This is a genomic window from Pseudobacillus badius (assembly GCF_002189605.1).
GTDB lineage: Bacteria > Bacillota > Bacilli > Bacillales > Domibacillaceae > Pseudobacillus > Pseudobacillus badius.
This window is the reverse complement of the sequence record NZ_MWMM01000004.1, coordinates 55868-286553: the sequence shown is the minus strand read 5'-3', so window position 1 is coordinate 286553 and position 230686 is coordinate 55868. Positions and strand designations below refer to the sequence as shown.

The 230686-nt window shown below is 43.8% G+C and carries 228 protein-coding genes, 2 tRNA genes, 1 pseudogene, 3 riboswitches and 2 other annotated features (2 of these 236 cut by a window edge); of the genes and pseudogenes, 100 read left to right on the top strand and 131 right to left on the bottom strand.

All coding sequences use genetic code 11. The features are described from left to right. On the top strand, positions 1-603 hold the final stretch of the coding sequence (gene panF / locus B1A98_RS10410; RefSeq protein WP_063384915.1) for a sodium/pantothenate symporter. The gene continues 834 nt to the left of window position 1, outside the view; only the last 603 of its 1437 coding nucleotides appear in the window; its start codon lies off the left edge, out of view; the stop codon is at positions 601-603. Between the two features lie 3 nt (positions 604-606). On the opposite strand, the gene B1A98_RS10405 is transcribed toward panF, so the two are convergent. Continuing rightward, positions 607-1845: an EAL and HDOD domain-containing protein gene (locus tag B1A98_RS10405; protein ID WP_158286029.1), complete on the bottom strand. Its 1239-nt coding sequence runs from the start codon at positions 1843-1845 to the stop codon at positions 607-609. 206 nt (positions 1846-2051) lie between these two features. Beyond that, positions 2052-2299 (top strand) — a binding site (T-box leader). 34 nt (positions 2300-2333) lie between these two features. After that, positions 2334-2561 (top strand) — a binding site (T-box leader). A gap of 67 nt (positions 2562-2628) precedes the next feature. Between B1A98_RS10405 and trpE the strand changes: the two genes are divergently transcribed. The 7 genes from trpE to B1A98_RS10365 all read left to right on the top strand — a co-directional run bounded on the left by trpE (position 2629) and on the right by B1A98_RS10365 (position 10456). Then, positions 2629-4026 (top strand): anthranilate synthase component I, encoded by a 1398-nt coding sequence (gene trpE, locus B1A98_RS10395; protein ID WP_063384916.1) that lies wholly within the window; start codon positions 2629-2631, stop codon positions 4024-4026. Continuing rightward, positions 4023-5636, top strand: a complete 1614-nt coding sequence (trpD, locus tag B1A98_RS21015; RefSeq protein ID WP_082821742.1) for an anthranilate phosphoribosyltransferase — start codon at positions 4023-4025, stop codon at positions 5634-5636. Before trpE ends, trpD begins: the two co-directional genes overlap by 4 nt. Next, entirely contained in the window at positions 5633-6412 is a 780-nt protein-coding gene (gene trpC / locus B1A98_RS10385; protein WP_063384917.1) for an indole-3-glycerol phosphate synthase TrpC, read from the top strand. Before trpD ends, trpC begins: the two co-directional genes overlap by 4 nt. Positions 6413-6422: 10 nt before the next feature. Beyond that, positions 6423-7058, top strand: a complete 636-nt coding sequence (locus tag B1A98_RS10380; protein WP_063384918.1) for a phosphoribosylanthranilate isomerase — start codon at positions 6423-6425, stop codon at positions 7056-7058. Then, complete coding sequence (gene trpB, locus B1A98_RS10375) at positions 7033-8238, top strand: tryptophan synthase subunit beta (protein WP_063384919.1); 1206 nt, start codon at positions 7033-7035, stop codon at positions 8236-8238. Before B1A98_RS10380 ends, trpB begins: the two co-directional genes overlap by 26 nt. Next, a complete protein-coding gene (trpA, locus tag B1A98_RS10370) occupies positions 8231-9016 on the top strand; it encodes a tryptophan synthase subunit alpha (protein WP_063384920.1) in 786 nt (261 codons plus the stop codon). The genes trpB and trpA overlap by 8 nt, the downstream gene beginning before the upstream one ends. A gap of 348 nt (positions 9017-9364) precedes the next feature. Continuing rightward, positions 9365-10456, top strand: coding sequence for a DsrE/DsrF/DrsH-like family protein (locus B1A98_RS10365; RefSeq protein ID WP_063384921.1), 1092 nt, complete (start codon positions 9365-9367; stop codon positions 10454-10456). Positions 10457-10491: 35 nt separating this feature from the next. On the opposite strand, the gene B1A98_RS10360 is transcribed toward B1A98_RS10365, so the two are convergent. Continuing rightward, complete coding sequence (locus B1A98_RS10360) at positions 10492-11088, bottom strand: class I SAM-dependent methyltransferase (RefSeq protein ID WP_063384922.1); 597 nt, start codon at positions 11086-11088, stop codon at positions 10492-10494. A gap of 627 nt (positions 11089-11715) precedes the next feature. Here B1A98_RS10360 and B1A98_RS10350 point away from each other — a divergent pair. Together B1A98_RS10350 and odhB are read left to right on the top strand one after the other, a co-directional pair. After that, positions 11716-14541 (top strand): 2-oxoglutarate dehydrogenase E1 component, encoded by a 2826-nt coding sequence (locus B1A98_RS10350; RefSeq protein WP_063384924.1) that lies wholly within the window; start codon positions 11716-11718, stop codon positions 14539-14541. A gap of 125 nt (positions 14542-14666) precedes the next feature. Beyond that, positions 14667-15923 carry a 2-oxoglutarate dehydrogenase complex dihydrolipoyllysine-residue succinyltransferase gene (gene odhB, locus B1A98_RS10345; RefSeq protein ID WP_041113547.1) on the top strand — a complete coding sequence of 419 codons (1257 nt, stop codon included), beginning with the start codon at positions 14667-14669 and terminating at the stop codon, positions 15921-15923. Between the two features lie 447 nt (positions 15924-16370). Here the strand turns inward: odhB and sda are convergent, their stop codons facing one another. Then, entirely contained in the window at positions 16371-16502 is a 132-nt protein-coding gene (gene sda / locus B1A98_RS10340) for a sporulation histidine kinase inhibitor Sda (RefSeq protein ID WP_041095879.1), read from the bottom strand. Between the two features lie 334 nt (positions 16503-16836). Between sda and B1A98_RS10335 the strand changes: the two genes are divergently transcribed. The 5 genes from B1A98_RS10335 to brnQ all read left to right on the top strand — a co-directional run bounded on the left by B1A98_RS10335 (position 16837) and on the right by brnQ (position 22241). After that, complete coding sequence (locus B1A98_RS10335) at positions 16837-17043, top strand: DUF6501 family protein (RefSeq protein WP_041095880.1); 207 nt, start codon at positions 16837-16839, stop codon at positions 17041-17043. 169 nt (positions 17044-17212) lie between these two features. Beyond that, complete coding sequence (locus B1A98_RS10330; protein ID WP_063384925.1) at positions 17213-17656, top strand: Rok-like winged helix domain-containing protein; 444 nt, start codon at positions 17213-17215, stop codon at positions 17654-17656. 23 nt (positions 17657-17679) lie between these two features. After that, positions 17680-18633, top strand: a complete 954-nt coding sequence (locus B1A98_RS10325) for an ATP-binding protein (protein WP_223663455.1) — start codon at positions 17680-17682, stop codon at positions 18631-18633. Between the two features lie 9 nt (positions 18634-18642). Further along, on the top strand, positions 18643-20556 hold the full coding sequence (locus B1A98_RS10320) for a vWA domain-containing protein (RefSeq protein WP_063384926.1): 1914 nt from the start codon (positions 18643-18645) through the stop codon (positions 20554-20556). 386 nt (positions 20557-20942) lie between these two features. Beyond that, positions 20943-22241 carry a branched-chain amino acid transport system II carrier protein gene (gene brnQ / locus B1A98_RS10315; RefSeq protein WP_063384927.1) on the top strand — a complete coding sequence of 433 codons (1299 nt, stop codon included), beginning with the start codon at positions 20943-20945 and terminating at the stop codon, positions 22239-22241. 78 nt (positions 22242-22319) lie between these two features. On the opposite strand, the gene B1A98_RS10310 is transcribed toward brnQ, so the two are convergent. The 3 genes from B1A98_RS10310 to yidC form a co-directional block, all read right to left on the bottom strand. Further along, positions 22320-23507 carry a toxic anion resistance protein gene (locus B1A98_RS10310; RefSeq protein WP_063384928.1) on the bottom strand — a complete coding sequence of 396 codons (1188 nt, stop codon included), beginning with the start codon at positions 23505-23507 and terminating at the stop codon, positions 22320-22322. Then, positions 23491-24162, bottom strand: a complete 672-nt coding sequence (locus B1A98_RS10305) for a 5-bromo-4-chloroindolyl phosphate hydrolysis family protein (RefSeq protein ID WP_041095885.1) — start codon at positions 24160-24162, stop codon at positions 23491-23493. Before B1A98_RS10305 ends, B1A98_RS10310 begins: the two co-directional genes overlap by 17 nt. Positions 24163-24587: 425 nt before the next feature. Continuing rightward, complete coding sequence (yidC, locus tag B1A98_RS10300) at positions 24588-25346, bottom strand: membrane protein insertase YidC (RefSeq protein WP_063384929.1); 759 nt, start codon at positions 25344-25346, stop codon at positions 24588-24590. 233 nt (positions 25347-25579) lie between these two features. Between yidC and bioB the strand changes: the two genes are divergently transcribed. From bioB to B1A98_RS10285, 3 genes are all read left to right on the top strand, one after another. Further along, positions 25580-26581 (top strand): biotin synthase BioB, encoded by a 1002-nt coding sequence (gene bioB / locus B1A98_RS10295; RefSeq protein ID WP_063384930.1) that lies wholly within the window; start codon positions 25580-25582, stop codon positions 26579-26581. Between the two features lie 147 nt (positions 26582-26728). After that, positions 26729-27133, top strand: coding sequence for a CidA/LrgA family protein (locus B1A98_RS10290; protein ID WP_063384931.1), 405 nt, complete (start codon positions 26729-26731; stop codon positions 27131-27133). Then, positions 27111-27791: an LrgB family protein gene (locus B1A98_RS10285; RefSeq protein WP_063384932.1), complete on the top strand. Its 681-nt coding sequence runs from the start codon at positions 27111-27113 to the stop codon at positions 27789-27791. The genes B1A98_RS10290 and B1A98_RS10285 overlap by 23 nt, the downstream gene beginning before the upstream one ends. A gap of 50 nt (positions 27792-27841) precedes the next feature. Here B1A98_RS10285 and B1A98_RS10280 read toward each other — a convergent pair whose 3' ends face one another. Continuing rightward, entirely contained in the window at positions 27842-29197 is a 1356-nt protein-coding gene (locus B1A98_RS10280) for a TrkH family potassium uptake protein (protein WP_063384933.1), read from the bottom strand. A gap of 235 nt (positions 29198-29432) precedes the next feature. Here B1A98_RS10280 and B1A98_RS10275 point away from each other — a divergent pair, with 235 nt between their 5' ends. Further along, a complete protein-coding gene (locus B1A98_RS10275) occupies positions 29433-29708 on the top strand; it encodes a YkvA family protein (RefSeq protein WP_041095890.1) in 276 nt (91 codons plus the stop codon). Positions 29709-29963: 255 nt separating this feature from the next. Here the strand turns inward: B1A98_RS10275 and B1A98_RS10265 are convergent, their stop codons facing one another. Further along, the gene (locus tag B1A98_RS10265) at positions 29964-31136 is read right to left on the bottom strand and encodes an LL-diaminopimelate aminotransferase (protein WP_063384935.1); all 1173 of its coding nucleotides are present in this window, start codon (positions 31134-31136) and stop codon (positions 29964-29966) included. 222 nt (positions 31137-31358) lie between these two features. Here B1A98_RS10265 and B1A98_RS10260 point away from each other — a divergent pair, with 222 nt between their 5' ends. The 7 genes from B1A98_RS10260 to B1A98_RS10230 all read left to right on the top strand — a co-directional run bounded on the left by B1A98_RS10260 (position 31359) and on the right by B1A98_RS10230 (position 36185). After that, positions 31359-32789, top strand: a complete 1431-nt coding sequence (locus B1A98_RS10260) for a phospholipase D family protein (RefSeq protein ID WP_063384936.1) — start codon at positions 31359-31361, stop codon at positions 32787-32789. Positions 32790-32895: 106 nt separating this feature from the next. Then, on the top strand, positions 32896-33102 hold the full coding sequence (locus tag B1A98_RS10255; RefSeq protein WP_041095894.1) for a DUF1657 domain-containing protein: 207 nt from the start codon (positions 32896-32898) through the stop codon (positions 33100-33102). A gap of 55 nt (positions 33103-33157) precedes the next feature. Then, positions 33158-34162, top strand: a complete 1005-nt coding sequence (gene spoVAD, locus B1A98_RS10250) for a stage V sporulation protein AD (protein ID WP_041095895.1) — start codon at positions 33158-33160, stop codon at positions 34160-34162. A 13-nt stretch (positions 34163-34175) separates the two neighbouring features. Continuing rightward, entirely contained in the window at positions 34176-34382 is a 207-nt protein-coding gene (locus tag B1A98_RS10245) for a DUF1657 domain-containing protein (RefSeq protein ID WP_063384937.1), read from the top strand. A 15-nt stretch (positions 34383-34397) separates the two neighbouring features. Then, on the top strand, positions 34398-35258 hold the full coding sequence (locus B1A98_RS10240; protein WP_063384938.1) for a DUF421 domain-containing protein: 861 nt from the start codon (positions 34398-34400) through the stop codon (positions 35256-35258). Positions 35259-35413: 155 nt separating this feature from the next. Continuing rightward, a complete protein-coding gene (locus B1A98_RS10235; protein WP_041095898.1) occupies positions 35414-35773 on the top strand; it encodes a replication termination protein in 360 nt (119 codons plus the stop codon). A gap of 37 nt (positions 35774-35810) precedes the next feature. Beyond that, a complete protein-coding gene (locus B1A98_RS10230) occupies positions 35811-36185 on the top strand; it encodes a PH domain-containing protein (RefSeq protein WP_041095899.1) in 375 nt (124 codons plus the stop codon). Positions 36186-36365: 180 nt separating this feature from the next. Here B1A98_RS10230 and B1A98_RS10225 read toward each other — a convergent pair whose 3' ends face one another. Both B1A98_RS10225 and B1A98_RS10220 read right to left on the bottom strand, forming a co-directional pair. Then, a complete protein-coding gene (locus B1A98_RS10225; protein ID WP_082821745.1) occupies positions 36366-36500 on the bottom strand; it encodes a YjcZ family sporulation protein in 135 nt (44 codons plus the stop codon). A gap of 221 nt (positions 36501-36721) precedes the next feature. After that, the gene (locus B1A98_RS10220) at positions 36722-37027 is read right to left on the bottom strand and encodes a CotD family spore coat protein (protein ID WP_082821746.1); all 306 of its coding nucleotides are present in this window, start codon (positions 37025-37027) and stop codon (positions 36722-36724) included. Between B1A98_RS10220 and B1A98_RS20460 the strand changes: the two genes are divergently transcribed. Further along, positions 36983-37120, top strand: a complete 138-nt coding sequence (locus B1A98_RS20460; protein WP_162301616.1) for a hypothetical protein — start codon at positions 36983-36985, stop codon at positions 37118-37120. The genes B1A98_RS10220 and B1A98_RS20460 overlap by 45 nt on opposite strands. 38 nt (positions 37121-37158) lie before the next feature. Here B1A98_RS20460 and B1A98_RS10215 read toward each other — a convergent pair whose 3' ends face one another. Continuing rightward, positions 37159-37530 carry a hypothetical protein gene (locus B1A98_RS10215; RefSeq protein WP_063384939.1) on the bottom strand — a complete coding sequence of 124 codons (372 nt, stop codon included), beginning with the start codon at positions 37528-37530 and terminating at the stop codon, positions 37159-37161. Positions 37531-37939: 409 nt separating this feature from the next. On the opposite strand from B1A98_RS10215, the gene B1A98_RS10210 reads away from it, so the two are divergent. The 3 genes from B1A98_RS10210 to B1A98_RS10200 all read left to right on the top strand — a co-directional run bounded on the left by B1A98_RS10210 (position 37940) and on the right by B1A98_RS10200 (position 40420). Further along, entirely contained in the window at positions 37940-38083 is a 144-nt protein-coding gene (locus tag B1A98_RS10210) for a YrzI family small protein (RefSeq protein ID WP_082028077.1), read from the top strand. Between the two features lie 222 nt (positions 38084-38305). Then, complete coding sequence (locus B1A98_RS10205) at positions 38306-39523, top strand: MFS transporter (RefSeq protein ID WP_063384940.1); 1218 nt, start codon at positions 38306-38308, stop codon at positions 39521-39523. Between the two features lie 441 nt (positions 39524-39964). Next, positions 39965-40420: a hypothetical protein gene (locus B1A98_RS10200; protein WP_125474356.1), complete on the top strand. Its 456-nt coding sequence runs from the start codon at positions 39965-39967 to the stop codon at positions 40418-40420. 117 nt (positions 40421-40537) lie between these two features. On the opposite strand, the gene B1A98_RS10195 is transcribed toward B1A98_RS10200, so the two are convergent. After that, a complete protein-coding gene (locus B1A98_RS10195; RefSeq protein ID WP_063384942.1) occupies positions 40538-40867 on the bottom strand; it encodes an AzlD domain-containing protein in 330 nt (109 codons plus the stop codon). After that, on the bottom strand, positions 40864-41571 hold the full coding sequence (locus B1A98_RS10190; protein WP_370511063.1) for an AzlC family ABC transporter permease: 708 nt from the start codon (positions 41569-41571) through the stop codon (positions 40864-40866). Before B1A98_RS10190 ends, B1A98_RS10195 begins: the two co-directional genes overlap by 4 nt. Positions 41572-41654: 83 nt before the next feature. Between B1A98_RS10190 and B1A98_RS10185 the strand changes: the two genes are divergently transcribed. Then, complete coding sequence (locus B1A98_RS10185) at positions 41655-42209, top strand: helix-turn-helix domain-containing protein (protein ID WP_063384943.1); 555 nt, start codon at positions 41655-41657, stop codon at positions 42207-42209. A gap of 135 nt (positions 42210-42344) precedes the next feature. Here B1A98_RS10185 and trhA read toward each other — a convergent pair whose 3' ends face one another. Then, positions 42345-42989 carry a PAQR family membrane homeostasis protein TrhA gene (trhA, locus tag B1A98_RS10180; protein ID WP_063384944.1) on the bottom strand — a complete coding sequence of 215 codons (645 nt, stop codon included), beginning with the start codon at positions 42987-42989 and terminating at the stop codon, positions 42345-42347. 477 nt (positions 42990-43466) lie between these two features. On the opposite strand from trhA, the gene B1A98_RS10175 reads away from it, so the two are divergent. Continuing rightward, on the top strand, positions 43467-45194 hold the full coding sequence (locus B1A98_RS10175; RefSeq protein WP_063384945.1) for a methyl-accepting chemotaxis protein: 1728 nt from the start codon (positions 43467-43469) through the stop codon (positions 45192-45194). Between the two features lie 25 nt (positions 45195-45219). Beyond that, complete coding sequence (locus tag B1A98_RS10170; RefSeq protein WP_063384946.1) at positions 45220-45495, top strand: GNAT family N-acetyltransferase; 276 nt, start codon at positions 45220-45222, stop codon at positions 45493-45495. Positions 45496-45514: 19 nt separating this feature from the next. Here the strand turns inward: B1A98_RS10170 and B1A98_RS10165 are convergent, their stop codons facing one another. Together B1A98_RS10165 and B1A98_RS10160 are read right to left on the bottom strand one after the other, a co-directional pair. Next, positions 45515-45697 (bottom strand): YozQ family protein, encoded by a 183-nt coding sequence (locus tag B1A98_RS10165; RefSeq protein WP_041095906.1) that lies wholly within the window; start codon positions 45695-45697, stop codon positions 45515-45517. Between the two features lie 79 nt (positions 45698-45776). Next, positions 45777-46601: an MBL fold metallo-hydrolase gene (locus B1A98_RS10160; RefSeq protein WP_063384947.1), complete on the bottom strand. Its 825-nt coding sequence runs from the start codon at positions 46599-46601 to the stop codon at positions 45777-45779. 129 nt (positions 46602-46730) lie between these two features. Here B1A98_RS10160 and B1A98_RS10155 point away from each other — a divergent pair, with 129 nt between their 5' ends. Beyond that, on the top strand, positions 46731-47153 hold the full coding sequence (locus tag B1A98_RS10155; RefSeq protein WP_063384948.1) for a DUF2935 domain-containing protein: 423 nt from the start codon (positions 46731-46733) through the stop codon (positions 47151-47153). 59 nt (positions 47154-47212) lie between these two features. On the opposite strand, the gene B1A98_RS10150 is transcribed toward B1A98_RS10155, so the two are convergent. The 4 genes from B1A98_RS10150 to B1A98_RS10140 all read right to left on the bottom strand — a co-directional run bounded on the left by B1A98_RS10150 (position 47213) and on the right by B1A98_RS10140 (position 50656). Then, positions 47213-47692, bottom strand: a complete 480-nt coding sequence (locus B1A98_RS10150) for a hypothetical protein (protein ID WP_063384949.1) — start codon at positions 47690-47692, stop codon at positions 47213-47215. 208 nt (positions 47693-47900) lie between these two features. After that, on the bottom strand, positions 47901-49526 hold the full coding sequence (locus B1A98_RS10145) for an ABC-F family ATP-binding cassette domain-containing protein (protein WP_063384950.1): 1626 nt from the start codon (positions 49524-49526) through the stop codon (positions 47901-47903). A 130-nt stretch (positions 49527-49656) separates the two neighbouring features. Next, a complete protein-coding gene (locus tag B1A98_RS20455) occupies positions 49657-49818 on the bottom strand; it encodes a hypothetical protein (protein WP_156487285.1) in 162 nt (53 codons plus the stop codon). 421 nt (positions 49819-50239) lie between these two features. Further along, positions 50240-50656, bottom strand: coding sequence for a pyridoxamine 5'-phosphate oxidase family protein (locus B1A98_RS10140; RefSeq protein ID WP_063385145.1), 417 nt, complete (start codon positions 50654-50656; stop codon positions 50240-50242). A gap of 185 nt (positions 50657-50841) precedes the next feature. Between B1A98_RS10140 and B1A98_RS10135 the strand changes: the two genes are divergently transcribed. The 10 genes from B1A98_RS10135 to B1A98_RS10090 all read left to right on the top strand — a co-directional run bounded on the left by B1A98_RS10135 (position 50842) and on the right by B1A98_RS10090 (position 59919). Then, a complete protein-coding gene (locus B1A98_RS10135; protein ID WP_063384951.1) occupies positions 50842-51549 on the top strand; it encodes a phosphoadenylyl-sulfate reductase in 708 nt (235 codons plus the stop codon). Between the two features lie 60 nt (positions 51550-51609). Then, positions 51610-52758, top strand: coding sequence for a sulfate adenylyltransferase (gene sat, locus B1A98_RS10130; protein ID WP_063384952.1), 1149 nt, complete (start codon positions 51610-51612; stop codon positions 52756-52758). Positions 52759-52770: 12 nt separating this feature from the next. Then, positions 52771-53364, top strand: coding sequence for an adenylyl-sulfate kinase (gene cysC, locus B1A98_RS10125; protein WP_063384953.1), 594 nt, complete (start codon positions 52771-52773; stop codon positions 53362-53364). 67 nt (positions 53365-53431) lie between these two features. Next, positions 53432-54214: a uroporphyrinogen-III C-methyltransferase gene (cobA, locus tag B1A98_RS10120; RefSeq protein WP_170808523.1), complete on the top strand. Its 783-nt coding sequence runs from the start codon at positions 53432-53434 to the stop codon at positions 54212-54214. After that, on the top strand, positions 54211-54984 hold the full coding sequence (locus B1A98_RS10115; protein ID WP_063384955.1) for a sirohydrochlorin chelatase: 774 nt from the start codon (positions 54211-54213) through the stop codon (positions 54982-54984). Before cobA ends, B1A98_RS10115 begins: the two co-directional genes overlap by 4 nt. After that, on the top strand, positions 54953-55579 hold the full coding sequence (locus B1A98_RS10110) for an NAD(P)-dependent oxidoreductase (RefSeq protein WP_063385146.1): 627 nt from the start codon (positions 54953-54955) through the stop codon (positions 55577-55579). The genes B1A98_RS10115 and B1A98_RS10110 overlap by 32 nt, the downstream gene beginning before the upstream one ends. Positions 55580-55595: 16 nt before the next feature. Beyond that, positions 55596-56501, top strand: a complete 906-nt coding sequence (locus B1A98_RS10105) for a sulfite exporter TauE/SafE family protein (protein WP_063384956.1) — start codon at positions 55596-55598, stop codon at positions 56499-56501. A gap of 340 nt (positions 56502-56841) precedes the next feature. Then, positions 56842-57279, top strand: a complete 438-nt coding sequence (locus B1A98_RS10100; RefSeq protein WP_063384957.1) for a peptidylprolyl isomerase — start codon at positions 56842-56844, stop codon at positions 57277-57279. Between the two features lie 407 nt (positions 57280-57686). Beyond that, a complete protein-coding gene (asnB, locus tag B1A98_RS10095; protein WP_063384958.1) occupies positions 57687-59609 on the top strand; it encodes an asparagine synthase (glutamine-hydrolyzing) in 1923 nt (640 codons plus the stop codon). 236 nt (positions 59610-59845) lie between these two features. Continuing rightward, positions 59846-59919, top strand: a tRNA-Arg gene (locus B1A98_RS10090). Positions 59920-60118: 199 nt separating this feature from the next. Here B1A98_RS10090 and B1A98_RS10085 read toward each other — a convergent pair. Both B1A98_RS10085 and B1A98_RS10080 read right to left on the bottom strand, forming a co-directional pair. Beyond that, the gene (locus tag B1A98_RS10085) at positions 60119-60484 is read right to left on the bottom strand and encodes a hypothetical protein (protein ID WP_063384959.1); all 366 of its coding nucleotides are present in this window, start codon (positions 60482-60484) and stop codon (positions 60119-60121) included. Between the two features lie 609 nt (positions 60485-61093). After that, positions 61094-61810, bottom strand: coding sequence for a DUF4261 domain-containing protein (locus B1A98_RS10080; protein ID WP_063384960.1), 717 nt, complete (start codon positions 61808-61810; stop codon positions 61094-61096). A 633-nt stretch (positions 61811-62443) separates the two neighbouring features. On the opposite strand from B1A98_RS10080, the gene B1A98_RS10075 reads away from it, so the two are divergent. From B1A98_RS10075 to B1A98_RS10060, 4 genes are all read left to right on the top strand, one after another. After that, positions 62444-62506, top strand: a tRNA-Arg gene (locus B1A98_RS10075). Between the two features lie 104 nt (positions 62507-62610). Further along, positions 62611-63156 (top strand): YcxB family protein, encoded by a 546-nt coding sequence (locus tag B1A98_RS10070; protein WP_063384961.1) that lies wholly within the window; start codon positions 62611-62613, stop codon positions 63154-63156. An 837-nt stretch (positions 63157-63993) separates the two neighbouring features. Then, positions 63994-64632, top strand: a complete 639-nt coding sequence (locus B1A98_RS10065) for a DUF3885 domain-containing protein (RefSeq protein WP_063384962.1) — start codon at positions 63994-63996, stop codon at positions 64630-64632. A 290-nt stretch (positions 64633-64922) separates the two neighbouring features. After that, the gene (locus tag B1A98_RS10060; protein WP_063384963.1) at positions 64923-65303 is read left to right on the top strand and encodes a DUF3139 domain-containing protein; all 381 of its coding nucleotides are present in this window, start codon (positions 64923-64925) and stop codon (positions 65301-65303) included. A 67-nt stretch (positions 65304-65370) separates the two neighbouring features. Here the strand turns inward: B1A98_RS10060 and B1A98_RS10055 are convergent, their stop codons facing one another. After that, the gene (locus B1A98_RS10055; RefSeq protein WP_082821747.1) at positions 65371-66777 is read right to left on the bottom strand and encodes a sigma-54 interaction domain-containing protein; all 1407 of its coding nucleotides are present in this window, start codon (positions 66775-66777) and stop codon (positions 65371-65373) included. A 244-nt stretch (positions 66778-67021) separates the two neighbouring features. Between B1A98_RS10055 and B1A98_RS10050 the strand changes: the two genes are divergently transcribed. The 11 genes from B1A98_RS10050 to B1A98_RS10000 all read left to right on the top strand — a co-directional run bounded on the left by B1A98_RS10050 (position 67022) and on the right by B1A98_RS10000 (position 79553). Further along, positions 67022-67798, top strand: a complete 777-nt coding sequence (locus B1A98_RS10050) for an SDR family NAD(P)-dependent oxidoreductase (RefSeq protein ID WP_063384965.1) — start codon at positions 67022-67024, stop codon at positions 67796-67798. Between the two features lie 29 nt (positions 67799-67827). After that, entirely contained in the window at positions 67828-69216 is a 1389-nt protein-coding gene (gcvPA, locus tag B1A98_RS10045) for an aminomethyl-transferring glycine dehydrogenase subunit GcvPA (protein ID WP_063384966.1), read from the top strand. Positions 69217-69245: 29 nt separating this feature from the next. Continuing rightward, positions 69246-70817 carry an aminomethyl-transferring glycine dehydrogenase subunit GcvPB gene (gene gcvPB / locus B1A98_RS10040; protein WP_063384967.1) on the top strand — a complete coding sequence of 524 codons (1572 nt, stop codon included), beginning with the start codon at positions 69246-69248 and terminating at the stop codon, positions 70815-70817. A 104-nt stretch (positions 70818-70921) separates the two neighbouring features. Beyond that, complete coding sequence (locus B1A98_RS10035; protein ID WP_063384968.1) at positions 70922-71728, top strand: ABC transporter substrate-binding protein; 807 nt, start codon at positions 70922-70924, stop codon at positions 71726-71728. Between the two features lie 69 nt (positions 71729-71797). Further along, positions 71798-72502 (top strand): amino acid ABC transporter permease, encoded by a 705-nt coding sequence (locus B1A98_RS10030; protein WP_169713111.1) that lies wholly within the window; start codon positions 71798-71800, stop codon positions 72500-72502. After that, positions 72468-73190, top strand: a complete 723-nt coding sequence (locus B1A98_RS10025; RefSeq protein ID WP_063384970.1) for an amino acid ABC transporter ATP-binding protein — start codon at positions 72468-72470, stop codon at positions 73188-73190. Before B1A98_RS10030 ends, B1A98_RS10025 begins: the two co-directional genes overlap by 35 nt. A 40-nt stretch (positions 73191-73230) precedes the next feature. Then, positions 73231-74934, top strand: coding sequence for a M20/M25/M40 family metallo-hydrolase (locus B1A98_RS10020; RefSeq protein ID WP_063384971.1), 1704 nt, complete (start codon positions 73231-73233; stop codon positions 74932-74934). 92 nt (positions 74935-75026) lie between these two features. After that, positions 75027-76514, top strand: a complete 1488-nt coding sequence (locus B1A98_RS10015) for an amino acid permease (protein ID WP_063384972.1) — start codon at positions 75027-75029, stop codon at positions 76512-76514. A gap of 172 nt (positions 76515-76686) precedes the next feature. Next, positions 76687-77406, top strand: a complete 720-nt coding sequence (locus B1A98_RS10010; RefSeq protein ID WP_063384973.1) for a DUF421 domain-containing protein — start codon at positions 76687-76689, stop codon at positions 77404-77406. 92 nt (positions 77407-77498) lie between these two features. Then, positions 77499-77639: riboswitch (cyclic di-AMP (ydaO/yuaA leader) on the top strand. Positions 77640-77772: 133 nt separating this feature from the next. Beyond that, complete coding sequence (locus tag B1A98_RS10005) at positions 77773-79116, top strand: TrkH family potassium uptake protein (RefSeq protein ID WP_063384974.1); 1344 nt, start codon at positions 77773-77775, stop codon at positions 79114-79116. Positions 79117-79157: 41 nt separating this feature from the next. After that, positions 79158-79553 (top strand): sporulation protein, encoded by a 396-nt coding sequence (locus tag B1A98_RS10000; RefSeq protein ID WP_052475057.1) that lies wholly within the window; start codon positions 79158-79160, stop codon positions 79551-79553. A 770-nt stretch (positions 79554-80323) separates the two neighbouring features. Here B1A98_RS10000 and B1A98_RS09995 read toward each other — a convergent pair. From B1A98_RS09995 to B1A98_RS09970, 6 genes are all read right to left on the bottom strand, one after another. After that, complete coding sequence (locus tag B1A98_RS09995) at positions 80324-81820, bottom strand: sodium:solute symporter family protein (RefSeq protein ID WP_063384975.1); 1497 nt, start codon at positions 81818-81820, stop codon at positions 80324-80326. Next, positions 81817-82011, bottom strand: coding sequence for a DUF3311 domain-containing protein (locus B1A98_RS09990; protein ID WP_041095970.1), 195 nt, complete (start codon positions 82009-82011; stop codon positions 81817-81819). Before B1A98_RS09990 ends, B1A98_RS09995 begins: the two co-directional genes overlap by 4 nt. Before the next feature lie 15 nt (positions 82012-82026). After that, on the bottom strand, positions 82027-83646 hold the full coding sequence (locus tag B1A98_RS09985) for an amidohydrolase (RefSeq protein WP_063384976.1): 1620 nt from the start codon (positions 83644-83646) through the stop codon (positions 82027-82029). A 198-nt stretch (positions 83647-83844) separates the two neighbouring features. Next, positions 83845-84897, bottom strand: coding sequence for a cytochrome ubiquinol oxidase subunit I (locus B1A98_RS09980; protein WP_063384977.1), 1053 nt, complete (start codon positions 84895-84897; stop codon positions 83845-83847). After that, positions 84863-86239 (bottom strand): c-type cytochrome, encoded by a 1377-nt coding sequence (locus B1A98_RS09975; RefSeq protein WP_063384978.1) that lies wholly within the window; start codon positions 86237-86239, stop codon positions 84863-84865. Before B1A98_RS09975 ends, B1A98_RS09980 begins: the two co-directional genes overlap by 35 nt. 393 nt (positions 86240-86632) lie before the next feature. Next, positions 86633-88249: a thiamine pyrophosphate-binding protein gene (locus B1A98_RS09970; protein WP_063384979.1), complete on the bottom strand. Its 1617-nt coding sequence runs from the start codon at positions 88247-88249 to the stop codon at positions 86633-86635. Positions 88250-88415: 166 nt separating this feature from the next. On the opposite strand from B1A98_RS09970, the gene B1A98_RS09965 reads away from it, so the two are divergent. Together B1A98_RS09965 and B1A98_RS09960 are read left to right on the top strand one after the other, a co-directional pair. Then, complete coding sequence (locus B1A98_RS09965; RefSeq protein WP_063384980.1) at positions 88416-89240, top strand: aldo/keto reductase; 825 nt, start codon at positions 88416-88418, stop codon at positions 89238-89240. A gap of 224 nt (positions 89241-89464) precedes the next feature. Continuing rightward, the gene (locus tag B1A98_RS09960) at positions 89465-89710 is read left to right on the top strand and encodes a YkuS family protein (RefSeq protein ID WP_063384981.1); all 246 of its coding nucleotides are present in this window, start codon (positions 89465-89467) and stop codon (positions 89708-89710) included. A 94-nt stretch (positions 89711-89804) separates the two neighbouring features. On the opposite strand, the gene B1A98_RS09955 is transcribed toward B1A98_RS09960, so the two are convergent. After that, positions 89805-91484, bottom strand: coding sequence for a formate--tetrahydrofolate ligase (locus B1A98_RS09955; protein ID WP_082821748.1), 1680 nt, complete (start codon positions 91482-91484; stop codon positions 89805-89807). Between the two features lie 61 nt (positions 91485-91545). Then, positions 91546-93486 carry an S-layer homology domain-containing protein gene (locus B1A98_RS09950; protein WP_063384982.1) on the bottom strand — a complete coding sequence of 647 codons (1941 nt, stop codon included), beginning with the start codon at positions 93484-93486 and terminating at the stop codon, positions 91546-91548. Positions 93487-93818: 332 nt separating this feature from the next. Here B1A98_RS09950 and qoxA point away from each other — a divergent pair, with 332 nt between their 5' ends. The 6 genes from qoxA (at position 93819) to B1A98_RS09925 (ending at position 98306) form a co-directional block, all read left to right on the top strand. After that, entirely contained in the window at positions 93819-94763 is a 945-nt protein-coding gene (gene qoxA / locus B1A98_RS09945; RefSeq protein WP_063384983.1) for a cytochrome aa3 quinol oxidase subunit II, read from the top strand. A 74-nt stretch (positions 94764-94837) separates the two neighbouring features. After that, entirely contained in the window at positions 94838-96781 is a 1944-nt protein-coding gene (gene qoxB, locus B1A98_RS09940; RefSeq protein ID WP_063384984.1) for a cytochrome aa3 quinol oxidase subunit I, read from the top strand. Beyond that, positions 96778-97374 (top strand): cytochrome aa3 quinol oxidase subunit III, encoded by a 597-nt coding sequence (gene qoxC / locus B1A98_RS09935; RefSeq protein WP_041095978.1) that lies wholly within the window; start codon positions 96778-96780, stop codon positions 97372-97374. The genes qoxB and qoxC overlap by 4 nt, the downstream gene beginning before the upstream one ends. 1 nt (position 97375) lies before the next feature. Next, positions 97376-97660, top strand: coding sequence for a cytochrome aa3 quinol oxidase subunit IV (gene qoxD, locus B1A98_RS09930; RefSeq protein WP_041095979.1), 285 nt, complete (start codon positions 97376-97378; stop codon positions 97658-97660). A 352-nt stretch (positions 97661-98012) separates the two neighbouring features. Then, positions 98013-98180 carry a hypothetical protein gene (locus B1A98_RS20450; protein ID WP_169713109.1) on the top strand — a complete coding sequence of 56 codons (168 nt, stop codon included), beginning with the start codon at positions 98013-98015 and terminating at the stop codon, positions 98178-98180. Then, positions 98181-98306: a small acid-soluble spore protein P gene (locus B1A98_RS09925; protein ID WP_041095980.1), complete on the top strand. Its 126-nt coding sequence runs from the start codon at positions 98181-98183 to the stop codon at positions 98304-98306. A gap of 87 nt (positions 98307-98393) precedes the next feature. Here the strand turns inward: B1A98_RS09925 and B1A98_RS09920 are convergent, their stop codons facing one another. The 10 genes from B1A98_RS09920 to B1A98_RS09875 all read right to left on the bottom strand — a co-directional run bounded on the left by B1A98_RS09920 (position 98394) and on the right by B1A98_RS09875 (position 110103). Beyond that, on the bottom strand, positions 98394-98993 hold the full coding sequence (locus B1A98_RS09920) for a response regulator transcription factor (RefSeq protein ID WP_041095981.1): 600 nt from the start codon (positions 98991-98993) through the stop codon (positions 98394-98396). A 3-nt stretch (positions 98994-98996) separates the two neighbouring features. Continuing rightward, on the bottom strand, positions 98997-100127 hold the full coding sequence (locus B1A98_RS09915) for a sensor histidine kinase (RefSeq protein WP_063384985.1): 1131 nt from the start codon (positions 100125-100127) through the stop codon (positions 98997-98999). Positions 100128-100274: 147 nt separating this feature from the next. Beyond that, the gene (gene desA / locus B1A98_RS09910) at positions 100275-101303 is read right to left on the bottom strand and encodes a Delta(5) desaturase DesA (protein WP_063384986.1); all 1029 of its coding nucleotides are present in this window, start codon (positions 101301-101303) and stop codon (positions 100275-100277) included. A gap of 118 nt (positions 101304-101421) precedes the next feature. Then, entirely contained in the window at positions 101422-101904 is a 483-nt protein-coding gene (locus B1A98_RS09905) for a DUF456 domain-containing protein (protein WP_063384987.1), read from the bottom strand. Between the two features lie 5 nt (positions 101905-101909). Then, entirely contained in the window at positions 101910-102440 is a 531-nt protein-coding gene (mug, locus tag B1A98_RS09900; protein WP_063384988.1) for a G/U mismatch-specific DNA glycosylase, read from the bottom strand. Positions 102441-102566: 126 nt separating this feature from the next. Beyond that, positions 102567-103421, bottom strand: coding sequence for a dimethylarginine dimethylaminohydrolase family protein (locus B1A98_RS09895; protein WP_063384989.1), 855 nt, complete (start codon positions 103419-103421; stop codon positions 102567-102569). A gap of 85 nt (positions 103422-103506) precedes the next feature. Beyond that, a complete protein-coding gene (locus B1A98_RS09890; RefSeq protein WP_063384990.1) occupies positions 103507-106083 on the bottom strand; it encodes a helicase-related protein in 2577 nt (858 codons plus the stop codon). Positions 106084-106680: 597 nt separating this feature from the next. Further along, a complete protein-coding gene (locus B1A98_RS09885; RefSeq protein WP_063384991.1) occupies positions 106681-107016 on the bottom strand; it encodes an ArsR/SmtB family transcription factor in 336 nt (111 codons plus the stop codon). Positions 107017-107033: 17 nt separating this feature from the next. Next, positions 107034-108770: a SulP family inorganic anion transporter gene (locus B1A98_RS09880; RefSeq protein WP_063384992.1), complete on the bottom strand. Its 1737-nt coding sequence runs from the start codon at positions 108768-108770 to the stop codon at positions 107034-107036. Positions 108771-108918: 148 nt separating this feature from the next. After that, positions 108919-110103, bottom strand: coding sequence for an acetyl-CoA C-acetyltransferase (locus tag B1A98_RS09875; RefSeq protein ID WP_063384993.1), 1185 nt, complete (start codon positions 110101-110103; stop codon positions 108919-108921). A gap of 230 nt (positions 110104-110333) precedes the next feature. Here B1A98_RS09875 and B1A98_RS09870 point away from each other — a divergent pair, with 230 nt between their 5' ends. Continuing rightward, on the top strand, positions 110334-110924 hold the full coding sequence (locus tag B1A98_RS09870) for a dienelactone hydrolase family protein (protein ID WP_063384994.1): 591 nt from the start codon (positions 110334-110336) through the stop codon (positions 110922-110924). A 48-nt stretch (positions 110925-110972) separates the two neighbouring features. Here the strand turns inward: B1A98_RS09870 and B1A98_RS09865 are convergent, their stop codons facing one another. From B1A98_RS09865 to thiT, 7 genes are all read right to left on the bottom strand, one after another. Beyond that, positions 110973-111971, bottom strand: coding sequence for a C40 family peptidase (locus B1A98_RS09865; RefSeq protein ID WP_063385148.1), 999 nt, complete (start codon positions 111969-111971; stop codon positions 110973-110975). Between the two features lie 59 nt (positions 111972-112030). Next, positions 112031-113116 (bottom strand): mandelate racemase/muconate lactonizing enzyme family protein, encoded by a 1086-nt coding sequence (locus B1A98_RS09860; RefSeq protein WP_041095992.1) that lies wholly within the window; start codon positions 113114-113116, stop codon positions 112031-112033. A gap of 15 nt (positions 113117-113131) precedes the next feature. After that, a complete protein-coding gene (locus B1A98_RS09855) occupies positions 113132-114295 on the bottom strand; it encodes a DUF819 family protein (protein ID WP_063384995.1) in 1164 nt (387 codons plus the stop codon). Between the two features lie 105 nt (positions 114296-114400). Beyond that, positions 114401-114718, bottom strand: coding sequence for a DUF3870 domain-containing protein (locus tag B1A98_RS09850; RefSeq protein ID WP_063384996.1), 318 nt, complete (start codon positions 114716-114718; stop codon positions 114401-114403). A 185-nt stretch (positions 114719-114903) separates the two neighbouring features. Next, positions 114904-115446: a GNAT family N-acetyltransferase gene (locus B1A98_RS09845; RefSeq protein WP_063384997.1), complete on the bottom strand. Its 543-nt coding sequence runs from the start codon at positions 115444-115446 to the stop codon at positions 114904-114906. Positions 115447-115505: 59 nt separating this feature from the next. Continuing rightward, a complete protein-coding gene (locus B1A98_RS09840; RefSeq protein WP_063384998.1) occupies positions 115506-119291 on the bottom strand; it encodes a dynamin family protein in 3786 nt (1261 codons plus the stop codon). 133 nt (positions 119292-119424) lie between these two features. Then, on the bottom strand, positions 119425-119991 hold the full coding sequence (gene thiT, locus B1A98_RS09835) for an energy-coupled thiamine transporter ThiT (protein WP_063384999.1): 567 nt from the start codon (positions 119989-119991) through the stop codon (positions 119425-119427). 70 nt (positions 119992-120061) lie between these two features. Continuing rightward, a riboswitch (TPP riboswitch) is annotated at positions 120062-120163 on the bottom strand. A 161-nt stretch (positions 120164-120324) separates the two neighbouring features. Here thiT and B1A98_RS09830 point away from each other — a divergent pair. Together B1A98_RS09830 and B1A98_RS09825 are read left to right on the top strand one after the other, a co-directional pair. Beyond that, positions 120325-120819, top strand: a complete 495-nt coding sequence (locus B1A98_RS09830; protein ID WP_063385000.1) for a L,D-transpeptidase family protein — start codon at positions 120325-120327, stop codon at positions 120817-120819. A 67-nt stretch (positions 120820-120886) separates the two neighbouring features. Next, complete coding sequence (locus B1A98_RS09825; protein WP_041095999.1) at positions 120887-121228, top strand: DUF3243 domain-containing protein; 342 nt, start codon at positions 120887-120889, stop codon at positions 121226-121228. A 624-nt stretch (positions 121229-121852) separates the two neighbouring features. Here B1A98_RS09825 and B1A98_RS09815 read toward each other — a convergent pair. The 5 genes from B1A98_RS09815 to B1A98_RS09795 all read right to left on the bottom strand — a co-directional run bounded on the left by B1A98_RS09815 (position 121853) and on the right by B1A98_RS09795 (position 128081). After that, positions 121853-122410 (bottom strand): GNAT family N-acetyltransferase, encoded by a 558-nt coding sequence (locus tag B1A98_RS09815; protein ID WP_063385001.1) that lies wholly within the window; start codon positions 122408-122410, stop codon positions 121853-121855. Positions 122411-122578: 168 nt separating this feature from the next. Continuing rightward, entirely contained in the window at positions 122579-123670 is a 1092-nt protein-coding gene (locus B1A98_RS09810) for a branched-chain amino acid aminotransferase (protein ID WP_063385002.1), read from the bottom strand. A gap of 155 nt (positions 123671-123825) precedes the next feature. Continuing rightward, on the bottom strand, positions 123826-125343 hold the full coding sequence (locus tag B1A98_RS09805) for an ABC transporter permease/substrate-binding protein (protein WP_063385003.1): 1518 nt from the start codon (positions 125341-125343) through the stop codon (positions 123826-123828). Beyond that, positions 125336-126304 (bottom strand): ABC transporter ATP-binding protein, encoded by a 969-nt coding sequence (locus B1A98_RS09800; RefSeq protein WP_063385004.1) that lies wholly within the window; start codon positions 126302-126304, stop codon positions 125336-125338. Before B1A98_RS09800 ends, B1A98_RS09805 begins: the two co-directional genes overlap by 8 nt. A 301-nt stretch (positions 126305-126605) precedes the next feature. Next, positions 126606-128081 (bottom strand): PAS domain-containing sensor histidine kinase, encoded by a 1476-nt coding sequence (locus B1A98_RS09795; RefSeq protein WP_063385005.1) that lies wholly within the window; start codon positions 128079-128081, stop codon positions 126606-126608. Between the two features lie 180 nt (positions 128082-128261). On the opposite strand from B1A98_RS09795, the gene B1A98_RS09790 reads away from it, so the two are divergent. The 3 genes from B1A98_RS09790 (at position 128262) to B1A98_RS09780 (ending at position 131594) form a co-directional block, all read left to right on the top strand. Further along, complete coding sequence (locus tag B1A98_RS09790; RefSeq protein ID WP_063385006.1) at positions 128262-128924, top strand: NUDIX hydrolase; 663 nt, start codon at positions 128262-128264, stop codon at positions 128922-128924. Between the two features lie 290 nt (positions 128925-129214). Further along, positions 129215-130330: a glutamate 5-kinase gene (gene proB / locus B1A98_RS09785; RefSeq protein ID WP_063385149.1), complete on the top strand. Its 1116-nt coding sequence runs from the start codon at positions 129215-129217 to the stop codon at positions 130328-130330. Positions 130331-130352: 22 nt separating this feature from the next. Further along, the gene (locus B1A98_RS09780) at positions 130353-131594 is read left to right on the top strand and encodes a glutamate-5-semialdehyde dehydrogenase (protein WP_063385007.1); all 1242 of its coding nucleotides are present in this window, start codon (positions 130353-130355) and stop codon (positions 131592-131594) included. A gap of 37 nt (positions 131595-131631) precedes the next feature. Here B1A98_RS09780 and B1A98_RS09775 read toward each other — a convergent pair whose 3' ends face one another. Then, positions 131632-131967 (bottom strand): hypothetical protein, encoded by a 336-nt coding sequence (locus B1A98_RS09775; RefSeq protein ID WP_041096007.1) that lies wholly within the window; start codon positions 131965-131967, stop codon positions 131632-131634. Between the two features lie 145 nt (positions 131968-132112). Further along, positions 132113-132844, bottom strand: a complete 732-nt coding sequence (locus tag B1A98_RS09770; RefSeq protein ID WP_063385008.1) for a hypothetical protein — start codon at positions 132842-132844, stop codon at positions 132113-132115. A 262-nt stretch (positions 132845-133106) separates the two neighbouring features. Here B1A98_RS09770 and yfkAB point away from each other — a divergent pair, with 262 nt between their 5' ends. Continuing rightward, on the top strand, positions 133107-134219 hold the full coding sequence (gene yfkAB / locus B1A98_RS09765) for a radical SAM/CxCxxxxC motif protein YfkAB (RefSeq protein WP_063385009.1): 1113 nt from the start codon (positions 133107-133109) through the stop codon (positions 134217-134219). Positions 134220-134266: 47 nt separating this feature from the next. Here yfkAB and B1A98_RS09760 read toward each other — a convergent pair whose 3' ends face one another. From B1A98_RS09760 to ytvI, 4 genes are all read right to left on the bottom strand, one after another. Beyond that, positions 134267-135208, bottom strand: coding sequence for a metal ABC transporter substrate-binding protein (locus B1A98_RS09760; RefSeq protein WP_063385010.1), 942 nt, complete (start codon positions 135206-135208; stop codon positions 134267-134269). Between the two features lie 20 nt (positions 135209-135228). Then, positions 135229-136086: a metal ABC transporter permease gene (locus B1A98_RS09755; RefSeq protein ID WP_063385011.1), complete on the bottom strand. Its 858-nt coding sequence runs from the start codon at positions 136084-136086 to the stop codon at positions 135229-135231. Then, positions 136086-136829, bottom strand: coding sequence for a metal ABC transporter ATP-binding protein (locus tag B1A98_RS09750; protein WP_063385012.1), 744 nt, complete (start codon positions 136827-136829; stop codon positions 136086-136088). The genes B1A98_RS09755 and B1A98_RS09750 overlap by 1 nt, the downstream gene beginning before the upstream one ends. A gap of 256 nt (positions 136830-137085) precedes the next feature. Then, positions 137086-138117: a sporulation integral membrane protein YtvI gene (ytvI, locus tag B1A98_RS09745; protein WP_082821750.1), complete on the bottom strand. Its 1032-nt coding sequence runs from the start codon at positions 138115-138117 to the stop codon at positions 137086-137088. Positions 138118-138305: 188 nt separating this feature from the next. Between ytvI and msrA the strand changes: the two genes are divergently transcribed. Genes msrA through B1A98_RS09730 form a run of 3 tightly spaced genes read left to right on the top strand, consistent with a single transcriptional unit; the run spans position 138306 to position 141409 of the window. Beyond that, positions 138306-138848 (top strand): peptide-methionine (S)-S-oxide reductase MsrA, encoded by a 543-nt coding sequence (msrA, locus tag B1A98_RS09740; protein WP_063385013.1) that lies wholly within the window; start codon positions 138306-138308, stop codon positions 138846-138848. Between the two features lie 51 nt (positions 138849-138899). Further along, positions 138900-140318, top strand: coding sequence for a MocR-like pyridoxine biosynthesis transcription factor PdxR (gene pdxR, locus B1A98_RS09735; protein ID WP_063385014.1), 1419 nt, complete (start codon positions 138900-138902; stop codon positions 140316-140318). Positions 140319-140338: 20 nt separating this feature from the next. Continuing rightward, on the top strand, positions 140339-141409 hold the full coding sequence (locus tag B1A98_RS09730) for a DUF3900 domain-containing protein (protein WP_063385015.1): 1071 nt from the start codon (positions 140339-140341) through the stop codon (positions 141407-141409). 346 nt (positions 141410-141755) lie between these two features. Here B1A98_RS09730 and B1A98_RS09725 read toward each other — a convergent pair whose 3' ends face one another. After that, on the bottom strand, positions 141756-144335 hold the full coding sequence (locus B1A98_RS09725; RefSeq protein ID WP_063385016.1) for a GmrSD restriction endonuclease domain-containing protein: 2580 nt from the start codon (positions 144333-144335) through the stop codon (positions 141756-141758). A gap of 195 nt (positions 144336-144530) precedes the next feature. Here B1A98_RS09725 and B1A98_RS09720 point away from each other — a divergent pair, with 195 nt between their 5' ends. Together B1A98_RS09720 and B1A98_RS20755 are read left to right on the top strand one after the other, a co-directional pair. Further along, positions 144531-145001, top strand: a complete 471-nt coding sequence (locus tag B1A98_RS09720; RefSeq protein WP_063385017.1) for a hypothetical protein — start codon at positions 144531-144533, stop codon at positions 144999-145001. A gap of 202 nt (positions 145002-145203) precedes the next feature. Beyond that, a pseudogene (locus B1A98_RS20755) lies at positions 145204-145323 on the top strand (3-ketoacyl-ACP reductase); the annotation flags it as partial. Between the two features lie 82 nt (positions 145324-145405). Here B1A98_RS20755 and B1A98_RS09715 read toward each other — a convergent pair. The 17 genes from B1A98_RS09715 to B1A98_RS09635 form a co-directional block, all read right to left on the bottom strand. Then, on the bottom strand, positions 145406-146359 hold the full coding sequence (locus B1A98_RS09715) for a sensor domain-containing diguanylate cyclase (RefSeq protein ID WP_240492458.1): 954 nt from the start codon (positions 146357-146359) through the stop codon (positions 145406-145408). Positions 146360-146634: 275 nt separating this feature from the next. After that, positions 146635-147849, bottom strand: coding sequence for a hypothetical protein (locus B1A98_RS09710; RefSeq protein WP_063385019.1), 1215 nt, complete (start codon positions 147847-147849; stop codon positions 146635-146637). Between the two features lie 35 nt (positions 147850-147884). Continuing rightward, positions 147885-148535, bottom strand: a complete 651-nt coding sequence (locus B1A98_RS09705; protein ID WP_063385020.1) for a hypothetical protein — start codon at positions 148533-148535, stop codon at positions 147885-147887. A 33-nt stretch (positions 148536-148568) separates the two neighbouring features. Then, complete coding sequence (locus tag B1A98_RS09700) at positions 148569-149198, bottom strand: immunity protein Imm33 domain-containing protein (RefSeq protein WP_063385021.1); 630 nt, start codon at positions 149196-149198, stop codon at positions 148569-148571. Positions 149199-149288: 90 nt separating this feature from the next. Beyond that, a complete protein-coding gene (locus B1A98_RS09695; RefSeq protein WP_063385022.1) occupies positions 149289-149807 on the bottom strand; it encodes a GNAT family N-acetyltransferase in 519 nt (172 codons plus the stop codon). A gap of 312 nt (positions 149808-150119) precedes the next feature. Continuing rightward, positions 150120-150203 (bottom strand): putative holin-like toxin, encoded by an 84-nt coding sequence (locus B1A98_RS21010; protein ID WP_223663945.1) that lies wholly within the window; start codon positions 150201-150203, stop codon positions 150120-150122. A gap of 205 nt (positions 150204-150408) precedes the next feature. Further along, positions 150409-150879, bottom strand: a complete 471-nt coding sequence (locus B1A98_RS09690) for a DinB family protein (RefSeq protein ID WP_063385023.1) — start codon at positions 150877-150879, stop codon at positions 150409-150411. 39 nt (positions 150880-150918) lie between these two features. Continuing rightward, positions 150919-151353 (bottom strand): VOC family protein, encoded by a 435-nt coding sequence (locus B1A98_RS09685; RefSeq protein WP_063385024.1) that lies wholly within the window; start codon positions 151351-151353, stop codon positions 150919-150921. A gap of 563 nt (positions 151354-151916) precedes the next feature. After that, the gene (locus tag B1A98_RS09680) at positions 151917-152276 is read right to left on the bottom strand and encodes a DUF7674 family protein (protein WP_063385025.1); all 360 of its coding nucleotides are present in this window, start codon (positions 152274-152276) and stop codon (positions 151917-151919) included. A 175-nt stretch (positions 152277-152451) separates the two neighbouring features. Continuing rightward, positions 152452-152970, bottom strand: a complete 519-nt coding sequence (locus B1A98_RS09675; RefSeq protein ID WP_063385026.1) for a DUF2199 domain-containing protein — start codon at positions 152968-152970, stop codon at positions 152452-152454. A 195-nt stretch (positions 152971-153165) separates the two neighbouring features. Next, positions 153166-153777, bottom strand: coding sequence for a C39 family peptidase (locus B1A98_RS09670; protein WP_082821752.1), 612 nt, complete (start codon positions 153775-153777; stop codon positions 153166-153168). Positions 153778-153835: 58 nt separating this feature from the next. Further along, complete coding sequence (locus B1A98_RS09665; RefSeq protein ID WP_063385028.1) at positions 153836-155062, bottom strand: MFS transporter; 1227 nt, start codon at positions 155060-155062, stop codon at positions 153836-153838. Between the two features lie 283 nt (positions 155063-155345). Then, entirely contained in the window at positions 155346-155909 is a 564-nt protein-coding gene (locus B1A98_RS09660) for a hypothetical protein (protein WP_125474358.1), read from the bottom strand. Between the two features lie 181 nt (positions 155910-156090). Beyond that, positions 156091-156798, bottom strand: coding sequence for a potassium channel family protein (locus B1A98_RS09655; protein WP_063385030.1), 708 nt, complete (start codon positions 156796-156798; stop codon positions 156091-156093). A 270-nt stretch (positions 156799-157068) separates the two neighbouring features. Next, a complete protein-coding gene (locus B1A98_RS09650) occupies positions 157069-158289 on the bottom strand; it encodes an S-layer homology domain-containing protein (RefSeq protein WP_063385031.1) in 1221 nt (406 codons plus the stop codon). Between the two features lie 615 nt (positions 158290-158904). Beyond that, on the bottom strand, positions 158905-159354 hold the full coding sequence (locus tag B1A98_RS09640; protein ID WP_063385033.1) for a GNAT family N-acetyltransferase: 450 nt from the start codon (positions 159352-159354) through the stop codon (positions 158905-158907). A 37-nt stretch (positions 159355-159391) separates the two neighbouring features. Next, positions 159392-160837 carry an aminotransferase-like domain-containing protein gene (locus B1A98_RS09635; RefSeq protein WP_063385034.1) on the bottom strand — a complete coding sequence of 482 codons (1446 nt, stop codon included), beginning with the start codon at positions 160835-160837 and terminating at the stop codon, positions 159392-159394. 99 nt (positions 160838-160936) lie between these two features. On the opposite strand from B1A98_RS09635, the gene B1A98_RS09630 reads away from it, so the two are divergent. Together B1A98_RS09630 and B1A98_RS09625 are read left to right on the top strand one after the other, a co-directional pair. After that, on the top strand, positions 160937-161539 hold the full coding sequence (locus B1A98_RS09630) for a LysE/ArgO family amino acid transporter (protein ID WP_063385035.1): 603 nt from the start codon (positions 160937-160939) through the stop codon (positions 161537-161539). Positions 161540-161686: 147 nt separating this feature from the next. Then, on the top strand, positions 161687-162085 hold the full coding sequence (locus B1A98_RS09625) for a DUF1259 domain-containing protein (protein ID WP_082028085.1): 399 nt from the start codon (positions 161687-161689) through the stop codon (positions 162083-162085). Positions 162086-162145: 60 nt separating this feature from the next. Here the strand turns inward: B1A98_RS09625 and B1A98_RS09620 are convergent, their stop codons facing one another. Continuing rightward, positions 162146-162598: an SMI1/KNR4 family protein gene (locus tag B1A98_RS09620; protein WP_063385036.1), complete on the bottom strand. Its 453-nt coding sequence runs from the start codon at positions 162596-162598 to the stop codon at positions 162146-162148. 53 nt (positions 162599-162651) lie between these two features. Then, a complete protein-coding gene (locus tag B1A98_RS09615; protein ID WP_125474359.1) occupies positions 162652-163092 on the bottom strand; it encodes a WapI family immunity protein in 441 nt (146 codons plus the stop codon). Positions 163093-163286: 194 nt separating this feature from the next. Between B1A98_RS09615 and B1A98_RS09610 the strand changes: the two genes are divergently transcribed. The 4 genes from B1A98_RS09610 (at position 163287) to B1A98_RS09595 (ending at position 166481) form a co-directional block, all read left to right on the top strand. Beyond that, positions 163287-163886, top strand: a complete 600-nt coding sequence (locus B1A98_RS09610; RefSeq protein ID WP_041096044.1) for a short chain dehydrogenase — start codon at positions 163287-163289, stop codon at positions 163884-163886. Between the two features lie 178 nt (positions 163887-164064). Beyond that, positions 164065-164292: a FeoA family protein gene (locus B1A98_RS09605; protein ID WP_041096045.1), complete on the top strand. Its 228-nt coding sequence runs from the start codon at positions 164065-164067 to the stop codon at positions 164290-164292. After that, positions 164289-166301: a ferrous iron transport protein B gene (gene feoB / locus B1A98_RS09600; RefSeq protein WP_063385038.1), complete on the top strand. Its 2013-nt coding sequence runs from the start codon at positions 164289-164291 to the stop codon at positions 166299-166301. Before B1A98_RS09605 ends, feoB begins: the two co-directional genes overlap by 4 nt. A 21-nt stretch (positions 166302-166322) precedes the next feature. Next, entirely contained in the window at positions 166323-166481 is a 159-nt protein-coding gene (locus B1A98_RS09595; protein ID WP_063385039.1) for a FeoB-associated Cys-rich membrane protein, read from the top strand. An 87-nt stretch (positions 166482-166568) separates the two neighbouring features. Here the strand turns inward: B1A98_RS09595 and B1A98_RS09590 are convergent, their stop codons facing one another. Beyond that, positions 166569-167027: a divergent PAP2 family protein gene (locus B1A98_RS09590; protein ID WP_041096048.1), complete on the bottom strand. Its 459-nt coding sequence runs from the start codon at positions 167025-167027 to the stop codon at positions 166569-166571. Positions 167028-167366: 339 nt separating this feature from the next. On the opposite strand from B1A98_RS09590, the gene B1A98_RS09585 reads away from it, so the two are divergent. Next, the gene (locus B1A98_RS09585) at positions 167367-168194 is read left to right on the top strand and encodes a glycerophosphodiester phosphodiesterase (RefSeq protein WP_063385040.1); all 828 of its coding nucleotides are present in this window, start codon (positions 167367-167369) and stop codon (positions 168192-168194) included. Between the two features lie 225 nt (positions 168195-168419). Here the strand turns inward: B1A98_RS09585 and B1A98_RS09580 are convergent, their stop codons facing one another. The 10 genes from B1A98_RS09580 to B1A98_RS09535 all read right to left on the bottom strand — a co-directional run bounded on the left by B1A98_RS09580 (position 168420) and on the right by B1A98_RS09535 (position 177767). Continuing rightward, positions 168420-169289 carry a GNAT family N-acetyltransferase gene (locus tag B1A98_RS09580; protein WP_063385041.1) on the bottom strand — a complete coding sequence of 290 codons (870 nt, stop codon included), beginning with the start codon at positions 169287-169289 and terminating at the stop codon, positions 168420-168422. A 53-nt stretch (positions 169290-169342) separates the two neighbouring features. Beyond that, entirely contained in the window at positions 169343-170569 is a 1227-nt protein-coding gene (locus B1A98_RS09575) for an MFS transporter (RefSeq protein ID WP_063385042.1), read from the bottom strand. Between the two features lie 54 nt (positions 170570-170623). Continuing rightward, a complete protein-coding gene (locus B1A98_RS09570) occupies positions 170624-171115 on the bottom strand; it encodes a GNAT family N-acetyltransferase (protein ID WP_063385151.1) in 492 nt (163 codons plus the stop codon). A 143-nt stretch (positions 171116-171258) separates the two neighbouring features. Next, complete coding sequence (locus B1A98_RS09565) at positions 171259-172485, bottom strand: MFS transporter (RefSeq protein WP_063385043.1); 1227 nt, start codon at positions 172483-172485, stop codon at positions 171259-171261. Further along, positions 172482-173525 (bottom strand): ArsR/SmtB family transcription factor, encoded by a 1044-nt coding sequence (locus tag B1A98_RS09560; protein ID WP_063385044.1) that lies wholly within the window; start codon positions 173523-173525, stop codon positions 172482-172484. The genes B1A98_RS09565 and B1A98_RS09560 overlap by 4 nt, the downstream gene beginning before the upstream one ends. Before the next feature lie 127 nt (positions 173526-173652). Next, positions 173653-174231: a YdhK family protein gene (locus B1A98_RS09555; protein WP_063385045.1), complete on the bottom strand. Its 579-nt coding sequence runs from the start codon at positions 174229-174231 to the stop codon at positions 173653-173655. A 100-nt stretch (positions 174232-174331) separates the two neighbouring features. Next, positions 174332-175012, bottom strand: coding sequence for a response regulator transcription factor (locus B1A98_RS09550; RefSeq protein WP_063385046.1), 681 nt, complete (start codon positions 175010-175012; stop codon positions 174332-174334). Continuing rightward, entirely contained in the window at positions 175009-176385 is a 1377-nt protein-coding gene (locus tag B1A98_RS09545) for a sensor histidine kinase (protein ID WP_063385047.1), read from the bottom strand. Before B1A98_RS09545 ends, B1A98_RS09550 begins: the two co-directional genes overlap by 4 nt. A gap of 163 nt (positions 176386-176548) precedes the next feature. Next, positions 176549-176959 carry a DoxX family protein gene (locus B1A98_RS09540; protein WP_063385048.1) on the bottom strand — a complete coding sequence of 137 codons (411 nt, stop codon included), beginning with the start codon at positions 176957-176959 and terminating at the stop codon, positions 176549-176551. A gap of 25 nt (positions 176960-176984) precedes the next feature. Continuing rightward, the gene (locus B1A98_RS09535; RefSeq protein WP_063385049.1) at positions 176985-177767 is read right to left on the bottom strand and encodes a dioxygenase family protein; all 783 of its coding nucleotides are present in this window, start codon (positions 177765-177767) and stop codon (positions 176985-176987) included. Between the two features lie 138 nt (positions 177768-177905). Here B1A98_RS09535 and B1A98_RS09530 point away from each other — a divergent pair, with 138 nt between their 5' ends. The 4 genes from B1A98_RS09530 (at position 177906) to B1A98_RS09515 (ending at position 181504) form a co-directional block, all read left to right on the top strand. After that, positions 177906-178454: a helix-turn-helix domain-containing protein gene (locus B1A98_RS09530; protein WP_063385050.1), complete on the top strand. Its 549-nt coding sequence runs from the start codon at positions 177906-177908 to the stop codon at positions 178452-178454. A 194-nt stretch (positions 178455-178648) separates the two neighbouring features. Continuing rightward, positions 178649-179686: a dipeptidase gene (locus tag B1A98_RS09525; RefSeq protein WP_063385051.1), complete on the top strand. Its 1038-nt coding sequence runs from the start codon at positions 178649-178651 to the stop codon at positions 179684-179686. Continuing rightward, positions 179658-180884: a DUF819 family protein gene (locus tag B1A98_RS09520; protein WP_063385052.1), complete on the top strand. Its 1227-nt coding sequence runs from the start codon at positions 179658-179660 to the stop codon at positions 180882-180884. The genes B1A98_RS09525 and B1A98_RS09520 overlap by 29 nt, the downstream gene beginning before the upstream one ends. An 83-nt stretch (positions 180885-180967) precedes the next feature. Continuing rightward, the gene (locus tag B1A98_RS09515) at positions 180968-181504 is read left to right on the top strand and encodes a helix-turn-helix domain-containing protein (RefSeq protein WP_041113618.1); all 537 of its coding nucleotides are present in this window, start codon (positions 180968-180970) and stop codon (positions 181502-181504) included. Positions 181505-181566: 62 nt separating this feature from the next. On the opposite strand, the gene fosM is transcribed toward B1A98_RS09515, so the two are convergent. Then, positions 181567-181989 carry a FosM family fosfomycin resistance protein gene (gene fosM / locus B1A98_RS09510; protein WP_063385053.1) on the bottom strand — a complete coding sequence of 141 codons (423 nt, stop codon included), beginning with the start codon at positions 181987-181989 and terminating at the stop codon, positions 181567-181569. Positions 181990-182172: 183 nt separating this feature from the next. Continuing rightward, positions 182173-182448: a YqhV family protein gene (locus B1A98_RS09505; protein ID WP_041096060.1), complete on the bottom strand. Its 276-nt coding sequence runs from the start codon at positions 182446-182448 to the stop codon at positions 182173-182175. A 176-nt stretch (positions 182449-182624) separates the two neighbouring features. On the opposite strand from B1A98_RS09505, the gene B1A98_RS09500 reads away from it, so the two are divergent. Continuing rightward, complete coding sequence (locus B1A98_RS09500) at positions 182625-182978, top strand: hypothetical protein (RefSeq protein ID WP_063385054.1); 354 nt, start codon at positions 182625-182627, stop codon at positions 182976-182978. Positions 182979-183055: 77 nt separating this feature from the next. Here B1A98_RS09500 and B1A98_RS09495 read toward each other — a convergent pair whose 3' ends face one another. Both B1A98_RS09495 and B1A98_RS09490 read right to left on the bottom strand, forming a co-directional pair. Continuing rightward, positions 183056-183532: a C40 family peptidase gene (locus B1A98_RS09495; protein ID WP_223663947.1), complete on the bottom strand. Its 477-nt coding sequence runs from the start codon at positions 183530-183532 to the stop codon at positions 183056-183058. 125 nt (positions 183533-183657) lie between these two features. Further along, complete coding sequence (locus B1A98_RS09490; RefSeq protein ID WP_063385056.1) at positions 183658-184476, bottom strand: GDSL-type esterase/lipase family protein; 819 nt, start codon at positions 184474-184476, stop codon at positions 183658-183660. Positions 184477-184683: 207 nt separating this feature from the next. On the opposite strand from B1A98_RS09490, the gene B1A98_RS09485 reads away from it, so the two are divergent. Next, complete coding sequence (locus tag B1A98_RS09485) at positions 184684-184986, top strand: DUF6509 family protein (RefSeq protein WP_063385057.1); 303 nt, start codon at positions 184684-184686, stop codon at positions 184984-184986. 86 nt (positions 184987-185072) lie between these two features. Here the strand turns inward: B1A98_RS09485 and B1A98_RS20445 are convergent, their stop codons facing one another. From B1A98_RS20445 to B1A98_RS20440, 9 genes are all read right to left on the bottom strand, one after another. Next, on the bottom strand, positions 185073-185213 hold the full coding sequence (locus B1A98_RS20445) for a hypothetical protein (protein WP_169713108.1): 141 nt from the start codon (positions 185211-185213) through the stop codon (positions 185073-185075). 175 nt (positions 185214-185388) lie between these two features. Continuing rightward, positions 185389-186672 carry an acetyl-CoA hydrolase/transferase family protein gene (locus tag B1A98_RS09480; RefSeq protein WP_063385058.1) on the bottom strand — a complete coding sequence of 428 codons (1284 nt, stop codon included), beginning with the start codon at positions 186670-186672 and terminating at the stop codon, positions 185389-185391. 132 nt (positions 186673-186804) lie between these two features. Further along, positions 186805-187839 (bottom strand): ribonucleotide-diphosphate reductase subunit beta, encoded by a 1035-nt coding sequence (locus B1A98_RS09475; RefSeq protein WP_063385059.1) that lies wholly within the window; start codon positions 187837-187839, stop codon positions 186805-186807. A gap of 13 nt (positions 187840-187852) precedes the next feature. Further along, positions 187853-190078, bottom strand: a complete 2226-nt coding sequence (locus tag B1A98_RS09470; protein WP_063385060.1) for a ribonucleoside-diphosphate reductase subunit alpha — start codon at positions 190076-190078, stop codon at positions 187853-187855. Between the two features lie 267 nt (positions 190079-190345). Then, a riboswitch (cobalamin riboswitch) is annotated at positions 190346-190523 on the bottom strand. A gap of 82 nt (positions 190524-190605) precedes the next feature. Then, positions 190606-191025, bottom strand: coding sequence for a sporulation protein (locus B1A98_RS09465; protein ID WP_125474360.1), 420 nt, complete (start codon positions 191023-191025; stop codon positions 190606-190608). Between the two features lie 244 nt (positions 191026-191269). After that, the gene (locus B1A98_RS09460) at positions 191270-191899 is read right to left on the bottom strand and encodes a metal-dependent hydrolase (protein ID WP_063385062.1); all 630 of its coding nucleotides are present in this window, start codon (positions 191897-191899) and stop codon (positions 191270-191272) included. 283 nt (positions 191900-192182) lie between these two features. Then, complete coding sequence (locus tag B1A98_RS09455) at positions 192183-192395, bottom strand: hypothetical protein (RefSeq protein WP_063385063.1); 213 nt, start codon at positions 192393-192395, stop codon at positions 192183-192185. Between the two features lie 164 nt (positions 192396-192559). Then, positions 192560-192871 (bottom strand): hypothetical protein, encoded by a 312-nt coding sequence (locus B1A98_RS09450; RefSeq protein WP_063385064.1) that lies wholly within the window; start codon positions 192869-192871, stop codon positions 192560-192562. A 249-nt stretch (positions 192872-193120) separates the two neighbouring features. Beyond that, complete coding sequence (locus B1A98_RS20440) at positions 193121-193468, bottom strand: hypothetical protein (protein WP_063385065.1); 348 nt, start codon at positions 193466-193468, stop codon at positions 193121-193123. A 212-nt stretch (positions 193469-193680) separates the two neighbouring features. Here B1A98_RS20440 and B1A98_RS20910 point away from each other — a divergent pair, with 212 nt between their 5' ends. Continuing rightward, positions 193681-193812, top strand: coding sequence for a hypothetical protein (locus B1A98_RS20910; RefSeq protein WP_255211737.1), 132 nt, complete (start codon positions 193681-193683; stop codon positions 193810-193812). An 83-nt stretch (positions 193813-193895) separates the two neighbouring features. Here the strand turns inward: B1A98_RS20910 and B1A98_RS09440 are convergent, their stop codons facing one another. After that, positions 193896-194990, bottom strand: coding sequence for an AbrB family transcriptional regulator (locus tag B1A98_RS09440; protein ID WP_063385066.1), 1095 nt, complete (start codon positions 194988-194990; stop codon positions 193896-193898). Between the two features lie 125 nt (positions 194991-195115). On the opposite strand from B1A98_RS09440, the gene B1A98_RS09435 reads away from it, so the two are divergent. Next, complete coding sequence (locus B1A98_RS09435) at positions 195116-195988, top strand: LysR family transcriptional regulator (protein ID WP_063385067.1); 873 nt, start codon at positions 195116-195118, stop codon at positions 195986-195988. A 143-nt stretch (positions 195989-196131) separates the two neighbouring features. Continuing rightward, positions 196132-196713, top strand: coding sequence for a hypothetical protein (locus tag B1A98_RS09430; protein WP_063385068.1), 582 nt, complete (start codon positions 196132-196134; stop codon positions 196711-196713). 67 nt (positions 196714-196780) lie between these two features. On the opposite strand, the gene B1A98_RS09425 is transcribed toward B1A98_RS09430, so the two are convergent. The 10 genes from B1A98_RS09425 to B1A98_RS09385 form a co-directional block, all read right to left on the bottom strand. Then, entirely contained in the window at positions 196781-198379 is a 1599-nt protein-coding gene (locus B1A98_RS09425) for an amidohydrolase (protein WP_063385069.1), read from the bottom strand. A gap of 200 nt (positions 198380-198579) precedes the next feature. Beyond that, complete coding sequence (locus B1A98_RS09420; RefSeq protein ID WP_158286028.1) at positions 198580-200763, bottom strand: bifunctional diguanylate cyclase/phosphodiesterase; 2184 nt, start codon at positions 200761-200763, stop codon at positions 198580-198582. Between the two features lie 41 nt (positions 200764-200804). After that, positions 200805-202523: a methyl-accepting chemotaxis protein gene (locus B1A98_RS09415; protein ID WP_223663664.1), complete on the bottom strand. Its 1719-nt coding sequence runs from the start codon at positions 202521-202523 to the stop codon at positions 200805-200807. Positions 202524-202570: 47 nt separating this feature from the next. Next, positions 202571-204706 (bottom strand): sensor domain-containing protein, encoded by a 2136-nt coding sequence (locus B1A98_RS09410; protein WP_063385071.1) that lies wholly within the window; start codon positions 204704-204706, stop codon positions 202571-202573. 230 nt (positions 204707-204936) lie between these two features. Continuing rightward, positions 204937-205059 carry a hypothetical protein gene (locus B1A98_RS20905; RefSeq protein WP_256682628.1) on the bottom strand — a complete coding sequence of 41 codons (123 nt, stop codon included), beginning with the start codon at positions 205057-205059 and terminating at the stop codon, positions 204937-204939. A 75-nt stretch (positions 205060-205134) separates the two neighbouring features. Beyond that, a complete protein-coding gene (locus B1A98_RS09405; RefSeq protein WP_063385153.1) occupies positions 205135-205656 on the bottom strand; it encodes a MogA/MoaB family molybdenum cofactor biosynthesis protein in 522 nt (173 codons plus the stop codon). A 21-nt stretch (positions 205657-205677) separates the two neighbouring features. After that, positions 205678-206688, bottom strand: a complete 1011-nt coding sequence (gene moaA / locus B1A98_RS09400) for a GTP 3',8-cyclase MoaA (protein ID WP_063385072.1) — start codon at positions 206686-206688, stop codon at positions 205678-205680. Positions 206689-206745: 57 nt separating this feature from the next. Beyond that, positions 206746-207351, bottom strand: a complete 606-nt coding sequence (locus B1A98_RS09395) for a molybdenum cofactor guanylyltransferase (protein ID WP_063385073.1) — start codon at positions 207349-207351, stop codon at positions 206746-206748. 7 nt (positions 207352-207358) lie between these two features. Next, positions 207359-207589, bottom strand: coding sequence for a molybdopterin converting factor subunit 1 (gene moaD, locus B1A98_RS09390; protein WP_041096081.1), 231 nt, complete (start codon positions 207587-207589; stop codon positions 207359-207361). Continuing rightward, positions 207582-208055, bottom strand: a complete 474-nt coding sequence (locus B1A98_RS09385) for a molybdenum cofactor biosynthesis protein MoaE (protein WP_063385074.1) — start codon at positions 208053-208055, stop codon at positions 207582-207584. Before B1A98_RS09385 ends, moaD begins: the two co-directional genes overlap by 8 nt. A 117-nt stretch (positions 208056-208172) precedes the next feature. On the opposite strand from B1A98_RS09385, the gene moaC reads away from it, so the two are divergent. After that, positions 208173-208667: a cyclic pyranopterin monophosphate synthase MoaC gene (gene moaC / locus B1A98_RS09380; RefSeq protein ID WP_063385075.1), complete on the top strand. Its 495-nt coding sequence runs from the start codon at positions 208173-208175 to the stop codon at positions 208665-208667. 7 nt (positions 208668-208674) lie between these two features. Here the strand turns inward: moaC and B1A98_RS09375 are convergent, their stop codons facing one another. The 7 genes from B1A98_RS09375 to B1A98_RS09345 form a co-directional block, all read right to left on the bottom strand. After that, positions 208675-209697 (bottom strand): ThiF family adenylyltransferase, encoded by a 1023-nt coding sequence (locus tag B1A98_RS09375; protein ID WP_041113627.1) that lies wholly within the window; start codon positions 209695-209697, stop codon positions 208675-208677. A 173-nt stretch (positions 209698-209870) separates the two neighbouring features. Beyond that, positions 209871-210392 (bottom strand): molybdopterin-guanine dinucleotide biosynthesis protein B, encoded by a 522-nt coding sequence (gene mobB, locus B1A98_RS09370; protein ID WP_240492466.1) that lies wholly within the window; start codon positions 210390-210392, stop codon positions 209871-209873. Further along, positions 210389-211654 carry a molybdopterin molybdotransferase MoeA gene (locus tag B1A98_RS09365; RefSeq protein ID WP_063385077.1) on the bottom strand — a complete coding sequence of 422 codons (1266 nt, stop codon included), beginning with the start codon at positions 211652-211654 and terminating at the stop codon, positions 210389-210391. The genes mobB and B1A98_RS09365 overlap by 4 nt, the downstream gene beginning before the upstream one ends. Before the next feature lie 97 nt (positions 211655-211751). Continuing rightward, a complete protein-coding gene (locus B1A98_RS09360) occupies positions 211752-212768 on the bottom strand; it encodes a zinc-binding dehydrogenase (protein WP_063385078.1) in 1017 nt (338 codons plus the stop codon). Positions 212769-212951: 183 nt separating this feature from the next. Beyond that, positions 212952-213341, bottom strand: a complete 390-nt coding sequence (locus tag B1A98_RS09355; protein WP_175345279.1) for a hypothetical protein — start codon at positions 213339-213341, stop codon at positions 212952-212954. Positions 213342-213470: 129 nt separating this feature from the next. Continuing rightward, positions 213471-213791, bottom strand: a complete 321-nt coding sequence (locus tag B1A98_RS09350) for a 2Fe-2S iron-sulfur cluster-binding protein (protein ID WP_041096088.1) — start codon at positions 213789-213791, stop codon at positions 213471-213473. Between the two features lie 222 nt (positions 213792-214013). Further along, complete coding sequence (locus tag B1A98_RS09345) at positions 214014-215411, bottom strand: M28 family peptidase (RefSeq protein WP_063385079.1); 1398 nt, start codon at positions 215409-215411, stop codon at positions 214014-214016. Positions 215412-215742: 331 nt separating this feature from the next. Between B1A98_RS09345 and B1A98_RS09340 the strand changes: the two genes are divergently transcribed. After that, positions 215743-216540 carry an SDR family NAD(P)-dependent oxidoreductase gene (locus B1A98_RS09340; protein WP_063385080.1) on the top strand — a complete coding sequence of 266 codons (798 nt, stop codon included), beginning with the start codon at positions 215743-215745 and terminating at the stop codon, positions 216538-216540. 46 nt (positions 216541-216586) lie between these two features. On the opposite strand, the gene B1A98_RS09335 is transcribed toward B1A98_RS09340, so the two are convergent. From B1A98_RS09335 to thiD, 7 genes are all read right to left on the bottom strand, one after another. Beyond that, complete coding sequence (locus tag B1A98_RS09335) at positions 216587-217684, bottom strand: ABC transporter substrate-binding protein (RefSeq protein ID WP_063385081.1); 1098 nt, start codon at positions 217682-217684, stop codon at positions 216587-216589. 13 nt (positions 217685-217697) lie between these two features. Beyond that, positions 217698-218456: an ABC transporter ATP-binding protein gene (locus tag B1A98_RS09330; protein WP_063385155.1), complete on the bottom strand. Its 759-nt coding sequence runs from the start codon at positions 218454-218456 to the stop codon at positions 217698-217700. Between the two features lie 25 nt (positions 218457-218481). Further along, the gene (locus tag B1A98_RS09325; RefSeq protein ID WP_063385082.1) at positions 218482-219297 is read right to left on the bottom strand and encodes an ABC transporter permease; all 816 of its coding nucleotides are present in this window, start codon (positions 219295-219297) and stop codon (positions 218482-218484) included. A gap of 168 nt (positions 219298-219465) precedes the next feature. Further along, on the bottom strand, positions 219466-219918 hold the full coding sequence (locus B1A98_RS09320) for a YaiI/YqxD family protein (RefSeq protein ID WP_063385083.1): 453 nt from the start codon (positions 219916-219918) through the stop codon (positions 219466-219468). 30 nt (positions 219919-219948) lie between these two features. Beyond that, a complete protein-coding gene (locus B1A98_RS09315; RefSeq protein ID WP_063385084.1) occupies positions 219949-221535 on the bottom strand; it encodes an ATP-binding protein in 1587 nt (528 codons plus the stop codon). 612 nt (positions 221536-222147) lie between these two features. Beyond that, entirely contained in the window at positions 222148-222909 is a 762-nt protein-coding gene (locus B1A98_RS09310; protein WP_063385085.1) for a hypothetical protein, read from the bottom strand. A gap of 153 nt (positions 222910-223062) precedes the next feature. Further along, positions 223063-223887, bottom strand: coding sequence for a bifunctional hydroxymethylpyrimidine kinase/phosphomethylpyrimidine kinase (gene thiD, locus B1A98_RS09305; protein ID WP_063385086.1), 825 nt, complete (start codon positions 223885-223887; stop codon positions 223063-223065). A 145-nt stretch (positions 223888-224032) separates the two neighbouring features. Here thiD and B1A98_RS20750 point away from each other — a divergent pair, with 145 nt between their 5' ends. The 3 genes from B1A98_RS20750 (at position 224033) to B1A98_RS09295 (ending at position 226828) form a co-directional block, all read left to right on the top strand. Further along, a complete protein-coding gene (locus tag B1A98_RS20750) occupies positions 224033-224965 on the top strand; it encodes a phytoene desaturase family protein (RefSeq protein WP_240492460.1) in 933 nt (310 codons plus the stop codon). Then, positions 224958-225518 carry a phytoene desaturase family protein gene (locus B1A98_RS20745; protein ID WP_240492461.1) on the top strand — a complete coding sequence of 187 codons (561 nt, stop codon included), beginning with the start codon at positions 224958-224960 and terminating at the stop codon, positions 225516-225518. Before B1A98_RS20750 ends, B1A98_RS20745 begins: the two co-directional genes overlap by 8 nt. A 467-nt stretch (positions 225519-225985) precedes the next feature. After that, complete coding sequence (locus B1A98_RS09295; RefSeq protein ID WP_063385087.1) at positions 225986-226828, top strand: polysaccharide deacetylase family protein; 843 nt, start codon at positions 225986-225988, stop codon at positions 226826-226828. Positions 226829-226951: 123 nt separating this feature from the next. On the opposite strand, the gene B1A98_RS09290 is transcribed toward B1A98_RS09295, so the two are convergent. The 3 genes from B1A98_RS09290 to B1A98_RS09275 form a co-directional block, all read right to left on the bottom strand. Further along, positions 226952-228301: a polysaccharide deacetylase family protein gene (locus B1A98_RS09290; RefSeq protein WP_158286027.1), complete on the bottom strand. Its 1350-nt coding sequence runs from the start codon at positions 228299-228301 to the stop codon at positions 226952-226954. 1109 nt (positions 228302-229410) lie between these two features. Then, entirely contained in the window at positions 229411-230382 is a 972-nt protein-coding gene (locus tag B1A98_RS09280; protein WP_082821755.1) for an NAD(P)H-dependent flavin oxidoreductase, read from the bottom strand. Positions 230383-230566: 184 nt separating this feature from the next. Further along, positions 230567-230686: the 3' end of a CapA family protein gene (locus B1A98_RS09275; protein ID WP_063385089.1), read on the bottom strand. 1038 nt of this gene lie beyond the right edge of the window; 120 of the gene's 1158 nt are visible here — the last part of the coding sequence; its start codon lies off the right edge, out of view; its stop codon occupies positions 230567-230569.

Here is a 230686-nt window from a genome sequence, read left to right as displayed (position 1 = left end):
GTCGTCGTCGGAGTGATCATGCTTGGCATGCATTTAATTGGAGTGATGGCACGGGCGATTATCCCCGGGGTTACTGTAGGCGATAAGGTGATGCCTGAGCTAGCGATGACGATCATGCCTGATTGGCTTGCCGGCATTGTGCTGGCAGCTCCGATGGCAGCTATTATGTCTACAGTCGACTCGCTGCTGCTGCTTGTCTCAAGCGCGGTAGTAAAGGACTTATATTTGCACTTTATCAATAAAAAAGCCGAAGAAAAACAAGTGAAAAAACTTAGTTTTATTGTTACTGCAGTGATCGGAGTGATCGTTTTCGTTGTCGCCCTGCAGCCGCCTGATTTAATTATTTGGCTAAATCTATTTTCATTCGGGGGATTGGAAGCTGTTTTTATCTGGCCTGTAGTCCTAGGACTTTATTGGCAGCGGGCGAACGGGGCAGGAGCCGCTTCGGCGATGATTATGGGGATGATTTCTTATATTCTTTTGAGCACTTTTTATCCGAATGCTTTTGGCATGCATACGGTAGTTTTGCCGATCTTGCTGTCACTTATCACATTCGTGGCTGTCTCGCTGTTCACCGGGCGTTCTAAATGGAAACAGGCCTAGGGATCATCCCTGGCCTGTTTCTGCTTTGATCATGCTGTCGGCCCACTCAAGGGCATTCTGATAGCAAGCGGATAAAACGCTTTCTTCAACTTGCAAAGTGCGACTGATCTCGCTCACTTCTCCCCAATGGCCTCTTTCTGCTGCTGTTATTAATCGAAGCAGTTGAAAAAGTGTTCCTTCTTCGAATAAAAGGGCTTGCTTGATTCGTTCATCAATGGGAAGGTCCTGAAGCAGCTTGTCCATCGGCTGATTAATCAGCGCATCAATCATTGAGAGCATGCCTAACAGAAAAAATAAAGACGGAGGCTCTTCACGAAAATGATGCAGGGCAAGCAGCTCCAACGTTTTCGCACGAACTAATGAAATATGGACGACTTCTTCAGGACACGCGGAACCGGAAGAACTGATCATAATAAAGAATAACCATTTTCTTAATTCTTCAAGACCGATAAGCATAATCGCCTGATGAATAGTTTTTACCTTTTGTCTCTGGATGAAAGCTGTCCGGTTAAGCAGCTTTAATAATTTATAAGAAAGGGACAAATCGGATTCAATCAGATGGGCTATTTTAAGAATGTCTGGTTCCGAACCCATCATTTCATCTAAAATAACAAAATAGTGTCCTGAAAACTGAGGGATGGATTTGGCGCTGACAATTGTTGGCCTAGCGAAGAAAAACCCTTGAAACAAATCAAATCCTTCATCGAGCGCTTCCTGCAATTGCTCCCTTGTTTCTACTTTTTCAGCAAGCCAAGTGAGAGGGAAATGGGCGAGCTCTTCCTTCATCCTTTTTCTTTCCGCTTTTGTCGTATCCAGAAAATCGACTTTAATAATATCCGCATATTTTATTAATTCCTTATTGCTGTCGCTTAGCAGAAAATCATCCAGAGCGAGAGTGTAGCCTTTTGCTTTTAACTGTTGGCAGGCAGCTTCTACTTCAGCATTGGCGTCGATTTGTTCAAGCAATTCAATCACTAGTTTGTTAGACGGCAAAAAAATAGGGAAGTCTTGGAGCAACAGATTTTCTGTAAAGTTTACATACAGCTTTTTTCCTCTGGAAATTTGGTCTATTCCGATAGTTAAGATACTGTTAGATAGGACTTCAATCGTTGCTTCATCCCCATTAATGGACTTTCCAGGGTGCTTGCCTTCTTTATTGCGATACAGCAGCTCATAGGCGACTGTCTGCTCTTCCCGGTTGAAAATCGGCTGTCTCGCTACATACACATCCATTTTCTCCATCTTAATACCCCTTACTTTTTTCATAGTTTATAGGTAAAAATATACATTAGATAGTAGTTTTTGTCTATATATTTTTGTGGTAAAAAAGATTTTTTGCTTGGCTGACAAGGTGTTGGCAGTTATGAAAAAAAGATTTTTTAAAAAAAAGTTGACTTTTTCTTTCCCTTTCGATTATGATGAGTTACAACAAATAAAGAACGATGTATAAATGAGCGTTGACGAAGAAGAGTAGCTTGAATGGATGCTTCAGAGAGCTGATGGCGGGTGAGAATCAGTGCAGACATTTTAGTGAATGGCCTTCCGAGCTTCCGCACCGAACTCTTTAGACAGTAGGCTGCGGCGAACGTCTTATCGTTACAAAAGACAGGCATTCAAGCGATCGCTTTGATGCTTTCAGAGTGGGCTGCAATAATTGCAGTCAATAAAGGTGGTACCACGGCTCCCCGTCCTTTGCGGCAGGGGGCTTTTTGTGTTTTTTAACTATATCGATAAACTCAGTGACGAAGAGGAGTAGGCATGTGACGCGCGCGACAGAGAGCCGGGAGGGTGAGAGCCGGCGCCGCTTATCATGCTGAATGGACTTCAGAGAGGCAGCAGGAAATGGCTGCCCGGCTTCCGCCGTTACCGGATACTGGACAGGAACTTCTTTTGTCCGGACAAAGAGGGAGCTTTTTAGCTTCAACGAGAGGTGGCACCGCGGGTAACCCGTCCTCCGCAGCAAGGATTTATTCATTTGCTGCGGAGGACTTTTTTATTTTATCAAGCTGACGAGGTGAAATGGTGATGAGAACGAGCGAACAAATGGCTTATAAATTAAAGGAAATGGAAGGGGATATGCTTACCCCTATTATGCTTTACCATCAAATGAAGGGGGAAAAGAAATTTTTGCTTGAAAGCTCGTATAAGCATGAACAGAGCGGGCGGTATTCTTTTCTTGGCACGAACCCGGCGGCTGAATATAAAGCAGCGGGCGAGAAGATTGAACGGGTTAATCACCGTACAGGAGCTCGGCAAAAGTTTTCTGGACACAGTCTGCGCCAATTAAGGGAAATGCTGGCGGACAGAAACATGGATGAACAGCCTTTTCCGTTCTTCGGCGGCGGCATCGGCTATATTGGATACGATGTGATCTTTTTGGACGAAAGGATCGGTGAGCCATTGAAGGATGAGCTTCATATGCCGGATGTCCACTTTATGTTTTACGATACGTTTGTGGTGTACGATCATTTGCTGCAAAAAGTTACGCTTGTTGCGGTGGACTTGTTTGGAGACAGGACAGAAAAGGAAATGGAAGCAGCGCTATTGAATTTGGAAAATTGCGTAAATAAAGCCGGACAGCCTCAGTCAGGAGAGCCGCCGGAACAGCTGTCGTTTACTGGAAATGTCAACAGAGAGCAGTTTAGCCAGATGGTTGAAGCAGCAAAACAGCATATTGTTCGCGGAGATATTTTCCAAGTCGTGCTTTCTCAGCGTCTGAAAGCTCGCTTCAGCGGCAATTCATTTTCACTGTACCGGCGTTTAAGAACATCTAATCCTTCCCCCTATATGTTTTATATCGACTTTGATGACTATGTTGTATTAGGAGCTTCTCCCGAGAGCTTAATTCGAATTAGCGGCAGGGAGGTGACTGCTAATCCGATTGCCGGCACAAGGCCGCGGGGAACAGGAGAAGGGGAAGATGCCGCCTTAGAGAGAGAACTGCTCAATGACGAAAAGGAAACAGCAGAACACCGCATGCTTGTCGATTTAAGCCGCAATGATCTGGGGCGTGTGTGTACAGTAGGGAGTGTGCGTGTATCTAAATATCAGAAGATTGAAAAATATAAGCATGTGATGCATATTGTCTCAGAAGTCACAGGAGAGCTGAGGAAAGAGGTTCACCCGCTTGAAGCCTTGTCCGCTTGTCTGCCGGCGGGTACGGTGTCCGGCGCACCAAAAATCAGAGCCATGCAAATCATTAATGAACTGGAATCAACGAAGCGAGGGTTATATGCAGGGGCAGTCGGTTACCTTTCAGCGAATGGCGATCTCGACTTTGCCCTTGCTATCCGGACAATGATTGTGAAAGATAATCAAGCCTATGTACAGGCAGGAGCCGGTATCGTGTATGATTCCGTTCCGGAAAAAGAATATGAAGAAACAATGCATAAAGCCAAAGCGCTGCTGGAGGTAAAATCATGATCTTGCTTATCGATAACTACGATTCATTTACTTATAACTTGTATCAGCAAATCAGTTCTTTAGGAAAAAATGTGCGGGTCATCCGCAATGACGACATGACATTGGCTGAAATCGAAGCGCTGGAGCCGGAAGCGATTGTTTTGTCTCCAGGTCCTGGAACACCGGAGGAAGCGGGCATCTGTATTGAAGTAGTGCGTACCTTCTTCCATCGGGTCCCAATCCTTGGCATCTGTCTCGGACATCAGGCGATTGCAACTGCCTTTGGAGCGAACATTGTCCCGGCTCAAACGATCAAACATGGAAAAATATCGCTGATTAAACATAATGGCAACGAAATATTTCAAGCGCTGTCCGGTCCCGTGCCGGTGATGCGCTATCATTCCCTTTCTGTTGATCGTCATTCGCTTCCAGAAAAACTGGAAGTGCTCGCCACTTCTGTGGACGATGAGGAAATTATGGCGCTTCGTCATCGAGAATATCCCGTGTATGGCTTGCAATTTCACCCGGAATCGATCGGGACAAAATCAGGAACCGCTATTATTCAGCAATTTTTCCGCCAGTACAGGAAGGAGAAAAAGATGAAGCAATATTTAGTCAAGCTGTCAGACCGCCAGTCCTTGCAGAGAACGGAAATGAAAGAGGCGATTGAAGAGATTTTGCAGGAGGATGCCACTGACAGCGAGATTGCGGCTTTTCTAGTGGCTTTGAAGTCAAAAGGGGAAACGGTAGAAGAAATTGCCGCTCTGGTGAATGTGCTTAGGCAAAATGCGCTTGGATCGGGAAAAGTGCTGCCTGGAGTGATGGATAATTGCGGAACAGGGGGAGATGGTTCGCATAGCTTTAACATCAGCACAACGGCCGCTTTTGTGCTGGCGGGAGCCGGGGTGAAAATAGCAAAGCATGGCAATCGCAGTGTATCAAGCAAAACAGGAAGCGCGGATGTTTTAGAACACCTGGGCATTTCGCTCGACTATTTGGAGGGAGAGACAGAGGAGCTGTTGGAAGAGAACGGCATTACCTTTTTGTTTGCTCCCCACGTGCATCCAAAATTAAAAAAGATCATGAAAGTTCGCCGCGACTTAAAAATTCCGACCATTTTTAATTTGATCGGCCCGCTCACTAACCCGGTGCATCTTGATACCCAGCTGTTAGGCATTTACCGGCGAGATATGCTAGAGATGATGGCCGATGTCCTGAATTATCTTGGGAGAAAACGCGCGGTCGTTCTCAATGGCGCCGGCTTTATGGACGAAGCTTCGTTAGCTGGTGACAATCATTTGATCTTGCTTGAATCGGGAAAGACGAAAAAGATGATTGTTACTCCTGAAGAAGCCGGGCTTCCCGTTTATGATTTGAAAGCAATCCGCGGCGGCGAAGCCAGGGAAAACGCAGAGATTTTAAAAAGTATTCTGGAGGGGGAGAAAGGCGCGAGGCGCGATACCGTCCTGCTGAATGCCGGCATTGGCTTGTTCGCCAACGGCAGGGCGAAAACTATTCAAGAAGGCATCGCCCTTGCAAAAGAGAGCATTGACTCAGGAGCCGCCTTGTCGAAGCTTCATTATTTAATTGATTATTCCAAACAGCGGCAGAAAGTGAGGGCAACGGTATGAGCGCAACAATCTTAGATCAAATCCTGGCGGAGAAGAAAAAGGAGGTGGCGCACTTAAGAGAAACTTTTCAAGCGGATGTACAGCCGGAAAAGCGAACACAGCCGTCTTTGTACACCCGTTTCTCACAATCTGAAACAATGAATATTATTGCTGAAATTAAGCGGGCGTCCCCTTCAAAAGGGATCATCAATACAGGCATTGATCCCATTCTGCAGGCAGAGGCTTATGAACAAAACGGCGCCGATGCTATTTCAGTTTTAACAGATGAACCATTTTTTAAAGGAACGATGAACGACCTCATGGCTGTTCGTCAAAAAGTAGCCGTCCCGGTGCTATGTAAAGACTTTATTATTGATCCCGTGCAGATTGACCGGGCAAAAACTGCCGGTGCCGATATGATTCTGTTAATTGCCGCCGCTCTTTCCCAAGAGCAGCTGGCGGGCCTTTATTCGTACGCGAGGGAGCTGGCGCTTGACGTGCTGCTTGAAGTGCACAACGAAGAAGAGATGGAACGGGCTTTTTTAGTTGGAGCGGACGTGATCGGCATTAATAATCGTGATTTGAAAAGCTTTAGCGTCGATCTCGGGATAACAGAGAGGCTGCTGCAGGCGTATGGGCAGCATGAAAAAGTATTTATTTCAGAAAGCGGCATTCAAACGGCAGCCGATGCAGAAAGAGTAAAGGCAGCGGGGGCCAGGGGCATCTTGGTTGGCGAAACATTTATGAAGAGTGCTAATATTGCCCAAACTTTTCACGAATTAAAAATCTGTCTGTGAGGTGAAGGACATGAAAGTGAAAATATGCGGCATTCAGGACACGGAGACCGCGCTTTATGCCAAACAAATCGGCGCGGACGCCATCGGTTTTGTTTTTGCGAAAAGCAAACGGCAGGTGACAGCCGCCCAGGCGGAGCAAGCCGCCGGATGGCTGGGAAAAGGTCCTGTTAAAGTTGGCGTCTTCGTTAATGAAGAACTTGAAACGATCCGGTCAATTGCCGATCAGGCCCGCCTCGATATCATTCAGCTTCATGGCGATGAGCCGCCAGAGCTGGCGAAAAAGCTTCAGCTGCCTGTTATTAAGGCATTCAGCTTTCAAGCCGGCATTCAGCCTTCCGATCTGCTTCGTTACCCGGCGGACTTTGTGCTGCTCGACAGCCCGGCTGGCCCTTACAGAGGAGGCAATGGCACCGCCTTTGACTGGTCGGCTTTAGAAAAAGAGTCATTCGACCGCTCACGCCTTATTTTGGCCGGCGGATTAGATAAAGACAACGTGCAAGAGGCGATCCGGCTGGTTCAGCCTTTTGCCGTAGACGTATCAAGCGGTGTGGAAACGGATGGAGCCAAGGACCGGACGAAAATGAAACAATTTATTGAAACAGTGAAGGGAGCAACAGTTAATGACAACCTATACACAACCAGATGAGCGAGGCCATTTTGGTCCGTTCGGCGGGCGATACGTGCCCGAAACATTAATGCCGGCTGTTCTGGAACTGGAGGAAGCCTATAAGGAAGCGAGGAATGACCCGGCGTTCCGGCAGGAGCTGAACCATTACTTAACAGATTATATCGGCCGGGAAAATCCGCTTTATTTTGCCCGGAATTTAACAGCGAAGCTGGGCGGCGCCAAAATTTATTTGAAACGGGAAGATTTAAATCACACAGGTGCCCACAAAATTAACAATACAATCGGACAAGCCCTTCTAGCAGTGCGCATGGGAAAAAAGAAAGTGGTGGCGGAAACGGGAGCCGGCCAGCATGGAGTAGCGACGGCGACGGTCAGTGCTTTACTTAATTTAGAATGCGTTATTTTCATGGGAGCAGAAGATATTCGCCGCCAAAAGCTGAATGTGTTCCGGATGGAGCTGCTGGGAGCCAAGGTTGTCAGCGTGAGTCAAGGAAGCGGCACATTAAAGGATGCGGTTAACGAAGCGTTGCGTTACTGGGTGGCGAATGTAGAAGACACGCACTATATTATGGGATCGGTGCTCGGGCCCCATCCATTTCCGCAAATAGTTCGCGATTTTCAGAGTGTGATTGGTGCTGAAACGAAAGAACAAATGATCCAGAAAGAAGGAAAGCTGCCGGAAGCGGTTGTTGCTTGCATTGGCGGCGGCAGCAATGCCATGGGGATGTTTTATCCATTTATTAATGATGAAACCGTTCGGCTGTACGGTGTAGAAGCTGCCGGAAGCGGCATAAATACAGAAGAGCACGCGGCTTCTTTGACAAAAGGAAAGGTCGGTGTGCTTCACGGCAGCAAAATGTATCTTCTTCAAAATGAGGATGGACAAATTCAAGAGGCCCATTCAATTTCAGCGGGTCTTGATTATCCGGGAGTTGGCCCGGAACACAGTCTCCTGAAAGATATCGGCCGTGTGGAGTACACGGCCATCACAGATGAAGAGGCGCTCGCAGGGTTTAAATTGCTGACACAAACAGAAGGAATTATCCCGGCGCTCGAAAGCTCACATGCTATCGCCTATGCGGCTAAGCTTGCTAAGACGATGAATAAGGATGAATGTATAGCCGTCTGTTTATCTGGCCGCGGCGATAAGGACGTGGAAGCGATACAAGCAAGACTGGGAGGAGAAGAAAATGAGTAAATTCAAGCTTGAACAGGCTTTTCAAACTGTACAAGAAAACAAGACGCGAGCATTTGTTGCCTATATTATGGCCGGAGATGGGGGACTTGACACGTTAAAAGACAAGCTTTTGTTTTTGCAGGAGGCGGGCGTGACAGCGGTTGAAGTAGGCATTCCTTTTTCCGATCCAGTAGCGGATGGACCGGTCATTCAGGAAGCAGGGAAACGGGCATTGGCGCATGGAGTCACATTGAGAGGCGTGCTGGAGCATCTGGCCATCTATAAAGACGCCATTACCATCCCGATTCTTTTGATGACGTATTTAAATCCCGTTTTTCAATATGGAATCGACTCCTTTGCTGCAGACAGCCGCAAAGCTGGCGTGGCAGGGGTCATTATGCCGGATATGCCGCTTGAAGAAGAAGGAGCAGTAAGTGAGGCGCTCAAGCAGCACGACTTGGCTTTGATCCGGTTAGTGGCCTTAACGAGCCCGGAAGAGAGGATAGCTAACATTATAGAAGGAGCAGAGGGGTTCGTTTATGCGGTTACTGTAAAGGGAACAACCGGTGTGCGTGCCAGTTACGCGGAAGAGGTAGGCTCCTATTTGCAGCGCATCAAATCACAAAGCTCAGTTCCTGTGCTTGCCGGCTTCGGTGTTTCTTCAAAGGAACAAGTCGAAGAACTGGGCCAGTACTGTGATGGTGTTATCGTCGGCAGTAAAATTGTTGAGTTATTTCACCGGGGACAGCAGGAGAAAATCAAGCAATTGCTTCCTGAAACAGCGGTACAAGCAAAATAATCAGTCAAGTTATTTGAAAGAAAGACAGGCCGCGCTGATTAAACATACCCTAGCTTGGTAATCCCTGTGGATTGGAATAGAAGGCGTGAAGACTCTTGCGGGATCAGCGAGGAGGCTCGCCGTCCGCCCTGCGGAAAGCGAAGCGTCTGAAAGGGAAAGCAACCGTTCTCATCTACAAGCACACGAAAAAGACTGTTTTTAACAGTCTTTTTCGTTTTTTAATATACCTAACAGGGTATTTGACAAGGCGCGAATTTTATAATAGAATGCAAAGTATAGATTGAACAGCTATTTTTTTATTTTAAAATATACCCCTATATGTATAAAGGGGAAAGGGAGGAACATAGAGTGAGCAAAACAGTTAAAACAATAGATGTAAAAGAGGTAGACCAGTTAGTAAAAGGCGGCGCTCTGCTAATTGATGTCCGGGAAGAGGCAGAAACCCTAATGGGCTATATAGAAGGAAGCAAAAATATTCCGCTTGGCCAGCTGCCTGAGCATCTTGATGAACTGCCTAAAGATCAGCCAGTCTATATATCTTGCCAATCCGGCAAGCGCGGAGAAGCAGCCGTTCAGTTATTAATGGAAAATGGATTCGAGGCTTATAACGTGGCTGGCGGCTATCGGGCTTATGCCGAGCAATGTCAGCCGAGTCAGTCTGCGGCGGGTGATTCAGCAGAGAATACAGACATCGGCAGCATTACACCCGACAGAGAATTAAACTGTTCCGGCCTGCAGTGTCCGGGGCCGATCAGTCAGGTGTTCCAGGCGATGAACCAAATGAAAGACGGAGAAGTGCTTGAGGTTAAAGTGACTGACCCGGGATTTATTGCGGATGCCAAAGCTTGGTGCGCCAATACTGGAAATACGTTTATCGGAAGTGAAACTGCTGGAAAAACAACGGTTGCTTACGTACGGAAAGGAACAGCCGAAAAGCAAGAAGCAGCGGAAGGGCAGGGAACTAAAAATAAAGGAGCGACTCTTGTTGTATTTAACCAGGATTTAGATAAAGCGATCGCCTCCTTTATTATTGCCACAGGTGCAGCAGCTATGGGCAAAGAAGTAACGATGTTTTTCACCTTCTGGGGCTTGAACATCCTCCGTCGCGATGAAGAGATTCCTCAAGACGGAAAAGACTTTATGGAAAAAATGTTTACGAAAATGATGCCGGCCGGTCCGAAACAGCTGCCTATTTCCAACATGAATATGGGCGGAATGGGAGCAAAAATGATCCGTCAGGTTATGGAAAAGAAAAATGTAGACAGCCTCGAAACTTTAATGGCCAATGCCATGAATATGGGGGTCCGTATTGTCGCTTGTGCAATGAGCATGGATGTAATGGGCATTCGCAAGGAGGAGTTAATCGATGGTGTTGAAATCGGCGGCGTAGCTACTTATTTAGGCAAGGCAGACGATGCCAATGTGAATTTATTTATTTAATTTACAGCAGCCCATGCAAAGGCATGGGCTGTTTGTTATTTGATGGCAGTGACACAGACGGTTAGCACCGGCCGGACATCTTTATAATGAATGGCTGTTCCGGAAAAACCGGCTTTCTCTAAGTCATGGCAAATAGTCCGTGCCAGCTGTTTTGTCTTTTCTTCATCAGCATCTTCTTCGCGAGGCTGCACAGTGATGGCTAATTGCCCGCCTGGTTTCATGAGGCTGTATAGGACAGCGAGCCCTTTTTGCCGTTCTGCCCACAGCGGATAGTTGTTGACGGAAAATACCTTATCGTAGGGCTTCTCAGCTTTATAACGGGCGATATCATCGACAAACAGGTGCAGACGCCCCTCATCAATCAATTTCTTATTGCGGCTGGCAGCTGTATTCTTCATTGTGTCAGATACATCGACGCCATCCAGCTGAATTTCAGGAAATTGTTCCCCGGCTAATTCGATAGCAAATCCGGGGCCAAAACCCACCTCAAGCACCCTGTCTTCGGGCTGGATATGTAATAGATCCAGCGTCCATTTATTGATTGTCCGGTTTTCTAAGGACATAATTTTGCCGGCCAGCTGGCCAAGCCATCCTTCTGGTCTCTCAAATTGCTCTGAAAATGATAAACTCATCCCATCATCCTCCGCTTTTTTTCTATATATATACCTCTCCATTTTGTTTACAATCCTATCGAACGTATTTATTTTTGGGCTTCGTCATTACTTCCAGTTGATTTTTCATTGATCATAAAAAGCAGGGAAAGGGATGGTCTCTGTGAAAAGGCCTGCCTTTTTACAAAAAACGGCAGTTGTCAGCGGGGGATAAACCAGCAAATTTCCATCATGAAACAGCGAAGAAGCCCTTACTTGACAAACTGTACAATAAATGTGACTTTTTTATGAAAAAATATTGGTTTTTCGACGCAAGAGTAGTAAGATGGTACATGGAAAAAATGATACTGCTTCTCATAAGAGAAAAGAGATGGGCAATCAAGCGGGGAAATGCCACAAAAGCTAAATTTGTGCCAGTGAATTTGACTTGGCCAATCCGCCTGGCGGAAAACAGGGCGCCTATGCCATAGATTAAGCTTTAATGCTTTCCCTTAGTACCTTGCAGTGGTAAGATGTCCTTGTAGGCGGTATAAATTTTCGTATTGAGTGTATCATGGTGTATAAAGTGGTAAGTAATACACTAATGCAAGCTCATCAAAATATCATTTAGCAAAAATTAATGGGCGAAATAGTTGGAGGTTTTTCAGAATGAAAATGCAGACAGCCCAAGGGAATCCGTGGAGTCAGTTCTCCGGACCAAACCTTGGATATGTAATGGAGTTGTACGAGCACTACCAAAAAGATCCTGAATCAGTCGATCCAGAAATAAAGCAAATGTTTGAGGAGTGGGGAGCACCTGCAGCAAACGCGCCTCATGAAGAAATCGGTAAGACGGCTGTACCTGCATCAGGCAATGATTTAAATGTTCTGTTTAACGCGGTGAAACTTGCTGACAGTATCCGCACCTACGGTCACTTAGCAGCAGATATCAACCCGCTGAATGACAGAAATAAAGATACGTACCGGATTGAGTTGAGCACATTCAACTTAACGGAGGAAGACTTGCGGAAAGTCCCTGTTCAGTATTTATGTCCTGATGCCCCGGCGCATGTTAAGGACGGTTATGATGCGATCCAACACTTGAAAAAAGTCTATACAGATAAGTTGGCTTTTGAGTTAGCCCAAGTCCATAATTTAGAAGAAAGACAATGGTTCAGACAGCAAATTGAATCAACCAATTATTATCCAACATTTTCAAACGAACAAAAAGTGCAGCTGCTAAAAAGGCTGACACAAGTAGAAGGCTTTGAAAAATTTATTCATAAAACATTCGTCGGCCAAAAGCGCTTTTCTATCGAAGGGCTGGATGCAATGGTTCCTCTTCTTGACGAGCTTGTGAAGCATTCAGCGGAAAAAGGTGCAAAAACAGTAAACATCGGTATGGCACATAGAGGACGTTTAAATGTGCTCGCTCATATTTTGGGCAAACCTTACGAAATGATTTTTGCTGAATTCCAGCATGCGCCAAGCAAGAATTTGCTTCCTGAAGGCTCTATGAAGATGACTACATATGGCTGGACAGGAGATGTCAAATATCACCTTGGAGCCGATCATAGCTTCAAAGAAGATAAAGACGTAGCTCGCATTACATTGGCAAACAACCCGAGCCACCTTGAAGTCGTAAGCCCGGTTGTTGCCGGCTACACAAGAGCCGCACAAGAAAACCGTGCGAAGTCAGGGGTTCCTGAGCAAGATACAACCTCTGCTGTGGCGATCTTAATTCATGGTGACGCTGCATTCCCTGGACAAGGGGTTGTGAGTGAAACATTCAACATGAGCCGTGTCCCTGGTTACCAAACAGGCGGTTCGATTCATATTATTGCTAACAATATGATCGGATTTACGACAGAAAGCTATGATTCACGTTCAACACGCTATGCTTCTGACTTGGCAAAAGGCTTTGAAGTACCAATTGTTCACGTGAATGCCGACGACCCGGAAGCTTGTATTGCCGCTGCTCTTATGGCAGTCGATTACCGCAGCCGCTTCGGCAAAGACTTTGTGATTGATTTGATCGGCTACCGCCGTTTTGGCCACAATGAAATGGACGAGCCGATGACGACAAACCCGATGATGTATCAAATGATCCATCAGCATCCGACAGTTCGTCAGCTCTATGCAGAGAAGCTTGTTAACCGCGGAGTAATTGCCAAGGAAGAAGCAGACAAACTGTATACTGAAAACGAACAGAAGCTGAAGGACTTGTATGAAATAGTTCCGAAAAAAGATGAAAATCCGGATATCGTTATGAATCCGCCGAAGTTCGTTGAAAAAGAACTTCCATCCAGCGAAACAGGAGTAGAGGCAGATGTCTTGAGCCGAATTAACAGCGAGCTGTTAAACTGGCCGAAGGATTTGCATGTATTTAAAAAGCTGGAACGTATTTTAAAACGCCGGGAAAATGTTTTTGAAAAAGACGGCCAGGTTGACTGGGGCCATGCCGAGGCGCTTGCTTTTGCATCGATCCTGAAAAGCGGCACGCCAATTCGCTTGACCGGCCAGGATGCCCAGCGCGGCACATTCGCTCACCGCAACCTTGTGCTGCATGATGTAGAAACCGGTCAGGAGTACATTCCGCTGAATCACTTAGAGGAAACCGATGCTTCTTTTGTAGTCATTAACAGCCCGTTAACAGAGCTAGCGGTTGTCGGCTATGAATATGGCTATAACGTATTCTCTCCGGAAACGCTTGTTCTTTGGGAAGCTCAGTTTGGTGACTTCGCCAATATGGCACAGCCGATGTTTGACCAATTTGTTTCCTCCGGACGGGCGAAGTGGGGACAAAAATCAGGTCTTGTCATGCTTCTGCCGCACGGTTATGAAGGCCAAGGACCTGAACACTCAAGCGGCCGCCTAGAGCGCTTTCTGCAAAACGCCGCAGAAAATAACTGGACAGTAGTGAACTTGTCTTCAACAGCTCAATACTTCCATGTGCTGCGCCGCCAAGCTGCTATCCTGCAAAAAGAAGAGGTGCGCCCGCTAGTCGTTATGACACCGAAGAGCCTGCTGCGTCATCCATTGGCTGCTTCCAATGCTTCTGAGTTTGCTGCCGGCGCGTTTAAACCGGTAGTGGAGGAACCGAGACTCGGAAAACAGCCGGAACAAGTGGAAAGAGTCGTTCTTTGCAGCGGTAAGGTATCTATTGACCTTGCAGAACAAATCAGTAAAGCAGAAGAAGAGCTGAACTGGCTGCATGTATTAAGAGTGGAAGAGTTATATCCATTCCCTAAAGAAGAAATTAAAGAATTTTTAGCGCGCTTCCCGCAGTTGAAAGAAGTGGTATGGCTGCAAGAAGAACCGCAAAATTTTGGCGCATGGACGTATGTAGATGCACGTCTTCGCGATGTGGCGCCGGAAGAGGCGACTGTTCGCTACATTGGACGCCGCCGTCGTTCCAGCCCTTCAGAAGGGGATGCGATTGTGCATAAGAAAGAACAAGCCCGTATTTTAAAAGCGGCGATCACAAGAGACTAATTGATTGATTAGATGAGAAGCTGAACGGGCTGATTGGCCAGCCCATTCAGCTTGAAGATAAAAGCATTTTTTCTATGATATTTATTTCATGATAAGACGAATGTACATTAGAGGAGGACACGAAAGTGGCTGAAATTAGAGTTCCAGAGTTGGCAGAATCGATTACAGAAGGTACCATTGCACAATGGTTGAAAAAACCGGGCGATGCAGTGGAGAAAGGCGAATACATTGTTGAGCTTGAAACAGATAAAGTAAACGTAGAAGTTATTTCTGAAGAAGCCGGCATTATCCAAGAGCTGAAAGCAGAAGAAGGCGATACAGTGGAAGTTGGCCAAGTTATCGCAATTGTAGGAGCTGGAAATGGCGCTGCTGCATCTGCACCAGCTCAAGAAGCTGCACCGGCTGCCGCTCCTCAGCAAGAAGAAGCAAAACAAGAAGTAGTGAAAGAAACACCGGCTCAAGAAGAAGAAACAAAACAACGTCCGATCGCTTCTCCTGCAGCCCGTAAGATGGCTCGTGAAAAAGGCATTGATTTAAACGAGGTGCCTACAGTAGACCCAATGGGCCGCGTGCGTAAACAGGATGTAGAATCTTATTCGGCGAACGGCGCGAAACCAGCTGCTCCGCAACAGCCAGCAGCTAAGCCTGCTCAAGCTGCTGCACCGAAGCAAGATGACAGCAAGCCGGTTGTACGCGAACGAATGACTCGCCGCCGCCAAACAATTGCTAATCGTCTGTTAGAAGTGAAACAGTCAACAGCTATGCTGACTACCTTCAATGAAATTGATATGACAGCGGTTATGGAACTGCGTAAACGCAAAAAAGATAAATTCTTTGAAGCTCACGATGTCCGCTTAGGCTTCATGTCTTTCTTTACAAAAGCGGTAGTCGCTGCGCTGAAAAAGTTCCCATATGTGAACGCAGAAATCGATGGAAACGAAATTGTATTGAAAAAGTTCTATGATATCGGTGTAGCCGTTTCGACAGAAGAAGGTCTTGTAGTACCAGTTGTACGTGATTGTGACCGCAAAAACTTCGCTGAAATCGAGGGAGATATTCTTGATCTTGCCTTAAAAGCGCGGGATAATAAACTGGCGCTAAGCGATCTGCAAGGCGGTACATTCACAATTACAAACGGCGGAGTATTCGGTTCTTTGCTTTCTACACCAATCCTTAACGGTACACAAGTAGGTATTCTTGGCATGCATACGATTCAAACGCGTCCAGTAGCGATCGATAAAGAACGCATGGAAAATCGTCCGATGATGTATGTAGCGCTTTCCTACGACCACCGCGTGATCGATGGAAAAGAAGCGGTTGGATTCTTGAAAATGGTTAAAGACTTGCTTGAAAATCCTGAAGATCTTCTTCTTGAAGCATAATAACTAAACCAGCCACTAGTGGCTGGTTTTCTTCTAGGTTTTGGCTGAAAGGGGTTCTAGATGCCTGTACTTTAGGATCATAGAGGAGCGGACTGGTTAATGAATAGGAATACTGCAAAGAGCTGATATGATCAAGATAAGCGGCGAAATGATGATGGAGGCGGCAGAAAAAGCCTGCACTAGGGGGCAGTAACAGAAGAACACGGGATCATCGGGGCAGGACGATTGGATTTCAGCCGTTGTTAACTCAATATAAATGAGCAGGAGTCAGGTATAGATATGTATGCTTACTTCCTAAGAATAATAGATAGGCTCTATCAGCGAACAGGTATGCAGCACAACAAGGTTTGTGAACTTTATGAACAAGCCGGCTGTTTTTCAACGTGAAGCTTTTGTGAGCCGATACAAAAAAGCATGCCGGCGCCCGGCATGCTTACTATTTTTCAGTTAGTTTTTTGTCACATTCAGACCGCGCTTTTGAACCTCGTTTTGAAGCATTTTAATCCAATCCGTGTCTTGACCTTTGTTCTTTGCGTCCCGATAGGCTGCTACTAACATTTCATTACTCATGATTTTCATGAAACTACCTCCTTGAAATAGATCAGTCTAATCCGTGGCGTGAAAAACAACAAAGGATTCTCTTTATTTCCTGTCATTATACATAATCTTTTCCTGTTTTGAAAGGGCAATACAGAAATTCATTCGAAAGTCAGTGGAGAAAAAGTGAAACTAGATCTTTGGATAGGACTGCTCGCTTAAGGATATTATAATTATATTATGTAAATAATAGAACGTAGAGGCGGATTAGCGTGCGGCGAAACAGCTTTTCAGTTTAATTTTAAATATGGTATGATAGGGTAGAAAAAAGATCAACAGATCTGCAGACATCAGTGCGGGATCGAAAGGAGAAGTTATGAATCATCTTCAGTGGACAGAAAAAGAAACAATTAAGAAAGTGAAATGCCTTCACACGAATGCAAAGAAATATATGGTAGAAAATAGATTAACTCCGGGAAAGTTGTATGATGTAAAAAATGAAACGGAAGAATTTTATTTTCTGGTAGATGACAAAGGGAAGGTATCCGGTTTTTATAAAGACTATTTTGAGATGGAAAAGTGAATGAAATGTAGACGAATTTATCACTCTTTTCTAACAAAGTGGAAGAACAGCTAGTATTCATAGGGCTTTTTTGTTAAGATAATGGGCAGAGAAGGAAGCTTTAGTCCTAAAGACGCCCTTCTCCATACATAAATATAAATTTTTTTTGTCCATTATAGGGGGAGTATAGGTGTTTGATGAAAGAGTTGCATTAAAAATCAGGTTGGAGCAGATGGCTAATTCTGAATTAAGGATTATACAGGAGTTTCAAAAAGAAAGAGAAGCCATCTTTCGCAGGTTAAAAGAATTAGACCGGATTGAAGCAGAAAAAGCTGAGGAGAAGGCTACCCTTTCTAAAGAGATTGTATCATTAACTAAAATTGGCGGTTTACCTCAGGAAAGAAAGCGCAGAGGACGTCGCAGCGAGAACCTTGAAGAGCTGCGCGAGTTAGCTGTGGCGATACTGAAGGAGCAAAATACGCCGATTCGGGGAATTGAGCTTCAACGGCAAATCGAAGGCAAGACCGGAAAGAAAATAGCTAATATGACAACGTTCATGGTCGGCCTTGAGCGTGAGAATCACCGGGTTCGCAAGCTGGGCAGGGGACTGTATATATATGAGTATGAAGACTGATTGCTAAAGCAGTCAGTCTTTTTATGTTTCAACCGTTTTACGGCGAATCGCTGAGCATGTATGATAAGGATAGCCGCCTAATTGACGTAGAGAGGGAGATTAATGTGTTTATCAATGAATGGCCTGCTCCAGTAGAGCAGAAGATAGCGGAAAGAAAAGAGCAGTTTTCTCATGCGGAAGATCAATGGCTGATCGGAAAAGGAGGATATGAGCCGGAGGATGAAGCGGTGTTGTTTGATGCGGTCCTGGCTCTTTCACTCGGGAAAAATGTTTTGCTGAAAGGACCGACCGGATCTGGGAAAACAAAGCTGGCAGAAACATTGTCGGCGGTTTTTTCGCAGCCGATGCATAGTATAAACTGTTCGGTCGATCTTGATGCAGAAGCGATGATCGGCTATAAAACGATCGCGGAACGGAAGCATGCTATTGAGTTCGTCCCGGGACCGGTTGTTAAAGCGATGACACACGGCCACTTGCTTTATATTGATGAAATCAATATGGCGAAGCCGGAAACATTGCCAATTTTGAATGGTGTATTGGATTACCGGCGGATGATCACCAATCCGTTCACGGGCGAGGTGGTTACCGCCAAGCCGTCTTTTGGGGTTATTGCCGCAATTAATGAAGGATATGTGGGAACTGTACCGTTAAATGAGGCGTTAAAAAACCGCTTCATCGTCATTGATGTTCCTTATATCGGCGGGGAAACGCTTATTCGTGTGTTAAAAACAGAAAGTCAGCTGGCGGATGAAAAGTTGATTGAGCGCTTTGCGGCTTTATCACAGGATTTAATTACGCAAGTGAAAAACGGGCAGATTTCTGAGGAGGCGGCATCGATCCGCGCGTTAATTGATACGTGCGATTTAGCGTTATTCATGCCTCCATTGCGGGCCATCCAGCGAGGGATTATTGATAAGCTAGAAGATGAACGGGAACAAGCAGCGGTGAAGAACATTGCTGAAACACTGTTTGAATGAGGAGATGTCATGAAGCGTTTTATTCAATTTAACGATGAAACTATCGACTCTTTTTTATTTATGCAATTAACAGATCTGGCTAAAACCTTAACGAAGAATCCGGAAGTGGAGATTGAATATAGCCCCTATTCGTATATAGACAAGCAAGCGAATAAGCTGTATGTCAGCCATTTCTGGAATCACCGGCCTGCAGCGGATAAGTGGAATGGTTACAAGTCGGATGTCTTTTTGCGTTCTCTTGGCAGCTGGCCTCATACTGATGAATCAGCTATTAAAGGCTTTGTGCAGGAAATTCAGCAATCCCCCGTAGCTTCATTTGCCAAGCAAGTTGTTGTGCTTGCCGAGGATATGCGCTTAGAGGAGATATGCAAGCAGGAACGGCCGGGCACAAAAAAAGCCTTTTCTGCTAGAAGAAGAATGTATTTGCAGCATTTTAAGGCTCAACTCAATGCCAATCTCGTGAAAAGCTTGTTTGCCGATGCTTTATTTAATTTTCATTATATGGCACTTAATGCTGAGTCTCCCTTGCAGCCGCCGGCTATGAGTGAGCCAATTCATGCAGCGATGCCCTTTATCCAAAAATCCTTGTTTGATTTTTATGATGCCCGTTCGACTGCCGATGTGGTGAAAATCAGCCGGTCTCTTGTGGAAGTCCTGGAGGAAGTATTGGAGCGGGATATGCTGAATCAGTATTTTCACTTGCCGGAGATGGATAGTCAAGAGGAGTCGGCAGGGGACACGTATAATGATTTAAGAAGAAAAGATCCGTTAGTTAATGATGATACCTTAGAGGAGGAGCAGACCGGCCAGGAAGAAGTAATAGAAGAGGAATTTCAGACATGGCACCGGGAAACCAGTGATCTTGGCAACAGCTTTCTGCAATTTGATTTAGAGCAAGGATCAAAGACGGACCTGGCAGGAGAAGGCGCCAGGGAAGGGGAGGCAGGGGATCAGGCGCTTGCCATGGTACAAGGGTCAGCCCGGCAAACACAGCGCAATGATTTTTCAGAGCTTCCAGCCGATAAAGAGCAGAAAGAGGCCAAAAGCAGCGGACAGCCTATATTCGGCAAGGAGAATCGCTTCGCTGTGCCAGTCTTTAAAAAAGCAGGAGCTCCTGACTTGGAAGCTGTCGGCAAGTATAAGACACAAAAAACGTCCATTGCTTCCCTGCAAAAAAAGTTGAAAAATATGATCGAAAAAACACTGGAACACAAAAAAATTCAGCCGCGCAGTGATCTTCACAGGGGAAGATTAAACAAAAAGCTTCTTCGTTTTTTTACAGAGGAACAGCCGAGGCTGTTTTATAAGAAGCAGGAGCCGTCTCCGGAAATTGATGCTGTCTTTACACTTCTTGTCGATTGTTCCGCTTCAATGGAAGATAAAATGGATCAAACGAAAATAGGGATTGTTTTGTTTCACGAAGCCTTGAAATCAGTAAAAGTTCCTCATGAAGTAATTGGTTTCTGGGAAGATACGAATGAAGCATCAGCCGATCGGCAGCCGAATTATTTTCATGTAGTGATTGATTATGCCTCTTCATTGAGACCTGCAAGCGGACCTGAAATTTTGCAGCTGACACCTGAGGAGGACAACAGGGATGGGTTTGCTATCAGGGTAGTAAAAGAAAGAATAGTAAAAAGAAGCGAAAAGCAAAAATTCCTGCTCATCTTTTCTGATGGTGAGCCGGCAGCTTATGGATATGACCGCAATGGTATTATCGATACACATGAAGCGGTGATTGAAGCCCGAAAGCTGGGGATAGAGGTCATTAATCTTTTTCTTGCAGATGGTGAGATCGCAGAATCAGAAAAAGAGACAGTACAAAACATATATGGAAAATACAGCATATTCGTAAATGATGTGAATGACTTGCCGCAAGTCATCTTTCCGTTGTTAAAGAAACTATTGTATAAAAGTGTTTGAAGAGGGAGTGGATGCCACTTCCCTCTTTTTTATTTACATTATACAAAGGTTATACAACTATTGTAAACAAAGAATAAAATCCTTGTTTTGTTTTTATTTTTTAATAAATAGATATTAGACAAAAATCGACAAAAAATGCTTTTGTATAATTTATCTTAAAATAATTTATGCAAAAGTATTTTTTGTTTGTGAAATCAATAGTATCTTGAGATAATTTTTCGTAGATTAGCAGTATCAATTGCCATAATTTTATTGATATTTTTTTCCGAAATAAGTACAATTAGATTCGGTATGAAAAGGAAAAAAGAAAAAAGCCGTCCACAAGACTGGCTTTTTTCATGTGAAGGGAGGACCGAACCTTCACTTGTTGAGAGGAGTTCTACATATTGGTTAAAAAAGAAGTTTTTTTCACTGGACTTATGCTCTTTGCCTTATTTTTTGGAGCTGGAAATTTAATTTTCCCACCTTTTTTAGGCATGGAGGCGGGCACTTCCTTTTGGCCAGCCATTATCGGATTCGTTATTTCCGGTGTCAGCTTGCCGATTCTGTCGGTAATTGCCATTTCATTGGCGGAAGGCGGCGTTGTATCGATTGGAAGTCGTGTGCATCCACTATTTGGCGTATTCTTCGCCTTAGTGACTTATTTAGCAGTAGGTCCTTTTTTCGGCATTCCGCGCGGAGCGAGCGTTGCCTTCGAAATGGGCGTGGCGCCTTTTTTGGCAGATCGTTCAAGCCACTCGTTCGTTTTCATTTTTATGGCGTTTTTTTTCATGGTCGTGTATCTGTTTAGTTTAAATCCTTCAAAAATTGTAGACCGGATCGGACAATGGCTGACGCCTGCTTTGCTTCTTGCCATTGCTGCGCTTTGTACCGGAGCTTTTTTGAAGTTTAACGCACCATTATCAGAACCTTCAGGAAAATATGAGGAGTCGCCTTTTATTGCCGGATTCATCGAAGGTTATTTAACAATGGATGCCATTGCTGCTCTGGCTTTTGGTATTGTTGTTATCACAGCTTTTACAAACAGCGGAATGAAGGATTGGCGGGACCGGGCCAAAGCCACCATTGCGGCCGGTGTGATTGCCGGGATCGGCTTAGCTGCTGTTTATATTTCTATCGCTTGGATTGGAGCTCGGATAGAAACAGACGAGCAGTTTAGCAACGGAGGCGAACTTCTTACAACCGCTTCACACATGTTGTTTGGAGAAGGCGGGCGTATCCTTCTTGGCACTATTGTCGCCTTGGCTTGTTTGACAACTTGTGTCGGCTTGACGACGGCAACTGCCCAATTCCTTTCCGGCAGATGGTCAGTTATTTCTTATCGTGCTTTTGTCGGAATATTAACATTCGTTAGCTTTCTGATTGCTAACATGGGGCTTGCACAAATTATCGAGGTTTCAGTACCTATTTTGATTATGATTTATCCTTTTGCGATCGTACTGGTCGTGCTGGCTTTTGTTCATCCTCATTTAAAGTATTCCACTCCTGTACATGTAGGGGCCATTTTAATGACGACGATTTTCAGCATAAATGATGGATTAACCGCATTCAATGTATCCGATACCTTCTTTCAGAAAGCGATCTCCTGGGTCCCGTTCTTTTCATCTGGGTTGGGCTGGGCGCTGCCGGCTCTTGCCGGGGGGCTGATCGGCTTTTTTGTCGGTAAGCTAAAGGACCCCGCGTAATTTGCATTCGAGGTTTGAATAAGGCATTTATTTTTATAAACAAACAGCTCCTCCGCAAGTTTGCGGGGGAGCTGTTTGTTATTTTAAGTTGAGCAATTTTTGTTTCAGTTCATTCTCCATGGAAGAGAGCTCTTGCTCTGCTTGCTGGCGTTTGGCGCGTCCTTCTTGCTGAATGCGCAGCGTTTCTTCCAGAGTTGAGATTAAGTTTGCTTGTGTTTTCTTTAAGGTATCAATATCAACGAGGCCGCGCTCATTTTCTTTGGCGGTCTCAATCGTATTAGTCTTTAACATTTCTGCATTTTTCAGCAGCAGATCGTTCGTTGTTTGAGATACTTGCTTTTGCGATTCCATCGCTTTGCGCTGCCTGACAAGGGTAAGCGCAATGGCTACTTGATTTTTCCATAAAGGAATAGCTGTTAAAATAGAAGACTGAATTTTTTCCGCAAGCGCCTGGTTCATATTTTGGATCATCCGGATTTGCGGAGCGCTTTGGATCGTAATCTGTCGGCTCAGCTTTAAGTCATGCAGTCTTTTTTCCAGACGGTCGGCGAATTGGATCATATCGTTTACATCCTGGAAATCCATTTGATCGCCGGATTGTTCCGCTTTCTTGCGCAGGGCTGGAATCGTTTCTCTTTCAAGCTCTTCCAGCTTCAATTCTCCCGCTGCGATAAAGATATTTAACGCTTGAAAATATTCTTTGTTCTTGTCGTACAGCTGCTCCAGCATTTGAATGTCTTCCAGCAGGATCTTCTTAGAATGGTCAAGCTTGACGCTGATTCGATCGATTTGTGTACCGACCTTCTGATATTTAGACATAATTTCTTGAATCGAGTTGGACACTTTATTAAACAGCCGGCCGAACATTGTCTTTTTCTCCGGGCTCAACTCGTCGGGGTTGACTTGCTGAAGCTTTTTCATTAAGTCGCTTAAAATGTCACCGATCGTTCCGATATCTTTCTGCTGCACATGGTCCAGCATAGAGTGGGAGAAGCCAGAAAGCTTCGCTTGAGCCGCTGTCCCGTAACTGATGACTGACTGATGGTTGGACGGATCAATTTGTTTGGCCAGCTGCTGGGCTTTGAGCCGGTGCTCTTCAGGAAGCACATCAATGAGTTTTTTGGGAGCTGGCTGCTCGTGAAGAGCGTGTTCAGCGGTTTCCGCCAGTACATTTTCGCCAAACGGCGAAGAAAGCAAATCATCAAGTCCGGCCATTTCCTCTTTTAATAAGGAGGGGCGTTGAGCCTTCTCATTTTCTGTTGTCATAATTTGTTTTGTCTCCCTTCTCTAAGGCCTCCGGCAGTCGGCGTCTGCTTAATGACTGCTTGGCCACATCAAGTTCAAATGTTAAGTGTTCAATGTCTTTCGCAAGCACCTTGTGTAAATCTTTTTCCAGCGTTCGCGTTAAATCGTTAAGTGTTTCTTTTGTTTCCAGCAAAGCCTGTCTGACGGATGAGTCTTTCAGTTTTTGTGAATTCAGCCAAGCGTATTTTTCTGCCAGCTCAACAACGGAATCAAGATGGGAATAGAAGAATGATTCGGCTTCATAAAAGCGTTTTGGTTCTTTCTTCACCACGGAGAAAATTCTGCGTACGAGACGGTTCAGCTCAATTAGCTGCTTTAAGGAACTGAGGCTGCGTACACGGACAAATACACTTTTCAGCCGGCCTAGTTTTTGCTTGGCTTCTTTCATATTCTCAAGAATGAAATTATATTCTTTCCTTGTCAGTCCATATTTCTTATATAAACGCGCATCGGCATATTTCCCTAACCCAAAATAAATACCGGCTCCGGCAATTACAGCTAATCCAGCGGCCGGAAAGGGAGAGAGCCCGAGCTGATTCATAAAGAGCAGCGAGCCAATAACCGCGGCCGGGATGGCGATCATTGCGCGCAGGATAAAAAGCATGGGATTTTTCATCGTACTCACTCCAGTTATAGTTTCCTAGTAATACGCACGATCTGCCAAAAAGTTTCATTGTGCGATAACTTTTTAGCAAAAACGCAATCATTTTATCTTTACCCTACTATTAGAAAAAAAGAGCAGAAAAGTCAACTGAAAAGCAAAAAATGAAACAAGCCTCTTATCCCTGTTTCGTTTGAGGGTGGAGAAATACGTCACTTGATCATGGAACCCATCACCGGGAAATGAGCGGCAGGCTCTATTTGTTTTCACTTCTTCCATCGTCTTGCGCATGGGGCAGATGCCAGATGGAAAGAAATAAACCACATCCGCCAGAAAAACAACAGGCCCCAGCCAGGAGCAAAATAAAAAAAGACTGTAGACAAACTTCAATTTTCATTGAGTTTGTCTACAGTCTGAAACGAAACAAGCCTGTTTTGTTTTTATTTTCCTTCGCTTACTTTTTTGGCAGGGTAAAGCTTTTGACTCAGCCATGTTTGGCCGATTAGGAAGAGTCCGCTCATTCCCCAATACAGCGGAAGCGCTGCAGGAGCGGAAATAGAAAATACAAGAATCATAATAGGTGACAGCAAGCCGATGATTTTCATTTGCTGCTGCTGCTCTTGCGGTACATTCATTAAGGAAACACGGAACTGAATCAAATACATAATGCCGGCAATGATTGCCATGGCAATGTCCGGCTGGCCAAGCTTAAACCATAGGAAGCCGGCGTGGCGAATATCATCAGACGTGCGGATGGCGTAAAAGAGTCCCATCCAGATCGGCATTTGCAAAAAGATCGGCAAACAGCCCATGGCAAATGGATTGATATTGTGCTGTTGGTAAAGAGCCATCATTTCCTGCTGGATTTTCCGCTGTTCTTCCGGGTTTTTAGCCGCTTTTAAGCGCTGTTGGATTTTATCCATTTCCGGTTTTACAACGGCCATTTTTTCTTTCATAATTTGCTGCTTCTTCATTGTGTTCAGCATCAACGGCATTAGAATCAAACGAACAGCAAGGGTAATGACAATAATAGCGAAGCCGTAGCTTCCAAGCATCTCGCCGAGAGAGTGAATTAACTCAACAAAAGGGCGGACGAGATAATCATGGAAGAAGTGTCCTTCCTCTTCAGCTGCCTGGCATCCGCTCAGGAGAAAGATCGAGCCGAGCAGAAAAGATAATAACAAAGATGATTTTTTCAATGAATAGTTCCCCCTATAGCCGCTTATCGGCCACAAAACTGTTTCTATATGAAAACTAAAATGAGTATACCTTAAATTGATTGTCAGTTCAAATGAATACATACACGAGCCATTCGGTTTCTTTAAATTTGCCAAAAGGGCAATTTATGTGAACTTTTAAATTTAAATAGTTGACTTAAAAAGCTGTGTTCTTTTATTCTTAAAGAAGAATACTCATCAAAGGGGAGAAAAAAATGACAAAGTGGGCTCAGTTGGCAGAACAAGTATTAGAAGGAAAACAATTAAGTGATGAACAAGCATTAGCGGTGCTAAACAGCCCGGATAATGAGCTTTTGGAGCTTTTACAGGCGGCTTATAAAGTAAGAAGTCACTATTACGGCAATAAAGTGAAGCTCAACATGATTATTAATACAAAATCGGGGCTGTGCCCGGAAAACTGCGGCTATTGTTCGCAATCCATCCGCTCAACGGCTCCGATAGAGAAATATAAAATGATGGATAAAGAATCCATTTTAGCGGGAGCCAAGCGGGCTTATGACTTGCAAGCAGGCACCTATTGCATCGTCGCCAGCGGCCGCGGGCCGAGCAATAAGGAAATTGACCGGGTAACAGAAGCAGTTAAGGAAATCAAAGAAAACTACCAATTGAAGGTGTGCGCTTGTCTTGGCCTGCTGAAACCGGAACAAGCAGCGAAACTTAAGGAAGCGGGAGTGGACCGCTATAATCATAACCTGAATACATCCGCAGGCCATCATGAACAAATTACGACCACTCATACATACGACGAGCGGGTGAACACGGTTCATACAGTAAAGGAATCAGGTATTTCTCCTTGTTCCGGAGTCATTATTGGAATGAGAGAGAAGAAAGAAGATGTTGTTTCTATGGCACGCAGCTTACACGCGCTCGATGCCGATTCTATTCCTGTGAACTTTTTGCACGCGATTGACGGCACGCCGCTTGAAGGCACAGACGAGCTGGACCCTCGCTATTGCTTAAAGGTGCTTTGCTTATTCCGTTTTATAAATCCGACGAAAGAAATCCGGATATCCGGCGGACGGGAAGTGAACCTGGGTTCACTTCAGCCGTTAGGCCTGTATCCGGCCAACTCTATCTTTGTCGGCGATTATTTAACAACCGCCGGACAAGAAACAACTGCTGACCACCGAATGATTGAAGAAATGGGCTTTGAAGTAGAATTTGCTCCAGAACAAAAGGAGCAGCCAGTTATGTAAACAGGCCGCAGCCTGCTTGCAAGAATCAAGACTTTGAGCAAACACCCGCTGATCAGCGGGTGTTTTTTCTGCTGGCATAGTAGGATGGTTTCGTTTAATGGTATTCTATAAATAGCACTTAATGATCGGAGGGAAGAGGAAAGTTTGATGAAGAATAGTTATTTATTTGTGGCTCAGATCAGTTTTTTGTGGCTGATTTATCAATTTGGCTTAGTTATCTCGGAGTTTTTCCACTTGCCGGTGCCGGGCAATGTAGTTGGAATGATCATTTTATTTCTTTTGCTTTCTCTGAATATTGTGAAAGTCGGCTGGGTCGAAAAAGGCGCGCAATTTTTAAATAAGCACTTAGCTTTCTTCTTCGTGCCTATTGCTGTCGGGTTGATGACGTATACTTCGCTTTTGAAAGAAAGCGGCCTGGCTCTTGCTGTTATGCTATTGGGCAGTTCAATTATTGGGATGGCTTTGACAGGGGGAGTGGCCCAGCTTTTATCCTCTCGACATAGTCAAAAAGAAAAAGGAGAGGACGCTAGTGAACACCATCACTCTATTTAGCATCATTTTAACCGTTGGAGCGTATGGGCTTGCGCGCCTTTTAGCTGTCCGTTTTCCGTCGCCGCTCACAACTCCGGTTTTTTTGAGCACAGTGATGATCATCCTTGTTTTAGCGGGCAGCGGCATTACGTATCAGGACTATACCCCGGCAAAGGAAATAATGACGTATCTGCTTGGCCCTGCTACAGTAGCGCTGGCCGTTCCTTTGTATCATAACCGGGATGTTTTGTTGAAGAAAGCCGCACCGGCTTTTTGGGGATTAACAGCTGGAACGCTGGCAACGGTCGTATCCGCGGTGTGGATGACAAAGATGTTTCATTTAACGGAAGCGACCGCTGCTTCAGCCGCCGTCAAGTCAGTGACAACACCAGTAGCTATCGAGGTAGCCCGCATGATCGGGGGAGATCCGGCGCTGGCCGCTATTTTCGTTATGATCGCCGGAATGTTTGGAGCGATGTTTGGCCCTTGGTTGTTAACGGTGATGAACGTGACGGACCCCTTTGCCCGCGGCTTGTCGATCGGAACGACCGCGCATGGCATCGGAACGGCTCAAATTGTTCAGGAAGGAAGCCTGCAAGGTGCCGTATCCGGTGCTGCCATGGGAGCGGCGGCGATCTTTACTTCCCTGGTTTTGCCGTGGCTGTTTCCGTTATTATAGGTAATGAAAAGACGCCTCTTCACATCAAGCGGCGTCTTTTCAACTAGCTGTTATCCAATTAAAATGCGTTCTTTTGGGAAATGATAACCGTCTTTAATTTCTTTTCCGCGGATAATAAAGAGCAGAGAGAACAACCCGATCCGGCCGATAAACATTAACGTAATAAGCAAGCATTTCGCTGCGGAGCTTAACTCACCCGTAATGCCAAGTGACGACCCGGTCGTTCCAAAGGCAGAAGAAACCTCAAAGATAATTTTTACAATGGGCAGCTCTGGCTCTAAAGATGAAAGAAAGATAATGGAGCCGCCCCAGATAAAGAAGCCTGTTGTAATGACCACGAAGGCGCGCTGCACATCAACCGGATGAACCTCTCTATTGAAGATTTTAATCGTGTTTTTGCCTCGCGCATAGAAGTAAACGCTCAAAATCGCAATGGCGAACGTAGTTGTCCGAAGTCCTCCGCCCACACTGCTTGGTGAAGCGCCGATGAACATTAGCGTAGAAATAAGCAGGAGTGTAGCCATTGAAAATTCATTTAAGTCCATCGAAGTCAATCCGGCGCTGCGGGCAGCAATAGACTGAAAGGCGGAATAGAAGAAGGATTCATGCCAAGCCTTGCCGATGAAAAAGTGATTTCGTTCGATCAAATAAATCAAAATGGTACCGAGCACAGCCAAAATCGCATATACCGTTGTCGTCAGCTTCGTGAATAAGGAGAAATGAAATTTCAGCGGTCCCCTATACGTTAAAAAGTCTTTGATTTCCACTAATACTGGAAAGCCAATGGCTCCAAGCACGATCAATACCATATTAATAAATTGGACAAAATAATCATTAGCAAAAACGATCAACGAATTTCCAGTAATATCAAAACCGCCATTCGTTGTTGCGCTGATGGAGGCGAAGACTCCATGCAGGAAGGCCTCAGACACTGTAGGGTAATATTGCAGAAAATAGATGCTCAAAATAAGGGCGCCTACAGCTTCAATGCTGAGGATTAACAAAAATATTTCAATCATCAGCTTTACGAGCCCGGACAGGTCGGTGCGGTTTTGGTCCGCCATAATTAATTGGCGTTCCCGCATGCCGATGCGCTTGCCAAATAAAATCCAGATAATAGAGCTTAGCGTCATGATGCCGACGCCGCCGACTTGCAAAATGAACAAAATAAAAAAATAGCCGACGGTGCTGAAGGTATCAACAACGGACACAGGGGATAATCCAGTAACACTAAGAGCGCTGACGGCAACAAACGCTGCATCTATTAAAGAAATATCTACCCCGGGCTTATGAGCGACAGGCAGCAGCAGCAAGCCGGTAGAAAACAGTGCGCCGGTTAAATAAAGCATGACGATTAATTGAAAAGTGGATAACTTTAACGCTTTTATTTTTCCAGGATCTTTCATTACATCTACCTCTCAACTTTCCCGGCAAATAGTCTGCCTGGTTTTTGCATCGTACACACATAGTTTCTATTATATTAGAAAAGACCGCTAATTTAAAATCCTTTCCTGAAAAGAAAAGCGGCTTTGAAGATGTTCACAACAAATTACGGGCTGGTTCTGTTTTTTTCGACAAAAAATGAAACTAATCAAAAAGGGAAATCGTATAAATAGATAGCTTGAGAAAAGGAGGAAAAAGATGAGGAAGGCTTGGAAGAGAGTAAAGTTTGTTTTTACGTTCAGGCGGTCTGTTCCTTTCTTGAAAGATTTCTTTTTAAGCAAGGAAGTAGCCGGTTTCAGCAAGGTTTTATCCATCGGGTTAATCATCGGTTATTTGTGGTTGCCGTTTGATTTGATTCCCGATTTTTTGGCCGTCTTCGGTTTAATAGATGACATTGCCATTTTTGCCTTGGTTCTTCAGCAAATCGTGAAAATGGCGCCGGATTCCATTAAGGAAAAACATAAAATGGAATGAAAGTGGCAGCTTGGGCTGCCGTTTCAGGCTGTAGACAAACTCAACGAAAATTGAAGTTTGTCCGCAGCCTTTTTATTTTGCTCATGAATGGGGGCTGTTGCTTTCCGCTCCAGGACGCTTCGCTTTCCGCGGGGCGGGCGGCAAGCCTCCTCGGCGCCCAAGCGCCTGCGGGGTCTCGCCTGTCCCGCTTCAAACCCTTCCAAGTTCCTTTTGTAACCAAACTAAAACCTGCAGCCTGAGGCCGCAGGTTTTTTGTTAAGAAACGGGGGAGAAGACGGTTTGCAGATTTTGCGCCGCTTTTCTTAAAGTTTCTTCTGGCTGAACGAGGGCGATCCGCACATAACCTTCCCCGGACGGCCCAAAAGCCGACCCGGGAACCATGACGACGCCGGCTTCTCTCATGCAATGAAAGGCAAACTCTTTTGAAGTCCAGCCGGCCGGTATCTCTGCCCATATAAACATGCCGCCTGAAGGACGATCCACCTGCCAGCCAATTGCATGAAGCTCATTGACCAAGGCGTCCCGCCGCTGCTGGAAAACCGCCCGGACATGGCTGCTTATTTCTTCAGCCTGGTCAAAGGCGGCAATTGCCGCCGCTTGAATTGGGGCAAATACACCGTAATCTAAGTTAGACTTCAGCCGTGTAACAGCGCCAATGATGTCTTTGTTGCCAGCGATGTAAGCAATGCGGGCGCCGGCAAGGCTAAAGCTTTTGGAGAGAGAGTTAATTTCAATGCCGACCTCTTTGGCACCAGGTACAGCCAAAAAGCTTAGCGGCTTCGCATTGTCAAAGTAAAATTCCGAATAAGCTGCATCATGAAGAATGGCAATTTGATGTTGTTTGGCAAAAGCAATGACCTCGTTAAAAAATTGTCTATCGGCCTGGCCAGCCACCGGGTTGCCGGGGTAATTTAAAATCATCAGCTTTGCCTTTTCAGCAACGGCTTCTGGAATGGCTGAAAGATCAGGCAGGAAGCGGTTTTCTTTTAAAAGCGGCATATAAAACGGCTCGGCTCCTGCTACTGAGAGCCCAGTTTCATAAGCTGTGTACCCCGGATCGGTGACGAGCACAATGTCTCCTGGATCCGCAAATACGAGGGGCAAATGGACGAGCCCTTCCTGAGAGCCCATGGCATGAACCAATTCCGTTTGCGGATCTAATGAGACTCCGTATACACGGTCATAGTAGCGGGCCGCCGCTTCGTAGAATGCTTTTGTCCCTGATAAAGTATAGCCGTATTGCGTGGGGTCTGCCGCCCGCGCAGAAAGTTCACGGCGAATGACATCAGCTGGAGGAAGGTCTGGACTGCCCAGACTGAGGTCGATAAGTGTTTGGCTTTCAGCCTCCAAGCGCAGCTTAAATGCTTTTAATTCACTGAAAATGGATGAACCAAATTTTTCCATTCGCTTTGAATAACAAAATTCCAAGATGAACGCCCCCTGTAGTGTAAATCAATGATTACTAAATTATTGTAGCATACAGAATTCTTGTTTGATTTTAAATTTTTCAATAAGAAGCATAGCACAGGAAAACAGACTTAAATTGTTATTCTTCTTTTCGTCTTCATGGGACAAAAATTGGGCTTGCTTGCCAGTTTCCTTTCTTTAGAAAGCGGGAATAGTCTTGTGACGAAATGAGGGAGGAAGGCCATGGACAAAAAGATAAGAAAAAAGCGGCTGGTGCTTTTAGTCATTCTTGCTATTTATGTAGCCACCATGCTGCTCCATGTATATAAGCCGCTTCCGGAACATATTTCCTATGAAAGTCCGGTTTATCAGGTGGAAGCGGATCAAGTTAATTTTTACTATAATCTAACGGGAAAAAAAGAGAAGGAAAAGCAGTTCACTGAGCAAATATTGAAGCGGACGCTGGAAATTATTAATGAAGCAGAAGATTTTATCGTAATGGATGTTTTCCTGTTTAATTCTTACCACAATAAAAATGAGGAATTTCCCCACATTACTGAAAAAGTAACAGAGGCTCTGATTCAGAAAAAACGGGAACACCCGCATATGAATATTATTCTTATCTCTGATGAAGTCAATACGTCCTATCAATCACATGCGACGCCTGAGTTTGAAAAAATGAAGAAAAACGGCATTCCGGTGGTGTTGACCAACATGAAGCCGTTGCGCGATTCTACCCCGTTATACAGCGGAGGTTGGCGGATGTTGTTTCAGTGGTTTGGCGACAAAGGAAACGGCTGGCTGCCAAACGGCCTTGCCGAAACCGCGCCTGATATGACTGTGCGTTCTTATTTAAAGCTGTTTAATATTAAGGCGAATCACCGCAAGACCATTGCTACTGAGAAGACGACTCTTATCAGTTCAGGAAACCTGCATGATGCCAGTGCTTATTTCACAAACACCGCTTATGAGGTGAAAGGGGCGTTAATCAATGATGTGCTTCTCTCGGAAAAAGCGGCTGCCGATACGCGACAAAAAGTCGCTTTTCCGTCAGCAGTACGGGAGCAAACAGGAAAAGGAAAGATGCACGTTCAGCTATTAACGGAAGGGAAAATTGCCAAAGCTGTGAACGAAGAAATAACAAAGGCAAAAAAGGGGGAAGAAATTTGGCTCGCCATGTTTTATCTTGCTGACCGCGATATGATCGATGCATTGACAAAAGCCGCAAACAGGGGAGTGGAGGTAAAGCTGATTCTGGATACGAATAAAAACTCATTTGGCAAGAAAAAAACCGGTTTGCCAAACATTCCGATGAGCGATGAGCTAAAGGAAGATTCGAAAGGCAAGATCGATATTCGCTGGTTCGCGCCAGAGCCTGAACAATTTCATACGAAAATGATTTATATCAAGAAAAAAGATAAAGGCACCATTATTAGCGGTTCAGCCAATTATACATCGAGGAATTTAAACAACTTTAATTTGGAAACGGATGTGAAAATAACGGGACCGCGTTCAGCTGCAGCGATCGAAGAAACAGAGAAATATTTTCAGCGGATTTGGAAAAATGAAGGGGCGGAATATACGACGGACTTTGACAAGCATTACAAAAAAACAGCCCCTATTCAGAGGGGGGTGTATACGCTGCAAAAATTGCTGCACTTTACTACGTACTGATGGAAGAAAGCATGCCGATGCATGCTTTTTTTATTTACAAAAATTGTTAAAATATTTTTTGCGAAAACAACCATTCTAAAAGGGAAAGTAAAAAAGGAGGGTTATGATGACGGTCATTAGTGATTTAAAACAAACAATGTCGGGGTTAAAAAGTGCACAAGCAAGCTTAGAGGGGTTTGCATTGGCAACTGATAACCAGCAGGCAAAGCAGTTATTTCAAGAGGCAGCCCAACAAACACAGGCAGTGATTGATGCTATTCAGCCTCGGATCACAGAAGTAGAAAATGAAGAGCCTCAATATAAAAACAGTTAATTAAATTCATTATATGCAAAATTCAAAAATAAAATAAAGCAAGCGGGGTGAATGTGTGGAAAAGCAAAGGACGTGGGTCTTCGAAAACAAACCGGTAATTATTTCAACAGGGGTTGTCGGTGGACCATTCGAAAGCAATGGAAGGCTGGCTGATGACTTTGATGTGTTGCATGCAGATCTGTGGCTGGGAGAAGAAACCTATGAAAAGGCGCACAGAAAGCTGATGGAAGAGGCGACCATGCGGGCGATTGAAAAAGCAAGATTAAAAAAGCAGGATATTGAATTTTTTTTCGCCGGCGATTTAATTAATCAGATTACACCGACAAGCTTTACCGCCCGCACCCTTGCTGTGCCTTATCTCGGGTTATTTGGTGCTTGTTCTACGTCCATGGAAGGGCTGGCGCTTAGTTCCCTCTTAATTAACAGCAGGATGGCGAATTACGTGCTAACCGGTGCATCAAGCCATAATGCTGCCGTTGAAAAGCAATTCCGCTATCCAACGGAATATGGGGGCCAAAAACCGCCAACCGCCCAATGGACAGTAACAGGTGCCGGCGCTGCTGTTGTGGCGCAGGCAGGTGAAGGGCCCCGGGTGTTATCTGCTACCATCGGAAGAGTGATCGATATGGGATTAACCGATCCCTTCAACATGGGCGGAGCGATGGCTCCAGCTGCTGTGGACACAATTATCGATCATTTAACATCCTTAAATATTGATCCTTCTTACTATGATTTCATTGTGACCGGTGACTTGGGTTCTATCGGCCGGAATATTGCTTTGGAGCTGCTGCAAAAAAGAGGCGTGAATATAAGCGACAGCCAGCTGCAAGATTGCGGGCTGATGATTTATAAAGACAGCCAGCCGGTTTTTTCCGGAGCGAGCGGTGCAGGCTGTTCAGCTGTTGTCGGATACGGTCATTTGCTTAAGCGCCTGAAAAAAGGAGAATTAAAACGAATCCTTTTGGTAGCAACGGGAGCTTTGCTATCGCCGCTATCTTTCCAGCAGCAGGAATCGATTCCGTGCATTGCTCATGCAGTAGCCCTTGAATCTAACGCGTAAAAGGAGAAGGTTTATGACAGTAGCATCGAGCGTCAAAACATGTACGGCCGGATTGAAGCAGGCAGAGGCTGTTTTTTCCAAGCTTGCTTTGCTATCAAGCGACCCGAAAGCACAGCAGGTTTTCCATGAAAGCATGCGGACGGTGCAGGAAATTATCGAGCGGATGAATAAACGTATTTTTGAAATAGAGAACGAAGAGCCGCAATACAGAGGGTTTTAGTCAGGGGGCGATTAAGTGGCTCAGTGGCTGGAAGTTGCAATCCGGTCTATATCTTTTTTAACGATTTTATTTATCATTACAAAGATTATCGGCAAACGGCAAATTGCTCAGCTCTCCTTCTTTGAGTATATTGCCGGCATTACAATCGGGAGCATTGTGGCTGAAGCTTCTCTTGCAAGAGAGCGTTCGATTATGGATGCGCTGATTGCCATTGGCGTATGGGGCATTATTCCGATGCTTGCTGATTATATTGCCATGAAAAGCAAAACAGCCCGGAGCGTTATCGAAGGGCACAGCACGGTCTTTATTAAAGACGGCAAGGTGCTGGAAGAAAACTTGAAGAAGGAAAAATATACGATAGATGAGCTGCTGTCTTTGCTGCGCAAGAAAGATATTTTTTCTTTAAGTGATGTAGAATACGCCGTTTTAGAGCAGGATGGAAACTTAAATGCTCTGTTGAAAAAAGATAAACGGCCGCTCACACGAAGTGATTTGCAAATGCCATCGGTGAATGAAAAAGAACCTTATACTGTTATCATGGATGGGCATTTGTTAGTCGATTCGCTGGCAAAAAGCGGAAAAACGAAAGAGTGGCTGGATCAAGAATTGGAAGCAGCGGGTGTAACGATCGAAAATGTATTTATCGGTCAGATTAACTCCTACGGCGAACTATACATTGATTTATTTGATGATCGGTTGCAGGCGCCTGCTCCGCAGGAAAGACCGTTGCTGCTGGCGAATTTAAAAAAGCTGGCTGCCGACATGGAAATCTTTGCTTTAGCAACAGATTGCGAAAAAACCAAGAAAATGTACGAGAAAAATGCAGCGGATATTCAAAGGGTCATTCAGCAAGCAACCCCGTATTTATCGAATTAAAGACCGTTTTTCAACCGTCTTTAATTCGATTTTTTTCATATTTCATTATGTGCAAAATTCAAAAAATGAAAATATATTGGTTCCTAAGCCGCAATTTTGCTAAAATAAAAACAAAGCAATGACGCAAGCAAACAACGAGCAAAGGAGTGACAAGCTTGCCAAGAGGTGAAGGGAAATTTCTCATTAAGCAGCGGGCTTTTTTAAAGCTTTTTATGATTCGGTTTGTGGAAGAAAATAAGCTTTACGGCATGCAAGCGATGGATGAACTGAAAATGACATTTAAACAGTTTGGCTACGAGCCGAATCACTCGGAAATTTACAGGTCGCTTCATGAGCTTATTGACGATGGGATTTTAAAAAGACAAAAAAAATTGCAAGAAGGGGCGAAATACAAAGAAGTAGTGATTTATCAATTTGCCGACTATGAAAAGGCAAAGCTTTATAAAAAACAAGTAAAGACAGACCTTGATCGAAGTATAGGGCTGCTGAGGAAGGCATTAGAAGATGTCTACTAATGATGAAGATCAATAGAGAGAGAAAAGAGGGGTAACCATGGGGTTATTTGATGGCCTAATCGGGAATGCGACAGAAGCAGATATTGAAAAAGTAGAAAAGACGCTCGAAAAAATTATTTGTGACGGCGAACGCATTGAAAAAGCTTTTGAAATTTTAAGGGATTTAATTGTCTTCAGCAACCGGCGCTTAATTGTTATTGATAAGCAAGGGATGACAGGGAAAAGAATCGAATACCATTCTATCCCATACCGCAGTATTACACATTTTAGTGTGCAGACAGCCGGCACGTTTGATTTAGAGGCGGAATTGCTCATTTGGATCGCTGGAACAGAAAATCCAATCGCTAAGCAGTTCCGAAAAGATGACAGCATTTTTGACGTGCAGCGAACATTAGCCACTTACGTTTTATAAGAAACCATTGGTCAGCCGTTTAAAGAGAAAATGAGGGAAGGAGCTTTCTAAAGAAAGCTCCTTCATCTATTTATTCGGTTCGTTTATCTTTCATATAAGAAACAGTCACTGCAGACGGTCAAAAATGACAAGGAGGCAATATCTATTAATGAGACGTTCTCCTTGTCAGACAGCCATTCATTAGCACCAGAAGGAAGCGCCAATAATGATCAAAAGAATGAACAACACGACAATCAATGCAAACGTGCTGCCATATCCGCCGTAACCGTATCCGCCGTATCCGCAGCATCCGCCATATCCGCCAAAGAAGCCCATCTGTTTTTCACCTCCTGATTAATAAGAACAATACATATTATGAAACAAACGAAAAGAAGGAATGGATAAATGCACTAGTAAAGAAAAATAATTGATCTATTTCCGACCTTTTAAGCGGTAGCAGTCAATCATCAATCTTTTGTTATCTTTTTTAAAGGAAGCGTGGTGTTTTTCACCTATAAAGAGCCAGGCGCCTGCCCGGCATATGACTGTTTTTTCACTTAAAATCCAAAAGGTCTCATCGGACCACAAGGCCTAGGCGGCATTCCGCACATGAGATGCTGCTGACAGCATTCATTGATAACGCACTCTGTATGAGGGAAATAGTGCTGGTGATGAATCATATGTTTGTTGACTGTAGTGGTATGGGAAGGGTGGATATGCGGAACAACAGTATTAAATACATTTGTTTTAACAAATTGCTGTGTGGGCGAAACTAACGGCGGGTCAAACTGCGCAGGCAATACTTGAGGAGGACAAAGATGAGGAGGACGAGCTCCGTAGCCGCCCCAATGTTTGTTAAACATGTTACGACCTCCTTCGTTATAGGATACGAGTCACTACCAGTGTATGAAAAAAGGCAGGCGATGGATGGGGGAATGCCTATTCGCCGCAAGTAAGAGGGAGAGCCAAATGGCTCTCCCTGTGCATTAAGATATCAGTATTTATGATGTTTTTTATGCTTCTTTTTATGGTGTTTGTAAGGCATCGGCGGTTGAGTGATCCATACAGATTGCTGCTGGGTAACCTGAGGGTAATCCATGTAATGATGATAATGATGGTGATGGTGGTGGCAATGCTCCATTCCCATGAACGGATAGCCCATCATATGCGTATAATCAGGGTAAACCATAGGAGCCATGCCCTGGCAATGATGCATAAAATCTCTCATATCAGGAGCGATATACTGATCTTCCCACATGGTAGAATCTGGTGCCACAGGTTCATCTGGTCTAGCAGCTAGATCGTCCCATTGGTTTTGATCCTGCCATTCGGTTTGGTTTTGCCACATATTTTGATCTTGATTCATATTTGCCACCTACTCTTTAATTTTTGAGAGAAAATCTCTCGACAATGGCATGTTATGTTTGATTGCTGGAAAGGAAGCTTGTTTTTCACTGATTAGGCAGGTGCCCGGTAAGCTTTACTTGGAGGGGAAGCGGTATTGACTGCATTTTAGATCTTAAAAAAGGGGCAGAGAATTTATGTTAATCCTTCTTGAAAGGTCGGTCCTCTGCTCAGATGCCCTCCCGCACGCAAAAAAGGGCATTCTTCTCAAATTTCAAAAAAGTCTTGTTTTTTGGTTTTGTTTGTGGATATAATTAACAATGTATCTTTAATATGTTAATCAGCCGCGCGTTTATGGACTGGTCAGCTTTCACATTAACTTCGAAGAGGCAGAAGCATACAATGCTTTTTTTGAAGGGAGGTGAGACCAGATGACGATAAATTTACTATTTGTCATTGTCACCATCAAACGACGCCAGAAAAGTGTGGAAGATTATTTTCATAACGAGCGCGTTGAGAAGATGTATGAAGAGATGAAGATGAAACAGCAAGAAAACCTGACGAACTTGTTTTAAAAAAATTGTAAACTGAAAGGAGAATGTTTTATGATTTTCTTATTACCAGCCCAAGTTAAATTGTTGAATTCACTGTTTGTTTTGAAGGATTCTGCCTAGTAAAGCTGACCAGAACTAAAGTAACGCCGTAATGGTTCACATGCCCCCGCTCTGTAATATGCTGCGGGGGTTTTTGCTTTCACTGGCACGTGATGTATTATATCTGAATAGGAATGATTGTTTATGACATCTGTAACAAATAAAGCCGAGGTGCGCGAGGCGACGATATACAGCATGCTCTTTGCCATCAGTGCCGGCCACTTTATTAATGATTCCATCCAGTCTGTCGTTCCCGCCATGTTTCCGATTATTAAGAACTCCCTGCACTTGTCTTATTCGCAGATGGGGTGGATTGCCTTTGTGCTAAATATGACCTCTTCCGTGATGCAGCCGGTATTTGGGGCTGCATCTGACCGCAGGCCGCAGCCGTATTTGCTGCCAGCAGGAATGCTTTTGTCCATGGTTGGCGTGATTGCCTTTGGTTTATCTCCTAATTTTTATTTTGTTCTTCTTGCCGTTTTATTTATTGGTTTAGGATCGGCTGTTTTTCATCCGGAAGGCTCAAGGGTGGCCTTTATGGCTGCTGGCAGCAGACGAGGGCTGGCCCAGTCCATTTATCAAATGGGCGGGAACGGCGGACAATCGCTCGCTCCGGTGTTTACTGCATTTATTTTTGTGCCTCTTGGACAAAAAGGGGCGCTGTTATTTGCAGCCATCACCGCTGCCGGTGCCATAATGCTCATGAAGGTATCTGCCTGGTACAAGGAAAGGCTGGTGATCCACGGCGCAAAAAAGAAGCAGCAGACATCTTCGGCCACAACGAAGCTGCCCGCCCGAATAAAAGGGGCGATGGTTTTATTAATCTTTTTCGTGTTCGCCAGATCCTGGTATGTGGCTGCTATTACTAATTTTTACCAATTTTATTTGATTCAAGATTATGGGCTGTCGGTTCCGCACTCACAGCTGTATCTATTTGCCTATTTAGCGGCTGGTGTAGCAGGAACCTTTCTTGGCGGCCCGCTCGCTGACCGTTTCGGCCGGAAGAATTTGCTCATTTTCTCCATGCTTGGAGCGGCTCCGCTGACTCTTCTTCTTCCATACGTACCGGTAACCGCTGTTTTGCCGATTCTTTTGTGTATTGGTTTTATCCTGTTGTCCAGCTTTAGCGTGGCGGTCGTATATGCCCAGGAGCTGCTGTCCAATCGGATTGGCATGGCTTCTGGCTTAATTGTAGGACTCGCCTTTGGGATGGGAGCTATCGGTGCAGTTGTGTTCGGATTTCTCGCAGATGGTTTCGGCGTAAAATTTATTATGGTCGCAGCCAGCGTTCTTCCGCTGCTTGGCATAAGCGCTCTATGGCTTCCAGGAGATAAAAAAATAAAAGCGTGGCAGGCCCGATGATTATTTAGTCATTGGATCTAGAAGTTCATTGAAGATCCCGCTGTGTGAGCGGGATTTTTCATTTTAACTTTAGGTATAGATAGCGAACGCCTTAGGGTTTTTAAAACGAGAAAGGAACAAGAGCATCTTGCTTTATCAAGTTTTTCCTCGTTTACATCAACAAAGGAAGCAGCCGCTGTTTTTCATTGGCTGGATGAAGAGGTTATTATTGCCGCTAATAAGAGCCTTTTTCAAAGTCCATAATATCATTGTGTTTAAAAAGCCAGCACCTGCTCGCCAGCCCAGGAGGTAGCAAATTTGCTTATTACACTATTCATATTAGGCCTAGTTATGCTGGCTGTTATTTATTTTGTTTCTTTAAACAGGAAGGGGCAAACTGATAACAGAACAGATGACTTGGTCATGGAAAATGTGCCGCATCTAACAAAGGAGGACTTTACAATGGCTAAGAAAACAACAGAAGAAGTAACTGAACAAGTGGTAGAAAGAGTAGCGGAAAGAAAATTCGAGGAAGAGATTGGTGAAGAGTTAGCGCCTCTAAGAAGTCAGTTGGATTCTATGGCAAGCACATTAAATCAGCTTCAAAGCTCCCAGCAGCAACTCGGCTCGATTGATCCATCATCAACGGTGTCCAATCAACAGGCCGCTCAATTGCTTCAGCAGATGCAGCAATTTAGAAGACAAGCTCAAAGTCAGCAGCAGGAGACTTTCGAGCAGCTCCAGCAAACCGTTCAACAGGCCGCACAAATGTTAGGAAGTGTGGGGCAAACCCTCCAGTCATTTAGCATTCTTAACCAAATGACTCAACAAATCGATCAGTCTCAGCAGCAGCTAAAACAATTAAGTTCCCAGCAAGTTCCACACAATCGACAAAACACTTCTTTTACTGAACACTGATTTTTCAGGAAGAACAGAACAGCTTGATAAAAAGGGGCCCATCCAAAAATGACTTTTTGGATGGGCCCTCCTTTTTTCTGCTGTATCGATCCTATAGACTAAGATGCAGCAATTTGATTAAACAAAATTCCTTAAAGCAGCCATCACAACAATTCCGAAAATCACAGTAGCCAACAGGCTTTTAGTCCACAAAGCGACGAATAACGTGGGGATCAATGCCGCCAGCACCTGCCAGTTTATCGCCGGCAGGGTCGCGGCTCCGCTGTTATCAATCACACTTCCGGCAATCAAAGCTGTTAAAATACAAATAGGAATAAATGAGAGCCATTTCATTACGACATCCGGCAATTGTAAATTCCGGACAATTAAGAAAGGAGCGACCCGGGGAATCCAGGTCACAACTGCGCAGCCTGCCAAAATAAGAAGGGTGGTTATATTTATACTCATTTCGATGTCACCACCCCGATAGTCGCCACGATCACAGTTGACAAGATAACGGCGAGATCAACAGAAACAAAAGCAGAGAATAGATACATCGCTGCGACCATTAAAAAAATAAGCATTAAATAATGCTTTAATTTAGACGCTTTAATGCTTTCTATCTGCAAGACTAGCAAGGCAATAAACATCGCTGTTAGAGCAAAGTCCAGTCCGAATTTTTCAGGATCGGCGACCCATCTTCCAAGAAGCGCCCCGACGACGCACGAAGCAATCCACGTAGTATAAGCAGTTAAATTCAATCCGTTCATCCATCGGTCATTCACTGGTCGGCCATTAAAGATTCTGCCCGCCGCCACCCCGAAGGATTCATCTGTCACCAGCGTGCCGATACCGGCATTTTTCCATAGTGAATAATTGGAAAAGTGCGGAGCCAGCGTAGCACTTAATAAAAAATGCCGCAAGTTGACAATAAAAGTAGTAAAAATGATGGCAGAGGCCGGACTGCCGGCTGCGATCATGCCGCAAATGATAAACTGTGCGGCCCCCGCATACACGAATACGGCCATAAAAGCAATTTCCATGACGGACAATCCGGAAGCCACTCCGATCATGCCAGCTGCAAACCCGATACTTATGTATCCTAGAAGAGTGGGGATGCAATCCTTGACTCCTTGATGAAAGGTTAGAGAACTTTCTTCTGCTGCTTCCATTTCATTCACTCCCATCTTTATGTTTATGATATTATACATTTGTATATTATAATGATCAATATTTCTTTTTCAGGAGGACGATCATGGATTCCCTACAACAGTTAATTGGAAAGAATTTATTTGATATCCGCAAAAAGCGAGGACTGAGCCTGGACAAGGCCGCTGAACTGACCGGTGTCAGCAAAGGAATGCTGGCACAAATTGAAAAAGGAAAAACAAATCCCACAGTGACCACTCTGTGGAAGATTGCTAACGGGCTGAACGTGTCATTTTCTGCCTTTATGAAGGAGGAGGAGACACAAATTACCCAAGTAAAAAAAGAGCAGCTGCAGGCTCTTGTTGATGATCAAGGAAATTATTTAGTTTATCCGCTTTTTCCTTACCATCCGCAGAAAAAGTTTGAAATTTATTCGGTGGACATTCAGCCGGGAGGAAGCCACTTTTCAGACGTTCATACGAAAAACAGCGAGGAATTTGTTTTAGTAAGTGACGGGGAGCTGACGATTGAAATCCAACATCAAGAGTTTACTTTAAAAAAGGGAGAAGCACTCAGCTTCCAAGCTCACCAAACACACATCTATAAAAACGCATCCACGCAAAAAACCTCCTTTTTTGTTATTATTTATTACCAAGAATAAAAAAAGGGGCTTTGGCCAATGGGAAAACCTGCAAATTTTTGCGGCCTGCTCCGAAATGCCGTGGAAACATGGAAATAAGGATAAGAAGGAAAATAAAAGAGACCTAAAAAAAATCGCCGTTGCCGGCGATTTTTTTTAGGCTGACGGCAGCAAGTACAAGACGGAGAAAAAGTGAGTCACACTTCCGCCAAGAACGAACAAATGCCAAATCATATGATGGTATTTAAATCCTCTCCATACGTAGAAAACAGCGCCGAGCGTGTATAAAACCCCTCCCGTCACTAGCAGGGCCAGACTGCCGCTTGGCAGGTTTTGAACGAGCGGTTCCCATGCAAATACAATCAGCCAACCCATCAGTACGTAAAGAAGCGTGGACGTATGTAAAAACTTTTTAACAAAGAAGCATTTAAATACTGTTCCAAATAAAGCCAGTCCCCAGATGATACCGAATAATGTCCAGCCGAGTGTTCCTTTAACAGCCAAAAATAGAAACGGGGTATAGGTACCAGCGATAAAAAAATAGATCGAAGAGTGATCAAAAATTTCAAACAGGTTTTTGGCTTTGCCTTTTGGCAAGCTGTGAACCAGCGTGGAAGACAGATAGAGCACCAGCATGGTCGCTCCAAAAATGGTAAAGCTGACAACATGCCAAGCCGTTCCGTATAAAGAAGAGTAGACAATCAACAGCACGAGTGCCGCTATGCTCAGCAATGCCCCGATGCCGTGTGTAATAGAATTGGCAATTTCTTCTCCTTTAGAGAACATATGTGTATTTGCCATTGAAGCCTCCTCCTTTAAGCAATGTTCCTTCAGTGTATCATATAAGCTCTCATTTATCATTTTCTAGGCATTATGACGAAAGATTGAGCAGACAAGCAGATCTATAGGTAGAAAAGCGAAGAGCGGAAGGGAGAGCGGCCGATAAAAATAGTCTATTAGATGGACATTGGCACATGTATTGCATTGTTTTTATAAAGGAGATAGGTCAATGTGAGTATTAAACATGGAAGGGAGCAGGGAGGAGAATAGTTGTATAGGTAAAATTTCACAATCGAGAGAATAGGAGAGAGGCTTCTGAAATAATTGGATTTTTATGCGAAAATGAATAATTTATTCTTTGTAGAATAACAAATGCTGGAATTAGAGTAATCGTTGCTGATTGTGCGAAAGACAGGGGATTGCTCCTACTCATTTCATGCAGATCAAGTATTCTTTATCCATTTTTGAAAGAAAAAGACAGAAGAAAGGGCTGGAACTATGACGATAGCAAAAAAACTGACGGGGACGATGCTGGTCATTTTGCTTCTTTTATTGGTCGCCACTATGGCTATTGCTTATATGAACACGACATCTTCCATTGAGAAAACGATTGGCGCTCAAGGGATTCAGTCGGCTGAAACCGCTGCCGCTTTTATTGATTTAGATAAGTATGAGCAATTTTTGCAGCAGCCTTCGGAAAGCAAGGAGTACTGGGATATCCGCCGGCAGTTAAATCAGATAAGAGAACATCTCGGAGCGATGTATTTATATACCTTTACAGTGCAGGAGAACAAACCGAAAATGCTGATTGACGGCATGGCAAAGGGAGATCAATATTCCACCGAAATAGGAGAAGAGCTTTCCATGCCTATGGAAGATATTGAGCCGGTGCTTCAAGGAGGAAGCAGTTATACAGATGTGATTGCTGATGAACAGTATGGCAAATACGTTTCTGTCATGGTTCCGCTCAAAAACGAGCATGGCGAAATCGTTAGTCTTATTGGCCTCGATATTTCCGCTCAGCAGATTGATAAGATTGGAGAAGAAACTTTAAAGAAAAGCCTCCCCTTAATCATTGCTATTTTTCTCATGATGATCTTGCTTGCCTGCATCATTGTCTACCTGCTCATTAAACGTACGCTTGAACCATTGGCTGGCATGAACGAAGGGGTGGATGAGCTGGCAGCCGGCCGCATCGGGCAATCCCTTCAAAGAATAGAAACGATTCATGCAAGCCGAAAGGATGAGATCAGGCAGTTCACTGCTAACTTTCGTTCGGCTGTTTCCCAACTGGTCGCCATGATTTCTTCTATTCGCTCTTCCTCAGATTCATTAACTAACGCAGCAGAACAGCTGACCAATGATAATCGTTCAGCCCAGGAGTCAAGTGAAGCCATTATGGAAAATATTCAAGAGATTTCAAAGGGGAGCGAGCGTCAGATGCAAAGCAACGAGGAAGCTGTCCGGGCCATGGAGGAGATGGCCGCAGGAATTCAGAAAATTGCTGAGTCGGCCTCCTCCATTGCAGAAGCAAGCAGCGGGGTCACAGAGCTGACAGAGGCAAGTTATCTGCAAACGAGTGACGCTGTTTCGGAAATTGAAGAGGCCGTGCAATCAATTGTTGCGACAAATAAAGAAGTCGTTGAGCTCGGCATAATGTTTAAGGAAGTAGAAAAAATTGTAGGAGTCATTACATCAATTACAGATCAGACAAACCTTCTTGCTCTGAATGCGGCGATCGAGGCAGCCAGGGCAGGAGAGGCAGGAAAAGGCTTTGCTGTCGTGGCTGATGAAGTAAGAAAGCTGGCGGAAGAATCAAAATCATCGGCTGGACAAATCACTGAGATGCTGAACAATTTTGAAGCTGTGACGGCGAGAGTCATTGAAAATACAGAGGTAAGTACAAAAAAAGCGGAAACCAGCACAGAAGCCGTCTTAAAGATCGAGCAGTCATTGCAGAAAATGAAGGATTCCATTCAAGAGGTCAATAAAGATGTTCATGAAGTATCGGCAGTGACCGAAGAAATGTCAGCAGGAACAGAGGAAGTGCTTGCTTCGATGGAACATGTAGCTCAAATTTCGAAAAACAATGTAAAACAAACACAGCAAGCCGTGTTTGCGGCAGAAGAACAAAGGGAATTAATGAGGAGGATGAACGAATCAGCCCATCAGTTAATGGGACTATCCGAACAGCTGGAGTCGGCTGTTCATCGATTCCGCTTATAAGTGAGGAAGGAGGAGGTGATGACGAATGGATATCAAACATGAAGAGGGACGATTTTTCGTTGAGGACAGCGGAAACATGCTGGCTGAGCTGTCCTATGTGCCGGCAAGCAACGGACAGCTGGAAATCAATCATACCTATGTTGATGAACAGCTTCGCGGACAAGGAGTAGGAGAGCAGCTTATTGAAGAAGCAGTGAGCTATGCTCGTCAACAAAATAAAAAGATCGTTCCTACATGCTCGTATGCAAAGTCTAAGCTTGAAGAAGACAGCCAATATAAAGACATTTTAGCGAAACAATAAAAGGCCCTGTTAGGGCCTTTTATTGTTTCGGGAAATCCTCCATCGCTTCGTCCAATCGGTCTATGTGTCCGTCAATGGTTCCTTCAGTATACGTATCGCTTGCCTGCTCATGTGTGACGGCAAAACCTTTCTCGGTTTCATCAGCACTTTTATAATCATTGAACGCAAAGGTTCTGCCAGCAGGTCCCTTTTCCTTTTTCATAAAGAGGCTCCTTTCACTCAGGTGTCTGCTTAGTGTATGGGGGAGCGTAAGGAATTATTCAGTAAACAGCAGAAGGATTTCAGTGGTGATCGTCCACATACCGTCCATAATCAGGAACCGCCACCTCATCAAAATGAGCAACTAAATGAGCAAGACCGTCACTTAACTCTTGCCCTGCTGTTTCTGTTCCATGGCCTGTTGCAGCGATTGCCGGCTGCAATTCGGCCAGCCGGCCGACAGAAGCTTTTGCTGCTTCCCAATCGGTTGTTAAATAGCGCGGCGGACCCTGAAATTCTTTTTTTTGCGTAAGCACGTTGTAGAGTGCGTCTTGTTTGACTGTGACAAATGCATCGCCCGCGAGCAGAACGCGGTCTGCCGCTCGAAACAGGGAAATATGTCCTGGCGAATGCCCAGGTGTGTGGATCGATCGCCACCCTGGCATCGGCGGAATCAGGCCGTCTGCCGGCAATGCTTTTACTTTTCCTCCAAGGTCGATCGCCTTTGTTGGAAACATGGGCGACATTTTGGCGACTAAGCCTCCTTCAACAGATGCATCAGGTTTTGGGTAATCTTTTTTGCCTGTTAGATAAGGAAGCTCCATCTCATGGGCATATACGGGCACATCCCAGCGGTGAACCAGCTCTTCAAGGGCGCCTACATGATCGAAATGTCCGTGTGTTAAGACGATGGCTTTCGGTTTTGCTCCTTCACCAAACAATTGCTCTGTTTGCTTCAGAATGTCATCAGCAGAGCGGGGCATGCCTGCGTCGACAAGCACCCAGCCCTGCTGATCGCCAACAAAGAAGAGATTAACAATTTGCACCGTGAACATATGAATATCCGGTTTGATGGAAACTACTCTGCCGCTGTTGACAGAAGTGGCAGGAATAAATTGATTTTCCAAATCTTTTCCTCCTCGTTATGTGTCCAGTCTTACTATATCCATAATGAACGAATGAAAACCGCTGATGGAAACATACTGCTTGTCTTTCCTTCATATGATGTCATAGATGAATAACAGGGAGGGACAAATATGCAATTTTACTATGGTCCGCAAATGCCGCTGCGGATTTTAGATGAAGCAGAGTTTTGGAAGCATCAGGAAGAAGAACATACAGTTGTGATTCGGGAGCTTTTGCCTAACCTAGAAAAAAATTATGTAGAGGCCCTAAAAGAGTGGGAAGCTGCTTTAGCAACGACGCACCAAACGATTGTTCAATTTATTGAAGCACTCTCCCGGTCGGGAAACTACATTCCGTCCGTTCTCTATCAAGAGGTATTAAAGCTAACGGAATTTTGTTTGAAACAAAGTATGGCATTCATTGCCCTCTGCCGGCAAATTAAAAAACACAGCAAAAGCGTTCAGGACAATCCTGTGGCTATCTCGGTAGTAAATCATATTATTCGGGAGTCTGAATACTTTATTGGCATTGCCAGAGCTTTGCTGTCAGCGTGAAGCAGTCAAATAAAAACAAAGCCGATTGGCTGCGAATTCCGCTCCGCAGCCAATCGGCTTTAATAAAATTCCTTATAGACCTTTCCGTGTTTCAAAACATCATAAATGGCTTTTCCGTCACTTGGATTTTCTGCTCCATAGTTAATAGGGATCATAGAGAAGAAAATGAGATACACGGAAAAATAAACGAACTGATAAAAGAATAGGTGTTTTGGTAAATAACCGATATGAATCAACCCGTTAACAATGATGATAGATAACGTATTAAATAGAAGGCCGCCCGCATAAATCAGGGCATGCTTCCAGCGCCTTTCCTTTTTTAGCTCGCCGTAGTAGCAAGCTGCATCCACAAAGTAAAATTTCCGTACTTCTATCCCCTTAAAAGAAAACAGCACGGCGCCTCTTCCGACCGTTAGTTTCGCTGAACCTCCAAACAGCCAGGCGAAAAACGCATGACCGCCCGTATGGATAATTAAAGTTAACGGAAGCGTGATAAAAAAAGCCCAGACGAACGTCACCATGTCGTTAAATGTAAACATAAGCACGCTCCTTTTTTAAAGCTCTTGCTGTTCTCTAGTGGTTTACCTCAAAGAGATGTCTGTAAACGTCCAATTTTAAGGAGACTGGATTTTTAGATTAAGCCGTGGTTGATTCGCTGAATGAGAGGGGAAGGTTACAGGAGGAATCAAAGCAGGGATCTCAAAATAAAATCAGCCGGAAACAGACTCCGGCTGATTTTATTTGTCTTTAAGACACTTGATACATTTCTTTAACCTGCTTTTGCAAGTCGGCATTTTCTAAGTATTCATCATAAGTCATTTGCTTGTCGATCAAGCCGTTTGGCGTAATGTCGATGATCCGGTTAGCAATGGTCTGGATAAACTGATGATCGTGAGAAGCAAAGATCATGGATCCTTTGAAATTCGTTAAACCATTATTCAAAGCAGTAATAGACTCAAGATCCAAATGGTTTGTCGGTTCATCGAGCAAGAGGACGTTTGCCCCGGAAAGCATCATTTTTGAAAGCATGCAGCGGACTTTTTCTCCTCCTGATAAGACACTTGCTTTTTTCAATGCTTCCTCGCCTGAGAAAAGCATCCGTCCTAAGAATCCGCGCAAAAAGCTTTCACTTTCGTCTTCAGGGGAGAATTGGCGCAGCCATTCGACAAGCGTTAAATCGGAGCCTTCAAAATACTGGCTGTTATCTTTCGGGAAGTAAGACTGGCTTGTCGTGACTCCCCATTTGAATGTGCCGCTGTCGGGCTCCATCTCACCGGCTAAAATCTTAAATAAAGTTGTTTTTGCCAGCTCATTTGTACCGACAAGAGCGATTTTGTCATCTTTATTCATAATAAAGCTAATATTATCGAGCACCTTCACGCCATCAATTGTTTTCGTTAATCCTTCCACACGCAGCAAGTCATTGCCGATTTCGCGCTCCGGTTTAAAATGAACATATGGATATTTGCGGGAAGAAGGCTGGATATCATCAAGTGTGATTTTTTCAAGCGATTTCTTCCGGGAGGTTGCTTGCTTTGATTTAGAAGCATTGGCGCTAAAGCGGGCGATAAACGCTTGAAGTTCTTTAATTTTCTCTTCTTTTTTCTTGTTGGCATCTTGCGCCATCTTTGCCGCCAGCTGGCTGGATTCATACCAGAAATCATAGTTTCCGACATAAATTTGAATTTTTCCAAAATCCAAGTCTGCAATATGAGTACATACTTTGTTTAAAAAGTGACGGTCATGGGAAACGACTATTACTGTGTTTTCAAAGTTAATCAGAAACTCTTCCAGCCATTGAATCGCCTGAATGTCCAAATGGTTGGTCGGCTCGTCAAGCAGAAGGACATCTGGCTTGCCGAAAAGAGCCTGCGCCAAAAGCACTTTGACTTTCTCTGAACCAGTCAGCTCAGCCATTTTTTTTGTATGAAGGTCCTCAGGCACACCAAGTCCCTTTAATAGGATCGCCGCTTCTGATTCGGCCTCCCAGCCGTTTAATTCGGCGAATTCTCCTTCAAGCTCAGCTGCCTTCATGCCGTCTTCATCTGTAAAGTCCGCTTTCATGTAGATGGCGTCTTTCTCCTGCATCACTTCGTATAAGCGAGCATGGCCCATGATGACAGTCTTTAGCACTTCTTCTTCCTCATATTCAAAGTGATTCTGCTTTAATACAGCCATACGTGCGCCGGGTGTCATGGAAACATGACCGGTTTGGGACTCAAGATCCCCTGATAAGATTTTCAGGAAAGTGGACTTGCCGGCTCCGTTGGCACCGATTAACCCGTAACAATTCCCGGGGGTGAATTTAATGTTAATATCTTCAAATAGCTTTTTATCGCCGAAGCGCAAGCTGACATCCTGTACAGTAATCAATAGTATTCGTCCTCCATTTATTCATAATCGTATCGATTATACCATCTTATAGCAGGAAAAGGGAGAGCTGTCCTGCCGGTAAAGAAAAGTGTGCAAAAAAAGAACCGCAGCCGCTTAGTCTGTCCGGTTCTTAGGAAGGAGAAATGATCGGGCAATTTCTCAAATGTTTAATATGGGTCAGTTCCACTTGGTGGGGAGGGGAAAGGCGCATAATATCACAATATCCCGCTTCATCGATCCGGATAATTCGATACTTCTTCTCCTCATATAAAATGATATCCTGTTCTTTCACACGGATAACCTCTCTTTGTGGCTAATTATACTAACAGGGACTTGCTAAGCAGCCGGGAGGATCAAAGAAAAGCTGCAGCTTTATCTATAAGTAAACTCCTCGCCAAATTCGCTGCCAAGCAAGGAGGCTTGAAAACGAAAAGATGAGTGATTTCCAACGCCGTGGCAATGCTTGCATACTTTGCTGATAAGAAGCCCTCTGATTAGAGGAACTCTGCCTAATCCGTTGCATTCTGTACAAATTCGTCTGTGAGTCATCAAATTCATCCTTTCAAAGCTGGTGAATAAACATACTTTTCTGTAGTATACCCATCCATTCGACTGTATAATCAGAAAATTCGCCGTGAATTTTGTTTGTCTATGTCCGAGACAGAGAGAGAAAGCAAGAAAGACACCCTCCTGGTTAGGAAGGTGCCTGACTATTACAACTCCAGCACTTGAGGAGTTTTCTCGCCGTCATTCATGTAGCGGATTGTGCTCGGGGTAATTTGAAGAACGATATATTCAGGGTCTTCCGGACCGTTAAACCATTTAGCGATTTCTTCATTCCATAATCGTTCTTTCGTTTCACGCGAATCGTCGATTTGAGCAGTTCCCTCAATTTCCAGGAACGAATCGCCCATCCCTTCGCCGGAATAGCCAATTAAAATGTGAACGTTTGAATTTTTCTCAATTTCCTCGACTTTATAAGTATCTTTTCCGGTTGGGGTATACAGAGTCAGATCATCGTTGAAAAAGGTCATGTAGCGGGTATGCGGTTTGTTGTTCTTTACCGTCGCCAGTGTGCCGACTTTATGTTCTTTTAGAATATGAAGAATGTCCGTTTTCAATTTTTCCATGTTTCCAGCTCCTTTTTTGCGAATGCTTTCTTCTTTTACTATTCCTTCCTCCAAAGAAAATAAACATATTCGTCCCTTGTTCATATACTGAAAAGGATTCTTCAAAATAGGGTTTGACTTTAGGAAATTTTCTGATAAGATTATCTATATTCATAAAATCCTATCTGTTAAGTAGGTGTTTAAAGTTGATTAAATATGAACAGTGGAATGAGAACAGTCTGCCTGTGTTTCCAGCGGAGAGTAAAACAAAAGGAGCATTAGAGACTCTTCAATGGGCTTATAATGAATATGGCGAAAAGCTCACCTATGCTTGCAGTTTTGGTATTGAGGGCATTGTATTGATTGATTTAATCTCTAAGGTACAGAAAGACGCTGAGATTGTTTTTCTAGATACCGGTTATCATTTTAAAGAAACATATGAGTTGATTGAGGAAGTCAAAAAAAATTATCCTTCTCTTCGCATTCAGCTTCAGCAGCCTGAGTGTACCATCGAAGAACAAGCTGCCCGATATGGTGAAGATTTATGGAAAACCGACCCTAACCAATGCTGCAACATTAGAAAGATTGTACCGCTAGCTAACGCGCTTGCTCCAGCAGCCGCTTGGATTTCAGGTCTCAGAAGGGAACAGTCTGAAACGAGACAGCATACGAATTTTTTAAATCAGGATCACAAGTTTAAAAAGGTTAAGGTGTGTCCTTTAATTCATTGGACATGGAAGGATGTATGGCGTTATGTGACGAAACACGGGCTGGTTTATAACCGCCTTCATGACCAAGGCTATCCGAGCATCGGCTGTGAAACCTGTACAAAGCCGGCCTATTCTTTGGAGGATATGCGTGCCGGCCGCTGGTCTGGCACCGGAAAAACAGAATGCGGCCTGCATACAAGCTAATTTTTTTTATTTTAAATCATAGTATTTTTATAAAGTTAATTGATTTAGGGGGTAAAGACAATGACACAAAGTATACCGCATGGCGGAACATTGATTCACTTGTTTCATCCGGATTTAGATATTTCTCATCTTCATAAAGAAATTGAATTAGATCAAACAGCTTTAAGTGACTTAGAACTAATTGGCACCGGAGCTTACAGCCCGTTAATCGGATTTTTGACGAAAGAAGATTATGACTCCGTTGTTTCCTGCTTGCGGCTGGCGGATGGGACCGTTTGGAGCCTGCCGATCACCCTGCCGGTTACAGAAGAAAAAGCGGCGTCATTGAATGAAGAAGAAACCGTGCTCCTTGTTCACAACGGGCTGCCTTATGGCGTGATGACGATAAAGGAAATCTACCGGCCTGATCAGCATCATGAAGCCCAACAAGTCTATAGGACAACAGATCTTGCTCATCCGGGCGTGAAAAAACTGCTGGAGCGGGGCTCTGTTTATATTGGAGGACCCGTTACGCTTATTCGCCGGATTGAGCGGAAGCAATTTAGCGAGTTTTATTTTGATCCGGCTGAAACGAGAGCTATTTTTAAAGAAAAAGGCTGGGAGCGCATCGTTGGTTTCCAGACAAGAAATCCGGTGCACCGCGCCCATGAATATATTCAAAAAACAGCACTTGAAATAGTTGACGGCCTTTTATTAAATCCGCTTGTTGGCGAAACCAAAGCGGATGACATTCCGGCTGATGTGCGAATGGAAAGCTATCAGGTGCTGTTAAAGGATTACTATCCAAAAGATCGGGTGAAACTCGCTGTGTTTCCTGCTGCTATGCGTTATGCAGGACCGCGGGAAGCCGTTTTTCATGCGATTGTGCGCAAGAATTATGGCTGCACTCACTTTATTGTCGGCCGTGACCATGCCGGAGTAGGCAATTACTATGGCACCTATGATGCGCAACAGATTTTCAGCCAGTTTTCTGCCGATGAAATCGGCATCACCCTGCTCTTTTTCGAACACAGCTTTTATTGCCAAAAATGCGAAAGCATGGCTTCCGCCAAGACGTGTCCTCATGACAAGGAGCATCATGTCATTTTGTCCGGCACAAAAGTGAGAGAAATGCTTCGCGCTGGCGAGGTGCCGCCATCTACATTCAGCCGAAAAGAAGTGATTGAAGTATTAATCCGCGGTTTACGGGAGAAAGAAACGGTTTCATGAGGAGGGATTCAGATGAGTACAAATATTGTATGGCACGAGCAGGCATTAACCAAACACGATCAGCGAACAGGAAATAAGCATCATAGTGCGGTGTTTTGGTTGACCGGCCTGTCCGGGTCAGGGAAATCAACAGTTGCCAATGCGGCGGCGAAAAAGCTGCACGAGCTTGGAGCAAACACCTATGTGCTGGATGGCGATAATATCCGGCACGGTTTGAATAAAGATTTAGGCTTCTCCGAGGCGGACCGGAAAGAAAACATCCGCCGGATCGGTGAAGTAGCCAAATTATTCGTTGACAGCGGCCAAATTGTCTTTACCGCCTTTATTTCTCCTTTTCAAGAGGATCGAAAGGCCGTTCGCCAGCTGCTTGAGGCGGATGAATTTGTTGAAGTATTCATCAACTGCCCGCTCAATGAATGTGAAGCCCGTGATCCTAAAGGGCTTTATCAAAAGGCTCGCAGCGGCCAGATTCCAGAGTTCACGGGAATCTCTTCTCCCTACGAAGCACCGGATGCGCCGGAGCTTGTTCTGGAGACCAGCCGCTATTCAGTGGATGAATGTGCCGATCAATTAATTGAATTTATGAAAAAGAAGAGCTGGATTTAACGAGAAAATGATAGAAAGCGGCGGGCCTTTTCCCCGCAGCATTTGAAAATATGGAGCGGAGGTGGCCATTATGGAAAAGGTGCAGCTAGTCGGAGCGGGTCCTGGTGACCCGGACTTAATTACAGTGAAAGGCTTAAGGGCTATTCAAGAGGCAGAGGTGATCTTGTACGATCGGTTAATCAGCCCTGAACTTTTAGATGATGCGAAACCCGGGGCTGAATTGATCTTTTGCGGCAAGCTTCCCGACCATCATCATCTGCAGCAGGAAACGATTAATTACTTGCTGGTGAAGCATGCCAAGGCAGGGAAAAGGGTTGTAAGGCTTAAAGGCGGCGATCCATTCGTTTTCGGCCGCGGCGGCGAAGAAGCTGCCTTTCTTGCGGAACATGGCGTGCCTTTTGAGATTATCCCGGGCATTACCTCTGGAATCGCTGCTCCTGCCTATGCGGGGATTCCGGTTACTCACAGAGATCATAGCGCCTCCTTTGCCATTGTGACCGGTCATCGGCGCGAAGGAGAGAAAGAGGATCAGAAATGGGCGGCCCTTGCCAACGGCATTGACACGTTAGCCATTTATATGGGAGTCAAAAACCTTCCTTATATACAGCAGCGATTAATTGAAAATGGCAAATCCCCGCAGACGCCGGCTGCCTTGGTTCATTGGGGGACAACGAAAGCCCAAAGAACAGTGACAGGCACGCTGGCGACCATTGCGGATATTGCCCAAGAAGAAGGCGTGACGAATCCAAGCATGATTGTTATTGGCGAAGTCGTCCGGCTTCGGGAGAAGTTGCGCTGGTTTAACGAGTGGGAAGCAGAGGCTGTGCTGGCAGTGGGGGCCGGGCAATGAAAGCTGTTCTTTACATTTGCCATGGCAGCCGGGTGAAGCAAGGGAGAGAGGAGGCGCTCGCTTTCATTGAACGGACAAAACCGTTTATTGGCATCCCTATTCAAGAGGCCTGCTTTTTGGAATTGGCGGAACCGACCATTGAACAGGGAATTGCCCGCTGTGTAGCGAAAGGCGCCACAGAAGTGATTGTTCTGCCGTTCTTGCTGCTGGCTGCCGGCCATGCGAAAAAAGATATTCCTATAGAGCTGGAGAAAGCGAAATTCCGTTTTCCTTCCATCATCTTTTACTATGCTCAGCCGCTTGGTGTACATGAAGCTATTGTCGATATTTTAGTGGAGCGAATGAAGGAAACTGGGCAGCGCATCTTACCGGATGCGTCTGTATTGCTCGTTGGCCGGGGGAGCAGCGACCCGCAGACGCTGGCTGATTTTGCAGCCATTAGGGATCTGTTCTGTTATAAAACCAAGTTAATAGATGTGAATATAGGATATTTAGCGGCAGCGGCTCCGTCATTCAAAGAGGAACTGACGCGCCTCTGCGAACAGAAGCCGTCTCAGTTATGGGTGGTTCCTTATTTATTATTTACCGGAATTTTGTCTAACACATTAAAAAGAGAGCTGGAAGGGCTAGGTTCAGGAGATTCAGTGATTTTAACGAAGTGCCTGGGGTATCATCCGGCCATCCGGCAAATTATAAAGGACCGCATAGAAGAGGCAAATCCGGCAAGGGGGTATTTCGATGTTTCCCATTATGGTGCATTTAGCGGATGAGAAAGTTGTGATGGTTGGCGGCGGGGAAGTGGCTTTGCACAAGATAGAAAACCTGCGACGGTTCGGCCTTCATGTCCACGTTGTGAGTCCGGTGATTCATCCGGGGATAGAAAAGCTCGCTGATGAAGGGGTGGTTACAGTTATCCAAAAGCCTGTTGAAGAAAAAGACTACGAGGATGCTTTCTTAGTGATGGCCGTGACTGATTCAAAAAAGGTTAATGATGAAGTCGCCAAACAAGCCAAGGCAGCCGGCAAGCTCGTTGTTCATGCTGCCCAGCCGGACCTCGGCAACAGCATCATCCCTGCTTCCTTGCAGCGCGGCCGGCTCGTCCTAAGTGTTTCCACAGGAGGAGCCAGCCCGACATTGGCTAAGCAGATCAGAAACGAGCTCGCAGAAGTCTATGATGAATCGTATGAAGACTACATTGATTTTTTATATGAAGTTAGACAAATTGTGAGGAAAGTAGAACCAGATCGTACTGTACGCCGTCATTTATTAAAAATAGCGGCTGATCCTATCTTTTATAAAGATATAGAGCGGCGGGAAGCATTTTTGCGTGAAATCCGCCCATTTGCTCAAGCCATACAGCCTTAATTAGGAGGGGAAAAAAGTGGAACGTTTTGTCATATTGGCGCTAGTTGGACTCGCCGCCCAGCTTGTAGATGGTGCGCTCGGAATGGGGTATGGGCTTACATCTACGACCCTTTTGCTGACGGCAGGCATTGCGCCCGCGATAGCCTCTGCCTCGGTTCATATGGCAGAAGTGGTCACGACCGCTGCCTCAGGGATGTCGCACATGCGCTTTGGGAATGTTGATAAACAGATGGCAAAGCGTCTAATTATCCCCGGATCAGTCGGTGCATTTTCAGGAGCGACCTTCTTGAGCCACTTAACTGGCGACTACGTGCGATTATACGTGTCAATCTTTTTATTGGCATTAGGATTGTATATTCTGGCGCGTTTTTTATTTTTGCAGGATGCCCGCAGGCAAGAACATAAAAAGCTGACGAATAAATTTTATCTTCCGCTCGGTTTTGTCGCAGGCTTCTTTGATGCGAGCGGCGGAGGCGGTTGGGGACCGATTGCCACTCCTGCTTTGCTTTCGCAAAAAGGGGTGGAGCCAAGAAAAGTAATCGGGACGGTCAGTGTCAGTGAATTTGCTGTCGCCGCTTCAGCAACATTGGGGTTTATGCTGTCCCTCGGTCTCGGCCATATTAACTGGCTCTGGGCAGGAGCGATTATGCTCGGGGGAGTGATTGCTGCTCCGATTGCTGCCTGGATTGTCAAAAGCCTTCCGACACGCATGCTGGCTGTGATTGTAAGCGGCATGTTAGTTTTTACAAACGTCCGCGCCATATTCGGGTATACGACGATTCCCCCGACTATTCAGTATGTCATGTATACGGCTATTGTTTTAGTATGGATCTATATTGTTTTTCATGTAGCCCAAAAAGAACGAAGGCTGAAAGCAGCAGAACTGGCGATGGGCTTGCAGAAATCACAAGAAACATCTTAATGTCCATCTTGCATCTTGCCTGTATTTTTTATCCCTTCTCTTCCTGGAAAAGAAGGGATGTTGGCTTTTGCAGGCTGTATCTTCACTGTTTAGTTCGCTGTCGGACGCGGTTGTCTTCCAGAGGGGATAACATAGACTTGAAAGATCCGGATGAGCACCGGTAATTTGATCATGATCTTGGAAAAGGAAGCCTCTCTGAGCAGCTGATCTCAGTAGGGGTTTTTGGCGCGCAAACAGCTACTCGGAAAATTCCTTAAGAAAATCTTTTCATCTTTCTGGTTTTCTTCCGCTCTTCTGGTATGATAAAAAGGAAATATTCAAGTGAAAAGGAGTGGTTTTTATGGCAAAAAAAGGGAAGATTGTAATGGAGAATGGGGAAACGATTGAATTTGAATTATATCCAGGCGAAGCGCCTAATACGGTGGCTAATTTTGAAAAGCTGGCAAATGAAGGCTTTTATAACGGAGTAGTGTTTCATCGAGTCATCCCTGGATTCGTTAGTCAGGGCGGAGATCCGACAGGGACAGGCAGAGGCGGCGCTGGCTATACGATTAAATGTGAAACAGAAGGAAATCCTCATAAGCATGAAGCAGGCAGCTTGTCAATGGCTCATGCCGGCAAAGATACAGGCAGCAGCCAATTCTTTATCGTTCATGAACCTCAGCCCCATTTAAACGGCGTACATACTGTATTTGGGAAAGTAACATCTGGCTTGGAAACAGCGCGTGCTATGAAAAACGGCGATGTCATGAAGGAAGTTACTGTATTCGAAGAATAATCAGATAACATAGAGTCCTGCCCGCAGATAAGCAGGACTCTGTTTATTTGCACAAAGCCCCTCTTGTTGCTATCACATAAGTGCCTCACTCGTAAAGCTTCACTCATGATCCGGTTGGGTTCTATCTCCTAATATTGATTTTTTATCACATTTCAGCGGGCCGACAGAACAATTTGAAGTTTAATCTGCCAACAGACAGGGAAATTACAAGAAGCGGAAAAATGATTTCCCAAAAATTGTTAGATTCTGCTGCTAAGAGTTGGCAAATATAAGTAAATGATCGTCACAAACTAAAGAAAGACAGCAAGAAATAAATCAAACTATTGAATCATTTGTTATTTTCTAGAAAAACTGATACTGTGGTAAAAGACAAAAAAGGTTCATTTTAGAATAGGCAGGTGTTAGCGATGTGTGGATTTGTTGGTTGTGTGTACGACAAACCCCAAGAAACGAAAGAGACATTAAAAAAAGATACATTTAGAAAAATGAATGCCATTATTACTCATAGAGGGCCTGATGACGAGGGCTTTTATTTTGATAAATACGTAAATTTTGGTTTTAGACGTCTAAGTATTATCGGGCTTGAGAGCGGTCATCAGCCCCTCTCTTATGAAAATGACCGTTATTGGATCATTTTTAATGGTGAAATTTATAATTATATTGAAATTCGCCAAGAGATGGAAGAAAAAGGCTATCAATTCTTTACGGATTCAGACACAGAGGTGATTCTTGCTCTTTATAGCGATTTGAAGGAGCATGCTGTCAAGAAACTAAGAGGAATGTTTGCCTTTGTTATTTGGGATAAAGAAGAAGAACTATTATTTGGAGCAAGGGATTATTTTGGCATCAAGCCATTCTTCTATTCCGAACAAGAGGATCTTACGTTATTCGCCTCTGAGAAAAAGAGCATTCTATTAGCTAAAGAAAATCAGGCAGAATCTGAGATTGACCGGGATGCCTTGCAGCATTATCTTAGCTTTCAATACGTGCCTGAACCGAATACGATGACGGCTTCCGTGAAAAAGCTTGCTCCCGGCCATTATTTCTTTAAAAAACCGGGACAAGCGATGAAAATTCGCTGCTATTGGCGTCCTAATTTTCAGCCGGCGCAAACAGGCGAGCGGCAGCTTGTGAAGCAGATTCAAGACGTGCTAACGGATTCAGTCGCTGTTCATATGCGCAGTGACGTACCAGTCGGGTCATTCCTGTCTGGCGGAATTGATTCATCCTTCATTGTTGCTTTAGCAAAAGAAGTGAACCCAAAGATCAAAACGTTCTCTGTCGGCTTTGAAAGAAACGGATTCAGTGAAATTGATGTAGCGCAGGAAACGGCTCAATCCTTGGATTTAGAAAACATCAGCTATGTGATCTCACCCGAAGAGTTTCTAGAGGAATTTCCGAAAATTATTTGGCATATGGATGATCCGCTCGCTGATCCGGCAGCTGTGCCGCTCTATTTTGTTGCGCGCGAGGCGAAAAAGCATGTAACAGTAGCACTGTCTGGGGAAGGGGCGGATGAGTTGTTTGGCGGATACAACATCTACCGGGAGCCGGAATCTTTGCGCGTATTTAATTACCTTCCTTCTCCTGTTAAACGTATCGTTAAAACCCTTGGCCAAGCACTGCCCGAAGGAATGAAAGGGAAAAGCTTTATTGAGCGCGGCGTTACCCCGCTGGAAGAACGCTATATCGGCAATGCGAAGATTTTTGAAGAAGCGGAAAAAGCGCCGCTGCTTACCGATTATAGAAGGGGATTAGATTACACGCACATCACCGATCCTATTTACAGCCAATCCAGCGGCTACGATGCGGTGACAAAAATGCAACACTTGGACATTCATACATGGCTGAGAGGGGACATTTTATTAAAAGCGGATAAGATGTCTATGGCCCATTCCCTCGAACTGAGAGTTCCTTTTCTGGATAAACGCGTCTTTGAGGTAGCTTCCAAAATTAGCGCTGATCAGAAAATAGCCCATCATACAACTAAATATATCCTTCGCAAAGCAGCCGAAGGCATTGTCCCGGATCATGTGTTAAATAGAAAAAAATTAGGGTTCCCCGTGCCGATCCGTCACTGGCTGAAAGAAGAGCTTTATGATTGGGCCTCTCTCATCATCCGTTCCAGCGAGGTGGATGATCTCTTTGATAAACGGCAGGTTCAATTGCTGCTGGACGAGCATGCCGCCGGCAAGAAAGATAACAGCCGAAAGCTGTGGACGCTCCTTTCCTTTATGGTCTGGCATCAAATTTATATTGAAAACTGCTATGACTTTGGATCACTAAATACTGGGCAAGAGGCTCAGACCAAAAGCGTGCTGTCTTATTAAAAAATCTCAAAAACCTTGGAGACTTGTTCTCCAAGGTTTTTGAGGCGATTTCATGGAGCAGGCCTTGCTTGCAGGTCCCTATGCCCATTCAAGGGGCGAATTGACTCTTGCAAAGAATTTATGCTAAAATAGAAGAGTTTCTGAAGATAAAAACGGCAAATACTAGTTAAGTAAGCATATTCTTCTTAAACAATCCCGTTCTTCTCGTTCAGAAGAAAAACAGGGTTATAGAAGATGCGCCTTTAGCTCAGCAGGATAGAGCAGCAGCCTCCTAAGCTGCAGGTCAGAGGTTCAAATCCTCTAAGGCGCGTAAAACATGGAAGAAGGTTGATATATTAAGGTTCTCTGGATTAGAAATATTCTAGAGTGTCCGACCTATATCGACCTTTTTTCTTTTATTTTCTAATCTGATCAATTGAAATTTCCAACATTCTTTCACTCCTTCATAATATAGATCAAAAGTCAACTTAGGTCCTATTTAATTCATTTTCCTCATTAAGACAATGCATTTACTGATTTGGGCTGTTCTCTTTTAAAAATTTAATTAAATCCTCCTCGGTGTATGCTTTATACACCACATTTTTAGTATCAAATACAACATATGCTGGAGATTTTTCTAATTCTAAAAACTTATATTCACCATTTGTTTCTTCTAATGAAGTTCGACCATGAATTTTTTTAACATTAGTTATTTGATTCTCTTCTAACCATTTATTGTAATCTGCCATTTCTGTTTCTCTTACCATTAATAAGGAATACTTATTTTCATCAGCAGAAAATAACGGATGAACTGGAGTTGATTCTGTCTCAGTAATACTAGAACAACCTGCTAAAAATGCACCTATTATAATCCACACTGCTAATATCTTGTTCATGTAATTACCGCCTTTTAAGGTTTTGATTTAATATAAATTTACCATAATTTTTCAATTTGTTTTAGAGTAATCTGTCCCGTCAGTGCAATTACGGAGTATAGATAATTTCGGTACATCTTTTTTAAAAAAGATGCTGATTTTTATAAACAGTACAACCTTATTTGAAGCCTACAATGGTGACTTTGATCAAATACACGATAATGTTGAAAGTATTTTAAAATGATATGTAAACCAGCATATTGTTAACGCAATTGATAAGAAATGCAATATTCCTTCTCTCAAAATTGCTGAAAGTAAAGATCAAGGAAGTATTATACATGTTGAAGGTGCAATTTTTGATACAAAGAATGGAAAGATAAAAGCAAGACAGTATAGATTGGAGATAAAATGCAAGCGCGCTGTTTTTCATTTAAGCTAAATTAAACTTTAATGTTGTTAGTACCTCTCAGCAACTTTGTAAACCCTGTTGATTGGAATGGAAGGCGAAGCAGCCTGGAATGGAAATCAACAGCCCCCATCTACAAGCAAAAGAAAAAGACTGCGGACCACAACTTCAATTTTCATTGAGTTTGTCTACAGTCTGAGAGGTACAATAAGTACCTCTATTACTTATGCTGGAATTAAATTAATTAATCCAAATGGATTAAAGAATACATCCTCTTCCTCGTATCTAAATTCATTGATGAAATCAATTTTGTATACAGGTGAATTTTGCTCCAAACTAAATATCTCACCATTTTGAAAAGAAGGATGCTCAATAATGTGATAAAGATTGAAGTTATTAAGGAGGTCTGCGGCTTCTTCTGGTGATATTGAAGAAGGAGTAATGACATCCGGTAATCCAAAGGCTTTCATTCCGCACGAAAAATAACTTTCCTCCTCACCAACGAGAGTCACAAAATGAGAATAGATAGGAAAATAATCTTGGTTTTCTAAAAGTTGATACCATTCATCTTTGGTGTGTGCCATTCCGGAAGTTTCAATTTTTATCGCTAAACCGCCAGCTTTTAATAAAGTTGCTCCGACATCTACTACTTGTTTAAGCCCTTCAATCCCATTAATATTTGCTATTACATATACCGTGAACGTATGATGTTCGATTTCATCCAAAAGACTTTCCTGAAGGGCACCTGCATAGGAAAAAGCCTCCTTTAAATGGGGGGCGTGTTCATAAACTTCCACTTGAAAACCTACGTCTTTTTTTGCGTTATGGATAATGTAACCAGCCATTAAATACCCATCACCGTTAGATGCAACAGCTTGTATTAACTCTGATCTATTTTTCCACTTTCCGGGAACCCCAATAATGACTTGAACTTCTGACATATAAACACATCCTTAAATTGTATAATAAAAATTTTGAGGTCCTCAATGACCTGTTAGTTTCCTGAATTGGATACAAACAGGATGTACCCATCCTATGTTTTACATTCTTTATTGAATTGGTAAAACCCTCTATTTCACAAAAGGTATAATTTTAAAATGAACTATCTAAACGAATATAGCTTAAAAGAATTTCTTGAAGAATATGCAGAATCATACATAGAGCATCGTATGGCCACAGAGCTAGAACAACATAGTGAGTAATGAAATCATTAATAAAAGCACAATTTTATCCCCTGTTTCTCTGGCAATGGCCGTTTTAGCCCAGTCTTTCTGATGCAAATCTCGAATCATAAAAACTCCTCTTCACTTAACACCGTCACGTCACTCCTTAAAAAATCAAAAGTACGTAACGTTTATCTGTTATAAACGGGGAATTTTAAACTGGAGATATTATCCATTTTGAAGTCGGAGGTAACAAATAAAGAAAAATTCAGTAGATTGCAAGTTAGCTGCGTGTTAAAATAGAAGGAGAAAAATGGGATTCTGTTAGAAGGTAGTTGTAAGACAAGTTTCCAAAAACGGTACAGAGTAAACTAAATAAACCTATATATATCAGTCTTTTATTTGACCTGCAGCTCAGCAGGATAGAGCAGCAGCCTCCTAAGCTGCAGGTCAGAGGTTCAAATCCTCTAAGTCGCGTAAAAGTAAAAGGAAGGGATTAGCCCTTCCTTTTTTGTATAGCCAGCTTGTCACGCTGCTTCGGCTTTTAAAAAGTCTAAATAGGAGAGGGAGGAAGATGGATGAAACTAAGCTATGAGCTGACAAAGGAGGATTACTTGGCATTCAATCTTTATTACGTCAAGAATTCCGCCGCCATCAAAAAGTCTTTATTCGCGCAGCGTTTCTTTCCGCCCATCGCTTTTCTGGTGCTTCCTTTTATTTTTACCGGAATTACAGGAGAGTTTTCAGTCGGGCTGTCCGTTGTTTTTATGCTGACTGCTGTCGCCTGGATGATGTTTTATCCAAGGTATTTCTATTGGCATGTAAAGAACGGGGTCAATAAAGCGTTAAATGAAGGGAAAAATGAAAATCTGATTGGTGAACATACATTCACTCTTCATGAAGATGGCTTTATAGAGAAAAACAAGGTAGAAGAAAGAAAGGTAAGCTGGTCCGGAATTGAGAAAGTAGCAGAAAACGAAGAGTATTATTTTTTGTTTTTCAGCTCAATGAGTGCCTACATTCTGCCTAAGCGCGCCTTTGCGGATGAAGAAGCGAAAAGACAGTTTCGCCAGCTGGCAGATAGAGCGGTTTCCTCTGATGGGTTATGGACCGGGCGTGGATAGATTACAATTAACTAAAGTCGTTTTGTGCAGAATTCAAATATATTAAATAAAAATAAATAAAACGCAGCAATAGCAAGGACAAACGACAGTTAGAGACTCAGCAACTTTAAAGAGCCTATTTGCAATAAAATGCAGATAGGCTCTTCTATTTTCCTCTTAAATCAAGAACTTCACTATGACCCAACAACAAATTAAATGACAGCTACTTCATCATGTTTTAAAGACCAATACATCCTATTCCATTAAGCACCTCCGAACACTTCTAAAGAGGAACCTCAAAAGGCAAATACAAATCCTGCAGCTCTTTCAGACAAAACCAACAGGCGGAGAATTGCCATTGAAGAGTAATATTGCCTTTTCATGGGAAATTTGAGAGGATAAAGATCGGTCCAGCTGATGATCACGCAGCAACAGAAAGAAAACGATAGGACACTAATACACGTAAAGTGACTCTATTTCACAAGGGGGATTTATTAATGAAGAATAAAAAAAATAGAAAAGCAGCCTATATTGAATTAACTATTGTATGTATAGTTTTGGCGATACTCATCTATGTTTTCAATTTACCTAGTTATATATATATTGTGTTAGTGTTAGCTGCTCTTGTGAATTTGATAGCCATATTAATCAGATATGAAAAATAGTCGCGAGTACTAAGCTGCCGGGCTCCTTAAGAAGACAGAGCGCTGATGTATCAACGGGTATAAAACATCGTGCCTAAACAATAATTTTGGATGTGACAGACTCCTTTTTTATTAAATTGATTATTTGTGCAGTCAGATTCAAAACTTTATGAGCTATTTTTAATCCAGCGCCAGGGAAAGAGAGGATCATTAAATGAACATAACAGAATATCTCCATGAAAAGTTTCCGTCTGTTGAATTAGTCCCAAGTATCTATTATCAATGGGACATAGGCATCCGCTTTTCACTTGGCGGTGAAATCTATCAGTTCAAAGAAAATGCCGGGCTTAACCTTGAACGGTTTCAACTTGTATATAAGCAAGCCTCTGCAATTTTCAATAAATTGTTTGAACAAAATGATGACTTGTTTCTTGTAACGAATGTCTATAAGCATAAAATGAAAAAGCAGCGAACAAAAAAATTGAAAGTCTATCAGTCATTTCTTAAGTGTAAAAGTATTTTAGATCGTATTCAGGTAAGAACTTACCCTTATCCGTTTGATTTGGATGAATCCACAGAATATGAGATGCAACAATTTTCATTGCTGTGTAAACGAAAAGATCTACGTGTAAATGAATTGCTTAAGGCAGCAAGTAATGAAGACTTTCCCTTAAAACCAAAGTTTGGAGGTTACTCCATCAATTATCCTGATGTTTTCTTTGTGAACATAACAAAAGATATTATTTTCTTTGTATATGATGATCGTGGATGTGAAGTGATAGCCCGTGAAGCAGACCTACTACGCTCTCTCTGTAAGCAATACTATGATTGGGTGGAAGAAGCAGATTGTTGATACTAAATTACCTGAAGACATTCAAGAAGAGACGCATGCAAGCTTCAAATTCTTTAATCAACAGAATCAGGAAATTTCAGTTGAATAGCTGGTAATAAAAAAGTGCAAAACTTGGTTTGCACTTTTTTAAACGGCAGTCTCATACGATAGTTCGGAACTATCTATAGGCAGGACAATCCACTTCAGGATCATTCCTCTCTATACATCGCCATTTCGTGCTTTTCGCTTCCTAATTATTATATTTTTTCATATAATTGTAAGAAGCGTATCTTAAAAGGGGATTTAGCTAAATGGCAAAGAAAATTTTTCTCAGTGTTTTCATCTTATTATTGATGGCTTTAGGAGTTTATTATGTTTACTGGGATCACAGGGTGAAGAATGAAGAAATAGTTGCAAAAAAAGCTTTAAATGAGTACCTATATGAGGAAAGAGCTTTCCAGAAATCTGATATAAAAAAGATTACCTTTTTCAATGATAATCCCTTAGGCGGCGAAAATTATTTATTACATTATGCTTATGTCGCATATACAGATGAACCTGAAAATCAATATGTATACTATATAACCAAGGACAAAAAAGCAACATTTGCAGGTTATGCAGGACAAGGAGATCCAGACACAATGAAACATGAAGATTATGAAAAGCTGAACGATGAAAAAGTCGAAGAGTAGCGCAATTACGCGCTACTCTTCGACTTTTTTTGTACCATTCAAGAAGAAAATGAAACGGCTTCATACTCTATTTAACTGGTATCGGGATGTCTAATTGGCCAATTTTTCTATAGATTGTTCTGACGCTTACTCCTAAATCTTCTGCAGCTAATTTCTTCCCTTCGTGATCATAGCCATAGAGATTCAGTTTTTGAATCAGCATTTCTTTCTCCATTTGTTTAAATCCTTGCTTTTCATTTGGAGAGCAAGGATGGCTCGCGGTTGCTTCTTTGAAAGCGGCAGGCAGGGACGAAATCGTCAGCTGCTGGCCCCTTTCCATGTTCATGCTGTATTCCAGAACATTTTCTAACTCCCGAATGTTTCCAGGCCAGTGGTGCTGCTTTAGTCTTTTTAAAAACTCCGGTTCACAGCCTTGAATGAATTTTCCTGTTCTATCCTGTAATCTCTCCATCAATACGGGAACAATTTCAGCGATATCTTCTTTTCTTTCACGCAGAGGCGGCAAATGTATAGGAATTACGTTTAACCGGTAGTAGAGATCCGAGCGGAATTGCTTGGATTCTACTAAATGCTCCAACGATTGATTGGCTGCCGCGATGACGCGAACATTTACTTTTTTGGAAATCGTGCTTCCAATTCTTTGTACGATTCCATCCTGCAGGACTTTGAGCAGCTTGGGCTGCATGGATAAAGGAAGGTCAGCAATCTCATCCAAGAAAAGAGTTCCCCTGTCGGCCAGTTCAAAATAACCTGGTTTGCCTTTTTTGCGTGCCCCTGTAAACGCTCCTTCCTCGTAACCGAATAGTTCGCTTTCAAATAAGGATTCTGGAATGCTCGCACAGTTAATCTCGATAAAGTTTCCTTTCCGGAAGATGCTTTGTTCATGAATCAGCTTGGCCAGTAAGCTCTTTCCAGTGCCTGTTTCTCCTGTGATTGCAATGGAGGAAGAACTGTTGACCAGATTCTTCAGCAGCTCCTTTAAATCATTTAATGCCTTGTTGTTTCCAAGAATATAGTCCGTCTTTTCCTTTTCTTTTTTTGATACTAATTGAAAGTCGCCTAGTGCATGAAGAATGTGCATGATCGTTTGGCTTAGTTGTGACATCCAATAACTGTACTCTTTTTGCTTGTCCATTAATTCGTTTTGTCCATCTAGTGAAAAGCTGGCAAATGTAAGATACCCATAATGTCTACCGTTTTCCACGATGTTGCGGACGATTTCAACGGTGGAGGGACAGTTTTTTTGAAAATGACACCCTTGGCACATCTTCATATGTCCCGGCTTTTGAATAAAGCTGATCGGGTGCTTATATAACTTTTTGAAGAAGGGCAAATGAACCCGGTTTCCTTTTCTTTTTCTGTATTCTGCTGTTGAGGCGGTTAACATCCCTTCCTGGTTGAAAAAAGCAATTTCAATTTGCAAAAGTTCGGAAAACGTTTGAATAACTGCGGCCACTGCGTTAACTGAAGACACCAAAACCCCCCCCTTATTTTAAATCCGCCTGATTCTTCAATCATTTTTAGTGAATCACTTCAGCCAAGAATGCTTTTTCTGATTATAATTTCGAAAATTCAAAATTGTCAATGAACAAATAGGTATTGTCATTTCTGTCAAAAACCAAACTAGAGAAAAAGCTAAAAACTATCATTTTTGCTGTCTCCTCAATTTGGCACGCTTATTGCAATATAGTTAGCAAAACAATAAAGGAGGTCATGTGTTGGAAAAAGACTATTTTCAATTAAGGAATAAAGTGGCAGTTGTGACGGGAGCTGCATCAGGGATTGGATATGCAGCAGCAGAACTGCTTGCGGAAGTCGGAGCTAGTGTGCTCCTTCTGGATATCGATGAACAAAAAGGAAATCAAGCTGTACAAGAGATTCGTGAGCGAGGGTTTCAGGCAGAGTTTAGAAGGTGCAATGTCACAAGCAAATCGGATTGCGAGGAGGTGGCTCGCTATATTAAAGAGACCTATCAGCACGTCGATGTGCTCTTTAATAATGCAGGGATCATCAGAAGAAAAACAGTTGTCGACTTAGAGGAAGAAGAATGGGATGCGGTGATCGATGTTTCTTTGAAGGGCGTCTATCTTCTCTCCAAGCATTTGATCCCTCTTATGGATAAGGATCGCGGCGGAAGCATCATTAATACTGGTTCCGGCTGGGGGTTAAAGGGAGGGGATAAAGCAGCTGCCTATTGTGCAGCCAAAGCGGGTGTTGTCAATTTAACCAAGGCAATGGCCATTGATCATGGTCCTGAAAATGTCCGGGTAAATTGCCTATGTCCAGGCGACACGGATACACCGTTGCTGCGGGATGAGGCAAAGCAGCTGCAAGTGGATGAAGGGGATTTTCTTAAAGGATCAGCCACTGACCGTCCGCTAGCCAGAATCGGCACCCCCCGTGATATCGCTAAAGGCGTGTTGTTTTTGGCCAGCGATCTGTCTGCTTGGATCACCGGGACAGAGCTAGTCGTTGATGGAGGCGGTTTAGCTTAACGACAAAAATCTTTTTAGGAGGTATTACGATGAAAAATAAGGTGCATCCTTACATACCGAATATGGTGCCCGAGGTTAAAGAAGACATGTTAAAGGAGATTGGCGTTCCTTCTGTTATGGAGCTCTACTCATGTATTCCTGAAGAGCTTCATCTTAAGAATGAAATGAATATCCCTAAAGCCTTAACAGAATATGAGCTGCGACGTCATATAGAAGGACTGCTGAACAAAAACGTCAGTGCTGATGAATACATCAACTTCTTGGGAGCCGGCTGCTGGCAGCACTTTGTGCCGGCTGTGTGCGATGAAGTAAATCAAAGATCCGAATTTCTCACAGCCTATGCCGGAGAGCCTTACGAGGACCACGGCCGCTATCAGGCCTTATTCGAGTATCAAAGTTTATTGGCAGAGCTCGTCGATATGGACGTAGTCAACGTACCGACATTTGATTGGGGGCAGGCAGCAGCCACCTCTATAAGAATGGCAGCCCGCCTCACAGGAAGAAGGAAAATCCTGTTAGCGAGCACAGTGTCGCCGGAAAGAATGAAGATTATCGTTAATTACGGATCACCGGAGCTTGATTTTGACTTTGTAGACTTTGAAAAGGACACAGGTTTGCTAGATATGAAGGATTTAAAAGCAAAAATCTCTGATGAAACGGCGGCTATTTACTTTGAAAATCCTTCTTATCTGGGCTTTATTGAATCCCAAGGAGCGGAAATTTCGGAGGTGGCCCGAGAGAATGAAGCGTTGCTTGTTGTCGGGGTAGACCCTATTTCCTTAGGCGTGCTCGCGCCGCCAAGCCAGTATGGTGCCGATATTGTTTGCGGTGACTTGCAGCCGCTGGGCATGCATATGAATTACAGCGGCGGACAAGCGGGGTTTATCGCAACAAGGGATGAAGAGAAATTTATCAACGAATACCCTTCCCGGTTGTTTGGCATTGTGCCGACTGTGAAGGAAGGCGAATACGGGTTTGGCGATGTGGCCTATGATCGAACTTCTTTCGCTTTACGGGAGAAAGGGAAAGAATCGGTCGGGACGCAAACGGCATTGTGGGGGATCACGGCCGGTGTGTATCTATCCTTGCTAGGACCGAATGGAATGTATGAGTTAGGGCAAACCATTATGCAAAATAGCCAATATGCGGTTAAGCAGCTGAATAAACTTCCAGGTGTGAAAGGCTCGCGGTTGACTTCTCCTTTCTTTAAAGAATTTATTATTGATTTTAATGATACAGGGCTTTCAGTTGAAACCATTAATAAAAAATTATTAGATCAAAAGATTTTCGGAGGAAAGGACTTATCGAAAGAGTTTCCGGAATACGGGCAATCCGCTTTGTACTGTGTAACAGAAGTTCATACGAAGGATGATATTGACCATTTAATTACATCCTTACAAGAAATAGTGACGAACTAAATCCCTTACGGGGAAAGGAGAGCTGGCAAATGGAAAGAATCCAGAGAAAAAACAAAGTAAGAGATTTTCATCAGGCAAAGTGGAACGAGCCAATTATCTTTGAATTGCATCAAAAAGGAGAAAGAGGAGTTGATATTCCGCTTTCCGATCAAGCGGTGGCGGCTGAGGTAGGCAATGGGGTTTCCGCTATTCCTGAGGGCATGTTGAGAAAGGAAAAGCCGAATCTTCCAGAAATCGGCCAAGCCCGGGTACTTAGACATTATGTTCGCCTTTCTCAAGAAACGCTGGGGTCGGATTTCAATGTCGAGATTGGCCAGGGAACATGTACAATGAAGTACATTCCCAAAATCAATGAGCTGCTGGTCCGCAACCCGAAAATAATGGAATTGCACCCTCTTCAAGATGAGAGCACTGTTCAGGGCATGCTTGAAATTATTTATAACCTGGATGTGTGTATGCGTGAAATTTCCGGGATGGATCACTTTTCTTTCCAGCCGAGCGGCGGCACTCAGGCGTTATTTGCCATGGCCTCCATTGCCAGAAAATATCATGAATCCCGCGGAGAAGCAGAACAAAGAAATGAAATCATCACAACGATCTTTTCTCATCCTTCCCAAGCGGCCACTGCCGCAGTGAAAGGATTTAAAGTAATTACACTGCATCCTGATGAAGAGGGGTTCCCTGACATCGAGAAATTAAAAGCGGCGGTGTCTGAACGGACAGCCGGCTTTGTCGTAGCAAATCCAGAGGATACAGGCATCTATAATCCGAGAATCAAAGAATTTACTGATATTGTTCATCAAGCGGGAGGCCTATGCTATTACGATCAAGCGAACGCCAACGGCCTTTTGGGAATCACCCGTGCAAGAGAAGCGGGCTTTGACATGTGTTTCTTTAATCTCCATAAAACATTTGCCGCTCCGCATATGTGCGGAGGACCGGCGACAGGCGCACTTGGTGTTGTTGAGGAATTAAAAGAGTTCTTGCCTGCCCCGATTGTCGAGTTTGACGGCGAGAAGTATTACTTAAATGAAGACCTTCCGCAGTCGATCGGCAAAGTTCGTGCTTTCCACGGAGTCGCCCAAACTGTTTTGAGGTCATATGCCTGGATTCGTGCATTAGGGCCGGACGGTTTAAAGGAAGTAGCACAAACAGCGGTCCTCAATAATAATTATCTGTATTCCAAAATACAGAAGATTCGCGGCGCAAGCGCTCCTTATGTGAAGGGCCAGCGGCTTGAACAGGTTCGTTACAGCTGGGAGCAAATGACGAAAGAAACGGGTATAACGACAGAAGATGTGCAAAGACGTATGACAGACTTCGGCCTTCATTATTGGACGAGTCACCATCCGTATATCGTGCCGCAGCCATTTACGCTTGAGCCGACTGAAAGCTATTCAAAAGCGGATTTGGATGAGTATATTGCGGCGCTTGAGCAGATTTCGGAAGAGGCCTATGAAAATCCGGAGATTGTTCAAGATGCGCCTTACAACAGTACGATTCACAAATTAGATGAACAGGATTTTCTTGATCATCCCGAAAAATGGTGCATTACATGGAGAGCCTACCAAAAGAAGACGAAACAGCCAGAGCGTATTTAACTGAACGGGCAATCAAGTGCAAGCTTGATTGCCTTCTTATCTACTGTTTTTTAAGTAAAGTAACGGTAAAGTTCATTCAATCCTATTGATAAGAGGTGCAGATAATGAGAAAAATATGGTCCTTTGCTTTACTTGTAGGCACATTTCTTCTTTTAGTAGTAGGCGGCTGCGGATCGAAAGAGGATCAAACATCCGGAAAAGCAACAGAAAACGAAAAAGAGATCAAGCTGGTGAAAGAAGGAAAGCTGACGTTTGCTATGAGCGGGTTATTAAAGCCATTAAATTATAAAGAAAATGACAAGCTGGTAGGGTTTGATGTTGAGATCGGAAAGGAGATCGCCAAACGCATAGGACTAGAAGCCAATCCGGTGACGAACCCGTGGGAAACCATCTTGCAGGGCTTAAAAGGAAATAAGTATGACGCTATCATCGGCAGCATGACCGCTACGGAAGAACGGGCAAAGCAGGTGGACTTTTCAGACCCTTATTATATTTCCGGCGCGCAGATCTTTGTCTCTGAATCAAACCAATCCCTGGGGAAAAAAGCGGACTTGACAGACCGGAAGATAGGAGTTGTGCAATCGAGCACATATCAGCAAGATGCGGAGCAATATACGAAAAATATCAAGAGTTACCCAAGTGATGTATACGCTTTGCAGGACCTTGAACCTGGACGCGTTGATGCGGTGATTACGGATAAGATTGTAGGCATTCATGCGATGAAAGAAGCCGGCTTAAAGATCAAACCGGTAGATAAGGTGCTGAAACAAGAAAACATTGCTGTTGCTGTGAATAAGGACAATCCCATTCTTTTAGCTGAGATTAACCGAGCCATCGCCTCCATGGTTGAAGACGGCACCTATAAAAAAATCAGTGAAAAGTGGTTTGGGGTCAACCTTTTGGAAAAGTAAACAGCGGAGATAGTTGATGAGAGTGAGCTTAAATGAAGGGATGGGGTAACCTTGAATGCCATCACAAGCATGATGTCTATTTTTCAAACACACGGACTCGAATTTTTAAAAGCTACGGTGATCACTGTGCAACTCACCGCTGTATCTTTGCTCATTGCGATGGCTATCGGCTTGGTTTTTGCTTTCTTCAAGGTGTCCAACGTGTTCATTCTTGAAAAACTGGCTGATATCTATGTCTTCTTAGTAAGGGGCATGCCGTTAATTGTACAGCTTATGTTTTTGTACTATGGCATATCCAGTGTTTTTGTATTAACAGATTTTACTGCGGGAGCCATCGCTTTAGGAATCCATTCCGGCGCTTATATCGCGGAAATTTTCCGCGGTGCTATCCAATCCATTGACCGCGGACAAATGGAGGCGGCCCGTTCCTTAGGAATGCCCTACGCTCTTTCTATGAGAAGAATCATTTTGCCTCAAGCCTTTAAAAGAGCCATTCCTGCATTAGGCAACCAGTTCATTATCGGCTTAAAGGATTCTTCCCTCGTCGCCTACATCGCTGTGACGGAATTGTTCAACCAAGCGCTCTCTGCGCAGGCTGAAAACTATATGCCATTTGAAACTTATTTTGTGGTCGGAATCTATTATCTGGTTCTTGTGCTTATCTTTACCGTCATTTTCAACAAAATTGAAGGAAGATTAGATACAAGCAAGGGAAGCAGGCGCAAGGGAGGAAAACCATTTGATCAAGGTAAAACAGTTATCCAAAGCGTTTAATGGCTTGCAGGTGCTGAAGAATATTTCTATTGAAATCGATCAATCAGAAGTGGTTGTTTTAATCGGGGCAAGCGGCTCCGGAAAAAGCACCTTATTGAGATGCCTTAATTTCCTTGAGTTAAAGGATAGCGGACAAATTGAAATAAAAGGACAAGCCATTGATGTGAACCGAACCAATCTCAACAAGGTACGCGAAGACATGGGAATGGTGTTTCAGCACTTTAACTTGTTTCCCCACATGACTGTGCTGGCTAACGTTATTGAGGCACCTGTTCATATTAAAAAGAAAAGGAAGCAAGAGGCTATTGATCAAGCAATGGGGATTTTGCAAAAAGTAGGATTAGGCGATAAAGCGCATGATTATCCGGAACAATTATCAGGCGGACAAAAACAAAGGGTAGCGATCGCCCGTGCACTGGCAATGGAGCCGGCTGTCATGCTATTTGATGAGCCGACATCTGCCCTGGACCCGGAGCTTGTCGGCGAAGTCCTTGAAACGATGAAAGGCCTGGCAAGAGAAGGAATGACCATGGTAATCGTCACGCATGAAATGGGATTTGCCCGTGAAGTGGCTGACCGTGTGATCATGCTGGCTGACGGAAAAATTATTGAAGAAGGCCATCCGACTGAATTCTTTACTCATCCTAAGGAAGAAAGAACCCGCCGCTTTTTGCAGCAGGTATTATAAGTTGAGACGATTTAAATGGTAGAGAAGGAGCGTGTGAACAATGTTATCCTGCCGGAAAGAAGTTTTACACTTAACTGATGAACTCGTTAGAATTGAAAGCGTTGTCAATACAAAAGGCGAAGTGACGATTGCCAATCGCTTGTATCAGCTGATCCGTTCGTTTTCTTACTTTCAAGAAAATCCGAGTTATCTTATTCAGTCACGAACAGATAATGACGAAATCGAGCGCTACAATATACTGGCGTTTGTGAAAGGCACAAAGGAGAAAAGCAATAAAACAGTCATTTTAATGGGGCATACCGATACAGTCGGCGTGGAGGACTACGGGCACTTGAAAGACAAAGCCTGCTTTCCGGATCAGCTTATGGAGGCATTATCGGATGAAGAGCTTCCTGAGCTGGTTAAGTCGCATTTAAATTCAAGTGATTGGCACTTCGGCCGGGGGGTATTAGATATGAAAAGCGGTGTGGCCAGCCATCTCTATCTATTGAAATATTATTCTGATCACCCAGAGGAATTGGCTGGGAACCTCGTTTTATTAGCTGAATGCGATGAGGAAGACAGTTCTCATGGCGTGTTATCCGCTCTGAAAAATTTAAAACAATGGAAAGTGGAGCATCAATTTGACTATGTGGCTCTCATCAACTCTGATTTTGTCGCTCCCCGTTTTGAGGGAGACACCAATCGCTACATCTACAAAGGGACAGTTGGAAAATTGCTTCCGTCCTTTTTTATTACAGGGGCTGAGACTCATGCGGGTTCTTGCTTTGAAGGATTAGACCCCAACTATATAGCGGCAGAATTAACAAGCCAAATTAGCTATAATCCTGAGCTGTGCGATCAATCATTAGGAGAGACGCCTATGCCGCCAGTCTCCCTCAAGCAGACGGACTTCAAGCCTGCCTATACCATACAAACGGCCTTGTCTGCATATGTCTATTTTAATTTTTTTATCCAATCCTGGTCGCCAAAGGATGTCTTGGAGAAACTGAAAAAGCAAGCTGAAATTGCTTTTGACCGGGCTTTAGCTCAATTGAGAGAGCGGCACCAAACGTATTGCAAACTAAGCGGGCAGCCTTATAAGGAACTGCCTTGGCAATCGAGAGTTCTTGTTTATGAGGAAATGCAGAAGCAGCTGATCCAGCAGCATGGAAAGCCCTTTATTGAGCACATGAAAACGTTTAAGGAACAACTGCTGCTGGATCGCACATTAGATATGCGCATGTTTGCAGCAAAGGTTGTAGAAGAAGAATGGAATTGGATGAATGATAAGAGCCCGGCGATCATTTTATTCTATTCATCTCTTTATTCTCCGCGCATAGAGTTGACCGGCAAAAACGAATATGAACAAAATCTGCTGCTGGCATTAGAGGAAGCTGTTCAATCTGTTCAGCCTTATTATCCTCATCCTATCGTGACAAAAAATTACTTTCCGTACGTTTGTGACATGAGTTGCGTGGCTTTAAGTGACAATGAAGAAGGGATTCAGGCGGCCAGCGTTAACAACCCCGGCTGGGGAACAAAGCACTACGTGGATTATCAGGCGATTCAGGAGCTTAATGTACCGGCTATCAATATCGGTCCCTACGGCCATGATGCCCATAATAGATACGAGCGGATGGAGCTGAAATACTCGACAGAGATGGTGCCAAACATTACAAATGAAGTTATTTGCAGACTGCTGGGGATGGGCAAAAGGGAAGCCGGTACATCTTTGCCGGAACGAACCATTGCAAAAAGCTAGAAAATGCTTGTCGTCTGGCAGTCAGTATCTTTTTATTTTACAGAAAATTCAAATTAATTAAGTTGGAATACTCCAAGAAAAGAGGGGAGTTCATGAGCAATTTAGAGATCAAACCGCCTGTCGAACATGTTTCAGCACATTCAGATGCAAAACTGGAGCGAGGCTTACGCTCTCGCCATATAACGATGATTGCCATCGGAGGAGCGATCGGGACCGGTTTATTCGTGGCGAGCGGCGCAACGATCAGCCAGGCGGGACCAGGAGGGGCTCTTGCTGCTTATCTCGCTATTGGCTGCATGGTCTATTTTTTAATGACCAGCCTTGGAGAGATGGCCACCTATTTGCCGGTTTCCGGTTCATTTGAAACATACGGCACCCGCTTCGTTGATCCCGCATTCGGATTTACTCTCGGGTGGAATTACTGGCTAAGCTGGGCCACTACCATTCCTGCAGAATTGGCTGCTGGTGCATTGGTGATGAAATATTGGCTGCCGGGATCTTCAGACCTGTTATGGGGAAGCATTTTCCTCGGTTTAATATTCTTGTTGAATGTACTTTCTGTTAAAGGATATGGAGAGGCGGAGTTCTGGTTTGCCGGCATCAAGGTGATCACGATTATAGTCTTTTTAATTGTCGGGGTTCTGATGATCTTCGGGATATTTACAAGCTCTACAGCCGGCTTTGCGAATTTCACCTCGGGAGAAGCTCCTTTTAAAGGAGGTTTTTTAGCCATTGTCGGGATTTTTATGATTGCCGGCTTTTCTTTTCAAGGAACGGAGATGGTCGGTATTGCTTCCGGCGAAAGCGAAGACCCCGAACGAAATGTGCCCCGGGCGATTCGCAGCGTATTTTGGCGAGTGCTTATCTTTTATGTATTTTCCATCCTCGTTATAGGGCTGATTGTTCCTTATACGGACCCAAGCCTGTTGAAATCAGATGTCGATAACATTACCATTAGCCCCTTCACACTAGTATTCCAAAAAGCCGGTCTGGCGTTTGCGGCTTCCTTGATGAATGCTGTTATTTTGACATCTGTGCTATCGGCCGGCAATTCTGCGACTTATGCTTCTACTCGTATGCTGTGGGCGCTGGCGCAATCAGGAAAGGCGCCGAAGTTTCTGCGCAAAATCAATGCAAAGGGCGTGCCGATCTATGCGCTTTATGCCAACATTCTTTTTGGGTTAATCGTTTTCCTTTCTTCCTTTGTCGGTGATGGGGTTGTCTATCTTTGGCTGTTGAATATGACAGGCTTAACCGGCTTCCTGACATGGGTCGGCATTGCTATTTGCCACTACAGATTTCGCAAAGCTTATGTAGCACAAGGCAGGGATTTGAATGACTTGAAGTTTAAAGCGAAGTGGTATCCATTTGGTCCTCTGTTAACTTTAATTCTTTGCTCTATTGTTATTATAGGACAAGGGAGCGGAGTCATCTCAGGGGAAGGAATTAACTGGTACGGCATGCTGGTTTCATATATTAGCCTTCCAGTGTTCATTATTCTTTGGATTGGTTACAAGGTGATGAAAAAGACAAAGGTTGTGCCGCTGGAGAAGTGCGATTTTAGCCGCGATCATTTATAGTTGCTGCTGTATCCCGAAGGCTTCCCGAGCCTTCGGGATGTTTATGTTTGATTTTGCCTGATATGAAAAGAACGATTCTTTCTTTGAAGTAATATCTGCTGCGGCTCTTGGCCATACTCTGTGAAAGGAGACGCTTAACGTTTGTAACCAGTAGAGAAGGGGACAAAAAAGCATGCCAGAGTATTTACAAGTTCTTTTGCGGACGATGTTCGCTTTTTTTATGTTGTTTGCAGCAGCCAGATTTTTAGGGAAACAGACGATTTCCAAGATGACTTACTTTGATTTTATTGCCTCCATTACCATGGGTGCTATTATTGCCAACCTTTCCTTTAATGTTTCTTTAAAAGCCCATTATTTAGCTCTTTCGTTCATTGAGTTTACTTTAATTGTTTTCTGTATTGCTTTTATTTCACTTAAAAACAGGAAAGCGAGAAAGCTTTTTGCGGGCGATCCGACAGTGGTAATCGAGAACGGAAAAATATTAGAAAACAACATGGAGAAAATGCGTTATACACTAGATTATTTGAATCAGCAGTTAAGAGAAAAAGACGTGTTCAATATTGAAGAGGTTTTATTCGCGGTGATTGAAACGAACGGAACGTTGACTGTACTGAAAAAGCCTGAATATCGAAATGTTGTCAAACAGGATTTGTCATTAGCTGTTCAACCTGAGAAAAAGCTTCCAGTTGAGCTTGTTATGGACGGCTGCATTGTTCACAGCAATATCATACAGAATAACTTAGAAGCCAGCTGGGTCGAATCTGAAGTGAAAAAACGGGGTCTCCACCTTAGTGAAGTGGTCTATGCTGTCCTGGCGGCTAATGGGAGAGTATATATCGATACCTACCGGGACGACATCGAATCTCCTGTTGATCAAGAGCCCTCTGTCTGATAGGCCCTCTATTAATTTACCAATTTTATCTTTACAAATGGTTTTTCCGGGAGTATAGTAGCTATTATCAATTTAATGTTTACATTAAATCATACCTTATATCGCTTAATTCATGAAGAAGTGGGGGACCCATTTTTGTGCTTGGCACTTGGGGTGAATCCTTCGTTAGAGGGTAGGGCTACTTTCAAGGCCCGAGTCCGACAGCTAACCCCATCAGCGTTTTGAAAGGAGGTTTGCTTTGTGTTGTTTAAAGGGACACTGAGTAATGCCTTGGTGTTCTTTTTTGGTGTTTGCAAAAAGGCATCTTTCACCTATTGCTTGCCCTTTTAGGGACATTATATTCGATGAAGAAATGAAGGAGATACTATGGTTCACAGCAAATCCAGTCATTTTATGGATCCTCCTAAGATTTTAGCGGGCGGGTTTGCTCTTGTTATTTTATTAGGTGCCTATCTTTTAACCTTACCTGTGGCGACAGCGGATGGAGAGGGTTTATCATTTTTAGACGCGCTGTTTACAGCGACTTCTGCCACCTGTGTCACGGGCCTGGTTGTTGTTGATACAGGTTCGACATTTACGCTGTTCGGCCAGCTGGTCATTTTAAGCTTGATCCAAATTGGCGGTCTAGGATTTATGTCGGTCGCAACGCTCTTTGCTTTTTTGCTGAGAAGGAAAATTTCTTTAAAAGAACGCCTTATTTTGCGGGAAGCTTTCAACTCACTGGCGATCGAGGGAATTGTGAAGCTGGTAAGAAGAGTTTTGCTTTTTACGCTGGTGTGTGAATTCATTGGCGGCACTTTGCTTGCGATCCGCTTTTCGTTTGATATGCCGGCAGCTAAAGCTATTTATTTTGGTTTTTTTCATGCCATTTCTAATTTTAATAATGCAGGATTCGATCTTATGGGCGACTACAGAAGTTTAACGGGTTATGTAAATGATCCAGTCGTTGTGTTAGTCGTCTGTTCGCTGATCATCCTGGGGGGAATTGGTTTTGTTGTCATGAATGAATTGTATGAATATCGCCAAAAGAAGCAGCTGTCTTTGCATACAAAAATTGTTTTGGTGACAACCTTCCTGTTAGTCTCTGTCGGAGCGATCTTGATTTTCCTATTGGAGCTTCATAATCCGAAAACACTGCAGCCTTTATCATGGCCAGGGAAGTTCTTAGGATCTCTATATCAATCGGTAACGGCGCGTACAGCTGGCTCCAATACGCTAAATATTGCTGATTTAACCGATACCACCTTGTTTTTAATTATCTTTTTAATGTTTATCGGTGCTTCTCCCGGCTCTACAGGAGGAGGGATTAAGACAACTACCTTTGCAACGCTTGTTGGAGCGGTGATATCCCAGATCAAGGGGAAGGAAGAGGTTGTTTTCTTTGAAAGAAGAATTGATTATAAGCTGATTTATAAATCTTTGACCATTATTCTGAGCAGTTTATCTGTCATTGTCATCGTTACGATGATCTTAACTATTACAGAAACAGGAAAAGGATTTTTAATGATTGTGTTTGAGGCGACATCCGCTTTTGCAACGACAGGTCTGTCAATGGGGCTCACTCCGGACTTGACTCCTATTGGGAAAGCCGTCATTATCTTTGCCATGTTTGCGGGAAGACTCGGCCCGTTGACGTTAGCAATAGCACTTACACTCAACCGTCAGCCTGATCGCTTCCGATATACAGAGGAAAAGATAATGATTGGCTAAGTTTACTGTCATATGCGATGGCACAGGAGGATTCACAGATTGTGATTAGAAAATTGATAAGTCAATGGTTTTTCCGCTTTGGTTCAGCCCATATTCATCTGATTTTAGATAAGAAAGAGTTTACTCCAGGAGAAAGAGTAACTGGTTATTTTTCTTTAGAAGGCGGCTGGTTTGAACAGGAAATTAAACGGCTGGAGTGCGATTTGGTCGTTACAGATAAACAGAATCAAACAGAGCAATTGATTCAAGGAGCTGTGACAAGGCTAATGTCTAAATCAATTGAATCAAAGGAATCTGACCAAATTCCATTCACGTTCCTGCTGCCTGATGAGCTGGATTCTTCATCAGGCAGCCGCTCGTATCGTTTCCACACGAGAGTGGTATTCAGCAACGGGGCTCAAAGCGTTGAACATGATGAAATTAAAATTTTGAAGTAGACGGCAAAGCGCGGATCTAATCATCCGCGCTTTGCTTTTTTGTAAGAAAAAGGAAGAATGGAGATGCATATGAGAGAGCGGCGTAATGAATAACAGGCTGCAGATAAACATACTACGTAATAAAAGATGAATTTTGAGATGATTTGAGATGGATAGCGTGAAATGACTGGAGATAAGCTTTAAGCCATGTGTAACTGTGGATAGCTGAACTGAAGCAATAAAAATCAACAAGAAAACCAATCATTTTTATTGCGCCAGAGTTAAGAATAAATTTGATCTAGTGAATCGAGACAAGCTGTAATGAAATCGTGAGAAAACATCAGAATAGTGAATAGTGAATAGTGATAAATTTAATCTGCATAAAAATGGTTAGCTTATTTTTTGAAAATATCTCAATATTAGTAGTTTACTTTTGAAATGAGATAAAAAAGAACAACTTCCTATAATATATATTATGTTAACTAAAAAACGAATGGAAAGATAAGCAGTGTTGTTCCTTCTTCCCTTTTGCATTTCCAGCCAACTTTATGGCTGATAGCCTTATTTGCCTTTATACTTAATGAATCCCGCGCAAAGTTGCATAGGCTTCTTGAAGAATCTATTTGTTTTGATTGCTGAGCTATCCATTTACTATGCATTTAATTGTAAGGAGATCTTATTGTTAGTTCATGGTTATCAGTTTAACAAATTTATTATCACTTAACATTCATATCTTTTTGCCTTTTATCACACGTAAAGACGATCTCCAGATTTGGGATCGTCTTTTTGGCTTATTTAACGAGGTCTTTTGCTGGCTCCTGATAAGTTTCTTCTCTTCCTGAGCTGATCAAATGGTTTGTCAGAAGGCTGACGAGGATCGCTATGATCACATTGACTGCCATCGCAATTGCCCCTGTGTTGATATCATTGATGATAGGTGGAATAGACGGAAAAGCATCAGCTAGCTTAGCGCCAGTAACCGTTGCATATAATACGATGGCAACTCCGGTGATAATGCCAGCCATTGCCCCGAATTTATTAAAGGCACGCTGGTTGAAGAAGCTGAATAACAAGGCTGGAACCAGTTGGGCAATGAAGCTGTAGGACATAATATTTAATATCGCTAAAGCATTTCCGCCTGTAACAGTGAAAATAAAGGCGACAACAATGATGATCAAGACAAATACCTTTGAGACGATCAATTGCTGGCGGTCTGAAGCCTGTGGAGCAATCAATTTATAAAACCCTGTCATCAATCCAATAGAAGCAGACATCAGCATGACAGAGACCGGCACCAGGGCTGTTAATAAGCCGGCAGCCCCGACAATGCCTACCACCCATGGGTCAAATGTTTGCAGTGTTAAACGAAGCAAGGATAAATCGCCATCCGCTCCTTGTAACCCAGGGATCTCTATGATGGCTGCGAAGCCGATGAAAAACGCAAATAGCAAAAGCAACGTATACAACGGCAAGGTAATCGCATTTTTCTTTAATGACCTCTCCCCTTTTGCTGATAATACAACGGAGAAGGAATTTGGCAATAAATAGAAGCTGAAAGCATTCAGTATAACAGTAGACACGAACCAGGAAATACTTAAACCTTCAGCTGATAAGACCAGACTATCCGGTTTAACGGCCTCTACCGCCTTAAATAAAGGCTGGATTCCGCCAAAATAGTGAAAGGGAATGTAAATCCCTAAAAAAACGATGACAAATAAAATCATGATGTCTTTCAGCACAGCCGTCCAAGCGGATCCGTGAATGCCTGAAATGATTACATAGATAGTGGCGATAATTGCCCCTATTGTGCTTGCTGCAAGCGGGCTAATACTTCCGTAAGACGCTTCCGATACAATGATCCCCAGTCCCTTGAGCTGGATGACAATATACGGAATCAAGGCGATCGTTCCGATGAAGCTCACAACCAATCCTAATATCGGACTATTAAATTTTGAAGCGAAGTAGTCAGGCTGAGAGATAATGTGATTCTGTTTAGCGTATCGCCAAATGTTCGGGACGATCCAATAGGAAATTACATAGGCCAGACAAATGTAGGCCGGAACGTAAAATGCCGCTGCTCCTTTTGAATAAGCCCATCCGCTGCCGCCCAAGAAAGTGAACGTCGTATAAACTTCGCCGGCAATCAGCAGGAAAATAAAAAGTGTGCCAAAGCCTTTGTTTCCAACAGCAAATTCATCTACATTCATCTCTTTTCCATGTGTCGCCCGAATGCCAAGGAAAAGGGCAAGAGCGGCAAAAGAAAATATAATGAGCAAAGCGACATTCACTTTTCTTCGCCCCCCTGGTTGGCAGGATCATATTTATAAACGATCGCCAGAATAGCCGATGACAGAACCATCCATAATATGATCCAAAACAGCAAGAATGGCAAACCGAATATATACGGTTCAATTCTGTTGGCAAACGGAAGCAGCAGACACATGCCAATGAAAGGCACAATCAGCAACAGCTTAATCATTTACTCCCTCCTTCCCTAGTGCGCACCCGTTTTCGTTCGTTCAAAAACAAGCTCACCGTCTATCATTGTCCATTCCACTTTAATATCCTTTAACTTCTCCGGGGATTCGTTCAAAATGCTGCGGTCTAAAACGACGAGATCTGCGAGTTTCCCTGCTTCTAAGCTACCTTTGATGGTCTCTTCAAAGCTCGCATAAGCGCCGTTATAGGTATACATGCGAATCGCTTCCAGCAAACTTATTTTTTGACTGTTTCCGAAGGGACGGTCTGTGTTGATGCGGCGGTTAACGGCTGTATGGATGCCCACCCATGGGTTGTAAGTCGTGATGGGAGCATCAGAGCCGGCTGCAGCCAGAATCCCTCGATCGATAAAGTCACGGGCCGGATACATAAAGTCAGCCCGTGCTCCATAATTATGAAGGTAGCTTTCTCCAAACTCATACGGGAATGGAGGGTTTGGCACGGGAATGACGCCTAGTTTCTTCATCCGCTCCTGCAGATCAGGACTTGAAATACCCGCATGCTCAATCCGGTGCCGGTGATTGTTCCGGGGAGCTTCTTGCAGCGCTTGTTCCACCACATTTAAGTACATGTCAATTGCCCGGTCTCCCTGGGCATGAACGGTTATCTGGTAGCCGCGCTTATGTGCTTCTCCCAAGACCTCGTATATCTCATCTTCTGAGTAATACAAGATGCCGCGATCCTCTTTATTGCTTGTATACCCCTCCCTAGTCGCAATCGTCGGTCCTGTGCTGCTTCCGTCTGTGAACAGCTTGGCCGGCCCGATCTTGAAAAATTCATTGCCTGTGCCTGTAACAACACCGGCATTCATCATATTCAGGGTAAACTGTTTACAGTCATTCAATGCGCCAATCATGGCGTAGACGCGGAGTTTCAGGTCGCCTGTATTCGAAGCGAGCTGAAGAAGCCGATAGCTTTCCTGATCAAAGGTTCCTGCTTCATGGACACTCGTGATTCCTGTTTGTATAAAGTGCTGCTGGGCGATGGAAATCGCTTGCTGGAGTTCTGCTGGAGTATATTTGGCGGTCTCATTCATTCTCATGTAGGCGGTCTCAATAAGGCGTCCTGTGAGTTTGCCATCCGCCCCTTTTTCAATGATGCCGCCTTGGGGGTTGATCGTCTGTTCATTGATCGATGCTAGGTGCAGGGCGCGGCTGTTGGCGACTCCCATATGGCCGCATGTTCTCGTAATCACTATGGGGTGATCTGTTGAAACAGCATCCAATTCTTGCAAAGTAGGATACCGCTTTTCGTTGATCGTCCGTTCGTTAAAGCCCCAGGCTCGGACCCACTGGCCTTTTGGCGTCTTGCTTGCCCCTTCTTTTAATTTGGCCAATAAAGCATCTATTGATGACACCTTTGGATCTTTGCAGCTGAGATTTAATTGGAATACACCATACAGAACGAGATGCAAATGAGCATCAACGATTCCAGGCAGCAGTGATTTTCCCTTTAAATCAACCACCCGTGTCCCTTCGCCTACAAACGCCTGTAAGGCAGCATTTGAGCCGACAGCTAAAATTTTATTCGCCTTGACTGCAAGTGCTTGCTGGATAGAATCATGTTTGTCCACGGTAATGACCTCACCATTCACAAAAACAACATCTGCTTTCATCTGACCCCTCCCGATAATAGAATATTCAAATAAATAAAGCCGTAATCCTAATCTGGCAATTTGTAAAAATATAGCATAAAAAAATCGTGAAGAGAATGGTCAAAAGGTAAGTTCATTTATTGCTTTAATGGACAATTTGTTAACCGCTCAAAACGGCCTTTCCATACAAAAAAGCCGGAGCTCTCTCCGGCTTTTTCATTATTTATCTGTTGTCATTTCCAATGTTCTTGGATGGTCTTCGATATGGGGCTGCAAGTAGGCTTCCCTTACTTCATGTCTCATCCAGCCCATTAATCCCAGCACAATCAGGAAGGAAGCGACTGCTCCTGTAAAGGCCCGGTAAGAATCTTTTTTGTCAGTGACATATAAGAAGCCCAGTAAAATAAGCGTGACAACAATAGATGCCATCAAGAGGCTGGTTGTTAACGTATTGCCCCCCATATAAAGCAGCATGATCTCTCTTTTCAGCGCAAACAGTACAAACATGCCGGCGGCCAATTGGAAAAGCGTCAACCAGAACGTCGTTTTAATGCCAATTTTTCTGATTTGATGGTCTGCTTTCTTTTCCTGATAATTCTGGTCTTGTTTCCGGTTCCGGCGGCGTTTCCACGTATAGAAAAGGTAAAGGTACAATCCGCCGGCAGCAAAGCTGGACAGCATAAAGTGTACATATCGCTGCCACACTTGCGGATAAGAAAATAAGCTGTGGAAAAAGCCGTTTGATTCCATCCATTTTTCCGGATAAAGCATTGAGACGACATTGACGATAAAAATCAGCGGCACAAATAGCAGAATAATACAGGCGGCAAGACCAATCAGCCAATGAAGCATCTTTTTGTTTTTAAGCTTCTGCCAGAGGAATTTATACGCATATAAAAGCAGGAAAGCCGCAATTAACAGCAGGATGATGCTTAACCAAGCCTTGCCGATTAAAATGGTGGATGAGTAAAAATATTGGGTATATACAATGCTCACCAATAAAATCGGGCCAACACCGAGAACAACAGCGATGCTTTTGTGGATCGATGCATGGTAAGAGCAAATTTGGGCCATGCGATCATACAATGGGCTTTGCTTCTTGATGCCGATTGCTTCTAAAATAACCGCTCCTGTGGCCAGCGAAATGGTCACATTGACAAATACGATATGTAATAGAAAGGTGACGATCAATAACACCGTCAGCAAGCCCATATCACCGGGAATTGGAAGCTGAATGTCATTGGGTATGGGCAGCGCTTGCGCGAACATCATGTTCTTTCTCCTCCTTTGCCTGCTGTGTGTTTGTCTCCTCGTTCACAACTTTGTATAAATAATGACTGAGCGCCTCCAGCTCTTTTTCCGTTCCTACGAATGGAGGCATCACGGGACGAACATGATGCATGGTTGGAATAAAGCCCTTGATCGTTTCTTCCGACCAGCCGTCCAGCCTCTTGCTTAGCGCCCGTTTCGAGCGCCAGCCATCTACTGTATGGCAGGTCAGGCATTGGCTTTTATACACTTCCCGTCCGGCCTCATACATATTGTCCGGGGTCACGCTGGTTGTTTCGGCAAATGTCGAATGAGCCAGCACGCCTTCTTTATTCAGCTTTTCGGCGTCTTTTGCTATGACTCCATTGGCATACATATAGTCATAAATAATAAACGGCTTTCGGACAGATTCCCGGACAAATTCGAATTCTGCGATAAAGCCCATCGAGGCGCCTAATACGATAAACGATAAAATCAGCGGCATCGTCTTTGGTTTGATCGCCGCCCAAAAAATAAAGAGCAAAATCACCCCTAATCCGGTTAAATTGATCACGTCAAACATCTTTTCGCTCATGCCTGTTGAATAAACAACCAAATCATACGCTTCTTGAGGAATCGACTGTAAGTACCAAATAGCTGTTGTCAAAATCCCCGGGATCGAAATGGCCGCCCAAATTGAGAAGATCCGAAAGATTTCCTCTTTCAATTTGTTATCCTTAATGAGCCATTTGACGAAGAAAGAGACGAGGCTGATGGCCAGCAAGAGCGCTAAGAAGGTTCTGAATCCCAGTGACGGCAAATACGTCGGATTGAAAAATGCATGCCAAAAAGAGAAGGTTTCCGTCCATTTTCCCGGCGTCAATTTGGCTGCAAGCACACCGGTAATAATCGCGGCGGTAATCCAGGAAAAGATACAGAGCGCAATCCCGATGCGGATATGCTTCATTTTTTTGGCTGTCTCTTTATACATATCCCAGGTGTAATAATAAATAATGAGCAGAACGACTTCTGTAATAAAGACAGCCCATTCAGCTACCCATGCCCAAAAGAAAATCCGCAACAGCGAGCCGATGGAATCAGGCTGAATCACAGTAGTGGAGAACCAAATCCCCACTCCTGTCATGGCCCCTGCTGTGGTGGTGATAATCAAGATCCACTTCGCCATATTTCTAGCGAAGGCATCCAGCTTCAGGTTCTTCTTCCGAAATGCATGGTATTCGGCTGTAACCATTAATGTTGAAGCTCCAATGGCGACTCCATGGCTAATAACAACATGCACAATCGCAATTAAAGCAATGATGGTTCCGTTTCCAAACCAAGAAAATTCGACAGTTGGAAAGTTCAAGTTCATAACCCCCTTAATGAATAAATGAATGTTACGTAAAAAAGTTACTGCAACAGTTTGAGGGAAATGTGAAGAAAGGGGGATTGTTGTCGAATCGTCAAACTTCCTTCCTATAAACTTCATACATACTTAACTCTTTCTTCGTTAATAAGAGTTTCAGCTTGCCGGCCATATAAAAAAGCGCTTCCTGATGGAGAACGCTGTTTGTCCTGTGCCGGTTTCACAATGTATTCAATTCGGTGTCCGCCTTTTGTCTGCGTCCCTTCTACTCGATTTGACTAAGAAAGCGGAATGAACCCTTGCGAGGCGTCTTCTGAAGTGCTTTCTGAAAAATCCTCTCACACAAACGAAAAGCTGTGATGATCTTATTGGGACCGCCACAGCTTTTTTAGATTATTTCGTGCCTGGAAAAAAGGCTTGTGCTGTCGGAATGTCGACTAATGCAGGCACCGGGGTGTTCAATGCTTTTGCGAGAACCGCTTCTATTTCACTGTCTGGCTCAGCGCGGAAGCTTTTCCAGCCGCAGCTTTCTGCCATTTTCACAAAATCGGGGTTGGTTAGCTTCGTGCCGGTCTCTTTCTGTCCGGCCGCTTTCAGCTTGTCCCTCTCCATTTGCAGCGCTTCATTATTGAACACAACAACGGTAATATCGAGTTCATAGCGTGCCGCGGTTAAAAGATCGGCAAGTGTCATTTGCAAGCCGCCATCACCGACAACGGCAACTACTTGTTTTTCCGGCTTTTCGAGCTTTGCGGCCATGGCTGCCGGCAGGCCGAACCCCATCGTCCGCCAATATCCCGAGAACAGAACGGTTTGTTCGTTTGGACGGAAATTCCGATTCATCCACACAGTGACATCGCCCGTATCTAATGTCAAGATAGCGTCTGCAGCAACTGTTTGTTCAATCGCGCGCACGATATGGGAAGGATAGAACGGGTAACCGGACGTACGCCCCTCCTGCTCATTTTTCTGAGCCCACTTTTCTTTCGCATCCCCGCAGGAGTCGGCCCATTCTTTTGAAGGTGAAAAGCCTTGCAGTTCCTCTATTAAAAATGGAAGCACCTCTTCGGTTTCGCCGGTAATTCCGAGTTCTGCCGGAATGCCCTTTTCGATTTTATCAAAGTGCTTATCGATTTGAATAATCCGCGCATGAGCCGGCACATATCCTTCTGGCCACCATGTCGTGCCAGCGAGCAGAACAACGTCCGCTTGTTTAAATAAGTCAGGTGCATAAGGGTTTCCGCCTTCTCCGATGCCTTGCAGCAGATGCGGAGAGGAGTCAGGAAAAAGCCCTTTTCCGCCAAGGCTTGTCAGAATACCGGCTCCCCATGAGGCAGCGAGCGTTTCAATAGCCCCTGCGGCTGCCGCTGCCCCAGCGCCGGCAAGAATCATGGGACGTTCGGCTGTTTTCATGATAGCTGCCGCCTGTTCTAAGCTTTCTTTCGTGAACGTAGACACTCCTTCTATAACGGAAGGCAGACGGCGCGGTTGAACAGCAACAATCTTTTCAAAAAGATCTTTCGGAATAGACAAATGAGAGACTGCCCGCTGTCCTAAAGACGTTTGTGCGGCTTTATGCAAAAGTTCAATGATGGCATCCTGACTCGCCAAGTTCTCGGAATACGCAGCAAACGGCTTCATCAGCTCCTGCTGATTAACATACTGCTTAAAGGCGGTCCCGATTTTATTCCGGGGAGCCTGGCCCGTAATCGCAAGGACTGGAACTTTATCAGCGTACGCATCTCCTAACCCATTCAGAAGGTTAGCTGCTCCCGGTCCCATCGTAGCTGCACATACAGCCAGGTTTCCTGTCAGCTTAGCCTCTGCAGACGCCATAAAAGCAGCGGTTGCTTCGTGCTTCACCGCGATAAATTTAATTGTATCCTGCTTGGCCAGTGCATCAATCAGCCCAAAAATCCCATCTCCTACGACCCCGTAAATCCGTTTCACACCAAAAAGTGATAACTGTTCAAGTATTAGTTCAGCGACTGTTTGTTCTGTTTGTTTCATACAAGCGTCCGCCCCTCTGTTTTCATAGTTTGCTGTTCTTTTAATATAGATACTTTCACGAAAGCAAGGCCGTTAAACTTTCTATTTTTCCTATATCTTGTTATTCTTAGTAATGTTCCCCGAATGGAGACAGAACGGATACTTCATATAAAAGGAGAGATGCCAAATGAATGTTGTAACGTTAAATAATGGCTTAAAGATGCCTCAGCTCGGCTTTGGCGTTTGGCAAGTAGAGGACGACCAGGCGACGGTTGCCGTCACTAAAGCGATCGAAACAGGCTACAGATCGATTGATACAGCGATGGTATACCAAAACGAAACAGGTGTCGGCAAGGCGATTCAGCAATCCTCTGTGCCGCGTGAAGAGCTGTTTATTACGACAAAGGTTTGGAATAGCGATCAAGGCTACGAAAACACATTGCGGGCTTTTGAAGAAAGCTTGGAGCGGCTCGGCCTTGAATATGTCGATTTATATTTAATCCACTGGCCTACTCCAAAATATGACGAGTATGTCGATACATACAAAGCGCTGGAAAAGCTGTATCATGATGGGCGCGTGAAAGCGATCGGCGTTTGTAACTTTGAAATTGAGCATTTAGAACGCATTTTAAAGGAATGCGATGTAAAACCTGTACTGAACCAGGTGGAATGCCACCCGTACCTTGCCCAGCCGGAAATGAAAGAGTTTTGCGCAAAACACGATATTCTTGTGGAAGCGTGGAGTCCGCTCGAACAAGGAGGAGACATATTGAAAGATGCGGTGATTCAGCAAATTGCTGAGGTGCACCGTAAATCGCCGGCTCAAGTAGTGCTGCGCTGGCATATACAAAATGGCACGATTGTCATCCCAAAATCCGTCACTCCATCCCGGATCGAAGAAAACTTCCATGTGTTTGACTTTGAGCTATCCCAAGAGGAAATGACAGAAATTAACGGATTAAACCGCAACCGGCGCAAAGGGCCGGCGCCAAATGACATGAACATTCGCTAAATGAAACAGCGGCATGGGAAGAATCATCTTCTCGTGCCGCTTTCATTATGGAAAGCATCCCTCTTTGTTGTATCTTGCCACATAACCTCCCTTCTTTATTCTTCCCTTTAAAGTTCGGAATAAAAACAGCTGGAAATAGACAACCTACACAGTGAAGCTTCCATCGGCAGACACTGATGGATGAGTAGAAACAACTGGAATGAACTCAAGGAGGGCAATATCAAATGACAAAAAGAATTGCTGTAGAACAGTCGCTTACCAATGTCACTCAGGCACTGCGCGAAAAAGGATATGAGGTCATCGATTTTAAATCAGCGGGAGATTTAAACAACTGTTCTGCCTGTGTCGTAACAGGGATGGACTCCAATGTTATGGGCATGCAAGAGCTATCCACAAAAGCGCCTATTATTGAAGCAAGCGGCTTATCGGCAGATGAAGTATGCCGTGAGATCGAGGAAAGAGTTCAGTAATCTAGAATGAGATGTTATCAGCGATGCTGAAACGCTGTATCATACAAAAAGCCGTCGCCTTGAACGTGTTTCGATGTTCAAAGCGACGGCTTTTTTACATTAATCCGCTAATATGACCGAAGTCATCAAGATCCATGTTCATGGCTGCCGGCTGTTTAGGCAGCCCGGGCATCGTCATCATCTCTCCGGTTAGACAGACAAGAAAGCCTGCGCCTATTTTCGGAATGATCTCCCGGACGGTGATCGTAAACCCTTGTGGACGGCCAATGCGGCCTGGTTCGTCCGTAAATGAATATTGGGTCTTTGCCATGCAGATTGGCAGTGTATCCCAGCCATTTTGCTCAATAGCGGCAAGCTGCTTTTGGGCTTTGTCGGTAAAGTGTACGTCTTCTCCTCCGTAGACCTCTCTGACAATTGTCCGCACCTTATCCGCCACCTTATCTCCCGGACTGTAAAGCGGAGCGAAGTGATTTGGCTGATTCAGTTGTTTGCAGACCAGTTCGGCAAGTTCAAGCCCGCCTTGTCCTCCTCTTTCCCAAACATCCGCAACAACCGCTTCTGCATGATGCAGGCGGCACCAGCCAAGAATTTCATTTATTTCCTCGGGCGTATCGGATATAAAGCGATTGACAGCTATAACAGGTTCGAGGCCAAAGCGGCGGATCGTATCAATGTGTTTTTCTAAATTCGGCAGGCCAGCTCGGACTGCTTCTGCATTTTCGGCTTTTAATTGCTGCTTTGGCACGCCGCCATGCATTTTCAACGCCCGTACGGTTGCTACAATAACGACGGCATCCGGCGAAAACTTCCCTTGGCGTGCTTTAATATGCATGAATTTCTCTGCACCGAGATCGGCTCCAAAGCCCGCTTCGGTCACGACGATATCCGCCAGCTGCCGCGCTGTATTGGTAGCCATGATGGAGTTGCAGCCGTGAGCGATATTTGCAAACGGCCCGCCATGGATAAGTGCCGGTGTTCCTTCAATTGTTTGAACGAGGTTCGGCTTGAACGCCTCTTTCAGCAGAACAGCGAGTGCCCCTTCTGCTCCTAAATCATGGGCCGTTACAGGTTTCTTGTCATATGTATAACCAATGACAATGCGCCCGAGCCGCTCTTTTAAATCAGATAAACTTGTGGCTAAGCACAGGATGGCCATAATTTCTGAAGCCACCGTAATATCGAAGCCATCCTCGCGCGGCACACCGTGGGCAGGTCCGCCTAACCCGACCGTAATATGGCGCAACGACCGGTCATTGAGGTCAAGCACTCGTTTCCACGTGATCCGCCGGGGATCGATTTGCAGAAGGTTTCCGTGGTGAATATGGTTATCAATCAGTGCACTTAACGTGTTGTTTGCCGCTGTAATCGCATGGATATCCCCGTTAAAATGAAGATTAATTTCTTCCATTGGCAGGACTTGTGAATATCCCCCGCCAGTGGCTCCTCCTTTCATTCCCATGACTGGTCCTAAAGAAGGCTCACGAAGGGCCACCATCGTCTTTTTTTTCAATCGAGAGAGGGCGTCCGCCAATCCGACTGTCACAGTGGATTTTCCTTCTCCTGCCGGGGTAGGACTAATCGCTGTCACTAACACTACTTTTCCCGCCTGCGTCTTTTGAGGAAGCTTGGATACATCAATTTTGGCTTTATATTTTCCATAGGGCTCCAGTGCTTCTGCCGGAATATCCGCTGCGGCCGCAACCTCTTGAATGGGCCGCATGTCCGCTTTTCGGGCAATTTCCAAATCTGTTAATGGCGTTTGAATATTTGTCAAAGTTCTCCCTGCTTTCTTTTTTCTTTAGTATAATCGCAAACACGCAAAAAAGAACAGAAGTTTACTGATGAAGAGAACGATATAAAAAGGCAGCAGCCTGGGCTCTCGTAACTTTTTCAGCTGGCCCGAATGTGCCGTTTGAATTGCCGGCAGCTATTCCATGGGCAGCAAGGGCATGAATGGACTGAAAAGCCCAGTGATCTTTTCGAATGTCGCTAAACAACTTAGCGGGCTGTCCTTTTAGCTGAAAAGCCACCGTCAGCATTCTTGCCATCTGAGCGCGGCTCAGCGGCTCGTTTGGCCGGAAGGTTCCATCTTTGTACCCGGACATAATCCCCTTCTCATTTAAAAAGCATATATAAGGAAGAAATTCGCTTTGCACCGGCACATCTTTAAAAATCGCCTGTCCAGTTTTTTGTTTCGGGTCAAATTGCAAAGCTTTGGCTAATAGCTTCGCTGCCTGCGCCCGCGTCACAGTCTGATCGGGCCCGAACGTTCCATCTGCATAGCCGCTCAGATACCCTTTTTCGGCCATAAACTGAATTTCTTTATACGCCCAGAAGCCAGCCTTTACATCGGAAAAAGAGCGTGTGTCTTTTCCTATCCATTGGGCGATGTCTTCAATAAATTCTTCGGGAACATTCGCTGGAACATTATATTCTGAATAATCCGGCTCCCCTTTGGCATTCACAAGCAAATGAATCAAATCTGGATACATTTTATAAGAAACGTTTTTCCGGTGAGCAAGTGCATTTTTCCATTTTGTTAATTCCGAAGCGGGCACTTGCAGATCTTTTTGTCCTTGCATAATAAGAAGCGGAACCTGTTGCTCGGCGGCTAACTCAGCCGGAACATAATCACGCAGTTCGAACCACCAGTACGGATTACCGAGCTGAAATCCCTCCGGAAGGTGTTCTTTTGTATAGTCCGGATTATTGATCAACGCGATTTGCTGCTCCCAGAAGGCCAGATTGGCTTCGATTGCTTGTAAGTCTTCTGGAGGAAGCGGTTGTTTTTTCGCCCTTTCTGCCGCTGCGCGCTGCTGCCATAGCATCAAATCTTGAAATTTGCCGCTAGGACCAGCTACAATAATGCCTCCTGTAATCCGGTGTGCAGCATCTTCCTTTAAAAGACGTGGCAATGCATAGCCTCCTTGGCTGTGGCCCAAGACATACAATTGATCGCCCACTTCCGGAAGACTATCCAAAAACTGAACCGCTGCAAGGGCATCATCAATCGTCTCTTCCTGTAAACTAAGCTTTGGATTCATCCCAGCCTTTATATGATGCTCTCTTGTTAATTTCTCATAACGGAGAACAGCAATGCCTTTATTTGCCAGGCCGACTGCTAGATCACGAAAGGGCTTCGTTGAATTTAAGGACTCATCCCGATCATTCGGACCTGAACCGTGGACAAGAGCGACTGCTGGAAACGGACCTTTGCCTTTTGGAAGTGTCAATGTGCCTGGAAGCGCGAATTCCCCTTTGCCAATGGCCACTTCTTGCTCTGTATATTTGTCTGTTTTGTCATAAACAGGAGGCTTGTATTGACTTGGCGGCGCAGCATAAAAAGGAATAAAAAAGTCATCAATTTTTCCTGCTGGATCAAGATGAATCGTAATGTCGACAGGAAAAGGAGCCGCCTGATAGGTCAGCGTTATACTAGTATGTACTTGATTGGCCGCTGTTTTCACGGCCAGCGGTTTTCCCAGCTTTCCAAACGGGGCGGTTTTAGCCTTCCAAATGGAGGGGAATTGCTCGATAGAAACATACTTTTTTAAATTTTCATTAAATAAATGATACCCATCGGCCCATCTTTCTTCCAGTACAGCCGACATAAAGAGATGGGCTGTTTCTTCTGCCTTTTTTTCTGTTTTCTTTTTGGCCGGTTCCTGCGCGTGGGCAGAGGTGTGAGGCTGAACCGGCAGGAAGGAGCCGCTTGTGCCGATAGCAGCCGCAAGTAAAATAGGCCCAATCCGTTTCCACTTTTGTTTTTCTTTCATGATTTTTCCTCCATTCTCCTATTAAAGGAAATTAGTCTCATTTTAATAGTAATATAGAACATTTCCGCTGACAATGAGCGAAGGAAAAGCAAGGCTCTTTATGTCCCTTTTTATGGAATAAAATATACTAGATTTCTGTTTTTCCAGTCATTTACTTACAATATTGAATCTTTTGTGACACGATATATTTCTATTTGTTTTTTAGTTTGGATAGGACTATGATAATCATGCAAATACAGAAAGGAGATACTAGGAAGTTAGATGGATAAGGGTTTCAAAAATTATTGTGAAATATTGCACATAAAGTTCAAATGAAGTGAGAGGGGTTAAAAATGAAAGTAAAGTGGTTATTACTATCCGTGATCTTCGCTGTTTCCACTGCACTGGCCGGTTGTGACAGCCCGTTAATGGTTCTCGATCCTAAAGGGCCACAAGCAAAAACATTATCCGATACAATTATTTTTTCGATTATGATGATGGTCGGTATCTTGCTGGTTGTCTATATCCTTTATGCATTTGTACTTGTAAAATATCGTGCTTCCAAGATGGATAAAGACTATGAGCCTCCTCATGAAGAAGGAAACAAATGGCTAGAATTAATTTGGACAGTCATTCCTATTATTATTGTAATTATATTGTCTGTCGTTACGGTTCGGACAACGGATAAAGTGGAGAGCGTGCCTGCAGGCTATGCTAACGAGAAGCCGCTTGTCATTTATGCTTCCTCTTCTAACTGGAAATGGCATTTCAGCTATCCGGAAGAAGGAATTGAAACCGTCAACTATGTCAATCTTCCGACAGATCGTCCGGTTGAGTTCCGCTTATATTCTTATGGACCGATTACGAGTTTTTGGATTCCGCAGCTTGCCGGTCAGAAATATGCTATGAGTGACATGGTGACGAAAATTCATTTGTCAGCTGATACACCGGGATCTTATATGGGCAAGAACTCTAACTTCAGCGGTGAGGGCTTTGCCCACATGGAGTTTGAGGCCCAAGCGATGACGCCATCCGAGTATAAAGAATGGGTCAGTGATGTAAAACAGACAGCACCAAAATTAACTGAAAAAGAATTTGATCAACTTTTGGAAACACCTCATGTAGGACGTAAAACGTATACATCCACTCACCTTGAGTTTAAGCCAGCTCCAGAAGGAGAACATGCCGGACATCATCATGGTGAGGAGAAGGAAGATCAGCCAACAGGCCATGAGGATCACAAAGAACACGACAATATGGACCATATGGAGCATATGGAAAATAAAGAGCATCAATAAACCAGCGACTCATCTTCCCTGCTAGTGAATAAAACATTTGTCTAAAGTAACAATTTGGAAAGGAGTCATCCAATATGAAATGGGATGAATTTTTCGTAACCGGCGAACCGATGATTTATGCTTCGATGGTTGCCATCGCGGTTGTTTCGCTGGCTATTCCAATCGGGTTGACCTATTTTAAAAAATGGGGCTACCTCTGGAACGAATGGTTAACGACCGTTGATCATAAACGTATTGGCGTTATGTATATTTTGAGTGCTTTGCTTATGCTGTTCCGGGGCGGAGTAGATGCCTTGTTAATGCGGGCGCAAACCGCTAGACCGGAAAACGGCTTACTCGATGCGCAACACTATAACGAAATCTTTACGACTCATGGAGTCATTATGATTTTGTTTATGGCTATGCCGTTTGTTATTGGTTTAATGAACGTTGTCATTCCCCTGCAAATTGGGGCGCGTGACGTGGCGTTTCCGCGCTTAAATGCCATCAGCTTCTGGCTGTTTTTTGCCGGGGCTATGTTATTTAACATCTCATTCGTTATTGGAGGGTCGCCGGATGCCGGCTGGACAGCTTACTTCCCGCTTGCAAGTCCGGAGTTCAGCCCGACTGTCGGTAACAACTATTACTCTCTTGCTCTGCAAATTTCCGGTATCGGGACATTGATGACAGGGATTAACTTTATCGTTACGATTTTAAAAATGCGTGCACCAGGCATGAAATTAATGAAAATGCCGATGTTTACTTGGTCCGTTTTGATTACAAACGTCATTATTGTGTTTGCCTTCCCTGTATTAACAGTTGCTCTTGCTTTAATGATGTTTGACCGCCAATTCGGCACACAGTTTTTCGCTATGCAAAATGGCGGGATGGATATGCTTTGGGCCAACCTCTTCTGGATTTGGGGACATCCTGAAGTCTATATCGTTATTCTTCCGGCATTTGGTATTTACAGTGAAATCATTTCTACATTTGCCCGCAAGAACCTATACGGCTATAAATCAATGGTTATTAGTATGGTCGCTATTTCAATGCTTTCCTTCGTTGTATGGGCGCATCACTTCTATACAATGGGCCATGGCGTGATGGTAAACAGCGTATTCTCCATTACTACAATGGCCATTGCCGTGCCGACCGGGGTCAAAATATTCAACTGGCTCTTGACGCTGCGTAAAGGAAAAATTGAATTTACTACTCCGATGCTGTACTCGCTGGCGTTCATCCCGATTTTCACAATCGGCGGCGTCACCGGGGTTATGCTGGCGATGGCAAGTGCTGACTATCAGTATCATAATACGATGTTCCTTGTTGCCCACTTCCACTACGTATTAATTCCAGGAACGGTTTTTGCGGTTATTGCCGGCTTCTACTACTGGTTCCCGAAAGTCTTCGGCTTCCGTTTGAACGAGCGTCTTGGAAAACTGTCATTCTGGGTGATTGTTGTCAGCTTTAACGTGACGTTCTTCCCGCTGTTTATTCTTGGATTAAACGGAATGACACGCCGGATGTATACGTACTCTGCAAGCACCGGCTTTGGACCATTAAACTTGATTTCTGCCATCGGTGCTGTCGGATTGGCAATTGGGTTCATTATTCTCGTGTACAATATCTACTGGAGTGTACGCTACAGTCCGCGTGATACAACCGGCGATCCTTGGAACGCCAGAACGCTGGAATGGAGCACACACAGCCCGGTTCCTGTATATAACTTTGCGAAAGTGCCAACTGTTGATTCATTAGATGCTTTCTGGTTCTCTAAGAAAAACAAAACACCGCTTGCTGAAGGCGCCTATGAGCCTATTCATATGCCAAGCAACAGCGGCATGCCATTCATTATGGGAATAGCATTCTTCTTTGCCGGTTTCTTCCTTGTATTCAGCTGGTGGCTCCCAGCGATTATTGCCGGATTAGTCATTCTTGGGACAATGGCCTTCCGCACATTTGAGCGGGATCATGGCTATCATATATCCGTTGAGGAAATCGAGCGGACGGAAGAAGCATTGCGAGGTGAAAGAAAATGAAAATAGATCACTCACTTCCATTGGAATATAGTACAGAAGAAAACCGATTAAAGGTTTTAGGGTTTTGGATATTTTTAGGGGCAGAAATTGCCCTCTTCTCCACCCTTTTTGCAGTGTACTTTACATTGGCCAACCGTTATGGAAACGGTCCGAGTGCTAAGGAAATTTTCGAATTAAAGCCTGTATTAATAGAAACCTTCCTGCTTTTAACAAGCAGTTTCACAATCGGCCTGGGTATTCATGCTATGCGGCTTGGATTAAAGAAAGCGATGATGACTTTCTTTATGATCACTCTCGTATTGGGTCTTGGGTTCCTTGGCGTTGAAATTACTGAATTTGTGACTTATGTTCATGAAGGGGCAACAATGCAAACAAGCGCCTTTCTCTCTAGCTTGTTCACATTGCTCGGTACACACGGAGCTCACGTAACATTTGGACTTTTATGGGGAACCGCCATTTTGCTTCAAGTGAGAAAACATGGATTTACTCCTGAAACAGCGAATAAGTCCTTTATTTTCTCTTTATATTGGCATTTCCTTGATGTTGTCTGGATCTTCATCTTCAGCTTCGTTTATTTGAAAGGATTGATGTAATATGAAACAGTTATTCCCACTTCCTCATGTGATGGGATTTGTTTTCTCGCTAATCCTTTCACTAGTTGCTTTAGCTGTTGTTTATTTTGATTTGTCTTATACAGCCGGAATGACGATTTTGTTAATTACGGCTATTGTTCAGGCAAGCCTGCAGTTGCTGCTGTTCATGCATATCGGAGAAAACTCGGATCGTTCTACGCTTTATACAAATATTGCGTACGCCCTGTTTGTAGGTGTAGTGACTATCCTTGGTACCCTGTTTACAATGGTTTGGGGTTATAATTAAGACGAAAAAAACGGTACGCCGGCTTGGCGTACCGTTTTTTCATATGCAAGAGAGACGAATGGTTTTGTACAACCTGTACTTAATCTTCGACAAACACCTCATTTACATGATGTGATTATTGAAAATTCCGCTTTTGGGTTCGTACGATTGATGCCCAAGACCATCACCCCATTGGAGTTTTTCGTTCCTTGCCTTATTTAGACTATCCCGCGGGGAGAAAAATATACGGGCTTGAAAAAAACTTTTTTCCTCCTTCCTTGCTTATGATTCAGCTTATATAAATAAGCAATTGAGACACAATAAGAACAGCACAGAGGCTTCTGTGCCAATACACACTTCGGAGGGATGGATCATGGGAAAAAGAAGCAAATCCAAGCGTTTTGTTAAACAAGGCACAGATTCAGTTTCGCAACATGCTGAGCGCTTCCCTTACCGTACGACATACTCTGAAGCAGAAGAACGGCGATTTTCCACTGAGAATACGGCAGATAACCCTGACTTGACACTCGGAGGGGTTTAAATGGGCAGAAATCCCGAAAAATCCAAAAGAAACCAATCCGGACAGCCTAAGCCGCTCAGCGGATCGCACAAAGTGAAAAACAAAAATCATTCCCGGCAAAACAACAACAGCGGCCACGGAATGTAGCTAGCTGCTGTCAAGTGACTGAAAAACCTCCGTATGCAACAAGAGCCGTTATGCTTGGCTCTATTGTTGGACGGAGGTTTTTCTTCCTTATTTAAACCAGCCTTTCTCTTTCGATTGGGAAATGGCTTCAATTCGGTTTTTTACATGGAGCTTATCAAAAATGGTTGAAATGTAATTTCTAACCGTTCCATTTTTGATTTTGAGCTGATCGGCAATTTCTTTCGTATTCTTTCCTTCAGCGACAAGCGCCAATACTTCTTTTTCCCGTTCAGTTAACGGGTTTTCCTCACTGTAGAAATCGTCCATTAATTCCGGTGCGTAGATGCGTCTGCCGGACATAATGCTGCGAATGGAATTTGCCAGTTCTTCGCTGGGGCTGTCTTTCAGTAAATAACCGCTCACCTTCGCTTTTAAGGCGCGCTGAAAGTAGCCGGTGCGAGCGAACGTTGTCAAAATGATGACTTTGCATTCAAATCCTTGCAATTCTTCCGCCGCTTCAAGACCGCTTTTTCCAGGCATTTCAATATCCATAATGCAGATGTCCGGATTCAGCTGCTGAACGAGGGCAATCGCCTCTTCTCCATTTGATGCTTTGCCAACCACTTCTATGTCTTCCTCCAGACTGAGGAGAGAGCCTAGAGCTCCAAGAAGCATGCGCTGGTCTTCCGCAATCACGATGCGAATCATGGTTTATCTCTCCTTCTCTCTTTGTTTTACATCATTAGGCACGGTGATAATAAGTGTAGTGCCGTGGTCGGAATGAATATCCAAATAGCCATTGACAAACTCAAGACGCTCCTTCATTCCTAACAAGCCATTTCCTTTTTCGAACGCTGTATCCGCCGCCAGTCCCTTTCCGTTGTCTTTTACTGTAATGTGTATAGCTTTGTCAGATTGCTCGATTTTCACCTCACATTGAGTAGCGTGACTATGCTTTACGACATTAGTAATAGCTTCTTTTAGGCACATGCTTAAAATATTTTCTAAAAACAAGGAAACATTCACTAATTTTGGTTCTTCATCACTGATAAATTCAATGTGTGCCGCCTGCAAAAGCTGTTTGACAAGAACAATCTCATCCTTTAAACGAATGCCCCGCATGGAAGAAACCATTTTTCGCACTTCGTTTAAGGCCGTACGAGCGGTTTGCTGTACATCCTTTAGTTCGGCTCTCGCCTGTTCTGGATTTTTGGCAATTAACCTTTCTGCCAGGTCGCTTTTTAAGCCGATCAGTGACAATTTTTGTCCTAATGTATCGTGCAAATCGCGCGCAATTCTTTGCCGCTCTTCCATTTTGACCAGCTCGGAAATTCTGTCGTTTGCATCGCGCAGCTGTTCTTCCAGCTGCTCTTGCTTTTTGCGGTTATAAACGGTGAAGGGCAGCAAAATAACGCTGATCCAAACGATAATAATAAAGGGCAGCTGCCTGACAAACAGGTCGCTTTGAAGGACAAGATGATAGTTGAAAGAAACGATCGTACTGATTAAGTGAATGACGTAAAGCGTGATAAAAGCGATCCGGTTTTTGATATTGCCATTATAGTAGGCGATGTAAAAAGCAAAATAAGGAAATTGAAACAAAATGGTCATTGTAATTGAGATAGCGATAAGAATGCAGGTCCATAAATAGACCGGCCATTTTTTCGATAAGAAAGCTAACCGATAAGCAATAAAAAATAAAATCGTGAGTGTAATCCCCACGAAAATCTCAACCGTTGAGGACGACTGGAAAATAAAATAAAAGGGCAGCAAACTGAGGACACTCCAGATATACGGTGAAATACCAGAGCTTCTCTGAAAAGCCCGCTGAATTCTTTGCATCATAAAAACCTCGTTTTTCCATCTTTTTTTCAGTATAAAGGAATTTTCTTCACTAGTGAATTGTTCGGCTGTTGAAAAACCATGTTTTCGCCCGGTCCAGTTTATCGGACGATGGGTGAAAACATGGTTTTATCTGTTTGGCTTTATTTACAGTTGTAGGGCTCTCTTTTCTTTTCCGCGTGCGCGCGGTTCCCTAGCGGCACGGAAGGTGATGAATTTCTCACTTTCTTCATCCCACAAACGGAATCTTAAAGAGCTTAAGCTTGTTCTTAACGTGATCGTTGGCACATTTTGCAAAGGAAGTGTCTGATTGTGCGCTGCTTCCAGCTGATAATTAGGTACACGCGGGCTTAAATGATGCACATGATGAAAGCCGATGTTGCCTGTCAGCCATTGAAGCGGCTTTGGCAGCTTGTAAAAAGAGCTGCCCTCTACGGCGGCTTTCACATAATTCCAGTGCTCATCTTCCTTAAAGTAAGAGTCTTCAAATGTATGCTGTACATAAAAGAGCCAGACACCGGCTGAACCGGCAATAAGAAAGATTGGACCTTCCACAAGAAGAAAAGCTTCCCAGCCGACAGCCCAAATGAGCAAGGAAACGACAGCCGCAATGGCTGCATTCGTAAAGTACGTATTGAACCGTTCATTCCAACGGGCTTCTTTTCGATTAAAGCGATTTCCAATCAGAAATACATAGATCGGGCCTAAGATAAACATGACAAAGGGGTTGCGGTACAGGCGATAAGATAATCGCTGCCAAAAAGATGCTTCCCGATATTCATTCACTGTCATCACCCAAATGTCTCCTGTTCCGCGCTTATCAAGATTTCCGCTTGTCGCATGATGAACAGAATGGCTATGCTGCCATTGATTATATGGGAAAAAAGTTAAGATCCCTGTAATGGTCCCGACAATTTTATTAGCTTTTCTGCTTTTAAAGAAAGAGTAATGACAACAATCATGGAAAATAATAAATATCCGTGTCATAAAGCCGGCTCCGACAGCTGCTAAGGCGAGCGTAAGTAAGTAAGAGACAGACAGGCTTTCATAAGCGAGATACCAGATAAGACAAAAAGGAAGAATCGTATTCACTAATTGCCTAACACTGGCGGCCGTATTGGCTTTTTCATAAGGCGCTACTTGTTTGCGCAGCCATTTTGAATTTTCTTTGTTCATGTAGTTGATCCCTTTCCTCTTATAGTTCTGTTCTTTCATTATAAGAGGAAAGAGGAATACTGTGCAGTAGCACCCGTCATACTCCGTATATGACAAGTGTCATATACGGACGGATTTTTTAAATAATGGCATCGATAAAGAACCAAATTACCATAATAACTTGAATGATTAACTTAGCGATTGTGCCGCTTAAAAAGCCGATAAATGTAGCAAAGCCTATCGTCAGCGCTTTTTTAGCATCTTTTTGGATCAAAAGCTCCGTAACAACGACAGCGGTGAACGGCACAAGCAAAATGCCAAATGGCGGAAAAACAAATGAACCGGCAATGACAGCCAGAGCGGCTACCCTTTCTCCCCATTTAGAGCCTCCATATTTTTTAACGAAATAACTGTTGGCTAAAATGTCGGCCACAATAATTAAAATCGTAAACGCCGCCATCGCCAGCCAAAAGACAACGGATAATTCTTCATGATTGATGCCAAAATGATAAAGCAAAAACCCTCCCCATAAAAACACGATGGAAGGAATAATCGGAAAGATTAACCCCGCAAAGCTAATAATAAATAAAAGAACAATGCCGATCCAAGCGGCTGTTATCATGATGCTCACTCCTCCTTTTGTTTTGATTGCAGTTTACGAATGAATAGAGAGAGCTCCTTGTATATAGCGACAATGTCCTCCATCCGCATCCGGACAAGACCGCTTGAAGATGGGGCAACAAAGTCGAGAACGCCGGGGACGACTGAGGCAGGCTGCATGCCCCAGGCTGCTTCTTTTCTCCCGCTGTATTGCTGGTAGACGCCTTTGCCGACAAAACAAACCACTTGCGGTTGATAAGCTGCAATCTTCTTCTTTAATTCTAGTCTGCCCTTATTGTATTCTTCTTTCGTAATTTCTTGCGCACTCTTTGTCGGCCGTGCAACAATATTGGTTAAACCGTAGCCGATAGACAGGAGATCAGCATCTTCTTCGGGACGGCATCTTCTTTCCGTCAAGCCCGCTCTATGCAGGATCGTCCAGAAGCGGTTGTTCGGGTTCGCAAAATGATGGCCGGTTTCACCTGAACGGAGACTGGGATTGAATCCGACAAACAGGACAGTCAAATTTTCTTTTAGATGGTCTTTCACAGGTTCCACGTTTTCACTTCCTTATGTTATGTGCCATAGATTAAAGTCTTTGCACTTGTTGTATACGTCAAATACGTCAATTGGTTTCAAATAATAAAATCCGAGTGCTTTAGCACTCGGACTTGTCCTTTTTGATTAGCCGCGCAGCAATGGCAGTGTGCAGCACCGAAAGGACCCTCCTGACTTAATAATTTCAGTAATGTCCGCCTCAATGACTCGGTATCCCCGCTCAGCCAGCTGCTCGTTCACCCTTTTGTTCACCGGCAGACTGAATACCGTTTTGCCGCCAATGGAAAGAACGTTTGTGCCAAGAGTGAACTGTTCCTCCTCTGACACTTCAATAAGACGAAACCGGGAAGCTAAAAGCTCCCTTTCCTTTTTTCCCAGCGCCTTAGAAAAGACCAGCGCTTCATCTGGGGATAAAATATTAAAGACACAGTCTAAATGCAAGTACTTCTCATCAAAAGGAATAGAGAGCACTTCATAGTCCGGCAGCCGGGACTGCAGCTCAGCGACTGCTTGGCCATCCGTCCGGCTGCTGATCCCGGCATAAACGGTGCGGCCGTTTATAAGGATATCGCCGCCTTCAATGGGACTGCTTGTCAATGGAGAATAAGAAAGATGGGCTTGTCTAAGCCAAGTTTCAAGGACTTTTTCTTCCCCTTGGCGAATATCCGTCGCCATGCTGGAAATAAACACTTGTTCTCCGATGGTAAAACCAATATCGCGAGTAAACACCTGCTCTGGGTACCGGGGATCCGGCGGGAGTTCAATGACTTCCACCCCGTGCTCCTGAAGCAAGCGGGAGAATTGCCGATGCTGCTTCAAGGCCCGCTGACTCTCGATATTCTCTTCTTTAAACTGCTCTTGCGTTTCGTTAATTACTTCCTCTATCGCCATATACTGCGGCTGGCACAATACCACTTTTTGCAGCCGCCCATACTCGCTGCCGCAAGTAAGCGGCTGGCTTTGCTTTGATGCAATAGACATAATGTTCCTCCTGAAAACCTAGTGTATATGCTATTTATTCCCCAAGAACAGCAAAGAATAAACAATTCGGCCCTAGAGAGGAAGACTAACGGAACCTTTTTTTTCGGTTGTATTTCTTCTTGCGTTTAGAAGCGTGACAATCATCACAAATGGGATATTGAAAGTGAGAAGACAACTTTTCTCCGCACCTTTTACACCGCTTGGCTTTCCCTGTTTCTCCTGCCTGCAAGTGCTTATGGACCTCATCACTAATTGTTTGGCGGAGCCGCTCCCAATAGATTGCCTCCGTTTGCCGGCCAAGCCGATATAGAAAGAGAAGATGAAGGCCAATAGCTTTATAAGAGAGCTCTAAATCCTCCAGCGTACCGGTCTTCATAATAGGCTCAGGCAAATCCCGGCCATTTACAATCGCTTGCATGGTGGAAACCCATTGCTTTGTCATTCCCCAATCCTTTGTAGAAAAAGGAAGATGCAAAAAACCGTACAAATCAGTCATTGGCAGCCGAGCTTCTATTTCACTCCCTTCGATGATTTCATATAAATAACGCTCTTGAGAAAGCGCTGCTTTTTTTGTTCCTTTAGGACTTTTAAATCGCTGCCAAAGCTCAAAGAAAGTTCCCAGATCACGATAATACCGCTGAAAGCGTTCAAACACAGCTGATGTCGGTGCGATGGCAAATGTCCGGACAGGCTCATCCTCTTTTTGAAGCAGCTCCATCATCTTTTTGACATCAGTCATAAAAGCCACCTTTCCGACAGGATAGATGCCTTTCCGTCCGGCTCTCCCAGCGATTTGTTTGACTTCCTGGGAAGTTAACAGTCTTCTTCTCGTACCGTCGAACTTTTCATTTTTTAGAAAGACAATTCGCCGAATCGGTAAATTCAGCCCCATGCCAATGGCGTCTGTAGAAACAATGACAGAGGTTTTTCCCTCGATAAACTGTTTCATTTGTTTTTTTCTTGTTTCCGGCGGCATGCTTCCATAGATCATACTGACGGAAAAACGGTTCTTTTTCAGCCGGGCGGCTGTTTCCAGTACTTCCTTTCTTGAAAAACAAACGAGTGCGTCCCCTTGAGCTGTATCCGCTAATTTAAATGGCGCGGATTCCACTTGCAGCGGGATGTCCCGGCTGTACTCGCATAGTTCATACTCGTTGTCGCCGAGAAGCTGGATAAGCATTTCTTTCATATTTCTGCTGGCAATAATATGCACTTCAGCGGCACGCGCGCCGGTAATGGCCTTATACCAGGAAAATCCCCGATCTTTATCGGCGATCATTTGCGCTTCATCAATCACGACTACGTCGTATAATTCTTTTTCATAAAACATTTCCACGGTACAGGAGAAATGCTGAGCATTCGAATGGATCTTTTCTTCCTCTCCTGTTTTTAGCGAGCATGGCACTCCGTCTTTATTAAGCTTTTCGTATACTTCAAGAGCCAGCAGACGCAGCGGAGCGAGATAAAGCCCGCTTTTTGCTTGTTTCATTCTTTGAAGTGCCCGGTGAGTTTTTCCGGTATTGGTTTCGCCGATATGCAATATGTAGCGGACGTTCCGTTCTGCCGGAGGGTGATACGCCTGGCCGAAAATGTCTTCGATCTGCCTTTCCTCTTCTTCTTGACGGCGCTTCTCTTCAGCCTGCTTTTCTGCTTGTTTTTGCTTTCTTTCGGCATATTGCTGCTCGTACAGTTTCTTTTGCTCTGCTTCGTCATATGGCAAGGAGGCAATCGCAAGAAGATGACTGAGACGTTCTGTTGTTAATTCCTCAAAAAAATCCCATACTACCCCGGAGAGAAGGTAATCTGCTGTATCGTGCAAGTGATCGGCCGTCAATTCTTGGTCATTTGCCTGCTCGTAGCGCTCTTTCAGCTGTTCCGGAATCGCCTCTAAAATTTTCTGAGAGACGGTATTGAACACATATTGGGAAGTGTACTGTTCATAGACGGAGGAATATGTCTCATATTCAAATTCCCAATGCCAAGTTTTTTCAATTCGCCCGGTTAATTCAGTGAAAAAGTCTCCGGCTGTTTCATAGTCTTGGGGATCAAACACCCCATCCTCTGTCAAGGTCTCCTCAAGGGCTGATGGATCAACAGGATGGAAACGCATTTGTGTCCGCAAGTCTTGCTGCAGGCGGTTCGCCATACAGTGCCTGAATAACAAGTAGAAGGCTTTTTTGTTTTCTGCAATCGCCTGGTCTGCGGCTGTCTCAATGAAACAATTGATTTCCTCCTGTTCTTTTGCCCGCTGTTTTGCTTCTTGTTCAGATAAAAAGTGTGCGCGGGCTTTTACATAGAGAGCTTGCCACTCTTCGACGGAAAGCTTCGCGTATTCTTCATGCAGCCATTGCTCGGTATCAAAGGGCTGATAAGTTCTGATTTCGTTTCGGAACAGCTGATTGATCAGCTTTCGGGCCACATCTTTTGTCACGAAGCTTTTTTCTCTCAAAAACGCCCGTTTTTCTTTGCTGCTCAGTTCATTGGAGGCTTTGTTTAGCCAGATATTTAACCATATTTGCTCGATATATGGTTTGCGTTCCTGCATATACTCTTCCAACGAAGGAGCGTGTTCATGTGTCCCCAAATAAGCGAGGAGATCTTCGCAAACCTTCTGTTTAGTATGGGAAAGTGCGTGTGCATAGACATCGGAAAAGTGTTTCATGATTCTTTCCTTTCGTGTTGTTTATTTTAAATGTGGAGAACAATAAAAGAGGAAGAAATCGTTCTTATTGGCAAATCTCAAACGTTGGGGTATAATCTAGGAGAAAACACATATTTTAAAGAGACCGTTTCGATGCTGGACACATCGAAACGGTTATGCAATAGCAGGTCCCTTTTAGGAGATCAGCATCTAACATGCTAAAACCGCCGGAGCCAGGTAAACTCAAGGGCGGTTTTAGTCTTTTTTATGGAATGACAAAATTGATATGACTAAGCCTGCAAAAGCAATTGCAAACATCAGTGTTTCAAATGTTGTCATACGGCCCCACCTCCCTCCTTGTCCGTTGGAGGAGTGCGCCGACCACCCTTGAGAAGCCTATTCTATTGCTGTTTCCATTATAACACATCTAGAATTAGAACACACGTTCCTAATTGGTATTTTTTTAAAATTCTTATTAAGCCGTCCGGCTGTCTTTTAACATAGGAAAGCCGTCTTCGTTTTATGTCTATTATGAAGCATGTTCGTGAAAATTAACCATTAGAAAAGCTCCGGAAGCTACATTGCCGGAGCTTTTCTTTGCAGCTGCATAGCTGCGATTTATTTTTTTTCCCTTTCGCTTAATTGATCCAGCATGCTCATTGTATCAATTAAATGATTATTAAAAATCTGGCGGGCAATCGTCAGTAAATCCATAATCATAGGATCTCTTAACGAATAAACTACGCGATTGCCATCCTTTGTGCCGTATACGATATTCTTGCTGCGCAGCACACTCAATTGCTGGGAAACAGAGGAACCTTCAGAGCCGATGGCTGTCTGAAGTTCATTCACATTTTTATCTCCCTCCGCCAGCAGCTCTAGAATGCGTATGCGCAACGGATGGGAAAGAGCTTTAAAGAAATCGGCTTTAAACTGTTGCAAATCTGTATTCATTTCTTTTCTCCATTCTTTTAAGCTAAAAGGCCTTTGTCGGTCTTGGTCTCTTTTTCATTGCCAATAGAAAGTTTCGCGCATTCGTGAAAAGCGGATTGTTTGCATCCCAGGCATTTATTTTTATTTAACTTAGTCAGGGCAAAAGTGATCGCTTCCCCGGTATGCGAAAAGATATGCTCTGCTCCGATAAGGTCAAGCAGTTTTGTTCGTTTGATGACTTCTGCGGGCTGAGGCTGCATGCCTGAGAGCAGGAGGAGCCCCCCTTGCTCGCGAAAATCCTTTATTATGTCCGCTAGAATTGTTTCTCCGGTTGTATCCATATATGGAACCTTGCTCATTCTTAATATTAACACATTTGGCCGGTAATGGATGGCTTCCATGATTCTATGCTCAAACAACTGGGCAGCTCCGAAGAAAAGCGGACCTTCCACTGTGAACAGGCTGATTTGCGGACAATGATGCCCTTCTTCGATGGCGGCTGGCCGGACCTTTTTGTCTTCAGGATCAGGCAGCACTTGTTCAATTTTAAGAGAAGCGCCCATCCGTCTGACAAAAAGAATAAGCGATAAAATCAATCCGGCTTCTACGGCTATTGTTAAGTTGGCAAACACTGTAAGAACAAAAGTCGTGCATAAAATGAGCGAGTCGCTCGTTTTTGTCAGTAATATGCGCGAAAACTCTTTGCGCTCACTCATATTCCAGGCAACTCTCATTAAAATAGGCGCCATGCTTGCTAATGGGATAGCAGAAGCATAGGGAGCAAAAAGCACTAACACGAGCAGCACAGCCAACCCATGAACGACGCCTGACACAGGAGACACAGCCCCGCTTTTAATGTTTGTTGCGGTTCTGGCAATGGCTCCTGTCGCAGCAATTCCGCCAAATAAAGGGGTAATCATGTTGGCGATTCCCTGTCCCGCCAGCTCCCGGTTGCTGTTATGCTTCGTCCCGGTCATTCCATCTGCTACAACTGCGGATAATAAAGATTCAATCGCCCCAAGAACAGCGATAGTAAAAGCCGGCCCAAGCAGCATATGCACCTTTTCGAACGTAAACTGCGGCACCTGGAAGCGGGGCAAAGAGTGAGGGATTTCACCAAAGGTAGAAGCGATGGTTGCTACCTGTCCAGGAAAGAAATAAGCTGCTGCAAGACTTGATGCAAGAAGACCTATCAATGGGCTTGGAATTTTCGGAAAAAATTTAGGTGTAACGATCATAAAGAAGAAACAAATCAGAGCAGTTGCTATACTATATACACTCATCGTATCCAAATGGATAATAATTTCTTTCATATTGGAAAGGAAGTCTTCATGCTGCTCAACACCACGCAATCCCAAAAAGTTGGCGATCTGTCCGCTGAAAATAATCACAGCAATCCCTGAGGTAAACCCAATAATGACCGGCCGGGGAATGAACTTGATCAGCCCTCCTAATTTAAGCAAGCCCATTAACAGCAGCAGCACGCCGGCCATGAATCCGGCAATTAGCAAGTTTTGATACCCGTAAGCCATAACGATTCCGAGAAGAACAGGTACAAAAGCTCCTGTCGGACCGCCGATTTGATAGTTAGATCCTCCGAAAATAGAAATCAGAATCCCTGCAATAATTGTCGTATAAATGCCGTACTCCGGTTTTACCCCGGAGGCAATCGCAAAAGCCATGCCAAGCGGCAATGCAATGACTCCTACAATGATGCCTGCGAGCAAGTCTTTACGGAAATGGTCGGTGGAATAGCTGCTAAAAGAATGCAACATCTTACTCAACGAAACCCCTTCTTTTCTTTTGGTTTGTATATTCAAATATTTGAATATACAAATATTATATAGCAATAAAATGAATTGGCAAGAACAAAAAAAGACCTCATCTAAGGTCTATGAGGTCTTTCCAGCGTTTGGACAAAAGTTATGGATGTTCAAGTACGACAGCAATCCCTTGTCCCCCGCCAATGCAAAGAGAAGCCAGGCCGTATTTGACTCCGCGCTTCTTCATTTCAAGAGCAAGTGAGTAGGTGATGCGTGTTCCGCTTGCGCCAACCGGATGACCGAGTGCGATCGCTCCGCCGTTCACATTCACTTTTTGCGGATCCAGCTCCAATTGCTTCATTACAGCGAGGGACTGGGCGGCAAATGCTTCATTGAGCTCAATGAGACCGATGTCTCCCCAGGTTAAGCGGGCTTTCTTTAGTGCCGCTTCACTTGCCGGCACAGGACCAATGCCCATTACATTCGGATCTACACCAGCTATTGCCCACGCCCGTACTCTTGCCAGCGGCTGGATGTCCGGCCGGCTCGATAAGAATGATTCAGAAGCAAGAACGACTGCAGCGGCTCCATCATTAATTCCGCTTGAACTTCCGGCAGTAACGGTTCCTTCTTTAAGAAAAGCTGGTGTAAGCTGGCTGAGCCCTTCGAGTTCGGCAGCTTGGCGGATATGTTCATCCTGTGAAATGGTTTTTTTACGCTTCTTTTTATCTGTATAAGAAACAGGCACAATTTCTTCGCTGAAACGGCCGGATTTCTGGGCTTCTCTCGCCTTTTGATGCGATTGCCAGGCAAACGCATCTTGCTCCTCACGGCTGATTTCAAATTTTTTCGCCAAATTTTCTGCCGTTATGCCCATACCGCAGCCAATATACTCATCTGTCAACGTTGACCACAGCATATCATCCAACGGCGGCGGTCCGTACGGCGAGCCGAACCGGGTGCCGCGCAGCACATGCGGGGCCTGACTCATGTTTTCAGTTCCCCCGGCGAGGGCAGTCTGGGCGTCTCCCAAAAGAATCGTCTGGGCGGCGGACACCATTGCCTGCAGTCCTGAGCCGCATAGCCGATTTACTGTCAGTGCCGGCGTTTGCTCAGGAATTCCGCTCTTTAACCCGATATGCCGAGCTAAATAAGCCGCTGCTTTTGTCGTATGAATGACATTGCCGAACACAACCTCTTCCATTTCTTCTGGCAACAGCGAGCTTCTGGTGATTGCCTCTTTGGCTGCTGTTACTCCAAGGTCGACATCAGTTACCCCTTTGAGCCCTCCTCCAAAAGCGCCGAATGGCGTTCGGGCTCCATCAATTAAATAGACAGCCTGCATGATTCATCCCCCTATCCTTGATCTCTTTCTTACTATAACACAAAATGAATGGTTATTCACTTTTGGAGAATAGAATGAAAAGATTCAAAAAGAAGATTTAGTGAGAAAAATGTGAAACCAATCTTTATATCCTGCGTATCCTTTTGTAAAGTGCACTGCTGTTATTCAATGGAGCGAAATTCATCATTTCTTAACGGCGCTTTATATTAAATATGAGAGAGGCAAGCAGAATGACGAATCGAGATAAAAAGCAAGAGACAGCCATTATTGTTGTCCACGAAATTTATGGAGTGAATGAGCATATGAAAAGCTTCTGCAGGTTGCTAGCAGAACAAGGATTTACAGTGAGCTGTCCAAACTTGCTTAAGCGGGAGTCTCCGTTTGAATACGCTGAAGAAGGAATGGCCTATCGTTATTTTATGGACCATGTCGGTTTTCAACAGGCGGCAGCTGCTGTGAAGAGCCTACTGATAGATATGAAAGAAAACTATCAAAAAGTCTTTATTATTGGATTTAGTGTAGGCGCAACGATTGCCTGGCTATGCAGCGAGGAAAGAGCGGCAGATGGCATCGTCGGTTATTACGGCTCCCGCATTAGAGATTACACAGGCATCACGCCCGAATGTCCGGTTCTCCTGCTGTTTCCACAGGAAGAGCTTTCGTTTAGCGTCGATGGTCTCATTCAGTCTCTTTCGCAAAAGAACGTAACCATACATAAATTTGCCGGTCAACACGGATTTGGTGATCCATGCTCCTCAAAGTATCATATGGAAGCAGCAGAAACGGCGCTTCATAAAGTGATCCATTTCCTTGGCTCCTAATTCTTTAACAGCAAAAACGGCCATCCGAGATGGAAGGCCGTTTTTATTTTATTGAAGATAGCGGCGTGCGCCGGCATATTCCTCGCCGTAGCCGGATGTTTCGATAGGATCAATCCGCACATGGGTAGAGCTGTTTGGAGAGTGAATCATATGGCCATCTCCAACGTAGACAGCTACATGATGAACTTTGCCTTTCCCTTGATCATAAGCAAAGAAGAGAAGGTCTCCTGCCTGCAGGTTTTCCCTTTCTACCGGCGTGCCATGTTTGGCCTGCACCGAAGAATCTCTTGGTATGATGATTCCGTTGGCATGATAGAGTGTATAGGTAAATCCGGAACAATCAAACCCGAATCCTGACATACCTGCCCATAAGTATGGGAGGTTGAGAAATTTTTTGCCGGTATTAACGATATCCTGACCAGCAGGCGCCGGAATCTCTTGTTCAGTTTGATAAATAGCGGCATCGTTCTTCTTCAGCCATTTTGTGCCGTCACTAGGTGTGGCGACAAGCACCTCGCCCTTCCATTCTTTGATGACTGGAAGTCGTGTGTTAAAGCTGACTTCCATGAATGCTTTTTTGCCTTTTTTGTCATTGTAAAGCCAAGCTGTCGGAGAAGTGATTAAGGCAAACGGGCGATTGAGTTTCTTTTCAAAGCTTTTTCCTGCGGTCAGCTGGGCTTTCGGCATCCACCCGGGATAGCCTGTTTCGTTGCGGGGCGTCGGCTGATTGTGAACAGCCACCTTGGCCCATTCGCCTTTTTCTTCAAGCAATGTTACTTTAGAGCCGTATAAGGCTTGTGTTTCCAGCTTTCCAACGAGATCCAGCTTATCCTCATACGTCATGCTAGCTGTCCATTTCCTTAAATCGACCGGATTGGTAGCAGAAGGCTTATCCACTTCTTTTAATAAATCCGGTGCTGTCCATAAGGTCGCGGCGGATACATCCACATAGTAAGTATCTGCTTCTGTTGCTTTTGCCTCTGCCGGACTCATGGCCAGGAAAAACAACATTCCCAGAGCTGCCACGGCGATAGAGCATTTTTTCATCATACTGACGATTCATCCTTTCCCGTATTTATTTGGCCCTGTTAGATGAACGGAGCCATTTATTTAAAAGGAACATTTTCTTTCCTTTTAATCCCCAGTCCTGGCTCATTGCCGAGATGAATCGTATCTCTCTCATAGGCAATGCCTTCAAAGCTTTCCTGCTTGATCCACAGTGGCGCATCCAAGTCAATTTTTGTGATGTTCGGATGCGCAACCGCCAGATGGATGGCTGCCGACACGCTGACGATGGATTCCATCATGCTGCCAATCATGCATTCAACCTCTGCTGCTTCCGCCATATCCGCTATTTGCACCGCACGGCGGATTCCCCCTGTTTTCATTAATTTAATATTTAAATAGTCTACAGCTTGCTCAGATAACAGTTTCATTGCGTCAATTGGAGAAAATAAGCTTTCATCTGCCATGATCGGCGTTTGGACATGTTGTTTAATTTCTTTTAGGCCCGCAATGTTGTAAGCCTTGACCGGCTGTTCGATCAGTTCAACATTCAATTGCTTATCTTCTAATTCTCGAATAATCCGAATCGCTTGGCTGACTGACCATCCTTGATTAGCGTCCACCCGGATCACCGCTTGATCACCGACCGCGCGGCGGATCGCGCTGATTCTTTCTGCATCCTTCTCCCAATCCTTCCCGGCCTTCACTTTTAAAATCGAAAAGCCGTCTTGAATCGCTTTCAGCGCATCATTCACCATATCCTCTTTGTCAGCCACACTGACTGTCATATCATTGCGAAGCTCGTTTGTTTGCCCGCCGAGCAATTCATACAAGGGGATGTCCCAATAGCGGCAGGCAGCGTCATAGACGGCAATCTCTACAGCTGCCTTGGCGCTCGTGTTGCCTGCGCATGATTGCTGAATCCTTTTGGAGAGCGCATGGAACTGGGTAATTTTTTGCCCGATGAGCTGCGGGGCAATGACTTGTTCAATCACGCTGGCAATTCCCGCTGTTGAATCACCTGTAATAGCCACTGTCGGAGCCGCAGCTCCTATTCCTGTAATGCCGTTTTCAAGATGAATGACAACAAATATATTGTCAATTTCTTTTGCTGTGCGTAAAGCGGTTTTAAACGGTTTGACCAAAGGGAGTTTTTCTACGAATATATCTAGTTTGCGAATATACATGATGACATCCTTTCCTTAAAATGCAGATAAAATATAAGAAGTTAAAATACCGTAGTAGGTGCCGAGCAGACTGCCGAGCACAGCCATTAAAATGCCCACCGGAATCAATGCCCGGTTGAATGCCCCTGCTAAAATTGGAGCTGAAGCTACGCCGCCGATATTGGCCAGAGAAGCAACACCCATCGTAAATAAATCGAGCTTAAACACCTTAGCCAAAATCACCATAATTAATCCGTGGAAGAACATGATCATAAATCCGGAAATAATGTACACAGGCGCTTGGAACAATTGCGAGAAATCAGCATGTGATGCGATTAAACCGATCACGATATAAAGCATGACTTTTGAGATTTCCATGGAGCCTGGCAGCTTGCCTACTTTTGTCATGGCTAGTATCAGGCCGACAGCAGAAGCGATAATAATCGTCCAAGTCGTTGCATTGACAGCCGCCCCAAGTTCAGGAAGAAGCGTACCTATTTTCGTCGCTGCCGCTGAAACAAATAAGCCAAGCGCAAGAAATCCGATAAGTTCAACGAAGCCGATTGGCTGTTTGCTGTTGCTTTCTTCGGCTTCCAGGTGAGCGGTAATTTCATCAATATAAGAAGTATCCGCCTTCGTCCATTTGTTGAATTTCATGGCAAACGGCACAAGCCAGAACAAGAACATTACCCATACAGAATAATTGACAGTATCCATAATTAAAGCGTAGCCAAAAATATTTTCAGGCACGTCTAAAATTCCTTGGAGGATCACCATATTTGCCGATCCGCCTGTCCAGCTGGCGCTCAGCGCAGAAAAAGCTTTCCATGTTCCTTCCGCGTAAAACCCGTGAAGAAGCGCATAAGTAATAGTGAATCCTCCTACAATGCTGAGCGAGGCAGCAAAAAAAGTTAACAGCATTTTCGGGCCTAAACGGACGATTTTTCTTAAGTCACAATGAAGCAGCATGAGCATCAGCATCGCGGGCAAAAGCAATCCGCGCACGGTTCCGTAAGCGGTTTCAACAGATTCACTTGCAGAAAAGAGGCCGAACGTTTTCATTAAAGCGGCACCGATATAAATCAGTACAATCCCGGGCACGTATTTAAAAAACTTGCCCCCAATCTTTTTCTCCGCGATCGCAATTACAGCTGTAAATGCGAGCAAAAAACAAACAAACATCACACCATCTTGAATCATCTATTCTTCCTCCTTTAAAGAAAGTTTAAAAAATAAAAAATCCAGCTGCCAAAGGACGTCCGCCCTTTAACAGCTGGATTTCATATGCATAAACAAATGAAGCAGCTAATTGTTAATAATTTGGTTGTATTTAATGCAGGCGTTTTTAAACGCGACAATTAAAGCTTTTTGTGACGCACCGAAATATCGGTTCTCAATGTCGGCAACAATGTCCTCAAAGTCCATCATGGACCGCCCGTTAAAGATGGATTGGACAAATTGAGAGGTTAAGGAAATAGTAGAAGAGCATTCCGCCTCTATAATCTTATGATTCTTCCGGTCGATGACAAGACCGATAAAGTAAGAATTAAATTGCTGCATAATTGGATTGTTAGAAGCTGTTTTGCTGTCTCCAATCACATAAATCGTATCTTTATCAAACACGGATGTTCCTCCTGCCATTCGGATATTACGCGGGGCATTCGCATGGTTTGCATGCAAATGTTCATCGTAATAAGGATGGTATACTCATCTTAATATATCTGCCTGCCATTTGCAATATTAAAAATATTGAGTTTTGGAATTTACTAGTGAAAAAAATAAAAGCAGGACCGCTCGATGATTTCCCCTTATCCGTTAAACCTCCCCATCACCACAGTATTATAATAGTTCCCATCTGAAAGAATTTTGTCCTTTTGCAAGAGGCCTTCGATTTGAAAGCCGCACTTCTCATACAGGCGGATCGCTTTCTCATTTGTTTCTAGCACATGCAATGTCATTTTTTCAATGTTGTTGGCATCCGCCCAAGCGATCGATTCTTTCAAAAGGTTTTTTCCGATGCCCATTCCCCAGTAGTCTTGCAAGATGCCAACCCCGAATTCTACCTTATGGGCGAATCGCTTGAAATGATTGCCTTCACACCTCGAAAATCCGACAATTTTGCCGCTCACAACTGCTACTAAAAACAAGTTTTTCTCGTTTTCTATGTCTGATTGAATGAATCGTTCAAAGCCGGCCTTATCTATAAAGCCTTCTCCCTTTTCTCTATCAAGGTTTTCTGTTTCGCCGTCAATCTGGAGCCGTATATCAGATAATGCCTGTGCATCATTATGCCGGGCGATTCTGATTGTGTAGCATGTGCCGTTGGCAAAAAAATGTTTTTCAATGTCCATTTCCTCTTCCTTTCACATAAATGTACGGGAGATGCTTGAAGAAAGCAGCATCAGCTCATTCACGGGAGCTGATGCTGCAGTTCGTTCAGCAGTTGTCGATAGTATCCGACATTCGATGTTTCCGACAATGCCGCCAGTTGTCCGGCTGCCTGCTCTTTGATTTGCGCCTTTGCATCCGTCTTTGCTTCTTCAAGAAGGCGCTGGTAAAACGGCAGCAGAATGGCTTCCATGCGCTCCTGTTCCTGCCGGATATATTCATGCACAGGCGGAATCAGTTTCTTTTCGATTTCATCTCGTATTTGTTTATTTCCGCCTTCTGCAAAGAACTGTACAGATGTTTTATATTCTTTAAACAAGGAAGCGAACAAGCCGGAATGCACCTCATGCAACTCGGGCTCAAAAGAGATACCTTGAGCTGTCTCGGCCTTTGTTTCTTTCAAGTACACCCCTGGCAAGAAGGCTCCTGTTTCTTTTTCAAGCGAGCGGTAAAACCGGCGGCTGCCTTTTTGCATAAAGGCCTGCAAGCGAAAAGCTGTCGTCCTCATTTCACGAGCCATTTCAGCAGCAACAAATCGGATTACTTCATTGGTCATCCGGTGCAGCGCCGTGCGCATATCATCAAAGGAATCAAAAGCAGCCGGGCTGAAAATGGCCTTAAATTCATCGTTATAACGATAAAACAAGCGTTGTCTGGCATAGAATAACAGTTCTTTGATTTCTTGATGGAAGGCTTCATATTCTGCCGTGACGAGCCGGCCTTCTAAGTAAGACAGCGCGGCAGATAATTGACGGGACAGCTCACGGCGCCGTTCTTGCTTGATCACTTCATCCGTTTCAGCAAGCTTAATCCGCCGTTTTAATTCAAGGATGCCTTGATTGGCATCTGCTTCTGCCTGATGCAAAACAGCAGCAGCCAGAGCTTGTTTGGTGAAAGGATAAAAATGCTGCTCGAATAAAGAGAACCCTGACAGTTCCAGCACCTCTTCCTTTGGAAGACGTTCTGCTTCTGAAAGTGCCAATAAAGATTGGTACCGCTGTTTTTCGTCTGATGTTAAAGAGTGAGCCGCTTCTTTTTTTGCCAATAAAGCGAGATGGCTCGATACCGGATAAATGCGTGCTTGTTCAAGCCCGCAGTGCAATAAGTTTTGCTCAATATGACAAAGCACATCCTTCAAGTCACTTTTCTCTGTGGCAAGATCAGCTGCGTTAACAATAAAAAACAGCTTATCTTTGCCAATAAACTCTTTGACCTGTCCAAGCTGAGTCAAAAAGACTTGATCGGCTCGCGAAAAGGCATGATTGTAATAAGTAACAAATACGATCGAATCAGCGCTCGTTATATAGTTGAAGGCCATTTCAGTATGACGGGCATTCATGGAACCCGCACCGGGCGTATCAACAAGCACCATTCCTTGCTCTGTCAGCGGTGAAGCATAATACAATATGATCCGCTCAACAAAGCACGCTTTTTCTTCCACACTGACAAACTCGGTATACGTATCAGCGTTTTTTTCTACTAGCTGCCCGAGCAGCGGCTGGATCTCCTTATAGCCGGAAAGAGCGGCGCGCAGGAATGAAAATTGTTCCAGCGGCAATGCAGCAAGCGGACTGAAGTCTTCTTCCGGTTCTTGTTCTTCGTTTTCCCCATTTCCTTGCCTCTTGTTCTCCGCCCATTCGTCATGCTCCCGCAAAAGCAGCTCCAGGCTCTCCAAGCTCCCAACCGTTTTTCCGCTCAATTCCAGCGCCTGATTAATATCCTTGAGGAGCTGTTCCTCTGTTTTGAACAAGAGCGTGACAGTTTCGTGAGGATGTTCTTTATCGGGCGCGCGGATTTCATTGATGGCTGCTGTGGTGGGATTGGGCGACACAGGAAGCACCCGTTCACCTAGCAAGGCATTGGCAAATGATGACTTGCCGGCACTGAAAGCTCCAAATAAAGCGATCGTATATTCGTTCTTCTCAAGCCTGGCAATCCGCTCATTCAGCTTATTGATCCTTTGCTCCATATGGCCGGCCTTGAGCAGCAAGCGGGCTTTTCTTTTAAGCTCTTCTATCTGTTTTTCCAAGCCGCCATAGACAAGAGAAACCTCCTCCGACCGGCTCAGCCATTCCCTGGCTACTTCACCGATAGAGACCGCTTGCTTTCGTTTTGCCCCTTGTAATTGTCCCGCTTTCTTAAACGCCTGAAATGGTTTTTTCTCCGCTTTTTCCGTTCCGCGCACCGCCAGTGTGGAAAGCAGCCTGTTGTACAACTCTTTTTCTTGCGCTTTTAACTGCTCCCGTTTTTCCCAAGCAGCTATTCTTTGGTGAATGTCTTTCTCCTCTTGGGCAAGCAAAATCCGTTTGCTGCGGTTATTTTCCTTCGCCTGCGCTTCCAGCGGTTCAATGATCCCGGCGAACGCTTGTCGATATAAGCTTCTCAGCTCATTTGCGATGTCTTTGGCATAATTCAACACATAATCATCAGTAAGCATCGCTCCGCTTTTTACAAGCTTCACAAGCAGCTCGGGAGAAAAGTCAACCTCACATCGGCGGATTTGCTCCCGCAGCTCCTCCGTCAGCACATCAAATGAGCTTAACAGCTGAATGAGGTCCTCCTTTAAGGGGATATCAATATAGGAAACTCTATTTTCATTTAACGTTTGAAACAGCTGCTGCAGGCGAAGCTCTTTTTCTTTTTTGGTTTTCTTGCGTGAAAATAAGCCGCGTACCTGAAAGGAAAGTTCCCGGGATTCTAAAAATTGCCGCACGAAAATCCGGGCATAATAGTCAAGCAGCTTGGCATTGTAAAAAACCTTCGCCAGCGTTTGATCAAAGAGAGGAATAAAAAGATGATCGCGTTTCTCTATGGCTTCTTTCCGTTCATTCCATTCCCGCAGCTCGTCTTGAAGCTGCTGAAAAGAAGAAACTCCCGCCAGCTGCTCATCATACTGATCAAGCTCTTCCCTGCTTTTTTCCCGTTGTTTATCGAAAAAATCCATCGCTGCCATCAGTGCTTCCTGCAGAACATGAACTGGAAGCTGCTGCCGGCGGTCAGCCATCTTTCCAGATAAGAAATCCTTCAATTCATGGATCTGATTATAAGGATGGTTCTCCTCCTTTAAGGATGTGAAATACAATCCGTTATACGAAAGCTTATGCTCAGCGAATGACTTGTGAATGCGGCTTGAGAACTGGGAAAAAGACAGCTCACTGGCGATGTGTTTATCGATTTGGTTAATAATGAAATAGTTTTCTTTTCCTCTTTCTGCCAAATATCGGTTAAATTCAAAATTGGCCGGCGATTGCACGTGGTTATAATCCATCATATAAAAAACAAGATCAGCCAAGTGTAATTTCGACAATGCGCTAACCCTGTGGGCGTCATCCGTTGAATCAATGCCCGGGGTGTCAAAAACGGCTACCCCTTCTGGAAGCTGGCCTGTACGCTGGGAAATGTCTACTTCTTCAACGGCATTCCCATTCACACAATAGGCCTGAATTTCATTGATATCATAAGGATAAGGGAACCTCTGGCTGCTTCCGTCTTTAAAGAAAACCTTGGCGCAAGGCTCTCCTTCTTTCACTTTGACAATATTAGCGCTTGTAGGAATTGGGCTCGACGGGAGCAAATTTTCTCCTAGCAGCTCATTAATCATGGAGGATTTTCCGGCAGAAAAGTGGCCGTAAAAAGCAATAATGTACTCTATATTTTCTAACTTTTCTATGAGTTCAGCACAGGCATGAGCATTCGTCTGATCGTTATACTCGGAAAATAAATGGTGAAGTTCCTTTAGTTTTGGCAGCAGCAACGCGCGGGTAGGCCTTTGGTTAGCAAGCCATTTTTTCAATTGGTCAGTCAGCATAAGTCCCCTCCTCTCTGCGTTCAATCCTGTTATTCTTATTGTACCGGAATCAATAAACAATTTCAGCTTGTGTCCTTTTTTCGCAAAAAAAAAACAGAAGCTGCGCTAGTCAGCTTCTGTCTGCCGTCATTTATTAATAACTGGCCGAGCTGCTTCCAATAGAAGCAGATTGTTTGTAAAAGCTCGGCGCGGTCTTTTTCAAAAATACTAATACCGCTGCTGTGATTAACATTTCCGGAAGCAAATAGGAAATGTTATACAAGAAAGAATATACAGCGACTGGCATTTCCTTTGGTGCAGCGCTGCCGAACCAGATGATGCCGGACATAAAATGGCAAACGAGACGCAGGGACGTTCCCAGCAATAAGCCGGTGAAAATCCTTCCTGTTGTAATCGGCTTATGAAAAACTGCAAGCCCTCCGATTCCAAGCACCGCGTAAGCGAGAGGATAATCCAACACAAGCTGGACCGGATGGACGACATAGCCGCCTGTCAGCAAGCTGATGATCCCGGCTAATAGCCCTGTAACCAAGCCGGCCTGCCAGCCGCGGCGAAAGGCCATTACAAAGATTGGCACCATGATAAGTGAAATCGATCCGCCAAATGCCCACAGAGCGCCGAATTCTACCTTGCTTAATATAAACGATAGTCCCGCCATAATGGCAATTTCGATCATCGTTATCAATTTGTTTCTTTCCATAAAAAAGCCCCCTTCTATTATCCAGAGGGGTGTACGGATACAACAGGCTCTTCCGTGTAAAGGAATGTTGGCTGCATCTGTCACACGTTCCCTACGCTGGTACTAACCAGATCAGGTTCATAGAGTTGAGGACGGCTCCTCTCTCAGTCTAACGACACCCCTAGTGGACTTCTATGCTCTTACTATAGCACAAGTGCATCAAAAATGAAATATCAGCCAAATATCGTCATATCGTCAAAGAAGCTTTTATTTGCGTCTATCTGCTCCCCTCCGGTCATATACGTAAATGAACAGTAAAGAACCACAAAAATATAGACAAAATTAGGTGAGGCTATGAATCACGTTGTTGAACGCGGGGAAACGCTGGCTTCAATTGCCGCTGATTACCGGATTTCTGTCGCTCGGCTGCTTGCGGCTAACCCTGGAATGAGCTCTTATTCTTTAGCACCCGGGCAAATCATTCGCATTCCCGGTCTTCCCCCGCCCGCTTCTCTTCCTTATTCGATCCGCGTTTCCCTGTCGCAGCGGCAATTAACCTTACTGCATCACGGAACTGTTCAAAAGGTCTATCCCGTGGGGGTAGGCAAGATGCTGACCAAAACCCCGACAGGAGATTTTGTCATTATTAATAAAGCGCCGAATCCGGGCGGCCCATTTGGAACGATGTGGATGAGCTTATCCAAAAAATCCTATGGCATTCATGGAACGAATAATCCTTCCTCGATCGGAAAATTTGTTTCCAAAGGCTGCATTCGCATGTACAACCGTGATGTAGAAGAACTGGCTCGAATCGTTCCGCTCGGCACGCCTGTACAGATCCGGCCGTAAATCATCCGTCTGATGTTTGAAAATGGATAAAGGGGGGCATAACGAAACAGTAAAGGAGGAATGACGGATGACAGAGAAAAATCACGCAATTCACAAAGATGGAGAACTGCAGCCAAATAAAGTGGATGATGCCCTTGAACGGATCAGCCCTGAAAGAATGGATAGCATTCTTGAAAATTTCCATTCCTTCAAAGCTTATCTGAAGAAAAGAATAGAACTAGCTGAAAAAATCGGTTTAAATGAGGAAGAGCTGGCGGTTGCGGCAGAAAAAATTGCCGGGTATCTTGCTGAACATGCTGAGCCGAAAAACAGAGAAGAAAAATTGCTTCAAGAGCTGTGGAAGGTCGGCACGAAGGAGCAGCAGCATCAGCTTGCTCATATGCTCGTGAAATTTGTCGATGAGGAATAAAGGATGACAGAAAAATCGGGTATCTATTCTACGGCAAAAGAGGTTCGGAATGATCTCATTCCGAACCTCTTTTCGTTTGTTAGGTGATTTTCAAGTCATTCAGTAGAAAGATAGACCACTCCAAGTCGATGCTTAGGCAGCCTGCTTCCTAGTACAATTCTCCCGCCCGGTCATAAATAAAAGAAAAATCAGCCGCTGCCTCCATTTTAACAAACAGATGCTTCCCTGGTACAAGCTGATCTATAGTAACCCCTTCTATTTTATCCCGTTGGCTGGGATGATGTTTCGAAAGCTTCTTCCTCACCTCAAGCATTTGATCGATTTATTTTCAAACAGGCATTGTTATACGGATATACTAACTTTGTCCGCGCTGTTGATTGGAATGGAAAGCGCAAAGACTCCTGCGGGATCGGCGGGACAGGTGAGATCCCGCAGACGCTTTGACGCCGGGGAGGCTCGCCGCTCGCCCCGCGGAAAGCGAAGCGCCTGGAATGGAAAGCAACAGACCCCTCCGCAAGAAAATAAAAAAGACTGTAGACAAACCTCCATTTTCATTGAATTTGTCTGCAGTCTGAAGCACCTGTTCATACAGGTGCTTGTTTGGCTGGCCATCTCTCTTATACGTTATTGCTTGCCTTGCTTTTCTTTCCATTCATTTGCTAAAATCCCGTAGACCACGTGATCTGTATAATGATCATATAACCATTCTGCCTGTCTGATGATGCCCTCTTCTACAAACCCCAGCCTTGCAGGAACGCTTCTGCTTTTTTGATTCCCCACAGCAGCCCGTATCTCCACTTTATTTAAATGCAGGCGGCTGAAAGCATAGTCAGTCAGCGCCTTAGCAGTCTTTGTCATAATTCCCTTTCCTTGATATCCTTCTGCGAGCCAATAGCCTATTTGAACGGTTTTATTTGACCAATTGATGCTGTTAAAACCGGCAACGCCGACGATTTCTCCATCAAATACAATTACCGTATTCATGCTCTTATTTTCAGCATAGCCTTTCAAACAAATTTTGATAAATTCTTGTGAATCTTCTACTTTAGTTGTCCCGTCTACCCAGGGCAGCCATTCTCTTAAATAGCTTCTCGATTGGTCCGTTAGTTCAAAAATTCTTTCAGCATCATTCCACTCAATTAACTTCAAGGATAAATTTTCATCGATTTTATGTACAAACATGGCCTACCCTCTCCTCTATACGTATTTATGCTCTAAAATTAATAAACTACAGGCCACTCCTGTGAAGGGATGAAAAAAGAGAAGCTGATCGCATGGCGACTAGCTTCTCCCTGTTCTAAACGATAGTTAGCTGCTTATCAATGAAATCAGCCGATGAAAAAGCGTTTTTTATTTTGCTTCTGCATATTGGTCAACTTCTACAGTCCAGTTAAATGAATCAGGCTCTTTACCGCTTTGAATGTTCGTAATGGAGCTGTAAAGCTTTTTAGCAACCGGTCCTGTAACTCCGCCGTTGATGCTCATTTTTTCATCATTCCAGAATAGCTCGCCGATTGGAGAAATGACGGCCGCCGTTCCTGTGCCAAATGCTTCTTCCAGCTGTCCGGCTTTATAGGCTTCGTAAATTTCTTCCATTGCTACACGGCGTTCAATCACCGGCAGATTCCAAGATTTTAACAGCTCGATCACAGAGTTTCTCGTTACGCCCTCTAAAATACTGCCGTTCAGAGCAGGAGTGACGATTTCCCCGTTGATTTTAAAGAAGACGTTCATGCTGCCGACCTCTTCAATGTACTTCTTTTCCAAGCCGTCCAGCCATAAGACTTGTGTGTATCCTTGGCGATCGGCGACTTCTTGCGCTTTTAAGCTGGACGCATAGTTTCCTGCTGTTTTTGCTTCACCTGTTCCGCCAGCTACCGCCCGGACAAATTGGTTTTCGACCAAAATTTTAACTGGATGAATGCCTTCTTTGTAATAAGCACCTACCGGCGACAAGATAATGATGAACTTGTATTGGCTGGATGGCGCTACCCCAAGGAAAGGCTCTGTCGAAATGATAAATGGACGAATGTAAAGCGATGTGCCTTCCGCTTTTGGAATCCATTCTTTCTCAACTGCAATTAATTGTTTCAGCGCTTCCAAAGCAAACTCTTCATCCACCGGAGGGATGCACAGACGCTCGTTGGAACGGTTTAAGCGCTCAAAGTTTTTCTTTGGTCGGAATAACAACACCCGATCATCTTCTGTTAAATAGGCCTTTAATCCTTCAAACACAGTTTGGCCGTAATGAAAGACCATGCAGGCCGGGTCCAATGAAAGCGGCTCATAAGGAACGATCCGAGGATCATGCCAGCCCTGCCCTTCCGTGTAATCCATAATAAACATGTGGTCCGTGAATATTTTCCCGAAGCCAAGCTCTTCTGCTTGCGGTTTCGATTTTTTTTCAGGACTTAGGTTGAGTTGGATAGTCTGTTCTTTCATGTCGCACTGTCTCCTTGCTGTAGATGAATTTATTGAAAGTAAAGTGATAAAATAATAGTATACAAAACATTGTACAATTTTTTAGAATCTTTTAACAATAGTTTATTGCAAAATTATTGTAAAACATTTTCAATTCTTTGTCCAACCAATTTTTTCTAATTCAAAAGCCCTTCCGCCTCTAAAAAGACCCGTGCCACTTCTTCCGGCTTCTGGTCGTTCACATTCACTTCGTAGTTCATCTTCCGCATTTGGTCATCTGTCACTTTGCCGGCAAGCTTGTTTAACGTTTTTTCGAGTTCCGGATGCTTTTTCAGTGTTTCCTTCCTTAGCAGTGGAGCCCCTTGATATGGAGGAAACATTTCAAGATCGTCTTCTAGCACCGTTAAACGGAACTGCTGTAATTCACTGTCCGTGGAGTAGGCATCTATTAAATTAATATCGCCTGATTTAATCGCTTGATAGCGCAGCTTAGGCTCCATCGTTTGGACGGACGGAAAGCGCAGGTTGTACTTTTTTTGAATGCCGCGATAGCCATCTTCACGATCGGCAAATTCCAATGTAAAGCCGGCTTTCATTTGCCCTTCTGCTTTTTTTAAATCGGATATCGTGTTTAATTGAAGGTCTTTCGCCGTTTGTTCGGGAACAGCTAAGGCATACGTATTGTTGTAAGCCATCGGACGAAGCAGCGCCATATCATATTTTTTCAGCAAGCCGGATTGCGCTTGCTTATACACAGCTTTTTGATCGGTGCTTTTTGCCTCCTCTTTTAAAAATTCAGCGATCACCGTTCCAGTGAATTCCGGGTAAATATCAATCTCTTTTGCGCGCAAAGCATTAAACACAAAAGAGGTTTTTCCAAGCCCCGGCTTTAATTCCACCTCCAGGTCGGTGTCTTGCTCGATCAGCAGTTTATACATGTTCATTAATATTTCCGGTTCACTGCCAAGCTTCCCGGCAATCACGACTGTTTCTTCTTTTGATTTCATCAGCGACGGGGCAAGCAGAATCGCGCAGGCTGCCACAACTGCGATCCCTGTGATCGTTAAGGAACGTTTAAATGAGACATTCTCAGCGGCTTTGAGCACCATATCAAAAAAGATAGCGAGCAATGCTGCCGGGACCGCTCCTAAAATAATTAAAGAGGTATTGTTGCGGTCGATGCCAAGCAAAATGATATCGCCAAGGCCCCCTGCTCCGATCAAAGCTGCGAGAGTCGCCGTTCCAACAATCAATACCATCGCGGTCCGAATCCCCGCCATGATCACCGGCATAGCGAGCGGAAGCTCTACCTTGATTAATTGCTGGTAGCTTTTCATGCCCAAGGCTCTGGACGCTTCAAGCAGTGATGGATCGACTCCGGTAATTCCTGTATATGTATTACGCAAAATTGGAAGAAGAGCATACACAACGAGAGCGATAATGGCGGGAACACGTCCTATGCCAAAAAATGGAATCATCAACCCCAGTAAGGCCAGCGACGGAATCGTCTGCAACACAGCTGTCACGCCGATAATACTCTCGGCTGCCTTCTTGTGCCGGGTTAAGTAAATCCCTAAAGGAATCGCAATGATGACGGCAAAAAACAAGGAGATGAAAGAAATTTGCACATGCTCAAGCAGTGATTGCAGCACATCTGTCTTTCGATCATTAAATACACTGACAAATTTATCCACGGGCTCTTCTCTCCTTCAACATGGCCGACACATAAGCTAAAGCAGATTGTCTTGTAATGATCCCGATGATTTGGCCTTCTTGTTCTACTTGAATTTGCTCCTCTTGCATCAGCTGTTCAATCGCTGCTTCTAGCGGCAATTCAGCGGAAATTGTCCGGATGCCCGGCTGATTGGCTGTAATCGGGACGGGCTGTTTCACAAGGGCTTGGCCTGCTGTGAAGGTTTCCTGGATTGCCGGTCGGGCGGTGCCGATAAATTGCTTCACAAAATCATTCGCAGGCGCGTGGAACATGTTTTCAGGAGTATCGAGCTGAACAATTTGGCCGTCCTTCATGAGGCAAATCCGGTCTCCAAGCTTGAATGCTTCCTGCATATCGTGTGTAACAAATACAATGGTTTTATGGATGCTTTTTTGCAACTCAACAAGATCATCCTGCATTTTCTCCCTGCTGACTGGATCTAAAGCACTGAACGGCTCATCCATTAACAAGATATCCGGATCGGCTGCTAAAGCCCGTACTACCCCGACGCGCTGCTGCTGGCCGCCTGATAATTCCGCCGGCCTCCGCTTTTTGTACTTATCCGGTTCGAGGCCGACCATGAACAAAAGCTCATCTACCCGTTTTTCTATTTGATTACGATCCCAATTTTTTAACTCTGGAACGATCGCAATATTCTCTTCAACAGTCAAGTGAGGAAATAAAGCAATTTGCTGAAGAACGTAGCCGATATTCCAGCGCAGTTCATGAATATCATAATTGCTGATTTCCTTCCCGCCGATCTCAATCGTTCCTTCAGAAGCCTCAATGAGCCGGTTAATCATTTTCAATGTCGTCGTTTTTCCGCAGCCGCTGGGCCCGGCAAGGATGAGAAATTCTCCCTTTTGTATAGATAAATCGATCGACTTTACAGCGGCTGTTCCATCCGCATACTTTTTGGAAACCTTATTAAATTGAATCATATGTACTCCTCTTTCTTTTTTTCTCCCTAACCCTTTCCCTGAACACTCATACTAGCAAACATTTTCTTTTTCATGAAACAAAAATGCTTGCTTGGCTGCGGATAATGATGGATGACAGGCGTGGGGATGATGAAGAATAGCAGCGAAAAGCCTATGTTCCGCAAGAACATAGGCCAGTGATCCGTATCTCTTTCACTTCAATCGCGCTTTAGGCATGGCTTGGGCTGCTTTACATGTCGTCATCGTTTTCGGTTTTCATGCTGCTGGCCCTTTAAGGAGCGCTAGGAAAAACAAAAATTGGCTATCGGCTGCTAGGAAGGCGGATTTCTACTTTTGTTCCCTTGCCTTCTTCGCTTTCAAAGAAAATCTTTCCCTTGTGGTGCTCGATAATTTTAAAGCTGACCATGAGCCCGAGTCCGGTTCCCTTTTCTTTATTCGAATAGAATGGCTCCCCAAGGTGAGGAATCCGTTCCTGAGAAATGCCGACCCCGTTATCTACTACCTCGATGCCAATCGAATCGTCCCCTGCTTTTTTTGTGCGTATCGTCACCTGTCCTCCATCCGGCATGGCTTCTATCGCATTTTTGATTAAATTCAGCATGACCTGCTTGATTTGTTTCTCTTCTACCCGGGCTAAAGGAAGCTCTTCTGCCAGTTCCAGAATCAATTCTACTCCGTACAGCATCGCTTCCGGCTCCATGAACGCAATGGTATCTCTTAAAATGTCATTCATTTTTTTTTCAACAAAAAACATTTCCTGGTTCGGCTTAGCAAGCATTAAAAACTCCTGCATGATCGATTCAATCCGGTCAAGCTCCGCCAGAATAATCTGGCTGTACTTATGATGAGTCTCCTGTCCCCACAATTGTGTAAATCCTTTAATGGCTGTTAAAGGGTTTCTCACTTCATGGGCAATGCCCGCTGCAAGCTGGCCGACCGCACTTAATTTATCCCGTTTGTTGAGCAGAATCTCCTTTTCTTTTAAATTCGTAATATCTTGTGTAATGACAATGACACGGTTCTTAAAATGCTCGGCAATAATTTTGCGAGAGCGAAGCCAAATAACAGCCCCATCTTTATGGACAGCCTGATACTCAATTTCTGATCGTTCGCCATACGCTTCTTCATGTGCAAACCGTTTGAATCTCTCTCGGTCTTCCGGATGAATCACTGATATAAAGGAGCTCAGGTCCTGATACATCTTGCCTTTTGAGTGTCCCAGAATTTTTTCATAGGAAGGACTAATGTAAAGGACGCGGTTTGTAAAGCGGTCGTATACACAAAAAATATCATTGATATTTTCTGAGATATCCAGAAATTTCTTCTCGTTTTCTTTTAATTCTTCTACTTTGCGATCTAGTAAAAGAGCGGTTTCAATTTTTTGAGTAATATTTCTTGTAACACACACGGCAGCTATGAATTGGCCGTCTTCATCATGAATAGGCGATACGGAAATTTTGACGTGAAGAAGAGAGCCTTCTCTATGAAGGCGAATTGTTTTAAAATGATGAACGGTTTTCCCAGATAATGGCTTCTGTTTCAAAAAGTCAAATTCGCCCTCAAGGTGTGTGGGAATAGTTGGCAGGAGTTCTCTCTGCCGTTCCGTTAATTTCCAGCCATACTCCTGTTCGAATGCCTCGTTTACAGCAATGATTTTTCCATTCTGGTTAAAGATGCATAGAGGATCACAAACAGCTTTTAAAAAGGCATCATACCAATTGTTGTGCTCAACTGGCAAATGATTTGACACGATCAATCCAGTTTCATTTGTTTTCACTTCTATCCTCTCCCCCTTATTACTATGTCTAAAATTCTTCTACTTTTCATTAAAAATCTTTCAACAAATGGTGAGTTTTTATGACAATTTTTGTTTAGATTCTCCCCCGGTTCTTTTTTCACAAGATTCAGCGGATGTTCTATAATAAGGACAGAGAGATTGTAAGGAAGAGGTGCCGCTATGAAACTGAACCAACTATTTGAACACTTTCAAGGACGGACGCCTGCCATTCTAGGCAGTGAGCACTTCGCTAAATTTGCTGTCCTTCTCCCCCTTGTTGAAAAAGATGGAGAGATTCATGTGCTGTTTGAAGTGCGTGCCTATGCAATGCGCCGGCAGCCGGGAGAGGTTTGCTTCCCCGGCGGAAAATGTGATCCGGAAGATCCGGATGAACTTTTTACTGCTATCCGCGAAACAGCTGAAGAGCTTGGTGTGTCTCCTGCTGACATACGCGATACTTTCCCGCTTGACTTTATGCTGTCGCCCTTTGGGACGATCATCTTTCCCTTCGCAGGCGCTGTGCCGGCTGATCAGCTGCAGCTGAATCCTGATGAAGTGGCAGAGGTGTTTACGATCCCTTTGAACTATTTGCTGGAAACTGCACCGGACCGTCATACCATTCATTTCAAGGTCGAACCGGCGGAAGGCTTTCCGTATGATTTAATTATTGGCGGAGAAGATTATAAATGGCAGCCGCGCACGATGGATGAATACTTTTATTCTTACGAAGACCGGATTGTTTGGGGCTTAACTGCCCGCATATTAAAGCATTTTCTTGATATCGTGAAAGCATCGGGCATTTATAGGACATCTTCTCCCCCTCTTGACAAATCAGAGAAATGATAGATAATTATGAATAATCATGAATAAGTAAACGATCAAGGGATTAGTAAACAAGTGAAATGCGTCAGAGAATGGAACTCACCGGCTGAAAGGTTCCTCGCAGGCAGCTGTTGAACCTGCCCTTAGCAGGCATCGCTTATGACAACATAAGCCGTTTCCCGCGTTATGGGTGCAAAGCGGACGCTTCTACGCGTCAATAAAGGTGGTACCGCGGAACAGCATGCCCTCCGTCCTTTGATGAGGAGGAGGGGCATGCTGTTTTTTTATATACAAGAAAAGGATGATGGATGGTGAAAAAATCAAGGGTTGTTGTGAAAATCGGCAGCAGTTCTCTGACGGATGAGCAAGGAAATATTGTAGAAGAAAAAGTGAATGATCACGTGTCTGCCATCGCAAAGCTCCGTGAAGAGGGACATGAAGTCATTGTCGTTTCTTCCGGTGCCATTGCGGCTGGCTTTCGGTCACTAGGATATACGTCCCGCCCGAAAACAGTCGCGGCCAAACAAGCATCGGCCGCAGTGGGGCAAAGCTTGCTTATTCAAAAGTATATTTCCCTGCTGGCGCCGTTTAACCTGGTCGCTGCCCAGATGTTATTAACAAAGGAAGACTTCTATAGCCGCGGCCGCTTCCATAACTTCTATACATCGATGTCGGAATTACTGAGAGCCGGCGCCGTTCCTATTATTAATGAGAATGACTCTATTTCTATTGAAGAGCTGACTTATGGAGATAACGATATGCTATCGGCTCTTGTCAGCGGCTTCACTCAAGCGAATGCACTGATTATTCTCACCGATATTGACGGCCTTTATGACAGTAATCCCATCAATAATCCGGGGGCCAAACGGTTCCACTTTATCCCTGAGGTAACTGATGAACTGTTGTCTTATGCCGGTTCGAGCAGCACCTCTATTGGAACCGGCGGGATGAGGTCCAAGCTGCTGGCTGCCAAAAAAGCGCTGGCTCTTGGAGTGCCGATTTTTGTGGGAAATGGTTCTGGTGAAGAGAAGCTGCTGGATATTCTTGCGGGAAAAGGGTCCGGCACTTATATTGGCGCCCCCTTTAAAAGCCATATGCAAATGAAAAAGCAATGGCTGGCCCACCATGCCAAGCCAAGCGGGCAAATCATTGTTGATCAAGGCGCTGAGCAAGCTATTTTATTGCGGGGAAAAAGCCTTTTGCCTGTTGGGGTGCTAGCCGTTGAAGGATTGTTTCATGCAATGGATGTAGTGACGGTGCTGAATGAAAAAAACGAAGTGCTCGGCAAGGGGCAAGTGTATTATTCTTCGGCAGATTTAGAAAAGGTGAAGGGACAAAGCAGCGCCCAAGCCCGGCGCTATTCAATCAATGAGCGGGCAGAAGTGATTCACCGCGATAACTGGGTAACAACGAAGATTATGGTTTAATCAAAAGAATGGAGTGGAGACAATGGGAGAATTACTTGAAAAGGCAAAGCTGCTCAAGGCAGCTTCCTATCAAATGGCCATGTTAACGGAGAAAGAGAAAAACCTGGCGCTAGAGCAGATCGCCGATGCGCTGCTTTCGAATATTGATTTTATTCTAGAAGAGAATTCACAGGATATGGAGGCAGGAGCTGCCGCCGGCTTTGCCCCGCCTCTGTTAGACCGGCTGCAGTTAACTGAAGAGCGCATCCGGCAAATGGCGGACGGCGTCCGGCAATTGATCGAGCTTACAGATCCGGTTGGTGAAACAACAGAAAAGTGGACACTTGAAAACGGTCTGAATATCCAAACCGTCCGGGTGCCGCTCGGTGTTATTGGCATGGTCTATGAAGCGCGCCCGAATGTGACGGTGGATGCCGCCGCTCTTTGTTTGAAAGCAGGCAATGCTGTTTTGCTTCGCGGCAGTTCTTCTGCCGCCCGTTCCAACCTGGCCTTAGCAAAGGTAATGAAAGCCGCGCTGCAGACATCTCCTCTTCCAGAGGCTGCCCTGCAGCTGCTAGAAGACACAAGCAGGGAAACGGCGACAGAGATGTTTCGACTGAATGATTATTTGGATGTATTAATTCCCCGAGGCGGAGCCGGCTTAATCCAGACGGTGATCAAGCAGGCCACGGTCCCTGTGCTGGAAACTGGCGTAGGTAATTGTCATATTTATATTGATGACAGCGCGAAAAAAGATATGGCGATTGCCATTGCGGAAAACGCCAAGCTGCAGCGCCCGTCTGTTTGCAATGCCGCTGAAACTCTCTTGATCCATAAAGACTGGCCGCACCGGCGCGCGCTGCTGCAGTCCCTCTTTGACAAAGGCGTAGAGCTTAGAGGCTCCGCTGACTTAACGGCCGAATGTTCATTTATGAAACAAGCAGCAGATGAGGATTGGCACACGGAATATTTAGCTCCCATCTTGGCAGTAAAAACAGTGGAAAACATCGAAGACGCCATTTTACACATTCAAACGTATGGAACGAAGCATTCGGAAGCGATCGTTTCTGAGAACAGCGAACAAGTAAAAATGTTTTTCCTGGCGATCGATGCCGCCGTCCTTTATCATAATGCATCCACTCGTTTTACAGATGGAGAACAGTTTGGGTATGGAGCGGAAATTGGCATAAGCACACAAAAACTGCATGCACGCGGACCGATGGGACTGCGCGCCTTAACCACTGTGAAGTCGCTTGTAGAAGGAACAGGACAAATTAGACACTAAATGAAATCCGGCAGCTGCAATCAAGCTGCCGGATTTCTTACGTTACAGAAAAAGCTAGATGGATATAGTTGCTTTTCTGTAATACGAAGCCCTGTTTCATAAGAGCTTCCCACATATAACGATCCAATGCGTAAGGGCTCTTTTCCTGAAGTTTTTCTGCCTCTTCCTTTTCGATCGAAAAAGGATATAATTGATCGTCAATGAAAAAAGAGAGATAAATTGTTTCTTTCTGGCCGCTCCAGTCAAACAATAAGATTGCCTCCTGCTCCCAGTCATGCAATTGCACTTCGATGCAATTGACGACATGGTAAAAATAGCTTTCAGGATCCATCATTTTTGATAGATAGCTCCTTAGCATGCTGGAAGTATTCATGCTACTCCTCCATTCACCTTTTATTCTCACAAGTTATCTTATACACTCTTTATTCCCGTTACCCGATGCTTTAATCAAGATCCCTCTATTTTCTTGAAAATGAAACAACGGACCGGCGAAAAGCACCGGTCCGTTGTTAGACTTCTTATTTCAATTCTTGAAGAATGAGCTGTTCGCCTTCTTTTTTATAAGTAAAAGCGATCTCTGTTCCTTCTTTAAGTGTGTCAAACTTTTTCATCGTTTCACTTTCAGGAGCTACCTGGAAAGATTGCGGCTGGCCGTTCACTTCAATTTCAACGGTATGCGGGTCAGCCATTCCGTTAAAGATGCCTTTTGCTTCAACAGCTGTTCCAGTTTCTGGCTGCTTGGCACCTTCGGATTTTAACTCTTGAAGAATGAGCTGTTCACCTTCTTTTTTATAAGTGAATGTAATTTCTGTTCCTTCGCTCATCTTATCAAACTTCTTCATTATTTCACTGCCGGGAGCTACTTGGAAAGACTGCGGCTGGCCGTTGACTTCAATCTCAACCGTATGCGGGTCGCCAACGCCGTTGAAAATTCCTTTCGCTTCCACTGCTTTAGCAGGCTGAGTTTGTTCAGCAGGCTGTTTGTTTGCTTCGTCTTTTCCTTCAGTTGTCTCTTTGTTTGCTTCAGGTGCATCATCTGCTGGTTGTTCAGTTTCAGTTTCTGTTTCGCTGGCAGGCTGTTCAGTTGTACCTTCTTCTTCCTGCTCTACTTGTGTATCCTGTTCAGGCTCTTCTGCCGGCTCTTCAGCAGGCTTGTCCGTTGACTGCTTTGTCGTTTCTTTTTCTGAACAGGCGCCCAATATTCCTCCTGCAAGCACCACAGCTCCCAGGATCATTGACCACTTTTTCATAGATGAACTCTCCCTTCACTTACTTTCCTTACAGCCTACATTGTAACATACATGGAATTTTTCGCTAACTATTTACATAATAAACAGGAAAAATAGTACTCTTGCATGAGTGAGAACTGAAAGAGGACAGCGTCCATTTTCTTATCACAGGAATTGGAAGCGTTTGCTTTGTCCAACCTCCTTCTCGTTTCCATTTTTTCTGTTCATTTATGAAGAAAATAACAGTATAATAGTTGGTTGTATAAAGAAATGAGGGTTAAACATGAAACAATCGATTTCACCTGTATTTGATCCGTGGGAAGCTTACTTGGACGTAGAGCAGACGGGCCAGATGCAATTGTCCAATGTCGAGTTCACAACAACGACATTATGCAATATGAGATGCGCGCATTGTGCTGTCGGTTATACGCTGCAGACGAAAGATCCAGAGGCTTTGCCGCTGGAGATACTCATCCGCCGGCTCGATGAAGTGCCTGTGTTAAGGGCATTGAGCATTACCGGCGGTGAGCCGATGCTGTCGAAGTCCTCAGTGCGCGAGTATGTGCTGCCGCTTTTGAAATACGCGCATGAACGAAACGTGTATACCCAATTAAACTCTAATTTAACACTCGAGCTGTCTCGTTACGAGGAAATTGCCCCGTATTTAGATGTGCTGCATATTTCTCATAATTGGGGCACGACAGAAGAATTTGCTGAAGTAGGATTTGCCAACATGGCGCGCAAACCGTCCTTTCAGCAGCGTGAAGCTTTATTTCAGCGAATGATTGATAACAGCAAAGCATTATCCCGGATGGGGGTGATGGTATCGGCAGAAACGATGTTAAATAAAAGCACACTGCCTTATCTTGAGAAAATCCATCGCCAGGTCGTCGAAGAAATGGAATGTGCCCGCCACGAAATTCACCCGATGTACCCGAGCGATTTCGCCAGTGCCCTTGAATCGCTTTCCTTGGATAGAACTCGTGAAGCGATTCACCGTCTGCTGGACGTTCGTGACCAGCACGTGTGGATGCTCTTTGGCACGCTGCCTTTTTATGCCTGCAGTGCAGATGAACAGACACAGAAGCTGCTCAAACGATTGCGCGGGGAAAAAAACGTAACGGTTCGCAATGATCCGGATGGCCGTTCCCGTTTGAACATTAATATCTTTACCGGGGAAATCATCGTGACAGATTTCGGCGACGCTCCCCCGTTAGGAAACATTCAAACAACCGCATTGCAGGAGGCCTACGAAACGTGGAATCAATCCCGGCTCGCGGCCCAGCTGAACTGCCACTGTCCGAATGTTCAATGTCTAGGACCGAACATCTTAGTGAAAAATGCTTACTATAAAAACATCAGCTTTACGGATAAAGCAGCTATGCTTGTTAAATAAAAAGAAGGCGCCAGGTTAGCGCCTTCTTTTTTGCGGTTGCTCGTTTTCTATTCTTCTTTTAAATGATCGAGAATCACAGAAATATTTGATTCCATCATTTTTATATAGGAGTCCCCTGCTTCTCCCGGTTTTCCAAGAGAATCTGTAAATAGCGTGCCGCCAACAGGAACGCCGGTTTCTTCTGAAACTGTATTCATGCTGCGGGGATCAACGCTTGTTTCAACGAATAAGACGGGTACTTTTCTTTGCTTCACAATGTCCACAATGGTTTTTACTTGCTGTGGTGTTCCTTGATTTTCGGCGTTTATTTCCCAAATATATCCTGCTTCAAAATCATACGCTTCGCAAAAATATTTAAAAGCCCCTTCACTTGTTACCAAATACCGTTTTTCTTTTGGGATCTGACTAAAGTTTTCCACTGCTTCGTTATGAAGATCCTGCAATCGGGCAATATATTCCTTCGCATTCTTTTCATAAACGCCAGCATGTTCCGGATCTATCTTTATAAGTGCCTTCTTTGCATTTTCTGCATATTTAATGCCATTGCGGATATCGAGCCATGCATGAGGGTCTTCTTCCCCTTCCTTGCCTTTTGTTGTTAAGTGCTTGGCTTCTACTCCTTCGCTCAGTCGAAAAACAGGAGCATCCTTTCCTGATTTTCCAGCGGTATCTAATAATTTTTCAAACCAGGAATTACCTGCTTCCAAGTTTAAGCCATTATAGAAAACCGCGTCTGCATCCGTTGCTTTCTGAATATCTAATGGAAGCGGATCATATTCATGCGGATTCGATCCTACCGGCGCCAAGCTATGAATATCCACCCGGCTGCCGCCGATATTTTTCACAATATCATATAAGATGGAATAAGTAGTGACAATCTGCAATTTTTCTTCCTTGCTGCGTTCATTCGCTTTATTTTCGTTTCCGCATCCAGCCAAAAGGAAAATAGCCATCAAGCCTGCAATTAAATATTTCCATTGTTGTTTCATCTTCTAAACTCCCTTTGTATTTAAACTAAAGATACTTTTTTTCTTCGTGCTTTAATAAAGTTCCATAATACTCCCCGCTTCGGTGAAAAAGTAAAAGCTAGCAAAAATAGCATAGTGGCTATTAATACAATCGTTGCACCAGAAGCTAGATTGTAGGTAAAGCTAAAGTATAATCCAACAACTGATGAAATCACTCCCAGCCCCGCTGACAGATACAGCATCACCCATAAGCGGTCCGTTAGTAAATAGGCGGTGGCTGCGGGAGTAATAAGCATAGCGACGACAAGCACAATGCCTACTGTTTGCAACGAGGCTACTGTCACCATTGTCAGTAATGTCATCAAAAAGTAGTGGATGCCTTTCACAGGCAAGCCATAGGCGGCTCCCATTGTCGGATCGAAGGAAGTCACAAGCAGCTCTTTATAAAATAAAAAAATAGAGGAAAGAACAAAGATGCCTATGCCTAAAGTAGTCCACATATCTGAAGGGCGGACAGCTAAAACATTGCCGAACAAGATATGATACAAATCTGTGCTGCTCTTCATCAATGTAATGAGAATAATCCCTAAGGCGAAGGCAAAGGTGAACATGATACCGATCGAAATATCATTTTTAATGCGGCTGTTTTGACTGACAAATCCGATCGACACAGCAGTGAGTATTCCCGAAAAGACGGCCCCGACGAAAAAGTTTATACCAAGCATATAAGCGATCGCCACTCCGGGAAGCACTGCATGGGAAATCGCATCTCCCATTAACGCCATGCCCCGCAAAATAATAAAGCAGCCGACTGTCCCGCAGATAATTCCAACCATAATGGAAGTGAACAGTGCTTTTTGCAAAAAACCATATTGAATGACGGCATCCAGAAATTCCACTAGGCTTGCACCTCCAGCTTGTCAAGAAAGGAAAAACGTCCAGAATAAGCTTTGGATAGAACGTCGGCCTGCAGTACTTGATCAATCTTTCCAGATCCAATGAGCTCTTTATTTAACACGATCAGCTGATCGAAGTAGTCATTCACTTTGCTTAAGTCGTGATGGACCACCAGAATTGTTTTTCCGTTTGTTCTTAACTCTTTTAAAATATGAATGATGGTCTCTTCGCTAGCTGCGTCGATGCCGACAAAAGGCTCATCAAGGAAAAAAACCTGAGCTTTTTGTGCAAGCGCCCTTGCCAGGAAAACACGTTGCTGCTGTCCGCCGGAAAGCTCCCCGATTTGGCGCTTGCTGAAATCCTGCATCCCTACTTTTTCCAGACATTGCAGCGCCCATGCTTTTTCTTTTTTCTTCGGCCGCTTAAACAAACCTAATGCGGGATAACATCCAATGATGACGGCATCTAGAACAGTAATCGGAAAATCCCAGTCGATATAGCTTCTTTGCGGAACGTAAGCGATAAACTTCCTCATTTCCTTTATGCTTTTTCCATATATTTTCACCTCGCCTTGATCTTTTGGTATTAAATTTAACAGGGCTTTTATCAAAGTAGACTTCCCTGCTCCGTTTGGCCCGATGATTCCTATTAGACTCCCGGGGTCAACTGAAAAACTGACATCCCTTAATGCCTCATTTCCATGATAGGAAACGAATAAATTCTTTACTGTAAGTGCGCTATCCATTTCAAATCCCCTTTCGACAGTTTACAAATAACTACATGATTTCTCTTTGTGAAAAAAGTTTCCTCAAGGCAAAAAATAGGCCAAAAAAATTTAAATGATTGGATGGGATCACTTAAAAAATAATATGCTGAAAATGACATTTGTTATCAGTTAAAAAAGTTTCCCTTGTACAAAAAAATAAAGCACAATCAAACTTCTGTCAAGTAGTTCAATTAAAAAAACACCATCCCTATATCGGAATGGTGCCTTCTGGCTGTCAGATTTTCCATCTGCTTTTTATAATTCCAGCTTCCCGGAGCGTGTCATACACAATGACAATAGCCGGACCAACGAAAAAGCCGATAAACCCGAGCAGCTTAAAGCCGATGAATAAACTGATTAAAGCGGCGAGCGGAGAAATGCCCATATTGCTGGAGAACACTTTCGGCTCCAGTATCCGCCGCACAACTGTAATGATGATAAACAGCACGATCAAGCCAAAGCCAAGAAATTGGTTTTCTTGGAAGAAGCAAATGATTGCCCAAGGCACAAGCACAGAGCCTGTTCCGAGAATCGGCAAGATGTCGACAAAAACGATTAAAATCGATAAAAGCATGGCGTAAGGCACTTTTAAAATCGATAAACCGATAAAGGCCATGAGAAAAGTCACGATGCTCAAGAAAATTTGCGCTTTAATAAAACCGATTCCGGCGCGATTCAGCTGAGCAGTGATTAAATACAGCTTTTCCTTTGTCGCTTCCCGCAAATGCCTTTCTGTCTTAATCCGCAATCGGGAGAGCTCCAGGCTGAATAAGAAGACGGCAATTAAATAGACTAAAAACTCAATGAGGAATCCGGGAATGGCCGCTGCCAGGCCAATCAGCCATTCAACGACTCCCTGCAGCATACTCGTCACGGACTGCAGCGTATTTTCGATCGTTGTCTCAAATGATTGAAATACATCGGGAGGCAAAGATTTAAAGTACCGCCCCGACTGGTCGAAGAAATCTTTCAAGGATTCTTTATAGAAGTCATTAGCGAAAGACGGCGCCTTTTGCGCAAGCGTCACCACTTGATCGATGAATAGATTTACGATAAACCACACGAACAGGGCAATAAAGAGCAAGTAAAGCAAAAAGGTGGCGAGCACTGCCCGGAAGCGCGTCCATTTAAAGCGCATCATAAACCATTTCACCGAGTTCTCAAGCATAATGGCAGTAATCAATGCCAGAAGAAAAGGCAAGGAATAAGGAATTAAATAGATTGTTATAATTATTAAAGCGGCTGTAATAATCCATCTTTTTATCATTGTATAATCGGCGGCTCCTTACTTCGTGTCTCATTATGTGTAATTTCTATAATAAACCATTTTATCTTGGAAAGTCACTTTTTAACTAGCGGAAAAAAGAGTTTTGTCTCATGATTGATTGGTGACAAATGAAGAGAGTAAGTGATAACATGAACTATTATTCTAAGTATATAACGAGGTGAAGCACCATGGATAAAAAATTAGAGAAAGCAACATTCGCCGGCGGCTGTTTTTGGTGTATGGTGAAGCCGTTTGATCAATGGGACGGCGTACATGCGGTGATTTCCGGCTATACCGGCGGCAAAGTGCCCAATCCGACTTATGAACAAGTAAAAAGCGGAGCGACCGGCCATTTAGAGGCTGTGGAAATTACCTATGATCCCTCTCTCATCTCTTACGAAACGATTCTTGATTTATATTGGCCGCAAATTGATCCGACAGATGACGGCGGCCAGTTTCATGACCGCGGAGATTCTTACCGGACAGCTATCTTCTATCACACAACGGAGCAAAAAGAGCTGGCGGAAGCCTCTAAGAAAAAAATAGGAGCGAGCGGCAAATTCCAAAAGCCGATCGTTACCCGCATTTTGCCGGCAGCCCCGTTTTATCCGGCTGAGGATGACCACCAGGACTTTTATAAGAAAAACCCTGAAGAGTATCAAGCGGATCGCCGGAAATCCGGACGGGATGAATTTATAAAAGAGCATTGGACAGAAGATAGTAAGCACTGACCGAGGGTGATATGATAGAGGGAGCACAACAATAGGGAGATTGAAAAAGCAATGGGCACAAATCTTGCGAAATATGAAAAAGTAATGAATTACATCAAAAAAGCCATTTCAAGCGGTGAATGGCCGATTGGCAGCAAAATTCCGAGTCAGCGCAAGCTGGCGGAATTGCTGTCCGTTAACCGCTCAACGATCGTTACGGCACTTGAGGAGCTAAAGACAGAAGGATTAATCGAAGGTGTAATGGGAAAAGGCACGATGGTCGTCAACAATACGTGGACACTTCTGGCCGCCAGTCCCCCTTCATGGGATGAATCTGCACCGTTTTCTGCTCCTAAGCCTTTGCCTGCTCCTGTCCTGGAAACAGATGGTGTGAAAGCGCCGGAGCATTTCATTGAACTCAGCAAAGGCGAGCTGGCACAGGATATTTTTCCGACCGATAACATGCAGCAAGTGATGATGAGGCTCGCTCAAAGCCTGGAGCCCTTCGGTTATGAAGAACCAAAAGGCTATCTTCCGTTAAGAAAGGCAATCAGTGATTATATGAGAAAGCAAGGGACAGACATCTCCCCTGCTTCCATCCTAATCGTTTCGGGAGCCATTCAAGGGCTGCAGCTGATATCCGCCGGCCTTCTGCATAAAGGGTCGACCGTTTTTCTGGAGAAGCCGTCTTATCTTTACTCGCTTCACACGTTCCAATCTGCCGGCATGAACCTATCAGGTCTGCCGATGGACGAGGAAGGACTCCGGGCAGACGCCCTTCTTAAAAAGGCGATGGCGGGCCCTGCTTCCGTCTTATATACGATTCCCTGCTTTCATAACCCGACTGGCATCTTAATGTCAGAGGCACGCCGGAAGGAGTTGCTCGATGTCTGCGCCGAAAAGCGGCTGCCGGTGATTGAAGATGATATTTACCGGGAGCTTTGGATGGACTCGCCTCCCCCGCCGACGCTCCAGTCGCTCGATGCGAATGGGCATGTACTGTATATCGGCAGCTTTTCAAAAACACTGACTCCCGGCCTTCGCATCGGCTGGATTGCCGGTTCGGAACAAGTGATTGAACGTCTGGCCGAGATCAAGAAACAGACAGACTACGGTTCCAGCTCCCTTTCGCAGCTCGTTGCGGCAGAATGGATTTCGAGCGGCTTGTACGAGCAGCACTTGTCTTTCGTCCGGAAGGAATTAAAGAAACGGCGGACGGCAGCCCTTCATGCACTCAATGAGCATATGAGCGATCTGGCTGAATGGGACATTCCCGCCGGCGGCTTTTTAATCTGGCTGCGCATGAAGGAAGGCATTCAATTAAAGGACATTTATTCCAAAGCTTATCGTGCCGGTCTTTCATTAAATGTCGGCAGCATTTATACAGGAGAGTCTGTTCAGGCAATTCGGCTGTCCTACGGCTACGCTTCAATCGAGGAATTTGAACAAGGCATCAGGAAGCTGCGGCAAATCATTCTTGAAGATAACTAAAATAAAAACAGGTGATAACCATGGATTTTAAAATACATTACCTCTCCTTCTTCTTAGTCCGCGTAGATGACAAAGAAGAAAACAAGCGGGCCCAGCACTTTCGAACGCTGGATGAGGCGGAATATGAAAGCAGCCCGCTGAAGGATTTTCTCGATGGCGAATTCGCGAAGATTGTTAAGCGCAAAGCGGAGCGTCATCCGAAGGCCGAACAAGTACCTACAAAAATCGGCTTTTTTACAGCAGAACCGGGTCATGACCTGACATCGAACCCGAACTATAACTTATTTGCGAAAGCCCGCTCCGCCTTTTCCTTGCTTGAATTTCAGGAAGCGAGCGAACAATTTGCTTCGCTCTATGTGCAGACGAGCGCGGCACGCGGCGGTGTCTTCATCGTCGCCAAAGCGCAGCTAAGAAAATACTTCGATGACCCCTTTGTCTTTGTTTTAAAATGCGACTTTGAACCGAAAGTCGCCTCGATTTCCGATGCCTCCTCCCTCATCGAGCATGTGGAGCTGGCCATCACAACTAAAAATATGAAATCCATTCAATACCCCTACATGCCCGAAGAAGGAATGATTGAAGAAGGCGAGCTGAAAATCCATCAGGCTTCCCATGCCCGTTACTTTGAGGATTTCCTAAAATACGTCGGCTACGAACAATCGATGCCTGAAATTGTCAAAACGCAAGTGATGGACTTCGTACGGGAAACGGTCATTGAAGACTTAGAAGATGAAAGTCCTGAACGGGCGCAATTTGAAGAAGCGATGGAAATTTGGGCGGAGAGTCCGAAACGAGAGCTGCAGGAGCGGTTTTCAACCGAAGAAATTGTGGAAGTTGCCAGCCGTATGGTGGAGCATACGCCTGAGCTTGAGCTCAAGATGAAGCTCGACCATATGAGCGTCAAAGCGATGCTGTCAGACTTCGGAGAATCCGTTCATTTGGCTAAAATCGGCGACCGTTATGTCGTTCTGATGGAAGCAGATTCGGTTGTGTTTGAAAAAGGTTTCTCCCCGATTGAGTTTCATAAGCCTGAGGAGTTGGATGAGGTGGTTGAGCGGATTCGGGAGAAGCATGGGAGCTTTTCAAGATGATAATGTGATCGCTCCTTCTATTAAAAAAGAGCGTTATTAATGCATTTGTAGTCGTTTCTGTGATCAAAAATGTGATCAAAGTTTATGTTCTAAACATGTTGATAAGGAATTCCTTTAGTTGTAAATTGCATTTTTATTCTAAATAAAAAAGACAGTTAGCAAAATTATGCCTGCTGTCTTTTCTATGTATATAAATAACATTCTGTTCAACCTAGACTTTTTCTTACACAAAGAGAAAGATTTCTTTTAATTATAAATATTAACCTTTACAATTCACCGATTTAATGGATATGGACTTAAATAAAACGAGTAACATTTCCTATATATTGTATCCCATAGAGGCAGGTTACTTTAATCTGTTTCTTTTTTCTCTATTACATATTTTATGCGTAATCTGCAGATTGCCAATACCATCTCTTCCTCCTACTGATAAAGGAACTATATGATCCACTTCTATTTCATCTATCTCTGATAATGTACTTTGACAAAGTGGACATACTTGATTTTGAGCTTGGATTAAATAGTTCTTTTCTTCTGCTGAGAGAGTTATGCTTCTTTTATCAGGATTAAATTTCTTCCAAAACTTTTTCACAACTTTCTCAAAATCTTGTTTTAACTCGTTTTCACCACTCTTTTTAGAGTTCTTGATAAGATCAAAAGTTTGAAAAACTTCTTTATTTATTTCAGCCCTTCTACTTAATATCATCGCCTGGTTGCAATCTTTCATTATATACCATAATAAATAGAAATTTTGAAGCGTTCTTTTTCTCGAATTTCCTCTAACTGAAAAGGTTTTCTCTAACTCATTTTTCAAAAGTGGTTCAATGTCGTCTCCTGCTTGATCGTTGGACAATAGAATTTGAACTTTCTTTATAAATGCATCAGTACTTTTTAAACTTCTCATGAATCTTTTTTTAGCTTCCTCATCTTCTAATGCATTTTCTAGAGCTCTAGTAATATCCCCCTTATCCTTTATCCGAGCATTGATTTTATCTGTCTGTTGATAAATATCTAAGTAATCTTCTATTATATGATTCTTACTTTGATGTCTATAATCGAAGTATGCTAAGACAAGAAACAACTCTTCATTTTCCATTCTCTTATTATTTAACCGCACGTAAAACCAAGGAGCGTACTTTGCTGCCTTCTCTTTACAATAACTTATAATTTCTTTATCAACATATGAGTTCCACATCTCAAATGTATTTTCTCTGATTGGAAAGGGTTTGTTATTTAACCTAATAAATAAATCTATAGGGTCAAAATTAGGATTGGTCTTTGCATCAATAGTTACTATTGATAAATTAAATTCAAAAATAGTATTACGTAGCTCTTCTGGTAAGTCATTGAATTTCGCTCCTTCAATATCCTTAAAGAACTTTAATTTGTGTAATTTATATTCATTTTTCTCTGAATAGCTAATATCTCCCGATTCATTCATGAAACTTTGACCAATATAACCTAATATCGAAAGAAGCCTTTGTTGTCCATCAATTACTTCCGAAGTTCCATCAACCCTTTTATAAATAAATAGTGGAGGTAATTGAATCCCTAAAAGAATGCTTTCAATTATTGAGGAGGACTTTGCTCTATTAATTGCTTCTCCCCTTTGATATGCAGGACGGATTAGAAACCTATTTCTCATCATTTGTCTAATGATATCTTCGATAGTTATTGTTTTTGCATCAGGTCTATTTAATCTTAATGTTTCTAACTCTGATAGTTTATTAGCATCTGTTTCTACCATGTCAAATAATTCTTTTCTTTCTTGTTTGAATTGTTTGCTATTATCGATATACACACTAAAATCAATAGAGAATTTCTGTTCAAAAAATTCTGCAACAGTAACGTGTCTCTGTACAGTTTCCTTAGCGAAATGACTGTTTTCATTTGCAAAGTTGTTAATGTTTTTAGCTATATATTTAACAAGATCATTGATGAATTGCTCTTCCCTAAGTTTATTTGGCTCAACGTTTTCCATTTCACAGACATTTAATGCCCAAAATAAAGACTCAAATATTAAACGATTAGAAGCTTTTTTTCTCTTAGAAAAAACAGCTTTAATTTCATCTAAGAGTTCAATCTTTTCTGTAAAGCCTTTATAGTAATTCTCCGCATCAGTTATATTATTGGTCAGAATTTCAAATAATACTTTTTTCGTTTCTTCTCTTGCTTTTGAACTAGCATAATACCTTATAGGTATTTGGTGAAGCACAAGAAGGGAACGAGTCTTTAGCATAACTTTTTCAAGCGTGGAGTCATCGTTTATTTTTTCCTGCTCACGTTCACTGAAAAATAAATCCAATAAAGTGGAATAAATGTATTTATCTGCTATTATTTCACTCTTAAAATACTCGTTTATATCGTTATTAATATAATAAGCTTTATCAACTTCTGCACGTTGAAGGGGAGTAATTCCTGAATTGTACCTTCTAAATATCTCTTTTTTGATAAAGTCTTCTTTCTGTTCATTTAATATAGAATTTTTTATAACTCCAAATTCTATAATTCTTATAGTCGTATCCCATAGAATGTCTTGAATATCTGCATTTAAATCATTAAATGTTTTCTTTTGTAAATCTTTTAAAAGGCGCAATCCATTACTTGTAAGGTGAAACTTACCTTGTATAAATCGCTCTATCGTCTCAAAGCGCTGTCTTCCATCAATTACTTCAGTTCTCTTATTATTGCTGAAAAATACAAGTGGTGGAATTTCTGTACCAAGTAAAATACTTTCTATAAAATACGTGGCTTTGTCCTCATCCCATACATAATTTCTTTGGTAATAGGGGTTTTCCTTTATACTTCTCCGTTTTCTAGGATTATAAAAGAGAGTATCTATTGTCATTACTTTTGATTCGATTTTTAAATTTTCCTTGAATATATTAAGTATTTCCTTTTCTTTTAGAACAATATTGGTAGTCACACAATTCACTCCTACTCTGTTAATGAATATATTTTACTATAAAATTGGGAATAATCTAAATATTTTTCAATTCTTACGAACACTTCTATAATTACCTTTGAGAAAGCATTTCTGCAATCTAATTTTCTCTACTGATTCAATTCAAAATTTTCGTCTTTTTGATTAAACACTTGTTGAATAGGAGGAGCTGCTGTTTTGAAAAAGTTTCGTGGAAAAAAGCGTTATTTCCGTAACTTGTGGCGAGAGTTAGCAGCAAAGCCATATAAATTAGACTTCGGGAAAGAAAGTTGGTTTGATTTATGGCATACCCATCTTGATTTTTACGGATTTGGGAACCATAGCTTGAAGATAAGAAGAGAGCATATCAAAGCGCATATGGCTTTATATAGCAGTTTGTTAGAAAATCTTCAAGCATTTGAAAAACCTTATCAAGCATGGATTGAATTAGTTGATGAAGAGGCTGGTTTAGATGCAGTCTATCTTCATACTCCTAACCCTAATGAAGATAATTTTCCGCTGAAAATAGAAAATATAAGCTGGGATTGTGCAATTCCAAACTATTTGAAGGATTTAATCAACGTAAACCAATTCAATATCGGGCACTATCAGTTGGGATCAACGAATAACTACATCATCCAATCAAAAAATAATGGGATAAACTTATAACGTTTAGGAAACGAATAAGCTTTTGGTCCATCCGTCTAGAGAACTCACATAACTAAGGGTTCCTCTTTTTAATTTCAAATTCACTTGAAGTTTCTTTGTTCATGGTCACTTCCCTTCCCCCGCCTTTCTCACAGGCTGCTGCCATTTTCCGAAAAGGGAGTTAACAACCCCCGTTCTGCAATCTGATATGAGCTTGCCGGTAAGTTTGCCGTTGCAGAGAATTTCAACACCGGACGATATCGCAGAGGCTATTCTTTTTCAGTTAAGCCAAGGCTCTGTTACCGGCCAAGTATTTGTTATTGACAATGGCCAGACTCTTTAACTATCCGTCCTTTTCAAAGCCGGAGCTGGGATCAGATGAAAAAGCCATCGTCTTGAGCAGACGATGGCTTTCGTTTCCTTTATCATACTGGCTGTTTTCGCTCGCCTTTATTCCGATACATATTTTTGTCTGCTTCGGAAAATAGTTCGGCAATCTGTCCAACGGAGTGCGGGGAAAAAGCAGTGCCGACAGACAGTTGAATATTTATCTGAGCCTGGCGGTTATTATGGCTGTTTATCTGCTCTAACAGATAATTGGCTAATTTATTCATTTCCGCCGCAGTTGTGCCGGTTACAAATAGTATAAACTCGTCACCGCCGATACGGGCAACTGTAACAGCGGGAGAGGAAAGCTGATCCAATAGCTCTGCTGCGGCTTTAATAAGGACGTCTCCTGCTTTATGTCCATAATGGTCATTAATAGATTTTAAGTTGTCCAAATCGCACACGATCATTCCAACCGGCGCGTTAACTTGTTCATCGAATTTGATGAATAGCGATTCGAGATAGGCCCGGTTATATAAATCTGTTAAAATATCGTGATGGAGCCGGTATTCCAAGTCCTGCTGCAGCTTTACTTTCTCGTCTATATTCCTCATAATGCCCTGGACGGCTATCAGTTCTCCGCTGTCATAAATAGGGGTGACGTATTCTTCAAGCCACCTGTAGGCTCCAGTATGATCTTTCCAGCGCTGTATGAGAATTTGATTATAATCCAGCTCCCCTGTTATTTTCTTGCATAAATCCTCATAGTCATCGGGATGGACTTTTTCAAAAGGAGCATAAGCGTCTTTAAAGGATTTCTGAATTGTTCCTGGCCCCATCACTCTGTCAAGGGAGGGGCTGATATATTTAAATCGCAATTCAGGCTTCACTTCAAAATGGTAAATGACGTCTTTTGAGCTTTCTACTAATTGAAAGATGGTTTGTTCACTTTCCGCTTTTATTTGCTGTCTTTTTTTGTTTAACTGGAGGAGAAGTCCTGTTATTAGGCTGCCTGCAGCTAACCCTCCCAAGAAATATAATGACCACATCATCAGCTCTCCTGCTTTGCAGTATATTGAAAGATGAACTTGCAACGGCTCATCTTCCTCTTAGGTAAAGTAATATTGGTAGCGCTTTCAATTGGTTTTCATAAGCTGCCCTAGCTTCCTTCTTTTCATAAGAAAAGAAGGATTTGTGATTTCTTTCCATTAGGCGTTTATATTACAACAAATAGGAAGATAAAACAATAGATTTTAGGTAATTAATAATGGGTAATTAGAACTAAAGTGGTACAAAAGCAAGAAAATGAGCAAATTGAATGATTTATTTAAGGGTGGCTCGGTGATTTTCCGATCGCGTCCTGATTCATAATGTCTGTTATGTTAAATCGGTATTCATCCGGCAATTTGTCCGCTTTCCGCGAGATTTCTGCCCGCATGCTTTTCCGTCCCTTGATGACGATCTCTTCCTTTTGTATGAGTAATTGTCCAAAGCTGTACGGTGCCCAAAAGGTGTGGATGAAATTGATAGGAACCACCTTTGATTGGCTGGAACGCAAATCTGTTAATTGGAGCTTATATTCCGCTTTCGTCAGATGATCCTTAGGAATAGTGTAAATAATCTCTGCTAAATAGTTTTTATTCTGTTTAAACATATACACTAAATCGATATCTGTGCCTTTTTCTTGTATAAAGTGGATAACCTTTTCTATTTTTTCCTTTTCCAAGTGGTCAAAATCAGCTATTAGCCTTAAGCCATCGCAAATGCTGGCAAATACCAGCTGCGCTTTCTCCTCCTGATCCCTCAAGTGATAGTCAATTAAATCGATGGCGGAATAGGTGTACTGACACCATCCATCTATTGCGATCTCTTGCTTTGCGTCCTCGAGCGTTTCACCGATACTCACATAAATTTCATCATAGCCGGGCAGTTTAATGTCTGCTCTCCTAAGCAAATGGCTAAATAATTCTGAATAGATATAATCAAAGGGAGCCAGGCAGTTTTGCGGACCGTCCACCCTTACACCTATAAGCCGTGTAGTTAAAGGCTGAGGATTTATGGAACGACTGTACATGAAGCAATCCGCCCTCTTGACCCGATTATGAAATGTAATTTCTTTTTCCTTTTGGGCGTAGGCCTTTAATTCTTTCAGATCCTTAGGGATAAATGTTAAAGACGCTTTATAGTCATCAAGGAGCTGCTCTTCGTGGTAGTCTGCAGGTGATCGACTTTCGATTAAACGAACTTTATGGATCGCTTCCTCCACTTTGAGCAGCGCAGTTTGGAAATCCTTCATGTTTAATTTTCTGCTGTCTGCAAAGTCCATAGCCACTTCTACTTCAGCCATTGTTTTATATCGCGTTTTTAGTTTTAATTTTCTCGTTTGGGGCGGATGGTTAATGAATCGCACGAGAATGCATTCAAAGGCAGTTCCGTGAAACTTGCCGATAAGCTGTTCATTTAAAAAAGTATCAAGCAGGTCCAGCGAGGCACTTTTTGCCTCCTTATTCTTAAAGTCTTTATACTCCACTAGAAACCTCATATAAGCCTCCACAGTAAATCATCAATGATTCGTAATTAAAAGTTCCGGATCGTTCCTCTGTCTGTTTTAACGATAACTGGAGCGATGATGCCTGGTTTATTGGAAAATATCCATCTTCTTCCTACAGGGCCGATAATAAGGTAATTGCCATCTTCGTACTCCCCCATAAAGTTTAAATACTTTTCATAGTAAAGCGGCTCGTTATTGCGCGGGGGAATGCCCAAGTCCAGCAGTTCATCAAGCTGCTTTTTCGTTTCATTGGTTGGCACGCCCATTTCGCTGACTCCTGCTATATGGCACGGAGCAAATTGGTCAGCTGCCGCTTCAGGCGTTGTTTCTGTTCTGGCAATGTATTCAACGATGTTGCCAGCTGGATCTTCAAAATAAAAAGCATGAGCCTTTGCTCCATCAAAGTAGATTTCATCCGCTCCGTCCTCCGTCAGCAACGGTACCTTCTTCGCTATCCATTGCTTGGCCGATGAGAAAAGATTAGGCGGAATGTTAAAAGCAAAATGATAATAATAGGCATGTTCTTCATCTCTATGTAAGGTGAAACGGCTGCTTCCAACTTGGAAATGGGCCGTTTCAGCGGTTTCTGAGACACAATCAAATGCTAAGACGTGTTTATAAAATGACACGCTTTCCTCATAATTCGGAATGTAAAGTTCAATTTGTTCAATATTCATTTGCTTCTCCCCTTGTTTCAGCTTGAAAATTCCTCATTTACTTAAGTAGCTATCCCAATCATAATCTTCAATCTGGTAAAAGTCTCCTCTGTCATCTCTTTCATAAGCACATAATGGAGGCTCCTCAATAAAAGCTAAAATAGAATCATCTATATTTAAAATCACGCCGATGGCAAGAACTTGAAAGTTTTCCGGATTGCTGAGAAATTCATCCTCTTCATAGCCGCTTAAGATGGACCAGCCGGAATCCATCTCTTCCGCAGGATCGTCTCTTAACATAAAGTTAAATTCGCCTTTTTCGAGGACATCCCTGCTTACAATTACCTTTGTGTCAAAATAAATATCCCAGTCGGATGCAGCGGGGTCCTCATATTCGGTATCGCAAATATTTTCCACGCCGAATGAAATCTCCGTGCCGGCCTCCAAGGGCAAACGGCAAGGCTGATTTTCCAGCTTGCCAATGAACGTTTCCCCGTTCATTTGGATAATCTCCACCCACATTCTTTCTGCATGAAACCCGTCTTCCGCCACTTCTTCCGCTGCAAAAATTAACTTAACCAAATCTCCCGCCTTCAGCTTCTCCAAAACATGCGAACTAGGAAGGTAAAACGTATAGGGAGACTCCTTATTCCGCTCATAAACATTTTCTAAATACCAGGCCACTTGGCATTCCTCTCCTTTGATTGATGATGCTTTTTAGCTGTAGCTTGCTTGGGATTTTTCATCTTTTTTCCAGTATAGTGCCTCATTAGTTTAACCAGATAAACTAGTCAAAGCATAATAAATGAAATGTAACTGCTGCCCATTCATTTCGAACGTTTCGCTGCCGGTCGCTATTCTCTTAAATCCGTTTTTTTCTAAAACCTTTTGAGAAGCTATATTATTAGCTGTTGTTTTCGCTTGAATTTGTTTTATGCCTTCCGCCGTTACTGTTTCTATTAATAATTTCAATGCTTGATTAGCAATCCCTTTTCCCGTATGTTTTTGCCCCACCCTATAACCGACATGAGCGGCTGTATGAGATTTATCAATATCTACTAAATTGATTCTGCCTAAAATGGAATGATCTTTGCCTTTAATTAAGTAGAAATAGGAACCCCCCTGAGCTTGTTCCTCAAGTAAAGCCTCATGTCTCTTGTTAAACATCTCAGGGATGTAGTAGTCCTCTCCGCGAGCAGGCACCATTTGTTCAAAAAATGCTCTGTTTTCACACTCAAATTGATATAAGGCTTCCGCATCTGCCGCCTGTAATCTGTCAAGATATATTTCCATGTATAGTGGCCCCCATTTCTTTTTCAAAAGATTCTTCTTCAATGATTATGCTCCGTCAGCTTACGTGCATTAAAGCGATGGAAGAGCATATACAGGCTGATCGGACAGTCTGAAATTAGCTGAAGCCGTAATCCAATGTTTTCAAATTTTTATCAATAGGGTATAATGAGAATAGAGTAACGTACATTAAAAAAGACCGTTTCGATGCGGGAACATCAAAACGGTCATCCAATAGCAGGTTCCCTTTTGGGGATCGGCACCTTTATAGGCATTTGCTAAAACCGCCCAGAGCCTCCAATCTCAAGGGCGGTTTTAGTCTTTTTTATGGAACGACAGAACGGACACAATGAGACTTGCAAACGCAAGCGCAATCATTAATGATTCGTACACTGTCATATGGCATCACCTCCCTCCTATCGGGAGAGTGTGCCGGCCACCCTTGAGAAAACCTATGCTATTGTTGTCCTCATTATAGCATCTTTCTAATGGGAACGTCTGTTTCTAAATGAAATTGATGAAAAATACCCTGTGAGCCGATAGGGCACCATTCATAAAAAAGAGGCCAGCGCTGAACACAGTCTATGTGCCTAAGCAGCTCCTGTTACTTCACTAAAGACAAGGCCTGTTTTATTTGCTCAAAGTGATGCAGATCATGCTCGGCCAGCCCCTTAAAGTATTCGTACAAAGATAAACTGGCGGTTCCGATTGTGTAGTTTACTTCCCAGCGGTCATCAGGCAGTTCATCAATGGCTTGATAAAGGGCTTTTCTTACAGAGACAAAGCGGCTGATGGTCTCTTGTTGTTGCTGTTGCCTGCTCATAGAAGCTGCCTGTGCATTGATTGCTTGAACGTCCAGGCTTTCTGGAAATTTGCATTCTGAGGACAAATAAGGCAAACGCTTCTGCAGCACAAACTCATCCCAAGGTGTGAAATGGCCTATAATTTCCGCTGCCGTCCATTTTCCTTCATTGATCGGAGCTCTCCAATCCTTTTCGCTTAGAGAGTGCAAGGACTGAACAAACGCTATCGAATCTAATTGATGCTGGAGAATTTCTTGCTTCCACTTATTCACTAAGCCACCTCCATACTGTGATAGCTTCTTTTTTAGAACCTAAAATGTATTTCGCATTTGACCTATAACATCATCGAAAGACTTTTCTCTGTTTATCCCCATTGAAAGGGTGATCAGGTATCCATCCGGATCTTTTAATACCAGCTCACGGGCGTTCCAAGGACGGTCAACAGGCCCCTCTACAATGATAGCATGAGCCCGGCTGGCGTTTTGGAAATAAACATCTACCTCTTTCACCGATAAGTTTAAGACGATTCCTTTCCCGTTAGCTTCCTTATCATGCGGCTCTGGAGCGGATACTAATAATATGTCCTGATACTTACTTCCGCGGATGTGGGCCATTATAGGCTGTCCATCTTTTCCCGGCCACTCAAACACCGATTTGAAATGAAGAACCTCTTTATACCAGGACAGAGAGTTCTCCATGTGACTGACAGACAGTTTAACAAACAAAGGCATAGGATAAAATTCCATTATGCTTCCCCTCCATAAGTAAGATACGTAAAAGATAAACGATTACGCAGCGGGAGGGTCAAGCAGTTGTTTTTTGAGCAGCTGGTCTCTGTTGTTAGGTTTTTCTGCGCTGAATTCCACGAAGCATGCAACGGCCATCACCTTTAATTGCGGGTTATTCAAAATAACCACCCAATGATTATAGGCAATAACTAACAGTTTTCCATCGTTCGATAAAGTGGCTTGACAATACTATGGAGGAAGCCTATTCCTGCTGGAAAGGGATAACTGTATCCTTTTTATCACTTTTGCTAAATCAGAACTTAATAGGCTCACTTCATGTCTATTGATCAGTATGTAAGTATCTGAAGAAGTATGAAAGAATGCCGCGTCCCAAGTGAGATTTTCCAAAGGGCGGATTACTCCCATAGAATAATCGGCTTCTCTTCCTCTCAATATCGAATACTCTTATTGAATTTTGTTTGAAAAGACAGGAGTCTTACTGCCTTTTATATACATATGTTTGCATTAAAAAATGAATAATAAAGTTGATGAATCCTTATTCAACTAAGGCGCCCAATCATTCAATACCTGCCCCAAAACTTTTCAATTTCATCTGAGGCTTTCCTTGTTTCAGCTCCCATATATTTATATGCAGTTTGTAATAATTTCTTGGAGTCGCCAAGCCGTGCGAGAATCGTAACACTTAATAAGTCTTTAACATCCTGATCACCTTGAGTTGCCATTCTCTCAAAGAAATGAAATAAATCTTTCATCTTCTCTATATCCTGCTCTTCACTAATTAATTCAATAAAATAATCATCACATTCACCAAAGAATACATGATTTAAAACTTCCCCATTAAATTCAATATGTTCCTGCAATAAAGGCTTATACTCCTTGAACTCCTCAGTAAAGTGCTTGGTTAAATCATTGTAATTCATTTTTTCCTCCAAGTTCTAAAACGTGTTTAATCATGATCGTTCTATGAAGGGGATCGATTCTCCTTCGTCACCTATCCTGCCCATTTGGTGGAAGCAGGATTTTTAAACAACTATATCATTAATTAAAAGCCGCTTGTGCCGCGCTCAAGAGCATACTGTGCAAAGTGTATCGTGCTTACTCCGCCATGCACAGCTCTTCGGCCATTTGCTTTATGCGCTCTACCATTATGCCTTCTCTTTGTTCTACGGCTAAGAGATGTTCAGTTGGCTCTAATTCAATAGAAGGACTGAATCCAACAGGACGAGTATGGACCCTTGTTTTTAAATTGATGGTTTCTGGATAACAGGGAAGGGCAGTGGATAACCAGCCGAACATCGGTTCCAGCTTCTGCTCCCTTCCCTCTGTTTCCCAATAGTCTATAGTTTGATGAAAGTTGTTTTCACTTAATGATACCCAAACGTCCCAAATAAATGGTCCTTCTCCATCTACTACAGGAATTTCAATGCATCCGCGAACAAAAAAATACTCCTCATCAATGATGCAGAGATCTTCGTTCATCTCTATTCTTTCCTCTTGTTCCTCTAATGGTATCTCATAACAATAGTCAGGAACTGGTCGTCCGTAGCTCATTGGAAGTTCATTATGATAGTTTCCACAGCATCGGCATGTATACCCTTGTTGATAATGACTCATTATATCTCCTCCTCAAGAACGTTACTTTACAAAATTAGTCTAGCATGAAAACAGGCGGTTAGATTCATTGACGGTGTTGAACGATCTTTATAACATAAGCAAAAAAGAGACAAGAATATACGCCGAATAGAAGAATGTTCCTTATCTCTTTTTTTGTAAAAGGTGCTGTTAGCTTCTCTGATGGAAGTTTACTAACTACCCTAATTGAATCAAAATCCCCCGCTGAGCATAAAAACGTGCAAAAACTGCCTCGTTTAGACGAACCTGTTCCTGGCTGGCACGCGTATCTCCTGAGGGGTTATGAAAGATGACTTCCCGGCGCTCTTTGTCCCGCCCAAAAACGTACACCAGGTGCCCTCCCGGATGAGGAGGGATTTTCTCCGGGGTTCGTATGCTTGGATGAACAGAAGCAATAAATACATGCCCCTGCTCCAGCCACCTGCACACGTCTTCTACCGGCGTATGCTCCTTTACCTCCGCCTGCAGCCCAAATACATCCGCAATAAATCGGACAAAGGGGCGATAAATTAATCCTTTAATCGCCCCATCTTCATTGACAACGTAGCCGCCGTATTCCCGGCATTCTTTCATAAGGGCAATGGTGGGGATTACTTGTTTTCTTTGCTGGGCAAGAAGCATTTTCAAACAGGCCATTCCGCACATATGCGGACTCCATTCTGCGTATTCGTCCGGATCGGAGGCACCAGATAGATGCCATAAAGGATCGTCTGAAGGATGCAGCTTTCCTGATAAAAAGGCTGAAACTAAGTCGCGGGATTCCCACTGGGCAAAATAAGGAACGGTCATTGTCTGGATTCTCCTCTCCCTACATCCGCCGATTCATCGGCTTTGAGAATGCGGTGTGTTATTCTTTTCTTGGTTTAGCATGGTCAAAAAGCTCCTGCCTGTTAACGAAAGCCAGCAAAAAAGAAGCGAGAAAAAGAGCGGTTGCCATTAAAAAAGTGATACGGACGCCGTAACGTTCAGTGATAAATCCCAATAACAGCGAGGAAATGCCGAAAGCTCCATAAATTAATGTGCCTCTTGCGGAATACACCTTCGCCAGCAGCCCTTCCCTTGCGTTTTGTTGGATAAGGGTCACTTCTGCGACATCACGCGCCATTTGCGGCAGCCCATAGAGCAAAGATACGAACAAGGCGAACCCGGCCAGAGAGGTCATGCCGAACAACAAAGTAAGGGCGGTTAAGCAAAGCGAAGACCACATAACCGTCTGGCCCAAACGGCTCTTTAACGCTTGCGAATAACGGTAAACGAGCACTCCGCCGATGAGCATTCCGCCAAAGAACGACGCATTGATCATTCCCCACCAAACCTCTGTTTTGTGAAGCGCCTGCTCTACATATATAAATAAAATAGCCGCAATCCATACACCGCTTGCCAACGTTTCCAATACGTTCATCAAGCTGATCGTCCGTAATGGCTTCGTCTTCCAGATAAGGTGCCAGCCTTCTTTTACCGCTGCTAATTTAGAGGTTGTTTCCCGCTGTTTGTGAATCGTTTGATCCTTGATAAAGAACATCAGCAGGGAAGAAAGAATAAACAAGCTCCAAGTGAACCAAAGAAGAACGGGGCCTCCCCACAGAATGAAAAATAAGCTGCCGATCGGCCAAGCAATTAACTGGGTGATTTGGTCGGAAATCGCTAAGAGACTATTGGCTTTGATTAGCTTCTCCTCTTTTACAAGATTAGGAACGAGCGCGTTTCGTGCAGGCGAAGCCCATCCATCCAAAAAAGAAATGCCTGCAATGAGCACGTACAACAACCAAATCATTTCTTGTTCAAGCGGCAGAGCAAATAAGCATAAAACCAACAGCAAAACCGTTTTCCCAAGCTGGGAGTAAAACAAAATCGGCTTTAATGGATATTGATCAATGACGGTCGGCGCCAAGATGCCGCTTACAAGAGCGGTCATCGTAATCACAAACGGCACAAGAGACATAAAAGTAACCGACTGGGTCACCTTATACACCATCGTTAGTAAACTGACAGTATATAAAACATCCCCAAGGTTCGCCAGCATTTGCCCAACCCAAAGAAAACGAAAGGAGGTTTCGTTTTTGTATGAAGACATAGATATCCCTCACCTCTTATTTATTTTTTATGATTTTTAAGAGTAAGGGATCTTTCTACATCGGATAGCCTCCTGTCAATGAAAGGAATATGTATTGGAGCTCAAGAAAGAAAAAAGGAGAGTACAGCAACGTATAAAGCAAGAAGTGTCTGTTTGTCTACTGTTATCTTTCTCTTTCTGTAATATATTACCACAAAAGAAGCGGCGTGTATTTATCTTTAGCTGATTATAAAAAAATGGGCTCTTCCGCGTTTCTTTTTAAGTTGTCACAGATAGCGGCTGGTTACTTTGCCTGTTTCTGCATCCATTCCTTGTATTCAAGCTCTGTATATTCGTCTGTTTTCACAATGGTCCAATGGTTGTTTTTGAGCTTTAGGGAGATTTCTATTAATACTTCCCCTCCAGCTTCGTCAAAGTCATTGCTTATATAGTTAATGCCGCCATGAACAAGGACAATTGCTTCTTCCTCATTCACGGTTTTAACTTTCATCCGTTCATGACTTTCAATGCTGTAATTGGCATCTATCCACTTCCTGCCGTTATTTAACGACTCTACTTCATCCTTCTCAACGTTTATCCCTTTTTGATGATCCTTATTTACTTTTAAATCCGGGTACTTATTCCACAAAACAGTAATGTCATTCTGCTGCACCGCCTGCGTGCGGTAATACATATACTGCAGGATCAGTTTGTTATATTTTACCCAATCCGATGGTTCTGGCTCAGCAAAGCCTTTGTCAGTCTCCTCCCTATTCTGGCCGGCTGTATTCTCTGTGTACTGCTGGCAGCCAAATAAAGAACAGATCATCATAATCAGTATGATGCCCGAAAGATAGTTCTTCATCATATCCCCCTTATCAATGTAACAAGGCTGTTTCAGCCTCTCTTCTAGACAAGTATAATGGAAAGTGAAGGTGAGTTAAATATTTACTTTTATGTAAAAAGTGAGGTGGAAATAAAAAAAGGGCTATTTTATAAGCCCTTCATCTCTGCTGCTACAAGCTGCCCGCTTCACGAAAGAAGCTTCTCTATTGTTGTTCCCGCTGCTTTCTTTTCAAATGCATTTGAATGAGTTCGATATCTTCAACTGATAAATCATCCGTATCCTCTATTGCCTGGATGACCCGAAAGACTTGTTTGTCGTGAGAGCCTTTGCTTCTCTTGCTGAAATAACTTGTAATGGCTGAAGTAAATGTCCCGATAATTCCTATCCCAACAAACATTAAGATAACCGCTAGAAACCGCCCAAGCGGAGTAGAGGGCGAAATGTCTCCATACCCCACGGTTGTGGTTGTTACAATTGCCCACCATAGGGCATCTGCATAGGAATGGATGGACGGCTCTACCAGCACAATAGGGATTGGAATGATAAACAATAGGATAATAGCAACAATAAATAATTTATCCAACCCATTGGTTTTGAAAATTTTATAAATGGGCGTCAAATAGTGCGAACCGATGCCCAACAGGCGTACAACCCGAAAAAAACGGATAAACCGGGCAGTTCGGAAAAAAGCATCAAACGGGATAATGGCGATGAACTCTAGCGGATGCTTTTTGATGTACTGCCATTTATTTTTTGATCGCAGCAAGCGGATCGTATAATCTAGAACGAAAATAAGCCAAATAATTTGGTCATACATTAAAAGCTTCTTGTCATTCGAAAATGCAAAGAAGATCGATATAATGACAAGAAAGAACATTACTATTTCGTATGCCAGTACATAATTCTTCAAACACACCAACTCCTGTAAATTCCGCGTCAAATCAGGGAATCTTCAAATAGCCTGCGCCAACGGTCACTTTCTATTCATCTGATCTGATCGTTATAGTTCTTTAGGCATATTATATACTCTCCTGCATGCTTTTTTCATTATAAACAAAAAAATCCTCCTGGAAGAGGACTTTTTAAGCAGCCTGCCGTTCCTTGACGCTTTAAGGAAAAAAGCAGCTAAAAGGAACGCTCTTCCTTCTAACTGCTTGATGTTGACCTGTCCAGGCAATTTTCACTTTAACGTAGTCATGCCCTTTTCTTCCATGCGTTGGAAGAATGCCGAAATTTGAGCGCGAGTAAGCGGTTCGTTAAAATGATAGTCTTCAAATGTTTTTGCCCCTGTTTTTCCCTCTGAAAGATGATGATTGTACATAAATCCGACAGCAGAATAGGGCCCGTACGGTGCACCTTGAGAAGCGGCAATGACCTGTGCCAATTGTCCGCGTGTGACCGTGCTGTTTTTGCCAGCATCTGTAGAGTACCCTTTCAATGGGAGGTGATACGGTTTAAAGAAATCATAGTACTGCTGTGCCCGATGTCCGTACGTTGCGCCTGGTTTAAATCCAAAATATTTGGCCGCAATCACAGTTAAATCGGACTCTTTCAGCAAAGAAAGGGGTTGGAAACGTCCATCCTGAAAGCCCTGAATAAGCCCGGTGCGGAAAGCCCAAGTGATATTTCCGCGCGCCCAGTGATCCTTCCGCACATCACGAAATGCAGGATATAGCCAGTTTTCCAGCTTCCAATGCAGCCTTCTTGGATCGTAGCTTAGCTCTGGTGTCCCTCCTGATGTTAAAAAGAAAACACTTCTCATATGCCATCTTGTTTCCTCATCAAGCGGGATTCCGTTCACAAACCCATTTTGTGAAAATACATTGGTTTCACCAATCTTCAGCATATCTACAGGCAGTTGTTTATACCAATCTTCAGAATCCGTCATTGAAAATTCATAGATAGTTGTGCCTTGTGGTATTAAGAAATCTTCATTTATCCATAGATTCCCAACCAAATCTGTTGCTTTTGGCTGGCCAAAATGGAAATAGCCATATTGATTGTCCTTATCCCAAATATCTTTAAAAGCATGGTTTCGCAGCGTTCTCCAAAGCATCGAGCCGTTTTCTGCATCAATGGCTGCCCCTTTTTCCTTTGAAGTATAGGCAGCATAAAAACCGTCTTTTGAAATAATCATATAATCTTTTGTATTGTACGGGCGCGCGATCATGTAATTATCTGTTTTCTCATAAATTTTGCTGAAGCCATATTTCATGTTATTGAAATCAACTGGCTTATGAGTATGCGTATACACAGCAATTCCTGCGCGTTCCCGCAAAATATTGTACACATCAGGCGTCACTTCCCACTCTGGCTTTGAGGAGGGCGTTTCTGCCGCGAATGCAAAGCTTGGGAATAGTAAAGAAAGCGATAAACAAAACAAAATTAACGTCTTTTTCAATTATATCTTCTCCTTGTAGCAAGCTTATTTCATTCTACTTGCTTTGCCGAAAAAATGTAATAGTTATTTTTGTATCGGTTCACTCAAACGCTTACAGATGATCATAATGTAGAATGATAGACATAAAAAACACTTTAATGCGGGAACATTCAAGCGGCTCCAGGCTATTGACGATACGGCGAGACATCCCCCTGCCTCCTGCCAGTAACAGCTCAGGGAGAGAGCCGAGTTAATTTGCTTTCCGCTTCACAGTAATAATATTGATCCAAGTAACGATGGGGATAAAAAGCAATAAGCTTGTGATTCCTAAACTATTAAACAGCCCAGCTACTTCTTTATGAAATGTTCGGGCGTCTATTTTATATAATATATCTGAGGTCCCGCCTAACATGATTGTATTTATCAATAGAGCACAAAACATTACTTGGTTTTGATTCCATTTTTTGATAAGTCGAACGCAAATAAAGGAAGAAGCTGTTAAGGAACACAAAATAATAAGGACAAAAAAGAGAGTCAAAAAACATTCCTCCTGCCTATCTCTCGATTAGCTATTGTCTATCATTATCGCAATAAAGAAGCTTCTTTTATTTATATGCTTGGATAGCTGGACGAACATTACCTCTTTATCCATTCATATTGAATATCAGGCAGGTTTTCTTCATTTTCATGTCCCTTCGCTATGATTCTAAACCCATTTTTTTCATAAAACCGTTGGGCATTTTCGTTTATTTCAAATGTATATAGTGTTAACCGGCCGTCCGCTTGTGCCTTGGCTTTATTAAGCAATAGTTGCCCAATGCCCATTTTTTGATAATTTACGTGGATATACAGTTGGTTGATTTCCCTGGCATTATAAGCAATCATGCCAACTACGTGTTCATCCATCAAAGCTAATTCGACCTGATGCTGTTCAGGCAATAGGTGATTTAAAAAGTAAATATGGTTTTCAAAGCTGTGCATGTCTTTTTGCCCGATGGCTTTTTCTTTGCTGTCTCTCCACATTTTGACTGTCTGTTCTGCATATTCCGGTTGGTAATCAATGACTTTGATGTGTGGGGAATTCATCTAATCCCTCCCTTGTGTTTTTCAAACCGATGGTCTCTCAGAACCGGTTGTCCTCTCTGTCGCCTGGCTGAATCAGGTTTCGCAAAATGTTTAGTCCTTGCTTTAAGTCCTCCAGTGAAGCATAGGCGTAAGAAAGACGGATATGCTGCAAATCACTCGGCTCATAAATATAGCCTGGATTGATCAAAACGTTATGGTGAAGCAAATTTAGGAATAAGGCTTTGTTGACAACCGGCTGTTGGAATTTGAGCCAGATGTAAAAGCCGCCTTCAGATGTTTTCCATGTCGCCATGTTCTTAAATGTCTGTTCTAATAATTCTTCTGTAAATCGGGCTCTTCTTTTCAACTGTTCACGAAGATCGATTAGATGTTTTTCGTATAATCCTGACGAGATCCAGTGTGCAGCGATTTCTTGCGAAAATGCGCTGGAACCGTAATCTGTTTGCATTTTAATATCTGCCAACCGCTCAATGACAGGTGAAGGCGCCACAACCCAGCCAATCCGCAGCCCTGGACTTAGGGTTTTAGATATGCTGCCGATATACAATACTTGCCCGGAAGTGTCCCATGATTTGATGGCAGGCGCCGGTTTTTCGAATAACAGTTCATGATATACATCATCTTCAATAATCGGAATTTGCAGCTCCCTGCATGTGTCGTATAATGTTTTCTTCTCTTCTGCCGGCCAATTGCAGCCGGTTGGATTGTGCAAGGTTGGTATGCAGTAGAATAAAGATTGTCTTTTTCTTTTATATGCCCGCAGGTTGTCGGCTAAATGATGATTTCTTGATATCGAGACCATGCGCATACCGGCCGATTGAAAAGGATGTACAGAGTTTAAATATGAAGGCGGTTCGTGAAAGATGGTCGATCCTTCTTCCAATAATCCGACGGCGATTAATTGCAAGGCTTGCAGGGCACCCGAAACAATTAATATATTGTCTGGTGTTGTATAAATGCCCCGCTTTTTTAAATGCTGGCATAAGATTCCGCGAAGCTTTTCGCTGCCTTTAGGCGATGAATAGCCGATTGCCTTTGAATCCAGGCTAATTTGTGCCAGCGATTGTTCAATTTGTCGAGTCGGGAGTAATTCCGGCGCAAGTTCGCCTGTCCCTAGACGGATGACCTCTTCCTTTTGTTCGTATTCATTGATTAACTGGATCGTGTGATAGTTTGGTTTATGAAGGCTTGATTCAATATGGTGCTGCCAATTCGGCTGTGACTTGTTCAATAGGACGTTCCATGAATTATTCGTTACAAATACGCCGGATCCCACCTTAGATTCAATTAAGCCGTCCGCTCTTAATTCATCAAATGCCAGTTGGACCGTGCTCCGATTAACATGAAATTGAGCGGCCAGTTGCCGCTGGGGTGGCAGCTTTGTTCCGACTGTCCAATCCCCCCGCTCAATATGAGTTTTGATCCAATCGATAATTTGTTCACGGACAGTCAAGTGGGACTGGCGGTTTGGTTTCCACTTCATACGATCCTCTCCTAAATTGGGTGGATAAGAAACCATCCAATTGGTTGTTTTCTTTTAGTTGTAGCATAGTACGATAAAGATGGAAAGGGAGTTGAGGATATGGAAGCTATTCTTCATGGCATCATTTTGGCCTTCGGTCTTATTCTGCCGTTAGGTGTGCAAAATGTATTTATATTTTCGCAAGGAGCAACACAGCCCAGGCTTATTCGAGCTCTTCCGGCAACTATTACAGCTGCATTATGTGATACATTGCTCATTTTGTTAGCCGTTTTCGGATTGTCCGTGATCGTCTTGCAGTTTGAATGGCTCCGTCTTGCTCTAATGGTAGCCGGCATTTTATTTTTACTGTACATGGGATGGGTGATCTGGCGGTCGAAGCCAACCACAAATGAACCAACTAATGCCTTGCCGATTCGCCAGCAAGTGGTCTTTGCTTCTACGGTTTCCTTGTTGAACCCCCACGCCATTTTAGATACAGTCGGTGTGATCGGGACGAGCGCTTTAAAATACAATGGAACGGAGCAGCTCTTTTTTACGCTGGCATGTATTGCGGTTTCGTGGATTTGGTTTTTGGGTTTAACTTTTGCTGGAGCAGTGATGAAAAAGCTGGATGGGACAGGAAGTATAATGACTGTTTTTCAAAAAAGCTCGGCTCTGTTTATTTGGGTAACGGCTATTTATCTATTTACCGGCTTGGTTTAATGCACAAAACAGCCCTTCATGCAGAAGGCCTGTTTTGTGTGTCTATGAAAATACAAAAGAAGCTTCATTTTTTGTGTACTTGTCCAGACAAGCTTGTTGACTGCTGCATATAGTATAGCATAAGAGAAGAAAGGAGGAATATTTAGGATGTCACGTAACATGTCAGCTTGTGAAAGACTTGCAGCGATTATCGGAGGAACAGTGATTGCTACCTCTCCCGCTTGTGTTGTTCAGCGTCTTCGAAATATTGAAGCTACGATTCTCGGCCGCCGCACTCGCTCCCCTTTAGCCCTTCCTTTTGCCCTATCCTTTGAAAATAGCAGAAATGGCGAAACGCTTAATCTCGGAGAAACAGTTATCCTTCAAGAAGAAATCAATCCGTTTTTAACAGCTTTACGGGAAAGAGGCATCAAGGTCACAGCTGTTCACAATCATTGGCTCTTTGATCAACCGCGCTTAATGTACATGCACTGGGAAAATGTTGGAGATCCATTTGAATTTGCGAGAAACAGTATTGAAGCAGCCAGACAAGCGCGCTTACTTTAACGACTAGCCAGCCGAGACGCTTATAAGCGTCTCGGCTGGCTTCTTATGTGAAAACCGACATCATTCTTCTTCCCACTGGCACAGCCCCTCAAGAAATATAGAGAAATTAGGCGCTAACTCAATCACTGTCTCGCCGTCATCCTCAATGAGAATAACAGGAGGATTTTCGCTGGTTCTTCTGTAATCCAGCGCAATCCACGTATGGCCGTCTCCTGAAATGAGGACAATATTTTTGGGAAGTCCCCATTCCTCTATTAAATATCCAGTTTCCAAGATACCGCCTTCTCCAATGCCTTTCAGATGATCTACATGAATATGATCGTCCGCCCAGGATGTTGGCACACTTGTTGGATAGGAGTCATACAGCAGGTACCCGCCATTTTGTTCTCTTAAAGTATCGATATAGCTTTCGGGAAGCTTGACTTGAAGGATCTCCTCCGCTTTTGCCACTGCCTCATCCGTCAGCCGCTCCTGTTGGCTCTCGTTGTCTATCTGCCAGATGCTTTTGTTCATTTGATTTTCTTCCCCTCTCTTTTTATTTACAGTTTTTTGGAGAAAACCCCCAACTATCGCTCCTCTATGACTGGAAAGGACGAGAGAATAGTATGCAACTGCCTAATTAAGCTGGTTAAATAAGATTGATCCGAGTTAAATTCAAATTGGAGAACTGCCCCATCTCCAGGTGGATAACATGTCTCTGCCTCCCATAAAATTCTCCCCAAATGGTCTATCGTGCCTTTCATGCAAATCGCCCCTTCTATATGCTTGAAAGCGGCGGTTCCTTCCAGATTTTCATGCATAACTGCTAATTCGTCAGCGAAATCTGCCAACTCATCTGTCCGTAGCTCACAAGTAAATTGTGCAACATATCCCGGAATCGTTATATGTACAACAGACGTTATCCAATTTTTGTCCCAGTTATTTGTGCTGTCGGGATAACTTCTCTCCAGCACTTCAATCTCGATCTTTGTCTTCTCTCCTAACAGGGAAACGTTCAACTTTCTCAACCCTTCCATTTTATAGGGTGTGAATTATCTCACAAACTCCCTTTTTTGTGTATAATTAGCAAATTAATTATAGCGCATCTTAATGCTCCTTGTCATAGCTGGAAAAATCCATGCAAACTGCTTTCAAAGTTTCCCATAGAAGATTTATACTGTTCTATATACCTTATTTTATATTTAGTTGAGGAGCGTAAAAGATGAGAATTCTTATTGTTGGAGCGAGCGGCACCATTGGCCGGGCTGTAGTCGGAAAACTAGAGAAACATCATGAAGTCATTTGTGCCGGGCGCAGCAGCGGCGATGTTTTTGTTGATATTACTTCTGTTGACAGCATCCAAGCGATGTATGAAAAAGTCGGAAAGGTAGATGCTGTGGTAAGTGCAACGGGAAAGGCGCATTTTGGTCCTCTGTCGGAGCTGACGCCTGAGTTAAATGGAATTGGCATTGAAAGCAAGCTCAAGGGGCAAATTCATTTAGTGCTAGCAGGAATGGATTATGTCAATGACGGAGGCAGCTTCACTTTAACCACTGGCATTATGATGGACGACCCGATTCTTCAAGGTGCTTCTGCGGCAATGGCGAATGGCGGAGTAAAAGCGTTTGTAAAAGCTGCCGCTATTGAACTGCCGCGAGGAATCCGCATCAATAGTGTCAGTCCAAATGTCATTCAAGAATCACTTGATAAATACGGCGCCTTTTTCCCAGGCTTTGAAGCTGTGCCTGTTCAGCGTGTAGCGCTTGCCTATCAGAAAAGCATCGAAGGCGCACAAACCGGACAAAATTATGAGGTGTATTAACAAGTCAGATCCCTCTGCCCGATTAGATCGATCCGGCCGGCATGTTTTAAATAATAGTCATTATTTATATATAAATTCGTTTTTGCATAGGAAAGGAAAATGATATAATTGAGAAAAATAATCATTATCCAACGCACAGATCATAGTGTCTGTTTATAGATGGCTGGAGGGAATTAACGTGGTTCTTTCAGAATTAGGTCGGGGAGAAAAAGCAAAGATTGTAGATTTATCCAACATAGATCAAATGGTTAAAAGGAGATTGCTGGATTTCGGTATTATGGAAGGAATCGAAGTGCAGTTAAAACAACGGATGCCGTTTAAAGGTCCTTTCATGCTTGATTATTGCGGACAATGCCTGGGAATCCGCCATCAAGAAGCTGCCCGGATAGAGATTAAACGAGTATGATGCACATTGCTCTGCTTGGTAATCCGAATACCGGAAAAACTTCTTTATTTAATAATTTAACCGGGTCCTACGAGTATGTTGGAAACTGGAGCGGTGTTACCGTTGAAAAGAAAGTAGGAGCACTGAAAAATAAAACAGGACAGCTTATTGATCTTCCAGGCATTTATACCTTGAATCCGTTATCGAAAGATGAAGGAGTCGTGTCCAACTTTTTTCTCCATGATTCGTTTGATGGGATCGTCAACATTGTAGACGCCTCCCAATTGGAAAGAAATTTAGTTTTAACTTTGCAGCTGCTTGAATTCGGAAAGCCGATTATTCTTGGATTAAACATGACGGATGTGGCAAAAAGCCGCGGCATTTATGTAAATGAGCAAAAGCTTTCAGCGGCGCTTCATGTGCCGGTTGTGCCGATTGTGGCGAGAACAGGCCAGGGATGCAAGCTGTTAAATGAGCAGCTCCTCAGCTTGCAAAGTAAAAAACAAGCGCCGCTTGTTTTGGATTATGGGGTGGCTTTAGAAAAAGGAATTGCTCAATTAATTGCTGACATGCCGCAAGAGCTGACGGAACATTTGCCTCCCCGCTGGCTGGCCTTGCAGTTTTTTGAAGGAAACAAAAATGTATGGGAGCATCTATCCGTCTTTATGGCTGATGATGCCCTCACAAAAGTATACGAAGAGACAGAGAGAAATGTTCAGAAAGAAGAAAATGCAGATACTTTATCTCAACGGATATACAGAGTCAGACGGACATATATTCAATCGATTGTTGAACAAGCTGTTGATCAGCAGACAGCCGGGGCAGCCACTTTAACAGATCGGATTGATGCGATTGTCACAAATAAAGTGTTCGGTCTGCCGATCTTTTTGTTATGCATGCTTTTGTTATTTAAGCTAACATTTGATTGGCTTGGCACCCCGCTTTCCGATCTCTTAGATGCTTTTTTCTCAGGCCCGCTCACCGATGGGCTCGCTTTTGTTCTAGGAAAAGCCGGGGCATCCTCTTTCATTCAGTCACTTGTGCTTGACGGAATTGTTGCCGGTGTCGGCGGCGTATTGGTATTTATGCCGCAAATTTTTATTTTATTTTTCTTCATCTCTCTTCTTGAGGATTCGGGCTATATGGCTCGGGTGGCCTTAGTGATGGATAAGATTATGGAATCGGTCGGGTTAAATGGGAAAGTATTTATCCCGATGATTATCGGCTTTGGCTGCAATGTGCCGGGAATTATGGCCGCCAGAACGATTGAGCAGCCCAAAGAACGATTATTGACCATTCTTTTGACGCCTTTAATGTCTTGTTCGGCTCGGCTGCCGGTCTATGCTTTGTTTGTGGGCGCATTTTTTGTGGAATACCAGACCATCGTTGTTTTTTCATTGTACTTATTAGGCATTGCGATGGCTCTTCTATTGGCTAAGCTGTTTTCCATGACGATTTTAAAAGAGGAACAGTCTGTGTTTGTTATCGAGCTTCCTCCTTATCGCCTCCCTCAATCAAAGGCGCTGTTTCGCAGCACATGGGATAAGGGCAAAGGATTTATTAAAAAAGCCGGTACATTTATCTTTGGCGGCTCCGTCATTATCTGGCTGCTGACGTATGCGGGTCCTCAGGGCTTGAATGTAGATATGGATAACAGCTTCCTTGCCGCCATTGGCGGATGGGTTGCGCCGCTTCTTGCGCCGCTCGGCTTTGGCACTTGGCAAGCTGGGGCTGCGCTCATTACCGGATTTTTGGCAAAGGAAGTCGTTGTCTCGAGCATGAATATCATTTACCACGTTCCTGATGTTGATTCTTTGCAGGGACTGATGGCAACAGAATTTACGCCGCTGTCTGCGTTCACTTTTATGGTTTTTGTCCTTTTGTATGTGCCTTGCCTTGCGACAGTCGGAACGATCCGCAAAGAAACCGGTTCAGCTAAATGGACTTATTTCTCGATCGTTTACGCATTAATCTTAGCATACAGCTTGTCTTTTATTATTTATCAAGGAGGCAAGCTGCTAGGCTTTTAACCACCTGGGAGGAATGCATCTATGTTAGTCAATATCGTGATCGGAGCTCTGATCTTTGGTTATGCAGGCTGGACTCTCTTTCGCTATATTAAGAAAAGCAAAGAAGGAAAATGCGCCGCTTGTTCCTTGAAGGATAGCTGTCAAAGTGATTGCGGAAATGATTCAAGTTCAAGAAAATGATCATTTGTTTCCCTAGTAAGAAAAGGAGCTGCTTGCATCAGCTCCTTTTCGATTTGTTTTCACGCAACCTCCCTATGTACAAGGAGGTTATTTTTTGGATAAACGATAGCCGGCTGTTCCAATCGCTGCTCCCAGCAATGCGCCTCCAATTACTTCACCCGGCTTATGGCCCAGCACCTCTTTTAATGGATCAGGCACTTTTTCCTCATATTTTACAGGGTCATCTTCTTTAATTTTGTCCACTAATTCATCCAAATCGTTTACCTTTAAAGTAAGCTCTCCCGTTTGCCGGCGAATCCCTTGTGCGTCATACATGACAATCAGTCCGAAAACAACGGATAAGGCAAAATCAATAGTCGATACCCCTTTTTTCAAAGCAATATAAGTAGCCAGCGAAGAGACACCGGCGGAATGAGAGCTCGGCATCCCTCCTGTCGCCAAAAATTGTTCCGGCTTCCACTCCTTTTTCTTCATGTAATGAAGTGGTATTTTTAATGCTTGGGCAATTCCTATACTTGTTAATGCAATGCTAATTCCTCTATTCAAATGGCTCACCTCCGTATTATTTTGAAAACAATGGTTTGTTTTTATTCTCTTCGAATGGTATTAAGCACCGATTTGATCTTCTCTTATGATAGTTCTCTTTTTTGATGAAGTATAAACAATAAAAAAATAAAAATAGTCTGAGGGTCTTTCAAGGGTTCTTAGATACTGTTTTGTTTTTTACTAATTTGAATTTTGCACATAAATCTTCTTTCATTGTGAAGATTGTTTCAGCAAATTTCGCCAAAAGTTGAACGTTTTTTACATCTGCTTAATTTTGGCTAAACATTCCTCCGCTACCATTAATCTCGTATCAAATATCTGTACATAGGAGATGAAGACATGAAAAAAAATGTATGGTTAGGAGCAGGACTGGCTTTCACTTTAATGCTCAGTCCGTTTCAGCAAGCTTTTGCCGCCGGTACAAACGGAGAACGCAAGCAGGTGGACAATGTGGCCCATCGCGGTGCCTCCGGTTATGCGCCGGAGAACACCCTTGCCGCTTTTGATAAGGCGGTAGACATGAAAGCGGATTATATTGAAATTGATGTCCAGCAAAGCAAAGACAATGAATTAGTTGTTATCCATGACACAACAGTGGACAGAACAACAGACGGCACGGGCAAAGTAAAGGATTTGACGTTTGAACAACTGCGCGCCTTAGATGCCGGCAGCTTCAAAGGCGAACAATTTAAAGGAGAAAAAATCCCTTCTTTTGATGAAGTGCTAGACCGTTATCATGGAAAAATAGGCATTTTAATCGAATTAAAAGCACCAGAGTTATATCCCGGCATAGAGGAAAATGTGGCAAAAGAATTAAAAGAACGCCATCTTGACCGTCCGCAAAATGAAAAAATCATTATTCAATCCTTTAATTTTGAATCTATGAAAAAAACGGATGCTCTTCTTCCGAAGGTTCCTATTGGCGTGCTGACCTCCTCTAAAGCCCAGGCAACTGAACAGTCTTTAAAAGAGTTTTCCGCCTATGCAGATTACTTTAACCCAAGCTACGGAATTGTCACAAAGGAGATGGTAGGGCAAGTCCATAGCTTGGGAATGAAAATTTCTTCATGGACTGTGCGCAGCCAAGAAGCGGCTGATTTTCTATTAGATATGGACGTTGATGCTATTATTACCGATTATCCGGACTATGTGGACCCGAGAAAATAAATTTCTTTCCTCTTAACGCCGAAAAGAACCTGTACAACAGCACAGGTTCTTTTCGGTTGAATGATATTTTCTCACACAATCGTGTACATATTTATATCGTTTTCGTTAAACGATATAAGACCATTCCGCCATTACTTTGTACAGAAAGCTTAGAAGCCTATAACGAAAACATAGGGTTCGAAAAATTTTCAATTGATCTGTTAAAAAAACGGACTGTTAAATCTCCTATCCGAAAATTTGCGCCGCAATCCCATAGAGATGCCCATTTCTCTCCGGCAAGGAATTAGCATGAAGGATCATCACTGGCGGTTTGCTGACTTCTTCAAATCCTGCCCCCTTTAATAATTCAATAAATGTCTGATTATTTGTTGGGATGTCCATTCTCAGCTCGCCTTTATGACTGCGCGCTAACTGATCAACCAGATAAAGCGCAGATCTGTCATCGGGAGCGACAATAGGACCTAATGTTAAATAAACGGGGCCTAATACAGAAAGGCCGTAGCCGACGATTTGGCCTGCGGGATCTTTTAAGACTGCAGCTTCGTGAGATTGCTCTATTCTGTTCACAAGAAACCTCTTTCTTGCCTCCCCAAAAGCGGATTGATCAATCGCCGCAATGCGATCGATCTCGCTCCTTGTCAAGCTGCCCAACTGATAAGAGTCCCGAAAAGATGGATTAAAACACCTAGAATAACGGCCAATCATTTTGTGCACATGCCCCACTTCTTTAAATCCTATCTTCTCATATAAAGGCTGGCCCTCCGGTGTAGCAATGAGCATAATCGCCGTGTCCGCCGGCACTTGATCGATACATGACTGAACAGCCTTTTTTCCAAGCCCCCGCCCTCTGTATTTATCATTCACAATCACCATGCCGAGCGAAGCTGATGCTGTATCATAAGGGATAATTGCTGCACTGGAGACCACTTCTCCCTTTTCATTCTTGTGCCCCATTACTACACCCGATGACAAAATAGTTTTGAGCTCTTCTGTGTGATAATCCCAGCCGACCGACTTTGACAGTGCAATCAGCTCCGGGATATCCCGCGCATGAAGCCCTGTTATTGGAAGCTCTTTCGTTCCCGATGTATCCATTGGTTCTCTCCTTTACATATTAAGTGTTTTCCCGAGGGCATCAACTGCCCGCTTCAACACTTGACACCCTTCTTTTCAGTAAGCACTCTTTCCTTTTTAAACGCACGCACAGCAAAAGTGAAAGAAATAAAATAAAGAAAAAAGGCGAAATAATAGACATAAACGACTCCGAGCGTGTCTGCAATCAAGCCCGTCAGACATACGGAAATAGCAAAGGTCAAGTAGTACAGGTTATCTTTGGCAGCGTACAGTTTAGATAACCTGTCCCGCGGAACTACTTTTTGTATATATGTTTGCTGGCATATATCTCTTAATTGATAAAACGGTCCCATAACAACCACTAAAGCAAGGGCTAACCAAGGGGTTGCATTCATTGCATAGACCAGCACCAGAAGACTGATCGCAAAAGAACCAATCAGGATGCCTCTAATTAAGTGTTTTTCCATTTTTCCGGCATAAGCTGCCATCCAAACGCCCCCAGCTATGCTGCCGGCATAGTAGGCCGTATTAATATAGCCCCACCATTCCTCTCCCTCATCTAACACCTCACTCACAAAAGCTAATGAGATGGCGCCAATCCAAATGCCCGAAGCAACTCCTTCTAGCAGATCCATCAGCGTAATGGTTCTCATCTGTTTGGCAGCAGCAAACAGAAACGACCATCCTTCTTTTATAACTTCGGTTTTCGGCCGCTTCTGTGTTTTTGTCACTCTTTGGGTTTTGAACTGCAAGGAACAAACGAATGATAAGAAAAAAAGAACGATGCTGGCTGTTAACACCGGTGCACTTCCGTAATAGCTAACAGCTGCCGCGCCCAAAGACCATCCAAGCAGTGCAAATGACTGATCTGCAGCAGTAATCAGACTATTCGCCTTGCCGGTTTGCCCGTCCGCGACCATTTCAGGAATTAGCGCAAGCCGGCAAGGAGCAGCAAAACCATCAGCAAAGCCGGTAATGCTGATGAATAAATAGATCTCCAATAAAGCCGGGAATGGCTCTGTTCCGATTGTCTGGATGATCCCCAAAACGATTATGGATAAAATAGACTGCAGGAGTAAGGATGAGGCCAACAGCTTCCCCAGCGGAAACTTCTCGGCGGCCAATGGAAAAACAAAGGTGCTGGCAAGCTTGCCGGCAGCATGAGCCAGCATAATAAACGCAGCCAGAATGGCCGAGTCCGTCAACAAAAACAGGCTCACCGTGAGCGTCATCGTGTAAAGAGAAAAAGCAAGCTTGCCAAAAGAAATACTGCACCATAAAAAATAAAAATATTTATTCATGATCCATCGTACTCACCTGTCATAAAGATTGAAAAAGCAAGCCCTTCTATCATTTTATAACTTCATTTGAAAAATAAATTGCTCCCCGTTCATTCCCATAGAACGGACTCCGTGATCCTTAAATCCCCCCGCTTGGTAGACGTGCTGCGCTGCTTTGTTTAAATGGTTCACGGCCAGGATAATTTCATTTTTATCTGGAAAATTTTCTTTTACAAATAAAGGAAGCAGTTTGATGGATGTTTTGGCTATCCCTCTGCCTTGTAAATGTTCATGAATCGAGTAGGCTCTTAAAAGAATGGCATGTACATTCTCACTGTACGGCTCTACACCTTTCCCTTCATGAAGGACAAAGAAGCCAGCGGGCGTTTGATTGTAAAGAATGACGACAGGATAACGCTCTTCGTCTCGTTCGCATGCTAATAACGCCTCCGACGGCAACGCCGTATACTTTTTCTGCTCTTTTGATAAATGGTAATATTCCAACTTTTCACTATATTCCGGTTTATAGAACTCTAATGTGATGATCTCTTTTCGAACAGTTGTCATGAACAACGGCCCCCCTTCTGAAAAGAACATACATTCCCTCCCTGTTTTATTGTAAATATTTTCTTGATATGATTCAAGCAGATTTTTCAAAAAGATTCCCAGCCAGAATTCAGGGTGCCCGCCATTATCACAAAAAAAGCCAGCTAATTTATTTCCCTGCCTGAATTTTTGGGCAAGCTTTTGCGAGTATGTAAAAGTGAAAGAACGAAATAAAACAATCCCGGCAAGACGATGACTAGGCCAACGGCTGCATACACTTGGCGTATAGGCAAACCGAAAAATGAGGAAGAGGCAAACAATATTCCCAAGGGCATAGTCGCCCGCAAAAAAAGCAGCCGCACAGCACTTAATTGAGCCAAGCGTCCTCTAGGCGCCTCCTGCTGAAAAATGGCCGCACTTTGAGCGTTAAAGAAAGGAAACAATACTCCTCCAAGCAGTTCACATATCGAGGCAGCAAAAGTTGAAGGGGCAAAAGCCAGAAGCACAAATGAAAGTCCTCCCCCGGTTAAGCCGAGGCACATCATCCAATCAGTCTTTTTCAGTTTTGTAAGCAGAAGCGAACCAATGGCATAACCGACTGGAAATGCTCCGGAAAAGATGGCATATTCCCAAGGCTGGCCATTCAATTCCTCCCGAATAAAAGGAACAGCCAAGACCATGGCAGCACCGACTGCAAACTGCACCGCAGAGGAAAGAACAGAAAGACACAAAAGGCGCGGGTATTGAAAAAACGACCGGTACCCCTCCTTCATCTCTGACCACCAAAACTTTCTTGTCCAAATAACTGCTTCCTGTTCATGTGTCTCTGACATACGTGAAAGGGCAAAAAAACTAATAAGGAACATCACCGCAGACAATCCATATATGAAATGAGCAGGACTGACAAGCAAAAGCAAGGCAGTAGCTCCTGGGGCAAGAAAGCTCATCAGGCGAATCGCTCCATCTAACAAGGCATTTGCTTCTGTTAGCTCCTTTTCCTGACAAATGTCAGGAAGAAGCGAAAAAGACAAGCTGGCATAAATCGGCTGCATGATCCCTAACAAGCCTTGCAACACGATTAATGCTAAAACAACTCCTGTTTCGGTGCCAATGAAGAAAGCGGTTAACGGAAGAAGATAAGCGCCAACCCGAATCAACTGGATTGTTCGAAGCAGCTTTGATTTTCTTACATAATTCAGAAAAGGGGCACTGATGCTTTGAAACATTAAAGAAGGAAGAAAATAAACAAGCCAAAGCACACCCATCCATTCTTTGGAACCCGTCAATTCAAACAACAACAGGCCGTTGATGATGCCTCCTGCCGCTCCGCCAAATTCCGAGATGATTTCCCCAAACCACAAGGCTTTAAAAGAAGCTGATTGCCTTTTCATCGATCCATTCCAAGATAATCCGCAAGCTGTCCGGAAAAATCCCTTACTTGCGATAAATTAGCTGAATAAATGCCCTTTTCCACACGAATAAACTTTGCAGATTTCAAAATGGAAAGCTGATGATGAAGCGTAGTTTTCGATATATGAAACTGCCTGCTCATCTCCTGAAGCGACAACGGCCCTTTGAATAGCTCGTAAAGCAATTTCAAGCGAAGTTCATCTCCAAGCGCCTTATGCCCGCGAACCAATGCGTTTGGCGGAACACCCGGCTCCAGCAAGGCTTCCTCCTTTAACGGGTAAAAGAAAAGTTTAGTATCCGGCGTGCGCTGTTCCAAAATCCATGGACGATAAGAAACGTGCGGAATGAATTTAATCGTCCAGATGGAAGGTTCAGGAGTATAATTCACGCCATCTGTTATCCGTTTCATTTCCTCAATGGGCTTTTCTTTGTCCAATAAACAAGATTGTTTTTGTTCAAAAGCCAATGCCTGCATCCACTTGTCCCATTCTTCCTGCCGGCTCATCCATTCGTGCCATCCCGTCAATACATCACGAAACAATTCGCCGATTTCCTGAAAGGAATACTGTGAGAGATGACGAGTATATGCCGCCAAGTAATCATGTCCTTCGAAACACGCTGCATACTCTTCAAATAACCCCATGTTTTCATATTGTGCAGCCGCGGCTTTTCGCAGAGGCTCATCATGACGGCTGCTGTAAGGCAGGAGCACCTCATAAAACTGAGTCGTCGATATTTCTGAAAGACATACTAAAAAATCTGAAATAGATGAAGCAGAAAACTGATTTTGGAGCATAATCAATCCGTACCAAAAATTAGTTTGTTCTATTGTTTTTAAATTTTTGGTTAATGCTGACGGCATCGACTTCTGTTGTACTTTCCATCTTTCATCTAATTCGAATGTGTGCCGAAGCTGGGTATGGGTATAGCCTGCAATGCCGAGAATAACCTCCCAAACAGGCGAAAACTCGACCTGCAGCGAAACATTTTCTGTCGGCTCTGAAGAATAGAGATTTTTCATATAACTGCCCCCTTTGTTCATAATTCTAAAATATCAGAATTCAAAATTCAATATATATCGAATTAATTTCCTCAAAAAAGAACTTATCTATCATCTAGATAAGTTCTTCCTCTTTCTTTTATAAAAATCATTTCACGGCTGACAGTTCACTTTCAGTGACCCATTTATGATTTTTTACTTTTTCTTCATTTGTTGTTGATACATAATCCACCATGTAAACCGTTGTTTTTTCGGATGATTCAATCTCCGCCTCGGCTCCTTTCATTCCAGGCATATGATCTGCTTCCAGTGTCACTTTTGTTCCAGGCTCCAGGACATTGCTGCCGGCTTCTTTTATTTCCTCCTGGATCACCCATTTATGGTCTTCCACCTTTTTTCCGCCAGTTGTTGGCGTATATGAAACGACATAAGCAACCGTATCATACGCTCCTGAGATGGTTGCTTTTGCTCCTTTCATCCCAGGCATATGCTCCGTCTCAAGAATGGCTTGACTTCCAACCGGATACGTTGGGCTATCTTGTTCCTTTAATCCTTCCGGCACTTCTCCTGAGCTGGAATGATCCATCTCCCCATGATCCATTTCCTCCATATGTTCTGCTGGCTCTTTCGGTTCCGGACTCTTTTTGCTTTCCTCCTTGTCGTTTGAACAAGCGCCTAATATGAACAAAAGGGCAGCGACTAAAAGAATCAATGTTTTTTTCAGCATATAACTCTCCTCCTTTTATCTTCATTCCCTATCATAGCAAGGAATTTTGCAGAAAATATGGAGGCGGACCGGGAAAATCTAAACTTCTGTCCGCGGGCTGCTATTCACTTTTGCTGATCCATTTGTAGCCTACTCCCCAAACAGTAGAAAGATATTGATCAATCGGAAAGCCTGCTTGCCGCAGCTTCTCGCGAATATTTCTGACATGGGAATCAATGGTTCGGTCTTCGGTAAAAGCTTCATCTCCCCAAATGCTTTCAAGCAAATTCGGCCGGGAAAATACTTTATTCTGGTTGCGGAGCAATAGCCCGAGCAAAGAAAATTCTTTTGGGGTGACCTGAATGGTTTCCCCCTGGTAGATAAGCTCATGGGCCTCTCCATCCCATAACAGCCCGTCGCACTCCATTTGCTCTTGCTGTGAACTTTTGACCCTTCTGAGAATCGTTTGAATTCTTGCAAGCAATTCTGCCTCATCAAATGGTTTTGTGATATAGTCATCCGCCCCTGTTTTCAACCCTTTTACTACATCTGTTTTTTCATTTCTAGCCGTCAGCATAATGATGGGCACATCGGAAAACTCTCTAATCCGCCGGCATGTTTCCCATCCGTCTAGTTCAGGCATCATAATATCTAATAAAATTAAATCTGCTCCATTGTGTTTCATATGAGCAATCGCTTCTCTGCCTGAGCTTGCTTTGACGCAATGATAGCTTGGCGATAAATAGATCTTTAACAAATCAAGCATCCGCACTTCATCATCTACAAGCAGTATAGTCTTCACTCTTTTTCCTCCTTCAGCCAAATCACAAATACGGTTCCTTTATTCCTTTCACTTTTCACCTCTATCCTGCCCCCATGCGCCTCCACTAGTTCTTTCACAATCGACAGTCCTAGGCCCGTCCCGCCTAAATGTCTTGAGCGGGATTTGTCCACCCGGTAAAAACGATCAAAAACAAAAGGAAGATCTTCCTGCGGGATACCAGCCCCTTCATCTCGGATGGCGATGAACACTTCCCCCTTTTCCTGCTGGGCAATAACACTTGTTTGCGTATGCGGATCCGAGTATTTAATCGCATTATCCAATAAATTAAAGAGAATTTGTTCGAACCTCACAGGATCAATCATGACATACAGCGTTTCGTTACAGTTCATATCAAGCCTTATTTCTTTTTCTTGAAAAGCCGGCATCATTTTTTCATACACTGTTGCTAAATAAGAAGAAAGGTGTATGTTCGTCCGTTGGATAATAAAGGCATGGCGGTCTAGTTTAGCCAGGTCGAACAAATCCTTCATCATAGCAGATAGCCGCTCTGATTCTTCATAAATAATTTGAAGATAATGCTCCCGATCTGCTTCCTCTATACTCTTTCTTCGCGCTACGTCTGCGTAGCCCTTTATATAAGTCAAAGGCGTGCGCAATTCATGAGAAATGCTGGATAAAAACTCATTTCTTTGCTCTTTTAAACGCTTTAAGTCTTGGGCAAGAATCGTGATAGATCGTGACAGCTCTCCCAATTCATCGTCCCCCCTGTCCGGCAGCTGAACCGAAAAATCACCTTTGCTCAGCTTTTCTGTCGCTTGCTTCATTTGAATAAGGGGAGTCGTTAAAGCCTTTGAAAGAAACAGATTCGTTATAATTAATAAGATGAACATGACAGCAGCAGCAAATAGAAGGTGCTGGTTTAATTTCGAAATCAGCTGCTGGATTTGATCTGTGCTTTTAAACATATACACATAGCCGCTCTGATTTTGGCCGGCTGTATAAGGGCTGACGGTAGAAATATATTTTTCGTTTTTCCAGCGGCTTTCGAGAATCATGCCGCCGCGAGGGATATCCTTCAGCTTTTTCGAGACAATCTTTTTCTCTCCTGCATCTACTTTGGAAGAGCTGATCAGAATTTTTTGAGCGTTGTCTGTAATAATCACTTCGGTATCAGCTTTCAATTCCATTAAAGCAATATGATGCAGCGTTTCAGCGTGAAACGAATCCTCCAGTACTTCCCTATGACTATTCCCCCTCGCAAGCAAAGCATCCAGCTCTTCTTCCACCCTGCTTTCCACGAGGCCGGTATGCAAAACAAAAAACAGGCAGACTTGAATCATCAACATGACAAAAAAGAACCAGAGACCCAGCTTCAAAGTAATTTTGTTCATTGGCACCACCGCTTTTCCAGTTACTATCTCTATCATACTGAATAAATAACAAAAATTTGTGCAGTTTTTAAGGAATTTTCTCCTCAATGATTCGGCTGATTAGTTGTTAACGCTCAAAAAAAGGAAGTGCATCTGCACTCCCTTTTCACCTTTGCTATGAAACTTAGTTAGAGCCGCTTCTTCCAAAAAGAAGGCTATCCACTGAATACAGCTTGCTTCCTGTTAGAACAAGAGACACGGCCATAGCTAGAAACGCGAGATCTAACTCATACCCGGCCGACTGGCCATCTCCTAAAAAGCCGGCCGCCAATTTTACTTTCACCATGGCCCCTATCATCAGCAAAGCGAAAAGAGCCGAAAGAACTTTAGTGCCTAAACCGATCACTAAAGCGATGCCTCCAGCCGCCTCTAAAAAGGCGACTCCGTAAGCTAAAAATCCAGGCAATCCAATGCTGTCAAACCATCCGGCAATATTCCCCAGACCTCCTTGGAATTTTGCCAGTCCATGCACAAAAAAAGAAACCCCCAATACTACACGCAATATAAGTGCGCTCCATTCATATTTTCTATTCATTTTTTCTTCCTCCTAATCAAATTTCTTATCCAAATTGCCATACGCTGTGACTTAAATTTCCATATCGATAACTGCGATGCATCAGTTGGGCTTTCGGTTCATTATGTGCCGCCCCCATCGCGTAAAAGATCGGAATAAAATGCTCTTTTCCGTACGGCGGCACCGCTAGATCTGCGGCCGGCGCCAGCCTGCTGTAATGAAAAAGTGATTCTACATCCCAATTCGTCAAGCAGCGGGCGAGCCACTCATCAAAACGCAGGGCCCACTCATCGATATTCCCATCATTCCCAGCCATTTTCACAGCACCTAAATTGTGCACCGTTCCCCCGCTTCCGATAATCAATAGGCCTTTTTCTCTGAGCTTAGATAAAGACTGGCCGACCTTATACTGCTCTTCTGGTGTCAGATGCGGATTCACCGACATCGCAATAACCGGAATATCGGCATCTGGATAAAGCAGGCGCAGCACGACCCAGGCTCCATGGTCTAACCCTCTGTTTTTTTCTATTTCATAAGAGGCGTGTTGCTCCTCAAATGCTTCCTGAATTTCTTTTACCGTCTGATGATCCCCCTGGGCTGGATACTCAATTTGGTACAAAGCCTCCGGAAAACCGCCGAAATCATATATTGTCCGGTATTGCTTTACATCGCTTATTTTTTGTACAGTTGACTCCCAATGCGCTGAAAATAAAATAATCGCTTTCGGACGCGGCAACGTTTGGCCCAGTCTCTGTAAAAACTGTGTATATTCATTCGTTTCAATAGCTAAAAGCGGTGCGCCGTGAGCGATAAAAAAAGCTGGCATCATTAGCCTTCCCCTCCTTATTTATTTCTAATGTGAATATTTGTTTCTTATAAGATAACAAAATAACTCATGGATGGTCAACAGTTTTTTTGTTAATATAGAATTAAGTTTCTTATTAGAAAACAACGGAGGTAGAATTTCATGGATATCGGTTCAGCCATTCGAGCAATCAGAAATCGAAAGAAAATCACTATTGCCCAAATGAGCGAAGGCACGGGCCTTTCGAAGGGATTTATCAGCAATATGGAAAATAATCATACATCGCCATCTATTTCTACATTGCAAACAGTCGCCAATTTTTTGAATGTCCCTTTGCCGTATCTGCTGCTGAAGAAAGATGAACGCATGCAGGTCGTAAGAAAAGATGAGCGCCGCTATACTACCCACACAAAAGAAAAGATCAAAGTGGAACACTTAATATCAAAAGACGGATTAGCACTCCAGCGTGTAGAGTTCCCGCCTGGAACTGCCACAGGAGAAGAGCCTCATGTTCATGAAGGAAAGGAGTGCCATCTCGTTTTAAAGGGAAAGGTTCTCGCAGAACAAGGGGAAGATTCTTTTGTATTAGAAGAAGGAGATTCATTTAGCTGGAATGCCTGCGCTCCCCATTTCGTCAAGAATATCGGCGAGGAAACAGCGATCGTTTTGATCGCTCTTTACACAGATACAGCCTCCAGTGACCCTTTGTAAAATTGAAGAAGCGAATCTGTTTTTCATCTTGTTGAAGAGCAGATTCGCTTAACATATTTGAATTTAGCACATTGTTAATTAAGTTAATTGAATTTTATTTCCCTAAATTAGTCGAATAGTTTTGACTTTGAGAAAATTCAGTTATAATATATTAAATAAATTATAATATAACATAATCATCAGGAGGATTCACTTTGAAAGTTTTTGATTTGCACTCCGATCTATTTACAGACATTGCCTGGAGAAGAAGCTGCGGCGAGACGAATGTTTTTGACCGCATTCATTACCCTAAGTTGAAAGCCGGCGGCATTACAGCAGCTATTTGCGTTTTTTGGGTAGAACCCGCCTTCTCTAAGCATCCATATGAGAGATTTCAGCAGCTGCTTACATACGTAATGGAGGATTTACAAACCTCGCAACATGCCTGTATTTGTCACCCTTCTCAACAGAATGGAGCCCAGTCAGGTACAGAACAAATTCAAATTTATTTAGGAATAGAAGGGCTTACCTTCATGGAACATTGGGACGGGGACACAACTCTGTCGAAAATAGAAAATGCCTTCGCCTCTCTTAGTGAACAGCAGATGATGCATGCTATTTTTGCTTGGAATGAGCATAACTTTTTAGCTGCGGGGACAGGAGCTGGCTCTTTCACAGAACGAAAAGGTCTGACGGATTATGGAAAAGTCGCTGTCCGAACAGCCAACAGAAAAAACTGGCTGCTTGATGTTTCCCATCTAAGCGAAACGAGTTTTTGGGATATGTATCACACAAGCTCCCTTCCGCTTATGGCTTCCCACAGCAATGCCAAATCGCTATGTGACCACGAGCGGAATATAACCGACGATCAAATCAAAGCGATCGCCCGCAGAGGAGGAATTATCGGACTGAATGCCTATGGAGAATTTGTCCATGCCGAAAGCCCAACAATTGACCGTTTTATTGACCATGCTGTCTATATTGCTGAACTAGTTGGTCCGGAGCATCTGGCATTTGGATTTGATTTTATTGACTATCTGCACGCCTATGATGTAGGTTCTGATTTCGCCGTATATACTAAAGGGTTAGAAGATACGTCAAAGATCCCTTGCCTGCTTGAAAAAATGAGCGCAAGAGGTTTTTCAAAAGAAGAATTAGAAGCAATTAGCTTCCATAATGCTAATCAATATATTCAAAACCATTTATTCAAAGGGGGTCATATCATTGGAACACACACTTATCCAAGCAGATGATACGTTAACGTTATGGGGAATTATTATTGTGTGGGCTTCGGCCAGCATTTATTTGGAGCAGCGCTACAAATGGGCCTCTAAAGTTTCCGGCGCCATTCTGGCGCTAATCGGGGCTATTATTCTATCAAACACAGGCATTATTCCAACCGAATCACCCGTTTATGATGCCGTATGGGGGACCATTGTTCCCTTAGCCATCCCATTGCTCCTTTTTCATGTCAATATAAAAAAGATATGGAAAGAAAGCGGAAAACTGCTTATTATTTTTCTATTAAGTTCCATCGGAACAGTTGCCGGCACAATCGTCAGCTTCTTTTTGTTAAAAGATCATATTCCTTACCTTGATAAGATCGGCGCCATGATTAGCGCCACTTATATTGGCGGCGGCGTCAATTTCGCGGCAATGGCGGCAAAATTTGAAACACCAGGCGAATTAGTTTCTGCTACAGTAGTAGCCGATAATTTAATGATGGCCATCTATTTTATTGTCCTAATGATCATTCCTACACTCTCATTTTTTAGAAAGCGCTACAGCATTCCCCACATTCTTGAGGTGGAAAGCGGAAACTCTGATGGCGATGGCACCACACTGGCTGAAAGCTTCTGGAAACGAAAAGATATTTCTTTAAAAGATATTGCTCTTTCTGTCGGAACAGCCTTTTTGCTCGTCATTATTTCATTTAAAATCGCCGGGTTTTTAGATACGGCCATCCCTTCCGGCGAAAATGCGTCTGTGCTAATGAATTTGCTCAACGGCCTTTTAGGTGACAAGTATTTAATGCTGACAACGATTACGTTCATTCTTCTGGGCCTGTTTCCTAAATACTTTGACAGCATCAATGGCAGCCAGGAAATCGGCACCTACTTAATTTATTTATTCTTTGTTGTCATTGGAATTCCGGCTTCGATCCCTCTGATTCTAACAAATGCACCGCTGCTCCTGCTGTTTACATTTATCGTTGTCATGATCAACATGATCATTTCTTTAACTGCAGGAAAATTATTAAAGACAAACCTTGAAGATATCATTCTGGCAAGCAACGCTAATATTGGCGGGCCAACAACCGCAGCTGCACTCGCTATCGCCAAAGGCTGGAAAGACCTAGTCGGGCCCATCCTCGTTGTCGGCACACTCGGCTACATTATCGGCAACTACATTGGCACCCTGTTAGGTTTCTGGTTTTCGAGTATAATATAAATAACATTCGCCCGGCAGGCTTAATGAATGCCGGGTTTGCTGTATAATACAAGCATACAAATAATCTAATTGAGGGAGATGCTATGTTTGACGGGACAAAAATTCGCGACCTGCGAACCGCTCAAAATCTGTCTTTAAAAGCACTAGCCGAAAAATCCGGTGTAAGTGTCAGCATGATTAGCCAAATTGAACGCCGAACGACTGATCCGACTTTGACAACCCTTTACAAACTATGCAAAGGCTTAGATGTATCAATCTCATCACTCCTTGAAAACGATGAGCAATCTACCTATATTATTCGAAAAGAAGAGCGAAAAACGCTTACGTTTCCCCAATCCCCTTCCAAGTATGAGTTGTTAACCCCTATTACAGAGGGTACGATCGAAATGATCATGATTCATTTGGAGCCGGGCAAAGAAAGCGAGCAGCTTGTGGAGCATTCAGGCGAGGAATGCGGGCTTGTTTTAAAAGGACAAATGACTGTCGTCTTAGGGGATAAAGAGTATATTTTAAATGAAGGCGACTCTATCCGCTTTAAGAGCACGGTTCCCCACAGGTTCTTCAACCACTCAAATGAAACCGCTCTCTCCGTGTGGGCGATGACTGGGCGTGTGCTATAGTTTCATGGCCATTGCTAAAGAGCTTCCTTGGAAGCTCTTTAGCCTGTCAATCTACATAATAGTTAATCATAAAACTCCATATGCTTTTTTTCTTGCCGGTAGTAATCTAATCTTTCCTGCAAAGTGCCTGTATGAAATTCGAATTTATGGCCGTCCGGGTCGGCAAAGTAAATGGATTTCTTATCCCTTGCGCTTCTTGGACGCCCTGATAAAATATTGACATTCAATTTCTCCAGCTTGTCATACGTCTCGTCATACTGCCCTTCCTCAATAGAAAAAGCAATATGCGTATAAGATTGCCTTATTTCATTTCGGGGAATATCGTGCTCGGCATTTAGCGCAAGCCACATTCCATGTAAGTCAAAGTAAGCTGTGCTCCTGCCCTTTACTAACAACTTAGCCCCGAATACCTCCTGATAAAACCTGATAGACGCATCAAGATCAGAAACCGAAAACAAAAAATGATTCAGTCCTTTTATAGACAACTAAGCCACCCCGCCTTTTCCCAATGAGTATTGCCCAACGCATATTTATTCTCTTCTTTCCATCCATGCAGTCACCTATATATTACCTTACCTGCTTGAAAACAGGAAAACAAAAACAGCCCCTGTGTAGGACTGTTTTTTTCAAACATGCATAAAGATCCAATCAGTTCGCCAGCTTCTCATTTAGCCGCTTTTGACCCCATAAAGGATGCAGCCTACCCCTAGAAACACCCAAAATATCGCTTGAAAAGAGATTTTGTCTGTCAGTCCTAACAAGCCGATCGATGTCGTTGCAATTAAAATAATGGGACCGACTAAGGCAAGGGAGCTATTGAGAATCAACGCCTTTTCTATATCATTGAATTTTAACATTAAAAAAGCAGCCATCATTTCAATTCCGCCAGATAAGATTCTCAACACTGCCATGCCCAGTACCGCTTTTTCAATAAATGTAAACATATACTCCTCCAATAACGCCGTTCTTTTTACATTTATATGCAGCCGTTTGAAAAAGCAGGACAAGGGTTTTAAACTTTTTCGGAAATTGTAGCTTCTAGGCTTCCGCCCTGCCATATGGTCTCCCCATGCATATTGTATAGGTAGATTGACCTTGTGAGAAAAGGAGATGGAATCCTATGAATCCATATTATTACTACCCGGGGCTTGTCCAGCAGTCTGCTGATCCGTATGCTGGCTACTCTTACGTTTCACCTCAAGAAGAGTATGGCGGAAGCCGACAGCCTTCCGCGCTGGAAAGAAGAATAGAAGTGCTAGAACGGGAAAACGAACGGCAAGTGAGGGAATTAACACGATTGAGCAGGGAAATCACCCGAATCAACCAGGAGATCAATCGTCTAAATCGGGAAATTAACCGTTTGAACCAAAATGATGAGCGCCACACAAGACGGCTCAATCGATTAAACCAGCGATTGCGAACGGTTGAGAACAGGCTCAGCATCCCGTTTGCCGCAATAGAAGACGGATTTTAATTACAAAAATCAAGCCAGCGCATTCTGGCTTGATTTTTGCTGGATACTATTTAGCGCACATTGTCCGCTGACAGCCTTTATTTAACCAGCCGCTTAGCCCCAATATAACGTTCCTTCCAATAACGACTGCTCATCTTCACTTTTTTGACCCCTTTTGACGTGGCTCCTACAAATGTGCCCTTGCCGGTATAAACAGCAACAAAGGATACTTTCCCCTTTTTTCCTGTTGCATAAAACACGAGGTCGCCGAATTGCAAATCCTTTTGTTTGACAGCTTTGCCTGTTTGATATTGTGCAGCGCTCGTTCTTGGGATGTTCATTTGGGTGGCTGCTTCTTTATATACATATTGCGTAAATCCCCCAGCATCAAACCCTTTCGGGGAGATGCCTCCATACTTATAAGGAGCACCGATGAGCAGCTCCGCCTTTGCAGCTGCTTCTTCCCCGTAATTAATTGTAGCGGATGCCTGATTGACTGGTCCGAATAGCCAAAAGAAGGCAAGAGAGAAAACGGTACATACTGCCACTGTCCACCTGGAAACCGACAAGCTCATGTTCACTGAAACTACCCCCTGATTAGTAAAAATGACACACGAAACTAAATATATGCCCGGTTATGTTTATTATTCCAATATCAGCACATAATAAAAAAGCAGATAAAAAAACACATCTGCTTTTCTTACACCGATCCAATGAAAGGCTTTTTCTTCAGCTGTTTCAGCATTTGTTTGGACAAGGCTTCATACCCAAGCGCATTTGGGTGCACGCCGTCCGATGAAAGGTATTGCAGGTGCTGGCTGTTGATGACCTTGGTCGTTTCCAGAACGATGGAATGTTCATATTGGCGGGCTGTCTCATAAATTTTCACATTCCATTTCGGCAGCAGCTGATCGGCTACCTTATAAAGGTTGTGATCCTGCTTTAACGGATTATACATTTCTAAAAAGACAATCGTTGCAGACGGATTCTCCTGCTTAATTTTTTCAGTGATGGCCGTCAAATTTTGAATAAAGGTTTTTCTCATGGAATCAAAGTTTGCTACTACATTTTTGTAGTCGCCCTGGTTCAGCATTTCTAAAATATCATTGCCGCCGACATTGATCGTAATTAGGTCCGCTCTCTTCATTTGTTCGTCAAATGCCCCTCGCTGCACGAGTGTATTTAAATTTGTACTGTTAATACCCAGGATACCCTCATTTTCCAAGGCAACCGTTTTTCCTGTCTGCTCTTCAAGGAGACGAGAGAAATCATCAACAAAGCTTTTTTCATTTTCTGAACCAAAGCCAGCAATAATGGAATCGCCAATTGCTAAATGAGTTAAAGTCTCTTTATCCATATTGCTAAAATAATCAACATAAGAAAGCGCTGCCTGTGCGGATGTAGGTGCAGTCTCTTCCTTCATTTGCCGGATTTGATAAGTAGGATAATAAAGCCAAAGAGATACAGCTATGGCGGCAACAACGAGTACAGAGATGATATATTTAATTAAACGCTTCATGTTTCTCTCCTTTTCTCCTTATCAAAGTTCTTGTTTATTCGTTTTTCACCTGTTCCTTCCGGAAAGGAAATTCACTAGTCATTGTTGACGAATCTTATAATAATCATACCTGTATTTACAAGCAAAAAAACCTGATGTACTCCTCTATATTGGTTTTATGTTAAAATAAAACGAACTCATATTACTTTTTAAAGGACGGATTCGGAAATGGAAATTACACACCATACAGTGGAGCTGCTTGAGGACCCATTTGGGCTGCTCGCTGGAGAGAGATTTGAATTTCATCTGTATGCCAATGTGGATGAAGAAGATGAGCTATATTCAGAAGCAGGATTTTATATTCGCGCGCTCTATTTGGTCAGCGGAGATGAGGAAAAAGTCCTTCACTACCATCTGCATGATCGGGCAACCGGGGAAGTGCTGGACTTCGAACTTGAGGAAGACGAGGAAGCGCTTGTGGCGGCTTATTGCCAGAATCACTTGCCTGAAGAACCAACAGAAGCAGAATAACAGACAAAAACCCCGCTGCATGCGCGTTGCTGCCTGCGGGGTTCAAGTTATTTCTTCTGCTAACGTATCCGTAATAATCACATCCTCTATTTTGTTTCATCTTTTAAATACCCCTGCAGCTGATCTTCCGTTAAGTGCTTGACGAAATGATAAAAACTGATGGATTCCATTTCATGATTCTCACAGCTTTCCATATAATACTCATAAGCTTCGCGGTACATCTCCATGCTTTTCACCTCCTTTCTGTTATATAACAATTAATTTATTTTAAATATATTATATAACAGAAAAACATCAATATCAACTCTTTCCCTCCATTTTACCCAGAATTTTCTGATAATAAACGTTAACTATATAAAAGCAGGAAAACGATTGGATAACGATCGTTTCCCTGCTTCACTGCTACATCAGGTAGCCCATATTTCTGGCTTGATAAGTCAGCTCCTCCTGAAATTTCGGATGAGCCACTTGAATAAGCGCCTGCACACGCTCTCTAACTGTTTTTCCGCGCAGCTGGGCGATGCCATATTCTGTCACAATATAGTCTACATCATTTTTAGATGTAGTCACAGGCGTTCCGGCAGCTAGAACCGGGACGATCTTTGAGATGGTATCGTTCTTGGCCGTGGAGTGCAAGCAAATAATTCCCCTGCCGCCTTGCGACATGCGTGCGGAGATTCCAAAATCCGCCTGTCCGCCAGATGAAGACCAATACACATCACCCGCTTTCTCGGAATTGCATTGTCCAAGAAAGTCCACTTCGATAGTGGCATTGATCGTCACCATGTTCCGGATGCCGGAAATACGCCGAACATCATTTGTTTCGCTTACGGGAAGCATATAAATGGTTTTGTTTTCATGAAGAAAATCATACAGCTTTTTGGTGCCGTAAGCAAAGGTAGCTGTGGTTTTTCCCGGATAATCCATGCGGCCGCTATTGGTGACGGCACCGCTTTGATACAGTTCCACTAATTGATCAGGGATCATTTCCGTAACAATGGATAGGTTTTGATGATTCTTCAATGAATTCATGACAGCATTTGGAATAGCGCCAAATCCGATTTGCAAGCTATCTCCATCATGAATCAAACTGGCTACATAGCGGCCAATCGTTTCATCTTTTTCTGTAATGACCGGCACCGGCGCTTCGATGAGCGGCTGATGCTGTTCAATCAGCGCCGTCACCTCGGATAAGTGAATTTGATTCATGCCATAAGTTCGTGGCATATACTCATTCACTTCTAATAAAATAGTTTTGGCTTCCTTTGCCAGTGAGGCAGTATAATCACAATTCGTTCCTAATGAAAAAAAGCCGTTTTCGTCCATCGGAGAAACCGTGGCCATAATTACTCTTTGATCCGTTGTTTCCTTTAATAGTTCAGGAACATCCGAAAAGTGATTAGGCAACAGATCAACGGCTCCTTCACGGAAAGCTTGTCTGTCGCCCCCCGATAAAAACATAGAAATGACCTTTAATTCCTCCTGTTTTTTTCTAATGGCCGGACGGGATGTCAGCATTTGGAAAAGACGATTCCTCTTTAAATCTTCTCTTTGCTCTAAAGCTGCCAGCAAGGCTGGCGGCTCACCCGCGATTAAAGGAACGATAATGTCATCGCCTTCCTCAATCAGGCGAACCGCCTCCTCTGCTGTTGTCCACTTTTTGCGATATTGTTCCTCATTTGTCAAGCAGGACACTCCCTTAAGTCGTTAGACGGTTTTTCACACATTCTTTTTCTAATGAAAGAAAGGGTTTGTCTTAATCATATATACTAGCCGCCGGTTGTCAAGCAGTCCTGTTGAACGGGCAAGAAAGCTAAATCAGAGTTCGTCAAAGCCGTTTGCCTCACTTGTTTTCGTATAGGCACGGGATTTTTGTTCAAAAAAGTCTGTTTTGCCGAGATCCACCTCTTGATAAGCGATGATCCAGCGCATTGGATTTGTCCGATATCCTTCAAACGGGGCAGCAAAACCTAGCTGCTCCGCTCGTTTATTGGCCATAAACCGAATGTAGCTTTCCAGCTCATTCATCTGAATGCCGTCTATCTTGTAGCCGATGACGGATTTTCCCCACTCGATTTCAAGCTCAGCCGCCTGCCGGAAGGCTTCCTGTCCGTAAATGCGCAGCTCCTCTGTGTCATATTGCGGATTTTCGTTGAGCACTTCCTTAAAAATCTTTTCAAACAGGCCTACATGAAGCTGTTCATCCCGGTTAATATAATTGATCATCGTGCTTGTCGCAATCATTTTTTGATTGCGTGCCAAATTGTAGAAAAAGGCAAAGCCGGAATAGAAGAAAAGCCCTTCCAATATAACATCGTAAATAATCGATTTAAGAAAGTTTTCGATGGTTGGTTCGTTAGCAAAGGCTTCATACCCTTTTGTAACAAACTCGTTGCGCTCCTGCAAAATCGGCTCGGTGCGCCAAAAATCAAACACTTGGTCTTGTGTATCCTTATCAGCCACACTTGATAAAACATAGCTGTAAGAATGATTATGGATCACTTCCTGCTGGGCAAGAATAATCATTAAAGCATGCAAGCTGGAGTCTGTTAAATAGTCAGCCGCTCTGCCCGCATAATCGGTTTGGATGCTGTCAAGCAGTGCGAGCAAACCGATAATTTTCAAAAAGGCGTTTCTTTCATCGGGCGTCAATTCGCTGAATTGCTGGCGGTCTTTTGTCATATTGATTTCAAACGGCGTCCAAAAGTTGGCAAGCATCCGTTTATACTTCGGATAAGCCCAGCTGAAACGGACATCGTCCCAGTTTAATATATTAGAGCTTCTGCCGTTGATAATGCCTGTAGAGCGGTTCGGTGCGCTATGGTCAATGATTTCTCGTTTTTTCAATTTCATGATGAATTCCCCCTTACGAATGGCAGCTTTCGCATTCTTCGATATCTGAAGCAGTCGACCGCACATAATAAGTTGTTTTCAACCCAGAGTTCCAGGCATCTACATGCAGGTCGAGCAAAGCCTTGGCTTTAATGTCGTTGCGGACGTATAAATTAAAGGATACCGCTTGATCAATATGGCGCTGGCGTTTGGCATTCTGGCGAATGCTCCAATGTTGGTCAATCAGATAAACCGTTTTATAATACCAGGTTGTTTGCGGAGATAAATCAGGCGCCGTCACTGGTATTTTATAGTTTTTCTTTTCTTCCATATATTCTTTGCGGAACACAGGATCAATTCCCGCTGTTGATCCGGCAATCAGCGCGGTAGAAGAATTCGGTGCAACGGCCAGCAAGTATCCGTTTCTAATGCCGTTTTCCTTGACCTTGTTCTTTAACTTCTGCCAGCTTGAGCTCGTGTAGCCTCTTTGTTCAAAATAAGCGCCGCTCTCCCAGTCGGAGCCCGAGAAAATTGGATACGCGCCTTTTTCCGCTGCCAGCTCTGCACTTGCCTGGATCGTTAAGAAGGAGAGCCGTTCATACAATTCATCACAATAACGGACGGCCTCATCGGATTCCCAGCTTAGCCCTTTTAATGCCAGCAAGTGCTGCCAGCCGAACGTTCCGAGTCCGATTCCCCGATATTTCTGATTGGTCAGCTGAGCCTGCAGTACGGGAATACTGTTGATTTCAATCACGTTATCCAGCATGCGCACCTGGATCGGAATTAAACGTTCAAGCACATCATCCATGACTGCCCGTGCTAAAGAGACGGAAGAGAGGTTGCAGACCACATAATCGCCAGGGTCTTTCGTAATCATAATTTTTCCGTCCTCGCTTTTTTCTTCAAGCACGACGGTCGGACTCATGTTTTGGCAGATTTCGGTGCAAAGATTGCTGGCATAAATCATGCCGGCATGTTTATTGGGGTTGGCACGGTTGACAGTGTCGCGGTAAAACATATACGGCGTTCCCGTTTCCAGCTGGGAAATCATGATGGCCTTCATAATATCAATAGCCGGCACTGTTTTTTTGCTTAAATCCGGATGGTTCACACACTCTTTATAGCGTGTTCTAAATGTACCTTCCCCTCTTTTTTCATCAAATGAATCTTCAAGTGAGTATCCCATTATTTTTCTTACTTCATGCGGATCAAACAAATGCCATTCTTCCCGTTTCTCAACTGCTTCCATAAATAAATCCGGTATGGCCACACCTGTAAACAAATCATGCGTGCGGCGGCGTTCATCTCCATTATTCAACCGGGTTTCCAGGAAGGAAAAGATGTCTCTGTGCCATACATCCAAATAAACAGCGATCGCTCCTTGGCGCTGTCCAAGCTGGTCGACAGATACCGCTGTGTTATTCAACTGCTTCATCCAAGGGATAACACCCGAGCTGACATTTTTAAAGCCGCGAATGTCACTGCCCTGGCTGCGGATTTTCCCTAAATAAATGCCCAGTCCTCCGCCATTCTTACTTAAATTGGCCGCATCCGTGTTCGCATCAAAAATCCCTTGCAAGCTATCATCGATGGTATCGATAAAGCAGCTCGACAGCTGGCCGTACGATTTTCCTGCGTTGGCGAGTGTCGGTGTAGCCGTTGTCATGTATAAGTTGGAGAGCGCCCAATAAGCCTCTTTCACATATTGAAGGCGCACAGCTTTAGGTTCATTCATCATCAGCGTCATAGCGATGACCAGCCATCTCTCCTGCGGAAGCTCTGCCGGCTGCTTATCGAGCGTCCGGGCCAGATACCTTTCGCTTAATGTAACAATTCCGATATATGTAAATAGTTGATCCTTGCTGGGATCGATCACTTGGCTTAACTCATGAATTTCCTCTTCTGTGTAAGAAGCGAGCAATTGAGGAGTATAAATGCCTTCCTCCGTTAATAACTGAAGCAGATGCAAAAAATTTCCGTATTGGCTGGTTTGTTCTCCCCGTGTGCTGGCCGCTTGTTTATACAGCTGCTGTAAATGGAGACGGGCAGCCACAAATGTCCAATCCGGCTCCTCGCTTGTGATCCGTTCAACCGCTGAATTCAAGAGCAACTGCCACACTTGCTCATCTGTCCATGCTTCTCTCGTCTCCAGCGTTGCGTTTATTTTACTTTCATAGCTTGATAGTTCAATCTGGGGAAACTCCCTCTGAATTTCAGTAAATATCTTTTCTGCGGTATCTTGGACTGTTTGGATCATGTTTGTTCCTCCTAAACGATAAGTAGTTTAGAAAGAGATTTTTTCAACAAGGCTCTCTTAAAATGAACGATTAAGAAACTAACCTGAAATCATAACAAAGCCTTCAACAAAAAAACCATCTTTCCAATTGAAAGATGGGATAAGAGCGAAGAAGATCATTAACGAACGAAAAAGTGCACAGACCCGCCCGAAACATAAATAAAGAGCTTGCCTGAACAGAAGGTCTTTTTCATTTTCTCCGCGCTTTCTTCCCAACTCCCGAAGAAGAGTAAACGCTGTAAAAAGGCAGGTCTCCTGGCTTGTGCTTCTTCCTTGCGCATTCCTTCCCGTCCATTGGACAGTGGATTGCCGTGCGCTCGTCCACACTTACAGTTGCGGGTACAGCTTCGGTATTTCACCGAATTCCCTATTAAGCTGAAACAGCACCTTTTTACTAAATGTTGATTTTATTTAATTATAAACACTAAATGTTGTGTCCGGATTAGTATAACAATGAAACTTCCCTGAAGCAAGCCCCATTCATTTTTCTATTTCCTTTTGGGTAAAATAATGACTTCGTCTTGATCAAAAGGATCAACGGCTTGCGGAATGACAGCCGTGGTTTTCAAAAATGTTTGATGCGTAGCACTGGTGGGCGGATGTTCTGCATCAATTTCCAGTGTGAAGGGAATGGTTAGTTTCTCCTTAGGCTGAATATCACGTTGAATCGGTAGAGTCATTTCCTTTAACTCTTTATCGTGATAGGAGAAATCACTGTCTTCCCGCACTTCGTGAATTTGCAAATACCAAGAGATAACGAGCGCATCAATCGGCTCTGCTGCTTGGCCGCCGTTAATTAATACCTTTCCTTTCATTTTCTCCCCCGCATGGTAATCTGTTTTTTCCAGAACGGTATCGATGGCGACTCCGCCGATGCCTATGCTGGATAAAATATTTTTCCACATCATGGCTTCCCCCTTTTTTTGATTCCCTATCAGTATAATATTCCCCCCGACTTGTTGTTTAACCTTTTTAATCGTGAGTTTTTTGAATTTTGCATATACTGAAATAAGAAAAAATAATTTGCCATCATCCCATTTTTGATACACACACGAAGAATAGCTGCCGCTCACCTAGTTATTCGTTAAAAACAAGAGAACCTTCTGCAGCGGCAAACTCCCCCAAATCATGGCTGTCATCTAAACAGCTGCTTTAAAACTCCTTGTTAAACAGCGGTTGAAACCATCTAATTCCTCTTTTATTGGCCGGCCAGACTTTCATATCGGCAACTAAATGGCTTAAGTAAGCAATAGAAGCCGCAGCAAAACTGCCGTCAAGATGGGTACTTTGCTGGAACTCCCAGGCAATCCCTGCGAAGCAAGCAGCTCCAATCAAGGAATGAGTTAACGACCGGTGAGATAAAAAGGAGGAAGCGATGATAAATACACTTAATAAAAGCAGCCAAAACACATCCGTGTACCAGGCCGCAGCCGCTAGAGCCGCGCCGGTGATAAAAAGCATGGTGCGCTGTTTAATAAACAGGCGGGGCAATACTGTTAAGCAAAGTCCGACAGCGAAGCCGGCTGACTGAACAAACCCTTCCAAGCTTATGTAACTGTAACCGACCAAGAGCAGTCCGGCCGCAGCAAAAAACAAAATGAGCCACTTTTTTGATATGGTAATCCGGTTAGACAGCTTGCCGTTTACATCCAGATCCGGCGCGAGGCCAGCTATCGCGCCTATGCCGACCAGGGCAGCCGTCGTTAATGGGTCTGTATGAAGATAAACCGCTGTTCCCAGTCCGGAAGCTCCTCCAATCACTAAATGAGCCGATCCTTTCATTTATTGTCATCCTTTTCTTTTTTCTCCATTATAACAAACAAACGTTCCCAATCCTACAAAAAAATAGCATGGATAGATTCACCAATGCTTAGTCCGTCGAGCATGAAATTAGAATGATGATAAGCACATTTGGACAAACTTACTGAAGCTTATTTATGTAGAATCCAAAGAAACAAACTATTCTCTCCAAGTTCTTAACATCAACTAAAAAAGAGGTTCGGAATAAAACCATGACGAACCCCTTTTGCCAGCAAGCTGACACATCTATAATCAGTTATTTCCCTTAGTCCTTCTTCGAATGTGAAGATCGGCCGATAAATCCATCTACTTGCTGCGACAAATCCTCAACCAGCTCTTTCAACAGCTGCTTTTGTTCAGTGGACAGCTTTTGTTTCGCTTCTTCTATATCGATGCCGTTTTTTTGAAAGATATCGCTGACAAGTAAATCGATAATTTTATTAGAAATCACGTTGGGATTCTTAGCTGAATCACTCATGTATCTCCCTCCCTTTCAAGAACACTGTGTCCCTCTACTATATGCAGGAGTCAATTAGAAAGGAACTCTTTCGCTGCTCAATAGGCGCTAGAAAAGGCAATGATCAATCAAAAACAGGCAGAGAAAAAGGATTAGTTTTTCTCTGCCTGTTTTTATTTTCACGATTAATTGGAATGGCGCTCAATCACCTGAAGCAGCCAATCCTGCACGCTTTCAATATATTCTGCGGAAATATCAAGCTCTGCAAGTACCGTTCCCTTGCCGATAATTTTCAGTCCCGGTACAAGTGCCGGCTTTTTAGGATTCATTGAATACACAACCGTTTCTATGTGTTGAACAGGAATCCGAACGTTAGTAATAGGACCTTTGCTGATTAAAAAGCCATTATCCACTTTAATTACGTTCTTTTTCCAGCAATATTCCGTCGCTGTAGCCGTACATTCAAAGGCTGTGTCTTCATTGAGGAAAGGTGTCATTATATATACCTCTTTTTCACTGTATATGGTAGATAATATCAATTGATCAATTATAACCTAACAGCTTTGGGCAGTTTTGTAAATAAAAATTTATCCTCTTGATTAATTTACATAATATAATTATGCTTACCTATTGCTAAAATTCGCAGTCCGTCCCTCTGCGTTCGGCTCTTTATAGACTACTCCTTGAAAAAAATACAGCCCCATTCTTATCGCTGGGGCTTGAGCTCTTCGCTCAGGGAACTCGCTTTATATGACTTTCGCTTTTGTATATACACCTGGTTTTCTCTCTTTCACTTCTCTGATCAGCAGCCTGGAATTTCTTACCTTTAACAGATAAGAAATATTTGAACTAGTAAAGACAGCTACTCGATCCATCTTTCCTGAGATTGTTTCGAGATTCAGCCAGAAATGCTGTTTTGCAGTTTTGCCGACTTTTGTCACTTCTACAATTTCCGCTAACGGAATCTTTACTTGGTTCATTGAATCGCTGACTATTAACATATCTTGATCTATTTTATAGTTTGATGTCTGTTTTTTGCGCTGAAAATAAAGCCAAACAAACAGTGCACCTGTAAGGAGCAACAATAATTCCACTTCATGACACCTCCTCTTTTTCTCCATCTGGCGCCCTTCAAATAACATTTTTCCCATCCCTATTACTGTACCCATTTTTCTACTTTTTACCCATGCAACAGCCCATTCTTTAGAAATAAAATTTTGTTAAAAAGTTTAAGCCAAACAAAAAAAGATAATATCAATACTAAGGTATGCCCATTTTACAGGATGCCGGTTGAGGAGGAAAAAAGATGAAAAAACCAGACGAGGAAAAGCTATTAATCCGTATTACACAGCTTGAAGAAATTGTTCTTGAGCTGTCCGATCGAATAAGACAAATAAGCGAGGAGCTTATAGAAATGAAAAATGAAAAAATTCACTAACAGCAGCCTGACGCTGACCTTCTTTCTTATAGCAGGCTGCTCATTCAAATAGTCAAGCCAGGGAAGCATTCCCTGGCTCTTTATTATGCAGAAGCGCGGGTATGAGCGTCTTTCCGCAGCTCCCGCGCATGCAATAGGCGAAACAACGGAGGCAGGATAAGGCAGACGGCTAAAATTCTCAATACTTGCACTGCGACGACAAATGTTGAGTCGGCCTCAAGGACTACGGCTGTTGTGGCCATTTCGGCTATTCCCCCCGGTGCAAAAGCAAGGGCGGCTGTTTTAAAGTCGATGCCGGTTAGGAACGAAACAAAATAGGCGCAAATAAACATCACTGCAATAAGGCCCACTGTGCTGATCAAGCCCACCGCTAGGATCTGGTGCAGCCCGCTAAACATTTTTTTATGAAAACGGGAGCCGATGGATACCGCGATCAAAACCTGCGACAGTACAATCAAGCTATGCGGCCAATAAGCGATCATATCCTGTCCGGCCAATGAAGAAGCCAGCGATTGAACAAGAGCTGACGCGGTCATGCTGCCGAGCAGCCAAGGCGCTGGAAACCTCAAATACTTGCCGGCATAGTAGCCGCTCCAGCCAGCAAGAATCAAGAAAGCCGTCCACAGCAGCTGAACCGGTTCAAATGCCGCTGCAGGCTGAACAGCTGCACCAGCAGACGGATGCACCGTCCATAACGATACGAGCACAGGAATAAGCAGGATAACGAGAAAGACACGCATCGTTTGGATGATGCTTACTACTGCCGTATTCGCTCCCACCTCTTCTGCCAGAGCCGGCATAGCTGATAATCCGCCGGGAGCGGTGCCAAAAAAGCTCGTCAGCATATCTGACCGGCTGAACCTCCAAAGAATCACACCGGAAAGCAAGGAGAAAAGAACAGATAACCCCATCATCAGCATAATGACAAACCAGTGCGATTGAAAAGCAGTTAACACCGACAAATTAATTTTTTGGCCGAGTTCTATTCCGAGGATTAATTGGCCGATATAGAGCCAGCTCTTCGGCAACTCTTCCTCTGAACGCTTAGGAAAAGCAAAGGAAAGACAGGCTGCTGCAAAAAGCGTCCCCAGCATCCAGCCGATGGACAGGCCGGTTAGCGATAACAAAAGCCCGCCGATGCTGCTCACTAAAAGAACGAACCATTTTCTTGCTTTCATCCAATCCTCTTCTTTCTTTTCTTATTTTCCATGTATCCATTATAATAATGATAAAGAAATAAATAAAATATCGATTTTTTATGATTATCCATAAAAAAATTTTATACCAAAAAGGAGAGAGGTTCTTGGACGAACGCGACTGGCTCATCTTACAAACGTTGTTTAAGGAGAAAAACATGACAAAAACTGCTCATGCGCTCTATCTTTCCCAGCCAGCTTTAACAAGCCGGATCAAGCAAATGGAAAAGGAATTTGGGGTGCAGATTGTCAACCGCGGCAGACGGGGAGTAACCTTTACCCCTCAAGGAGAATATTTAGCCAGGTGCGCCCGCGAGATGCTGTTGAAGATGCAGCATATTAAGGAGAACGTCCTTAATATGGAAAACAAGATGACCGGTACCCTTCGGCTCGGTGTTTCAACATTTTTTACTGATTATAAGCTGCCGGGCCTGTTAAAGCTCTTTAAAGCTGAATATCCCGAGGTTGAATTTAAGGTAATGACGGGATGGAGCAACGAGATGATTCACCTGGCACATAATCAGGACGTGCATGTCGCTTTCATCAAAGGCGATTATAGCTGGAAAGGCGGGAAAAAATTACTGTTTGAAGAGCCCATTTATATCGCTTCCAAAGAACCAATCGCGTTGGAGGATTTGCCGAATCTGCCAAGGATTGATTATCACACTGATCAGAACTTGAAAACCGTCGTTGATAACTGGTGGGCCGAGAACTACACAAAGCCCCCGCTCGTCAGCATTGATGTTGATAAAGCAGGCACTAGCAAAAATATGATGGCCAACGGCTTAGGCTATGCCATTTTGCCCGGCATGCTGTTAAGCGACTTGAAGAACATTCACAAAATAGCCATCCAGACAAGAGACGGCCAGCCAATCATCCGTAAAACGTGGATGGTGTTCCCGGAAGAATACCTGCAGCTGAATATCGTTCGGGCATTTGTTGAATTTGTCGAGCGGACCGATTTGCAGAACATACCATAAGTCGCCCATAAAAGACGGTTGCTTGGCTCCTTAGCTGTGAAAATAAAAAGTGAATCAAACAAAAAACCTTCTTTTCAGTAAATTTTCATTTATGTTCCTTATACTAACGATAATGTTCCATTAAATAATCGGAGGTACAGACAATGAATTCCAAACAAGGAACAAGACAAAGCACTTCCTTTTTATCTGGCTACATCCCAAATCGAAAAGAACGGCACCTCACATTCATCAGTTTGCTTGCCACAGTATGTTTCCTGTTAATTGGTTTTTTGTTCATTTGGTTCAACAAGCAGACGCTCATGGCACAGGAGCACAAAGCTTATGAAGAAATCATTGAACAGCTTGGTTCTATTTCAAGAATGATCTACTTTGCGGTTTTGGCGATTTATCCTGTTTTTCTCTTATTGAAATGGAAACGCCTGCATACGATACAATGGCGGAACAGCAAGCTGAAAAACATTCTGGTGTTTCTCGGAAAAACTCTTAGAAAATGGCACGTGCCTTTGGCCCTTGTCTCAACGGGCGTGATTTTGCTTCATGGTTATTTGGCGATCATTAGGGGATTTAAGTGGGATTTCACGAACCTTACAGGAGTGGCGGCTTTCATCCTGTTAGGCTTTCTCTTATTTATGGGGTTTAAGCGGTTTAAGCGGCAGGATAAAAAGTGGCATTTCAAATTGGCGCTCGCATTCCTTATTTTATTTATGATCCATTCTTCCCTTTAAGAGACTCATCGACAAATAGACATAAAGAGCAGTCCTTGCCAAGCGCAGGGACTGCTCTTTTGTTTATTTATCTCCGGTAAACTACTTTCCCGTTGACGATAGTCATTTCAATGTTCACTGACAGCAGCCCGTCCGGATTTTCCATCTGCAACAGGTCGTGTGAATAAACCGTCATGTCGGCAAGCTTTCCAGGTGAAAGGGTTCCTTTTTTATGTTCTTCATTGGTTGCATAGGCACCGCCGATTGTAAAAAGCTTTAAAGCAGACAGCATAGACAGTTTTTCCTTTTCATTCCAGCCATTATGTGATTGCGCAGGCGACCGTCTCGTCACTGCGGCGTGAATGCCCAGCAAAGGATCTGCCGGCTCTACCGGGGCATCTGACCCGCCTGCGCATAACACTCCATCTGATAGCAATGATTGCCATGCATATAAATATGGCACTCTCTGTTTTCCAAGCCTGTCTTGCACCCATGGAAAGTCTCCAACTACAAACCGCGGCTGAATATCTGCCACTATAGATGGATCGGCTAATCGCTGCATCAAGTCTTCCCGCAGCAAAGAGACATGAATAATCCTGTCGCGGTATTGAACTTTCGGAAATTGATCCAGTATTTTCAAAACATTTTCAACTGCCTGGTCACCGATCGTATGGACAGCAATCGGCATCTCCTGCGCCCTTGCGGCTTTGATCATTTCATAAAGCTCCCGTTGGCTATGCTGTGCTTCTCCTAGCTGATCAGGCGCATCATCATACGGTTGAGATAGAAGAGCCGTTCTTCTCCCAAGCGCCCCATCGGCAAAAATCTTAATGGCGCCTATCTGCAGCTTATCGTTCCCATAACCAGCATGCATGCCCCGTTCCTTTAAACGGGGCAAGAATGGATGGTCAATCAGGAGGTTGCAGCGCAGTCCTTGCTGCTCTTCATTCAGCAGCTCGTCATATAATTGATAGGTCTGATCAAAGCCGCCTAAGTAGAGCGGATCATTCGTATGCACACTCGTTATTCCGCACTTGCTCACATGGTGCATCGCCTGCCTTAACCCTGTTTTTAATTCGTCGTATGTCAGCTCCGGTATATGCTCCGTAATCAGCCTGGAAGCTGATTCAAGCACAAGCCCGGTTGGCCTTCCTGTTCTTTCATCAAGCACGATGCTTCCTCCTGTTGGAATTGGCGCAGAAGCATGATAATGACACACTTCAAGTGCTTTGCTGTTTACAAGAAAGGCATGATGACAGACTCGTTTTAAATAGATAGGGCAATGCGGAGCCACATAATCCAGCTCTTGAATCGTCGGAATGGCTCCATCAATGAATAGATTTTCATCCCAGCCCATTCCTAACAGCCATTTCCCGGGAGGCGTCTTATCCGCTCTTTCTTTTATTCTCTCTAGCATGTCCTCTTTAGAAGCGACGCCAGTTAAATTCAAGTCCAAGTATTGAAAAGCAATCCCCGACAGGTGAAGATGGCTATCAATCAGTCCGGGGGTTGCCATTTTCCCTTCTAAATCAATGATCTTTGCACCGCTTCCTCCCCAATGCAAGATCATCTTTTGATGAGTCCCCATGTCAGCCACCTGTCCATTTTCCACTACAACTGCTTCCACTAACGGTTGATTGGCATCAAGTGTATAAATCGCCCCGTTCGTATAAATGATTCTCTCCATACTCTTCCTCCTCCATCTACCATTGAAGGCCATTCCCCTTATATATGTAAAACTGTTCACTTTCCTATCAATATTTCAAATACACTGATAATTGTAATTGTATCATATCTTTTCCTGTTAAAAATAGGATTTCCTTTGAATCAATGCACGTAAACCAGCCCTAGACGCTCAAACGGCATCTAGGGCAGAGACATTCACTTTTATTTCACGTTCGTCAGCTTTAGCTGTTGGCAATAGCTGCTTGCCTGTGCTTGAATATCTGCAAATATGCAGCTTATTTTTTCAGGAGGGAGCGGCGGGCTGAAAAGATAGCCCTGTACTTGATAACAATTGTTCTCCCACAAAAAGGAGAGCTGTTCCATCTCCTCTACCCCTTCGGCAATAACAGAAAGGCAAAGGTGCTCAGCAATCGCAAGGATGGTAGAAATTAACGCCGCATTATGTTTATCTGATGGAACATGCTGGACAAATGACCGGTCAATCTTTAAACAATCGATAGGCAAATCCTTTAAATAATGCAAGGAAGAATAGCCCGTCCCAAAGTCATCTACAGCGATACGTATTCCTAGCTTTTTCAAGTCAGCTAGCATGCTGGCTGCATAGCTCATATCCGTTGTCATGCTTTCTGTAATTTCCAACTCCAGAAAATGAGGGGCCAAATCTGCTTCTTTAAGGCTATCTTTAATTATGTCCACGAGGTTCTGCTGAAAAAATTGCCGGGTAGATAAATTGACTGCTACACCTATATGCGAGATTCCCTGATTATGCCATTCCTTTAACTGCTGACAGGCTGTCTTTAATACCCATTCACCGATCGGTGCAATTAAGCCGGTTTCTTCGGCAATCGGTATAAACTGGCCCGGAGAAATCCAGCCTCGTTCCGGATGCTTCCAACGGATCAGCGCTTCAAATGAGACAATGTCCCCTGTACGTACATTCACTTGCGGCTGATAATCAATATGCAATTCTCCTTTTGCAAGAGCTTTATGCAAATCATGCTCCAGCATCAGCCGGTCGATGAACTGCTTGTCCATAGCTTCCTGATAAAACTTCAGCCGCTGCGTTTCCTTCTGAGCTTCATATGCCGCCATCTGAGCATGCTTTAGGAGTTCATCTTCATTTGTTCCGTGCTCAGGGTAAAGGGCAATTCCGATATTTACTGTCATATTCAGCTGCAAATGCTGGACTTGAATGGGCTCCTTCATTAGCTCCTGCACTTTTTCACAGAGATTGAGCACCTCTTCTTTATGGTCAACAGAAGTAAGAAAAATGGTAAATTCTTTTCCCCTCTTCTTCCCTATGAATATATTGGAAGAAACGAGCGAGTACAGGCGTTCAGCAACAGATTGCAGCGTTAAGTCACCAAAAGTATGACCCAAAGACTCATAAATAGTATCAAAACGGTCAATTTCAACAACAAGGACTGCTTTTTGCGAATCCGGTTCATTAGTTAACGTTTGACCCAGCTTTTCTTTAAAATAACGAACGTTTGGGAGCTTTGTGCGTTCATCATGATAGGCCATATAATGAAGCGATTCTTCAGATTCCCGCAGGCGCCGCTCCGCTTTTCTTACTCTTTGAAACGGCTCTTCCACCGACGTATAGTACAGAGCTTTTAATAAACAATAAAAACCGGTCAGCTGAAACAAATGGCCAATAAAATTCGTAATATCATATACACTCTTATAAGAAGTAAACATGGAATCACCGATAATTAAATAGACCGAAGCGATAATCATCATAAAATTGCGGGTTTTTGCTTTGCTAAAATTTTTCACCAAAAATAAAAAACAAAAACATTGCAGCAAAATCGCCGTATATTGCAAGCCGACCTTTATACTTGTTGGCCCTGAGCCTTCAATCACTAATTCTGGCAGCAGCTGGACAGGATAAAAAATAAGAGCAATCCAACTGGCCGCATAAACCAAGGCCAAACTGTATGAAATCCAGCGGTACGAGGTATTTACTTGCCTGTCCGGTATTAAAAGGATCATAAGCAATCCAAAAGCCTGCGTCAGCCTGGAAATCATATAGAACCAGGTCGCATTGTAGGGAGTACTTTCCATGAGAAAAAACGGCATCCCTTTATAAGTAATCGCGTGAAACATTTCCAGCCAGCCCACCGAAAAGAACAGGGCCCCTAACCATAACCGCTGATTGGATAAAATGTATGGAGAAATCATCCATGCCTGAACAGCAATAGCGAAAGATGACCCGATAATGAAAATTTCAAAAATCAAATGGAGGATCACATAATTCCGCTCGTCAAAAATAGCAAAAAGTGATTCTCGAAAGCATAAAGCAAGAACTAAGAATAAGAGGGGGATCAGAATCCCCCAGCCATCCACTTTCCAAAACTTATCTGTTATCCTTCTCTGCTCCAAAGGAGGCTCTCCTCTCACACTACCTAAAGTTTACAAACCAATCACAGCTCTTTCTCCAATTGGGACAGCAAGGCAATCACGCGGTCAGATGCCTGCTGTAATTGTTCAAAAGCTTGCTGGGCTCCTGCTTCGTTCCCTTGCTCATAATTTTGAACGGCTTGTTTTGCGTAATAATGCACGGCTTGATGAGGTTCCTCCAGTTGTTGAAAGGCCGGACGATTTTTAACTTGGGATGATAATTCGCCATAATACCAGCGGCCGAGCCGGCAAGATTCATAAGAAGACACTTGACTAGAATTAATCTCCTCTATGTTAAGCAGCATATTGTATATTCTCCACTTCCAAAGTAGATGATCTGTTTTAGCTACTTGAACAATATCTTTGTCATGCAGCTTTATGTTTGTATCAAAGAAAGTGAGACGGTATTCATCCATTTGTCTGCTTAACTCAAAAATTAACTGAGCGGTTTCTTTGGCAATGCTTTGCGAAAGCGTGCCAAGATCAAACATTGCTGAATTCCGCTCGGCAATTTCCATAACAGCAGATGTCTGCTCTTGCGTCATTGCAGCGATCTGTGAGGTTGACTGATTAATCTCCTGCATTGTTAAAACGATCTTCTCCAGCGCCTGATCAGCAGATTGGGCTTCAGCCACACTGCGCTCCACCAGCTTTTCTGTGTTGCTCATTTGCTCTGTCACAACATGAGAGACTTTTTGCAAGGATTCCATATTGGATGTAATTTGCATGGTTTGTTCTTTCGTATGCTCAGCCAGCTTTCGGACCTCGTTGGCTACAACGGCAAACCCTTTTCCATGTTCGCCAGCGCGCGCGGCTTCAATGCTGGCATTTAAAGCGAGCAAATTGGTTTGCTCCGTAATTTCCCGGATCACTTTCACGATACTTTGCGTTTGTTCAATTTCATCGTTTAACTGATTCGCCTGCTCCGTTACGTGTTTGTATACTTGGCCTACTTGCTGAATGTCTGCTAGCGCTCCATTGATGACTCCCTTGCTTTCTTCTGCTGAGCGTACGGCTTCATCTGTTCGTTCAGCTACCTTAACAGAATGATTGGCTACCTCCATAATCGATGCACTCACCTCTTCTGTAGCAGAAGTGATGCTGTAGCTTTCTTGAATCATATTATCCATTCCTGTAATCAGCTGTTTAGTCGTATCCAGCTGGGTCATTTCATTCAGCATGCCGGAGACATCAAACAAAAATGATTTGAACGTTTCTTCCATATATACACAAACAATCAGCTGCTGATCAAAAGCAGCCAGTTTTTGAACAGCTAGCACAGCCTTCACCATTTTATCTGGGCGATGACTCATTTTTTCCATTAAAATTGTTGTCATCATTTGAATCAATAAATGATGGGCAGCTACGAAATGATCGGCGGTTAGATGAATGCGGCTATGTACTTGGCCAATGATCACTCGGTTTTTTACATAATCCCTGTCGACCTCTGCCTGCAGCAGCTGTTCGATATACTTTTCCATTGTCATTCGTAAGCGTGCGACCGTGGAATGCTCCTGAATCATTTGTTGAAGATGATCAATTTGAGCAATGTATTCGTAAAACTCCTCTACAATCTTTTCTTTGTAAGGGAGCAAGACAGAAGACGCCTCCTTTACATAATCAAGCGTTTCCTGGCTGATATTCATGCACAATAACCGTTCCTTGATTTGCTGATCAACTCCGGATATTTCCTGTGGATCTGAACTATGCAAATACTCTAACCATGATTTTGGCTTTTTCATAAAAAGATTCATCATTTTACCCCGTTTCTATCTGCCTCTCGATTTATCTATTCACTTGGCTGTATTTCGGCAAATTCTATTAAATATTTTTCAAACTCTTCTCCAGATAAAGGCTTGCTAAACAAAAAGCCTTGCCCTTGAACGCAGCCGTCTTCGTTTAACACAGCCAGCTGCTCCTCGTTCTCGACTCCCTCGGCAATCACGTTAATATCCAGCGTCCGGGCAAGCGTTAACACCGCTTGGACGATGGCTTGGCTTTCTTCATTTTTGTGAATATCACGAATGAAAGAAGCATCAATTTTTAATGTGTCGACAGGCAAATGTTTAATATAGCTAAATGAGCTATATCCCGTGCCGAAATCATCAATGGAAATATGAATGCCCATCTCCCGGAGCTGCTGCAAAGTATCCGCAGCATGGCCAACGTCCGCCAGAATACTTTCTGTTACCTCAAGCTCCAGCCACTGCGGCTCTAATTTTGTCTCTTCCAAGATTTCGCGGACTTTTTCTACAATATACGGATGGGCCAGCTGGCGGACAGATAGATTGACAGATATCATCAGCGGCGGATAGCCCTTTTTTTGCCATTCTTTGTTTTGCATACAGCCTCGCCGAAGCACCCATTCCCCCAGCGGCAGGATAAGCCCTGTTTCCTCAGCAACCGGGATAAACTTATTCGGAGGGATTTTTCCGAGTTCTGGATGATACCATCGAACCAATGCTTCCATTCCGATAATTTTATTTTTGGACAAATCCATCTTTGGCTGGTAATCAATATGAAATTGCCCCAGCTGAATCGCTTTTCTTAATTCATTCTCAAGTAAAATGCGCTCCAACGATTTCGCTTCCATTTCTGAATGAAACAATTCATAGCCATTCCCGCCCCGCTCCTTCACAGAATAAAGAGCTGTATCAGCTTTATTTAACAACTCATCAGCGTCATCGCCATTCGCAGGGAACAAGGAGATGCCAATGCTGCAGGAAGGAGAGTAGTTTTGGCCTGCCACTTTCAATGGTTCTTGGAAGCTGGTTTGTATTCTTTTTGCTACCTGCTCAACCTCTTGCCGATCAGATACATTCTTTAAAAGAACCGTAAATTCATCTCCGCCTAAGCGGGCCACTAAATCGCTTGACCGCAATGATTTTCTGATCCGCCGCGCTGCTTCTGTAATAATAAAGTCCCCATTCTCATGCCCCCAGGAGTCATTTACAAATTTAAAGCGGTCTAAATCAATAAACATAACAGCAAGCAGGGAAGAAGAACGCTTAGCCTGTTCTACCTCTTGCCGCAAGCTATTCATAAACAGCCTGCGGTTCGGCAAATCAGTTAACGTGTCGTGATAAGCTAAATGATAAACCATTCTATCCGCTTTCTTCCGTTCAGTAATATCGCGCATAGCCAAAACAAAACGATTAATATCTCCATCTTTACCTGCGATTGAATTGATTTTCGTTTCCATATCGTTGTATTTCCCATGGTGAACCTTAATGCGGAACTCGAGCAGGGAAGCAACTTTTTTCTTAGAGGAGAGAAGTTCCAACTCAGCTGCGAGGGCGGCTTGATCGTCTTCATGTATCCATTGAAAGATGTCTCCTGCATGCAATTTAGCAAGATCATCTCCTAACAGCGGAGTATGAGAAGGTGACATGTAGAAAAACTTCCCATCCTTATCAATCACCGAAACAAGGTCAGAGGCATGCTCTGTAATCAAGCGATATTTTTCCTCGCTTTCCCTTAATTCTTCTTCCATTTGTTTTCGCAAGCTAATATCATTTCTGATTGATACATACTGGTAAGGCTTGCATTGATCGTTTAAAAAAGGAACAATCGTCGTATCTACCCAGTAATAAGATCCATCTTTCGCCTTGTTTTTTACTTCTCCCCGCCATACTTTTCCGGATCCGATGGTTGCCCACATCTTCTTAAAAAACTCTTTCGGATGATAGCTTGAGTTTAAAATCCGATGATCTTCGCCGAGAAGTTCTTGCTCTTCATACTTAGAAATTTTGCAGAACTGCTGATTTACATAAAGAATCTTTCCCCGGGAATCAGTAGCAGCAACAATCGAAGACTGATCAAGCGCATATTTAACATCCGTTAACTCTTTTAAAACACTCTCCAGCTGCTCGCTTTCCCCGTTAAAAGCTCTTTTTTCATAAGGGTGCATTGAAAATTCAGGCATACTTTTCTCTCTCTTCTTTATATTTCTTTTGCGTTGTGCGGCTTTATTAGGCAGGATGGAACCCATTTATAAAAAACCGACTCAAGTAAAGAGTCGGTTACACTAGTCGCTCCAAGTCATTCAAGTGCCCTTATTCAAAGGACTTTTCATCGCTTTCATGTTAAAATAACAATATGAAGTTTATAATTATTCACTGAATAGCCTAGTATCTACACACAACAATAATAGTTCTAAATACCCAAAAAGTCAACATGAACTACTGCTCTTTCAAGAAAAAAGATATAAGAATATATAAAGGCATCATTCATAGCAGCTTTCTGTCCCTCATGATTTTCATCCAATAATCCGGCCACCTATTCCCCTTCTTGTCATAAGTAAACAAAAAAGCAAATGGACCAATTGCAGGCGAGTCCATTTGCTTTTTCACTTTAGCTGTCTTTGTTTAATTCTGTTACGATATGGCCTATTTCTGGCAGCACGAGTTTTTCCATTGCCAGCGTTACGGCTCCGGTCGAACCGGGAAGAGAGAAAATCACTGTTCTTCCGGCGACACCGGCCACAGCGCGGGACATGATCGCTGCTGTGCCAATATCTTCGGCATAACTGAGATAGCGAAACAGCTCGCCAAAACCTGGAATCTCCTTCTCAAATAACGGCATAACCGCTTCAATGGTAACATCCCGCTTGGCTATGCCAGTACCGCCGTTCACAATAACAGCGTCCACTTCAGGATCGCTAATTCCTTGCTGAACAGCTTGAGCAATTTCCCCTCTTTCATCAGGGACGATTTGATAACGAGCCACCGCATGCTGATGACTGAGCAAAGATTCTTTAATCTTCTTGCCGCTTTTATCTGTTTCTTCTGCTCTTGTATCGCTAACTGTAATTATCTGGCACACCGCGCGCCTTGCAGCGTGGCCTTTATGGGCATGTACTTGTGTCCCCTTCACTTCCCCCTTCACTTCCTTTCCTTAACCGCCAATATAAGACATTTCGATTTTCGGGCGGTTTTTTGCCGTTTCTTCTGTTCTCTCATCAGAATAACGATCTATTCTTTGATTCCAAATAGCAGCAATATGCTCCTTGACTTCTTTTATGGAGTCAGAAGACCGCAGCACCGGCTTTAAATCATGACCTTTAGCAGAAAACAAGCATGTATACAGCTTTCCGTCCGCCGACACTCTTGCCCGGGTGCACGTAGAACAAAAAGATTCTGTCACTGAAGAAATCACTCCAAATTCTCCGCTCCCGTCTTGATATTGAAACCGGCTGGCCACCTCACCGTAGTAGGAGCCCTTCACGGATTCAATAGGAAATTGGCTGCTGATCAGCCGGATGATTTCTTTTTTGGATACGACAGATGAAAGCTGCCAGCCATTTGTACTGCCGACATCCATAAATTCAATAAATCGAAGAGGAATTCCCTCTTTTTTAAAATGCTCCGCCATCGGCAAAATTTGCTGGTCGTTAATTCCCTTTTTAACGACCATATTTATTTTAATGCCAAGACCAGCAGCCTTTGCTGCTTCAATTCCTTTTAATACGGCTTTCACGCCGACAGCCCGTCCGTTCATTTCTTTGAAAACCCGGTCATCCAGTGCATCCATACTAATATTTACACGTTGCAGGCCCGCCGCCTTTAATGCTGTAGCATACTTAGGAAGCAGCACACCATTCGTCGTTAAAGCAATATCCTTAATGCTAGTTTGTGTATATAAGTCATGAACTAATTCAGAAAGATGTTTCCGGAGCAGCGGCTCTCCCCCCGTCAGTCGGATTTTTTCCACTCCAAGCTCCGCCGCTGCTTGAACGATGCGAACAATCTCCGCGAACGTTAAATATTTTTCCTTCGGCAGAAACGGATAATCCGCGCCAAAGATTTCAGCCGGCATACAGTAAGAACAGCGGAAGTTGCACTGATCTGTCAAGGAAATCCGAATGTCTCTCAGCGGTCTGTCAAATTTATCTTTTACTTGTTCCATTCTATTTCCCCTTTCTGGATGCCGGGGCTGCACACCTGTCCATGAATGAAACGGATTTCATGACTCATCTGCAAACAATTGATGGTAGGCATCCTTCGTATTAATATTTTTAAACCATTGTTCAGCGAATGGCAGATCTGCTTCTGTGACTCGCCGCTTCTTTATACAATCAAGCAAAGCGGTCATCCGAAAATTCCCTTTTATCAGCTGAGCCGCCAAAATCGGCAAAACTCTCTGATGATAGACAGCAGCAAGCGGCTGTTCCCGGCCGTCGATATAAGGGATAACGGCATCGTATGGCTCCTCGGCTGCAGCAACTAGCGCACCAATGACGCGTTCATTGATTAAAGGCATATCACATGGCAGGACAATATACCACTCAGCGGCCAGCTGCGTCATTGCACTATATAATCCGGCAAGCGGTCCTTTTCCGCGAAAAGGAGGGGAATCTTCTATGACCGCTGCCGGCTGCTCCAAACGGAACCGGCTCACCAGAGATGGGTGACTGATAATAACCGTTCTCTCTGCAAATGGAGCAAGCGCCTCTAAGGAATACTCGTAAAAACGCCGGCCTTTATACTGCACAAAAGCTTTTGGCTCGCCAAATCTTCTTGATTCACCGCCAGCCAATACCACACCTGCCAGCTGTTTCTTCTTGGTCATCGCTTCCTTATCCGCCGCTTACAGGCGGAATGAGCGCTACCGTATCTCCAGACTGGATCAGATCTTCCGGGTCCGCATATTCTTCATTGACAGCAACAATCAAAGCATCTGTCTGAATAGCATATTTCTCTTGAAGCTCGTTTAGCAGCTGCTTCACAGTCAATTTCTCATGCGCCACTTCCAGCTGCTCTTTTCCAATCTGCTCTTTCAGATGGGCAAAGCAAAGAACATTAATCATGACTTTCTACTCCTTTCGGTTTTCCCTCCGGATAGACTTCTGTCTCTAATTGATTGCCAATCCATTGCTCTCCGTCTTCCCAATGCTCTTTTTTCCAAATTGGAACGATCTGCTTAATCCGCTCAATGGCGTATTCACTCGCTCGAAATGCATCTTTGCGGTGCGGTGTTGATACCGCGATGACCACCGCAATCTCAGAAATAGCCAAATGTCCTGTCCGATGGGTAATCGCCGTTTTTGCATCTGGCCATTGCCGGCTGATTTCTTCGCCGATTTTTTCCAATTGTTTTTCAGCCATAGATCGGTACGCTTCATATGTCAGCGACAAAGTCCGGCGGCCGCGAGTGTATTCCCTGACCGTTCCGATAAAGCTTGAAACAGCTCCGGCCTCCGGGCGTACGACCTTCTTTGTTACTTCTTCAACAGAAATTGGCTGATCAGTCACAATAAATAAACGTTCCAACATCTATTCCCCCTACAAAGCTCAATATTCATACACGGCGTTTATTCCGTTTCTTTCTCCTCTCATGTTACAATCAAATAGTTCCTTTGCAGAAAAATAACGAATGAAAAGAGGGATTGTATGCCTGAATTTACTCATTTCAATAAACAGGGCAGAGCCCAAATGGTAGATATCACAGAGAAAAAGGAATCTCACCGCTTAGCAGTTGCCAAAACAAGCGTCCTCGTCAATGAACACATTTATCAGCAAATCCACGATCAGTCGATCAAAAAAGGGGACGTGCTTGCCGTTGCACAAGTAGCGGGTATTATGGCTGCCAAACAAACCGCTGCTTTGATTCCCATGTGCCACCCTATCCCCATCAGCGGCGTGGACATTGCTTTTGACTGGGTAAGCGAAGAATCCGATTACAGATTAGTCATTACCGTTTCTGTAAAAACAAAAGGCAGTACGGGCGTTGAAATGGAGGCTTTGACAGCCGCGTCTGCTTGTGCGTTAACAGTCTACGATATGTGCAAAGCTGTTGATAAAGGCATGGTCATTGGCCCCACTTACCTGGTGGAAAAATCGGGTGGAAAAAACGGCGATTTCCGCCGCAGTGATCCCATCCGTTAGAAGAGACTTAGCCAAATAATCTGGCGTAGTATTTCTTTGCCTCTGCCTCGTCGTTTGTTCCGTGGACAAGTACCCGGCCGTCATAAAACACGACTAGCCGATGAGGGGAGAAGTGAATCGTTACCATATAAGGGTTGCGTTTGACGGAGTAACCTTGCCGGGCAAACGTTTGCTCCAGCGCAGGAAGATTGACTTCCCCCGGTTTGGCAGGGCGAATTTGCACAGTGTCCCTTCCGCACAGCACCGCTGTTTTTGTTAAATTCTCACTGGATAAGTGCGGGTAAACAGGCGATTCGCCGCATGTTGGGCATGTGCTTCTCTTCACTTTGCCGACATTGATTTCTTTATGCATATTTTTCCAAAGGTCAAACATAATGAGCCTGCCGTTTAACGCCTGCCAGTCTTCTACTAATATTTTCATTGCTTCGGTGACCTGGTAAGAAATAACATGAGTGGCTGCAGGACTAATAATACCTGCTGTGTCGCATGTATGTCCGCTGCCAACAGCCCCTTTTTCCCATAAGCAGCGAAGACATGGAGTTTGTCCGGGAAGAACGACGAAGACCATTCCATGGCTGCCGGTGCAAGCCCCGTAAATCCATGGAACTCCCAATTGGTGGGCAACGTCATTGATCATCAGCCTTGTTTCATAGTTATCAGTCGCATCAATAATTAAGTCTGCCTCTTTTGCCCATTCCAGTAATTCTGCATAAGAAGCATCTATCACTTCGGCATGGATGCGAACCGCCGAGTTAATCGCTGTCAGCCTTCGCTTCGCAGCGACCGCTTTTGGGATAGCCAGCCTGGCATCCTCTTCGCTGTACAGCTGCTGACGCTGCAAGTTGCTTTCTTCCACATAGTCGCGATCAATAATCGTTAAACGTCCAACGCCTGCGCGGACCAATGCTTCAGCATTTCCGGTACCCAAGGCTCCTGCGCCAATAAGAAGCACATGTTTTTCCTGCAATTTTTTTTGCCCCTTTTTGCCGACAGGCGAGAAAAGCTCCTGTCTTGAATAGCGTCCTTGCATTTCTCTCTTCCTTTCTGGCGCGGGACTAATCGTTTTACACTTAAAAACAAACAGAACACTGCCCTTGATGATGAGGACTGCATAGCCTCCTTCTGCGCTTTTTTATTCCGCGCCTTCTATCTAGATGTCTATTATCATACCATACTGATGAGCCCGCATTAGCCTCTTCTTTCTCAGTCAGTCAGCAAACAGCGCGTCATATAATAAACGAACCACTGAAGATAGGCTGTTTCTTCGGAAAGCAAAAAAACAGGGAAGGCGGACGGCTTTATCGAGAGAGGTTCCCAGCTGATGACTGCTTGGATATGTGTCAGCTGATCAAGCAAGTCAAGTTCTTGTTCTCCTTTAATTAACACGATTTTCGGATACTGAGCCTGCTTATACCCTTCAACGAGCAGCAGGTCAACAGGAAAGTGCCCATATAGTTCAACGATTTCCTCCAGCTTCCAATTATCCTTGGCAACAGTAATCTGAAGCCTGCCTCCGCCTTCTACACCCGTTGCAAGCGCGCCCGCCTGCCGGTATTTTCCGCTGTCTTTTTGACCATCTAAGAGCAAGGGCAGTCCGCCGTGACCATGATGCTTCAAAGCAGCAACAGTCCAGCCGTGCTCGCCAGTCTTTTCGATCAGCTTTGTCATTAGCGTAGTCTTTCCGCTGTTTTGGAAACCGACAATTTGAAGAACAGTTTTTTTCACTCCCAAGGCCATTCACTGCCCTCAGGCGAATCGAGCAGCAGGACATCCACCTGATCCCCTTTTTGGAAGCCTCTCGTTCCGCCGGGCAGCATGGTTAACGCATCTGTATAAGCAAGAACCGCCACAGCATTGGATTTATTGAATCCGCTTGGATCAGCCTGCAACACACCATTCTCTATACGGAGAGAGCTTCTAATAAAGCGCGTAAACGGATTGGGCTTTAAAAAGTCTCCTGCAAGCTCCGCCTTCACTTTTTTCAGATGAGGCTTTTCGGAAAATGATTGGTGCAATATAACAGGACGGACAAATAGCTCAAAGCCGACATAACAAGCAGACGGGTTTCCTGACAAGCCGAACAATACCTTGTTATTCGCCTTAGCAACGGTCGTCACGCTTCCCGGGCGCATCGCTACTTTATTAAATAATACTTCAGCACCGATCTCTTTATAGATATCCGGAAGCAGATCAAAGTCCCCTACCGAGACGCCGCCTGTCGTAATAAGCAAATCTACCTTTTGCAAGGCTTCCCGAATAGCAGACAGGCAAAGGTCAAATTGATCAGGGAGCTTGCCGAAATAAAGCGGAGCAGCGCCTGCTCTTTCAATTTGCGCAAGAATCATATGGGCATTGCTGTTGCGAATTTTCCCAGGCTGTAATTCTTCATGCACATCAAGCAGCTCTGATCCTGTGGCAAACACACCAATAACCGGTTTTTCAGCCACCTCCACCGTACTGTAGCCGAACGTGGCCAAAAGCGCCATGACCCCAGGGTTAATATACTCGCCTTTTGAAACGAGCACTTTGCCTTCCGGTGTATCCTCACCGGCAAAAGACATGTGGTCTCCAGGCATAAACGGACGCTTAATCGTGATATACTGGGCAGATCCATCTGAATGCTCAGCCGTCAATTCAAACATCACCACTGCATCACAAGACTCGGGAACTTGCGCACCTGTCATGATTCTTACCGCTTCCCGCTCCTTCACTTCCCCTGAAAAGACCTCTCCGGCACCAATCTCCCCAATGACCCGGAATGTCAGGGGATGATCTCTTGAAGCTATTTCAGAGTCCCTGGCTCTAATGGCAAACCCATCATACGGAGAACGGTTAAAGGGAGGGACAGGGTGTTTAGCCACCACATCCTCTGCCAGTCTTCGCCCATACGCCTGATCGATATGTATTGTTTCTTTTGTTCCGGCTCCTGCTGCCTCCATCACCTTTTTGACAGCTTCAGCAACCGTAATCGGGATTCTTTTCTCCAACTTCCTTCATCTCCTCCTTTATAGTCCAGCGATTTATCTTCATTCAGTGTATCGCAAAATAATATAAGGAGCAAAACCCAATGATCATTTAGCTGATTCATGCGCCGCTGTCTGGTATTTCTAATACAATCTTTCCAAATTGATGGCCTTTTTCCATATATACTTGCGCCTGGACCGCCTCTTCTAATGAAAAAACCCGATCAACGACCGGCCGGATGCGATGCTGTTCAAAGAATTGAAGCATCTGTTCAAAATCCCGGGGACTTCCCATAGTTGTTCCCATTACATTCAAATGCTTGAAAAAGAGCCGCGGAAGCACAAAGTCAGGTACAGGTCCAGCGGTTGCGCCAAAACTGACGATCCTCCCGCCCGGCTTAGCCAATTGAATCAGATCATTAAACGTTTGGCCGCCTACGCCGTCAATCGCAAGGTCTGCTCCTCCCATTTGAGCTTTCAACTCCTTGATGTAAGTGTCTGAACGATAATTTGTTCCGCCGGCTGCTCCAAGTTTTTTCGCTCTTTCAAGCTTTTCTTCACTGCTGGAAGTAACAAACACACGAGCCCCGGCGGCAACCGCGATTTGCAAGGCAAACAGCGCCACTCCACTGCCAATCCCTGGAATCAGCACATTTTCTCCTTTCTTCACATTGCCCCTTGTGATCAATGCCCGATAAGCAGTTAAGGCAGATAAAGGAAGGGCAGCTGCTTCCTCTAAAGAAAGATACTGCGGCTTTATATAAACGTTTTCAGCAGGCACAACGATGTATTGAGCATATGTGCCATTTGAAGGCATTCCAAGAATGGAATAGCTTGGTCCATTAAAAGCCTCTTCCTCTCCCCAATTTAAAGAGGGATTAATCAAGACTTCTGTTCCAATGTCCATAGCTTTCACGCCTTCTCCCACAGCGGACACTTCTCCCGCTCCATCAGCCCCAAGGATGGAAGGCAGCTTCATGCCCGGATACTTTCCATAAGTAATCCACACATCTCTTCGATTAAGCGCGGCATATTTCAGCCGCACGAGCACTTCATTCTTCCCAGGTACTGGAGTATTCACCTCTTCGTATGAGAGCTGTTCGGGTCCCCCTGTTTTTCGTAACACAATCGCTTTCATTTCGTTCCCTCCCCTTATAGCTGCTTCTCTTTATTTAAAATTAACCGAATAATCAGTAAATAACAACCTTTCTGCTTCTCTTTTTATTTAGGGCGACAGGCTTGTCCCCGCAATCCAATAAAAATCCGGCAGCTTAGTCTCTTCTTATTAAAAGAACTAAGCTGCCGAAAGCCTCTCTATTTCTTACCAATAGTACCCGTACGGATAGCCGTAACCATACGGATAACCATAACCGTAGCCATAACCATAATAAGGAGCAAGTAACGCGCTGCCTAATAATCCGCCGGCAAGCCCTCCGATGAACGGACTGCCAAAACCATAATAAGGATATCCAAAGCCATAGAATGGGCGGCCAAAGCCAAATGGTCTGCCAAAACCAAACGGTCTGCCAAAGCCGAACGGACGGCCGAACCCAAATGGACGACCAAAGCCAAACGGTCTGCCAAAACCACCAAACGGACGGCCAAAACCACCAAATGGTCTAATCCTGCTATCTTCAGTTATTGCCTGTTCTTCCTCTGCTCTCATATCGTACAGATGCCCTTCCGGCAACATTTGAGTTTCTGGGTTCATAAAAGCGCCTCCATCTTTTTAAAAATTTAAGTTTCAATTAATCATATGCTTAAATCACAGATTTTCTTGGGCGCTTTTTAAATCTATCGGGCGATGTCTGAAGATTGAAAGGCGGATCATGACAGAGTGTTATTCAGCTGGCCGCGGCCCTATTTTCATTCCCGAATTTTCTTTTGTTAAAATCGGGCGTACCGTCACGTCACCATTGACATAAACCTGGCAGGATAACCGCAAAAGATCTTCAATCCCCTTTTCCGAAAAAGCATTTTTTTCTGCAAGGGTCGCTTCATAGTATTCACCGTCCAATACTTCTACCCGGCAAGTTGTGCACCTTGCTTTTCCTCCGCATTGATGGAGAATATCTACACCGTTATCTTCCAACGCTAAAACTAATTTTCGGCCTTTCTCTACCTCGAACTCTCCATATCCGATAACAGAAATAATGGGCATCTAAATGGCCTCCTCGCAAAGATTCCTTTTCTTCCTCGTCAAATACCAGTGTCGGTTAAAGAACAAATTTGTATACAAATCAGCACAGACCTGCCTATCACACCAATAATCGGCTGCTTTCTTTATATGCTGATTGGCATGGATCAAGGACCGTTTTTAAGCAAAAATAAAGAGAGCAGCTGGAAAGCAAGCTCTCCAACCACTCTTAGTATGCTCGTATGCTTAAAGCGGGCGTTCTTCAAAAGGAGGCTCCGCCGGTTTCGGAGCTACTTGAGCACGCTCTAGAGCAGGCGTGTCTTTGCGGGCAATTTGATAAACGCCGGCACCGACTACTTTCGCCATAGCCTCCATTTTTTCTTTGCTGATTTTATCAATTGTATCTGTCGGCTGATGATATTCCGGCTCTAGCGGTGCATAAGAGAAAACAGCGGCAGCAATACCGCCTTCATGAAACGGCTGATGATCGCTCCGTCCAACCTTTCCATAGGTAAGCGGCTTAAACACGCGGCTGCTTGCTGATGCCCCTGTATTGGTAACGACGTTTCTCTCGCCATCTACTGTAAACATAATCATATCCCCTGCATTTTTGCTGCCGACCATATCAAAATTGAACATGCCAACCGACCGGTCAATCTCCTCTTTCGTTAACGTAGAGACGTAATGATAGGAGCCGAGCAAGCCGAGCTCCTCTGCGCCGAACGTCAGAAAGCGCACTTCCGTATCTGTTTGCTGGCTGCTCAATACACGGGCAATTTCCAGATTTACCGCCACGCCGGATGCGTTATCGCTCGCACCAGGAGAGCCTGGTACAGAGTCATGATGGGAACCAACGTAAAGAATTTGTCCGGTATCGTGATTTTTATGAGCTTTTTTCACAGCTACCACGTTATGGGACGTTTTTGTAACCATGCCGCCGCCCAGCACTTTTACCGTTGCTGTCACCGTCTGCTCCTTCTCTATTAAGGTTTTCAGTGCTTCTCCTTCAGCCTTTGTTAAGCCAAGTGTTGCTACATAATTTCCAGAAGAAGGGAGGCTGCTTTTTAAAGGGCCAGTTGTATTATTATAAATAAGTACAGCCTTTGCCCCTGCTGCCGCTGCATTCGCTGCTTTTTCAGCAAATGTGATGCCTCCCCGCTCGATCAGCGCAATTTTTCCAGCTGCGTCCTTGCCGGCAAAATCAGACGCCCGTCCCAATCCGGCATCCACGATTTCTCCGGTTACTCCCTCAGCTGGAGTATTGGGAGAATACTTGAAAACACTTGGCTCTAAACCTTTTCCGGAATGCCCGGCAATTTGAATCGAAATTTCTTTTGCTTCCTCATAAGTTTGAAACGTAAACGGCTGGATGTTCACATCCAATCCGTAGGAACGATATTGGGCAGCGATATAGTCAACCGCTTTTCTTTCCGCTTCGCTGCCTGTCACGCGCTCTCCAATGCCGACAGACAAAGCCGAAACATGCTGATAAATTTTCTCGGCATCAATTTTTTGAACAACCTTGTTGTCCAATGCCTGCGTTGCCGCCTTAGCCGCGATAGGCGCCTCATAAACTGAGAGCGGCACCGCCAGCACACTTGCTGCCATCACGCCGGATAAAACCGCTTTTCTCCACTTCCCCATCTTATTCCCCCGCTTTCTTGTTTTTTATGATTCGCTCTTGCTGACATAATTATGTAAGTTATTGATAATCATATAGGAAAGGAAGCGTTTTCAAAATAGGCTGTTATTAGTATATTTGCCTATATCCAGCTGATTTTTCCTGCAATACTAATCTCATAGACCTATAAACAAAGAATAAACATGTGATTAAGTCCTCCCGACAAACAGGCACGGCCTAGTCAAAAACGCCTTCGGTTCTCCTGTACGCCTATTTATTCGTGCATTTAACAGCTATTCTGTTATACTATTTAAATAGTTCTGAATACTTTCTATACATAAAGGGGTTTATAGAATGAAAGCACATACAGATTTCAATGGAAAAGTCTGTTTGATCACAGGAGCAGGAAGCGACTCAGGCATCGGTTTCGCTGCAGCTGAGATTATTGGCGGACTCGGCGGAAAAATAGCGATTACCTCCACAACCGAACGGATTTACGAACGGGAAAAGGAACTAAAAGACCAAGGGATAGAAGCAACCGGCTACACCGCAGACTTAATGGATGAGAAACAAGTGCACAAGCTTGTGCAAAGTGTATTGAAGGATTACGGAAAAATTGATATTCTCATCAACAACGCCGGAATGGGGCAGGTTGGCTCCCCTGAAAAATTTATTCCTTTTGCTGAACTGGATGCAACAGAGTGGGACATCTCCATTTCCCGCAACTTATCTACATGCTTTTACGTCACTCGCGCCGTTCTTCCACAAATGATTGAAAACAAGTATGGAAGAATCGTCAATGTTTCGTCTGTTACCGGTCCGCTCGTCAGCAATCCCGGAGAGTCTGGCTATAGTGCAGCTAAAGCAGCAATTGTTGGGATGAGCCGAGGAATTGCTATTGAGGTGGCCAAGCATCATATTACCGTCAATAATGTGGCCCCTGGCTGGATCGCGACCGGTTCACAAACAGAGCATGAACGAATTGCAGGTGAAAATACACCGATGGGCCGAAATGGCCACCCTGATGAAGTTGGACACTTGATCACCTTTCTTGCATCGGAACAGGCTTCTTATATTACCGGCCAGCTTTTCGTTGTGGATGGCGGCAATACGATTCAGGATTATAAAGGCCCCCGCGAACATTATTATTAATAGCAAAAGAGCACAGAAGAATCCTCTGTGCTCTTCTCCATTTCCTTTATTTATTTGTCTCGTATCCCCCGATGATTTTCACAGCTTCTGCAGCTAATGACGGATCGATCGCTTGGTCAAGGTCAATCGTTCCGCGAATGGCCCCGTTGGCCTTATACATGTCGTACTGCTTTTTAATATCCTTAACGTACATTTGTCCGTCTGGGTTTAACCCTGTCACAAAAACATTTTCCCACATTTTTTCATCTTTCAGAGCAGTATGCTTTGTCATAATTTGAATAATTTCTGCTTTGTTTTTCCCGTTCATAAAAGCGTCATTGTAATCGCGAACTCCCTTTAAATAGGCGGTCATAAACCGCAGGGATACCTCTTTTTCTTCGTTGACAAATTGCGGCGATGCCAGCACCATAGCGATCTGTGCTTCCGGCGCATAGTCAGTCGTGTCGCCAAAGCGCACGTGAAGCCCTTTCTTCTCTCCCTGGGTAATAAAAGGCTCGATCTGAAGAGCCGCATCGACAGTGCCATTGTTCACCGCAGCCATCATACTCCCGAAATCAGGCATTAATACGAATTTTACCTCCTCTCTTGTCAGTCCGCCGTGTGCAATCATTTGCTCAAATATATAATCATCTACACCATCTTTCGTTGAAATAGCAATCCGCTTTCCTTTAAAGTCTGCGTACTCTTTGATTTCCCCTTGTTTATCTTTGCCGATCACGAAAGAGAAGTACGATTTCCCTTTCACATTGTGTCCTTTATCAGCAATAATCTTTACATCAATCCCTTGGGCAATGGCGTTGAAAAAAGAAGCTGTTGATACACCGCCGGCAATATCCACTTCTCCAGCAGCCAAAGCCGGCAGCATATCATCGCTATTGGCAAATTGAGCAAACTTTACTTCGATATTATAATCTGCAAAATATCCTTTTTCTTTTGCGATGTAAAAGCCGGCACCTGAGGCCGCTCCATCTTCTGCGATAACGACAGTCGTTTTCTTTTTAAGAGGAGTTAAATCGCCGGATGGGTTCTTTTGATTTGCATTCCCGCCAGAGTCCCCCTCTGTTCCCGATGGTGTGCAGCCGCTGACGAGCAGCAAGAAAGCGGCCAGCAGCAGCGAATAAAAACAAAGCATTCGTTTTCCCATCACTTTTCCTCCTTTATTCTCTGGATGCTTGCACTTCATCTTGCAAATGCTTGCGTATCTCCATAAAAGCAGCGGCCGCTCCCTGATCCGCCCGCACTTGCTCCATGGTACGCGGCCGCGGCAAATGAACTTGAATTTCGCTGGCGATCTTTCCCGGCTGGGCACTCATCAGCAAAATCCGATCTGCCAGCAAAAGGGCCTCATCAATGCTATGAGTAATAAATAACACCGTCTTCTTTGTCTCTGTCCAAATCGCCAGCAGCTCCTCCTGCAAAATAAATTTATTTTGCTCATCCAAGGCAGCAAACGGTTCATCCATCAATAAAATCTCGGGGTCATTGGCAAAAGCCCGGGCAATGCTCACACGCTGCTTCATGCCGCCTGAAAGCTCCTTAGGATAAAGGGAGGCAGACTCGTTCAGCCCTGTTTTCTTCAAATAATAGTCCGTCCGTTCTTGAATAATGCTTTTCGGCAGCTTTCTCATTTTCAAACCAAATGCGACGTTCTCCTTGACTGTCAGCCAGGGAATCACTCCTTTTTCCTGGAAAACCATTGACTGCAGCGGCCGATCCTTACCGCTTGGCACAATTTGATAAGAGCCGGTGCTTGCCTTCTCAAGACCGGCCAAAATTCGAAGCAGCGTTGTTTTTCCGCAGCCGCTTGGTCCAACGAGACAGACGAATTCTCCGTCCTTAATCGTCGTGGTCATTCGATCCAAAGCTGTGACACGGCTTTCTTTTTTATAAAAAACCTTCGTCAAATTTTTAATCATGATTTTAGACGGCTCTTTCACTTGATCACCTCCAAGGAATTAGCTTTTTTTGCAGCATTCGCAGTCCCAGCGAAAAGAGATAACCGAAAAATGAAATTAAAATCAGCCCGACAAACATCTCCTTTAATAAAAAGGCTTTATACGATGTCCATATTAAATAGCCGATGCCTGATGTGGCTCCCATCATTTCCGCCGCTACAATGGTAAGCAGCGCAATAGCCTGCCCCATCTGAATCCCCTCAAGCATGACCGGAAGGGAACCAGGCAACGCAATTTTTAAAAAATACTCTTTTGAACCAGCTCCATAGTTTTTGGCGACATCCAAATAAATCGCATCGATGTTTAACACGCCGGCTGCCGTGTTGATCACGACCGGAAAAAATACACTGCCGGCAATGGTTACAACTTTGGACATATCGCCAATCCCGAATAAAATAATAATAAGCGGAAGCAAAGCAAGCGTCGGAATAGGCATCAGGGCCATCACCAGCGGAGAAATAAAGTGGCGGACCGGAGAGTAAAGCCCCATTAACAGCCCAATAATCACTCCGGGAATCACTCCAAGCAGGAATCCCGCAAAAATACGGTAAAGAGAAATCCAAATGTGGCTGAACAGTTCTCCGCTCATCCCCATCGCAAGGAACGTCTTTAGAATCTCAAACGGCGGCGGAAAGAAACGGGGATCAATTAAAGCCGTGCGCGATAAGAATTCCCAAAGCAAAAGCACAAAAATAGGGGAGCAAATCGTCAGTGCTTTTTTGTACCTTTCTTTTCTTTGCTGCCTCTTCCATTCTTCTTGTTCAACCTTAAACGGATCAAAACGAACAGCTGTTTTTTTCATCCTTCACACCTCACCACCTCTACAACTATAAAGTATGTAAAAAGCCCAGAAAGTGTGAAACTAAATGGCGCATCCGCCTCCCCATCTCGAACTGTCAGGAGAACATATAAAGCCCCGCCCTTGTTAAGATAGATAACAAGGGCAGGGCTTTTAGCGCGATCTAAAGATTTAATTTCCAGGAACGATTAGCCGTTTAATAAGCTTTGTCAGCTGTTCTTCAAACTGCTGATCATCTTCCCTGCGTCTTTTTTTCGGTCCTTTTAACCTGCCGCCAGCTTGCCGCGCTTTTTTAGCAGCGTGGCGAAAGCTGAGAAGCTGATCAATATTCTCCGTTGTATACAGGCGGCCGTTTTGATCAATAGGATGAGCTGCCTTAGCAAGCACCATAGCGGCCAAGCCATAATCTTGCGTCACGACAATATCTCCTTTTTTCACTCGATTCACTAAAACAAAATCAACTGCATCCGCTCCTTTTGACACAGTAATTGTCTCCGCTCCCTCTCTCTGCATAAGATGGGCAGTGTCGCAAATCAATGTAATCTTCAAGCTGAATAGTTGGGCTATTTTGATCGCCTGATCAATAACCGGACAGCCATCTGCGTCAACTAGAATAGCCGGCATGACACTCCACTCCTCCCTCAGCATGGGAAGTCATTCCATGCTGCTAATCGGCAAAACCATCTCCACCGTCGTTCCTTTTTTTACTTTGCTTCGGATGTTCAGCATCCCCTTATGCTGCTCAATAATATGCTTGATAATCATATAGCCAAGCCCTGTGCCCGCTTCCTTTGTTGTGTAAAATGGGGTGCCCAGCTTCTGAATTTGCTCAGCCTCCATCCCTTCTCCTGTATCTGTGATTTGGATCATCACTTTTGCATCCGGTGTTTCTTCCATACGGATGATCAGCTGCCCGCCCAGCGGCATCGCTTCGACGCTATTCTTAAAAATATTGATAAATACTTGTTTTAATTGATTTTCGTTGCAATGAACCCTGCAGCCGTCTGTTATTGCTTCTGTTATTACTTCGATATTGTTCATACTGGCTTGCGCTTGGAACAAAGCAATGGTTTCCTCTAATATCTTCTTTACATTCTTGTTCTGAAAATGGACAACGTTCGGCTTAGATAACACTAAAAATTCACTGACAATCAAATTAATCCGATCAATTTCTTCAAGAATTAACTGAGCGTGCGACTCCTCAAAGCCTTTCTCTGCAAGCTGGATAAAACCGCGGATCGTCGTAAGCGGATTCCGGATCTCATGAGCAACACTCGCAGCCATTTGGCCTACAGCCGCAAGCTTTTCTGTATTTACCAACAGCTCTTCTGTCTGCTTGCGGCGGCTAATGTCCTTTATTTGGGCAAAAGCGCCGATTAATCTTTGTTGTTCATCGAGAATTGGCAGTGCATCAAATAAAACAGTCTGCTCACGTCCATCCTTTTCAGCGAATGATAGCTCCAGATCTGTGTATTGCTCATTCTTTTTGATCACCTCGTTTAAGTAGGCGCCAAAACGGTCCAGTATATGAACCGGTTGAAAAAGCACCTGCTCTCTTTTCTGCCCGGTCAACTGCTCAGCTGCATGGTTAAACCCAATCAGGTTTCCTTCTTTGTTTGAAATAATCATACCGTTTCTCGTCGTATTCATAATCAGCTGATTGATGATATGCAGTTTCTCGTTTTGATTCAGCAGCTGCAGCTCCCTTTCGATCGAATCTTTCATCATAAGCAACAAGGTCAGTAATAGAGGGCTGCCTTGATCAACGGTTGTCATAAAGGAAATGGCGCCTATCATATGGCCGCTGATCGGATCTTTAATGGATACGCCATAACAAGCCGAAGCATGAAGACAGTGATGGTAATGGTCGAGACCGATGACTTCGATAGGCTCATTGTACTTTAACGCCAAATTAATACAATTGATTCCGTAATTTTCTTCCGTAAAGTGCACGCCTTCTTTTATGCCTAACTGATTGACTGTCTCTTTAATCGTTTGATCTCCAAGCATTTGCATGACGTAACCTTCGCAATCGGTCGTAGCCGTTAACACCGGAAATCCTTGCATGGAAGAAACAAATCTTTCAAAAGAATGATGAACAATCTTGAGGAAGCGCTTATGCTCTTGACACTTTTGCTTCAGCTCCTCCCCTGACAAGATATCGTTGAATCCCGGTATGGCGAGAGGGTCCATTCCCCGCTGCCGGCATTGCTGCTTTAAGGCATCAAAACATACATCCATTCTTTCTATTCTCCCCTATCCCTTAAATAACTAATTGTTTTCTGCGGTTTCGCCTATAGCTTGAGTTTATCAGAAGAATGATTAAAACCGAACAACCTATTTCTTAGGTTCTCTTGATAGATTATTAATTAATAAACAACCAGACCAATAGATAAATTGTGAAAATCCCGCTACCATCCCCTCGTAAATGAAAGGAAGCAAATGTATTTATGTATGTGACTTATTCTGGATTCTAGACAAGCAATTGAGGAGAATCGCAGAGGTTAGGAAGAAATATCTCATCATTTAGTGAAGATGGATCAAGTAGTAAACTAGGATTTTGCAGCTGCAGCTTTAAAATAAAGCAGGATCAAAACCCTCTCACAAACCGGTATTTGATGATAAATAAAAAGAATCTATTTTGAAAAAAGATGGATCAAAATAGATTCTTATCTAGCAGATGTAAATCTTATTTTATAAAAAAAGGTTGATCACCTCTGTGATCCTTGTGCCATTAAAGCGCCCTATTCTGGAATAAGTGTATGTGATTGCTCCTTCATAGAAGAACCTATAAGACTGCTTCCTATTATTTGGACAATGCCTCAATTAAAAGCAGGAAGCGGCAGATGACAACTAGCGTCTTGAATCGGTATAACCATTCGATTCCTCCACCATTTGCTTTAAGTATCCTTCGGGAATGGCTTCAGTCATTAAGATATTCTTTGAAAATGACTGATTCTCTGTCGTTGTAATTTCAAGTAACAGCCTATCCTTTAAGCTAAGTTTGTATGGCTCATGAATAATAATGTCTACTGTATCTCCTTGTTTAAGTGTCAAGGGGAAAACAGCTTCCTCACGATTTTGCTCGAAGGAAATCGTTGCTGCACTATCATAATGACCAATTGAATCAATCGTTACATCTTCCGGAGATGTATACGTATAGCGAAGTAAATGATGATCCTTTGCCACATCAGCCGCCTCGTCTTCCAATAGAAGAACAAGCGTGGTTTCAATCGGAGAATAGTCTTCAAATGAAATTTGAACAGGTAATACACGTCCTTCAAAGGAAAGAAAATAGGCAAGCTGGTCATCTGTCAGTTTCACTACGTCTTCTCGCAGCTCATAGCCATTTTGCGCTGCTAATACTTGTGTCAAATCAGTTATCCCATCCTCATGAATGTTTGGTCGCAGAGGATAAAAACCTTTTGTGTTATGCGCAATTTCCATTACATACGTATCATCATCTTGATCAACTATATATGAAACTGCTAATGTTTTAGTTGCTTCGTCAAATTGAACAGACATTATAACAGGTTCTTCTAAATTTACTTTGGGCCAAGCGAAATATACACCCACCGCCATGAAGGCCGCTAAAGTAATGATCCATTTCTTCATCTGACAGATCAGCCCCCCTCCTCTTAATACTTCACTCACTCAAGCAAATTGGCTTACACCTCACACATCTATTTATGGAAGAAATCAATTGACAAAACAAACAGAATCCAGAAAATACCAACAGAATTTTTGGCCTTTCATGGAGATCATCGTTTATTCTGCCGTCACTTTACAAGCTGTTTCATTGTATTTGCCATAAGCGGCATGATTCGTCGGTCCGACACCTCTTTTAAAACGAATGGAGTGTCGAATGGCTGCCGTAATAAATCTTTTCGCTTTTTCCACTGCTTCTGGCACACTTTTTCCTTTCGCCAGCTCAGCGGTGATCGCTGCCGAGTATGTACAGCCTGCTCCATTGGTGTGGATCGTATCAATGCGCGGGGCTTCCAATAAGAAAAATTGCTTGCCGTCAAATAGGACATCAATAGCTGGTCCTTCTAAGCGACCGCCTTTGACAAGAACATATTTCGGACCGAGATGGTGCAGTGCCTGCGCTGCTTCTTTTAGCTCTTCGATCGATGTGAGTGGACCAGCTTCTAATAGTTTGGCTGCTTCAGGCATATTGGGCGTAATGATCGTGGCCAGGGGCAAGAGCTTTGTTTTCATGGCATGAACCGCATCATCCTTTAGTAAGGCAGACCCCATCTTTCCGATCATTACTGGATCAACAACAATATTAGCCACAGCGGCTTCTTCAATCCACTGGGCTGTTTTTGCAATAATTTCTTCCGTGAATAACATACCTGTTTTAATCGCATCGGCTCCAATATCATGCAAAGCGGTATATACTTGTGCTTCAATCGCTTCAATCGTTTGCGGGAAAATTCCTTGCTCAGTTCGCGGATGACTAGCCACGATCGCAGTAATGGCACTCATTCCAAATACATCTAGCTCTTGAAATGTTTTTATATCTGCTTGAATGCCGGCGCCCCCTCTAGCAGCTGAGCCAGCAATTGATAATGCTCGAGTAATGGTCATAATATCTGATCCTTTCCAAATAGATGGTAGTTTTATTATATCGGGGAAGGACAGAAAGAAGCAATCATCACTATCTGACTGGAGAAAGAGCTAGAATTTGAGTTTATTTATTTTCCTCTTCATAATGAGGATGGGAGGAATGGATATGTCAAAACGTGTCATGGTTGTAGGAGCAGGTATAGCCGGGTTAACGGCTGCTTCAATGCTTGCGAAAGTCGGATATCAAGTAACGGTATTAGAAGCATCGTCTGAACTTGGAGGTTGTGCTGGTAAATTTCAAAGGCGTCCGTTTTTATACCCGGCAGGAGCGACATTAGGAATGGGGCTTGAGCCAAACGGCATCCACGAACGAGTATTTCGTTTTTTGCAGAAGCCGTTTCCGGTTGAACCGTTAGAAGTGGTGATGGAGATGATTCACCCTGCTCATACTTTTACATTTTATCGGGATCGCGTCCGGCATGTAGAGCAAATGAAAGCGCTATTCCCAGAAGAGGCAAAACGGATTGAGGCGTTTTATCAAGAAATCTTTGAAACAGCAGGCATCGTACGGACGTTGATGCAACGATTGCCGATTTTACCGCCAACCACTATTCGGGAATGGAGCTACTTACTGGTGTCGATTCGCCCTATTCATGTGAAGCTGTTGCCTAATTTTAACCGAACATTACATGATGTGTTGAAAAAACACTCTCTACATACCTTGCGTCCTTTCGTTCATATGCTTGATGGGCTGCTCATTGATAGTATGCAGACCGGGAGCCGGGATGTGTCTTATTTGCTGGCAGCAGTTGCTCTCGATATTTATCACGAAGGCGCCTTTTATGTGCCAGGCGGCTTGTATCGGCTAGCTGACAGGATGGGTGAAAGCATAGTAGAAAACGAAGGCGTTATTAAGAAAAGAAGAACGGTTGAGAAGGTGACAGCATCCGGCAATCAATGGGTTGTATATGATCATCGAGGTCAATCGTACGAAGCCGACTTTGTGATTTTAAACAGCGCCATTCAGCAGCTGCCGCAATTGTTGGAACCAAAAGCTGGTTCAACAGCTGAAAAAACCGCTGAAGCAGCATGTGAATGAACCAACGTGGGTAACGCTCACACTGTATATCACTGTTCATGCGCAAAAGCTGGGTGAGCCATTGCCATTATTTCGGCAAATTTCAACGAGCAGTGACGGCAATATGGCCGAAGGAGAGCATTTTTTCATGTCTGCCTCCGAGTTAGGAGATCACAGGCGAGCGCCAGACAATTATCAAACGATTACGATCTCTACGCATTCAGATCCAGCTCACTGGGCAACACAAGAGCAGTACGATCATTATCGTGCGGCCTTGGCAGAAAAAATGTTAACAGCAGTTGAAAAAGTCGTCCCCTCCTTCCGAGAATCAATTGAATCGATGGAGTACGGGGCACCAAAGGCGTGGGAAAACTACACGAAAAGACCAAATGGCTACGTCGGCGGTTTTCCGCAAACAGTTGCCCACGCTTTATTCCGCTCTATTTCACACCGATCAGGCCTCAACAACCTCTACCTTTGCGGAGACCATATTTTTCCTGGCGGAGGAACGATCGGAGCGGCGGCAAGCGGGATTCATGTGGCTCGATCGATCTCGAAAAGCCGGTTGATTTAACTAGCAATCAGTGAGGAATCAAGCCCCTCACTGATTGCAGGTTCACTTTACGAGTCTGCTATTGTCAAGAGTCATCGCTGCCTCTTTTAGAACAGTGACTTCCTCAGCATCAGGTTGTGAGCGGCAGTCCCCTAATTTTTGTTGCAGTGCCTCTAAAAATTCTGTTGGCTGATCCAAATAGACCCGTGCTTTATGAACTTCCTTGAACTGCCCAAAGTAGCTAACAGGAGCGTTTTTATTTGCAGTGAATTCAGCCTGCCTTCCCTTGTGATTGTGAATATTTTATAATTAGGTCATTTTCATAGAGGAAATGATCTATTGTCGTTTTGTCACCATTGCTTAAAAAATATCAGGCGGATGTATGGATTGTTTCCTATTTTTCTTTACACAGTGAAACCCAAACTTGTTCATGGAAGGTTATAATAAAGTGATTGGTACAGTTTGAGATGAAAGAACGAGGGAGAAATATGAAAGCAAGATGTTTACTATTAAGTACGTGTGTATCTTTATGTTTGCTGCAAGGGTGTAGTCAGAAAGCGGAGGAAGAATCGATTCCGGCAGCGGAAAAAGAAGCAGCAGAAGTGTCAAAAAAGGCGCCTGAAGAAGTAATGAAGCCCCTTGATTTAAGTGCATTTGAACGCAAGCCTGTGCAATGGGGCGAACAGGTGGATGGAGTAAAAACGAGAATGAAAACAGACGAGAAAAAAATGGCGCTTACCTTTGATGCATGCGGAGGGGCTCATGGCAGTGGCTATGACGAAGAACTGCTCTCTTTTTTACGGGCGGAACAGGTTCCCGCTACGTTGTTTTTAAATGAACGTTGGATTCAGGCAAATAAGGCGCTTTTTTTAGAGCTAGCGGCTGATCCTTTGTTTCAAATTGAAAACCATGGAACGGAGCATGCCCCGCTGTCTGTCGCAGGCGGAGAAGCGTGGGGAATTGAAGCCACTGCCTCGCCGCAAGCCGTTTATGATGAAATTATGAGCAATCACCAAACGGTAAAAGCCTTGACAGGCAAGGAGATGACGATGTTTCGTTCGGGAACAGCTTATTACGATGAAGTGGCTGTTCAATTAGCGGAGGAGCTCGGCTATCAAGTAGTTAATTTTGATGTGCTTGGCGATGCGGGAGCGACATTTTCGAGCGCACAGGTGAAACAAGCATTAATAAGCGCAAAAGAAGGTGCCATTGCTCTGTTGCATATGAACCAGCCGCAAAGCGGCACAGCTGAAGGAGTGAAGCAAGCGGTACCGGTTTTGCGGGAGCAAGGCTATGAGTTTGTGCTGCTTGGAAATGAAACGTTAGAATAAAAATCAGCTTCAGATTTTTAGCCTATACGCCACCCCGCGTCGGCTAGAAGAAATAACTTTAGCAAACAAAAAGAAACACCGCCGCCTGGTTATTCAGGCGGCGGTGTTTCTTTGCTGCATCCATCAGTTCACTTTACTATAATATGGACCTAATTCCGACTGGTTGTTTAATGACAGCAGCTGTGACACGGTTATAAATTGATAGCCTTGTTTTTTAAGAGCTGTTAATAAGGAAGGCAGTGCTTCTGCTGTTGAAAGGTGAATATCATGCATCAATACAATCGAGCCAGGCTTGACCGTCCGCAGAACTACATCTTTGACGGCTTGGGCATTCCGGCTTTTCCAATCGAGCGAATCAACTGACCATAGAATAATTGGTGTCCCTTCGCGCTTAGCCGCATGCAGGACTTTATCATTGTAAGCTCCGTACGGAGGGCGCAGCAGTGTCGGCTTATATCCAGTCGCTCCTTCAATCTTGCGGCTTGCTTCTCCAAGCTCTTGCTGAATTTGATCATCTTTTAACGTGGACAAATCTCGGTGACTCTCAGTATGGCTTCCGATCTCGTGCCCTTCAGCCAATACCTGCTGGGCTACTTGAGGATAATATTCAGCCTGACTGCCCAGCATAAAAAACGTCGCAACCGCATCATGGGCTTTCAACGCACTTAAAACTTTGGGAGTTGAAGTGGCATTCGGCCCATCATCAAAGGTAAGAGCCACATATTTCCCATTAGGATCCAATTTAACAGGCTTCACACCCGGTTTTATAAGCTGTCCTTTTGACTGCCCAGATGTTTTGATTTCCTTGGCGATTTCTTCTTTTAAAAACGGCTTCACCTGCTCCACCGGAAGAACTGCTTTCAATGATCCAGCTGGCCCGGCTGCTGCCTCGTGCTTATCAAAATACAGAATAAATGATTTTTGGCTGATGGACCATTTCCACTGACGTTCATCTTTCAGAGCATCCTCCAGTAAATCGTCCATTATGTAAAAGGCGATATCTTCCTGGCTGTTTAATTGATCGGTCACCAACGCGCGGATTTCATCCAGACTGTCTTTCTTATCCTGCAAAATATCCGTTACCGTTAAAATTTTATTTTGAGCTAAGTCAATAACAAATGTTTTAATTGTCTCTTGTCTATTTGCTCCCCCAGTGTACTGATAAGCGGAAAAAACAAGACTGTATATATGGTCATTGACTTTGCCTGTATCTACTTCAATTGTTAAGTTTGCACGCTTTTTCTTTTCAAATAAATTCGAATGGGCTTTCACCTCTTCGATAAATTGTTCTTCCTGTCTTTTTGCCCATTGCTGAATCGGCTGGTTGACTTTTTCGCTGGCGGCAAGAGGCATGCTGATCGCCAATGTATAATCTTTCGTTTCACTCGTTCTTGTTTCCAGCTGTAACCCAGGATATTTGCTCAGTTTCTTTGTTTCTACTTTTTCATTCTTTGCATATGTAGAGTTTTCCAATATACGGTTAAATCCTATGAGTACAAAAAGAAAAATTATAGTCAGAATGACCCAAGCAGGCCAACGCAATCGTTTCATTTTCTCTAAATCCCTTCAATAATAGCTAGATAATATGAATCTATATACACTGTAATAATTGCATGTAAGTTTTCTAGCATTTAGCAAAAAAACCAAATGTCGACCTCTCGTATTTTATGCTATTTTTTGTTAAAGGTCAATGGAATCAGGGAATATAATTCGACAATATGGCAAAAAATATAAAATAGAAGGTTATAAGAGAAAATGTAAACGATTCCCCTTTTGTATCTTTTCTGAAAAAACAGACTAAAGAACCATAAAAGTCTTTTTCGACCCTTTAGTAAGTTAGATGCATCGAACAATGCGGACGGTTGATTTCAATTCCAATCCTCAAGGTGCACGAGGGTAGAACAGTCCTATAATGATGGCTGTTTTAGAATAAATAGATCAATCTCCCGAGTTAAACTTTCGAAAAACACCCCAACAGAGCCAAATGGGTGTGATCGCTTTAGATCAGCTTGTCCCATACAGCCATTTAGCCCACCAGATGACGGGCATAACCAATTTATTCAACTGAACATCCTTTACTTTGCCTATATTTCTTCAAGATTTATTGAAAAATAACTTATTACCTATCAAGCTGCCGACTAAAGCAGATAACCCAGTAACTATTAATGAGGTAACAAGGCTTGCGTTAGGAATTAAATACTCTGATAAAAAAACCATCATTCCAACAAATAGACCTGTAAACAAAGCCGTTCCAACGTTGCCCTTTTTTATAACAGACACCTCCAATATTTGACATAAAAACGATAATGATTATTCTATACGGCGAAACCTTTTTATAGGTTTCGCATGCTATTCAAATCACTCCGTTAGTTGAATAAGTATTACACATTGAACTTTGACAAGCGTAAGCTATCATAAATGCCCGTCATTCAAATTGCTCAAAATCCATTTGTTTTAATGGCTGAACCATTATAATAGAGCCTAACAACAAAAGAGGTTCAGAATAAGAGCATTCTGAACCTCTTTTGTTCGCAAGCCAAGACATGAATGAATAATCATTCATGTCTTGGCTTGTCTTTTCGCTATACTTTTTCGCTTATCAGCATTTGTCTTGCTTCATTATAGGAATCTTTCAGCTCATCAACAATTTGCGAGACAGTTTGAACGCTGTGAATCGTATGAACGCCTTGGCCAGCTGACCAAATATTTTTCCATACTTTCGGGCCCTCTTCATTCATTTTGGAGAAATCGGCTTGCTCCTTTTTCTCTAATTGATCGGGATCCAATCCTGCTTGCCGAATACTGGGCTTTAAGTAATTAGCCTTTACCCCGCTGAAAGCGCTTGTGTAGATTAAGTCATCCAGTGTGGAATCTATAAGCATGTCGCGGTACTCTGTTTGGGCAAAGCTTTCTTCTGCTGGAATAAAACGGGTTCCCATATAAGCAAAATCAGCTCCAAGCGCTTGTGCAGCCATAATATCACGGCCGTTCGAGATGGCCCCTGACAGAATGGTGATGCCGTTCCAAAACTCCTTCACTGCCCCGACAAATGCAAAAGGATTAATCGTGCCTGCATGGCCTCCTGCTCCTGTGCACACCAATATCAATCCGTCCACTCCTCTTGCAGCTGCTTTTTTGGCATGCGACACAGTAATTACATCCGCGAAAACTAAACCGCCATATTGATGAACAGTTTCTGCGACTGGACTCGGGTCGCCTAACGAGGTAATAACAATCGGCGGCTTATATTCTTTAATTAACTCTAGATCTTCGTCATACCGCTTATTTGAACGGTGAGCGATAAAGTTAACGGCCCAAGGAGCGATAACCTGGCCCGGGTTTTGGCGCTCGGCTTCCTCCAGTTCGAGTGTAATTGCTTCCATCCACTCCTTCAGCGTTTCTGCTGTCCGGGCGTTTAACAGCGGAAACGAGCCGATTATCCCTGATTTGCAGCCTTCAATCACCATCCGCGGACTGGATACTAAAAACATTGGAGCCATAATCACCGGCAGAGATACTTTCTGTTCCAGCTTTTTCATGAGTTCTTTTCTCACCTTTCCCCCTCCTTTTTTTCAGGTATACCCTATTCTTCGTCATCTCTGTCCGGAAATCCTTTGATTCTCTTAAAGAACATGATTGATTTTTCTGCCGATTTTGATGCGGAGGAGCCCCTTCCGCTCTTTTAAATACAAAAAAAGCCGGGCAAATAATGTCTTATTTGCCCAGCTTTCCTTTCGCTTACTTGCCGGTTTCATATTGCAGCCAATCTGATCCATTAATTTGGTCAGAGACATCGATAATTTTCTTCTTGACTCGCTCCGCTTCTGCGCCTTCCAATTTTTTAGGCTGATAGTTATT

Excerpts from the sequence above, each read along its gene's own strand:
- B1A98_RS09875 (WP_063384993.1), bottom strand. The coding sequence starts at position 110,103 with ATGCAGGCTGTCTATTTAATTGATGGAGCCCGAACGCCATTCGGCGCT.
- moaD (WP_041096081.1), bottom strand. The coding sequence starts at position 207,589 with ATGATTAATGTTCTTTGCTTTGCCCATCTGAAAGAGCAGATTGGAAAA.
- B1A98_RS09375 (WP_041113627.1), bottom strand. The coding sequence starts at position 209,697 with ATGCAAGGACGCTATTCAAGACAGGAGCTTTTCTCGCCTGTCGGCAAA.
- bioB (WP_063384930.1), top strand. The coding sequence starts at position 25,580 with ATGACAAAGTGGGCTCAGTTGGCAGAACAAGTATTAGAAGGAAAACAA.
- B1A98_RS10320 (WP_063384926.1), top strand. The coding sequence starts at position 18,643 with ATGAAGCGTTTTATTCAATTTAACGATGAAACTATCGACTCTTTTTTA.
- feoB (WP_063385038.1), top strand. The coding sequence starts at position 164,289 with ATGATGCACATTGCTCTGCTTGGTAATCCGAATACCGGAAAAACTTCT.
- B1A98_RS09810 (WP_063385002.1), bottom strand. The coding sequence starts at position 123,670 with ATGAAAGAACAGACTATCCAACTCAACCTAAGTCCTGAAAAAAAATCG.
- B1A98_RS09845 (WP_063384997.1), bottom strand. The coding sequence starts at position 115,446 with ATGGACATTGAAAAACATTTTTTTGCCAACGGCACATGCTACACAATC.
- B1A98_RS09950 (WP_063384982.1), bottom strand. The coding sequence starts at position 93,486 with ATGAAAGAAAAACAAAAGTGGAAACGGATTGGGCCTATTTTACTTGCG.
- B1A98_RS20460 (WP_162301616.1), top strand. The coding sequence starts at position 36,983 with ATGAGGAGGACGAGCTCCGTAGCCGCCCCAATGTTTGTTAAACATGTT.
- B1A98_RS09415 (WP_223663664.1), bottom strand. The coding sequence starts at position 202,523 with ATGAAAAAGCCAAAATCATGGTTAGAGTATTTGCATAGTTCAGATCCA.
- B1A98_RS10230 (WP_041095899.1), top strand. The coding sequence starts at position 35,811 with ATGGGGTTATTTGATGGCCTAATCGGGAATGCGACAGAAGCAGATATT.
- B1A98_RS10010 (WP_063384973.1), top strand. The coding sequence starts at position 76,687 with ATGCCAGAGTATTTACAAGTTCTTTTGCGGACGATGTTCGCTTTTTTT.
- B1A98_RS09610 (WP_041096044.1), top strand. The coding sequence starts at position 163,287 with ATGAGAATTCTTATTGTTGGAGCGAGCGGCACCATTGGCCGGGCTGTA.
- B1A98_RS09920 (WP_041095981.1), bottom strand. The coding sequence starts at position 98,993 with ATGATTCGCATCGTGATTGCGGAAGACCAGCGCATGCTTCTTGGAGCT.
- B1A98_RS09750 (WP_063385012.1), bottom strand. The coding sequence starts at position 136,829 with ATGGATAGCGCACTTACAGTAAAGAATTTATTCGTTTCCTATCATGGA.
- B1A98_RS10275 (WP_041095890.1), top strand. The coding sequence starts at position 29,433 with ATGAGGAAGGCTTGGAAGAGAGTAAAGTTTGTTTTTACGTTCAGGCGG.
- B1A98_RS10195 (WP_063384942.1), bottom strand. The coding sequence starts at position 40,867 with ATGAGTATAAATATAACCACCCTTCTTATTTTGGCAGGCTGCGCAGTT.
- B1A98_RS10020 (WP_063384971.1), top strand. The coding sequence starts at position 73,231 with ATGTTATCCTGCCGGAAAGAAGTTTTACACTTAACTGATGAACTCGTT.
- B1A98_RS09340 (WP_063385080.1), top strand. The coding sequence starts at position 215,743 with ATGAAAGCACATACAGATTTCAATGGAAAAGTCTGTTTGATCACAGGA.
- B1A98_RS09330 (WP_063385155.1), bottom strand. The coding sequence starts at position 218,456 with ATGATTAAAAATTTGACGAAGGTTTTTTATAAAAAAGAAAGCCGTGTC.
- B1A98_RS09430 (WP_063385068.1), top strand. The coding sequence starts at position 196,132 with ATGAATTCCAAACAAGGAACAAGACAAAGCACTTCCTTTTTATCTGGC.
- B1A98_RS09425 (WP_063385069.1), bottom strand. The coding sequence starts at position 198,379 with ATGGAGAGAATCATTTATACGAACGGGGCGATTTATACACTTGATGCC.
- qoxD (WP_041095979.1), top strand. The coding sequence starts at position 97,376 with ATGAAACAGTTATTCCCACTTCCTCATGTGATGGGATTTGTTTTCTCG.
- trhA (WP_063384944.1), bottom strand. The coding sequence starts at position 42,989 with ATGGCAAATACACATATGTTCTCTAAAGGAGAAGAAATTGCCAATTCT.
- B1A98_RS09580 (WP_063385041.1), bottom strand. The coding sequence starts at position 169,289 with ATGGATACATCGGGAACGAAAGAGCTTCCAATAACAGGGCTTCATGCG.
- B1A98_RS09915 (WP_063384985.1), bottom strand. The coding sequence starts at position 100,127 with ATGCAAAGAATTCAGCGGGCTTTTCAGAGAAGCTCTGGTATTTCACCG.
- B1A98_RS09860 (WP_041095992.1), bottom strand. The coding sequence starts at position 113,116 with ATGTATATTCGCAAACTAGATATATTCGTAGAAAAACTCCCTTTGGTC.
- B1A98_RS09360 (WP_063385078.1), bottom strand. The coding sequence starts at position 212,768 with ATGAAAGCGATTGTGTTACGAAAAACAGGGGGACCCGAACAGCTCTCA.
- B1A98_RS10305 (WP_041095885.1), bottom strand. The coding sequence starts at position 24,162 with ATGAAAAATCCCATGCTTTTTATCCTGCGCGCAATGATCGCCATCCCG.
- B1A98_RS10100 (WP_063384957.1), top strand. The coding sequence starts at position 56,842 with ATGGCAAAAAAAGGGAAGATTGTAATGGAGAATGGGGAAACGATTGAA.
- gcvPA (WP_063384966.1), top strand. The coding sequence starts at position 67,828 with ATGAAAAATAAGGTGCATCCTTACATACCGAATATGGTGCCCGAGGTT.
- B1A98_RS09985 (WP_063384976.1), bottom strand. The coding sequence starts at position 83,646 with ATGAAAGCAGATGTTGTTTTTGTGAATGGTGAGGTCATTACCGTGGAC.
- B1A98_RS10175 (WP_063384945.1), top strand. The coding sequence starts at position 43,467 with ATGACGATAGCAAAAAAACTGACGGGGACGATGCTGGTCATTTTGCTT.
- B1A98_RS10165 (WP_041095906.1), bottom strand. The coding sequence starts at position 45,697 with ATGAAAAAGGAAAAGGGACCTGCTGGCAGAACCTTTGCGTTCAATGAT.
- trpC (WP_063384917.1), top strand. The coding sequence starts at position 5,633 with ATGAGCGCAACAATCTTAGATCAAATCCTGGCGGAGAAGAAAAAGGAG.
- B1A98_RS09760 (WP_063385010.1), bottom strand. The coding sequence starts at position 135,208 with ATGAAACAACAATGGAAATATTTAATTGCAGGCTTGATGGCTATTTTC.
- B1A98_RS09530 (WP_063385050.1), top strand. The coding sequence starts at position 177,906 with ATGGATATCGGTTCAGCCATTCGAGCAATCAGAAATCGAAAGAAAATC.
- B1A98_RS09575 (WP_063385042.1), bottom strand. The coding sequence starts at position 170,569 with ATGAATAAATATTTTTATTTTTTATGGTGCAGTATTTCTTTTGGCAAG.
- B1A98_RS09495 (WP_223663947.1), bottom strand. The coding sequence starts at position 183,532 with ATGAGCTTGTCGGTTTCCAGGTGGACAGTGGCAGTATGTACCGTTTTC.
- B1A98_RS09980 (WP_063384977.1), bottom strand. The coding sequence starts at position 84,897 with ATGATGTTCGCGCAAGCGCTGCCCATACCCAATGACATTCAGCTTCCA.
- B1A98_RS09680 (WP_063385025.1), bottom strand. The coding sequence starts at position 152,276 with ATGAATTACAATGATTTAACCAAGCACTTTACTGAGGAGTTCAAGGAG.
- B1A98_RS10080 (WP_063384960.1), bottom strand. The coding sequence starts at position 61,810 with ATGTCAGAAGTTCAAGTCATTATTGGGGTTCCCGGAAAGTGGAAAAAT.
- B1A98_RS09505 (WP_041096060.1), bottom strand. The coding sequence starts at position 182,448 with ATGTTTACATTTATTGAAAAAGCGGTACTGGGCATGGCAGTGTTGAGA.
- B1A98_RS09815 (WP_063385001.1), bottom strand. The coding sequence starts at position 122,410 with ATGTTTGTACATAAAATCGATGAAAATTTATCCTTGAAGTTAATTGAG.
- B1A98_RS09485 (WP_063385057.1), top strand. The coding sequence starts at position 184,684 with ATGGAAATTACACACCATACAGTGGAGCTGCTTGAGGACCCATTTGGG.
- B1A98_RS09450 (WP_063385064.1), bottom strand. The coding sequence starts at position 192,871 with ATGACACCTTTCCTCAATGAAGACACAGCCTTTGAATGTACGGCTACA.
- B1A98_RS09960 (WP_063384981.1), top strand. The coding sequence starts at position 89,465 with ATGACAAAAAGAATTGCTGTAGAACAGTCGCTTACCAATGTCACTCAG.
- B1A98_RS09870 (WP_063384994.1), top strand. The coding sequence starts at position 110,334 with ATGACGAATCGAGATAAAAAGCAAGAGACAGCCATTATTGTTGTCCAC.
- B1A98_RS09925 (WP_041095980.1), top strand. The coding sequence starts at position 98,181 with ATGGGCAGAAATCCCGAAAAATCCAAAAGAAACCAATCCGGACAGCCT.
- B1A98_RS09965 (WP_063384980.1), top strand. The coding sequence starts at position 88,416 with ATGAATGTTGTAACGTTAAATAATGGCTTAAAGATGCCTCAGCTCGGC.
- B1A98_RS10185 (WP_063384943.1), top strand. The coding sequence starts at position 41,655 with ATGGATTCCCTACAACAGTTAATTGGAAAGAATTTATTTGATATCCGC.
- B1A98_RS10005 (WP_063384974.1), top strand. The coding sequence starts at position 77,773 with ATGGTTCACAGCAAATCCAGTCATTTTATGGATCCTCCTAAGATTTTA.
- cysC (WP_063384953.1), top strand. The coding sequence starts at position 52,771 with ATGAGTACAAATATTGTATGGCACGAGCAGGCATTAACCAAACACGAT.
- B1A98_RS09395 (WP_063385073.1), bottom strand. The coding sequence starts at position 207,351 with ATGACCAAGAAGAAACAGCTGGCAGGTGTGGTATTGGCTGGCGGTGAA.
- B1A98_RS09800 (WP_063385004.1), bottom strand. The coding sequence starts at position 126,304 with ATGATTCAATTTAATAAGGTTTCCAAAAAGTATGCGGATGGAACAGCC.
- trpE (WP_063384916.1), top strand. The coding sequence starts at position 2,629 with ATGAGAACGAGCGAACAAATGGCTTATAAATTAAAGGAAATGGAAGGG.
- B1A98_RS09555 (WP_063385045.1), bottom strand. The coding sequence starts at position 174,231 with ATGCTGAAAAAAACATTGATTCTTTTAGTCGCTGCCCTTTTGTTCATA.
- B1A98_RS10225 (WP_082821745.1), bottom strand. The coding sequence starts at position 36,500 with ATGGGCTTCTTTGGCGGATATGGCGGATGCTGCGGATACGGCGGATAC.
- asnB (WP_063384958.1), top strand. The coding sequence starts at position 57,687 with ATGTGTGGATTTGTTGGTTGTGTGTACGACAAACCCCAAGAAACGAAA.
- B1A98_RS10205 (WP_063384940.1), top strand. The coding sequence starts at position 38,306 with ATGACATCTGTAACAAATAAAGCCGAGGTGCGCGAGGCGACGATATAC.
- B1A98_RS09535 (WP_063385049.1), bottom strand. The coding sequence starts at position 177,767 with ATGATGCCAGCTTTTTTTATCGCTCACGGCGCACCGCTTTTAGCTATT.
- B1A98_RS09325 (WP_063385082.1), bottom strand. The coding sequence starts at position 219,297 with ATGAAAAAAACAGCTGTTCGTTTTGATCCGTTTAAGGTTGAACAAGAA.
- B1A98_RS10255 (WP_041095894.1), top strand. The coding sequence starts at position 32,896 with ATGACGGTCATTAGTGATTTAAAACAAACAATGTCGGGGTTAAAAAGT.
- B1A98_RS20445 (WP_169713108.1), bottom strand. The coding sequence starts at position 185,213 with ATGGAGATGTACCGCGAAGCTTATGAGTATTATATGGAAAGCTGTGAG.
- B1A98_RS09490 (WP_063385056.1), bottom strand. The coding sequence starts at position 184,476 with ATGAAGCGTTTAATTAAATATATCATCTCTGTACTCGTTGTTGCCGCC.
- gcvPB (WP_063384967.1), top strand. The coding sequence starts at position 69,246 with ATGGAAAGAATCCAGAGAAAAAACAAAGTAAGAGATTTTCATCAGGCA.
- B1A98_RS09990 (WP_041095970.1), bottom strand. The coding sequence starts at position 82,011 with ATGATTAAGCTGTTGCTGATTGTGCCTTTCATTGGCATGTGTCTGCTG.
- B1A98_RS10030 (WP_169713111.1), top strand. The coding sequence starts at position 71,798 with ATGATGTCTATTTTTCAAACACACGGACTCGAATTTTTAAAAGCTACG.
- B1A98_RS09705 (WP_063385020.1), bottom strand. The coding sequence starts at position 148,535 with ATGAATATTGAACAAATTGAACTTTACATTCCGAATTATGAGGAAAGC.
- B1A98_RS10015 (WP_063384972.1), top strand. The coding sequence starts at position 75,027 with ATGAGCAATTTAGAGATCAAACCGCCTGTCGAACATGTTTCAGCACAT.
- B1A98_RS09685 (WP_063385024.1), bottom strand. The coding sequence starts at position 151,353 with ATGGAATTTTATCCTATGCCTTTGTTTGTTAAACTGTCTGTCAGTCAC.
- B1A98_RS10200 (WP_125474356.1), top strand. The coding sequence starts at position 39,965 with ATGGCTAAGAAAACAACAGAAGAAGTAACTGAACAAGTGGTAGAAAGA.
- B1A98_RS10070 (WP_063384961.1), top strand. The coding sequence starts at position 62,611 with ATGAAACTAAGCTATGAGCTGACAAAGGAGGATTACTTGGCATTCAAT.
- B1A98_RS09895 (WP_063384989.1), bottom strand. The coding sequence starts at position 103,421 with ATGTCTATTGCATCAAAGCAAAGCCAGCCGCTTACTTGCGGCAGCGAG.
- B1A98_RS09825 (WP_041095999.1), top strand. The coding sequence starts at position 120,887 with ATGACAGAGAAAAATCACGCAATTCACAAAGATGGAGAACTGCAGCCA.
- B1A98_RS09905 (WP_063384987.1), bottom strand. The coding sequence starts at position 101,904 with ATGATAACAGCCGCTTGGATCGGCATTGTTCTTTTATTTATTATTAGC.
- B1A98_RS10350 (WP_063384924.1), top strand. The coding sequence starts at position 11,716 with ATGAAAATGCAGACAGCCCAAGGGAATCCGTGGAGTCAGTTCTCCGGA.
- B1A98_RS09660 (WP_125474358.1), bottom strand. The coding sequence starts at position 155,909 with ATGATGAAGAACTATCTTTCGGGCATCATACTGATTATGATGATCTGT.
- B1A98_RS09460 (WP_063385062.1), bottom strand. The coding sequence starts at position 191,899 with ATGAAAGGATCGGCTCATTTAGTGATTGGAGGAGCTTCCGGACTGGGA.
- trpD (WP_082821742.1), top strand. The coding sequence starts at position 4,023 with ATGATCTTGCTTATCGATAACTACGATTCATTTACTTATAACTTGTAT.
- B1A98_RS10150 (WP_063384949.1), bottom strand. The coding sequence starts at position 47,692 with ATGTTTACATTTAACGACATGGTGACGTTCGTCTGGGCTTTTTTTATC.
- B1A98_RS09890 (WP_063384990.1), bottom strand. The coding sequence starts at position 106,083 with ATGAAACACTTTTCCGATGTCTATGCACACGCACTTTCCCATACTAAA.
- B1A98_RS10260 (WP_063384936.1), top strand. The coding sequence starts at position 31,359 with ATGGACAAAAAGATAAGAAAAAAGCGGCTGGTGCTTTTAGTCATTCTT.
- B1A98_RS09455 (WP_063385063.1), bottom strand. The coding sequence starts at position 192,395 with ATGAGTGATTCAGCTAAGAATCCCAACGTGATTTCTAATAAAATTATC.
- B1A98_RS09665 (WP_063385028.1), bottom strand. The coding sequence starts at position 155,062 with ATGTCTTCATACAAAAACGAAACCTCCTTTCGTTTTCTTTGGGTTGGG.
- B1A98_RS09475 (WP_063385059.1), bottom strand. The coding sequence starts at position 187,839 with ATGAAATTGAAAAAACGAGAAATCATTGACCATAGCGCACCGAACCGC.
- B1A98_RS09675 (WP_063385026.1), bottom strand. The coding sequence starts at position 152,970 with ATGAGTCATTATCAACAAGGGTATACATGCCGATGCTGTGGAAACTAT.
- moaC (WP_063385075.1), top strand. The coding sequence starts at position 208,173 with ATGCCTGAATTTACTCATTTCAATAAACAGGGCAGAGCCCAAATGGTA.
- B1A98_RS10380 (WP_063384918.1), top strand. The coding sequence starts at position 6,423 with ATGAAAGTGAAAATATGCGGCATTCAGGACACGGAGACCGCGCTTTAT.
- qoxB (WP_063384984.1), top strand. The coding sequence starts at position 94,838 with ATGAAATGGGATGAATTTTTCGTAACCGGCGAACCGATGATTTATGCT.
- B1A98_RS09570 (WP_063385151.1), bottom strand. The coding sequence starts at position 171,115 with ATGACAACTGTTCGAAAAGAGATCATCACATTAGAGTTCTATAAACCG.
- B1A98_RS10115 (WP_063384955.1), top strand. The coding sequence starts at position 54,211 with ATGAAAGCTGTTCTTTACATTTGCCATGGCAGCCGGGTGAAGCAAGGG.
- sda (WP_041095879.1), bottom strand. The coding sequence starts at position 16,502 with ATGAAAATCATGAGTAATGAAATGTTAGTAGCAGCCTATCGGGACGCA.
- B1A98_RS09500 (WP_063385054.1), top strand. The coding sequence starts at position 182,625 with ATGAATCCATATTATTACTACCCGGGGCTTGTCCAGCAGTCTGCTGAT.
- yfkAB (WP_063385009.1), top strand. The coding sequence starts at position 133,107 with ATGAAACAATCGATTTCACCTGTATTTGATCCGTGGGAAGCTTACTTG.
- B1A98_RS09410 (WP_063385071.1), bottom strand. The coding sequence starts at position 204,706 with ATGCCTGAATTTTCAATGCACCCTTATGAAAAAAGAGCTTTTAACGGG.
- B1A98_RS10220 (WP_082821746.1), bottom strand. The coding sequence starts at position 37,027 with ATGTTTAACAAACATTGGGGCGGCTACGGAGCTCGTCCTCCTCATCTT.
- qoxA (WP_063384983.1), top strand. The coding sequence starts at position 93,819 with ATGAAAGTAAAGTGGTTATTACTATCCGTGATCTTCGCTGTTTCCACT.
- B1A98_RS10035 (WP_063384968.1), top strand. The coding sequence starts at position 70,922 with ATGAGAAAAATATGGTCCTTTGCTTTACTTGTAGGCACATTTCTTCTT.
- B1A98_RS10210 (WP_082028077.1), top strand. The coding sequence starts at position 37,940 with ATGACGATAAATTTACTATTTGTCATTGTCACCATCAAACGACGCCAG.
- B1A98_RS09730 (WP_063385015.1), top strand. The coding sequence starts at position 140,339 with ATGGATTTTAAAATACATTACCTCTCCTTCTTCTTAGTCCGCGTAGAT.
- B1A98_RS09565 (WP_063385043.1), bottom strand. The coding sequence starts at position 172,485 with ATGAAAAGGCAATCAGCTTCTTTTAAAGCCTTGTGGTTTGGGGAAATC.
- B1A98_RS09295 (WP_063385087.1), top strand. The coding sequence starts at position 225,986 with ATGAAAGCAAGATGTTTACTATTAAGTACGTGTGTATCTTTATGTTTG.
- B1A98_RS09315 (WP_063385084.1), bottom strand. The coding sequence starts at position 221,535 with ATGGATGTATGTTTTGATGCCTTAAAGCAGCAATGCCGGCAGCGGGGA.
- ytvI (WP_082821750.1), bottom strand. The coding sequence starts at position 138,117 with ATGATAAAAAGATGGATTATTACAGCCGCTTTAATAATTATAACAATC.
- B1A98_RS09560 (WP_063385044.1), bottom strand. The coding sequence starts at position 173,525 with ATGAAAAATCTCTATTCTTCAGAGCCGACAGAAAATGTTTCGCTGCAG.
- B1A98_RS09670 (WP_082821752.1), bottom strand. The coding sequence starts at position 153,777 with ATGACCGTTCCTTATTTTGCCCAGTGGGAATCCCGCGACTTAGTTTCA.
- thiT (WP_063384999.1), bottom strand. The coding sequence starts at position 119,991 with ATGGAAAGAAACAAATTGATAACGATGATCGAAATTGCCATTATGGCG.
- B1A98_RS09880 (WP_063384992.1), bottom strand. The coding sequence starts at position 108,770 with ATGTTGCATTCTTTTAGCAGCTATTCCACCGACCATTTCCGTAAAGAC.
- B1A98_RS20750 (WP_240492460.1), top strand. The coding sequence starts at position 224,033 with ATGTCAAAACGTGTCATGGTTGTAGGAGCAGGTATAGCCGGGTTAACG.
- B1A98_RS09790 (WP_063385006.1), top strand. The coding sequence starts at position 128,262 with ATGAAACTGAACCAACTATTTGAACACTTTCAAGGACGGACGCCTGCC.
- B1A98_RS09310 (WP_063385085.1), bottom strand. The coding sequence starts at position 222,909 with ATGAAGAAATGGATCATTACTTTAGCGGCCTTCATGGCGGTGGGTGTA.
- B1A98_RS09780 (WP_063385007.1), top strand. The coding sequence starts at position 130,353 with ATGGGAGAATTACTTGAAAAGGCAAAGCTGCTCAAGGCAGCTTCCTAT.
- B1A98_RS20450 (WP_169713109.1), top strand. The coding sequence starts at position 98,013 with ATGGGAAAAAGAAGCAAATCCAAGCGTTTTGTTAAACAAGGCACAGAT.
- thiD (WP_063385086.1), bottom strand. The coding sequence starts at position 223,887 with ATGACCATTACTCGAGCATTATCAATTGCTGGCTCAGCTGCTAGAGGG.
- B1A98_RS09775 (WP_041096007.1), bottom strand. The coding sequence starts at position 131,967 with ATGAATACTTCCAGCATGCTAAGGAGCTATCTATCAAAAATGATGGAT.
- B1A98_RS09855 (WP_063384995.1), bottom strand. The coding sequence starts at position 114,295 with ATGATTCAAGATGGTGTGATGTTTGTTTGTTTTTTGCTCGCATTTACA.
- B1A98_RS10110 (WP_063385146.1), top strand. The coding sequence starts at position 54,953 with ATGTTTCCCATTATGGTGCATTTAGCGGATGAGAAAGTTGTGATGGTT.
- B1A98_RS09715 (WP_240492458.1), bottom strand. The coding sequence starts at position 146,359 with ATGATGTGGTCATTATATTTCTTGGGAGGGTTAGCTGCAGGCAGCCTA.
- B1A98_RS10405 (WP_158286029.1), bottom strand. The coding sequence starts at position 1,845 with ATGGAGAAAATGGATGTGTATGTAGCGAGACAGCCGATTTTCAACCGG.
- B1A98_RS09970 (WP_063384979.1), bottom strand. The coding sequence starts at position 88,249 with ATGAAACAAACAGAACAAACAGTCGCTGAACTAATACTTGAACAGTTA.
- B1A98_RS09625 (WP_082028085.1), top strand. The coding sequence starts at position 161,687 with ATGTCACGTAACATGTCAGCTTGTGAAAGACTTGCAGCGATTATCGGA.
- B1A98_RS09640 (WP_063385033.1), bottom strand. The coding sequence starts at position 159,354 with ATGAATTCCCCACACATCAAAGTCATTGATTACCAACCGGAATATGCA.
- B1A98_RS09470 (WP_063385060.1), bottom strand. The coding sequence starts at position 190,078 with ATGATCCAAACAGTCCAAGATACCGCAGAAAAGATATTTACTGAAATT.
- trpB (WP_063384919.1), top strand. The coding sequence starts at position 7,033 with ATGACAACCTATACACAACCAGATGAGCGAGGCCATTTTGGTCCGTTC.
- B1A98_RS09840 (WP_063384998.1), bottom strand. The coding sequence starts at position 119,291 with ATGCTGACTGACCAATTGAAAAAATGGCTTGCTAACCAAAGGCCTACC.
- sat (WP_063384952.1), top strand. The coding sequence starts at position 51,610 with ATGACACAAAGTATACCGCATGGCGGAACATTGATTCACTTGTTTCAT.
- B1A98_RS09385 (WP_063385074.1), bottom strand. The coding sequence starts at position 208,055 with ATGTTGGAACGTTTATTTATTGTGACTGATCAGCCAATTTCTGTTGAA.
- B1A98_RS21010 (WP_223663945.1), bottom strand. The coding sequence starts at position 150,203 with ATGACAGTGTACGAATCATTAATGATTGCGCTTGCGTTTGCAAGTCTC.
- B1A98_RS09635 (WP_063385034.1), bottom strand. The coding sequence starts at position 160,837 with ATGAAGTGGAAACCAAACCGCCAGTCCCACTTGACTGTCCGTGAACAA.
- B1A98_RS09465 (WP_125474360.1), bottom strand. The coding sequence starts at position 191,025 with ATGATGTGGAAAAATATTTTATCCAGCATAGGCATCGGCGGAGTCGCC.
- B1A98_RS09885 (WP_063384991.1), bottom strand. The coding sequence starts at position 107,016 with ATGAATACAGATTTGCAACAGTTTAAAGCCGATTTCTTTAAAGCTCTT.
- B1A98_RS10245 (WP_063384937.1), top strand. The coding sequence starts at position 34,176 with ATGACAGTAGCATCGAGCGTCAAAACATGTACGGCCGGATTGAAGCAG.
- B1A98_RS09335 (WP_063385081.1), bottom strand. The coding sequence starts at position 217,684 with ATGGGAAAACGAATGCTTTGTTTTTATTCGCTGCTGCTGGCCGCTTTC.
- B1A98_RS10190 (WP_370511063.1), bottom strand. The coding sequence starts at position 41,571 with ATGGAAGCAGCAGAAGAAAGTTCTCTAACCTTTCATCAAGGAGTCAAG.
- B1A98_RS09620 (WP_063385036.1), bottom strand. The coding sequence starts at position 162,598 with ATGAACAAAAGCATCTGGCAGATAGACAACGAGAGCCAACAGGAGCGG.
- B1A98_RS09710 (WP_063385019.1), bottom strand. The coding sequence starts at position 147,849 with ATGAGGTTTCTAGTGGAGTATAAAGACTTTAAGAATAAGGAGGCAAAA.
- B1A98_RS10215 (WP_063384939.1), bottom strand. The coding sequence starts at position 37,530 with ATGAATCAAGATCAAAATATGTGGCAAAACCAAACCGAATGGCAGGAT.
- B1A98_RS10290 (WP_063384931.1), top strand. The coding sequence starts at position 26,729 with ATGAAGAATAGTTATTTATTTGTGGCTCAGATCAGTTTTTTGTGGCTG.
- B1A98_RS10140 (WP_063385145.1), bottom strand. The coding sequence starts at position 50,656 with ATGGAAAAATTGAAAACGGACATTCTTCATATTCTAAAAGAACATAAA.
- B1A98_RS09695 (WP_063385022.1), bottom strand. The coding sequence starts at position 149,807 with ATGGAAATATATCTTGACAGATTACAGGCGGCAGATGCGGAAGCCTTA.
- B1A98_RS09320 (WP_063385083.1), bottom strand. The coding sequence starts at position 219,918 with ATGCCGGCTATTCTAGTTGACGCAGATGGCTGTCCGGTTATTGATCAG.
- B1A98_RS10280 (WP_063384933.1), bottom strand. The coding sequence starts at position 29,197 with ATGAAAGATCCTGGAAAAATAAAAGCGTTAAAGTTATCCACTTTTCAA.
- B1A98_RS10060 (WP_063384963.1), top strand. The coding sequence starts at position 64,923 with ATGGCAAAGAAAATTTTTCTCAGTGTTTTCATCTTATTATTGATGGCT.
- B1A98_RS09830 (WP_063385000.1), top strand. The coding sequence starts at position 120,325 with ATGAATCACGTTGTTGAACGCGGGGAAACGCTGGCTTCAATTGCCGCT.
- B1A98_RS09585 (WP_063385040.1), top strand. The coding sequence starts at position 167,367 with ATGAAAAAAAATGTATGGTTAGGAGCAGGACTGGCTTTCACTTTAATG.
- B1A98_RS10170 (WP_063384946.1), top strand. The coding sequence starts at position 45,220 with ATGGATATCAAACATGAAGAGGGACGATTTTTCGTTGAGGACAGCGGA.
- B1A98_RS09355 (WP_175345279.1), bottom strand. The coding sequence starts at position 213,341 with ATGAACCCAGAAACTCAAATGTTGCCGGAAGGGCATCTGTACGATATG.
- trpA (WP_063384920.1), top strand. The coding sequence starts at position 8,231 with ATGAGTAAATTCAAGCTTGAACAGGCTTTTCAAACTGTACAAGAAAAC.
- B1A98_RS10335 (WP_041095880.1), top strand. The coding sequence starts at position 16,837 with ATGAATCATCTTCAGTGGACAGAAAAAGAAACAATTAAGAAAGTGAAA.
- B1A98_RS09515 (WP_041113618.1), top strand. The coding sequence starts at position 180,968 with ATGTTTGACGGGACAAAAATTCGCGACCTGCGAACCGCTCAAAATCTG.
- B1A98_RS09630 (WP_063385035.1), top strand. The coding sequence starts at position 160,937 with ATGGAAGCTATTCTTCATGGCATCATTTTGGCCTTCGGTCTTATTCTG.
- qoxC (WP_041095978.1), top strand. The coding sequence starts at position 96,778 with ATGAAAATAGATCACTCACTTCCATTGGAATATAGTACAGAAGAAAAC.
- B1A98_RS09545 (WP_063385047.1), bottom strand. The coding sequence starts at position 176,385 with ATGAACAAAATTACTTTGAAGCTGGGTCTCTGGTTCTTTTTTGTCATG.
- B1A98_RS10085 (WP_063384959.1), bottom strand. The coding sequence starts at position 60,484 with ATGAACAAGATATTAGCAGTGTGGATTATAATAGGTGCATTTTTAGCA.
- B1A98_RS10310 (WP_063384928.1), bottom strand. The coding sequence starts at position 23,507 with ATGACAACAGAAAATGAGAAGGCTCAACGCCCCTCCTTATTAAAAGAG.
- desA (WP_063384986.1), bottom strand. The coding sequence starts at position 101,303 with ATGAACAAAGAAAATTCAAAATGGCTGCGCAAACAAGTAGCGCCTTAT.
- B1A98_RS10360 (WP_063384922.1), bottom strand. The coding sequence starts at position 11,088 with ATGAGTTTATCATTTTCAGAGCAATTTGAGAGACCAGAAGGATGGCTT.
- B1A98_RS10155 (WP_063384948.1), top strand. The coding sequence starts at position 46,731 with ATGCAATTTTACTATGGTCCGCAAATGCCGCTGCGGATTTTAGATGAA.
- msrA (WP_063385013.1), top strand. The coding sequence starts at position 138,306 with ATGGATAAAAAATTAGAGAAAGCAACATTCGCCGGCGGCTGTTTTTGG.
- B1A98_RS20910 (WP_255211737.1), top strand. The coding sequence starts at position 193,681 with ATGAAAAAACCAGACGAGGAAAAGCTATTAATCCGTATTACACAGCTT.
- B1A98_RS09540 (WP_063385048.1), bottom strand. The coding sequence starts at position 176,959 with ATGAATAGAAAATATGAATGGAGCGCACTTATATTGCGTGTAGTATTG.
- B1A98_RS09345 (WP_063385079.1), bottom strand. The coding sequence starts at position 215,411 with ATGGGGAAGTGGAGAAAAGCGGTTTTATCCGGCGTGATGGCAGCAAGT.
- B1A98_RS10325 (WP_223663455.1), top strand. The coding sequence starts at position 17,680 with ATGTTTCAACCGTTTTACGGCGAATCGCTGAGCATGTATGATAAGGAT.
- B1A98_RS10065 (WP_063384962.1), top strand. The coding sequence starts at position 63,994 with ATGAACATAACAGAATATCTCCATGAAAAGTTTCCGTCTGTTGAATTA.
- B1A98_RS09770 (WP_063385008.1), bottom strand. The coding sequence starts at position 132,844 with ATGAAAAAGTGGTCAATGATCCTGGGAGCTGTGGTGCTTGCAGGAGGA.
- B1A98_RS09440 (WP_063385066.1), bottom strand. The coding sequence starts at position 194,990 with ATGAAAGCAAGAAAATGGTTCGTTCTTTTAGTGAGCAGCATCGGCGGG.
- pdxR (WP_063385014.1), top strand. The coding sequence starts at position 138,900 with ATGGGCACAAATCTTGCGAAATATGAAAAAGTAATGAATTACATCAAA.
- B1A98_RS09350 (WP_041096088.1), bottom strand. The coding sequence starts at position 213,791 with ATGCCCATTATTTCTGTTATCGGATATGGAGAGTTCGAGGTAGAGAAA.
- moaA (WP_063385072.1), bottom strand. The coding sequence starts at position 206,688 with ATGGAACAAGTAAAAGATAAATTTGACAGACCGCTGAGAGACATTCGG.
- B1A98_RS09865 (WP_063385148.1), bottom strand. The coding sequence starts at position 111,971 with ATGAAAAAATGCTCTATCGCCGTGGCAGCTCTGGGAATGTTGTTTTTC.
- B1A98_RS09595 (WP_063385039.1), top strand. The coding sequence starts at position 166,323 with ATGTTAGTCAATATCGTGATCGGAGCTCTGATCTTTGGTTATGCAGGC.